We start from the raw sequence: 227,036 nt of genomic DNA, 5'->3' as shown, positions 1-227,036 counted from the left end.
ATGCCGTGCGCGGCGAGCACTTCGGCCTCGGTGCCGCAGCGCGGCACCTCGGTGAGGCCGATGCCGCGGAAGGCGGTCCCGTCCCCGGTGCCCGTCTCCAGCAGGTGCCGGGCGATCAGATCGGCCTGGCCGCCTCGGTCGAATTGGTGCTCGACCACGAAGAGGTGACGGGCGGCGGTCAGCAGTCCGCTCAGCCACGCCGGGTCGATCCGGTTGTGCCAGGGCAGATCCACCACGGTGAGTGCGACGCCCCGCTCGGCGAGCAGCTCGGCGGCGCCGAGGAGTTGGGCGAGGACGACCGGGCCGGCGCCGATCGCGACGGGGCCGTCGCCCTCGCCACGCAGTACCCGGCCCTGGCCCACCACCAGCGGGGTGGGGGGCAGTTCGGCCAGCTCGGCGGGGACCGGCTGGCTGGACAGCCGCAGATAGACGCTGTCCGGAGTGGTCCGGCAGTAGCGTACGGCGGCTTCCAGCTGGGCCGGGTGGGACGGCTCCAGGATGGCCAGTCCGGGGACGGCGCAGAGCGCCGACACATCGCGGACCGCCTGGTGCGAGTGGCCGGGCCCGGCGGGCAGCAGCCCGGCGAGCGAGCCGACGTAGACCACCGGCCGCCGTTCGGTGGCGTTGTTGTAGATGTGCTCGTTGGGGCGCGCGTGCAGGAAGCAGGAGAACGAGTGCACGAACGGCCGCATGCCGCCGGCCGCCAGTCCGCCCGCCATCGAGACCATGTCCTGCTCGGCGATGCCGCATTCGACGAACCGGTCGGGGTGGGCCTCGCGGAACGGGATCAGACCGGTGTCGAGCACCAGGTCGCCGTCGAGCGCGACGATCCCCGGGTCCTCGTGCGCCGCCTCGGTGAGCATCCGGCCGTACAGCTCGGGCAGCCGCACCGCGGCGGGCTTCGCCGGCAGGTCCACCGTACGGACGACGGGCCGCAGCGGGGCGAGGCCGTGCCGGGCGAGTATCTCCTCGGCCGTAGCGGTCAGTTCGCGGTACGCGGCGTCGTGGTCCGCGGGGCTCGGCGCGCCGCTGTGGTGGCGGTAGCGCCATTCTCCGGGGGCCATCGAGGTGGCGGCGAATGTGGGGCAGCCGCCGCCCTTCACCGTGTCCGCGATGATCACCACGGGCCGGTCCGGGTGGTCCGCGGCCCGGCGGGCGAACGCCTCCTGGAGCTGCCGGGGGTCGTGCCCGTCGCAGCGCAGTACACCCCAGCCCGCGGCGGTGAACTTCCCCCGCAGATCGCCGAGATCGCTCACGTCGGTGACGAACGTGTCGGACTGCAGCCGGTTGTGGTCGACCACCACGGTCAACTCGCCCATCCCGTACCGCGCGGCGCTGGGCAGCGCCTCCCAGTTCTGGCCCTCCTGGAGTTCGCCGTCCCCGGTCATGACGACCACCCGGGAGGTCCGGCCGGCCAGCCGGTGGGCGAGGATCAGGCCCTTCGCCTTGGAGATGCCCATGCCCAGGGAGCCGGTGTTGAAGGGCATGCCGGGGGTGCCGGTGTCCGGGTGTCCGGGCAGTCCGTCGATCCGCCGGAGCCGGTGCAGCAGTTCCTCGTCCAGGTGCCCGAGGGCGATCATCGCCGCGTACAGGCCGGGGGCGTCGTGCCCCTTCGACGAGAAGTACACATCGCCGCCGGCTTCGAACGGCCGGTCGAGTTCCTCCAGCAGCAGCCAGCCGACCACGTCGGCGGCGCTGAAGCTGGAGCCGATGTGCCCCGAACCGGCGCGCGTGATCATGTAAAGGGTGTTGATGCGGGTCAGCGCCGCGAAGGCGAGGGCCCTGTCGTGCGGATCGCCGACATGGTCCAGGACGCGCTCGAACTCGGTCCTCGGTATCCAGGCCAGGGACCTGTCCATGGCTTCTCCTCGGGGAGGGGTCGGTGTCACCAGCAGCCGAACCCGCCGTCGACGGCGAGTTCCGTTCCGGTGACGTAGCGGCTCAGATCGGACGCGAGGAACAGCAGCGGCCCGGTCAGGTCCTCGGCGCGGGCCATCCGCCGCAGCGGCACCCGGGCGTCGAACTTCTCCCGGAACACGGGGTCCTGCGCGCCCAGGACACCGCCCGGCGACAAGGTGTTGACCCTGACCCCGGACGGACCCCACAGGGCCGCGAGGTACCGGGTGAGCGCGGCCACGCCGGCCTTGGACATGCCGTACGCGGGCGGCTTCAGGAACGGCGGGTCCACCGGCAGGTGCTCGTACATCCGCGGGTCGGGCGCCAGACCGCCGTACATCGAGCCGATGTTGACGACGGATCCCCGGCCGTGCCGGGCCATCTCCGCGCCGAAGACCTGGCACATCCGCAGCGTCCCGTGGGCGTTGACGCCGAGGATGCCGCCGGACACCTCGTCCGGGATGTCCTCGAAGCGCCAGCTGCCGCCCCGCGCCGACGGCGGGCTGTCGATCCCCGCGTTGTTGACGAGGACGGACGGCACTCCGGACCGGTCCAGACAGGCGTCGAGCGCGCGGCGCAGCCCGTCGGTGTCGGTGACGTCCGCGACCAGCAGTGTGAACCGCTCGGGGCCGTGGTCGTCGAGGACCGCCCGCAGCCCCGGGCCGACGGCGTCCTGGACGTCCAGGCCCACCACGTCGGCACCGGCGCCGAGCAGGGCGTCCACCCACACCGGGCCGAGCCGGCCGCACACGCCGGTCACGACGGCGACCGACCCGGTCAGATCAATCGCGGCCGGCATCGCTGTCCATGTCCATGGCCATGCCCACGTCCGTCAGAACGTCCAGGGTGATGTCGGCGTCGGCCGCGAGCGGCCCGCTCAGATGACGGCCCACCACGTCGGCGAGCCGGTCGGGGGTCAGCCCGTCGCCGGGCGACTTGATGGCCACGTCCTCCAGGCTGAGACGGTGTCCGGCGGGCAGGTCCCGCTGGGCGACCAGCTTCTTGCCCATCTTGAGCATGGCGGGCCGCTCACCCGGCTGGACCGCCTTGTCCCGGCCGCCGAGCGAGCGCCGTACCCGGCCGAGCCCGTCGACCAGTTCGGTCAGGGCCGCCTGCTCCATCGAGAACTTGTGGTCGCTGCCGGGCCGGGTGCAGTCGAGGGTGACGTGCTTCTCCACCACCCGGGCGCCGAGCGCGTACGCGGTCCAGGCGGCCCACGGGCCGAGGTCGTGCCCGGAGAAGCCGACCACCGTGTCCGGGAACTCGGCCCGGTAGGTGCCGAGCACCGCCAGGTTCAGCGCTTCGGGCTCGGCCGGGTACATCGCCGTGCACTGGAGCAGCGCCAGGTCCGGGTTGAGCGGCAGGACGGTGCCGACGGCGCGCCGCACCACCTCCATGTCGGCACCGCCGGTGCTCACGATCAGCGGCTTGCCCGCCTTGGCGGCGTACGCGAGGAGCGGGGTGTTGCGGATGTCCCCGGACGCGATCTTGATCGCCGGCACGTCGAGTTCGGCCAGGAAGTCCACGCTGGCGAAGTCGAAGGCGGTCGAGAAGAAGTCCACGCCCAGTTCGGCGGAGAGCTGCTGGAGATACGTGTACTCGTGGGTGCCGAACTCCAGGAACTCGCGGTGCGCGCCGTACGTCGGGCCGAAGCTGTTGCGTCCGGTGTACGGGGAGTCGTACATCTCCCGGGTGAACAGCGAGCGGTTGTCCCGCTTCTGCAGCTTGACCGCGCTGGCCCCGGCGGCGGCGGCCTGGCGCACCAGCTCCTCCGCCTTGCCCAGGTCGCCCTCGTGGTTGTGGCCGATCTCCGCGATCACATAGGCGTCGGAGTCGTCCGATATGGTCCGCTGGTTTACCGTCAGCGCTCTCATGGTTGTCAGGTCCTCTCCAGAAGATCGGTCACCAGCGAAGCGAGCCGGTCCAGTCCGAGGTCGATCTCTTCGGGCGTGAGCAGGCTGCAGGACAGCCGCAGCTGCCGCAGTCCGCCTCCCGCCGCGTAGAAGTGGTGCATCGGCGTCCAGATGACCTTGTGCCGCTTGGCCGAGTAGGCGAGCAGGTCGTCGTCCGCGACGAACGGGACCGTGACGACCAGGAAGAATCCACCGTCCGGCCGGTTCCAGGAGACCGGGGACGGGTCCGGGAACCGCGCGGCGAGCCCGTCGAGCAGATGTCTCAGGCGTTCGCCGTAGCGCGCGGTGGCGTCCCGGTTCGCCTCGCGCAGGGCGAAGCCGCTGTCCAGCAGTTTGCCGCCGATGACGGCCTGCGCGATCGGCGGGGTGTTGACAGTGATCATGCTCTTGATCTTTGAGAGCTCGTCGGCGAGGGTGCCGACGCTCTCGCCGCCCCGGACGACCGGCTGGTCCGCTACCACGAACCCGATCCGGGCGCCGGGCAGGGCGGTCTTGGCGTACGAGCCGAGGTAGACGACCCGGTGGTCGGTGTCCAGCGACTTGAGCGTCGGCCTCGGGGGCGCGCCGTCGCCGAAGAACCCGTAGGGGTTGTCCTCGACGAGCAGGATGTCCAGCTCGGCGGCCAGGTCGAGCAGCCGGCGCCGGGTCGGTACGTCGAGGCTGAGCCCGGTCGGATTGGCGAAGTCCGGCACCAGGTAGCAGGCGCGGGGCCGCAGTCCCGCCGCCCGTGCCTTGTGGACCTTGTCCGCCAGATCGTCCAGGTCGATGCCGCCGGTGCCGCTGTCGACCGGGACGACCGGGAGGTCGACCAGGCGGGCCGCGCCGGTGATGCCGACGTACGCCGGGGAGGTGGCGAGGAGGACATCGCGGTCGTCGGCGCGCAGCGCGCGCAGGACCAGGACCATGGCCTCCTGGCAGCCGACGGTCACCAGGACCGACTCCGGGTCGACGTGGATGTTCTCGTCGGTCGCGAGGTTGCGGGCCACCAGGTCCTGGATCACGCCCTTGGTCCGACCGTACTGGTAGAGCCGCTTGCGGGCGGTCTCCGAGCCGCCGGGCTCGGTGCCGGCGACGTGATCGGTCCAGATGCGCAGGTAGTGGTGGACGTCCTCGATCGCGAAGCCGCCCGGGTCCGGCCTGCCGGGCGCGAAGGAGACCGCGTCCGGGTAGAGGTCGGAGACCTCGTTCAGCAGGTTCATCGACACGAGCGCCGGATCGGACAGCGAACCGTGCAGCTCGGCCAGGTCCAGCGCCGCCGCGGGGCGGGGGGCTGGTGTGGCCTTGGTGGCTGGAGTGGTTCCGGCGGCCGGGGAGGTCGGGCCGGTCGGGTCCTGGCGCTGGTCCGTCGGTGCGGTCGGTGCGGTGGGTGCGGTCGGGTCCGTCGGTGTGGTCGGTGCGGTGGGTGTGGTCCGGCCGGGGGGTGCGGTCCGGCCGGGGGGTGTGGTCCGGCCGGTGGGTGTGGTCGGTGCGGTCCGGTCGCTGGACGACTCGGTCATGGTTTCTCCCGTTCGCTCGCCTCGGACGCCCATCGCACACCCAGCCGTGCCGCGGCGGACACATCCGGCGCGCCGGCGAGGGCCATCGATGTCGCGAGTTCGGTGCGCAGCAACTCCAGTACGCCGCTCACGCCCTGCTCACCGCCCACGGCCAGCCCCCACAGGACCGGTCGGCCGAGCAGTACTCCGGACGCGCCGAGGGCCAGCGCGCGCAGCACGTCCGTACCGCTGCGCACCCCGCTGTCCACGAGGACCTCGCACGCGTCACCGACCTCGTCGCGGATCGCGGGCAGGGCCAGCAGGCCGGGCACGGCGCCGTCGAGCTGCCGGCCGCCGTGGTTGGACACCACGAGACCGTCCGCGCCGAGGTCCGCCGCGCGCCGCGCGTCCGCCGGGTCGAGGATTCCCTTGAGCACCAGGGGAAGCCGGGTGCGCCGCCGCAGCCATTCCAGGTCGGACCAGGTGAGGGTGGGGTCGATCACGGCGGCCGCGTGCGCGCCGACGCTCTGGCCGCCGCCGCGCTGGCCGCCGGGCAGGTTCACCGGGGCGGCGTGCGCGGGCACGGCGAAGCCGTTGCGCAGATCGCGCAGCCGCCGGCCCATGAACGGGACGTCCACGGTGAGCATCAGGGCGCGGGCGCCGAGCCGCTCGGCCTCGTCGATCAGCCACTCGGTACGGGCCCGGTCGCGCAGCCAGTAGAGCTGGAAGAACAACGTGCCGCCGGGCACCTCCAGTTCGTCCAGCGGGCAGCCGGCCAGGGTCGCCCCCGTGAAGGGCAGACCGGCCGCGGCGGCGGCCCGGGCCACCGCCGGTTCGCCGTCCGGGTGCACGACGGCGTGGAACGCCATCGGCGCCACGACGACCGGCAGCGACGCCGGCACCCCGAGAAGGGTGGTCGTGGTGTCGGCGGTGCCCACCCCGGACAGCACGCGCGGGACGAGATGACAGCGGTCGAACGCGGCCCGGTTGGCGTCCAGCGTCGACTCGGCGCCGCTGCCGCCGGCCACGAAGTCGTACACCTCGGGCGCCAGCACCGCGCGGGCGCGGTCCTCGACGTCGGCGAGGGTGAGCGGTTCCGTCGCCTGGACGGCCGGCCTGTCCGTCACGCCAGGTCCTGCCGCTCGACCGCCTCGTACAGCTTGCGGATGTTGTTGCTGCCGAACGTGGTGGCGCCCCGGCGTTCGACGACCTCCATGAAGAGGGTGCGGCGCGGGTGCTCGGAGCGGGTGAAGATCTGGAACAGCTCGCCGTCGTGGTCCCGGTCGGCGAGCACCCGGTGCTCGCGCAGCTCCGCGACCGGGTGGCCGGCCGGACCGAGGCGCTCTTCGAGGTTCTCGTAGTACGCGTCGGGCGTGGACAGGAACCGTACGCCCGAGGTGGTGAGATCGCCCACGGCCGCCACGATGTCCGGCACCGCGAACGCCAGGTGCTGGACGCCGCCGCCGCCGTGCTTCTTCAGGAAGTCGTCGATCTGGCCCGGGACGGCCCCGCTCATGGGCTGCAGCAGGGTCAGCGTCACCTGTCCGTTCGGGCTCTGCACCACCTTGGACTGCATGGCCTGCGCGCCGACGTGGATGTCCTCGGCGAACACCACACCCCAGCCGAGTTCGCGCTCGTAGAACGCGACGGTGGGGTCCAGCTCGCCGTTCTCCAGACAGATCGCTATGTGGTCCACGCACATCAGATGGCGCTTCGCGGATATCGCGTCCGCAGCGGACTCTGCGGTCTCCGCGGTCTCCGCGGATTCCTCGGCGGCCACCGGCTCGATGCCGGGCAGCGACCAGGGCTCGCCGGCGGTCCGGCGTACGAAGGTGTGGGTCACGTCGCCGAAGGGCTGGAGCGCCGTGCGCTCCGGCTCCGTCTCGGGATCCGTGTCCGCGTCCGCGTCCGTGTACGGATCCGTCTCCGTCTCCGTCTGCGGCTGCGGCTTCACGCGCAGGGCGATGTCGCTCACGCCGTCGCCGTGCCGGGCGGTGAACAGGGTGGCCGGGTGGTCGTCGGAGCGGCCCTGCAGCAGCACCAGGACGATGTCCCGCTGCCGCACCGCCACGGCGGTGAACTCCTGGTTGTCCCCGGCGGCGATGACGTCGAAGCCGTAGCGGTCGACGAACTCGGCGGCACGGACGTGGGCATCGCCGACGGCGATGGTGATGTGGTCGATACCGGCATCGAGGGCGTGCCGATTTCTGGTCCGGGGTGCGGACGACACCAATTCCCCCCAAGGTCTGGATAATCGGTTTCCACGGCGGGAACAGAAATTGCCGATCCCGGTACCGCGACGAAAAAACGCTACGGACGGGCGCCGAAGAATGTCAACGAATGCCGGCGCGAGCCGCTCGATACTGCGGAATGCCTCGTCCCACATCAGGGTGACGGGGCATCCGCTATGGGGTTCCTAGGGGTTGGGGTACCTAGGGGTTGCACTTTCCGCCACGACAGGCCGAATATGCGTGCGATCGAAGCTGCGGACAAGGAGCGATACGTGCTGATTCATCAGGCACTCGACAAGCGCGCGGCAGAATACGGCGACCGAATAGCTCTCGTCGACGCCGGGGGACCGGTCACCTATTCACGACTTGTTTCCATGGCCGATTCGTATGCCGCCGAGTTGGCCGGAGCGGGAGTCGGACCGGGCGCCCTGGTGCCGGTACGCGTCCCGCGTTCGGCCCGGATGGTGGCACTGCTGCTGGCCGTACTGAAGACGGGCGCGGCGTACTGCCCCATCGACGTGGGGTGGCCGGAGGCACGCGTACGGGAACTGCTGGGCCTGCTGCGGGCACCGCTGTTCGTCACGGACACGCCGCTCGCCGGCGTGCCGTGCTGGACTCCCCCGGACGGGCCGGCGCACGAGACCCGGACGGCCCCGGCGGCCCCGGCACTCCGGACGGCCCCGGCAGGACGGGCGGTGCGGGCGGACATCGGGCCGGCCGATCCGGCCTGTGTCTTCTTCACCTCCGGCAGCACCGGCACCCCGAAGGGGGTGGTGACCCCGCATCAGGCCGTGCTGCGGCTCTTCGACAGCGGCCCCCTCTCGGCCTTCGGCCCCGGCCGGGTACTGCCGCAGCTCTCCCCCGTCGGCTGGGACGCCTGCGGCCTGGAGCTGTGGGGCATGCTGAGCCGGGGCGGCACCGTGGTGCTGCCCGACGAGGACCATCTGCTGCCGGACACCCTGCGCGATCTGATCGCGCGACAGGGGGTGAACACCCTCGTCCTGGTCGCGTCCGTGGTGAACCTGCTGGTCCGGCTGGACCCCGACTGTTTCGACGGGGTCGACCTCATGTTCATCGGCGGGGAACGGCTGGCTCCCGGGCCCGTCCGCTCCCTGCTGACACACCACCCGGACACCACCGTCCACAACTGCTACGGCCCGGTCGAGTCCTTCGCCTTCGCCACCATGCACCACATCCGGCCCGAGGACTGCGACCGGCCGCACGGCGTGCCCATCGGGCGGCCGGTGCCCGGCACCCAGGTCCATCTGGTCGACGGCGAACTGTGCGTCGCGGGCACCGGACTGGCCCAGGGGTACCTCCGCGACCCGGAGCGCACCGCCGAACGGTTCGTCACCGTCGACGTCGACGGCGTGCCGACACGGGTCTACCGCACCGGCGACCGAGCCGAGCGCGACGCCGATGGAGTACTGCACTTCCTGGGGCGGGCCGACCGGCAGGTGAAGATCCGCGGCTACCGGGTGGAACTGGCCGAGGTGGAGAGCCACGCCGCCGGCCGCCCCGGCGTGGGCGACTGCGCGGCGGTGGCGCTGCCCGGCCGCGGTGGCGCGTACGAACGTCTGGCGCTGGCCTTCAGCGGCGCCGCCGACCCGGCCCGGGTCCGCGCGGAGCTGCGGGACCGGCTCCCCGGCCATCTGGTGCCGGATCTGGTGCGCCGCTTCGGCGCACTCCCTCACAACGCCAACGGCAAGGTCGATCACCGGGCGGTGGCGGAGCTGCTGCGCGCCCCGGCTTCGGAAAGGGACTGACGATGAACACGTACAAGACCGCCGAGAGCACCGAGACCATCGAGAGAGCCGGGGCCGCCGCGGGCCCCGCCCCCGTCGGGGACCAGGTCACAGGGAGCCTTGCCGCCGGGAGCACCGGGCCCGCCGCGGCCGGCATCACCACGGTCGGCGCCCCCGCGGCCGGCACCCTCTCTGCCGGCACTCTCGCGGCGGAGACCGCTACGGCCGAGACCACCGCCCGGATCGTGGCGGACTATCTGACGCTCGTCGACGACAGCATGGTCGCGGTGCTGCCGCACGCCCTGCGCATCGCCGTCGAACTCGGCGTGGCCGATGTAATGGACTTCCTGGCCCCGCAGCCCGTCGCCACCACGGCGGAGCTGACCGGGACCCACTCCGATTCCCTGGCCCGGCTGCTCTCCGCCCTCGCCGCCGCGGGATTCTTCGCCGGCGATCCGGCCGGCGGCTTCCGGCTGACCGCGCTCGGCTCCCGGCTGCGCCGGGACGACCCGGAGAGCCTTTCCGCGTCGCTGGTCAACGCCGAGAGCCAGCATGCCTGGCTGCGCGCCACCGACACTTTCCGTACGGGCGCGGCCGCCTTCGACGACGGGGGCGACGACAGCGGCGACTTCTTCGGGGTCAAGAACACCCGGCACGGCGAGAACCTCGCGTTCCTGCGCCGGATGCGCGAGCGCACCGGCCGGCTCTACCGGCAGGCCGCCCGGGCCGTCGACTGGACGCCGTCCGGGGTCATTCTCGACATCGGCGGCGCCGACGGCTTCCTCCTCGGGGAGATACTCGCGGCCGCCCCGCACGCGAGCGGCATCCTGTTCGACCGCCCCTCGGTGATCGACGAGGTCAACTCCCGTGGCGGCGTGCCCGGTTGCCGCACGGTGGCGGGCGATTTCTTCGAGTCGGTGCCCGACGGCGCGGACACCCATCTGCTGTGCAGCGTCCTGCACGACTGGACCGACGCCCAGGCGGTGGACATCCTGCGGTCGAGCCGGCGCGCGCTGGCACCCGGCGGTCGGCTGCTGGTGATCGAGATGCTGGTGCCGGAGGACGGCTCGCCGCATCTCGGCCACTGGAGCGATCTGGGGATGATGGTCCTCACCGGCGGCCGGGAACGCAGCCGGTCGGGCTTCGCCCGGATCCTCCGAGCCGCCGGTTACCCCGCGCACCGGGTCCAGCCGATCCCCGGCTCGCCGTTCTCCGTCATCGAGGCGCGCTGAGCGCCGATGGACACCGACTCCGCACCCGCCCACGGCCTCGTCGGCCTCGCTCCCGGCCCTGGCGCTGGCCTTATCTCTGGCCCTGACCCCGGCTCGGGTACGTGTCCGGGTCCGGGTACCACTCCCGGCCTCGACCTCGGCCCGGGCGTCGCTCCGTACCCCGCCCCGGACCTCGATCTGCTCTCGCCGGAGGTCTTCGCCGGGCAGCGGCATCTCGACCAGTTGGCCGCCCTGCGCGCCCGCCCCGGCCTCGCCCGGCATCCGGAGCCGGACGGCCCCGGGTTCCTGGTGGCCACCCGGTACGACGATGTCCTGGCGGTCCTGGGCGATCCGGCCACCTTCAGCTCCCGGGCCGGCATCCGGCTCGGCGGCTCCCACGAGGCGGCCGACCGGGTCGCGGACCGGCTGATGGTGGTCAGCGACCCGCCCCGGCACGGCCGGATCCGCCGTGTGGTGGGCGCGCCGTTCACCCCTGCGGCACTGCGCCGCTGGCAGGACCGGATCGTCGACGGGGTCACCGACCTGGTGGACGAGGTGGTCGGCGCGGCCGCGTCCGAGGACCTGGGCGGGAACAGGGACAGCGGCGGGAACGGGAACGGGGACGGATACGCGGGCGGAAACGTAGACGGCAACGGGGGCGAACGGCCACCCAGGGTGCCCGGGCCCGTGGTCCTGGACGCCGTCGGCGATCTGGCCCGGCGGCTGCCCAACCAGGTCATCTGCGCCATGATGGATCTGCCCCGGGCCGACTGGCCGCTGATCGGCCGGCTCACCACCGACGGCCTGGACTCCCCCGACCCGATCGACCGTCTCGACGCCAACGCGGAGATCTTCGGCTACTTCGCCGACCTCCTCGACGAGCGCCGGGCCCGTCCCGGCGACGACCTGATCAGCGCGCTGCTCACGGCGGGCGGCGATCTGACCGACGAGGAACTGATCGTCAACTGCGGCGGGGTGCTGACCGGCGCCAGCGAGACCGTCCGGTACGCGGCGGCCGGGGCGCTGCTGGTCTTCGCCGAACAGCCCGCGCTGTGGGCCCGGTTGCGCACATCGCCGGAGCTGCTGCCCACCACCGTCGAGGAGATCCTGCGCTGGACCACCCCCGGACTGCACGCGCTGCGTACGGTGACCCGCCCGGTCACCGTGGCGGGCACCGCGCTGGTGCCCGGCGACCGGGTGACCGCCTGGCTCTGTTCGGCCAACCGCGATCCGGCCGTCTTCGCCGACCCGAACACCTTCCGACTCGACCGCACGCCGAACCGGCACCTCGCCTTCGGCTGGGGCCCCCATGTCTGCGTCGGGTCCCGGGTCGCCCGGCTCGAACTGAGCGCCCTGCTGACCGCACTGACCCGCCGGGTGCGCGCGGTGGCCCTGGCCGGCCCGTCGGTGTGGGGCACCGGCAACTTCATCCACGGACTGACCAGTCTGCCGGTGCGGCTGAGCCCGGCGTGAGCCGCCAAGGAGCTGATGAACGTTGAACACCACCGACACTCCCGCAACCACCGAACCCCTCGCGACACCCGCGACAGCCACTGCCCCCACGATCGCGGCGATCGCCGCGATCTGGCAGGAGGTCCTGGGCGTCCCGGTCGCGGAAAACGACGACTTCTTCGTCCTGGGCGGCCAGTCACTGGCCGCCATGGAAGTGGTGGCCGCGCTGCGCCGCCGCCTCGGCGTCACGATCCGGGTCCGGGTCCTGCTGGAGCACCCGGTGCTCGCGGACTTCGCCGGTCGGCTCGCACTGCCCGGGGAAGGAGCCCTGGGGCGCTCCTGAGCACCCGGGGCCACTGACGAGGACGGCGGAAGCGCACCAGCGCTCCCGCCGTCCTCGCGTGGCCGCCACCTGCTTCGGCCCGTCGGAGACAGCGGGAATTTTCCCGCGGGCGTGATCGGCCGGCCACCCGTGAAGCTCAGGCGAAGACGGCGAGGCTGGTGCTGCTCGTGCTGACACCCGAGATACCGATCACGGTTTCATTCGTCGTCGCGGCGAGGCTGAAGCCGGCACCGGACGAGGAGTAGACCATCTGCCCGGAGCTGGTCGACACGCCGTTCGGGCCGACGGTGGTGGTCGAGCCGGACGAGACGACGGTGTCGGCGGCGGCCAGGCCGGCGCCGCCGATCAGAAGGGGAAGGGCCAGAGAGAGGACGGCGACGGTGCGCTTGACAGCGTGCATGGGACGGTCCTTTCAAGGGAGAGAAGGGGACCGGAAGTCCCCTCTCCTCGGGTGTGAGGAGAGGGGACCAGCACAGCGCGTGGAGCCGTTCACCGGAAGAGGCGCGGGAGGCAAACCACCGGAAGGGCGGGAGCGGAGGCGCGGAGGCACGGACGGCGTGAGAAGGGACGGGGCGGCCCACCGCGCCCCCTGGGACAGTACGGGTGCGCGTGCGCACACCACACCTTGGCGTCGGTCCGTACGCACCCGGGCTGTTCACACACCACCCGACTCCGCTCAGTCGAGGCAGTGTTCCCAGATCGCCCTGGACTCGCCCTCGATCCAGTAGCGGTGCGACGCCTGGGTGACGCGGAGCCGTACGGCGGTGATGTCGGGGCTCCCTGCGGCCTCCCAGGCGATCAACGCCTCTTCGACCCGGTCCCACAGAGAGACGGGGCCACCCTGGCGGACCCGCCACTCCTGCCCGTCGATCGTGAACTCGGCGAACGACTCGTGCTCGGGGTCGAAGAGGTAGAGGAGTCGCGCACCCGTGCTCGTCGTGGCACGTACGAGCTGAGCGCCCGGTGCGGCAAGCTGGGCGAGGAAAGCGGGCGTCCACTCGTCCAGCGCGAGCGGTGTCACCTTGGCCGGCCGCTCGCTGTCGGCGTAGGCCGTACGCGCCGAGAGGTCACCGGCGACAGGCGTGGTGGCCTGCGAGCGTGCCTGCATGAAGCTCGCGCGCCCGATGATCCGGCCCTCGGCCGTGCCGTCCTCGCGCACGGTCACCTTCGCCAGACCGGAGCCGTTCGCCCACGAGCCGACGGTGGCGAGGATGGTTCCGCCCGGCTTGGTCTGCCGCACCCACGCGTAAGGGATACGGCGGACCAGGCAGGTGGCGATGACCCGGTCGTACGGCGCCCGCCGGGGATACCCGAGAAGACCGTCGCCGGTCACGGTCCACGTGGAGTGGCCGGCCGTCTCCAGGGCGGCGTCCGCGCGTGCGGCGACCCCCGGATCCACCTCCACGGTGGTCACGTTGTCCTCGCCGAGACGGTGGCACAACAGGGCGCCGGAGTAACCGGTTCCGGTGCCGATCTCCAGGACCTGGTGGCCGTCCTCCACATCCAGGCTTTCGAGCATGCCGAGCACGAGGGCCGGCATGGTGGAGGAGGACGTGGGAAGTCCTGCCACGGGTTCGCTCACCTGGTCGGCGGTGAGGTGCCCGTCGAGCTGGGTCGTCAGTGTGTCGAGGCTGTAGGCGGTCCGGATCCATTCCGCGGGATCGGAGCCGGTGGCCGTGACCGGCCGCCACCGCACGCCTTCGGGAAGGAACACTCCCGGATTCAGGAAGAGTTCGCGGGGAACGGTTTCGACGGCCGCCCGCCACGCGTCCGTCACGAGGGCGCCGGACTGCACGAGTCGAGCGGCGAGCCTCCGGCGCTCGGGACCGGTGTCGGTCATGTGGTCTCTCCTGTCAGTAGGGCCGCGAACGCGGCGGCCATGGGCAATCCGGTGTGCGGCTCCAGCCATCCCCACTGCCCGTTGGGGTTCAGCTCCAGCCACCACAGGTCGCCTTGTCGGTCCTCGGCGAAGTCGAAGCTGCCGGACGCCAGTCCGTAGTGATCCAGATACGAGAGAAGTGCGCTCTCGATTGCCCCGGGCAGGGCCACCACGCCGTACGAAAGGGCCGAGTAGTCCTTGCGCCAGTCCAGCAGACCGGAGGTGATCCGTACGGCGAACACCTGTCGGCCGACGACCAGGACGCGGAGGTCGGCCACCTTGTCGACGACGGTCTGGAAGAGGTGGGGCGCCACTCGCAGACTCTCGTCGATCTCCTCGGCGGCGACGGTCTCGGTCCAACCCGCCATGGGGACGCCGTCTCGCTGATAGGGCGTCCAGCGCAGTGTTTTATAGATCACGCGCTCGTGGGAGGAGATGAACTCCCGTGCCTCATCAGGATCGTTCGTCACCAGCGTGGCCGGCACGGTGAGACCAAGACGCTGGGCCGTTGCCAATTGGGCGGGCTTGTAGTCTGCCACCGCGACGCGGAGGGGGTGATTCACCCAAACGGGACCCTCCATCGCGTACAGGGAGCCGCCCAGCCCGTAGCGAACCTGCGCCACGGCGAACTGGGCGTCATGCTCCCCCAGATCCGGAAAGGTGGGCCAGACAGGCCGGCGCCAGTACACCGCGCGGACATCCGAGAGGTCTGCGGTTCTCGACGGAGTACGCACGCGCCCGGCCACGGGGGCCGGGCGCGTACCGAACCGAGCCGAGACCGTCAGGTCCGCCCCGATGTCGGCCGGGTCGATCCGCACGACCGGGACATCGAGCCGGTTGAGTTCCCTGATGACCATGTCGGCGGTGACGTCGTCCGCCTCGGTGACCACGAGGACCGGCCTCTTCTCGGGCATGACCATCAGTCCTGGTTGCTGTCCTGGTCACTGCCCTGGTCGTTGCCGGACTGCCCGTCGGGGCTCGTGATCGTCGAGGTCTCCGTACCGGAGTGGGTGCCGTGCTTGCCCATCTCGACGACGAGGCCGTACCGATCCCGGAAGACACCGAGTTGCGTCTCGGGGTCGACGGACACGGACGCGTGCGGCAGGTGAACGGTCGTGGGGTACGGCGCGAGTCGCCCGACGCCCCACGGGCGGACAGGGGTCAGATGTGCGGTTGCGGACATCGATCGCTCCTTCAAGTGGGGAGGGCAGGAACCGAAATGGTCGGCCCTGAGGTTCGCTACCAGGTGTGAATCACGGGAACCAAGGTGGCCCCGCCTCGCCGGTGGAGTACGAGGCGGGGCCGGCCCGATCCGGCGGGAGTTCCCCAACACGACAGCCGGATCGGGAGCTTGGGAAGCCGCCGCTCTCCGCGGACGGAGGACGAGGGCTGGGCGAGACCCCCTCACGGTCGACGGCGAAAGCGTCCGTGAGGGGCGATCTCAGGGGTTCGCCGTCAGGCGGGGCGCCCATGGAGCCGGGAAGGGGCCGGTACGCCCCGCCATCCGGCGCTCCGCCCGAGCGGGCAGTCGGTGCGTCAGCCGTACGTCAGCCGTGCATGATCGTGCGCCACGGCCGCTCGACGATCTCGCGGTACGTGTGGTGCGACGGGTTGCGGCCCGAGTGCTCCAGAGCCCATGTCTGCGGCGCTTCCCACGAGCCGCTGTCCTCGGAGCCGTCACCGCACACGGCACACCGCATGGCGTGGGTCATCGGCTCGGCGTCCGGCTCACGGTCGGGTATGAGGGACCAGAGCATGGGCTTGACGATCGTCTTCGGGCCGCTCACAGACCGCGCCTCCGCAACATCTCGTCGCGCGCCGCGCAGCGGATGTTCAGCTCCTCGTGGGGCGTCAGGTGCCGAACGCGATCCGCGTCCCACTCCCGGCCGCCGCCCAGCGGGCGAAGCTGTACCCGGACCCCGCCGTCCCGCCCCATGACGATGCCGGCCACACCGCGGCTGATGTCCATCATCAGTGCGCCGAGCTTGCAGTCCTGGGGCGGGACGGTCGTTCCGTCTTCCTCCGTCGTTTCCATGATCCGAAGCTACGGGCACCAACGACGCCCCGTCGATGGCACTTTGACGGGGCGTCGGATCGAAGTGCCACGACGCGCTACATCGGCAGGTTCACCGCATCCGCGAGCGTCCGCATCTCGGGCGTGAGGGTGCGCCGCTTGCTCACAACGCGCGCCAGGATGTCCCGGGCGTAGCTCTGGTTCGACAGCCATTGCGGCGACGAGTTCCGGATACCCTGAAGCACCTCGATCGCCTCCGCGTAGCGACGAGTACGGGCGTAGGCATCGGATACGTCAAGCAGGTGGCGATGACGGTTGTTCGAGGTCGGCCTCAGCTTGTCGGCGGGCACCTCGGTTGCAAGCTGGAGCACCTTGTCGGGCCGGTCGATGATCATGGCGTTCTCGGCGCGCTTCAGCGCCACCGTGACGGGCCCGAAGGTACGCAAGGAGTCCTCACGCGGTGCGTACTCACGCCCCATGGCCACTGCCGCCGCCTTCGCCAGGCGCATGGCGTGTTCAGCCTCGCCGGGGCGGTTGTCCCTGACACTCGCGGCCGAGACGCGCAGCAGGAGCCCACCCCAGGCGCTCAGCTCTTCGGGGGTGGCCTTCGACAACCTTGGCTCGGTCTCGTCTGCCCACTCGGTGGCCAGCTCCCGGGCTTCCGCGAGCCTTCCACGGCGCAAAAAGAGCCAGCACTGGGTGTTGACCGTGGACGCGCCCTGAAGTCGATCCGCAGACTCATCGAGGGCTCGTTCAAGCGCCATCTCCGCGGCGTCGAACTGCCTGGTCTGGGTCAAGAGCCATCCAGTGAGCTGCATCAGCTTCACCCGCACCGCCCGACCGTCCGGGTGAAGCCCGGCAAGCACTTCGGCATCACGCAGGAGCGGAGGAAGGATGGCGCCAAGCTCGGCGAAGCGGTCTCCACGGAACAGAGGCATCGCGTCACGCAGGGCCGTGGTAACGCCCTGAAGAGTGGGTTCTTCGAGTTCACCGCTCGGCGGGGAACCGACCAGGGCTCGGCGCACCGGCTCCCACTGGTCGACGACCACCTGTTTAGCGGTCTCTTCCCTGGATTCCGCCATGAGGGTGGTCGTGGGCACCCGAAGCGCGGATGCGAGCCGGCGTGCCGTCTCGAGCCGCGTATCGTTGCGCTCCCCCTGCTCCAGCTTGCGGATCAAGGAGAGGGAGAGGCCGGATTGAATGGCGAGTTCTCTTTGACTCATGCCCCGGCGCTTGCGGACGTCCCGGAGCCGTTCCCCGATGTTGGCGCTCATGCACCGAGAGTACGGCTCTCAGTAGCGAACGTCAGCAGAGATGGCAAGACCCCCGTCGAAATTACGGGAGCCTTACAGCTCAGGCGCTTTACTCGCCCCGCCCGACCGGTGATCAGGCCCGGCTCAGCCGCCCCAGCACCCCCCGCAGACTCTCCGCCAGCGTGGCCAGATGCGGTTCCCGCATCATGGTGTGGTGATCGCCGGGGACCGTGTGCAGCTCGAAGCCGGACCGGGCGAGGAGGCGCCAGGGGCGGGTCTTCAGGCGGCGGGGCTGCCGCTCCGCCGAGAGCAGCACGAGGCGGCCGTCGACCGGGCCGGGGCGGTGCCGCAGCAGGGCCCGGGTGTTGGCCTCGAAGACCCGGATCCGCTCCCGCATGTCCTCCCGGATGCCTGCCGGGACGAGGGCCGCGCGTTCCAGGAGATCGAGCAGGGCCTCGTCCTGGTCCTCGGGCGTGAGGCTGCGGAGCGCGGACTCGTCGTACGGGGGTGCCGGTACGCCCGCCTGGCCGGCCAGGTCGTGGAGGAAGCCGCCGAGGAGCACCGCGCGGTCCGGCAGGTCCGCGCCCAGGTACGGGGGCATTCCGGTGTCGAGCATGACGACCAGCGCGACCGGTTCGCCCGCGGCGGTCAGCTGCCCGGCCATCTCGGCGGCGACCATGCCGCCCAGGGACCAGCCGCCGAGGTGGTACGGGCCGTGCGGCTGGACGGCGCGGATCGCGTCGACGTACCGGGTGGCCAGTTCGGTCAGCGAGGTGGTGACCGGGCCGCCGTTGAGGCCCGGGTCCTCCAGTCCGTAGAGGGGCTGTTCGGGGTCGGTGAGCCGGGCCAGCGGCAGATACGGCACCACGGATCCGCCGACGGCGTGGACCAGGAAGAGCGGGGGCCGGCTGCCGGTGGGTTTGATCGGCACCAGCGGCGAGGCACCGGTGGACGGGTCGTGGCGAGACGAGTCGTCGCGGGACCGGTCGAGCAGCTTGGCGGTGCGCTCCACCGTCGGCGCCGCGTACAGGTCGCGTACGTCCAGCTCGGCGCCGAACGCGCGGCGGATCTCGGCGCGCAGCCGGGTCAGGTCGAGCGAGGTGCCGCCGAGGTCGAAGAAGCTGTCGTGGATGCCTATCCGTTCGGTGCCGAGCAGCGCGGACCAGACCTCGGCGACCGCGCGTTCGGTGTCGTCGCGCGGTGCGACGAACTCGCCGGCGCGGCTCGGTTCCGGGGCGGGCAGCGCGGCCCGGTCCACCTTGCCGTTGCCGGTCAGCGCGATGTGTTCGACCGGGACGAGGGCGGACGGCACCATGTAGTCGGGCAGCCCTGCCGCCAAGTGAGCGCGGATTTCCGTGAGTTCGGCGCTGTCGCCGGTCAGGTCGAGGTCGGCCCGGGGTACCAGGTACCCGACGAGGCGGTCGTCGCGCACGGTGACGCACGCGGTGTCGACGTGGGGATGGGCGGCGAGTACGGCTTCGATCTCGCCGAGTTCGATGCGGTAGCCGCGGATCTTGACCTGGTGGTCGATCCGGCCCAGGTACTCCAGGCCGCCGTCGGCGCGGCGCCGGGCCAGGTCGCCGGAGCGGTAGAGCCGGGCGCCGGGGGCGCCGCCGAACCGGTCGGCGACGAAGCGCTCGGCACTCAGGCCGGGCCGGTGCAGATACCCCCAGGACAACCCGGCGCCGCCGACGAGGAGTTCGCCGGGGACTCCGATGGGCGCGGGCTGTCCGGCCCGGTCGACGACCCACAGGGACAGGTCGGGGATCGGCTCGCCGATGGGGCTGGTGTTGTCGCGCAGCAGCTCCCGGGTCAGCGGGCAGTAGGTGACATGGACCGTGGTCTCGGTGATGCCGTACATGTTGACCAGCCTCGGCCGGTCCTCGCCGTGCCGGTCGAACCAGCGCCGCACCGCGTCGACGTCGAGCGCGTCGCCGCCGAAGACGACGTAACGCAGGGCGAGTTCCTCGGGCCGTTCCTCGTCGGCCGCGACGAGCTGGCGGAACGCGGCCGGGGTCTGGTTGAGCACCGTGACCTTCTCGCGAGCCAGCAGCCGCAGGAAGTCCTCGGGCGAGCGGGTCTGCCAGAACGGCACCACGACCAGCCGGCCGCCGTGGACGAGGGCGCCCCACAGTTCCCAGACGGAGAAGTCGAAGGCGCAGGAGTGGAACAGCGTCCACACGTCCCGCTCGTCGAACCGGAACCAGTCCTGGGTGGCCCGCATCAGACGGACGACCCGGCCGTGCGGGACGGTGACGGCCTTGGGCTGTCCGGTCGAGCCCGAGGTGTAGATCAGATAGGCGAGATCGGCGCCGGTCGCCGTCGCCGCCGGCACCGGGAGGTCGCCGTCGGTGTCCGCGTCCAGCGGCAGCGCTGCCGCGGGCACCTCGATCCCCTGCTGGGTGACGACCAGCTTCAGGCCCGCGTCGGCGGCCATGTAGGCGAGCCGCTGCGCCGGGTGGTCGGGGTCGAGCGGCACATAGGCGGCTCCGGCGCGCAGGATGCCGAGGATCCCGACGACGAGGTCGGTGTCGCGGCGGACGCACAGGCCGACCAGGCTGCCCCGGACGACGCCTCGGGCGGCGAGCCGGGCGGCCAGCCGTTCGGCGCGCCGGGCCAGTTCGCGGTAGGTCGTCCGCTCCTCGCCGGCGACCACCGCCACCGCGTCGGGGCGCAGCCGGACCTGTGCGGCGAACAGGTCCCACAGGGACTCGTCGGCGGGCACCTCGCGGCGGGCGGCGCTCCACCGCTTCAGGTTCGCCGCCTCGTCGGGGCCGGGCAGGACGAAGTCGCACAGCGGGGTGTCGGGGGCCGTCGCCGCGTGGGCGAGGACCCTGCCCAGGTGTTCGAGGAGCCGAGTGATCCGGTCGGCGTCGAAGAGGTCGGTGGCGTATTCGGCCTGGAGCCTGAGGCCGCCGTCGGCGGTGACGGTGGCGTGCGCGGCGAGGTCGAAGCGGGCGACCGAGCCGGCCACGGGCAGCGGTTCGGCGGTGACCTGACCGAGGGCCGGGGCGGCCGCCGAGACCTCGTCGGCGTGCAGGGTGAGGCTGATCTGGAAGAGCGGGTTGCGGCCCGGCTCGCGCTCCGGCCGCAGTTGTTCGACCAGGGTGCTGAAGGGGAGGTCCTGGTGTTCGGTGGCGCCCCGCACGGCCTGCTCGCAGCGGCTCACCAGCTCCCGGAATCCGGGGTTGCCGGCGGCGCTGGCGCGCAGTACGACGGTGTTGGCGAAGTAGCCGACCAGCGGCTCGAGTTCGGGGCGGCCCCGGCCGTAGAAGACCGAGCCGATGCCGATGTCCTCCTGACCGGTGTGCCGGGACAGGACGGTGAGGAATCCGGCCATGAGGACGGACAGCAGCGAGCCGCGTTCGGTCTCGGCGAGTCTGCGCAGCGAGGCGCCGAGGCCGTCGCCGAGGCGGAGTTCGACCGTGGCGCCGGGGTGCCCGGCGCCGGTGCCGCGCGGGCGATCGGTCGGGAAGTCGAGGCGGGGCAGCGCGTGGAGCCGCTCGCGCCAGTAGCCGAGCTGCCGGTCCAGGACGTCGTCGGCGAGTCGGTCGCGCTGCCAGACGGCGTGGTCGGCCGGCTGGATGTCCAGGGCGGGCAGCTCCGCGCCCATGTCCGTGTACAGGGTGGCCAGTTCGTCGAGCAGGACGCCCGCCGACCAGCCGTCGGCGATGATGTGGTGGGTGCACAGCACCAGGACGTGCTCGGTCGGGCCGAGCCGCAGCAGTTCCGTGCGCAGCAGCCGGTCGGCGGCCAGGTCGAAGGGGCGGGTGGCGGCCCGCGCGAGCGCCTCGGGCACGTCGTCCGGGTGGGTCGGGGTGAGGGTCAGCGGCCAGGCCCGCGGGGCGGGGTCGGTCACCTGGACCGGGATGCCGTCGACCGCGACGAAGCGGGTGCGCAGGCTCTCGTGGCGGGCGACCAGCAGGCCGAGGACGCGGGAGAGGCGGTCGGTGTCGAGCCGGCCGCGCAGCCGCAGCGCCAGGGGCACGTTGTAGACCGGGGAGGCCGGGTCGAGCTGGTGCAGGAACCACAGCCCTTCCTGCTGGTACGACAGCGGGAGCGAGGTGGTGCGCGGGACGGCGGGGATCCGCCGACCGGTGTCCGGCGCGGCGAGCCGGCCGGCGAGTTCGGCGACGGTGGAGGCCTGGAACAGGGTGGCCACCCCGAGGTCCGCGCCGAGGGCGGCGCGGATGCGGTTGATCAGCCGGATCGCGAGGAGCGAGTGGCCGCCGAGCGCGAAGAAGCCGTCGTGCACGCCGACTTGGGGCACCTGGAGCACTTCGGCGAACAGGGCGCACAGGGCACGCTCGGTGTCGTCGCGCGGGGCCACGTACTCCGTCGCGGGGTCGGACTCGTCGGGGGCCGGCAGCAGCCGCCGGTCGATCTTGCCGTTCGGGGTGAGCGGCAGCGCGTCGAGCGGGACCAGTGCGGTGGGCACCATGTACGGGGGAAGGACCGAGGCGGCCGCGGCACGGATCCCGGCGAGGTCCGGCGCCGGTACGGCGGGCACCAGGTAGCCGACGAGCCGTTTGTCGCCGGGCCGGTCCTCGCGGGCGTGGACATGGGCCTGTGCCACGTGCGGGTGGCGGACCAGTACGCTCTCCACCTCGCCGGGTTCGACCCGGAAGCCGCGGATCTTGACCTGACTGTCGGCACGCCCGGCGAATTCGAGGATCCCGTCGGCCCGCCACCGGGCGAGGTCGCCGGTGCGGTACATCCGGGTGCCGGGCGGACCGAAGGGGTCGGCGGTGAAGCGTTCGGCGCTCAGCCCGGCCCGGCCGGCGTAGCCTCGGGCGAGTCCGGCGCCGGACGCGTACAGCTCGCCCACCACTCCGACCGGGACCGGCCGCAGCCGCTCGTCGAGCACGTAGACGGCGGTGTCGTCCATGGGCCGGCCCAGCGGGACGCTGTCCGGCACCGTGTCCGGGTCGCTCAGGGGCATCTGCACCGAGCACATGGTCAGTTCGGTGGGGCCGTACGTGGCGCGGATCCGCAGGCCGGGGTGGCGGCGCAGGGCCGCGCGGACGGCGGCGGGGCTGATGACGTCGCCGCCGGTCATGACCTCGCGCAGTCCGGCGAAGCAGTCCGGGTCCTCCTCGGTGACGACCTGGAAGAGGCCGGAGACCAGCAGGGCGTCGGTGAGTCCGGCGGCGCGGACGACGGCGCCGTCGACCTCGCCGGGCGGGGCCACGACGACTTCTCCGCCGGACAGCAGCGGCACCCAGATCTCGCAGGTCGACGCGTCGAAGGCGTGCGGCGCGTGCAGCAGCGCGCGGCGGGGTCCCCGGTCGTCCCGCCAGCAGGCGTCGCGGGCGAAGGCGAGTACACCGCGCTGGGTGGTGACGACGCCCTTGGGCGCACCCGTCGAACCGGAGGTGTACATGATGTACGCGGTCTGGTCGGGGTGGGCGTCGCCGTCCGGGACGGCGGCTTCGTCGGCCTCGGTGGCCTGGAAGCCGGTCACGGACAGGGTGGCCGCCGTGGTCCCGGTCGCCAGCTCGTGGCCGGCCAGCGCGTCGTCGACGAGCAGCAGTTCCACGCCGGACTGCGTCAGGATGTCGCGCAGCCGTTCGGTGGGCGCGGTCAGGGGCAGCGGTACGAAGCAGCCGCCCGCCCTGAGGATCGCGAGCATCGACACGATAAGGTCGGCGGAGCGCTGCTGGAGGATCGCGACCGGGGTCTCGTCACTCACGCCCAGCCGGCGCAGCCGACCCGCCAACAGGCCGCTCCTGCGGTCCAGTTCGGCGTAGCTCAGGGTGCCGCTGGTATCGGAGACGGCGGGCGCGCCGGGGGTGCGGGCGGCCTGCCGGGCGAAGGTCCGCGCGAGTCCTTCCGTGATGTCCGGGCCGGTCGTGCCGTTCCACGCGCGCAGGACAGTGTCGCGCTCCGAGGCGTCGAGCAGGTCGATGTCGCCGAGCGCCCGGTCCGGGTCGTCCGTCACCGCTTCGAGCAGCCGCACCAGGCGGTCGGCGAACGCGGTGACGGTCTCCCGGTCGAAGAGCGCGGTGCGGTAGACGACCTGCGCGGACAGGGCCAGGGGGGTGCCGTCGTCGGCGTACCGGTCGGTGAAGGCGACCGACAGGTCGAAGTGCGCGGCGATGGTCCGGTTGCGCAGTTCGGTCACGGTCAGGCCGTCGAGGGTGTAGTCGGCGGCGGCGTTGTTCTGGAGGACCAGCGCGACCTGGAAGAGCGGGTGCCGGTTGAGCGCCCGGCTCGGGTTGAGCGCCTCGACGAGCCGGTCGAAGGGCAGTTCGGGGTGGGCGAGGGCGGCGAGGTCGGTCTCCCGGGCCCGTGCGAGCAGTTGCCGGAACGTCGGGTCGCCGCCCGTGTCCAGCCGCAGCACGAGGGTGTTCACGAAGAACCCGATCAGGTCTTCGAGATCCTCCTCGCCTCGGCCCGCGTCCATCGTGCCGAGCGGGATGTCGGTACCGGCGCCCAGCCGGGTCAGCAGGGCCGCGAGGGCCGCGTGCACGACCATGAACAGCGACGCGTCGGCGTCGCGGGCGAGCCTCAGCAGCCGTGCGTGCAGTTCCTTCGGCAGGTCCAGCAGCACCTCGCCGCCGTCGTCGCCGAGGACTTCGGGGCGGGGCCGGTCGAGCGGCAGCGGCAGTTCGTCGGGCAGTCCGGCGAGCCGACCGGTCCAGTGGGCGAGGAGGTCCGCGCCGTCCGGGCCGTCGAGGAGTTCCCGCTGCCACAGCGCGTAGTCGGCGTACTGGACGGGCAGCGGTTCCCAGCCGGGCGCGTCGCCGGCCCGGCGGGCCGCGTAGGCGGCGCCCAGGTCGCGGCCGAGCAGCGCCGTCGACCAGCCGTCGCCGACGATGTGATGGAGCACCAGATAGAGCGTGTGGCTCTGCTCGCCGGTGCGCAACAGCCAGACATGCAGCGGAAGTTCGGCCGTCAGGTCGAAGGCGTGCCGGGCCAGCCGGTCGAGGGTCGCGGGGAGTTCGTCTTCCGCGATGTCGAGTGCGGTGACGAACTCGTCGATGTCCACGGTGTCCCGTACACGCTGCCTCGGCTCGCCGTCGACCTCGGGGAAAACGGTGCGCAGACTCTCGTGCCGGGCCACCAGATCACCCAGGGCCGCGTGCAGGGCCTTGGTGTCGAGCGGGCCTTCGAGGCGGAGCGCGAGGGGCAGGTTGTAGGTCCAGGCTTCGGTGTCGAGACGGTTGAGGAACCACAGTCGCTGTTGCGCGAATGACAACGGGAACACGGATCCTCCTGCGCCGGAAACCTGAGAGACGTCGACGGTCATCGGCGGCACACGATAGGCCGGTTCCGTGGAACTCAAGGTCATCAAGGCCGAAAAGGCCCTGCCCCAAGGGGTTGTGGGGACCTGGCCTAGGGGTTGTCGGGCCGCTCGCGGTCCGCCCATCATGAGCCGGCCCGCAGGGGGACCACGGCTGAGACTGATCTTGGAGGGCCGCGATGCCGATTTCGCCGGAGCGCTTGCCGTCAGCGGAAAGCGACCCGTCAGGGTCCTTGCACGCCCGGGTGGCGCGGCACGCCGCGCGTCAGGGTGATGTGCCGGCTCTGCGCTGTGGCGCGGTCGAGCTGTCGTACGCCGAACTGGACGCGCGAGCCGATCAGTTGGCCCATGTGCTGCGCGGGCGCGGGATCGGCGCCGAGGACGTGGTGGCGCTGGCGCTGCCGCGCTCGGCCGAACTGATCGTCGCCCTGCTGGCGGTGGGGAAGGCGGGGGCCGCGTTCCTGCCGGTCGACGTCCATCACCCGGCCGACCGGATCGCGTTCATGTGCGCCGACAGCGCGCCGCGCGCCCTGCTGTCGACCGAGAAGGTGCTGCCCGGCCTGCCGGAGACCCCCGGCACCGCCCAGTGGTCGCTCGCGGAGCTCCTTGCCGAGGCGGCGACGGCGCCGCGGACCGCCCCCGACCCGGTGGACCGTCCGCTGTCCCTCGCGTACGTCATCTACACGTCCGGTTCGACGGGCCGGCCCAAGGGCGTCGCGGTCCCGCACCGGGGACTGCTGCCGTTCGCCGCCGACCTCGCGGACCGGATGGCGGCGGGCCCCGGCTGCGTGGTGTCGCAGCTCGCCTCGCCCAGCTTCGACGCCATGATCATCGAGGTGCTGCTCGCGCTCGCCCCGGGCGGCACCCTGGTCGTCGGGCCGCCCGACACGCTGGCCGGCGAGGAGCTGGCCGCGTTCCTCGCGGACCAGGGGGTCACCCACGCCTTCACCCCGCCGTCGGTGCTCGCCACCGTGCCGCCCACCGAACTGCCCGCGCTGCGGGCGCTGATGGTCGGCGGCGAGGCGTGCCCGGCACGCCTTGTGGACGTCTGGAGCCCCGGCCGCCGCATGGTCAACGGCTACGGTCCCACCGAGACCACCATGGCGATCACCCTCTCCGCCCCGCTCACGCCGGGCCCGGACGCCCCGCCGATCGGCTCCGCGTCCGGCGACACCCGGCTGTACGTCCTGGACGACGCGCTGCGCCCGACGCCCCCCGGCGAGATCGGCGAACTGTACAGCGGGGGCGGCGGCGTGAGCCGAGGCTACGTCGCCCGCGCCGGGCTCACCGCGCAGCGCTATGTCGCCGACCCCTTCGGGGAGCCGGGCACCCGGATGTACCGCACCGGCGACCTGGTGCGACAGCTGCCGGACGGACAACTCGCCTACTGCGGCCGGGCCGACGACCAGGTCAAGATCCGCGGACTGCGGATCGAGCCGGGCGAGATCGAGGCGGTCCTCGCCGGACACTCGGCGGTGGACCAGGCCCGGGTCCTGGTCCACGAGGACCGGGCCGGCGAGAAGCGGCTCGCCGCGTACGTCGTCGCCGGCCGGGTCGCGGAGACCGACGACGGCAACGCCGACCGGCATGTCGACGAGTGGCAGCAGATCTACGACACGTTCTACGACGAGTCCGACCGCTCGGCCTTCGGCAGCGACTTCTCCGGCTGGAACTCCACGTACACCGGCGAGGGCATCCCGGTCGACGAAATGGCCCGCTGGCGCGAGGAGTTCGTCCGCCGCGTCCTGGAGTTCGCGCCGCGCCGCGTCCTGGAGGTCGGCGTCGGCTCCGGTCTGATCCTGACGCCGCTGGTCGGCCGGGTGGACGAGTACTGGGGCACCGACTACTCGGCGTCCGCGATCGAAGGTCTGCGGGCCCGGCTCGCCGGCGAGCCGGACACCGCCGCGAAGGTCACCCTGCGCGCCCAGGCCGCCGACGTGACCACCGGTCTGCCCCGAGACCGCTTCGACACGATCATCGTCAACTCGGTCGTGCAGTACTTCCCCGACGAGGGCTATCTGCGGGATGTGCTGGTCAAGTTGCTCGATCTGCTGGCGCCGGGCGGTCGGCTGTTCATCGGCGACGTGCGGTGTCTGCCGCTCGTGGACGCCATGTGGACCGGCGTACGGCTCGGACAGCTCGACCACGCGGTGGAGCCCTCGGTGCTGCGCCGCGAGATCGAGCAGGCCGTCATCCTGGAGAAGGAACTCCTCATCGCCCCGGGCCTCTTCGCCACCGTCGGCGCCGGCGCGGTCGATCTGCGGCTCAAGCGCGGCGCGGACCGCAACGAGCTGACCGGACACCGCTACGACGTGGTCCTGCACAAGGACGGCGCCGGCGCGCAGGATCTGGCGGCGGCCCCGGCCGTGCGCTGGAAGGCCGACGTCCGGGGCGCCGAGGATCTGGCCGCGCGGCTGGCCGACGGCACCGCGCTGCGGCTCACCGGGGTGCGCAACGCGCGCGTCGCCGGCGAGGTCGCCGCCGCGCGGTCGGTCCGGGCGAGCGCGCCGGTGGAGGCGACCCGCGCCGCGCTCACCGGGCCCCGCGACCAGGTCGACCCGGAGTACTGGCACGCCCTGGCCGAGGAGTACGGCCGCAGCGCCGTGGTCACCTGGTCGGCGGACGGCCCGGACCTGGTCGACGTGCTCTTCCCGGCCGCCGGCGGCTCGCCGGTGCTGGACGGCGTCCATCTGGCCCACGCCCCGGCGACCGCCCGAGGCACCGAAGGCCCCGAGGGCCCGGCCACCTTCACCAACGACCCGATCGCGACCCGCCGTCGCGGGCTGCTCGTCGCGTCGCTGCGCGACTGGGCGAAGGAGCGGCTGCCCGCCTCCCTCGTACCCTCCGCGTTCCTGGTGCTCGACGCGCTGCCCCTGACCGCGAGCGGCAAGCTGGACCGGAAGGCGCTGCCCGAGCCCGGTTTCCGGAGCGACGCGTCCGGCCGGGCTCCGCGCGACGCGCGGGAGAAGCTGCTCTGCGAACTCGCCGCCGAACTGCTCGACCGGGCCTGGGTCGGCATCGACGACGACTTCTTCGACCTCGGCGGCCACTCGCTCCTCGCCACCCGGCTGCTGCACCGGATCCGGGCGGCCTTCGGCGTCCGGCTCGGGCTCGACACGCTGTTCGCCGCGCCCACCGTCGCGGGACTCGCGGCGGCCCTCACCCAGGCGGCCGGACAGGACTCCCCGGACCTCGGCGAGGAGGCCGGGCCGGAGGCGCCGGCCCTGGTGGCGGCCCCGCGCCCGGAGCGGCTTCCGCTGTCCTGGGCCCAGCAGCGCCTGTGGTTCGTCCAGCGGATGGACCCGCTCGGCTGGACCTACAACCTCCCCGTGGTGCTGCGGCTGAGCGGCCCGGTCGACCCGGCCGCGCTGACCGCCGCCGCCCTGGATCTGACGGCACGGCACGAGTCGCTGCGTACCGTCTTCGACGAGCGGGACGGGCAGCCGTACCAGCGGATCCTCCCGGCCGTGCCGGCGGACGAGGTCGTCCGGGTCCTCGATGTGGCCGAGGACGAGCTGGACGAGGCGATCCGCACCGCCTGCCGGCAGCCGTTCGACATCACCGCCGACGTACCGGTACGGGTGACGCTGCTGCGCACCGCGCCGGACCGGCACGTGCTGGTGTTCGTCCTGCACCACATCGCCGGTGACGGCTGGTCGATGCGGCCGCTGGCGCAGGATCTGGCCGTCGCGTACACGGCGCGGGCCGCCGGTGCCTCGCCTGCCTGGCAGCCGCTGCCGGTGCAGTACGCCGACTACGCGCTGTGGCAGCGCGACCAGCTGACCACGGAGTTCCAGGAGCGGCAGTCCGCGTTCTGGCGCGACTACCTGGCGGAGCTTCCGGAGGAACTGGCCCTCCCCTACGACCGGCCCCGGCCCAGCGGCGCCGACCACGACGGCGCGCAGATCCCGCTGCGGATCCCCGCCGCGCTGCACGCGGAACTGCTCACGCTGTCCCAGCGGAGCCGGACCACGCTGTTCATGGTGCTGCACGCCGCCCTGGCCGCGCTCTACACCCGGCTCGGCGCGGGCACCGACATCCCCGTCGGCACCGTGGTCGCCGGGCGCGGCGACGACAGCCTCGACCATCTGATCGGCTTCTTCGTCAACAACCTGGTGCTGCGCACCGACACCTCGGGCGATCCGACCTTCCGCGAGCTCCTGGAGCGTACGAGGACCGCCGACGTGGCCGCCCTCAGCCGGCAGGAGCTGCCGTTCGACCGGCTCGTCGAGGCGCTCAACCCGTCGCGTACGCTCAGCCGCCACCCGCTCTTCCAGACCATGCTGGTCCTGCAGAACAACGCGGGCGCCGACTTCGCGCTGCCCGGCGTGGACGTGGAAGCGGTCCGGTCGACTCCCTCGGCGGCGCAGCTCGATCTCTTCGTCAACCTCACCGACTCCTACGGGCGGGACGGCGCCGCCGACGGCATGACCGGCGAGATCGTCTACCGCACCGGGCTCTTCGACGAGGGCACGGTGCGGGCGCTGGCCGACCGGTTCGTCCGGGTCCTCCAGGCCGTGGTCGCCGATCCCGACCGGCGGCTCGGCGCCCTCGACGTCCTGGACGGCGCGGAGCGCGAGACGATCCTGCGGGCGTGGAACGACACGGACCGGCCGCTGCCGGACGCCTCGCTCCCCCGGCTGTTCGCCGAGCGCGTCGCGACGGCCCCCGACGCGGTCGCGGTGACCGGGCCGGTCACCCTCACCTACGCCGAACTGGACCGGCGGGCCAACCATCTGGCGCACCGGCTGATCGCGGCCGGAGCGGCCCCGGACCGGCCGGTGGCGCTGTCGCAGGGACGGTCGGCCGATCTGGTCGTGTCCATGCTCGCGGCGCTCAAGGCGGGTTCCTCGTATCTGCCGCTGCCGTCGTCCGCACCGCCGGGCCGGCTGGGGCTGATGACCGAGCAGGCCGGTGCCACGCTGCTCGTCACCGATCTTCCGGTCGCCGAACTGCCGCAGGAATTGGCCGGGTTGACCGTACTGACACCGGGCGACGGCGAGTCGGCCGAGGCGCCCGGCCGGGACCCGCACCCGGACCAGGCCGCCTATGTGATGTTCACCAGCGGCTCGACGGGCATGCCCAAGGCCGTCGTGCTGACCCACCGGAACGCGGCCGGGTTCGTCCGCGACCGGCTCTGGCGGGCCGGTGGCACCGTCCTCATGCACTCGGCGACGGGATTCGACGCGTCGGTGCACGAGATCTGGACACCGCTGCTGACCGGCGGAACGGTCGTGGTGGCCCCCGGCGACGTCCTCGACGACGCGGGCCTCGCCCGCGCGGCGACCGCGTCCGGGGTGGACCGGGTCTGGCTCACCTCCGGCCTGTTCGCGGCGCTCGCGGAGAACCCGGACTGCTTCGCCGGGATCCGGGAGATCCTCACCGGCGGCGACGTGGTGCCGCCCGCGGCAGTCGCCCGGGTCCAGGGCCGCCACCCCGGCCTGACGGTCCGCGCGCTGTACGGCCCGACCGAGACCACCACCTGTTCCAGCCGGTTCTCGATGTCCGCCGGGCAGGACGTCCCCGGCCGGGTGCCGATCGGCGGCCCGATGGACAACACCCGGCTGTACGTGCTCGACGGCCGGCTCCAGCCGGTGCCGGCCGGGGTCCCGGGCGAGCTGTACATCGCCGGTTCGGGGGTCTCGCGCGGTTACGCCGGACAACCCGGCCTCACCGCCGAACGGTTCACCGCCGATCCGTGGGGTCCGCCGGGCGGCCGGATGTACCGCACCGGCGACATCACCCGGTGGCGGGGGGACGGCACCCTGGACTTCGTCGGACGGGCCGACGCCCAGGTGAAGATCCGCGGCTTCCGGGTCGAACCGGCCGAGGTGGAGTCCGCGCTCACCGCCCTGCCGGAGATCGGGCAGGCGTTCGTCACCGCCCACGAGGACCGGGGCGGGGAGCGCAGGCTCGTCGCCTATCTCGTCCCCGAGGGCGCGGCCTTGGACCTCGACGGGCCGGCCGACTCCGATTCCGGCTCCGGCTCCGGCTCCGACGCTGCCTCCGACGGCTCCGACAGCCCCGACGTGCCGGCTCCCGCTCTCGATGTAGCCGGTGTCCTCGGCCGGCTCGCCGCCGCCCTGCCCGAGTACATGGTGCCCAGCGCCTGTGTCGTCCTCGGCCGGCTGCCGCTCACCGGCAACGGCAAGATCGACCGACGGGCCCTGCCCGAGCCGGAGTTCGAGACCGGCTCCGGGTACACCGCGCCGCGCACCCCCGCCGAGGAGATCCTCGTCGCGCTCATGGGCGAGCTGCTCGGCCGGTCCGGGATCGGCGCCCACGACAACTTCTTCGACCTGGGCGGCCATTCGCTCCTCGCCACCCGGCTCGTCAACCGGATCCGTACCCATCTGGGAGCGGACCTCGGCGTCGCCGACCTGTTCGAGGCACCGACGGCCGCCGCGCTCGCCGCGCGGATCGGCGCGCGCCCGGGCTCCGGCGACCCAGTGGAGGGCGAGACCCGTGACGCTCTGCTGCCCGTCGTACGACCGCGCCCGCTGCCGCTGTCGTACGCCCAGGAACGGCTGTGGTTCGTCTCCCGCTGGAACGGCCTCGGCTGGCCGCTGGTGCTGTGCCTGGACGGGCCGCTGGACACCGGGGCGCTGCGCGCCGCGGTGGGCGATCTGCTGGAGCGGCACGAGACGCTGCGCACCCGGTTCCCGGAGGACGACGGGACGCCCCGTCAGCAGATCCTGGAGTCGGCCGACCCGGACGAGGTGCTCCGGGTGGCCCCGGTCGATCCCTCCGATCCGGCCGGACTCGACGCCGCGCTGACGGCCGCCGCCGCGCACCGCTTCGACCTCACCACCGAACTGCCGCTGCGGCTCCACCTGTTCACGACCGGACCCGACCGGCACACACTGCTCCTGCTGATGCACCACATCGCGGGCGACGGCTGGTCCCTGGGCCCGCTGACCCGCGACCTGGCGCAGGCGTACGCCGCCCGCCTCCGGGGGGACGTCCCGGTCTGGCGTCCGCTGCCGGTGCAGTACGCCGACTACACGCTGTGGCAGCGGAATCTGCTCGCGGGACCGGCCGGACAGCGCCTCTCGGCGTACTGGACGGAGCGGCTCGCCGGGCTCCCGGCGGAGCTGCCCCTGCCCTACGACCGGCCCCGCCCCGACTCCTCGCAACTGCCCGGAGCACTGCTGCCGGTCACCCTGCCCGCCCCGCTGCACGCCGGCCTGCTGGACCTGGCCCGGCGTACGCACACCACGCTGTTCATGGTGCTGCACGCGGCCCTCGCGACGCTCTACACCCGGCTCGGCGCGGGCACCGACATCCCGCTCGGCACCACGGTCGCCGGGCGCAGCGACGACGGTCTCGACCATCTGGTCGGCTGCTTCGTCAACAGCCTGGTGCTGCGGACCGACACCTCCGGGGATCCGAGCTTCGTCGAACTGCTCAGCCGGGTGCGCGAGTTGGACCTGGCGGCCTACGCCCATCAGGAGCTGCCGTTCGACCGGATCGTCGACGCGCTCAACCCGGCCCGCTCGCTGGGCCGGCACCCCCTGTTCCAGACCATGCTGGTGCTCCAGAACAACGCCGAGTCGGCGTTCGCCCTGTCCGGCGTGGACGTGTCGCCGGCGCCGGCCGAGGGCGCGGTCGAGGCGATCCGGGTCGGCCCGGTGGACTTCGACCTCAACCTGAGCTTCACCGAGCACCACGGGGACGGCCGGGCGCCCGAGGGCATCACCGGCGAAGTGCGCTACCGCACCGACCTGTTCGACCAGGACACCGTGGCCGCCCTGATGGACCGGCTGCTGCGGATCCTGGAGGCGGCCGTCACGGCCCCGGACACGCCGATCGGCGCGATCGACCTGCTCTCCGGCGCCGAGCGGCGGGCCGCGCTCACGGACTGGCGCGGCACGGGACGGCCGGTCGTCGACGAGGACCTCGCCGTCCTCTTCGCCCGGCAGGCCGCCGCCGCCCCGGACGCGACCGCCGCGGTCGAGGGCGGCCGGTCGATCTCCTACCGGGACCTGGAGCGGCGCGCCAACCATCTGGCGCACCGGCTGGTGGCGGCGGGCTGCCGGCCCGACGACCCGGTGGCGATACGTCAGCCGCGCGGCATCGACTACCTCGTGACGGTCCTCGCCGTGATCAAGGCGGGCGGCGGCTGTCTGCCCCTGTCCGCGTCCGCGCCGCTCGCCCGGCAGCAGCGGATGGTCGACCACATGCGGGCCACGCTGCTCGTCACCGACGGGCCCACCGAGCTGACCGGGGTCACGGTCGTCGCGCCCTCGCCGGGCGCGGAGGAGCACCCGCCCGCGGTCCGCACCCACCCGGACCTCACCGCGTACACGATGTTCACCAGCGGCTCGACCGGCACGCCCAAGGCCGTCAGCGTCCCGCACCGGGCCGTCGCCGAGTTCGTCGCCGACCGCGCCTGGGGAGAGCTGGACCCGGCGGACACGCTGATGCACTCGCCGACGTCGTTCGACCCGTCCACATACGAGATCTGGCTGCCCTGGCTCACCGGCGGCCGGGTGGTCGTGGCGCCCGAGGGCGAGCTGGACACCGAGGTGCTGGCCCGCGTCATCGCCGAGGGCAAGCCCACCACCGCGGTCTTCACCTCCGCCCTGTTCAACCTGATGGTGGCCGAGGCCGCGCCGGCCCTGGCCGAGATGGACCTGGTCTGGATGGCCGGTGACGTGGTGTCGCCCGGGGCGGTGGCCGATCTGCTGGCCGTCGCGCCCCGGACCGCCGTCGCGGCCGCCTGGGGCACCACGGAGACCACCATCATCTCCACCTGGCATCCGATCGGGTCGGCCCCGGCGCGTACGGTGCCGATCGGCCGGGCGATGGACCACACCGGGATCTATCTGCTCGACGAGCGGCTGCGGCCGGTGCCGCCCGGGGTGCCGGGCGAGGTGTACGTGACCGGTACGGGCCTGGCCCGGGGTTACGCGTACCAGCCGGACGTGACGGCCGCCCGGTTCGTGGCCGATCCGTACGGCCCGGCCGGCGGGCGGATGTACCGGACCGGCGACCTCGCCCGCCGCCGGCCCGACGGGGTCCTCGAATTCGAGGGGCGCGCCGACGCGCAGCTGAAGGTGCGCGGGTTCCGGATCGAACCGGCCGAGGTCGAGGCGGTCCTGACCGGCCACCCGGACGTGGCCCACGCGACGGTCACGTCGGACGGCGAGCGGCTGGTCGGCTATCTCGTCCCGGCACAGGCCGACGTGGCCGCCGTACGGGCGCACGCGGCCCGGACCCTGCCGGACTACATGGTGCCGAGCGTGTTCGTCACCCTGGACCGGCTGCCGCTGACCGGCAACGGCAAGGTCGACCGCAAGGCGCTGCCGGCCCCCGGGCCGGGCACGTCCGAGGCCGGTTACGTGGCACCCAGGGACGAGCGCGAAGAAGCGCTGTGCGCGATGTTCGCGGAGGTCCTGAAGGCGCCCAGGGTCGGCGTGCACGACAACTTCTTCGACCTCGGCGGCCACTCGCTCCTCGCGACCCGGCTGCTGAACCGGGTGCGTACCCGGTTCGGGTCGAGCCTCAACGTGGCCGTGCTCTTCGAGGCCCCGACGGTCGCCGCGCTCGCCGCGCGCCTCGGCACGTCCGAGCGGCGCGCCCGGCCGAAGCTCCGGCGGCGCACGGGGCCGACGGACACCGGAGGCCCTGCGGGCTCTACGGGCTCTGCGGGCTCTGCGAACTCGGGCTCGGGCTCGGGCTCGGGCTCAACGGGCGGGGAATCGACCGCCCGTTGAGGCGAGGGGCCCCGGCGCCCCCCCGTTTTCACCCCCGCCGCCGGGCCGGCGGCGGCGCGGAACACACCCATCTGAACTCTGAACACCGACATGGAGTAGGAGAGCGCGATGTCTAGCGTCAGTTCCCCGGAGACCGCGGCCGATCTCGCCGCCGTCGCCGCCCTGCTGGAGATGGCCGACCGGCTGGGCATCGTCCCGCTGCTGGAGCGCGGCGAGCCGGTCACCGCGGCCGAGCTGGCCGTGGCCGCGCAGGTGCCGGAAGAGGGCATGGCCGGTTTCGTGTCCACGCTGGTCGCGGCGGCGCTGCTGGTGCCGGCCGGGGGCAAGGAGTTCAAGGTCGCGGACGACTTCGCGGACCGGATCTACCAGGCCGGCTACCTCACCTGGTCGCTCCGGGCCAACCAGCCGTACGTCGAGCACCCCGCCGAGTTCCTGCGCGACCCGGCCGGCGCCGCCGCGCTGTACCAGCGCAACGGCCGTGAGGTGGCGGTCAGTTCGCGATGGATCGGCAGCCAGGGCTTCTACCCGGCGGCGACCGAGACGATCCTCGCGGCGCAGCCGAAGCGGATCGCCGACCTCGGCGCCGGCGCCGCCGGCCTGCTGATCGACCTGCTCGGTCGACTGCCGGAGACCACCGGAGTGGCGCTGGACATGAGCGCCGGCGCGTGCCAGGAGGCGGCCCTCGCGGCACAGGCCGCGGGCGTGGGCGACCGGCTCGACGTGGTGGAGCGGCCGATCCAGTCCATCGCCGACGACCCCACGCCGGTCGAGGGCGCCGATGTCATCCACGCCGGGTTCGTCTTCCACGACATCGTGAAGGAGGGCGACATCTTCGACCGGGTGCTGCGCCAGTGCCGGGACGCGCTGCGCCCGGGCGGCATCATGGCGATCACCGACGCGGTGCCGTACGCGCCGGCGGAGCGCGAGCGCCGCTTCAGCGCGCTGTTCACCTATCTGCACGCCGGGTTCATGAACGTGGAACTGCCCCCGGAGGAGGACTGGCTGGACCGCTTCCGGCAGGCCGGCTTCGACCAGGCGCGGCGCGTTCCGCACCGCTTCCCGGGCGGCCGGCTCTTCATCGCCACGAAGTGAGATAGGCCGTTCCAAGGCGGCACGGCGGCAAGGCGCACCCCGCCCGATGGGGACATTCCCCCGGGCGGGGTGCGCCTTGCCGCGTTCCCGTACGTCTACCCGGGCTACTGCCCTGAGGACTCGCCCGAGGGCTCCCTGGGCGCCCAGAACATCAGCAGGAACTCGACCGGCACCGTGGCGTTCTCCTCGTCGTCGGGCCGGTTGAACTCCTCCATCAACGCGGACAGCCGGGACCGGAACTCGACGGCCCGCTCCGGCGTCAGCCGGCGGTCCAGCGCCACGACCATCGGCCCGAGCGGGTCCGGCCGTTCGCCCTCCGCGGCTTCTTGCCCGGGCACGGCCCCATCCCCGGCTTCCGGCCCGGCGACGCCCCCTGCCCCGGTCTCCTGTTTGGACTCGGGCTGGAAGCGGCCGCTGATGACGTCCCGTACGAGCCGGTCGCGGAAGTCGTTCAGTGTCGCGGCGAACGCGTCGGCCAGGTCGTCCGCGTGGTCCGGCGCGGCGAGCAGATCACGGCTCAGCCGCAGGGCGAACTGCGCCACCTGGTACTGGCTTTCCTGAATGCCGGAGACCATCCGGGTCTGCGCCACCCTGATCAGCCCCGCCGCCTCCAGCACCTTGATGTGCCGGTAGAGCTTGGTGGTCGGCTGGTCCAGCAGCCGGGCGATGTCCTTGACCCGGTGCGACGCCTGTACGTCGCTCATCATCGTCCGCAGGATCGCCAGCCTCAGCGGGTCGGACAGGGCCTTGAGCGTCTCCACGTCGTCCACCTCCCGGACGACCACTCTCGCGTCGGCTTCTTCAGCCATGAATCCTTCTCCGTTTCCTCGTAGCGAACCATTTACTCAGATGCTACCGTTCACGCATGAGTGAACGCTTGCTGCAAGGTGATAGCGAAGCTCCCGCCCCCTCGGTCCCCCTGCGCCGCAACCGGCGCTTCCAGACTCTCTGGATCGGGGCGGCCGCGGCCAACCTCGGCCTGGAGACCGTGGAGGTCGCCTATCCCCTGCTGATCATGACCCTGACCGGGTCGCCCGCGCTGGCGGGCCTGTTCGGCTTCACCCAGATCGGCACCGCCCTCCTGGTCGGGCTGCCGGCCGGGGTGGTGGTCGACCGTATGGACCGGCGCCGGATCCTGCTGATATCCGAGGCCGTCCGCGCCCTCACCCTCGCCTTCATCGTCCTGATGCTGACGACGGACCGGGCGAACTTCGTCCTGCTGATCGTGGCCGCGATCGCCCTCGGCACCGGCACGGCCTTCGGCGCCCCGGCCCGCATGCTGCTGATCCGCGCCGTCGTGCCGGACCATCAACTGACCGCGGCGCTCAGCCAGGACGAGGCGCGCGGCGGCGCCGCCGCCCTGGCCGGACCGCCGCTCGGCGGCGCGCTCTACCTGGTCTCCCGTACGTTCCCGTTCCTCGCGGCGATCGCCGGATTCGCTATCTCGTTCCTCTGCGCGCTGTTCATCCGCGTACCGGAGGCGGCCAAGCCCGCCGCGCCGGCGGACGAGGAGCCGGAGAACGGCGGCGGGCCGGCGGGCGAGCAGCCGAAGAAGAGCGCGTTCGGACCGCTGGCCACCGCCTTCTCCGGGGTGCGCGAACTGCTCGGCGACCGGCTGCTGCGGTCCGCGCTGGCCCTGATCAGCATCTTCTACTTCAGCGTCACCGCCGCGATCCTGATGGTCCTGGTGACCCTGCGCGACCAGCACCACTCCCCCAGGGCGATCGGCCTCGCGCTCACCGGCACCGCCGTCGGCATGCTCGCCGGCTCGGTCCTGGTGCCTCGGCTCAACCGGCTGCTCAGCCCCGGGGCCCTGTTGCTCGCCGCGTCCACCCTGACCACCGTCGCGGTGGCCCTGCTCGCGCTGCCGTTCGGACCGGTCTGGGTCTTCGCCCTGCTGGCCCTGGCGGCACTCGGGCTGCCGGCGCTGAAGGTCCTCGTCGACATCATGATCTTCCGGCAGACCCCGGACCACCGGCGGGGCCGCGCCATCGCCGCGACCATCACCCTCATCGGCGCCGGATCCCCGCTCGGCTCCCTGGCCGGCGGTCTGTCGCTGCAGTTCCTCGGTGTCACCGGCGCCATCGTGCTGATCGCGGGCATCCAGGCCGTGATCACCGCCGCCGGGCTCGCGAGCCGGCACGTCAGATCCGCCCGCTGGCCGGCCTGACCACCCGTACTCCATGTACCCCCTGGACAGCCCGCACCGCCCTCCGGCCGGCCCTCCCGCTACCCCCCGCCGAAGAACCCACCCCAAAACCCGCCCGAGAACCCGTCTGAGAACCCGCCTCCTTACGAAAGCGAAGCTCAGCCATGCTCAAGCAGCCCATCTTCATCGTCGGCCACCCCCGTTCCGGCACCAGTCTGGTCCGCAGTCTGATCGAACGCAGCGAGCACGTGTGGAGCATCGGCCGCGAAGGCAAGCCGATCTGGGAGCGCGACAGCCTCCACCCGGGCCGCCGCGGCTGGCAGTCCAATGCCCTGGACGCCTCCGACGCGACCCCCGAGGTGGCGGCCCGGCTGAACGCGGACCTGCTCGCCGCCGCGCGCCGGCCCGGCGCCGAGTGGTCGGTCGCCGACAAGCTCGACCACCTCGACTTCCTCCGCTCGCAGGGCCCCCAGCCGTACTACTACGACGTGCCGTTGAAGGCGCTCCAGGAGCGCTTCCCCGGCGACCTGCCGGAGGGCCCGCCCACCACACGCGACGGCGGCGAACTCGACGAGATCACCCCGTTCTGCTTCCCGCCGCGCGGCGAGCGCCCGACCGAGGCCGAACTCGCGGACGGGATCCGGCTGGTGGAGAAGAGCATCCAGTCCTGCTTCCGGATCCCGTTCCTCCAGGCCCTCTACCCGGACGCGCGGTTCGTGTTCGTCGTCCGGGACCCGCGTACCAGCGTCGGATCCCTGATGGACGCCTGGCTCAACCCGCGGATGTTCTTCTCGTACAAGATGCCGGTGCCGCTGCGGATCCAGGGCTACTCGGACGTGTTCCCGTGGGGCAAGGAGTGGTGGAACCTGAGCCTGCCGCCCGGCTGGCAGGACTGGGTGGACCTGCGGCTCGCCGAGGTCTGCGCCCGCAACTGGCTGGCCCACAACCGGGCCGTCCTGGACGCCGCCTCGGCCCTGGCCCCCACCGGCAACTCCGTCCTGGTCCGTTACGAGGACGTCCAGGCCGACCCGGTCGCCGCGATGGAGGCCGTGGCCGAGGCGGCGGACCTGCCCTTCTCCGACGCCTGGGGCCGCCGCGATCTGCCCGTCGTGATGACCCAGACCACTCCCGACCCGGAGAAGTGGCGCCGTCACGAGTCGGAGATCCTCCCGGTCCTGCCGCTCGTGCGCGACCTCGCCGAGGAGGCCGGCTACGACGTGCGCTGACCGCCGGTCCCGGCACGGCACCGGCACCGGCACCGGCACCGGCACCGGCAGGGGACGGATGAACACGACGGCGGGGTACGGATTGTGACGCTCCCTCAGAACATGAAGGAAATCCAGGAGATGAAGGACATCCAGCTCATGAAGGCCGTTCGGGTCGGCCGGGCCGGCGGGCCCGAGGTCCTCGAACTCGTCGACCTGCCCCGCCCGTCGCCGGCCGCGGGCCAGGTGCTCGTACGGCTCGCCGCCGCCGGGGTCAACTACATCGACGTCTATCTGCGGTCCGGTCTCTACCCGGCGGAGCTGCCCTTCGTCCCCGGGCAGGAGGGCGCCGGGACCGTCGTCGAGACCGGGCCCGGGGTCGGCGGGGTCGCCGTCGGCGACGTGGTCGCCTGGGCGAACCTGCCGGGTGCGTACGCGCAGTACGCGCTGATCGACGCGGACCGGCTGGTGCCGGTGCCGGACGGGCTGGCCCCCGAACGGGCGGCGGCCGCCCTGCTGCAGGGCATGACCGCGCACTACCTGTGCCACGACACCTATCCGGTCCAGAAGGGCGACACGGTCGTCGTGCACGCCGCCGCGGGCGGGGTCGGGATGCTGCTGACCCAGCTCGCGGTGGCGCGGGGCGCCACGGTGGTCGGCACCGCGTCGACCGCCGCGAAGGCGGAGGCCGCGCGGTCCGTGGGGGCGACGGAGGTGGTCGACTACCGGCCGGGCGCGCTCCTTGAGGCGGTACGGCGGCACTCCGGCGGCATCGGCGCCGCCGCGGTGTACGACGGCATCGGGGGTCCGACGTTCGACGAGGGCCTGGCCGCGCTGCGGCCGCGCGGGGTCCTCGCGGTGTACGGGCAGGCCGGCGGCGCGGTGCCGCCGGTCGACCTTCAGCGCCTGAACGCCGCCGGGTCCGTGTACGTCACCCGCCCGAACCTGGTCCACCACATCCAGGACCGGGCGGAGCTGCTGCGCCGGGGAACCGCCGTACTCGAACTGGTCCGTGACGGGCATCTGGACGTACGGATCGGACAGCGGTTCGCCCTGTCGGAGGCGGCGGACGCCCATACCGCTCTCGAAGCACGGGCCACCCTCGCGAAGACCCTGCTCATCTGCGACTGAACCGCCCGAGCCGCCCGAGGCCGCCCGAGCCGTCTGAGTCATCCGAGCCGCCCGAGTCGCCTGAACCACCTGATCGGGCCCGGACGAACAGAGCCTTCGTCCGGGTCCGATTGCAGCCATTCCGGTACCGCGCCCCGGCCGCGCGAGGCTTCAAGGCGTGAAAAGCGCCTGATCACCGGCCGGGAGCGCGGTCGGCGGCGGGCGGTGTCGCACAGGAATCGCATGGCTGTCACACAGCGGTCACACAGCCATCATCGCCCCATCGCGCCCGGGGACTTCGGCGTGTCCGAAACACCTGCCCTCGCGGGCCGACCGTCGTTGATCGGCTTCCCGCTCCCTCACATACTGCGCTGACCAGCGGCGGGTTCCTGATACCCCCGGCTGGACGTCATCACTCCACCTCATCCCACCCTCCTGGGGGAGACTTGCGCGCACATGTGAACAGAGCACGCGCCTTCACCATCGCGGCGGCCACCTCGGTGGCCCTGGTCGCCGGCATGACCGGCCCCGCGATGGCGATCGACGCGCACACCACGGCCGCGTCCGGCGGCACACCCGGCGCCCCGCGCACCGGCGGCGGCGAGCGGATCCCGCTCGTCACCGGCGACCGCGTGGTGGTCGACGGCAAGGGCAAAATGGTGGGCTTCGAGCCCGCCAAGGGCCGCGAGCACATACCCGTCGAGGTGCAGCGCCTCAAGGACCGCACCCTGCTGATCCCCGCCGACGCGCAGCACCTGATCGCGACGGGCCGGCTGGACCAGCGGCTGTTCGATCTCAAGGTGCTGACCGATCCTCGGCTGCGCGAGAGCCACCGCGCCGGGCTCAAGCTGATCGTGCGGTACGGAAAGAACGCCACCGCCGCCCGCGCCGAGGTACGCGCGGCCGGCGACACCGAGGTACGTCGCACCTTCCCGGCCATCGGCGCCGACGCGATCCGTACGTCCCCGGACGACCTCGCCCAGGTGTGGAACGCGCTGACCAGCCAGGGGAAGACCGGCATCCGGGCCGCCGCGCCCGGTATCGACAGTGTGTGGCTGGACGGGGTACGCGGCGCCAGCCTGGACCGCAGCGTCCGGCAGATCGGCGCCGACAAGGCGTGGGAGTCCGGGTTCGACGGCACGGGCGTCAAGATCGCCGTCCTCGACACCGGTGTCGACACGACCCACGCCGATCTGAAGACCCAGGTCGTCGAGGCGAAGAACTTCTCCACGTCGGCCGACACCGTGGACCGGGTCGGCCACGGCACCCATGTCGCGTCGATCGCCGCCGGCACCGGCGCCGCGTCCGGTGGCCGCTACAAGGGCGTCGCCCCCGGCGCCAAGCTGCTCAGCGGAAAGGTCCTCGGCGACGAGGGCTGGGGCGACGACTCCGCCATCATCGCGGGCATGGAGTGGGCCGCGGCCGAGGGCGCCGACGTGATCAACCTCAGCCTCGGCTCCCCCGACGGCCCCGGCGTCGACCCGCTGGAGGAGACCGTCGACCGGCTGTCCGCCGAGAAGGGCGTCCTGTTCGCCATCGCGGCGGGCAACGAGGGCGAGTACGGCGCGTCGAGCGTGGACTCGCCGGGCACCGCCGACGCGGCGCTGACCGTCGGCGCCGTCGACAAGGACGACAAGCTCGCGTCCTTCTCCAGCACCGGTCCGCGCGTCGGCGACGGCGCCGTCAAGCCGGACGTGACCGCGCCCGGTGTCGCCATCGCCGCGGCGGCCGCCGCCGGCAGCGCCATCGACACGAGCCCCGGAACTCCGCACCCGGCGCCGGGCTATCTGCAGATCGACGGCACCTCGATGGCGACCCCGCATGTCGCGGGCGCCGCCGCGATCCTGAAGCAGCGGCACCCGGAGTGGAAGTCCGCCGAGCTGAAGGGCGCCCTGACCGGATCCGCCAAGGGCGGCGACTACACCCCCTTCCAGCAGGGCACGGGCCGGATCCGGGTGGACGAGGCGCTCGCGCAGAGTGTCGTCGCCGAGCCGGTGTCGCTGAACTTCGGCACGGCCCAGTGGCCGCACACCGACGACAAGCCCGTCACCCGGAAGCTCGCCTACCGCAACCTCGGGGCCTCGGACGTCACCCTGGACCTCGCGGTGTCCGCGCTCGATCCGGCGGGCAAGCCCGCCCCGGCCGGGTTCTTCGCGCTCGGCGCCCCGCGGGTGACCGTGCCCGCCGGCGGCACGGCCGAGGTCGATCTCGTCGCCGACACGAGCGTGGGCGACGCCGACGGCACCTACTCGGCGTACGTCACCGCCACCGGCGCGGGCCGAAGTGTCCGTACGGCCGCCGTGGCGGTCCGGGAGGCCGAGTCGTACGACCTGACGATCCGGACCCTCGGCCGCGACGGTGCCGACGCCGCGAACTTCGCCAACACGCTGCTCGGCGTCTCCGGCCCGGCCGCGGGCTACCAGGCCCGGATCGCCGACGAGCCGGGCAGTCACACGCTGCGGGTGCCGAAGGGCTCGTACACCCTGAGCACCGCCGTCTACCAGGACCCGTCCGACTACACCCAGGGCACGGACTGGATCGCCCAGCCGAGGCTGGACGTCACCGGGGACACCACGGTCACCCCGGACGCCCGGACCACCAAGCCGGTGGACCTCACCGTGCCCGGCATCGACCAGGCCGACTTCGGCGGCACGTTCTACCAGCGTTCCACCCCGGAGATCGGCCATGTCGGCGACGGCTGGGTGCTGCGGGGCTTCGCCGGTTTCCGCACCGCCCACATGGGTCCGGCCCTCACCGACGGCTCGCTCCTGCAGACCTGGGACGCGCACTTCCTCAAGGACGCCACCAGCCAGTACGCGGTGGCCTTCGGCGGGAAGACGAGCACGGTCGCGACCGGCTACACCCGGCATGTGAAGGCGAGCGAGCTCGCCACGGTCAAGGTCGGTCTCGGCGCCTCCGCCGCCGGGAAGCAGGCCTTCGCCTCCCCCTTCGCCCAGCTGCCGGGCGCCCCGGAGGGCAACGGCTTCTTCGCGCCGCAGTCGGCGCCGGGCACCCGCACCTTCTACGTCTCCACCGCCGACGGCGCCACCTGGCTCACCCGCTACCACCAGCTGGGCGACCCCGACGAGTGGGGCGGCCCGGCCCTGGAGGGCTCCTTCGAGATGGTACGGCCGAAGCGCTACGAGGCGGGCAAGTCCTACCGGGAGACCTTCAACACCGGTGTCTTCGGCCCGCTCCTGGGCGAGGGCATGGGCGTGTTCCGTACCGCTGCGGACCCGGCCACCGGTGAGCAGCAGATCGTCGGCGCCGTACCGCTGTTCTCCGACGGCGAGGGCCACGCGGGCATGATGCCGGACCTCACGGCCACGTCGACGCTCTACCGCGACGGCGTCAAGGTCGGCGAGAACGACGACGCCCTCAGCGGCTGGAAGCCCTTCACCGTCGACGGCTCCGACGCCTCGTACCGGCTGACGACCACCGTGGAACGCCCGGCGACCCTGGCCGCCGCCTCCACCCGGATCGACACCGACTTCACCTTCCGCTCGAAGCCGGTCACGGCCACCACCGCGCTCCCGGTGTCCACCGTCCGCTTCGCGCCGCCGGTCGACCTCTCCTCGCGCGCCCCGCAGCTCGCTCCGCTCACGGTCCCGGTGACCGTGCAGGGCGCGGCGGCCGGAGCGAACCTCAAGTCGCTCACGATTTCGGTGAGTTACGACAACGGGAAGAGCTGGAAGCCGGTGCCGGTGCAGAACGGCACGATCGTCGTGAAGAGCCCGGCGACGGACGCCGCCGTCTCGCTCGCCGCCGAGGTCACGGACAAGGAGGGCAACGTCTCGAAGCTGACCGTCCACAACGCGTGGTACGGCAAGTGACCTTGCCCCGTCACCCCGGCCCGCGCACCAGGGGCCGGTCACACTGAAGGAAGGCGTCCGCCCCGGGCCGAAACCCGGGGCGGACGCCTTTCCGGTGCGGGCCATCTCTCGGCGCGGATGCACTTCGGCGCGGGCCGGTGGAACTCCCGCTGTTTCAGACCGCGTTCAGCGCCACCGTGGGATGGACACGTGAGGCGCGGATCGCCGGATAGAGCCCCGCGACGACCCCGATCAGCAGGGTGGCGGCGAAGCCGCCCGCGAGGGACCACGGCGGGACCACCGCCGTCCACCCCTGGACCCGGGCGAAGCCGTACGTCGCGGCCACGCCGAGCAGCGCGCCCGTCGCCCCGCCCAGCGCCGACAGCAGCAGCGACTCGGTCAGGAACTGGAGGCGGATCGCGCCCCGGGTCGCGCCCAGCGAGCGGCGCAGGCCGATCTCCCGGCGGCGCTCCAGGACGGAGACGACCATCGTGTTGGCGACCCCGACCCCGCCGACCAGGAGGGCGACCGCTCCCAGGCCGAGCATCAGGGCCGTCAGGCCCTCGTCGGTGGCGGCCTTGGCGGCCAGCGCGTCCGAGGGCCGGGAGACCTTGATGCCCGCCGCGTCGCCGGGGCTGATGCTGCGGGCCAGGACCGCCCGTACATCGGCCACCGAGGCGTCCGTGGAGCGCTCGAAGACGGTGGTGGGGTGGCCGTCGAAGCCGAAGTAGCGGGTGGCGGCGGGGAATCCGACCATCGCCACCCGGTCGAGGGCGGGGACGAGTTCGAGCGGTTCGAGGATGCCGACGACGACCACCCGGACGTCGTTCATCATGATCGTCTCTCCGGTGCGGGTGATGCCGAGGCGCCGTGCGGCGACCGCGCCGAGTACGGCCGTCGGGAGGCGTTCGCCGGCCGGGGTCAGCCAGATGCCCTCCCCGACGGTGCCGCCGAGCGCCGCGAGCAGATCGGTGCGGACCGCCTGCGCGGTGACGCCCGCGGTGCGCTCCTCGGGGACGACGTCGCTGCGGCGGATCCGGGCGTCGAGGTCGGCGGTGGCCGTGGCGTGCCGTACCGGGCCGATGCGTTCGACCATCGCGACCGCGTTCTCGGGCAGCTTGACCGGGCGCCCCAGGGCGTCCTTGCCCGCCTCGGCGGTCAGGAGGTTGGTGCCGAGGCGGTCCAGCCGGGCCATCAGATCCGCGCGGCTCGACTCGGACAGCCCGACGACCGCCACCATGGTCGCGATTCCGAGGGCGATGCCGAGCGCCGAGAGGACCACCCGCGCGCGCCGGGCGCGCAGACCGGCCGCGCCGACCCGCAGGACGTCGGGAAGGGAGAGACGGGCGGGCCGGAGGTCGCTCTTCGTTCCGCTCCGTGTACCGCTCTTGGTACCGCTCTTGGTACCGCTCTTGGTACCGCTCTTGGTACCGCTCTTCATGGTGCTCTTCGAAGTCATGGACCGGCCTCCTTCGCGGCCGGGGCGCCGCCCGTTCCGGTGCGGGTGCCGGAGTGCGGGCCGGGTCGGGTGTCGTCGCGGGTACCAGAGCGGATGTCCGAGACGATCCGTCCGTCGCGGAAGCGGATCCGGCGCGGCAACGCGTCCGCGATCCCGTTGTCGTGGGTGATCACGCAGACGGTGGTGCCGACCGCGTTCAGTTCGCGCAGCAGCTCCATGACGATCTCGCCGGAGGCACTGTCCAGCGCGCCGGTCGGCTCGTCGGCGAGCAGCAGCCGGGGCTCCCCCACCAGGGCGCGGGCGATGGCCACCCGCTGTTTCTCGCCGCCGGACAGCTGGTTCGGCGTGTGCCCGGCCCGGTGACCGAGGCGTACCCGGGCGAGTGCCTCCCGCGCGCGGGCCCGCCGTTCCTTCAGGGGGACGCCCGCGTACAGCAGCCCCTCGCCGACGTTGTCGACCGCGTCGCGCCCCTCCGACAGATAGAAGTGCTGGAAGACGAAGCCGATGTGACGGGCGCGCAGAGCCGAGAGACGGGAATCGGGGAGCCCGGACACGTCGTGGCCGGCGATCCGGACACTGCCCTCGGTGGGCCGGTCGAGCGTGCCCATGATGTGGAGCATGGTGGACTTGCCGGAGCCCGACGGGCCGACGACGGCGAGGAGTTCGCCCTCATGGACGGTGAGGTTCACCTCGCGCAGGGCGTGGACACCGCCGGGGTACGTCTTGCCCGCGCCGCGCAGTTCGACGACGGGGGCGGGTCCCCGGTCCGAATTCCGGGCCGGGGCCGGGTTGGGGTACGGATACGGGTTGGGGTACAGATACGGGTTGGGCTTCATGACGCCGCCACTCCCACCGTGAGGCCGGCGCGCACATCCGGTCCGGAGACCTCGATCCGTCCGTCGGCGGTCATGCCCGTCTCCACGCGCACCATTCTCGACGTGGTGCCCTCGACGACCTGGAGACCGTAGCCGCCGTGCTCCCCGCGCAGGGCGACGACCGCCTCGACGGGAACCGCCAGAACTCCCTTGCGCGCCTCGCTGACGAAGGTCACGCTCGACGGCGCCTTGGGGTCCTCGCCGGACACGGCGCCCGCCCCGCCGTCCAGGACGACTTCGACCGTGATGCCGTCCTGGGCGGGGGCGCCGCCCCCGGCCCCGCCCCCGGCCCCGCCCCCGGCACCGGAGGAGTCGGGGCGCACCGTCCCGTCGACGTGCCCGGTCACGGTCTTCCCGCTCGGCAGGGTGACCTCGACCCTGGTGCCGCGCGCGGTGAGCGCGCCGTCGGTCTGGTCGAGTTCCGCCCGGACGACGGGCTTGGTGGAGGCGACGGTGAGGACCGTCCCGTCCGGGCCGACCCGGTCGGCGAGTACCGCGTCGGCGGAGACCACCTTGACCGGGCCGGGCTGGAAGACGACATCGCCCCGGCCGACCCGGCCGGTGGGTTCACGGTTCAGGGACTTCTGCCACCGCTTGACGGCGGCCGCGGTGTCCTCGCCGTAGCGCACGTCGACGTACAGGCCGGCCCCGTAACCCAAGTCCCGTAGATTGCGCTCCAGTTGGAGCACGTCGCTGCCCCGGTCGCCCACCTTCATCTCGCGGAACATCGGGACCGGCCCGTAGAGGAGGGAGACGGGCTTGTCGTTCAGTTCGTACAGCGCCTGCCCCCGGGTGAGGGTCCGCCCCTCCGCCGCGGCGACCGTGACGGTGCCCTCGACGGCGGACTTGACGGGGCGACGCCGTGCGAAGTCGAGCTGCCCGTCGACCGTCTTGGACCGTACGAGATCGGTCCGTTCGACGGTCGCGGTGGCGGGCGGCAGCCCGCCCTTCCCCTTGCTTCCCGGCGCGCTGTCATCGCCGTCGCCGAGGAACCAGACGGCCCCGACGGCGACGGCGGTCGTCGCGCCGAGCGCGACGAGTACGGTGCGGCGCCTCACTGCATGCCGTCCACGCTGTCGATCAGCTTCGACTGGCAGGCCTCGCGGGCCTTCTTGTACGCGGGCGAGTCACGGTCGAACGCCGGGTGCGCCGGGTTCGGGTCGCCGCCCGGCTGGGCGATGCCGCCGCTCATGGTGGGATTGACGAACCGGGAGACGCCATTGTCCCGCATGCACTTGGCGTGCGCGAGCATCGACTCGTACCCCTTCTGCTCGTCGCGCTCGGGTTCGGCGGCGAAGGCGTCCCGCAGTTCGCTGCCGCAGACCTGGTTCCTGCCGCCCTTGTACGCCTCGTTCTGACCCGGCTTGGAGGCGATCACCTCGATCTTCTCCCAGTCGAGATAGCCGCTGAGTTTTGGATCCGGGTAGTCCTTGTAGCCGCCCTTCACCCGCATGCACTGGACGTACTTCAGCTGGGCTTCGTAGAACTCGGTCTTCTTGGCGGGGTCGTCGCCCGCGCCGCTGCCGCCCTTCGAGGAGTCCGTGTCCGGTGCCGTACCGGACGCCCGGGGCACGTCGGCGATCGCCGTGTCCTCCTTCGCCGCCCCGGCGCCGTCGTCTCCGCCTCCGCACGCGGCGGTGAGGGCGAGTGCGGGCACGGCGACGAGAGCGGCGGCGCGCAGCCGGGCACGGGCGGGGCGCGGTCGGAGTCGGGGGTCGGGTCCGGGTCCGGGTCCGGGTCCGGGGATGTGCGGGCGGGGTCCGGGAGTGCGCGGGCCGGGCCCGGGAGTGCGCGGGCCGGGCCCGGGGATGTCGGTGGGGTTCATGCCCGGTACGTTCGCCGCCGTGCGTGATGGCCCGTCCATGACCATGTGATGGGAGGGTAACAATGCCTCCGACCTGCGAATCCGCCCCGTGTCCGGGCACATAATCGGTCCATGCCGCATGTACTTCTCATCGAGGACGACGTGTCCGTACGGGACGGAATGGAACTGGTGCTGCGCCGGCACGGGTACGGCGTGGACACGGCCGCCACCGGCGAGGAGGCCCTGGCCCTGCTGGCCGGGGAGGCGGGCGGGCGGATCGAGATCGCCGTCCTGGACCTGATGCTGCCCGGCATGGACGGCTTCGAGGTGTGCCGGCGGATCCGGGCCCGCTCGGCGACCCTGCCCATCGTCATGCTGACCGCCCGCGGCGACGACGCGGACATCGTGACCGGTCTGGAGGCGGGCGCGGACGACTATGTCGTCAAGCCCGTCACGGCGCCCGTCCTCAAGGCGCGGATCCGGGCCGCGCTGCGCCGCGCGGAGCCGTCGGTGCGGCAGGGGCCGCGGGATGAACTTCCCGATCTCGCCGGTCTGGTGATCGACCGCGCCGGACTCACCGTCACCAGGGACGGCGTCCCCGTCCCGCTGCCGCCCACCGAGCTGCGGCTGCTGCTGGAGCTCTCGGCCGCCCCGGGCCGGGTCCTGAGCCGTGAGCAGCTGCTCGAATCCGTCTGGGACCACAGTTTCCTCGGCGATTCCCGGCTGGTGGACGCGGCGGTCGGCCGGTTGCGGGCCAAGATCGAGCATGTGCCGTCCGCGCCCCGGTACATCCAGACGGTGCGGGGCTTCGGCTACCGCTTCGGGCCGCTGTGAGACGCCCGGGCAAGGCCGCCCGGGCGCCCGGGAGACGGGTCCGCCGATTCGCCGGCGGGCTGCGCGCCCGGCTCGTCGTCACCTTCGTCCTGGTCGCCCTCGTCAGCGCGGTGACCTCGACCGCCCTCGCCTACCGGGACGCCCGTACGGCGATCCTCCGGCGCACCCAGGACACCGCCGTGCACGATCTTCGGGAGCGGGCCGGCTCGGTCGCCGCCGACTTCGATCTGCCGCCCGACCAGCGGGCGCTGTCCCGGTTCGCGGCGAAGGTCTCGGACGGACTCGGTGCCCGTATCGTGGTCGCCCGCTACCGGGACCTGGTCGCGGTCTCCGACGCGTACGCGGACACCTCGGGCCGGATCACGCCCGAGCTGCGCGCCGCCGTCCGGGCGGGCGACGGAGCGCGCTTCCAGCGGGTGACGTGGGGCGGCGAGCCGTATCTGGTCGTCGGCATGCCCGTGGCGTACGCCGACGGAGACCGCCGCACCTCCGGTCTGGAGGTCTACGCGATCACCGACCTGCGGGCCGAACGCGACGACACCGAGGCCCTGTTGGCGTCCGTCCGGGCGGGCACCGTGCCGGTGGTGCTGCTGGCCGCCGCCCTGGCGCTGCTGGCCGCCGGGACGGTGCTGCGCCCGGTACGGAAGCTGGGCCGGGCCACCCGGGCGCTGGCGGGCGGCCGGCTCGACAGCCGGGTCGCCGTCCGGGGCAGCGATGAACTCGCCGATCTGGCGCGGACGTTCAACGAGACCGCCGACGCCCTCCATGCCTCCGACGCGGAGCTGCGCGAGCAGGAGGCCAGGGCGCGCCGTTTCGTGGCGGACGTGTCGCACGAACTGCGCACGCCGCTCGCGGCGATGACGATGGTGGCGACCGTACTGGAGGAGGACGCCGACCAGTTGCCGCCGGACGCCGCGCGGGCGGCCCGTACCGTCGGCGCGGAGACGGCGCGACTGGCCCGTCTGGTCGAGGACTTGATGGAGATCTCCCGTTTCGACGCCAAGGCGGTACGGCTCGACGCCGCCGAGACGGACCTGGCCGGGACGGTGCGGGCGTCGCTGGCGCTGCGCGGCTGGACGGACCGGGTGGAGGCACACCTGGCGGAGGGGCTGCGGGCGGTGGTGGACCGGCGCCGAATCGACGTGATCGTGGCGAACCTGGTGGGCAACGCGCTGCGCCACGGGGCTCCGCCGGTGACGGTGACCCTCGCGGCGGACGGGGCGGAGGTCGTCCTGGAGGTCGCCGATCACGGCCCGGGGCTGCCGCCGGGGGCCCGCGAACGGGTCTTCGACCGCTTCTACAAGGCGGACGCGGCCCGCACCCGCGGGGTGTCCGACGACGACGGCGGCGGGCACGGCAGCGGCCTCGGCATGGCGATCGCACTGGAGAACGCGCGGCTGCACGGAGGCACGATCGAGGTGGCGGGCCCGGGCACGGCCGGACCGGACGGTGCGCCTGACGCGGAAGGTACGTGCCGTGCAGGCGGTACGTCCCGTGCGGACGAGGTGGACGACGAGGCGGGTGAGGCGGGCGGTTCGGGTGGTCCGGGCGGTTCGGGCGAGGGGGTGCGGCGCGGTGCCGTGTTCATCCTGCGGCTGCCCCTGCGGCGTACGGAAGAGGGAGAGGAGACGGAGTGAAGCCTCGGTACACGGCTGTGGCCGCCGCGCTCGGGGCGGTCCTCACGGCCTGCGGGGTCCAGCCGACCGGAGTGGTCGGGGCGGGGGAGCCCGCGTCCGGGCTGACGCGCGGGATGCGGCTGTACTACGCGTCCGACTCGGGGCTGCGCGGGGTGCCCGTGCCCGACCGGAAGGTCGACGATCTCGACGGGGTGCTGAAACTGCTCGGCCAGGAGCCCCCGCCCGCCGAACAGCGCGACGGACTCACCTCCCTCGTCCGGCTCGGCGGCTACTCGGCGACGGGCGAGGGCACCCGGGTGACGGTCCGCATCGACGGCCCCCAGGCGACGGCACCGCCGCCCGGCCAGGGCACGGGCCAGTTGGTGTGCACCCTGGCGCGCGCCCAGTCCGTGCTCGACCCGAAGGTCCGGGCCGACGACGTCGAGGTCACCTTGCGGCCGTCCGGGGCAGCCGCGCTGGGCCCCTACCGGTGCGCGGAGTTCCGGGGCTGACGGACCGGCTCGGCCTCGCCGGGGGCGGCCACCCCGGCGAGGCCGAGAGAGTCCGGGAGAGTGCCGGGGCCCGGGGGAATGCCCGGGCCGGGGAGATTGCCCGGGCCCGGGGGAATGCTTGGGCCCGGGAGAGCATCAGGGCCCGGGAGCGCGTCGGGACCGGGCAGAGGATCAGGCGCCCGGGGAGCGGGACCGGACGGCGTCCTGGATCCTGAGCCGTCGCCATTCCCGCGGGGTGACCCCGTAGGCCGCCCGGAAGCGGCGGGTGAAGTGACTGGGGCTGGTGAATCCGCAGCGCGCCGCCACCGCAGAGACCGGAAGTCCGGCATGGCGCGGGGAGACGAGCAGACGGCAGGCCGCCTCCAGTCGTTCGCTGATGACCCACTGTTCCAGACTGATGCCGGCCCGACCGAGGACCGTGTACAACTGCCGCCGGGAGACGGCGTGTTCGCGCGCGATGCGGTCGGGTGTGAGGTCGGGGTCGGTGAGGTGGCGGCGTACGTACGCCATGATCCGGGTGGCGAGGCAGTCGTCGAGGGCCGAGCGGACCTCGCCGTCGTCCGGGTCGCGGGCGGCCGAGACGAGCAGGGCCCGGACCAGTTCGGTGGTGGCGTGCGCGAGCGCCGCCGCTCCGGGGTCCGCCGCCAGCGTCCCGGGGTCGCGCCAGAGGGTGCGCAGATGGCCGAGGACGAGGTCGTGCAGGGGGCTCGACCGCAGGCGTACGGAGGCGCGTACGACGGTGTCCACCGGGAGCCCCAATAGCTCCATGTCGAGAGTGAGGGCCTGGGAGGCGCCCTCACCGGACCAGCCGTAGCGGCGGGGCGCAAGTTCGTGGAAGACGGCGATGTCGTCCATGCCGAGGGTGTAGCGCTCGGCACCGTTCTCGGCACGGTGGACGCCGGAGGTCTGGAGCGAGACGGAGACCACCGGGCGTGCCCGGTGTCCGCGCACATGCCGGGCCGTCCGCCGGACCTCGAAGCCGGTGCCTCGGATGTCGAGCAGGTCGAGCGTGCCCAGCCGCCATACCTCCATCCGGGCGCGCATCGTCGTGCCGGGTTCCTCGTGGGCGATGTCGTTCGGCACCGAATCGTCCGTCAGCGCGTGGTGGAACGCCTCCACCCGGTCCTTCGGATCCAAGGTTTCCAGGTCCAGTAGCAACACGCGGTTCCCTCCCTCCGCACCGGCCCCGAGGCCGGTTCCCGCCCGGCGGCGCCGGACGGCCCGTGGCCTTCCGCGCCGAAGGCTGCACTGAGGGTCAAGTCCTCTGCACCGAGGGGCGACCCCGGGCGCCGGCGCCCGTCTACGTTCTCCACTGTCCCCGCGAAACCGGCGCGAGGACACCTCGTCGGCGGCCACCACCGGGCCGCCTGCCCTCCCCTCCCCTCCCCGACAGTCCCTTCCCGTCCCCCACCGAGAGGCCGGAGCATGCACGACCCCGCATCCGCCACCCCTGACACTCCCGACACTCCTGTCGCACCTGTCACCGTCACTCCCGTCACGCCCGTTCTGGAACCGGCCGCGCGCGAGTTCGCCGAGGCCACGTCCCGGCCGCCGTTCCTGTTCCAGATGCCGCCGGCCGAGGGCCGCAAGGTCGTCGACGAGGTACAGTCCGGCCCCGTCGAGCTGCCCGCCGTGGACGAGGAGTGGGTGACCGTGCCGGGCGGCCCGACCGGGTCGGTCCGCGCCCGGATCGTGCGGCCCGAGGGGGTGGCCGGCCCGCTGCCGGTCATCGTCTACCTCCACGGTGCGGGCTGGGTCTTCGGCAACGCCCACACGCACGACCGGCTGGTGCGCGAACTCGCCGTCGGCACGGGCGCGGCCGTGGTCTTCCCCGAGTACGACCTGTCCCCCGAGCAGCGCTACCCGGTGGCCATCGAGCAGAACTGGACCGTGGCCCGCTGGGTCGTCACCCACGGGCGGGAGCACTGCCTGGACCCCGCCCGGATCGCCGTCGCGGGCGACTCGGTCGGCGGCAACATGAGCGCCGCGCTGACGCTGATGGCCAAGGAGCGCGGCGGTCTCGACCTGCGCGCGCAGGTGCTCTTCTACCCGGTCACCGACGCGAACTTCGACACGGGTTCCTACCGTCAGTTCGCCGAGGGCTGCTTCCTGAGCCGTGACGGCATGCGGTGGTTCTGGGACCAGTACACGACGGACGAGGCCGACCGCGCCCGGATCACCGCCTCCCCGCTGCGGGCCACCACCGAGCAGCTGACCGGTCTGCCGCCGGCCCTCGTCGTCACCGGCGAGGCCGACGTGCTGCGCGACGAGGGCGAGGCGTACGCCGCCAAGCTCCGCACCGCCGGAGTGCCGGTGACCGCGGTCCGCTACCAGGGCATCATCCACGACTTCGTGATGCTGAACGCCCTGCGCGACACGCACGCGGCCCGGTCGGCGATCGACCTGGCGACCCGGACGCTCCAGCAGGCGCTGTCCGATGACTGAGCCGATAGCCGAGTCGTCGGCACCGTCCCAGGCCGTTCTTCCCGCCGACAGCGCGTCCGGGTCCGGGGCCGCGCCCGGGACTGAGTCCGGCGCCGGCGCCGCACCCGGCACCGGACCGGCCACCGGAGCCGGCGGCGTCCCGGCCCCGGGTGCCGATCCGCTCGACGGCGGGCGGCACTTCGAGCCGGACCTGCGCCGGATGACCCGGGTCAACCTGCGCCCGATCGCCTCCCCGATGCCCCTCGGGTTCTACGCCGTCGCCATCGCCTCGGTGATCGTCGGCTGCTTCCAGCTGGGGGTCTTCGAGGACGGCGCGCGGCGGGCCGTCGGTCTGGTGATCCTGCCCGCGTTCGTCCTCCAACTCCTGGTGGGCATCCTGGCGTTCGGCGCCCGTGACGTGCTGGCGGCCACGCTGATGACCTGTTTCTCGGGACTGTGGCTGGCGAGCGCGCTGACCATGGTGCTCGCCCCGCCGGACGGGGTGCGCGTCCTCGGCGTCCTCAACGCCGTCTTCGCGCTGTTCGCCCTGCTGATGGCGCTCGTCGCCGGCCGCAAGCGGGCCATGTGGCTGGTGCTGTGCACGGCGGTCCCCCGGTTCACGGTGGCCGCGCTCGCCAACCTCACCGGCGTCGAGTGGCTGGGGCTTCTCTCGGGCGGTCTCGGGCTGCTGCTCGCCGCCGTCGCGCTCTACACGGCGTTCGCGCTGATGCTGGAGGACATGCGCGGCACGGAGGTCCTGCCCATCGGCCGCAGCGGCCCCGCGCACCACGCCGTCGAGGGCGGTCTGTCCGTCCAGTTGCGCGACATCGAACGGCAGGCGGGCGTGCGCCGCACGCTCTGACCCGCCGCCCCCCTGTCGTACCTCGTACGGACCCGACGGACCCGTACGGATCCACCGCGGCTCCGTACGTTCCGGGCCCCGCGCGCGGTACGGGCCGCCACACCGGGCGGCCGTGCCACGGCCGCGCCCCGCCGGCCCCTCGTCACCCCGCCGGCCCCCTCGTGCGCCGCTGCACCCCACCGCGCCCGCCGTACGGAAGGCCCCGGCGCCTTCCGTACGGCAGTCCGGCCCCCGGGACGGACGCCGTCCCCTCCCCCTGTCTTCACCCTTCCTCACCACGATCGAAAGCGAGTGCCATGACCAGCATGCCCGTCGGCGGGATCGTCCCCGCCCTCGGCTCTCCGGACGGAGGCCCCGCCGATCTCGTTCTGCGCAACGGGAAGATCCACACCCAGGATCCGGCCCGGCCCGCCGCCTCCGCCCTCGCGATACGCGGCGGCCGGATCGCAGCCGTGGGCGACGACGCCGACATCGCCGGACTCGTCGGACCCGGCACCCGGGTCGTCGACGCGCTCGGCCGCCGGGTCGTCCCCGGCCTGAACGACTCCCATCTGCACGTCATCCGCGGCGGCCTGAACTACGTACTGGAACTGCGCTGGGACGGCGTCCGCTCGCTGCGCCAGGCCCTGGCGATGCTGCGCGAGCAGGCCGGACGTACGCCCAAGGGCCAGTGGATCCGGGTCGTCGGCGGCTGGACGGCCGACCAGTTCGCCGAGCGGCGGCTGCCGACCCCCGCCGAACTGAACGCCGCGGCGCCCGACACCCCCGTGTTCGTGCTGCACCTGTACCAGTCGGCGATCCTCAACCGGGCCGCCGTGCGGGCCGCCGGATTCACCCGGGACACCCCCGACCCGAAGGGCGGGCAGATCGTCCGGGACCGCGTCGGCGACCCCAACGGCCTGCTGCTCGCCGCCCCCAGCGCGCTGATCCTCTACTCCACCCTCGCCAAGGCGCCCGCCCTCGACGAGGCCGACAAGAAGGTCTCCACCCGTCACTTCCTGCGCGAGCTGAACCGCTTCGGTCTGACCTCGGCGGTCGACGCGGCGGGCGGGTTCCAGAACTTCCCGGAGAACTACGCCACCGTCACCGAACTCGCCCGCGCCGGCGAACTCAGCGTGCGGATCGGCTATCACCTCTTCCCGCAGACCCCCGGCCAGGAACTGGCGGACCTGCGCCGCTGGACGGAGACCGTGCGGCCGGGTGACGGCGACGAGTGGCTGCGTCTCAACGGCGCCGGCGAGAACCTGACCTGGGCCGCCGCCGACTTCGAGAACTTCTCCGAGCCCCGCCCCGAACTCGCCGCCTACGAGAACGAGTTCGAGGAAGCGGTCCGTCTTCTGATGGCGAACGGCTGGGGTTTCCGGCTGCACGCGACGTACGACGAGACCATCCGCCGCGACCTCGCCGTGTTCGAGAAGCTCGCCGCCGAGGGGCTGTTCCCGGGCGGCAACCGCTGGCTGTTCGACCATGCCGAGACCGTCTCGCGGGACAGCCTGGAGCGGATCGCCGCGCTCGGCGGCTCGATCGGCGTGCAGAACCGGATGTCGTTCCAGGGCCGGGCGTTCACCGAGCGGTACGGGGCCGAGGCCGCCGCGATGGCGCCTCCGGTCACGGACATGCTGAGCCTGGGGATCCCGGTCGGGGCCGGCACCGACGCCACCCGGGTCTCCTCGTACAACCCCTGGGTCGCCCTGCACTGGCTGGTCACCGGCCGGGTCATCGGCGGGCCGTCACTCCGTCCGGCCGACCGGCTCGTCTCCCGCGAGAAGGCCCTGGAGCTGTACACCCTGGGCGGGGCCCGCATCACGGGCGAGGAGGCGGACAAGGGCATCCTCGCCGAGGGCCGGTTCGCGGACTTCGCCGTCCTGTCCCACGACTATCTCACCGTGCCTGCTGAGGACATCCCGCACATCGAGTCCCTGCTGACGGTGGTCGGCGGCCGGATCGTGTACGCGCGGGACGCCTACGAGGGCATGGACGAGACCGTGCCGGCCATCAGCCCCGCGTGGAGCCCGGTCGCGCACTTCGGCGGCTACCAGGCGAGCGTCCCGCCGTCGTCGGGCGGCGCCCGGCAGGCCGATCTGCTGGCCGAGGCCGCCGCCGAGTCCGAGGAGCACCGCCGGTGGCGCGCCGCCCGGGGGCCGCTCCCCGAGCAGACGCCGGCGGTCTTCGACCCCTGCCTGGCGCCCTGATCCCGAGCGGGCCGGTCACCGGTGTCACTGGTACCGGCCCGCTCCCCCTCGCGCCCATTCCCTTTCCGTCCCCTCCCCCGTCCGTCTCCTTGCAGCCCCCTTCCGCCGCTCCGCCGCTCCACCCGTCCGCCCATCCGCTGTTCGCCGAAAGGAACCCGCCATGACCGACTTCGTGTTCGACCTCGACTCCGTCCGGGCCACGCCGAGCCCCGATCTGCTGACCCCGGGCAACGCGATGATGCTATTCGTCGACCACCAGCCGCAGATGTTCTTCGGCGCGGGCAGCGGCGACCGGGGGGCCGTCATCAACGCCACGGTCGGGCTGGCCAAGGCGGCCAAGGTCTTCGACGTGCCGGTGGTCCTGTCGACCGTCGCCGCCGAGTCCTTCTCCGGGCCGATCCTGCCGCAGTTGCGCGCGGTCTTCCCGGATCACGAGATAGTCGACCGGACCAGCATGAACGCGTGGGAGGACACCGCGCTGGTCGACGCGGTGAAGGCCACCGGGCGCACCAAGATCGTCCTGTCGGGCCTGTGGACCGAGGTCTGTCTGGTCCTGCCGGCGCTCTCCGCCCTCAACCAGGGGTACGAGGTCTACGTCGTCGCGGACGCCTCCGCCGGCGTCTCCCCGGCCGCCCACGAGCACGCCATGCACCGGATGACCGCCGCCGGCGCCGTACCCGTCACCTGGCTCCAGACGCTCCTCGAACTCCAGCGCGACTGGGCCCGTACCGAGACCTACGAGGCGACCACGCAGGTGGTCAAGGAGCATGCCGACGGGTACGGGCTCGGCGTCTTCTACGCCCAGTCCATGATCGACCCGCACGCGGCGGGCTGACCGGGCCCCCTGGTCACCGGCCCATCAGCCCATCAGCCCATCGGTCTATCGACCCATCGGTCCACCCCACGGGCTGACGGCCCGCACCGAAGTCCCCTCGCGCCATACGGCGGGGGGACTTCCCGCGGATCGGGTCACCGGCCATCGGCAAGCGGGCGGCCGGCGGATTCTTTCCGCGTACGGACGACCGCCCTCAGGGCCCTCAGGGCAAGGCCGACGAGGGCAAACCGGCCCCACAAGTCAGCCAGTACCGAGGCCGGCGGCATGCCACCGAGGACCACCAGGCCGCCGACTGCCTCCAGCGGGCCGAAGCGCATTGTGCAGCGCACACGGTTTCGGCCGATCGTCGAGCGATGCGCTCCGCTCCGGCTTCCGCGCCGTCAAGCAGCCCCGAGAAGTCGGCGGTTCGGCCCTCCGGGCGTGTTCCGTACGGCATGTCGATCGATCCGGCTTCCGGACGGGCACGTTGTCGACCGCGCGCTCCAGCGGCCGGGACATCAGCAGGATCAAGGAGCGCCTTCTAGCGCTGGGTCCACCACGTGAGCACCGCCCCGCCGCCGGTCGTGGCCAGGGCGACGAGCCACCCGGGGATGCGCTGAACAGTCACATGCAATCCGCCTACGCGGAGTTCGAGTGCGGGCCGGGTCTCGGACTTGGGCGTCATGGCTACCTCTCGTGTGCTGGTGCCGTGGATCCTCAATCCCACCCGACGTGCGGGGCGGAATAAAAGGCGGCGAAGCCTGGCGAATTCGCCTCTACCTGCCCGGCAGCGGTAACTGACAAGTAATGGCAAGTAATGGCAGGTCAGCAGCGGTTACCAGCAGGTAGCGAGGTCAGACGTCAAAACGATCAGCCTCTCCGTTCGCCACCCTTGCGCCACCCCCCTCTGAAGGTGCTCCCACGCCCCGCCGGCATCGCCACCGGCGTATGCGCCTCTACCGCCCGCCCTCATCCGGTGGACCTCCGCGGTCAAAGCGCCGGAGAGCTTCCTCGTACAGCTCCTCCACCAGACGGGCGACGGTCTCCGGTACGCGCAGGGTCGGGTAGTGGTCCGAGGCCGCCAGGCGGATCAGGCGGCAGCCGGGGATCCGGGCGGCCGTCTCCTCGTTGCAGCGCACGATCTCGGGGCGGTCCCGCTCCCCCAGGGCGAGGAGCGTCGGCGCCGTGATCTCGCCCAGCCGGTCGAAGGCGGGCGGGTCGGCGCGCTGATGGCCCACATTGGCGAACCATGCGGGCAGGACGGCCCTGAACCGGGCCGCGGCAACCGGATCGGACTCGGGCGTGCCGCCTCCGGCCCGCCCCCACATGCCGAGGCCGAGCCGGACGATGCCCTCCATGTCGCCCGCCTCGGCTAGTCGCCCCACCTCCTCGTACAACGCCGACTCGTCGAGGTCGTATCCGCTGACCGCGGGCACGAACAGGGCAAGGCCCGCCACCCGTTCCGGCGCGTCGAGGGTGAAGCTGAGCGCGGCGGCGCCACCCATGCTGGAGGCGACGAGGACGGCGCGGTCCAGGGCGAAGTGGTCGAGGACCGCGGCCAGATCGCCGGAGGGGGTGTACGAGGTGACGGGCGCGGGGGAACGGCCGTAGCCCCGGGCGTCGTACCGGATCACCCGCCGCCGGCCGCCGAGCGCGGCGAGCACCGGGTCCCAGATCGTGGAGTCGCCGACGCCCGGGTGAAGCAGGACCAGCGGCGGCCCGTCCCCTCCGGTGTCGTCCGCCCAGACCTCGCCGCCGTCGACCCGCACCATGGTTTCCATGCGCCCAGTGTCGCCACCCGTGGCCACGGCAGGCGGCAACACGGGCGGCGGCCGGCCGGTCGTGTCGGGGTCAGGAAGAGGGGTGGGCGGCCAGGTCGGATTCGCCGCGCAGGACGCAGAATTCGTTGCCCTCGGGATCCGCGAGGACCGCCCAGCCCGAGCCGTCGGGGTTCCGGCGGTCGGCGAGCAGGGTGGCGCCGAGGCCGAGCAGCCGGTCCACTTCCCCCTCGCGCGAGTCGTTGGGGCGCAGGCACAGGTGGATCCGGTTCTTGGCCGTCTTGACCGCCTCGGCCTCGGGTACCTGGTTGAAGTACAGCACCAGGCCGCCCTCCAGGATCACCTGAGTCGCCGGATCCCCCGGCTTGTCCTGCGGGTCCACCGGACGACCCGTCACACCGCTCCAGAACCGGGCCAGCCCGTAGGCATCGGCACAGTCGACCGCAACATTCCGCACTACCGAATACATGCCCGCATCCTTCCTTGCCGTCCTCGCGCGGGCCACCGTGTCCCTCGTCACCTCTGCCCCCCTGCCCCGGCCCCCTGCCCCGGCTCTCCCACTCCGCCACTCCGCGCCCAGGAGGATCACCTTGACAAACCCGGACACGCCACCGAGCCTGCTGGGCGTCTTCGCCCACCCCGACGACGAATCCCTGCTCGCCGGCGGGGTGCTCGCCCGGCACGCCGGTGCGGGCGCCCGCACCGGGGTCGTCACCGCCACCTGGACCCCGGGCAGCCGCCGGATCCCCGAACTCGCCGACGCGCTCGCCGTCCTGGGCGCGGGCGAACCCCGGCTGCTCGGCTACGCCGACGCCCGCAATCCCGCGTCGGCACCGGACGGCGCCGAGCGTCTCGTCGACGCCCCGCTCGACGAGGCGATCGGCCGACTGGTCGCCCATATCCGGGAGTTCCGGCCGGACATCGTGCTCGCGCACGACTGCGTGGGCCAGTTGACCGGTCACCCGGACCACCGGCGGGCCCACCAGATCACCTTGCTCGCGGTCGAGGCCGCGCCCGTCGCGGCGCTGTACCCGGAGTCAGGTGAGCCCTGGCGGCCCGCGGCCCTGTACGCCGCCACGCATTCCGCCAGCGGGGCCGGGCCGTTGGGAGATCTACTTCGTACGGTCGGCAAGGACGTGATCGCCGTACCCGACACGCAGGTGACCACGACCGTCGACGCCGGGCCGTGGACGGCGGTGAAGTGGCGGGCGATCCTCGCCCATCGCGGGGAAGTCGCCGCCACCCGGCCCCTGCCCGGCCTGCTGGCCCGGCTGCCCCGGACCGAACGGGAGGCGATCATCCGTCTCGAACAGTTCACCCGACTCACCCCCGGCCCCGTACCGGCCGATCCGTATCGCCTCACCCGCTGAGACCCTCACACGCTCCGCCCATCCACCGCCTCCCAAAGGAGAATTGACAGATCATCAGGGAGATACGACGGCTGCGTCCGGACACTCCGGCCACACGTATGATGAGCCAGGCTCGACGCTCACGGGCCGACCCTTGACCTGCACGGTGGTGATGGATGGCGGGCGGCGCTCCCCGAGGCGGACTGCGCGGCCGGCGCGGCGAGTGCGGGGTACTGGATGAGCTGATCGCCGCCACCCGCGCGGGCCGGAGCCAGGTATTCGTCCTGCGGGGCGAGGCAGGCGTAGGCAAGTCCGCGCTGACGGAGTATCTGGTGGGGAACGCGGCGGGATGCCGGCCCCTGCGGGCCTGTGGTGTCGAGTCCGAGATGGAGCTGGCGTTCGCCGGGCTGCACCAGCTGTGCGCGCCGCTGTCGGGGTATCTCGACCGGCTTCCCGATCCCCAGCGCGAGGCGCTGGCCGTGGCGTTCGGTCTGCGGGCAGGAGGCGCGCCGGACCGGTTCCTGGTCGGGCTCGCGGTGCTCAGCCTGCTGGCCGAGGCCGCGGAGGAACAGCCGCTCGTCTGCGTGGTCGACGACGCACAGTGGCTCGACCGGGTCTCGGCGCAAACCCTGGCGTTCGTGGCACGCCGGCTGCTCGCGGAGCGGGTGGCGCTGGTGTGCGCCATACGGACGCCACTCCCCGTACCCACGCCCACGCCCACCACGATCACCGACCCCGACCCCGACCCCGACCCCGACCCCGACCCCGACGATGATCCGTGGACGGGGCTGCGGGAGCTCATGGTCCCGGGGCTGCGGGACGACGACGCCGCCGCGTTGCTGGAGTCGGTGGTTCCGGGGCGGCTGGACGAGCGGGTCCGGGACCGGATCGTCGCCGAGACCCGCGGCAATCCGCTCGCGTTGCTGGAACTGACGCGGGGGCTGAGCGCGGCGGAACTGGCCGGCGGCTTCGGCCGGCCGGACGCGCGGCCGCTGGCGAGCCGGATCGAGCAGAGTTACGTACGGCGGATCACGGCGCTCCCGGACCCGGCACGGCGGCTCCTGCTCACGGCGGCCGCCGAACCGGTGGGGGACGTGCCGTTGCTGCGGCGGGCCGCCGAGCGGCTCGGCATCGGTATGGACGCCGCGGGCACGGCGGAGGCCGCGGGGCTGATCGAGTTCGGTGCCCGGGTGCGGTTCCGCCATCCGCTGGTGCGCTCGGCGGCCTACCGGGCGGCCGATCCGGCGGTACGCCGGGAGGCGCACCGGGCGCTCGCGGAGGCGACCGATCCCGAGACCGACTCGGATCGCCGGGCCTGGCACCGGGCGCACGCGGCGATCGAACCCGACGAGACGCTGGCGGGTGAGCTGGAGCGGTCGGCGGGCCGGGCCGAGGCCCGTGGCGGGGTCGCGGCGGCGGCCGCGTTCCTGCGCCGGGCGGCCGAACTCACGCCCGACGCGGCGGTGCGGGGCGCGCGGGCGGCGGCCGCGGCGCAGGCGGTGTTCGAGGCCGGGGCACCCGACAAGGCGCTCGGTCTGCTGGCCGCCGCGGAGCTGAGCCCGCTGGACAAGGGCCGCCAGGCGCGGCTGGCCCGGTTGCGGGCCCGGATCGTGTTCGCGCGGCGGCGCGGCGGGGAAGCACTGCCGCTGTTGCTCGACGCGGCCGGGCGGCTGGCCCGGGTGGGCGACGGGGAGGCCCGCGAGGCGTATCTCGACGCGATCGGCGCGGCGGTCTTCGCCGGCCGTCTCCACGACATCCCGGTACGGGAGGTGGCGAAGGCCGCCCGCTCGGCGCCGTGCGGGCCACGTCCGACGCGGCCGGCGGACCTGCTGCTCGACGGTCTGGCGCTGTGGTTCGCCGAGGACTGTGCCGAGGGCGCGCCGCTGGCGGAGTCCGCGCTGCGGGCGTTCAGGCAGGCCGCCGGCCGGGACGGGGACGCCGACGTCATGCGGTGGCTCTGGCTGACATGGCTGGTCGCGGGCGATCTGTGGGACGACCGGACCTGGGACGTCCTGACGACCCGCGCGGTCCGGTCGGCCCGCGCGACCGGTGCGCTCAACTTCCTCCCGCTGGCGCTGGGTTACCGGGCCGCGATGCACGTACACGCGGGTGAGTTCGCTCTCGCCGAGGCACTGGTCGACGAGTCGGCGGCCCTCACGGAGGCGACCGGCCACTCGCCCATGGAGTACCCCCTGTTGCTGCTCACGGCCTGGCGCGGCGAGGACCCCCGGGCGGCGGAGCTGATCGAGAGCGCCACCGGGCACGCGACCACCTGGGGCGAGGGGCGGGCCATCGGCCTCCAGCACTATCTGCTCGCGATCCTGTACAACGGCCTCGGCCGGTACCAGGACGCCCTGGCCCACGCGGGACACGCGGTGGCACACGAGGATCTGTCCGTCACCGGCTTCGCCCTCGCCGAACTGATCGAGGCGGGCACCCGCGCGGACGCCCCCGAGGCGGCCGGGGCGGCCCTGCGCCGCCTCGAGGAACGCGCCCGTGTCGCCGGTACGGACTGGGCTCTGGGCGTGCTGGCCCGGTCGGCGGCGCTCCTGAGCGAGGGCCCGGACGCCGACCGGCACTACCGCGAGGCCCTCGACCGCCTCGGGCGCGGCCGGATCGCCGTCCATCTCGCCCGTACGCACCTGGTGTACGGCGAATGGCTGCGCCGCGAGAACCGGCGCGCCGACGCGCGGGAGCATCTGCGGACCGCCTACGAGTCGCTGCGGGGCTTCGGGGCGAAGGCGTTCGCCGAGCGGGCCCGCCGTGAACTCCTGGCCACCGGTGAGGCCCCTCGGCGCGGTCCGGCCGGGGCGCGCGACCCGCGCGAGGCGCTGACCGCGCAGGAGACGCAGATCGCCCGGCTGGCCGCCGACGGGATGACGAACGCGGAGATCGGTGCCGAGCTGTTCATCAGCCCGCGCACCGTCGAGTGGCATCTGCGCAAGGTGTTCACGAAGCTCGATGTCGGCTCGCGGAACAAGCTGCGCGCGGCGCTGGCCCGTACCTGACGCCCTCCCGCGCCCCGCCCGGGCCCATTCGCCGTCCTTCGCGCCGCACGCTCGTCGCCGCATGCTCCGCGCTTCGCACCCGTCCGCCGCTCGCCGTGACCCGCTCGCCGCCGGCCAGTGCGCACCCGGGCCGGGCTCACCCGGACGGACCAGGGGGTGGGCCAGGGTTTTCCCGGGCGCGAAGGACCGGGGCCGGGCGGGAATGTGGACGTACGGGCATCGCCGGATGCCCCGTGTGAACGGAGTCGTGACCGTGTCCCCGAAGCCGCTGAAGTCACCGGACTCGCCGATGTCCTCAGAGCCGCCCGCCGCCCGCCCGGTACCGCCACCGGCGGGCTCCCTCGACGAGGCGGTCGCCGTCTTCACCGGGCCGCGTCCCCGCCTCTTCGGCATCGCGCACCGAGTGCTGGGCGGCACGGCCGAAGCCGAGGACATCCGCCGGGACGTGTGGGTGCGCCGGCAGCGGACCGACCGTTCGACGGTGGTCGGTCCCGCCGCCTTCCTGTCCCTCGCGACCACCCGGCCGGCCCTCGACGCGACCCGGTCCGCCCGGTCCCGCCGGCGGCACCCGCTCGTCCCCGGGCTGCCGGATTCCATGAACGCCGCCACCGCCACTGCTGCGGCTCCGGCTCCGGCTCCGGCTCCGGCTGCGGACCGAGTCCCGGGAGCCTGTCGACACGAGCGAACACCACCGGCTCCGGGCAGCCTTCGTCGCGGCGCGACGTCACCTCTCTGACCAGCACCGCCGCGCACGCACACTCATGCGCGCGCACCGAAACACACCACCCACCGCCACGGCCCGCCCTGCCGCGTACCACCGGCTCCATCCCGCCAGCAGGGCCGGCCCGTACAAGAGCGAGGAACACACGTCATGGACGCACGTCTCGATTTCTTCGGCAACCCGCTCGCCGCCAAGGTTCTCCGGCACATCAATTCGGCCTCCAAGGTGGTGTCGGACTCGACGCTGCCGCATGCGACACAGGAGCTGGTGAAGATCCGCGCGAGCCAGATCAACGGCTGCGGCTTCTGCACCGACATGCACACCAAGGACGCCGCCCACGCCGGAGAGAGCGTCCAGCGGCTCCACATGGTCGCGGCCTGGCGCGAGGCCACGGTCTTCACCGACGCCGAGCGCGCCGCGCTGGAGCTGGCCGAGCAGGGGACGCGGATCGCCGACGCCGCCGGCGGGGTCGGCGACGAGGCCTGGGCGAACGCCGCGAAGCACTACGACGAGGACCAGCTGGCCGCGCTGGTCTCCCTCATCGCCGTCATCAATGCGTACAACCGGATCAACGTCGTCATCCGCCAGCCCGCCGGGGACTACCAGCCCGGCATGTTCGGCTGAGGCCCCGCCCCCACTCGCACCAGACACGAAGCACCAGGCACCAGACACCGGCGGACGGACGCCGGAGAAACGCTGCCATCCCCCGAGAAAGGATTCCCCTCATGAAGGTCGTCGTCATCGGCGGTACCGGGCTCATCGGCTCGCAACTCGTCACCAGACTCGGCGAGCAGGGACATCAGGCGGTGGCCGCCTCTCCCCGGACCGGCGTCGACACGCTGACGGGCAAGGGGCTGGCCGAGGCCCTGGAGGGAGCGTCGGTCGTGGTCGACGTGTCGAACTCCCCCTCGTTCGCGGACGACGCCGTCATGGACTTCTTCCGCACCTCGACCACGAACCTGCTCTCCGCCGGGGCGGACGCCGGTGTGACCCACCATGTCGCGCTCTCCGTGGTCGGCACCGAGCGGCTCCAGGAGAGCGGCTACTTCCGGGCCAAGCAGGCCCAGGAGGAACTGATCGCGGCCTCGGGGCTGCCGTACTCGATCGTCCACGCCACCCAGTTCTTCGAGTTCGTACGGGGCATCGCCGATTCGGCGACCGACGGCGGCTCCGTCCGGCTGCCGTCAGCGAGGATCCAGCCCCTCTACTCCGGCAACGTGGTGGACGCGGTGGGCCGTACGGCCGTCGGCTCCCCCGTCGGCGGAGTGCTGGAGGTGGCCGGGCCCGACACCTTCCACCTGGACGAACTCGTCCGTACGGGGCTCGCCGCCGGAAACGACCCGCGGACGGTCGTGACGGACCCCCACGCCACGTACTTCGGTGCCGGGCTCCACGAGACCACCCTGCTGCCCGGCCCCGGCGCACACATCACCGCGACCCGCTTCGCCGACTGGCTCGCGCGGCAGAACTGAACCGTCCGGCGCCTCCCCGGTATCGATCGCACGGTCGGTCGGACGGTCGATCGCCGGGGTCGGTCGTCCCGAATGCGGCCGGGCACAGACGCCACCGGCTCCGCGCACACGTATACACGCACGCACACCCGCCCGCACAGGCATCCCCATCCGTGTCCCCATCCGTGTCCGCGTCCGTGTCCGCGTCCGTGTCCGCGTCCGCGTCACGGATCTTCCGGTTGCCCGGTCAGTCGTACGGAGGGAGCGGTACGGTCCGAGCCCCGGCGGCCCGCGCGGTCTCCGGGGCCCGTGCCGCCCCGCACCCTCCGACAACCTCCGCCACCCCTGTGAGACAGGAGCCTGGACATGCGTGACGAACAGCCCTTCGTCCTCGACCCCACCAGCGCCGACCACCACGCCGAGGACCGCGCGCTGCGCGCCCGCGGCGCGGCGACGCCGGTGGACATCCTCGGGGTGACCGCGTGGTCCGTCTCCGACCCCGCCCTGCTGAAGCACCTGCTGACCCGCCCTTACGTCTCCAAGGACGCCCGGGCGCACTGGCCGGCCTTCGCCGAGACGGCCGCCACCTGGCCGCTCGCGCTCTGGGTGGCGGTCGACAACATGTTCACCGCCTACGGTGGCGACCACCGCCGGCTGCGCCGCCTCATCGCCCCCGCCCTCTCCCCTCGCCGGGTCGCCGACCTGGCGCCGGTCGTCGAGGAGCTCGTGACCGGCCTCCTCGACGAGCTGGACGACCTGCCGGCCGGCGAGACGGTCGATCTGCGGGAACGGCTGGCGTATCCGCTGCCGATCGCGGTCATCGGCCGGATGCTGGGGCTCACCTCCGCCCAGTTGAGCGGGCTGCGCTCGGTGGTGGACCGGGTCTTCTCCACGACCCTGACCGCCGACGAGGCCGCGGAGAACACCGCCACCCTGTACCGGCTTCTCGACGAGCTGATCGCCGCGAAGCGCGCCTCCCCCGGCGACGACATGACGTCGTTCCTCATCGCGACCCGCGACGAGGAAGGCGACGGCGGCGCCCTCAGCGAGTCCGAACTGCGCGGCACGCTCGTCCTGATGATCAGCGCCGGCTACGAGACGACCGTCAACGTCGTCGACCAGGCGATCACCTCGCTGCTGACCGACCCGGAGCAGCCGGCCCACGTGCGCGCGGGACGGTGCGACTGGAACGACATCGTCGAGGAGACCCTCCGCTTCGAGCCGTCCCTCAAGCATCTGCCGCTACGGGTCGCGCTCCAGGACATCCCGCTGCCCGACGGGCGGACCATCCGGGCCGGGGAGGCGATCCTGCCGTCGTACGCCGCCGCCAACCGCCACCCGGACTGGCACGGCGAGGACGCCGACCGCTTCGACGCGACCCGGCCCTCCAAGGAGCATCTGGCGTTCGGGCACGGCGTCCACTTCTGCCTCGGCGCACCGCTCGCCCGCCTCGAAGTCGCCACCGTCCTGCGCGCGTTGTTCGATCGCTTCCCTCACATCCGGCTCGCCGTACCGGCCGACGAGCTGCGGCCCCTGCCCTCCCTCATCAGCAATGGGCATGTCGCGCTGCCGGTCCATTTGCGGCCCTCGGCCTGACGATCATGGTCCGGGGCTCCGGCTCCGGCTCCGGCCGGGATCCCCGACGTGCCGGGGCGGGGGACTTCGAGGGGGGAAGCGGGCGCGCCCGGCCCCGCGATTCCGCGCTCGGCCGGACCGGTCACGCCGTACGCGGCGCAGCCGGGGCGGTGGCGACAGGATTCACTCGGGGCCCCCGGTCACCCAGGCGCGGAACAGCCCCAGCGACTCGACCAGGTTGCCGGGCCCGCAGGAGACCTTGAACCGGCCGTCGGCGGTCCAGGCCATGATCCAGTCGCGCTCGCCCCGGCGGATCTCCCGCCGGGGCATCTCCCAGTCCGCCACATCCGTCTCGTCGAGATCGATCGAGACCGTCCAGCCCGGGTTGTCGAGCGTCTCGATCCGCACGCCCCACTCGTGTTCCCAGTCGCCGTCGCACTGTGCGGTGTACCAGTTCTGGAGCCACTCGAGCTCGTTCAAGGATTCGATCATGCGAAGGAGTATGGCCGAGCGTGCCGGACCGACAAGGACCGGACCGGCAAAGAGGTGGCCGCCCCCGCCGCACCAACGCTGTCCATCGTGGTGCGGCAAGAGGCGGCCACCCGTCTTTCGTGGGCGCGCTCAGTCCGGCGGCGCCGTATCCGAAGTGGTCGCGCGCAGGTCGGCGAGGAGTTCCGCCTGGCCCGCGAGGACGCCGGAGAGGATGGAGCGCGCGACGGCGAGCAGTTCCGCCACCTGGGGATCGGTCAGGGTGTAGTAGACGGTCGAGCCCTCGCGGCGGGCGACGACCAGGTTCGACCGGCGCAGGACCGCCAGTTGCTGGGAGAGGTGCGCGGGCTCGACCCCGACCTCGGCGAGCATCTCCGAGACGGCGTGTTCCCGCCGGCTCAGCAGTTCCAGGACCCGGATGCGCACGGGATGGCCGAGCGTCTTGAAGAACTCGGCTTTCAGCTGGTAGAGCGGCGCGCTCAACGGCCCCACCGCCGAGCCGGCCGCTCCGCGGGAAACGCCGTCGCCGGTGCGCCGGCCGTCCGCCCGCACTGCCACCGTGTCCATCGCGTCCCCCGTGTCCCTCGCGATTTCCGCGCCTCTCGCGTCCATCCCGCACTCATCGTCATGGCCCTATCCTCGCGTCTCCGGGACGGCGGCATCGCCTCGGCCCCACCCGAGTGCGCCGGCCGCGCCGTGGACGGGGCCGTGTCGCCGGACGGATCCGGCGTCCTTCACCGGGGCAGGGTGATCCATACGCTCTTTCCCTCTCCGTCCGCGTCCCGGCGCACCGCGCCCGTACCGCCGGATCCGGCCATCAACTCGGCAATGACAGAGAGCCCGCCGCCACCGCCACCACCGGAGGCGGCGGAGGCGTCTGAAGCGGTGGCTGGGGCGGGGACGCCCGGATGGTCGGGGTGCCGGTCGTGTACGGCGAAGCCGAGCGCCGTCGCGCCGGCGGCGAAGGTGACGGTGAGGCTGGGCGAGCGGGGTGCGGCGTGCCGGACGCTGTTGGTGACGAGTTCGCTGAGGATCAGCAGCGCCGGGCCCATGACGGGGTGGGCGCGGCCGATCCCCCACTCGGCGAAGGTCATCTCCGCCGTCTCGCGCACCACCCGTACCGCCGCCGGCAGGGTCGGCACCGTCAGGACGTGCCGCAGGGGCAGGGCCGGCTCGGCCCGGACGGCCGGGGTCACAACGTCGCCGCCGCGCCGAGCCGGTAGCCGGTGACGGTCTGCGGGGTGATCCGCAGCAGGGTGTCGTGCGGTCCGTACGTCCAGCCGGGCAGGGTGCGCCGGTAGTGCGCGGCCTCGGCCGCGTCGTCGACCGGTTCGGCCGGTCCGGTGACGGTCACACTCCACCCGGCCCCGGCCCCGGGCCCGGCACCGGCACCGGCACCGGGCCCAACCCCCGCCCCCGCCCCAGCCCCCTCGCCGGTACTGATCTCGTCCGCGTGGTACGTGAGGGTGGGCCGTCCCGTGAGCGCGTCGGCCTGGACGGGGGCGCGGACGACGAGCCGGCCGTAGGCGAGGACGTGGACGGCGGGGCGTACGAGGGTCTGTTCGCGGCGGGCGTGCACGAGACGGCCCCGGGCCGCACCGTCGAGGAGCCACAGTGCCTCGGCGCCGGTGACCTCGGTCATCCGGCGGGGAGCCGCGGGCCAGGGGTTCGGGGTCGTCATGAAGGGGTCCTTCCCGCGTGCGCGGTCCGCCCGGCCGAGGAGCCGGCGGGCTGTACGGGCACGGTCGTCGCGGCGGCCGGTACGACGGTCGCCTGGGGCACAGCGGTCACCTCGGGCACGGCAGCCGCCTCGGGTACGGCGGTCTCTTCGAGTACGGCGGTCTCTTCGAGTACGGCGGTCTCTTCGAGTGCGGCGGTCCCGCCGGGGAGGATCCCGGCGCCCTGGAGACGGGCGCGGGCGCCGGCGATGGCCTCCGGGGTGGTGGCGTACTCCCGCCCGTCGGGCCGCAGCAGTTCCAGCGCGCCGACGGAGTCGAGGGCCCGGCGCTGCTCCGGCCGGATCCCGGAGGCCAGCACGGTGATGCCGCGCCGGTTCAGTTTCTCCACGGTGTCCTTGAGGACGAGGGCGCCGGTGGCGTCGACGGTGGTCACGCGGGCCATCCGCAGGATCACCACCCGGACGTCCGTCACTTCGGCGAGTTCGAGGAGGAAGCGGTGGGCCGCGGCGAAGAACAGCGGGCCGTCGATGCGGTACGCGACGATGTGCTCGGCGAGCAGGGCGTGTTCCTCGGCGCTGTGCTCGCCCGGCAGGTCGGCGCGGAAGTCGACCTCCGCGAGGCGGGCCTGCGCGGCCACGGCCCGCAGGGCGAGGCCGCCGGCCACCAGGAGGCCGATGATCACCGCGTACACGAGGTCGAGCGCGAGGGTCGCGACGGCGGTGAGGACGAGGACCACGGCGTCGGACCGGGTGGCCTTGGCCATCGCGCGCAGCGAGCCGACCTCCACCATGCGGACGGCGGTGGCGATCAGGACGCCGGCGAGCGCGGCGAGCGGGATCTTCGAGACGAGCGGGGCGGCCGCGAAGACGATCACGGCGAGGACGGCCGCGTGGGTGAGGGCGGCGAGCCGGGACGAGGCACCGCTGCGGACATTGACCGCGGTACGGGCGATGGCCCCGGTGGCGGGGACGCCTCCGAACAGCGGGGCGACCAGGTTGGCCAGACCCTGGCCGAACAGCTCGCGGTCGGGGTCGTGCTTCTGGCCGACGGTCATCTGGTCGGCGACCTGCGCCGAGAGCAGCGATTCCAGGGCGGCGAGCGCGGCGACCGCCACGGCGGGGGCGAGCAGCGAACCGAGCTGGGAGAGGTCGACGAAGCCCAGGGACGGCGCGGGCAGTCCGGCGGGCAAGTCGCCGATGGGGGCCGCGGCGTCAAGGTGGAGGACCTGGGCGGCGACGGTGGCGCCGGCCACCGCGACGAGGGAGAAGGGGATGCCCGGCCGCCATCGGGCGCCGGCCAGCATGAGGGCCGCGACGCCGAGGGCGAGGGCTACGGCGGTCCAGTTCGGGTGGTGGGCGAACGCGCGGACGGCGTTCCAGGTGACCTCCAGGACCCGGTCGCCCTCGGGCTTCGGGACGCCGAGGGCGTTCGGGACCTGCTGGAGGCCGATGACGAGCGCGATGCCGAGGGTGAAGCCTTCCACGACGGAGGCCGGGATATAGGCCATGTACCGGCCCGCGCGCAGGGCGGCGAGGCCGATCACGAGCGCGCCGGCGATGAGCCCGACGGTGAGGACACCGCCGGGGCCGTGCTGCGCCACGATCGGGACGAGGACGACGGTCATCGCGCCGGTCGGTCCGGACACCTGGAGGTTCGAGCCGCCGAACAGGGCGGCGAGCGCGCCGGCCACCACGGCGGTCGCGAGACCGGCCTCGGCGCCGAGACCGGAGGAGACCCCGAATCCGAGCGCGAGCGGCAGCGCGACCACGGCCACGGTCAGACCGGCGAGCAGGTCGCGGCGGGGGTTGCGGGCCATGGCCGCGAAGTCGGCACGGACCGGGAGGAGGGCCCGCAGCCGGCGGAGCGGCGCCATCGCCGACGCCGCCGTGGACGCCGTGGACGCCGTGGACGCCGACGCCGACGCCGACGCGGAAGCCGACGGGGGCGGGGGCAGCGGGCTCATCGGGCCGCGCCCTGGCGGGCTGACGACGGTCCGGCGACGCCCGGGAGCGGCTCGCGGACCGCCGCGGGCCTGTTCTGTCGCGGCTGGGGCTCCCGGACGCCGGCCGGGTGGCCCGGCGTCCGGAGGCGCTCGCTGCGCGCCTCGTACAGCGGAACCGGCACGGCCTTCGGACTCCTCACCCCCGCGCGGGCGGGGCCTGGATCGAGGTTGTGCCCGCGGCTACCTGCGGGCACAACAAATCCATCATGTAGTTAATTGCCATTTTCTGCAATTCGCAGAGATGGCGAGCCGCCGGTGGCGAGCACCGAGCGGCGTGCGCCCGTCAGGCCTTCTTGACCACGCTGGACTTGAGCTGCATGGGTCCGAAGCCGTCCACCTTGCAGTCGATGTCGTGGCCGTCCACGCCGTCGACCAGGCGGATGTTGCGGACCTTGGTGCCGGCCTTGATGCCGCTCGGGCTGCCCTTGACCTTGAGGGTCTTGACGACGGTGACCGTGTCGCCGTCGGCGAGGACGTTGCCGACGGCGTCCCGGATCACCTTCTCGCCGCCGCCCTCGGCGGCCCGGCCGGCGGAGTCGTCGGACGGGGTCCACTCATGGCCGCACTCGGGGCAGACGAGCAGGGTGCCCATCTCGTAGGTGTAGACGCCGGAGCACGTGGGGCAGGGGGGCAGGTTCTCGTTCATCGCGCGATGATACGAGCGCCGCCATTAATTGCGAAAATCCGCAACTCGCGGGGCACCTGTTCGGCGGCTCGCCGCGCGAGCCTGCCCGGCAGGGCGCCCCACCGGACGCCCCCACCTGGTGTACTCGGCACGCCTCCTCGGCGAACCCCCTCGTCAGCCCCCTCTCAGACCTCCCGGCGACCGTCCGGCGCCCGCCCGAGGACCCGGGTCAGGGCCGCCGCCAACAGGAGGGCGGCGAGCGCGGTCAGCGCGGCACCCGGCCAGCCGACGGCGGCCAGCAACGGGGCCGCCACCGAGGCGCCGAGCGCACCGGTCGTGAAATAGAGGACGAGGTAGACGCTGCTGAGGCTGCCGGAGCGGGCGGGGTCGAGCGCGATCACCCGGCTCTGGTTGGCGGCCTGGGCGGCGAAGCAGCCGGCGTCGAACAGGGCGAGGCCGAGAGCGGTGACCGCGGGGCTGCCCAGACCGGTGGCGAGGAGGCCGGCCCCCGCCGCGGCGGCGAGCAGCGAGCCGGTGATCACCGTGCGCGGGGCGTACCGGTCGGCGAGGCGGCCGGTGAACGGGAGCGCGACGAAGCCGAGCAGGCCGGCCAGGCTGTACAGGCCGATGGCGGTGGGCTCCAGGGAGTACGGCGGCTGCGCGAGCGCGAGAGCGAGCGTGACCCAGACGATGTTGAAGGCGAAGTACCACAGGCCGCCGGTCAGCACGGCGACGCGCAGCCCCGGGTGATCGCGCAGCAGCGGCGGAAGGGCGGCCAGGGTGGCCCCGTAACCACGCCGTCCCGGCGGCCGCTGCCGGGGCAGCAGCACCGCCACGGCGAGCGCGCCGAGCAGGACGAGACCGGCGAAGACGAGGAGCATCCGCCGCCAGCCGAACGCGTCGGTGAGCGCTCCGCCCACCAGACGGCTGAGCAGGATGCCGGCGGACATGCCGGCGGCGACGGTGGCGACGCCGGTCCCCCGGCGTCCGGGCGGGGCGTGACGTCCGGCGATGTTGCCGGCCTGGGCCGCGACGCTCGCGGCAGCGCCGATGGCCAGATAGGCGACGAGCAGGGGAAGCGGGCCGCGCGCGGTCGCGGCGAGCACGAGACCGGCGGCCAGGGCGGTGAGCTGCGTGGCGACCAGCCGGTGGGGGGCCAGACGGTCGGTGAGGGGCAGCAGCAGCGCGAAGCCGGTCATCGAGCCGGCCAGCGCGGCCGTCGGTACCAGGCCGATCACCGACAGCGGGACGCCCAGGTCGGCGGCGACGGCGGTGAGCGCGGGCTGGAGGGCGTAGTTGTTCGCGATCGCCGTCCCGGCTATGACGGCGAGCAGGAGCGTCACGCCTCGGGGCAGGGACCGGGGCGAGGATCCCTTCGTCGCCGTGGATCCGTTCGTCGCCGTGGATCCGGTCACGGGCGTGGGCTCGGCAGGCGTGGGCTCGGCCCCGGTCACGGGCGCGCGCCGCGGGTGAGGACGACGGCGTAGCGGCACTCGGAACCGGTGGTGTTGGCGAAGACGCGCGCGGTGGGCGCGCCGAGTTCGACGGTGTCGCCCGGGCCGAGTTCGTGGACGGTGTCGCCGTCGTGGAAGGTCAGCCGGCCGTCGAGGACCCAGACGAGCTGGCGTACGAAGGCGAAGGCGGCGGCGGGATACGGGACGCGGGCGCCGGCCGGCAGCCGGATCTCGGCCACATCCGCGGGGAACCGCGGGCCGGTGATCTGGCGGCGCCGGTAGCCGGTGTCCGGGTCGCGCCACTCGTCCGCGCCGGCCGCGCGCCGGACCTCCGTCCCCCCGCCGCCCGGGCCGCCCGGACCTCCCTCGGCGTACAAAGCCGTGGGGCCCTCGGCGTTTGAAGCTGCGGGCTCCTCGGTGTCCGGCGCGCCTTCGGCGAGGGCGAGCAGCGAGGCGACGGTGAGCTCGAAGGCGGCCGACAGTTTGCCGAGGACCACGGCCGTGGGGCTGCTCTCGCCGCGCTCGATCCTGCTGATCATGGCCTGGGAGACCCCGGAGGCGTCCGCGAGCCGGGCCAGGGTCCAGCCGCGCCGCTCCCGTTCGAACCGGACGCGGGCCGCGATCCGCCCCACCAGAGGATCTACTATGTTGGACATGGAATCCAATATACGAGAGGCGTTCGCCGGGCCGGTCGTGCGGGCGGCCCGGCCCGAGGACGCCGAGGCGATCCGGGCGATCCGCAATCACGCGATCGAGCACTCGACGGCCCTGTGGACGCGGAGTCCGCAGTCCTCCGAGGAGGCGGCCGCCTGGCTCGCCGTCCATCTGGGGCGCGGCTCGGCTCTCGTGGCCGAGGTGGACGGCGAAGTGGCCGGTTTCGCGGTCTACGGCCCGTGGCGGGAATTGGACGGCTTCCGCCACACGGTGGAGAACTCGGTGTACGTACGCGAGGACCGGCACGGCCGGGGCATCGGCTCCGCCCTGCTCGCCGCCCTCATCGACTCGGCCCGCGCGGCCGGTCACCATGTGGTCGTCGCGGGCATCGAGGCGGAGAACACCTCCTCGATCCGGCTGCACCAGCGGTTCGGTTTCGAGCACGCCGGCACGATGCCGCAGGTCGGCACGAAGTTCGGCCGCTGGCTCGATCTGGCGCTGCTGACCCTGCGGCTGTCCTGACCTGCCACTGCCCCGGCCGGTCACCCTGGCACCGGTGACCACAGGTCCGGCTCCCGCAGGCTCTGCACCTCCGGGTCCGGCGCCCGTGGGCCCGGTGACCTCAGGTCCAGGTCAGCGGGCGCCGAAGACCTGCGTCCAATAGGGGCCGCCGCCGGTGTGCAGACCGATGCCGATCTCGCGGAAGTCGCAGTTGAGGATGTTGGCCCGGTGGCCGGGGCTGTTCATCCACGCCTCCATCACCTCGGCGGGGGTGCGCTGGCCCTTGGCGATGTTCTCGCCGTAGGTGGACCACTGGTAGCCGGCGGCGGTGACGCGTTCGCCGGGGCCGTCGCCATCCGGGTTGGTGTGGTCGAAGAAGTCGCGGGCGGCCATGTCGTCGGACTGGCCCTGCGCGGCGCGGGTCAGCAGGGCGTTCCCGGTGAGCGGCCCGCAGCCGGCGCGGGAGCGCTCAGTGTTGACCAGGGCGATGACCTGCTGGGACGTAGACGAGGCTCCGGAACCGGAACCGGAACCGGCTCCGGAACCCGTCCCGGAGCCGGAGCCGGTCTGGCCGCCGGCGGTTTTCGTGGCCTGCGGGCGCGACTCAGGCGCCTTGGTGGGGTGCCCGGTGGCCTGATGCGTCGTACGGCTCGGAGTGGGGCGGGGCGAGTGGCTCGACGGCTCGGCCGAGGCGGAGGGCGTCTTCGACGCCGTCGCGGACGGGCTCGTGGTGGGGGCCGCCGGGGAGGCCGTCGTGGTCGCGGTGACGCCGGGGGCGGCGGCGCGGGCCGTGTCGGCCGAGTCGTTCTCGCCGTCCTCGGGGCCGGTGGCGAGATAGAGCGTGCCTCCGGCGACCGCGACCACGGCTATGCCCGCGGCGGCGACGGCCCTCCGGCGGCCACGCCTGCGCTCGCGTTCCCGGCGGCGGGCGCCACGCGATCCGGAACCGGATCCGGCGGCATGCCGGGCCCCCGACCGCGCACCTGGCACCGCCCCGGCCCCCGGCGCCGCACCCGAACCGACACCCGAACCAGCGCCCGCACCCACGCCCGCCTCCTGCGCCGACGCGACCAGGCCGAGGCCCGCGCGCTCACGGAAGGCGGCGAGGAGGGTGGCGGCCGGCGGGACGAGCAGTAGTCCGGCGAGCAGGCCCTCGGCGGGCACGAGGCCGGTCCGGAGCCCGGCGCAGTGCGGGCAGGTGCGGGCGTGCCGGGCTATGCGCTTGCGCCAGAGCGCCGAGGGCCGTCCGTCCCAGCCCGCGAGGCCGGTGCGCAGATCCGGGCAGAGCGGCGCGGTGCCCAGGGCGCGGACGACGATCCGGGCGGTCTCCAGCTGTTCCTTCATCCGCTGGACGCGTACGGCGGTGTGTTCCGGGGACAGTTCCAGGGCGGCCGCGACCTCGTGGCGGGTGAGTTCGCCCGCGCATTCCAGCCACCACAGCGAGAGCAGCGCGCTGTCCTCGGGCGCCAGCCAGCGGGTCGCCTCGGCGGTCTCGCGCCGCTGCCCGGACAGGTGCAGCCGGGCCACGGTCAGTTCCACGAAGTCGGCGCCGGGGTGGGCGAGGTCGCGGGCGTCGTCGAGGGCGCCGGCGAGCTGGCCGGACCGCCGGCTGTGCCAGTGGGCGCGCAGGGTGTTCATGGTGATGGCGACGAGCCAGGAGCGGAAGCTGTCCGGGGAGCGCAGCGTCCCGAGTCCGTCGAGCGCCCGCAGCATCGTCTCCTGGACGACGTCGTCGACGTCGTGGTGGCCGTTCAGCGCCCGGCCCACGATGTTGTAGACGAGCGGCAGATGAGCGGTGACGAGCCGGTCGCGCGCTTCGAGGTCGCCGTTCCGGGCGGCCCTGACCAGGTCCGTGCCGTTCATCACTGCCATGCCCTGCTTCATCCTGTCCGTCCTGCCTGTCGCCGATGCCCTACACCTGGGAGATCACGGGGCGGGCCCCGGATAACGAAAAGCGCCGGGAATTTTTTCACTTCCTCGTCCGGCGTACGGAACGGGGGTGTGCACGGCGGATGGCCGGGGGCATCGCGGCGCGCCCCGAGGGAAGGTCAAGAATCGTCAAACTCAAGGGAATTGGTCTACGCCAATCATCTCCACGGTGGGCAGGGGAAACGGCGAGGAGCGACCCGGTCCGGTCTAGTCGCACTTTGGTCCAGACCATTGACCCGGTTCGGGAGCCGCCGATATCCCCTTATCCGGCGCCCCTGTCCGCTCGGCCCCGCTCCACCCCGCTCCACCCCGCGTGATCCCCAGCGGGCCGCACCACCCGCACACCCCTCGCACCCGCACGCTCCATCCGGGGCGCCCGCCCGTCAACCGACCCCTCACACCCCTGGGATTGACATGAGACGCATGCGTTCCCTGCGCGCGATGCTCGCGGCCGTCACCACGACCGTCGCCGCGGCCGGCCTGACCACGCTCGCCGGCGGCACCGCCCAGGCCGCGACCCCGCTGCCGTCACGGGTCTTCGCCCCGTACTTCGAGGCGTGGACCGGCGAGAGCCCGGCCGCCCTGGCCGCCGCCTCCGGCACCAAGCACCTGACCATGGCGTTCCTCCAGACCGCCACGAAGGGTTCGTGCACGCCGTACTGGAACGGCGACACCGGGATGCCGATCTCCCCGGCCGTCTTCGGCAGCGACATCACGTCGATGCAGGCCCGCGGCGGGGACGTGATCCCCTCCTTCGGCGGCTACACCGCGGACACCACCGGCACCGAGATCGCCGACAGCTGCACGGATGTCACCAAGATCGCCGACGCGTACGAGAAGGTGCTCACGACCTACAACGTGAGCCGGCTCGACATGGACATCGAGGTCGACTCGCTCGACGACAGCGCGGGCGTGGACCGCCGCAACAAGGCCATCAAGATCCTCCAGGACCGGTCGGCCGCCGCCGGGCGCCCCCTGGAGATCTCGTACACGCTGCCCACCACGACCACGGGCCTGGCCGCGAGCGGACTCGCCGTACTGAAGAACGCCGTGACCAACGGCGCGCGGGTCGACGTCGTCAACCTCATGACGTTCGACTACTACGACAACGCCGCGCACGACATGGCCAAGGACACCCAGACGGCGGCCCAGGGGCTGTACAACCAGCTCGCCAAGCTCTACCCGGCCAAGTCGGCCGCACAGCTGTGGGGCATGGTCGGCGTCACCGAGATGATCGGCGTCGACGACTTCGGCCCGGCCGAGACCTTCAGTCTGGCCAATGCCCGCACCGTGTACGACTGGGCGACCGCCAAGGGCATCAACACCCTGTCGTTCTGGGCGCTCCAGCGGGACAACGGCGGCTGTCCGGGCGGCCCGGCCGCCGACGACTGCTCCGGCATCGCGCAGAACACCTGGGACTTCAGCCACATCTTCAGCCCGTTCACGAGCGGCGGGCCGACCGTCCCCGGTGACGACTTCTCGCTGACGGCCACCCCGTCCTCGGGCACCGTCACGGCGGGCGCCTCGGCGACCACCACGATCGGCACCTCGGTCACCCAGGGCGCGGCCCAGTCGGTGAGCCTGGCGGCGAGCGGGGTGCCGGCAGGAGTCACCGCCTCGTTCAGCCCGGCCTCGGTCACGGCGGGCGGGTCGTCGACGCTCACCCTGGCGACCACCGCGAACGCGGTGTCGGGGACGTACCAGATCACCGTCACCGGCAGCGGCCCGTCCGCGGCGCACACCGCCACGTACACGCTGAAGATCACCGGCGGCAACGGCAACCAGTGCACGGCCGCGCCGTGGGCCTCGGCCACCGTCTACACCGGCGGCCAGCAGGTCTCCTACAAGGGACACAACTGGAAGGCCAAGTGGTGGACGACGGGCGAGGAGCCCGGCACCACCGGCGAGTGGGGCGTCTGGCAGGACCTCGGCGCCTGCTGAATCCGCTGATCCGCGCCCGGGACACCGGGGCACGCGGGACGCGGGACGCGCACGGCACACCGCCACGGGATCCGTCCTCACGGTGACCGCGGCGAACCGGGGCCGGTACGGGGACACATCCCCGTACCGGCCCCGGCGGCGTGGTGCGGGGGCAGTCTCCGTACGGGGCGGTCACCGTACGGAGCAGTCACCGTACGGAGCGGGGCGCGGCGGCGTTCGCGGTGGTGGCGTAGTCCGGCAGGGCGATGGCGCCGGCCTTCGCGAACTGGGCGGCGAGCAGGTTCCGCAGGGGCCAGCGGGTCATCGACCGCATCGAGAGGTCCCGCATCCGGATGCCCAGCTGGCCGGAGGGGGCGTAGCCCGAGGCGCCGCCCGGCGGGAGTTCCTGGGCCTGGTCCACGTACGGGCGCAGCACCGTGTCGTAGCGGCGCAGGGCGAGGCGGTGGTCGCCGCCTGCGGCGGCGAGTTCACCGGCCAGGACATAGGCGCCGACCAGGGCGAGGCTGGTGCCGAGGCCGGTCAGCGGGGTCGCGCAGTAACCGGCGTCGCCGAGCAGCACGACCCGGCCTCGGGACCAGCGGTCGAGGCGGACCTGTCCCATGGAGTCGAAGAAGAAGTCGTCGGCGGTGTGCATCGCCCGCACCAGCTTCGGGGCCTCCCAGCCGACCCGGGCGAACCGTTCGGCGACAAGTGCCCGCTGGGCGGCGGAGTCACGGCGGTCGTACGCGAGCGGCTCGGCCGTACGGAAGCTGAAGCCTGCCTTGATCTCGCCGGGGAGGCGGCCGGGCCGGGCGGAGGCGACGAGGCCGCCGGGCGCGTTGTGCATGAGGTACCAGCCGTCGAGTCCGAGGTCGAGGCCGGTGGCGGTGAACCAGGCGGTGTAGAGGCCGAGCGGCCGGACGATCTCCCGCTCCGGGCCGAAGGCCAGCGACCGCACCACGGAGTGCGGTCCGTCGGCGCCGACGACCAGGCCGAAGCGGCGGGGCGCGGCCTTCTCGAAGGTGACGGTGACCCCGTCGGCGTCCTCCGCCAGGTGGGTGATGGTGTCGTCGAACAGGTACTCCGTGCCGGGGACGGTGGCCTCGTACAGCAGCCGGGCGAGGTCGCCTCGGAGGATCTCGATCTCGGAGACGATGCCCTCGCCGCCGAAGCTGTCGGCCGGCACGCGGGCGGTGACGCGTCCTCGGGTGTCGACGAGCGCGAGGCCGCGCTGGTCGACGCTCTCGGCCCTGGCCCGGTCCATGAGGCCCATGCGTTCGACGACGGTGCGGCCGGCCCCGCGCAGATCGACGGTCTGCCCGCCGGGACGGGGGGCCGGGGCGCGTTCGACGACGGTGACCGTGAAACCCTGCTCGCGTAGCCAGTACGCCAGCGCCGGCCCTGCGATGCCCGCGCCGCTGATGAGAATCCCGTTGTTCGTCATGTCTGCGAATGTACGGCGTACGCGAAGGAGTTCACAAGAAGAAAAGCCTTGGAAGCAAAGGGGATTGAAGATTAGTGCACTAGTACGGGGTGGGCGAAAAGGTCCCCGTGCGGGATCGTCGGACGCCGCTGGCCGCTAGGATGCGCGGCACCGGGTGCACTAGTGCGGAGGGGTGGCGGCATGGGGACGGACGGACCGATGGACGGACCGGCGAACGCGGCGGCGAAGGGACCGGCGGGACCGCGTTACGAGCGGATCGTCGACGAACTGCGGCAGCGAATCGTGTCGGGGGAACTGGCACCGGGCGACCGGGTGCCGTCGACCCGTCAGATCACCCAGCGGTGGGGAGTGGCGATGGCCACCGCGACCAAGGTGCTCACCGAACTGCGCCGCGCGGGTCTGGTCCGCGCCGTGCCCGGGGTCGGGACGGTCGTCGAGCCCCGCCCCGGGACCGGATCCGCGCCCAGGGCCGGGGCGCCGCAGCCCCGCCCCGCGGGCCCCGCTCGCCCCGCGCGCGCCACCGGCACTCCCCCGCCCTCCGGCGCGCTCACCCTCGAACGGATCGTCGCCACCGCCGTCGCGGTGGCCGACACCGAGGGTCTGGCGGCCCTTTCGATGCGCCGGGTGGCGGCCGATCTGGGAGTGGCCACCATGTCGCTCTACCGGCATGTGGCCGACAAGGACGCCCTTCTGACCCAGATGATGGACACGGCTTTCGCGGAGCACCCGCTGCCCGGCACGCCGCCGCCGGGCTGGCGCGCACCCCTCGAACTGTCGTCCCGGCTGCTCTGGGAACACTTCCGGCGCCACCCCTGGCTCGCCCCGGCCCTGTCGATGACCCGCCCCCAACTGATCCTCTCTGCCCTGCCGTTCAGCGAGTGGGTCCTCCAGGCCCTGCACTCCCACGGCCTCGATCTCGACACCGCCTTCACCACACAGCTGACCCTGTTCAACCACGCGCGTGCCATCGCGATGAACCTGGAGACCGAGCGGGAGGCGGAGGCGGACACCGGTCTCGACAGCGAGGAATGGATGGACGGTCAGGAACCCGCCCTCCTGGAACTCCTGTCCGGTGGCCGCTTCCCGGCCCTTTCCGAAGTCGCCCGCACGGGATACGACTTCGACCTCGACGCCCTCTTCGAGTTCGGCCTCCAGCGCCTCCTCGACGGTCTCGCCCCACTGCTCGACACGCCGCCGACGGCGGCGACGTAGCGCGTCCGTCCGAGCCCGCGCGCCGCCGTCGCGTGGCGCTGGAGAACGGGCGGGGTCGCGCACCGCCGGCCGTACGGCCCGCTCCCGTACGGCCTGTTCCCGTACGGCCTCGGCCCGGCCCGTCGGACCCGCCGCGTCACGGACGGGACACGGCATCGGCCCTCGGCCGGTACCGGTACGACAGACAGGAGCCGACGACCACCAGCGGCCACAGCGCCTGGAGGCAGGTGACGAAGCGTTCGGCGACCCCGGCGGCGCCGTGGAGCTCCGTCGCGACGAGGAACCAGCCCGCGCCGAGCGTCATCACGGTGGTCACCGCCACCGCCGGGACCGGTCGCAGCGCCCACGGCACGGGTCCGCCGGGCGCGGCGGCCAGCATCGGCCACAGCGCGAGCAGGGCGAACCCGGCGACCGCGGCGGAGCCATGCCGTATCGATCCGCCGCTGAGCGGGACCGGGAACAGGGCCACCACCAGCGCCACCACCCCGCCCGCCGCGAGCGCGAGCCGCCCGGCGGGCCGCGCCGCGCGCAGCCCCCAGGCGGTGACGAGATGACAGACCCCGAGTCCGAGGAACGCGCCCGTCATCACCCAGGACCCGGCGGCGCCGGAGGCCGCGAGCGCGCTGATCGTCTCCCGGGCGGGGTCGTAACCGTCGCCTTCCAGCGCACCCGCGACGGCCCAGCCGCCGATCAGCAGGACGGGGGCGGTCCCAGAGGAGAGCAGCGTCCAGCGGGGAACGGCTCGCATCCGCCCACCGTAGCCCCGGCCCGGGCGGCGGACGCGCGACGCGCCCCGGGGCGGGACCGCCGCCCCGGGGCCCGGCCGGCAGCGGCGCGGGAGCCGGGCGCGGGCCGGGAGCCGGGCGCGGGCCGGGAGCCGGGCGCGGGCCGGGAGCCGGGTGCGGGCGACGTATTCTCTGCTTCTCTGTTCCGCGCGTTTCTCCGCGCGGGGCGTGTGGGCCGAGGGACGGGAAGAGGTCGGACGAGGTGGCGCAGCGGAACAGGAGCGGCGCGGAGGCGGCGGCTCCGGCCAAGGCCCCGGCGGCGGCCGGACCGGCGCCGCTGAGCGCGCGGGCGCACGAGGAGATCCTGCGCAGGATCGTCGACCGGCGGTACGCGCAAGGGGCCCGACTCGTGGAGCGCGAGGTCGCCGAGGAACTGCACATGTCCCGTGTGCCCGTACGCGAGGCGCTGCGCGCGCTGGTCGCGGAGGGGCTGCTGGAGCTGCTGCCGCACAGCGGCGTGCGCGTCCGACGGCTGGAGCACGCCGACGTGGAGCATCTGTACGAGGTGTGGGAGCCGCTCGCCGTCCAGGCGTCGCGGCTCGCCGCCCGGGCCGCCGCCCGCGGGGACACCGAGGGACCGGCGGCACTGGCGGAACTGCTGCGGCGGGCCGAGGAGGCCGCGGCGGCGGGCGAGGGGGCGCGGGAGGTGGCCGCGCACACGGCGTTCCACGACCGGATCGTGGCCATGGCGGGCAACCCGCTGCTCAGCCGCACCCTGGAGCAGCTGAGCCGGCAGCTGCGTCTGCTGTTCGGGCTGCGCGCGGAGCCGGGACGCATGCGGTCCCAGCACGCGGAGATGTACCGGCACATCGCCGCCGGCGACCCGGAGGCCGCGGCGGCCTGCACGCTGCTGCATGTGCGCGACAGCCGGACGGTGGCGCTGCGCGGCCTGTTCGGCGAGGGCGACCCGACCGACGGCGAGATCTGATTTCGTATACCAAATCTTCAATCGCGCGGGGCAAGCACTCCAGTAGACCCCTCCCGGGCAGGGTTCCTTGCCTGCTCTCGAAGATTTGGTATACAAAATAGGGAGTCATCGACCCCTCCCCAGGAGTTCCCATGAGCGACGACGCCCCCCGTCCGGACCGGCCCGTGGTCTTCCGGAACGTCCGTCCGTTCGGCGCGGCACAGCCGGTGGATCTGGTGGCCGTCGGCGGCCGGATCGCCGAAGGACCCGCGCCCGAGGACGCGGAGGTCGTCGACGGCGAAGGCCGGATCGCCCTGCCGTCGCTGGTCGACGCGCACATCCACCCCGACAAGACCTCCTGGGGCGGCTCCTGGGTGTCCCGCCGCCCGGCCGACGGCATCGCCGGCTACGCCTCCCAGGACGCGGAGCTGTTCGCGGCACAGGACCGGCCGGTCGTCGAACGCGCGTACGGCCTGATGTCCCACGCCGTCAGCCGCGGCACCCGCGCCATGCGGGCGCACGCCGACGTGGCCCCCGCGTACGGGACGGCCTGTCTCGACGGTCTCGCGGAGGCGCGCGAACGGCTGCGGCACGCGCTCGACGTCCAGATCGTGGCCTTCCCGCAGCATGGGGTGATCCGCGCCCCGGGCACCGCGCGGCTCCTGGAGCAGGCCGTGCGCGACGGCTCCGTCGACCTGATCGGCGGCATCGACCCGATCGGCTTCGACCACGCGCTCGACGAGCAGCTGGATCTGGTCTTCGGCCTCGCGGACCGCTACGGCGTCGGGGTCGACCTGCATCTGCACGACCGCGGCGGCGACGGGATCCGGGCGCTGCGCGGCATCGTCGAACGCACCCGTGCGCTGTCGCTGGCCGGCCGGGTCACGGTCAGCCATGTGTTCTGCCTGCCGGCCCTGCCGGACCGCGAACTCGGCGCGCTCGCCGCCGATCTCGCGGACCAGGACATCGCGCTCACGACGGTGGCTCCGTCCGAGTCGCTGGTCCTGCCCGTCGCCCGGCTGCGCGAGCACGGCGTGCGGGTCGGTCTCGGCTCGGACGGGGTACGTGACTCCTGGAGCCCGTTCGGCAACGCCGACATGCTCCACCGGGCCCATCTGCTCGGCTGGGTGACCGACGCGCGCCTCGACGAGGAACTGACGGACTGTCACCGTCTCGCCGCCGACGGCGGCGCCGACGTGATGGGACTCGCGCACGCCGACTTCACCCCGGGCGCACCCGCCGACTTCGTGCTCGTAAGGGGCGAGGGGCTGCCACAGGTCGTGGTAGACCTGCCCCAGCGGGACCTGGTGGTGCACGGGGGCGTGATCGTCGCCCGGAACGGCGAGTTCCTGGACAGGACGAAGTAACCGCTCACGAAAGGGGCCACCCCCGGCGCGCCGCTCGGGTGCGGTGTCCTCGATCAACTCACCGACATCGCACGGGTGATACGCGGACAGGGCAGGAGGGCGGCAGGCCGTACGGCAGGACGATCGACACAACTCGCCCGGCCCGTACGGCCCTTCTCGTGTCACGGCCCGAACGCCACCCGCACTCACGGCCGTCAGCGGAGGTCGTCGCCCTCGCCCCTACCGCGTGACACGCCGTCCCGATCGTCAGTCCGCGCTGCCCTGTCGGGCCGCCGTCGCACGGATCGCCAGTGCGGCTTCGAGCGCGCGGCGCAGAGCGGCGCGGTCGGGCACCCCGTCGAGGCCGTCGGGGGTGCGATAGAGACGGCAGGTCAGCGCGGGCTTCGCCGCGCCGTCCGGGGCGAACGGATCACGGCCGTCGACGAGGATCGTCGGCGAGCCGGTGAATCCGGCCCGCTCGGCGGCCTCCTCGTCGGCGATCACCCGGGTGGTGACCACCCGGCCGGCCAGTCCCACGTCCGCGAGGGCCTCACGGGCCCGTTCCTCGGCCGGCCCCTGGTGGGGGCAGTCGGGTACGACGAGGACCTCCACACGTACGCCACCGGTGCGCGCGGTGTCCGCACCGGTGGCGTCGGCGGTGGTCGGGTGCTCCCTGTGCTCGTGATGTTCCATGTCCCCAGGATCGCCGGTCCGGCAAAGCCCCCTGGCACCGGGCCCGGGCAGCGGGTGGCGGGTACGGGTCACGACGGCGCCCCCGTACCCCCGTGCGGCCCCGGCCGGGCGGGACCCGATACCCCGTACCCGGAGCGGGTCCCGGCACCCCGGCGGGGCCGCACTCGGGGGCCGGCCGGCCCGGAAAGTCTCCTTGCTACTGAGGCGGCTGCTCCGGAGGCTTGCCCTCGGCACCGATGTGTCGTTTGGCCTGCTCCTGTGCGGTGTCGACCTGGCCGCTGTACTTGCTCTGGGTCCGCTTGTCGACCATGTCGCCGCCCTTGTCGACAGCCTTCCCCGCCTGGTCCTCGTGCCCCTTGAGCATCTGCTTGAGCTTGTCCAGCATGGACATGGAGATCCTCCTTGGCCTGGTTCCCCCGTCCTTCACAGGATCCCGGAGACCCTCACCCCCCGCATCCGCAGCCGTACGTCCCGCCTGGCCCAGCCGTACCGCAGCCCTACCCCCGGCGCCCCAACGCCGGGGCTCAGGACCCCACGACGGGAGTTCCGGTCAGTTCGACACCGGCCTCCCGCAGCTCCTCCATCGCCCGGTCCGTGCTCTCGCGGGCGACCCCCGCCGTGTAGTCGAGCAGCACCCGCACCCCGAAACCGGCCCGGACCCCGTCCAGGGCCGTCGCCCGCACACAGTGGTCGGTGGCGATGCCGACGACGTCGACCGCGTCCACGTCCCGCGCGCGCAGCCACGCGGCGAGCCCGACGCCGTCGCCGCTCGTCCCCTCGAAGCCGCTCTTGGACTCGGAATACGCGCCCTTGAAGAAGATCTCGCCGACGGCACCCGAGGCGACGACCGGAGCGAACTCCGGGTGGAATTCGCTTCCTTCGCTGCCGACGACGCAGTGCGCGGGGAACGAGTGGTCCCAGTCGGGATGGTCGGAGAAGTGGCTGCCGGGGTCGATGTGATGATCCCGGGTCGCCACCACCTCGCGGTACTCCGCTCCGCTGCCGCGCCGGACCAGTTCCCCGATGGCCCGCGCCCGCTCCGCGCCGCCCTTCACGGGGACACTGCCGCCTTCGCAGAAGTCGTTCTGCACATCGACGACGATCAACGCTCTGCCCGCCATCGGACCTTCCTTTCGGCCGGGGACACCAGACCGCGCGCACGGTGCGCGCGGCGGGACTTCCCATGCCCGGCCGGGGCCCCGTCCGACACGACCGGAGGGGCATCTTCACTCTCCAGGCCGCACCCGTCCCCTACATCCGAGGTCCCCCATGCGGCGTGCCGAGTCCGCCCACGGTCGGACGCGCACGGTAGGGACCGCGCCCTAGCGTCCTCACCATGAACAAAGCCACTCGGGCCGCCGCGACGGTCCTGCTCGCCTGCGCGCTCGCCCTGCCCGCGGCAGCCCTTCCCGCCTCCGCCACGACCACCGCGCCGCCCGTTCCCTCCGCGGCGGCGGCGTTGCGAGCCTCCGCCCCGGCTGTCGCGCCCACCGCCTCCGTGCCTCTCGAACTGCCCGCCCCGACCGGCCGGTTCGCCGTCGGAGCCGGCGACCTGCATCTCGTCGACCACTCCCGACCCGACCCCTGGGTGCCCACGGCGGACGGCCGCGAGCTGATGGTGACCCTGCACTACCCGGCGGCCCGCCGCACCGGGGGCACGCCCGCGCCGTACGCGACCAAGGACGAGTCCCGGCTCCTCCTCGCGGGCGTCGGCGGAGTGGACCCGGCCGGCATAAGCGACCTCGCCGCCATGAACACGTACAGCGTGAAGGACGCGCGGCCCGCACCGGGCCGCCATCCGCTCGTCGTGCTGTCCCCGGGTTTCGGGATGCCCCGCTTCACGCTCACCGCGCTCGCCGTCGACCTCGCCTCCCGCGGCTATGTCGTCGCCTCGGTCGATCACGCCTACGAGACCTCGGGCACCTCGGTGCCCGGCGGCCGGGTCCTCGCCCCGTGTGTGGCGTGCGAGCTGCTGGAGACGGGGCGGCTGGAAGGCGCGGACGTCACGGCGGCGCGGGCGGCGGACGTCCGTTTCCTGCTGGACCGGCTGACCGGGCCGCACGCCGTCCAGCCGTACGCGCGCATGATCGACCGGGACCGGATCGGCATGGCCGGGCACTCGATCGGCGGCGCGAGCGCCGAAGCCGCCATGATCAAGGACCGGCGGATCGACGCCGGGGTGAACATGGACGGCTCGTTCTGGGACGCCCTTCCGGCGGGCGGGCTCGGCGGGAGGCCGTTCCTGTTCCTCGGCGCGGACGACACGCACATCCCGGGTGGCGGCGACACTTCCTGGGACACCACCTGGCGGGCGCTCGGCGGGCGCAAGTACTGGCTGACGGTGGCCGGGGCCGACCACATGACCTTCACCGACGCCCCGGTGCTCCTGCGTCACTTCGGAGTGCCGAGCGACGCGGTCATCCCGGACGGCCGGGCCCTGGCCGTGACCCGCGCCTACGTCGCCGCCTTCTTCGACCGGCAGCTGCGCGGCACGCCGCAGCCGCTGCTCGACGGACCGAGCCCGCTCCACCCGGAGGTACGGTTCCACACCCCGTGACCCGCCCCTGAACGCGCGGGCCGCCGGACCCTCCCTCCCTCCCTCCCCTCCCCGGCGGCCCGCGCGCGTCCCGAAGCGGGGACCTCCGGAGGGGGACCTCCGGAGGGGGCGTGATGCCGGGACCGCCGAGACCTCCGGGAGGCCGGAAAATCCCGTGGCCTCGCACGGGCCGACTGTTAGCCTGGCCGTATGGGTTGTCTCTACTTCTTCCTCTGATACCGGGTGCCGGACCGGCCGCATGAGCGGCCGACGGCCGGTTTCGCGTACCCGTTTCCCATGAACCCGCCAGAGGAATCCACCCATGCGCGAGCGCGCCCAGCTCTCCCTCCGTCATGTCTCTCTCGCCTTCGGGGACCGCCGTGTCCTCGACCAGGTCTCGTTCACCGTCCGCCCCGGCGAGAAGGCCGTCGTCGTCGGCGAGAACGGCTCCGGCAAGTCCACACTGCTGCGGCTGCTCGACGGCAGTCTGGCCCCGGACGAGGGGGAGGTCGTCGTCCGCTTCCCGGGCTCCGTCGCCCGGCTCGCCCAGACGCTGCCGGAGACGTACCCCGTCGGCCCCGCCGACACCGTGCGGCACACCATCGATCTCGCCCTCACCGAACTACGCTCCATGGAAGCAGAGTTGAGGGCCGCCGAGGCCGCTCTCGGCTCGGCCGGCCCGGCGGACCTCGCCGCGTACGGCGAGCTCCTCGACCGCTTCGAGGAGCGGGGCGGCTACCGCGCCGACGCCGAGGTGGCCGCCGCCCTGCACGCGCTCGGCATCGGCCACCTCACCGGCGAACGGCCGCTCGCCACCCTGTCCGGCGGCGAACAGGCGCGGCTCGCGCTGGCCTGCGTCCTGTCCTCCGGCGCCGAACTGCTGCTGCTCGACGAGCCGACCAACCATCTCGGCCACGACGCCGTCGACTGGCTGCGCGCGAAGCTCGCCGCGCACCGGGGCACCGCGCTGGTCGTCACCCACGACCGGGCCTTCCTCGGCGGCTTCGCCACGACCGTCCTGGAGGTCGACCGGGACGAACGCGGCGTCCTGCGATACGGGGACGGCTGGGCCGGTTACCGGGCCGCACGCGCCGCCGAGCAACGCCGCCGGGTGCGGGAGCACCTGGAGTGGCGGGAGGAGCTGGCCCGTACGGAGGACCTGGTCGCGGCGGCGGGGCAGCGGTTCGCCGCGACCGGGAAGGACCCGGGCCAGGGCTTCGGCAAGCACCGGCGCTCCAGCGAGAACAAGCTCTCCGGGCAGATCCGGACCGCCCGCCGCCGGCTGGACGAGCTGCTGCGGGAACCGGTGGCCGCGCCGCCCGAACCGCTGCGTTTCGACGGCCGGTTCGTCGCGGAGACACGTCAAGACGACGGCCCGTTGGTGGAGTTGACGGACGTGACCGTCGGCGACCGGCTCGCCGTGGACGGGCTGCGGATCGCCCCTGGCGAACGGCTACTGGTCTCCGGCCCGAACGGGGCGGGAAAGACGACCCTGTTGCGGGTTCTGGCCGGACTGCTCGCCCCGGACACGGGCGTGGTGCGCGCCACCGGAAGAATCGGCTACCTCGCCCAGGAGCTGCCGCACCCGGCCACCCGCCGCTCGGTCCTCGCGGTCTGGGCGGCAGGCCGGCCCGGCCCGGCCGAAGAGCATGCCGAGGAGTTGCTCGCGCTCGGGCTGCTGCGGGCCGAGGATCTGGCCGTACCGGTGGCCGCGCTCTCCGCGGGCCAGCGCCGGCGGCTCGAACTGGCCCTGCTGGTCACCCGCCCCACCGATCTGCTGATCCTGGACGAGCCGACCAATCACCTCGCGCCCGCGCTGGTGGAGGAGTTGGAGGAGGCCGTCGCCGCGTTCCCGGGTGCGGTGGTGGCGGTCTCGCACGACCGGGCGTTCCGCGACCGGTTCGGCGGCCGCCGGCTCGAACTCACCGGAGGCCGGGTGCGGGAGGTGTCCGCGGCGCGGACCGGGGACACGGCGTAGCACCGGCCGGGAGAGGGTTCACCGGGCGGCGACTCACGGCGCCCGGTGGGCCCGGTGAACCCTGGGGCCCGTACGGGCCCGCGAAGTCCCGCACCGGCAATCCCGCCGGGCCCCGAAGGCCCGGCGGGACCCGAAGACCCGGCGGGATCCGAAGGCCCGGCGGGATCCGGCGGAATGCCCCCGGCTCAGCCCATGTGGCGGGCCATCCACGCCTCGACCTCGTCGGCGCTCCGGGGCAGTGCGGCCGACAGGTTCTCGTGGCCGCTCTCGGTGACGAGCAGGTCGTCCTCGATCCGGACCCCGATGCCGCGCCACTCCTCGGGGACGGTGAGGTCGTCGGGCTGGAAGTACAGACCGGGTTCGACCGTGAGCACCATGCCCGGGACCAGGACTCCGGCCACGTACTCCTCGTGGCGCGCCCGCGCGCAGTCGTGGACGTCGAGGCCGAGCATGTGACCGGTGCCGGCCATGGTGAAGCGGCGCTGGAGGGCCAGTTCGTACGCCCGGTCGGCGGGACCCTCGATGAATCCCCACTCGACGAGCGTGGCGGCCAGATGGCGCTGGGCCGCCTCGTGGAAGTCGCGGTACGCGGCGCCCGGCTTCACGGCCGCCATGCCGGCCTCCTGCGCCGCGTACACCGCGTCGTACACCTTGCGCTGCACGGGGGTGAAGGTGCCGCTGACGGGGAGGGTGCGGGTGACGTCGGCGGTGTAGAGGGTGCGGGTCTCCACGCCGGCGTCGAGCAGCAGCAGTTCGCCGGGGCGGACCGGGCCGTCATTGTCGGTCCAGTGCATGATCGTGGCGTGCTCGCCGGCGGCGCAGATGGAGCCGTAACCGACGTCGTTGCCCTCCAGTCGGGCGCGGCGGAAGAAGGTGCCCTCGATCCAGCGCTCGGAGGTCTCGACCGCGCGGGAGAGTTCGCCGACGACATCGGTGAAACCGCGGACGGTGGAGTCGACGGCCCGGCGCATCTCGCCGATCTCCCATGCGTCCTTGACGAGCCGGAGGTCGTCGAGCGCCTCCTCCAGCTCGTCGTCGCGCTCCTCGTCGGTGGTGAGGGCGGCCTCCAGGGCCGGGTCGACGCCGCGCACGACCCGGGTGGGAACGCCGGTGACGGCGGCGAGGTCCTTCGCCGCGGCGCGGACGTCGCGGCAGGGCAGGCCGAGGACACGCTCGGACTCGGCGAGGGAGCGACGGCGGCCCATCCACAGTTCGGCGGTGTAGCCGATCCAGAACTCGTCGGAGTCCCGTGCGTCGCGCGGGAGTTGGTAGCAGTACGCGTCGTGGCCGCCGTCCGGGCGGGGTTCGAGGACGAGCGCGCCGTCCCGGGCCAGGTCGCCGGTCATGTGGACGTAGGCCGAGTGGGGCCGGAAGGGGTAAGTGGAGTCGTTGGAACGGATCTTGAGGTTGCCCGAGGGGATCACCAGACGCTCGCCGGGGAAACGGGCGGAGAGCGCGTCCCGGCGGCGGGCCGCGTACTCCGCCTGCGGGTCGAGGGTGAGGTCGTGCCGTTCGGTGTCCGCCCAGCCGGTGCGCATCAGCGCGGACAGCTCGCCGGATATCTCGGTGTACAGACCGTTCTTGCGGGCCTTCGACACGTTGTGCCCCTTCAACGACGTGGGTGTGGGCCGCACCGCCCCGGACGGGCGGCGGCACGCCGACGGTAGCCCTCGCGGCGGGCCGGCGGGGCACAGAAGTGCCACTGGCACCGATCGGCCACGAGGCGAGCGAAGGGGGTGGCGATAATGCGCGCATGACACATGAGAAGCTCGGCCGGGCCCTCACCCTTCTGGGGGTGGGGGATCACGCGGTCCGCGTCTACCTCGCCCTGCTCGACCGGGCACCGGCCCCGCTGGCCGCCATCGGCGCCGAGACCGCTCTCGGCGATCTGACGGACCTCGAACTCGCGCTTGCCTACGGCGAGTTGGTGGATGCCGGACTGGCCCGCCCGGCGGACGGGGATGCCGGCCAGGTGGCTCCGGTGCCGCCGGCGGCGGGTCTGGAGGTACTGGCCCGGCACCGGGCGGCGGAGCTGGAGGAGTCGCGCGTCGCGGTGGGCGGCGCGTTCGAGTCGTACCGCAGGAGCCGTCTGCCCGGGCACGACGAGCACCTGGTGGAGGTGGTCACGGGCGAGGCGATCGGTCCCCGGATGCGGCTGGCGTGGGCGAGCGCGCGGACGCGGATCCGGCAGCTGGAGTCGCCCCCGTACGCGCGGATGACCGGCGCCGCCGAGGACGCGCTGGCCACCCTGGCGCGCGGGGTGCGGCAGCAGGTCGTGTACGCGCGGGAGTCCCTGGAGCACCCGGGGCATCTCAAGGACTCCATCGAGCCGTGCGTCGCGGCCGGCGAGGAGGCGCGGGTGCTGCCGTCGGTGCCGGTGAAGCTCCTGATCATCGATGACGCCTGCGCCCTGGTGTCGCTGTCGATCCGGGAGGCGGACGCGGTGCACACGATGCTGGTGGTGCAGCCGTGCGGGCTGTTCTCGGCGCTCGTGGCCCTCTTCGACCAGTCGTGGCACCGCGCGCTGCCGCTGTACGGCGGTCATCCGGCGACGACGGGCGGCCCGAGTGGGCCCGGGCCCGCCGACCGGACCCTGCTGCGGCTGCTCGCGGGCGGCGCGAGCGACGAGGTGATCGCGCGCGAGCTGGGGGTCAGCCGGCGCACCCTGTTCCGCCGTCTCCAGGTCCTGATGGCCCGGCTCGGCGCGGCGAACCGGTTCCAGATGGCGCTCCAGGCGCAGCGCTCGGGGTGGCTCTGAGCGCCGCGGGCGCCCGCCTATGCCGGGGGCAGCAGATGCCGGTACGCGTGCGGGTGCGCGGCGAGGAAGCCGGCGAAGGACTGGGGCGGACGCCCGGTCAGGTCGCGGACGTCGTCGGACACGTCGTCCATCTCGCCCGCCGCGACCGCCTCGTACGAGGTGACCCAGCCGTCCACTTCCCAGTCCGGGGCCTGCTCGGCGGCCCGCGAGGCATAGGCCTCGTCACGGCTCTCCGCCCGGTAGACGACCTCGCGCCCGGCGGCCGCGCCGAGCGCGGCGGCGATCTCGGCGAAGGAGAGCGCCTCGGGGCCGGTCAGGTCGTAGGTGGCGCCGTCGTGGCCGTCGCCGAGGAGGACCGCCGTCGCGGCGGCGGCCACGTCGTCGTGGGTGACGGCACCCACCCGGCCGTCCCCGGCGGGGCCGCGCAGTACCCCGTCGGGCGAGGTCATCGCGGCGAGAGCGGACTGGTAGGCGCTGTCCCGCAGAAAGGTGAAGGGGACGCCGGTGGCGCGGATGTGCTGCTCGGTGTGCCAGTGGTCGCGGGCGTAGGTGAAGGTCGCGTGGGGTGCGGCGTTCAGATAGGAGAGGTAGACGATCCGCTGGACACCCGCGGTGAGGGCGGCGTCGACCGCCGTGGCGTGGTCCCGTACCCGGTCCGGCGCCTCGTGGGCGGAGACCAGGAAGAGGGTGTGTACGCCGTCGAGGGCGGCCCGCGTCGCGGCGGCGTCGGCGTAGGCGGCCGTCCGGGTGTCGTCGGCGGGTGAGGCCGCCAGTTTCTCCGGGTCGCGGCCCAGGGCGCGGACCGGCGCGCCCCGCTCGGCGAGATGGCGCACGACCCGGCGGCCGATCCGCCCGGTGGCTCCGGTGACGGCGATGAGTCCGCTCACGTTCCGCTCCGCTCCGTTCCGTCCTGGCCCCGGGGCCGTGTCCGGCACCCGGCCCCGGCGTGCCGCCGCCCTCCCCATTCGACCCCGGGCCCGGGCGCGGCGCACCCGCGCGGACGGCGGCGGACCGTCCGGACGCGGCGGACCGTCCGGATGCCGGGAGAGCCCGGCAGGGCCCGGGGCCCGCCGGGGCAGGCGTCAGTGGGGAGCCGGGCGGAGCAGGTCGAGCGGGTGGGTCTGTACGTACGCCGCGACCTCGTCGTCCTTGAACGCCCGCCACAGCGCGTCGCAGCGCGCCCGGTCGAGGCGGACCACCGACTGGCCCCGTTCGGTGCCGGTGCCCTTCACCGGGGCGTTCATGAAGGTCATGTCCCGGGCACGGACGTCGCGCATGTTCCAGATCAGCTCGCGCATGTCGCCGTCGCCGAAGCGCTCGTCGACGGAGACGGTCTCGGTGAAGATGTCGAGGGTCTTCTTCAGCTGGAGGGGGTCCTTGAGGGAGTCGGCGGACATCACCTTCTCCAGGACGGTGCGCAGATAGTTCTGCTGGCGGTGGGTGCGGTCGAAGTCGCCGTTCGGCAGGCTCTTGCGTTCGCCGACGTAGGCGAGGGCCTCGGCGCCGTTCATGTGCCGGCGCTCGCCGGTGGTCATGAGGATGTCGACGCCGCCGACGGCGTCGGTGAGTTTGCGGAACCCGTTCCAGTCGATGACGGCGAAGTGGTCGACGCGGACGTCGGTGAGGCGCTGCACGGTGTCGATGAGCAGGGGCGGTCCGCCCCAGGAGAAGGCCGCGTTGAGCTTGGCGCGGCCCTTGCCGGGGATGTCCACCCAGGAGTCGCGCGGCAGGGAGACCACGTACGCGGCGGAGTGGTCGTCCGGTATGTGCACCAGCATCATCGCGTCGCTGCGCTGGTCGCCGTACGTCCACAGCCTGCCCTTGGCGTCGCTGCCGGTCGTCGGGACCTCGGAACGCGAGTCGAGCCCCATGAGCAGGAAGTTCTGGCCGCCCTTGGAGGCGGCCGGGACCGGCACACCGGTCGGGAAGGTGCGCGGGATGCGCTGGACCCGGCCGGTGTAGTGGCGGTACGCCCAGTAGCCGGTGCCCGCGGTGAGCAGGAGGGCGCCGACGAACAGGCAGAGCGCGGCCAGCAGGACCGTCCGGCCCCTCGGGCGCCGGCGCCGTCGGCGGTTCGGCCCGTCGGACGCGGTGGGGGACGTATCCGTGCCTGTGTCCGTATCCGTGTCCGGGTTCTCCGGGCCGTCGGGGCCGTCGTCGGCGGCCGGGAGGTCCGGACCTTTCCGGTGCTCCCGGCCGTCCGGGCTCTCCGGGCTCTCCGGGCTCTCCGGGCTCTCCGGACGGTCCTGGCCGGCCGGTATACCCGCGCCGCCGGCACCCGTTCCCTGCTCGTCGTACTCGCTCATGGCCACGGTTCCCCTCCGCTGCCCGCCCCCGCCGTGCCCGGCACGCCCCGCCCGGCACCTCCGTCAGAGCCACCAGGATGCCGGACGGGAGCGCGGTACGGGGCGGGTCGGGCAAGAGGAGCGGGAGGGTCCGGTGGGGGACGGTCCCGCGATCGGACGGGTCAGCCGGTCACGGTGATCTGCTGGGCCGCGTCGGTGGTGTCGGTGATCTGGTACGTGGCGCTGAAGTTCGCCGACTGGCTGCCCGTCGGGCAGAGCAGGCCGCCGGTGACCGTGGCGGGTACGGCCGCGCCCGAGATGGCGAGGGTGGACGGGGCGCCGTTGGTCCAGCCGCCGTTCACGGCGGTGGTACCGCTGGGCGAGCCGGTGATGGTGCAGGACGCGAGCCCGCTGGTCTTGAGGACCACGCCGCCCTTGGGGATGGTGAATCCGGCGGTGGCCGGCGAGCCGTTCTGGGTGGTGAGTGCCCAGGCGCCGTTGGTGGAGTTGGTGGTGACGGTGACGCTGACGCCGAAGATGCTGGTGCTGCAACCGCTGAAGGTGGGCGGGTTGATGGGGAGGGAGACCGCCCCGGCGTCGTTGTGGTTGGCGGGCGCGGCGGGCACCTTGTTGGTGGCGCCGGTGGACGCGGAGACCGTACAGGTCATGGTGGTCGAGCCGGCCGTGAAGGTGGCGTTGCCGGTGAGTTTGGCGGCGAAGGAGTGGCCGGCCGGGAGCACGGTGGTGGACGCGGCCTGGATGCCGGTGCCGCCGAAGGTGAGGGCGGTGGCGGCGGCGAGCCCGGTCGCGGCGACGAGCAGCTTGGACATGGGGATCTCCTCGGGTTCGGAGGGTGGGGATACGAGGAGGTGCGGGTGCTTGGTGCGTGATGCGCCGTACGCGGTGCGGGACGTGCGCGTGCGTTCGGACGTGCGCGGTGCACGGTGCGTTCGGACGTGCGCCGTGCATGGTGCGGGGACGTTCCCGGGCGCGGTACGGCGTTCGCGGGAGCGCGTGAGGTGGGGGCGCACGCGAAGTGGCCTGAGAGTAGAACCGGCCGGTAGCAGCGTCCAGACAAGTTTTGCGCCATGCCTGACATCACGTCAGAACACGTGCCCTGTTTACGTACTTGACGAGAGGGAGGGCGGTCCCGGCACCAGGGCCGCCCCCGGAGCGGAGCCTCGTTCCGGGGGCGGCGGAGAGCGGCGATGTCGGCGCACGACGCTCGTGGTGCGCCGGGTCCAAGAGCCCCCACGGCCCTCGTACCTGCGACCCGGCTGCACCGATCTTGCCGTGTCCCGCCCCCGATTCCATGGTCATCCGGCCCCAAGCCACACGATCCGGCGATGATCGGGCCCTGGCTTGACGTAGGAACGGCACCGCCGGGCGTACGGGAGGAATCCGGCAACGGTCCGGCAAAGGTTCCGACCCGAACCCGGCTCGATCCGGTCGTATCCGGACATCCGGAGGGGTCCGGCCACGTCGCCGCATGGGGGCGCGGGGATACTGGAAGCCCCACGGGATCACAGAAAAAGGGAGGGCCGGGTGGAGTTCCGCCTGCTCGGGACGGTGTCCATCGCGGCCGAAGCGGGCGAGCTGCCGCTCGGCCCCGCCAAGCGGCGCAGTGTGCTCGCCGCGCTGCTCTTGCGCGCGAATTCCGCCGTTCCCGTCGACCGGCTGATCGACGCGGTGTGGGAGGAGGAGCCGCCGGCCCGGGCCCGTACCGTCGTCCAGGGCCATGTGTCCCGGCTGCGCGCGCTGTTCGAGCAGGGCGGCGCGGACGACTACGGCATCGAGCTGGCCACCCATACCCAGGCGTACGAGCTGCGCATGCCCGACCAGTTCCTGGACACCCACCGCTTCGACGAACTGGTCCAGCTCGCCGGGCATCAGAAGCACCCGGGGGACGCGGTCCTGATGCTGCGCGAGGCGCTCGCGCTGTGGCGGGGGCCCGCGCTGACGGGCACGGTGGCGAGCGAACCGCTGCTGGTGGCGGCGCAGGCACTGGAGGAGACGCGTCTGGTCACCGTGGAGCAGTTGGCCGCCGCGTACGGGCGGCTCGGCGAGCATGTGAAGGCGGCGGCGCTGCTGCGCGCCGAGGCGGCGGCGAACCCGCTGCGGGAGTCGCTGCTCGCCGCGCTGATGCTGTCGCTGTACCGCGCCGGACATCAGTCGGACGCCCTGGACTGCTACCACCGCACGCGCACCCAGCTCGCGGACGACCTGGGCGTCGATCCCGGGCCCGCGCTGCGGGCGGCGTACGAGGCGGTGCTCCGCGGGCTGCCGTCGGCCGCGCAGACCGTGTCCTGGCCGGGTCCCGAGGCACCCGCCGGCACCCCCTGGGCCCCGGCGGCGGGAGCGGCTGACGCGGCTTCGGCGACCGCGGGGACAGCCGGTGTCACGGGGACCGCCAAGGCGGCGAGTGCGGACGCGTCCGACGCTGGCGGCCCGGGCACGACGGCGCCGGGCCCCTCCGCTCGTGTCCCGGCTCCCGCGCCGCAACCGGGAGCGGACGGCCCGGACCCGGCCGTCCCCGTGACCGGTCACGCGACCGGTCACGCGACCGGTCACGCGACCGGTCACGCGGCGGGGCATACGGCGGGCGAGCCCTCGCACGGGCGGCCGACGTCGCCGGTGCGCCCGGCTGCGGCCACTCCCCCGCCGCTGCCGGCGCCCGATCTGCTGCCCCGCACCCCGCGCGGTTTCCTCGGCCGCGAACGTGAACTGGTCGCGCTCGACGCGGCCGTGGACGAGGCCCGGGTGGCGCTGGTCACGGGCCCCGCCGGCGTCGGCAAGACCGCGCTCGCCCTGCACTGGGCGCACCGGCGGGCCGACCGGTACCCGGACGGAGTGCTCTACGCCGATCTGCGCGGCTTCGGACCGGGCGACGGCGACGGCGTGGACGCCGCCGAGGTGCTGCGCGAGTTCCTGCCCGCGCTCGGGGTGCCGCCCCGTGAGGTGCCGGAGTCGCCGACGGCCGCGGCCGCGCTCTACCGCTCGCTGACCGAGGACCGGGCGCTGCTCGTCGTCCTCGACAATGTGCGGGGCGCCGACCGGGCCCGGCCGCTGCTGCCCGCGGGTCCGGACAGCGCCGCCGTGGTGACCTCCCGACTGCGGCTCGGCGGCCTGGTGGTCACCGAGCTGGCCCGGCCGGTGCCGCTCGGGGTGCTCGGACTCGACGAGTCGGCCGCGCTGCTGGCCGCCGCGGTCGGCGGCGCACGCATCGGCGCCGAACCGGCCGCCGCCCGCAGGCTCGCCGAACTCTGTGACGGGCTGCCGCTCGCGCTGCGTGTCACCGCCGCCCAGCTCGCCGCCCGCCCGCACTGGCGGCTCGCCGATCTCGCCACCGAACTCGCCGACGAACAGCGGCGGTTGGCGCTGCTCTCGGTGGACGACGGATCGGCGGGCGCCGACGGGCAGGGGGTGGCGGCCGCGTTGCGGGTCACCGTGCAGCAACTGCCGGACTCGGCCGCGCTGTTGTTCCGGCGGCTGGGCTCGGCGCCGGGACCGGATCTGGACCGGCACGCCGCCGCCGCGCTGCTCGGCCACACCCCCGCGGCCGCCGCCGAGGCCCTGGACCGGCTGTGCGACGCGCATCTGCTCACCGAGTACGCGCCGGGCCGGCACACCCTGCACGATCTGGTGCGGCTCTACGCGCGCAGCCTCTCCCCCGACGGGGAAGGGCTGGTCCGGCTGCTCGACCACTACACGCTCACCGCCATGGCCGCCGCGCGGATCGCGGAGCCCGACGACCACGACTGCTGCGCACCGCCCGCCGACGCCCGACTGACCGGCAGCACGGTGCGGTTCGCGGGCCGGGACGCGGCGCTGCTCTGGTACGCGGCCGAACGCGACAACCTCGCCGCGGCCGTCGCCGCCGCCCGGGCCGCCGGACTGCACGACCGGGCCTGGCGGCTCGGCATACTCCAGTGGCCGTACATCCTGTGGAACAGCCACGACGGCTGGGCGCCACTGCTCGACGACGCCGTCGACTCGGCTGCCCGGGCGGGCGACGCGGACGCCGAGTCCCGCGCCCGCGCGCTGCTCGGCTGGGTCCTCACCCAGGAGAACCGGCTCGACGAGGCCCTGACGCATCTGCGGCTCGCCCCCGCCCTCGCGGCCCGCGCGGGCGAGAAGTCCAGCGAGGCGACGGCGCTGGTGAACCTGGCGGTGGCGCTCGACCGGCACGAGGTGACGGAGGAGTCCCTGGCGCTCACGGCCCGGGCCGCTGAACTCGTCCACGGCAGCGGGGACGTGATGACCGAGCTGCTGGCCTTGGAGCACCGCTCCCGGCAGCTTCTGGCGGCGGGTGACCCGGCCGCCGCGCTCGACTGCGCCCAGCGCGGGCTCGCCCTCGACGGCGACACCGTCAACGGTCTGGTGGGGGTCCGCCACAGCATGCTGACGGCGACGGCGGGCACAGCCCTGCTCGACTTGGGCCGGACGGAGGAGGCCGGAGCCGTGCTCGCGCGCGCCCGCCGGCTGGGGCTCGCCCACGGCTACCAGGAAAGCGTGCTGCGCGCGGACACCCAACTCCACCGGCTCCACGGGCTCCACGGACCTCAGGGGCCTGACGGGCTTCACGAGTCGGCTCCCGGCGTCCGGCCGGAGGCCGTGCCGGGACCGTAGCGGGGCCATAGCGGGGGCCGTCAGCGGGTCCGCAGGGGCCGGCGAGAGCCGGGCCGAGCGGGCGAGGAGGCTCACGTCCCGGTAGGGTCGGCGGACTTGTCGATCAAGGGGGGGACCTTGTCCGCAGCATCCACGTACCCCCGGCTCCGGCGTATCGCCGCCGCTGCCGTCGCCGCCCTCACCTGCCTCACGGTGTCCTGCTCGGCAGCCTCCGGTCCCGATACGGCCCAGGAGTTCACCGGTACCCGGGTCCGCGACGCTTTCGCCGGCCTTCAGACCACCCTGGTGGCGCCCTGCGCGGACTGCGGCGACAACCTCGACCGCGTCCATCTGGAACTCGGCAATCTCGACCGCGCCATGCGCGAGGACCCGCAGGGATCCTCACACTTCGCCGAACCCCTGGAAATGATCGGGAAGTTGAACGAGACCCTGGGCCGGGACACCTCCACCGAGAACCTGCGCACCCACCAGAAGGAACTCTTCGACACCCGCGACCGGATCAACACCTGGATGCAGGCCCATCCGGAGGACTACCGCTGAGCGACGGCCCCCGGTCCACCGGGGGCCCACTTCCTCAACCCCGCTTGGCCTGGGCCTCCTTGGCGGCCTCCTCCAGACGGCCTCGGTACTCCCGGAACCACGCCTCGTCGCCGCCGTACATGTTGTCCGCGCCCTCCCGCATCCCGGTCTTGCCGTCGATCAGTTCGCGGACGATGTCGGCGTGGCCGGCATGGCGGTGCGTCTCGGCCGTCACATGCAGCATGAGCCGCTGGAGCGTCGCGGCGCCCTTGTCGCCCCACCAGGGGACGTACCCCACCGTGTCGAGCGGCAGCGCCTCGATCGTCGCGTCCGTGTGCGCCCAGGCGCGGCGGTAGAGGCCGAGGATCTCCTCGCGCGACTCGTCGGCCGTGGCCCACATGTCCACGTTGGGCTCGACGTCCGCGTCCGCGTCCATGTCCTCGTCCCAGGGCAGGGATTCGCCGTGCGGGCGGCCGAAGACCGGGCCGAAGTACCCGAACTCCACGCAGGCGAGGTGCTTGACGAGGCCGAGCAGGTTGGTGCCGGTCAGTGTCATCGGGCGGCGGATGTCGTACTCGGACAGTCCGTCCAGCTTCCAGACGACCGCCTCGCGGGCGTTGTTGAGGTAGCGGTGCAGGTCGTCTTTGGGATCATCGAGCTTCATGGGGCCGAGTCTCGCATCGACCACTGACAGTCGGCACGCGGTCAAGGGATCCACTCGATCGCGACCGCCGGACCATGCCGGAGACAGGACGGGCCCCGGCGGCACCACGACCGCCGGAGCCGACCCCGTCTTCGGTCCTCAGGACCCTTGCTCCACAGGGCCGATGAGGGTTCCGGCCGCGATGTTCATCGCGCCCTCGGCGAAGGACGAACCGGGGATCTGCCCGCCCGGCGCCTGGAGCGTGAAGGACATCTCGTCCACCGGCACCTGGCGGGCGTCGTTGGGGACTTGGACGTCGAAGTGCACCGGGTGGCCGGGGCCGAAGGTCACCGCGATGCCCTGCTCGCCGTAACGGCCGGCGGTGATCCCGGACGGCTTGCCCTGGCGCAGGAACCGGGCGTCGGTCGGCGAACCGGCCAGCCGGCAGGGGTCGTACCCGCGCGGCGCGGTCAGGGTGACCCGATAGTGGTGGTGACCCGCGCTGGCGGGTGCCTCGGCGATCTTCGCGGTGTGGTTGGCCGGCCGGCACGCGGAGGGGGCGGTACCGCGCCCCGTCGCCGGGGATGCCTGCGCGACCGCGGGGGCCGTGGCGGCCAGCAGGACGGCGGCGAGGATGACGACGGACTTGCGGTCGGGATGCATGGGCACTCCTTGCCTTGCGCGATGGCCCCGCGCGAGTGCCGCACCGGACCATGGTCGGTACGATCCGTTCCCGCTCACGCTGACCGGGAATGTCCCGGAATCGTCACGGCCGACTCCGGACCGGCTCGGATGACCGCAGAGAGAGGGACGGGCGACGATGCCGCCGAAACGGCGACCCCGCGCCTCCCGTTCGCGGCAGCCGGGGTGATGCTCGCGGCACCGCACATGTGAACGGTGGAGAGCGTCGGGGATGGGCTTTTCCCAGTGCTGCGACCGGCCACCCCGCTTCCCCGCGCTGAAGCCCTCGGAACCCCCGCCCGTACGCCCTCCCTCTCCTCCTCCGGCACCGCCCTCCCGTCCGGCCGAGTCCTCCGCGCCGTGCCACGCTGCTCACGGGGGCGGTGACCCGTGAAGCCGGGCACCGGACGCAGGGCACCGGAGGGCGGGGACCGGACACACGGGAGGCGACGTGGGCCCCGACGGGCAGGAAACCCCGCGGCACCAGCGGCACCAGCCGTCCGGCGGGGCCGCGCCGGGCCGCAGAACCCTCCTCAGGGCGGGCGTCGGGCTCGCCTCGGCGACCGTCGGCGCCTGCGCCCCTGCCCCGTCCGCCCGCACCGCCCGCGACCGCGCGGCGGCGGCCTCGCCCCGGGCCGAGACGGAGCAGGACCGCCAGGGAACACACGACTGGCGTATCCGGTCGCGGGGTCCGGCGCCGGCCGTCCTCGGGTACACCGACCGGGTGAGCGTGCTCCCGGGCGAGGAGTGCGGACTGTACGTCTCGACGACCGCCCCGTCCTTCCGGGTCTCGGCGTTCCGCATCGGCTGGTACGGGGGCGACGAGGCCCGGCTGGTGTGGCGATCCGGGCGCGTTCCGGGCCGGGTCCAGGCGCAGCCTCGCCTCGTACCGGCCACCCGTACGGTCCACGCGGGCTGGCGGCGCACCCTCGGGCTCGACACGACGGGCTGGCCGGAGGGCGCGTATCTGCTGCGGCTCGACTCGCAGGACGGGCACCAGCGGCATGTCCCGCTGATCGTGCGCTCCGCGCGGGGCGCGGGCCGTACGGTGCTGATGCACGCGCCCGCGACCTGGCAGGCGTACAACCGGTGGGGCGGCTACAGCCTCTATCAGGGCCCCTTCGGCAACTACGACACCCGGTCCCTCGCCGTGAGCTTCGACCGCCCCTACGACCTGGACGGGGCGGAGAAGTTCCTGGCGTACGAGCGGGCAGCGGTGGTTCTCGCCGAGCGGCTCGGCATTCCCCTCGCGTACACCACCGGGGTCGACGTACACCGTTCCCCCGAGGTGCTGGTCGGGGCGGCCGCCGTCGTCTGTCTCGGGCACGACGAGTACTGGACCCCGCAGCAGCGTGAGCACGTCACCCGGGCCCGGGACGCCGGCACCAATCTGGCCTTCCTGGGCGCCAACACCTGCTTCCGCCGGGTCCGTCTGGAACCGGACGGAGCGCGGCCCGGGCGGACGGTGGTCTGTTACAAGTCCTCCTGCCGGTCCGACCCGCTGTACGCCTCCCAACCCTCCCTGGTGACGACGGACTTCCGTACGGCCCCGGCGCCCGACCCCGAGTCCTCGCTGACCGGTGTGCTCTACGAGGGATATCCGACGGACGCGCCCTACGTCGTCCACGCGGCGGACCACTGGGTGTACGAGGGGACGAAGGTGCGCCGCGGCGACGGCTTCGCCCATCTGGTCGGGGTGGAGTACGACCGGGTCACCCCGGGCCCGACCGTCCCCGGGCCGCTGGAGATCACGGCCCACTCTCCTCTGGTGTGCAAGAAGAGCCGCAGCCACAGCGATTCGGCGTACTACACCGCGAAGAGCGGGGCGGGGGTCTTCGCGACGGGCACCATGCGATGGGTGGAGGCCCTGATGGCCGGGACTCCGGACGGGGGCCGCGACCACGGCATGGACGCCCGTACCCGGGCCTTCGCGACCCGGACGACGGAGAACCTCCTGCGCGCCTTCGCCGAGGGCCCGGCCGCCCGGCACCGTCCCGCACCGCGGCCCAACACCCCTGAGGTGTACGGGGGATGACGGGCCGGGACGCACGGCTGACGGGAGACGCCCGGCGCGCGCGGGGACGACCCCGGGCCGTGCGGCGCCGGGGTCGTCTCTCGGGCGGGGAGGGTCAGTTGACGAACACCGCGCCGTTGCCCTGGGTGGCGTCCAGCACCGGGCCGTACTTCGCGGAGAAGTATCCGCTGCTCGGGCAGGTGACCGGGCCGCTGGTCTTGCTGAACAACTGGTCCTGGAAGGTGAGCGAGTTGTCGGTGTTGGACGGGGTCGCGGTGAGGTTGCCGGCCTGGTAGACGCAGGTCGTCACACCCAGGATCGTGTTGATCTTGAGGGTGGTCTGGATGGCTCCGGCGGTGCCCGCCGTGACGGTGAGCGAACCTCCGGAGGTCACGGATGCCTTGTACGGCAGGTTGTTCACCGTGATGCTCTGGACGCCGGTCGCGCCGACGATGTTGGTGGTGCAGTTGGCCAGCGTGTGGGAGGTCACCGTCTCGGTGGCGGTGCCCGGGGCGGCCGGGTTGGTGTTGGCGGTGGCCGCGAAGCCCGAGGTGGTGCAGGTGATTCCGGTGCTGCCGCCGGCGGTGGTGGCGATCTTCGCGGTGGTGCCGGTGGCCAGCGACGCGGTGAGGCTGTCGTTCGCGGCGACGGCCGGGCCGGTCGGGCTGCCGACGGTCAGGACGCCGGCGGCGGCGGTCGTGGCGGAGGCGGAGGTGGTCACCGCGAGCGCGGCGGCGAAGGCGGCACCGAAGGCGACGGAGAGCAGACGCTTGTTCATGGGGGTCCTTTCACGCAGGGCGGAGGGTGGGGTGGTTCGGCGGTCGGTGTGGGTGACCGCGGCCCGCGTGGGGACGCGGGCGGTGCACCCGGGCGGTACGGCAGAACGGCGGTACGGGGGTACGGCGCTGCGGTACGGCGACACAGCCGTGCGGGTGGGACGGCGTTTCGGGTGGTGCGGCGGTGCGGCGGTACGGGTGGAAACGGACGAGCACGCCGTACGGGATCGCTCCGAAGGCGTACGGCACACGCACGGCCGCACCCACGGTCCGGGACACACCCGGAACGGGACACACTCGAAGCGGGACGGAGCGGCGTCACGCCGTGCGCCCATGGCTCGTGGTCGCACGTGTGCCGCTCCGCGGAACTGGTCGGTCGCGCCGGCGGAACGAGGTCCGCTCGGAACGAGGTCCGCATGGAACATGGTGCGGGTGGAACATGATGCAGGTGGTGCGTGCTCCGCGATAGCCCTGGTTCCGAAATCCGTGCGAACGGCCTTACCTGACCACCGACTTGGCGACTCGGACGCGGACGCGGCACGGCGACGACGGCCGCCGCCGGGGATCCGGCGCCACGGGTCTCCGGCGGCGGTGTCGCGATACGGGGTGGAGCGTAATACTCGGTGTACGGGATTCGGCGGCGCGCATCCCGTCCCGCGGGGTGCGGCACCACCGGTTCTCCCGGTGCACCGAAAGGAAAACCCACGAGGGTTGTAAACCCGCCGAGTATCCGACGTCAACAACCGCAGAAGGATGTGGCCGATGACGAGTGCTCGCTGCCCCGAGGGGGATCTCGTCCTGCCAGGCGCCCGCACGGGACGTGAGCCGGAGCGCTCGCTGCGGCCGGGACCGCGCCGGCTCACGCCCGAGCAGGTGGCGTCGCGTCAGCGCGAGCGACTGCTCGACGGCGTGGCCCGCACAGTGGCCGCGAACGGCTACGCGGGCGCCCGGATCAGCGACATCTGCCGGGCCGCCGGGGTGACCCGTCCCGTCTTCTACGAGCTGTTCTCCGGCAAGGAGGACGCGGTGCTCGCCGCCTTCCGGGGTGGCACCCGGACCGTGGTGCGGGCCATGCAGCGGGCCTACGACGAGGCGGGCGGCGCGGCGGACTGGCCGACCGCCGTCCGCGCCGGACTGCGCGCGCTGCTGACTCTGCTCGCCCAGACGCCCGCCTTCGCGACGATGGCGGTCGAGATCGAGTCCCTGGGGCCCGCGGGGCGGCGGGCGCGGGCGGAACTTCTGGCCGGATTCCGCCCTTTCTTCAGGGATGCCCCGCCCGGTCCGCCCGGAATGGCGCGCGACGAGCTGGTGGACACGGTCGTCGGCGCCGTCCACGCGGCGGTGCAACGGGCGGTCGACGCCGGGCGGTTCACCCTGCCCGAGGGCAGGTCGGCGGCCGGTCCCGATCCGCTTCTGGACGTTCTCGTCCATGTGGTCACAGCACCTTTTCCGGTTTCCGAATGATCGTCAAGAACGTTTGGTTACTGGGCAGTTGACGTGACTTGTTACCGCGCGTACGGTCCGAATCGGTTCCCTTGCGGCACGGCTGCCTCCGCGCGTTACCAGGAAGACCCAGGGTGGGTGGGGGGAACCGGTCCGCGCCAGGACGAAGCCGCGCTCTGTTTCCTCATCACTGTCAGGAGCACCGCATGGCCCTGTCCGAAGACACCACCACCCCCGACTCGCCCGGCGGCCCGCCCGCCGCGGCCGGCCAGGAGAGACGGGGCGGGGTGCGCTACCGTCGCGCGGCCCTCATGGGGGTCCCCGCCTTCCTCGCCGCCGGCACGCTGGTGGCCCTCACCGCCCAGGGTGCTCTCGCCGCCCAGTTCGCCATCTCCGGAATGCCGTTCGTCGTCGCCGGCGACTCGCTCAAGGGCGACGGCTTCGGGCAGTGGGGCGCCATCGACAACATGGCGGACAACAGCCCGAACGCGGGCGACACCGGCGGCCAGGTGCTGACCATCGTGACCGCGATCCGCAAGGCGAAGATCACCAATCTGTGCCAGAGCGTGGCGCTGGGGGGCACCTACCTGCACATCACGGCGGGCGGGAAGAAGGGCCGCCCGGTCGAGGCGACCGGTCTGACCACCGACTCCACCGACATCACCGGCAAGTCGGCGAGCTTCGACAACATCGAGATCGGCGGTGACGCCAGCGAGTACGAGAAGCCTCCGATCAAGGGCCCGCTCGGCTCCTTCGGCCAGCAGGCCGACACGGTGGAGATGAACGACTTCCGCCAGACCAACTACGCCACCACGGCGGTCCGGTTCACCCTGCCCGACCTCCACATGAACTTCAGCTCGGAGGGCTGCTGACCATGGCACCGGGCACGGACGAGGCCGCGGCGGACGTCCCCGAGGCCCCTCGGGCCGAGGCGGACGCACGTCCCGACGACCGCCGGCACCCCTGGCGGGCGTTCCGGACCTGGCGCCACCGGCGCCCCTTCGGGGCGGGCCTCGCCCTGGCGTTCGGCGGCGCGGAGATCCTGCTCACCCAACGGGCGAGCGTCTCGGTGATCCTCGCCGCCGGCGCCGACAGCCTGGCGGGGTACGTACTGCCGATCATGATGATCGTCTGCGGACTGCTCGTCGTGGTCAACCCCGGCCAGCGGCTGTTCTATTCGATCATCGGCGTCCTGGCCTCACTGGCCACCTGGGTGACGTCGAACCTGGGCGGTTTCTTCATCGGCATGCTCTTCGGTCTGATCGGCAGCACCCTGGTCTTCGGCTGGGTGCCCGACCGTCCCCGGCGCTCCTGGCGCCGTAAGAGCCGGCCCGCGTAGCCGACCCCTGGGGCCCGGCCGAGATCCGCCGGACAACACCCCAAAGCCCCGGTCCACCCGATGCGTTCGGGAGGGCCGGGGCCCTGGTGCGGGTGCGGGTGCGGGTGCGCCCGATCTCCCCGCCCGAGCCCGTCGCGGCCGTCACAGCCGGCGCAGGGCACCCTCCGCCCGGAGGTCCGCGAGGGACGGATAGCCGTCGACGGCCATGAGCAGATCGGCCTCGGCGAGCAGGGACCGCAGGACGTGGACGACACCGTCGGTGCCGTCGAGGGCGAGCCCGTAGACGTACGGGCGGCCGACGGCGACAGCGGTGGCGCCGAGCGCGAGCGCCTTGACCACGTCGGCGCCGCTGCGGACGCCCGAGTCGAAGACCACGGGCAGGCCGTCGGCGGCGGCGACCACGTCCGGCAGGGCGTCGAGGGCGGCCAGTCCCCCGTTGGCCTGCCGGCCCCCGTGGTTGGAGCAGTAGACGCCGTCGGCGCCGCCGTCCCGGGCGCGCCGGACGTCCTCGGGGTGGCAGATGCCCTTGAGCAGGATCGGCAGATCGGTCAGCGAGCGCAGCCAGGGAAGGTCGTCCCAGGTGAGCGGGGCGCCGAAGAGGCCGGTCCACTCCAGGACGGCGGCCTGCGGGTCCTCTTCGGGGCTCTTGGCCAGACGGGCCCGGAACACCGGGTCGGAGGTGTAGTTGGCCAGACAATGGCCGCGCAGCTGGGGGAAGTTGCCGGTGGCGAGATCACGGGGGCGCCAGCCGGTCACCCAGGTGTCGAGGGTGACGACGATGCCCCGGTAACCGGCCGTCTCCGCCCGGTGCACCAGGCTCTCGGCGAGGGCCCGGTCGGTCGGCGTGTAGAGCTGGAAGAGGCCCGGGGTGGCGCCGGACTCGGCGGCGACGTCCTCCAGCGGGTCCACGCTCAGGGTGGAGGCGATCATCGGAACGCCGGTGCGGGCGGCGGCGCGCGCGGTGGCTAGATCGCCGTGTCCGTCCTGGGCACACAGGCCGACGACACCGACGGGCGCCATCAGCAGCGGGGCGGGCAGGGCGATCCCGCACAGGTCGACGCCGAGGTCGCGGTGGGTGGCGCCCACCATCATCCGGGGCACCAGGCCCCAGCGCGTGAACGCCTCGGTGTTGGCGCGCTGGGTGTGTTCGTCGCCCGCGCCGCCGGCGACGTACGACCAGACGGACGACGGCAGCGCGGCCTCGGCGCGCCGTTCCAGCTCGGCGAAGGTCATCGGCAGTTTCGGCAGGGTACCGAAGAGGCCGTTCAGGTAGATCTCGTTCTGGTAGTCGCCGAACCGCTGGTCCATCGCGTGCTCCCCGCACCCCTCGACCGGTCTGGGATCGCCGGCCGCCGGGCAGGGACGTTACCGCCGGGTAGAGCGCTTGGCCATGCCCCGGATCCGGCGGGCCGGGGCGGTGGCGACGGCCGGGCCGGTCCCGTACGCCGCATGGCGCTCCCTTGCCTCACGCGGTACCCGGCGTAGCCTGGCGCACCATGTATCTCTCCGTACCTCCCCCCGGCCCCGGCGCCACCGCCTGGTCCCCCGAGACGGTGACTTCCGACCCCTACAACGCCCAGACGCCGGCGGCCGCGCTCGTCCCGCGTCTCACGCCCGCCGACGCCCTCTTCGTCCGCAGCCACTTCGATGTCCCGGACCTTCCGGCGGACCGCTGGCGGCTGCGGATCGACGGCGCGGTGGGCACGCCGTACAGCATCGGCTACGACGAACTGACCGCGCTCCCACACCGGGAGGTGGACGTGGTGATGGAGTGCGCGGGCAACGGGCGCACTCGGATGACTCCGCCTGCGCCCGGTCTTGCGTGGGGTGAACGGGCGGTCGGCTGCGCCCGGTTCGAGGGAGTACCTTTCCAATCCCTCGTCGAACGCGCCGGGTTGGATCCCACGACGGTCGAATTCGTCTTCACCGGAGCCGACTCCGGGATGGTGCACGGCCGGCGGACGACGTTCGCGCGCAGCCTGCCGCGCACGCTCGCCCTGCATCCGGACACCCTGCTCGCCACCCGGCTGGACGGCGCGCCGCTGACGCCCGCGCACGGCGCCCCGGTCCGGCTGGTGGTGCCCGGCCGGTTCGCGGTGGCCGACGTGAAGTGGCTGACCGGGGCGCGGGCGGTCACCGAACCGTTCGAGGGAGTCTTCCAGACGGAGGAGTACATGTACGTCGACTCCGACGGCCGCACCGAGGGGCCGGTCGGCGAACTGCTCGTCAAGTCCCTGATCACCGCCCCCGAACCGGACGAGGATCTGCGGCGCGGGCAGGAGACCGAGGTGCGCGGGCACGCGTGGTCGGGCGGCGGGGTGGCCGTGCGCCGGGTCGAGGTGCGGGCGGTGCACGAGGACGAACCCGGCGAGCCGGAGACCGGGTGGCAGGACGCCGAACTGGACCGCCCCTCGGGCCCGTACGTCTGGACGGACTGGTCCTTCCGCTGGACTCCGCGCACCCCCGGCCGGTACCGGATCCTCGCCCGGGCGACGGACGCGGAGGGCGCGGTCCAGCCGACGCGGGCGCCGTGGAACGCGCGCGGGTACGGCTGCAACGCGGTGGCGGTCGCCGACGTGGTCGTGGTCTGAGCCGGCCGGAACACCGGTGCTCGGGGCGGCCGTTCGACTGCACTCGCCAGGGCGGGGCCGCCGCGCGTGGGCCCTGGGCAGGCCGGGGCGGAGCGAGAGCGGGCGGCAAACGGGGAGCGAGGGTGGGCCCTGGACCTTCCCTTGCTCCTCCGTCCGCTCTCGGCCCGGCGGGATCGGCAGGTCCGACGGGTTCGGCGGGTTCGGCGGGGCGCCCCGGGGCGTGGTGTGTCAGTGCCGTGGTGTTGGCTGGAGGCGCTTACGTACCACCGCAGTCCCGCACCAGGAGATACCGCTCATGCCCACGACCGTTCCGCACCGCAACGCCAAGCCGCCCGTCGCCCAGGCATCCCTGGGGGCGGGCGTCGTGGTCCTCGACGAGGCCGGGCGGGTCCTGCTCGGCCTGCACCGCTCCGGCGTCTGGGAACTGCCGGGCGGCGCGGTCGAGCCGGGCGAGTCCGTCGAGGAGGCGGCGGTGCGCGAACTCGCCGAGGAGACCACGCTCGTCGCCGAACCCGCCGACGTGACGGTCATCGGCTTCGTCCTCGACACCGCCAGCTCCACCGAGCTGACCCGGGTGTCGGCGGCGACCGTGATCCGCGCCCATCAGGGCACCCCGGCGGTCGCGGAACCCGACAAGATCGAGCGGTGGGAGTGGTTCACGCCCGACCGGCTGCCGGAGGCACTGTTCGTTCCCTCGGGCCAGGTGCTGCGCTTCTGGCGGCCCGAACTCCCGGCTCCGGACGGCCTGTTCCACCGATACGAAGTGACGTCGGACGATGCCGCCGGGCACGGCCGGGGCCGAGAGCGGAGGTAGGACCGGGCGCGGGATCAGGGCCTGGAACGGGGCCGGGCGCAGGGCCTTTGCCGGCCGCCGTCGCTCAGGGGATGCGGCGCTCGTTGCCGGCCGCGGGTCCGGGGCTCACGGCCGGTTCCTTCGGCGGGGCCGCGGGCCCGCCCGCCTCCCCGGACCGGGCCGTGCGCCCGTACAAGCCGACGAGGGCGGCACACTGGGCCGCCCTCGCCGGCGCCATGGCCTCGCAGATTCCCGGCAGCCCCCGGCCCGACAGGACGTACGCGCCCACGAGTTGCGTCACCGCCCCGCACGCGGTGATCCGGGCCGGCGCCGGGCTCCGGCCGCTTCCCTCGAACACGCCGCCGAGCGCGCTGTACCCGGCTCTCAACCGGCTGGCGGCCGCGGGCCTCGTCGATCAGCGCACGGAGCCCGGCAGCGGCGCCACGACCCGCCGCATCCTGTCCCTCACTCCGGCGGGACGCACCCGGCTGCTGACCCGGCTGAGCGAACCCAAGGACGTGGAGATCAGCGACGGGCAGCGCTTCTCCACCCTGCTCTCGTTCCTCCGCCATCTGCCGGGCCCTGCCGCGCAGGCCGCCGTCCTCCGCCGCCACCAGGCGTTCCTCGACGCTCCGACCAGCTTCTTCTACCGGGAGGGCGAGCCGGTGCGGGCCGAGGAGGCACCCGACGTATTCCGGAAGGGCATGCTGCGCGTCGCGCGCGCCACCGGGAGCGAGGAGCGGGCGTGGCTGGCGGAGACCATCGGCGCGCTGGAGACGCCGGGGGAACAGAGGGAATCGGGCTGACGGAGTCAGGGGGGAGGGGAAATCGGGGGGCCGGAGGCACCGGGGAGGGGGACGACCGGAGGGCGGCGGGGCGGCTGTTCGGGAACGGCTGGGTGACGAGCGGGCGGGAGTGACGGACGGTCCCAGTGGGCCGGGCCGACCGCCGCATTCTGTCCGGACTTCCGGCGGATCGTGACGGAAGGCCTGACACGGGCCGTGAGCCGCTGTCATCATGCCGACGGGGGTGCGCCATGGGAGAGTCCGACCGCGTGACCGTACCGCCGCCGGGCGAGGCCGCGGCCGACGCGGCACGCGAGGCGGGTCTCGGCGTCTATCTGCGGGCCTTCCGCGCCCGCCACCGCGAGAGCGGCGGACCGGACCGGGCCGGATCCGCGTCCGGACCGGGGTCGGGGTCCGGGACGGGATCGGGGTCCGGGACGGGATCGGGGTCCGGACCGGGATCAGGGGCCGGGACCAGACGGGAATCAGGGTCCGGGACCAGACGGGAATCAGGGTCCGAGGCTGGGCCCGGGGCCGGGTCCGCGCGGCCGGGTGTGGTGCTGCTGCTCGCGGGGGTGTCGCTGGGGCTGCCCGTGCTCGCCACCCGGCTGGTGGGGCAAGGGCTCGGAGTACCGCTGCTCCTGCTGCCGTTCGGGGTCTTCGCCCTGGTGCTGTGGCGCTCGCTTCGGGTCCCCGCGACGGGGGCGGCGCTGCGCCCCGGAGAATACGTCTACCTGTACGAGCAGGGCCTGGTCTGCCCGGCGGCGGACGGCGGGGCGCGGGCGGTGCCCTGGCGGTCGGTGACGGCGATGCGCCAGGACGTGACCCGCACCAGCGTCAACGGCGGCTACACCGGCACCCACTACGCGTACCGGCTGAGCCTCGGCGGGGCGCGCGAGGTGACCGTCGGCGGGTTCCTCGACGAGGAGACGGCGCGGCCGCCGGACGGTTCGCAGGTCCGCGAGCTGGCCCAGATCGTCCTGGACGAGACGGTGCGCCGGGCGCTGCCGCCGGCGATGTCCGCGCTGGAGGCGGGCGAGCGGGTCGTGTTCGGCGAGGTGGCACTGGCGGGTTCGGGCATCGGGCTGCCGTCGGGAACCGCGCCGTGGGAGCGGGTGCGGCGGTGCGAGTGGCGCGGGGACGGGCTGGTGGTGGTACGGACGGCCGGGGCGGGCCGCTGGACGCGCGAGTCGAAGGAGATCCCCGATTTCCCGGTCTTCTGGGCGCTGGTCAAGGAGTTGTGCCCGCAGGCCCGCGAGGTCCGCCGCTGACTTTTCACCCGAACGGGTGTCTGGCGAATCTTTGGATGCTTTGGGACATTTGAAGCGTCGCCAGAGGGGGCGGTGACGCCGGAGGTTCGGGGGGACTGTGACGCATTTCCAGGTATGGAGGCGGCCGCGGACGGTGGTCGCGCTGCTGTTGGTGTGGTGCGCGGCGCTGTGGGGCCTGGCGCCGGAGGCGAGGGCCGCCGGGTCGTGGCAGGAGCTGGCACCCGGGGTCGCCTACCGCGGCTTCGACACGCCGACGGCGCACGGGACGGTGCGGGTGCATCTGCTGTCCGTCGACCTGCGGGCCCGGGGTGTCGATGTCGACCTGTTGTACCCGGGGGCGGTGGCGGCACGGGCACCGATATCGCGGCTCGCCGACGCGCGCGGGGCCCTCGCGGGGATCAACGGGGACTTCTTCAACATCTCCGAGAGCCAGCATCCGGGCACGGAGGCGACGGGGGCCGCTGTGGGCCCGGCGATAGCCGCCCGCCGCGTACTGAAGTCGGCGGTGCCGCGAGGGCAGCGGTTCGGGCCCGCGCTGCCGCCGGACACGGGGACATCCGAGGTGTTCGGGGTGGGGGTGGACCACCGGGCGCGGATGGGCGGGCTCGTCCTGGACGGCTCGGTCACCGGCCCGGCGGGCGGGTACCCGCTGGGCGGGCTCAACCAGTACGCGCTGCCCGTCGGCTCGGTCGGCGTCTACACCTCCGACTGGGGGACGGCCTCCCGGGCCCGCGCCGTATGCGGGACGGACACCGACCGGGCCGCGCCATGCACCACGGACGCGTACGAGGTGACGGTACGGGGCGGCAGGGTCGTGGCGGTCGCCGGCGCCCCGGGGCGTGATCCGATCCCCGAGGGAACCGAGGTCCTGGTGGGACGGGAGGCGGGTGCCGGGCAGCTGCGGGCCCTGACCGTCGGGGACCGGGTGCGGGTGCGTCACCGTCTTGTCGCGGAGGGTGCCCCGGTCCCGTACCGGTTCGCCGTCGGCGGGTACCCGCTGCTCCGGGACGGGATTCCGCGGCCCGGGCTCGACAACACGACCTCGGCCGTGCGGACGGCCGCCGGGAGCGCGGACGGCGGGAGGCGGCTGCTGCTGATGGCCCTGGACGGCGCACCGGAGTGGCGGTCGGGGATGACGGTCGCCGAGGTGGCGGCGCTGATGGCGAGAGAGGGGGCGCGGGACGCGTTCAGCCTGGACGGCGGAGGCTCGTCGACGCTGGTGAGCCGGGCGGCGGACGAGCCGGCGGTGATGGTCCGCAACCATCCGAGCGACGGCACCGAGCGGCCGGTGTCGAACGGCATAGGCGTCTTCGCGCGCGGCTGAGCGGCGGCCGGCCGGTCGCCCGTCGCCGACGTCACCGAGCGGACCGGGCGGTTGCTGATTAGCGTGGCCGATGGGGGCGAATTGCCGTCATCGATCGGAAGCGAGTCATTTCCATGGCCTCACGACCTGAAGGTACGCCGGTCTGGACCGACGCCATGTACCGCGACGTCGAGCGCGCGAAGTCGTTCTACGGCGATGTGCTGGGCTGGACCTTCGGAGAATCGTCCTCGGAGTACGGGAACTACACCCAGGCCTACAAGAACGGCAAGGCCGTCGCGGCGGTCGTGCCGCCGATGCCCGGCCAGGACGGCGAGCCGCAGTCGGCCTGGTGTCTGTACTTCGCCTCGCCGGACGCCGCCGCCACCGCCGAGAAGATCAAGTCGGCGGGCGGCACGGTACTGATGGAGCCCATGGCGGTGGGCGACTTCGGCACCATGTGCCTGGCGAAGGATCCGGCCGGGGTGGCGTTCGGCGTCTGGCAGGCCGACAAGCACGAGGGCTTCGAGCTGGAAGGCGAGCCGGGCGGCTACGCGTGGGCCGAGGTGTTCACCCGTGAGCCGGCGAAGTCCGACGCGTTCTTCACGGCCGTCTTCGGCTACACCTCGAAGAAGGTCAAGGACGACAAGATGGACTTCCGCGTCTTCGACGCCGGTTCCGAATCGGTGCTCGGGCGGATGGTCATGGGATCGGAGTTCCCGCCCGAGGTCCCCTCGTATGTGCAGCTCTACTTCGCCGTCGACAACTGCGACAAGGCGGTCGAGGCGGCGGAGCGGGGCGGCGGGCGCAAGGTGTTCGGCCCGATGGACAGCCCGTTCGGCCGCTTCGCGGCGATCCTCGACCCGGAAGGGGCGGCGTTCGCGGTCATCGACATGAAGACGACGGTCGGCGACATGCCCGAGATGGAGTGACCCTCCCGGATCACGGACGCCCGGGGCCACGGGGGCTCCGGGCATCCGATCGTCCGGTCGCCACGAGGCGGCGAGGCGGGGCAGGGACGAGGTCAGGGCCTGAGGCTGGAGATCACGTTCGCGGTGGCGGTGGCCCCCTCGTGAATGGTGGGGGCCATGCTGGTGCCGGCCAGATAGAAGCCGAGCAAGGCGCAGACCAGGGCGTGGGAGAGCTTCAGTCCGCCGTTGCGGAGGAAGATCACGGCCAGGATCAGCAGAAGCAGCACCACGGAAATGGAAATGGCCATCGCGCTCACCCTCCTTGCGCCGCGCCCGAATTGCGGCGTTTGGGCGACAGTGTGACGGAATGAGTGGCCAGTATGTCGGTATGGCGGCGCGGCCATCAGGGTGGATTCACTGGCATTCACATTTTCGAATCCCGAAGACATGTGCGATCTCTGCGGCGGGCCGGTGGGGCGGCCCCGCCCGGGTCAGACGGGGGTGGCGGGGGTGGCGGAGGCGTCCAGGCAGTCGGCCCAGTTCCGTGTGCGGTCGCACCAGCGGTTCAGCAGAACACGGTCGTGGCCGACCGCGAGCAGGCCGGCGCCCGTCTCGGCGCGGTAGGACTCGACGGCCGCGACGAGGGCGGCCGTGGTGGACGCGTCGAGCATGGCGGTCATCTCGTCGCAGACCAGCCAGCGGGGGCGCAGCACCAGGGCGCGGGCCAGACAGGCGCGCTGGAGCTGACCGTCGCTGACCTCGTGCGGGCGGCGGGTGAGCAGGTCTCCGGTGAGGCCGACGGCGGGGACGAGTTCGGCCAGGCGCTCGGGAATCTCCTCGCGGCGCCCGGTCGCGCGCAGGGGTTCGGCGATCAGATCGGCAAGCCGCAGCCTCGGGTCGGCGGCGAGCCGGGGCTGCTGGAAGACGACCCCGACGGCGGTGCGCTGGTCGCGCGGGGCGCGGTGCCGCCAGGCCCGTATCTCCGTACCGTCGAGGACGACCCGGCCCGCGTCGGGCCGGTGCAGGAGGGCGGCCACCCGGGCGAGGGTGGATTTGCCGCAGCCGCTGGGGCCGAGCAGGCCGACGGCCTCGCCGGGGGCGACGGTGAGGGAGGCGTCGCGGAAGACGGGGGCGCGGCGGCCGTATCCGGCGGTGATCCGGTGGAGTTCAAGCACGGTCGGGGTCTCCCGGCTCTCCGTGGGGGTGGTGGCAGGCCACCTGGGAACGGGGTTCGGGGCGGACGGCGCAGGTGGCGCTCGCGCGGGGGCAGCGCGGGGCGAAGGCGCAGCCCTCGGGGAGGTTCGACAGCTCGGGCGGCAGTCCGGGGATCGGGGTGAACTCGCGTTCCGGGAGGGCGTCGAGGAGGCCGCGGGCGTAGGGGTGGCGGGGGCCGGGGCCGTCGAAGAAGCGGGCGGCGGGGGCCGTCTCGACGATCCGTCCGGCGTACATCACGGCCACCCGGTCGGCGACCCGCCGGGCGGCAGCCAGGTCGTGGGTGATGAGCAGCAGGGCCTTGCCCGTGTCGGTGTGCCGGCGCAGTTCGTCGGCGGTGCGGTCGACCAGTTCGCGGTCGAGCCCGGTGGTGGGTTCGTCCGCGAGGAGCAGGGGCGCGTCGCCGATCAGGGCGAGCGCGGTGGCGGCGCGCTGGGCGAGGCCGCCGGAGAGTTCGTGCGGATAGCGGTCGAGGTGCCCGGCGGGGAAGGCGGCGCGTTCGGCGGCGGCCTCGGCGGCGGCCCGCCGTTCCCGGCGGGGTGTGTCCGTGAGCGCCCGTACGGTCTCCTCCAGTTGGGACCGGACGGTCCGTACGGGGGTGAGGTGGGCGGCGGGGCTCTGCGGGACGAGGCCGACGAGCCGGCCGCGTACGGTGCGGGCCAGGGTCCGTTCGTCGGCGGCGAGGAGGTCGCGGGCGGGGCGCGCGGGGGCGTCCGGGGACGCGGTGCCGGCCGCGCCCGCGAGCCGGGCGGTGCCCCGCGCCTCGGCGTTGGCGGGCAGCAGGCCCAGCAGGGCGGAGGCGAGGACGGATTTGCCGCAGCCGCTCTCGCCGACCAGTGCCAGACACTCCCCCGGCGCCAGGTCGAACGAGGCGTCGCTGACGGCGGCCACGCTTCGGCCGCCGCGCAGCCGGAAGCGGACCGTCAGATCGCGGACGCTCAGCAGGGAGGTGGCGGCGTGGCCGGCGGCGGCGTGGCCGGCGGCGGCGTCGGCGCGTCCGGCGGCGTCGGGGCGCGGGTCGCCGAGGTCCCGCGCGAGCTGCTCGTTCACAGCATCAGCTCCGATCGGCGGCGCGGGTTGAGGCGGTCGCGCCAGACGCCGGCGAGGCCGGCCAGGGCGAGGGTGGGGACGATGAGCAGCAGTCCGGGGAAGAGGGTGGGCCACCAGTCGCCGGCGAGCAGGGAGGAGCGGGCGGTCTGCACGAGGTTGCCGAGGCTGGCCTGGTGACTGGGCAGGCCGAGGCCGAGGAAGGAGAGCGCCGACTCGTGCCACATGGCGTGCGGCACCATCAGCACGGCGGCCAGACCGGCCTGCGGCAGGACCGCCGGCAGCAGGTGGCGGACGGCGATCCGCCACCGGGAGGCGCCACCGGAGATCGCCGCGTCGACGAAGAGCCGGGAGCGCAGCGAGAGGACCTCGGAGCGGACGATCCGGGCGGTGGAGAGCCAGTGGGTGACCGCCACAGAGGCGATCACCGGCCAGACCCCGGGCCGGAACATGGCGACCACGAAAATGCCGAGCAGCAGGTGCGGTACGGACGAGAAGCCGTCGACGACGCGCATGAGGAGACGGTCCACGCGTCCGCCGAGCGCGCCCGCCGCCGCGCCCACGGCGGTGCCGACGACGGTGGCGACAAGGGCGGCGACCAGGCCGACGAGCAGGGAGACGCGTAGCCCGTAGACGCAGCGCAGCAGCAGGTCGCGGCCGAGGCCGTCGGTGCCGAAGGGGTGGGCCCAGGACGGCGCCTGGAGCTTTCGGGCGAGGTCCACGGCCTGCTCGTCGAGCTGGGCGAGCGGCGGGACGACGAGGACGGCGGCGAAGACGAGTCCGGTGACGAGGGCGGAGCTCCACAGCCGGAGCCGCCGGGTGCGCGGGTCAGCCATCGAAGCCCACCCGGGGGTCGGCGAGCCCGTACAGCAGGTCGGAGAGGAGATTGCCGAGCAGGACGGCGGCCGTGGCGAGCACGGTGAGCGCGGCGAGCAGCGGGAAGTCGACGGAGACGGCGGCCTGGACGGTGGCGGCGGCGATGCCGGGCCAGCTGAAGACGGTCTCGACGAGGAGGGCTCCGGTGATGAGTTCGGGGACCCGGGAGCCGACGAGGGTGAGCATGGGCAGCATTCCGGAGCGCAGGGCGTGGCCGGTGAGGACGGTGCGTTCGGCGAGGCCGCGGGCGCGGGCGCCGCGCACCGGGTCCTCCTCCAGGGCGTCGCCGACGCCCTGTCTGACGTACAGGAAGAACCAGGGCAGCTGGGTGACGCCGAGGACGAGCGCGGGCAGGACGAGGTGGCGGGCGACCTGTCCGGCGGTGACGGTGTCGCTGGCGGTGTCGGTCAGACCGCCGGCCGGCAGCGCGCCGAGGGTGAGCGAGAAGAACCAGACGGCGAGCAGGCCGAGCCAGAAGGCGGGGGCGGCTTCGAGGGTGTACGCGGCGGAGCTGACGACCCGGTCGACGAGGCCGCCTCGGCGGCGCCCGGCGAGGACGCCGAGGACGGTGCCGAGGGTGACGGCGACGAGGAAGGCGGTGGCGGCGAGCAGGACGGACCAGCCGATGCGTTCGGTGATCACGTCGGTGACGGGCTGACGCATGACACCGGAGTCGCCGAGGTCGCCGCGTACGGCGTGGACGAGCCAGTCCCCCCACTGGGCGAGCCAGGGGCGGTCGGTGCCGAGGTTGGCGCGCAGCTGGTCGAGGTTCTCCTGGGACGCGGTGAGTCCGGCGGTGCCCGCGTAGGCGCGGACGGGGTCGAAGGGGGAGGCGGCGGCGACCGCGAAGACCGCGAGGGTGACGGCGAACAGGACGGGGACGGCGGCGAGCGCGCGCCGTCCCGCCATCCGTGCCATGGCCGCCCAGGGAAGGCGGCGGCTCACCGGGCGGCCACTCCGGAGGACTTCGCCTCGCCGACCGCGGCGGCCGGGGTCGTCCCCGTGCCGAGAATGGTCCCCGCGTCCGGGGCCGTACCGCCGGCTGCGGGGGCCACGAGAGCCGCGTTCTTCGCCGTGCCCGCGGTGCCCTTCGGCTTCCAGTCCTCGATGTTCCACCAGGGGCCGGAGCCGAGGCCGTGGTCGTGCGGCTCGATCTGGGTGGTCAGACCGCCGTCGGCGGTCTCCCAGCGGTCGCTGACGACATAGAGGTGGTCGACGTGGGTGAGGAAGGTGTAGCCGGGGTTCTTCACCAGCTGCCGCTGGATCGTGTCGTACGCGGCGCGGCGCTTGGCGGGGTCGTCGGTGCGGCGGCCTTCCTCCAGGGCGCGGTCGACGACCGGGTCGGCGTACTGGGCCATGTTGTTGAAGCCGTCGCCCGCGAGGGAGGACTTCAGCATCAGGTACTGGTCGAAGTCGGGGTCGCCGGGCGAGCCGCCGCCGGCGAGGACGGCGTCGGTCTTCATCCGGGGTTCGATCACCTCCCAGGTACCGGCCTGGGTGGTCAGCGCGATGCCGGCCTTCTTGGCGTCGGAGGCGTAGGCGAGGGCGTGGTCCTGGCGGAGCTTGTCGCCGGAGAGGTACCAGAGGGGGAAGGCCGCGCGGACGCCGTTCTTGACGCGGACGCCGTCGGGGCCGGGCTTCCATCCGGCCTCGTCGAGGATCTTCTGGGCGCCCGCGAGGTCGTGGCGGCGCTCGGTGCCCTTCGTGAACCAGGGGCTGTCGGTGGGGACGGGCCCGTAGGCGGGCTTGCCGGCGCCTTCGAGGATCCGGTCGACCATGGCCTGGCGGTCGACGGCGAGGTCGAGGGCGCGGCGGATCGCGGGGTCGCCGGCGACCTTGTCGTGCGTGGGGAGGGTGACCTGGCGGTAGTCGAAGGTGGCGGCCCGGTAGGTCTTGTACGACTTGCCGGCGGTGGTTCCGGTGAAGCCCGCTGCCAGGTTGGGCGGCAGGATCGCGGCGTCCAGGTCGCCGGCGCGCAGCCGGGTGGCGCGGACGTCGTCGTCCTTGACCACGGCCATGGTGAACTTCTTCACGGCCGGGGCGCCGCCCCAGTAATGCTCGTTGGCGGCGAAGGTGAGCTTCTCGCCCTTGGACCAGCCGGTGAGGACGTACGGCCCGGTGCCGATGGGCCGGGTGGTGAACGGGCCGGTGTTGACGTCCTGCTTGCCCGCGACGTGCTCGGGGGCGATGCCGAGGACGGTGCGCTCGGCGAAGGGCGCGTAGGGGTACGCGAGGGTGAAGACGACGGTGTCGTCGCCGACCGCCCGGACGTCCTTCACGGCGTCGAGTTCGGTGCGGGAGGCGTTGTTGGTCTTCGGGTCGAGGATCGCGCGGTACGTGAAGACGACGTCGGCGGCGGTGAAGGGGTGGCCGTCGCTGAAGGTCACGCCCTTGCGCAGCTTGTACGTGTACGTCAGGCCGTCGTCGCCGACCTCGGGCAGGGCGGCGGCGAGGGCGGGCTTCAGCTTCATGTCGGTGCCGAAGGCGAGCAGCCCGTCGAAGATCTTGGAGTTGCCGTCCTTGCCGTAGCCGAGGAGGGGGCTGAGGCTGTCGGGCTCGAAGGCGATGCCGACGACCGCCGAGTCCTTCGGGCCGGCGGCACCGGCGCCGCCGGGGCCCGCACAGGCGGCGCCGGTGAGGGCCACGGCCCCGGCGAGTATCGCGGCCATCACCGGACGGACGGATCGGGCGGCCATGGTGTCCACACCCCTCTGGGACTCTTCTGAAGATCAACTGTTTTTGCGAACAGATTGCAATTAAACAGTATGTAGAGGGGTGCGAGCACAGGAGGCCCCTTACCGAGGGGGTGCCGGCGGCTCCCCTGAGAGCCCTCCGGGGAGCCTCGGGGAGCCGCCGGGACCTACCGGGGAGCGGGGAGATCGACCAGTGCGGCAAGGACGTCCTGGTGCCGGCCGGCCGAACCCAGCGCCGTCTGGTCGGACTTGGCCCGCTTGAGCGCGAGGTGCGCGGGATGCTCCCAGGTCATGCCGATGCCTCCGTGCAGCTGGACGCACTCCTCGGCCGCGCGCACGGCGGTCCTCGCGCAGTACGTCTGGGCGACGGCCACGGTCAGCTCGGCGTCGGCGGCCCCGGTCGCGAGCGCGTCGGCGGCGGCCCGCGCGGCCGCCCGGGCACCGACCAGCTCCAGCCACAGCCGGGCCATCCGGTGCTTCAGCGCCTGGAAGGAGCCGACCGGCCGGTTGAACTGGTGACGCTCCCGGGTGTGCCGGACGGCCGCCTCCAGACACCACTCGGCGAGCCCGAGCTGTTCGGAGGCGAGCAGGCCCGCTCCCATGAGCAGCCCCTGCCGCACGGCCGCGCGGCCGGTGGCCGCGTCGGCGAGCCTGGTGCCCGGGGCGGAGCGCGCGTCGACGGTGGCGAGCGGGCGGGTGAGGTCCAGCGGGATCTGCGGGGTGATCAGCGCCTCGGCGGCCGGGACGGCGTACAGCCCGTCGGCGCGCGGGACGAGCAGGAGGTCGGCGGCGGCCGCGTCCGCGACGGCCGGGACCGGCCCGTCGGTCACCGGGTCCGCGCCGGGGGCCGTGGACAGCGGTACGGCGAGGACGGCGACCCGTTCGCCGCTCGCGAGCGAGCCGAGCAGCCCGGCCGCGGGGCCCGCCGGGTCGCCGAGCGCGAGCAGTGCCCCGGTCGCCACGACGGCGCTCGTCAGATACGGCACCGGGGTCACCGCGCGGCCCAGCTCCTCCATGACCACTGCGGCCTCGCGAGGGCCCGCGCCCTGGCCGCCCAGTTCCTCGGGGACGAGCAGCCCTGCGGCGCCGATCCGGCCCGCGAGGGCGTCCCACAGGCCGGGGACGTACGGGCTGCCGCTCTCGGCGCGGGCGAGCACGGTGCGCGCGTCGGCCCGGTCGGCGAGCAGGGCGCGGACGGTGGCGCGCAGGGCGTCCTCGGTGTCGGAGTACAGCAGGTCCGGGTCGGGCGCGGCGGCCGGTGCGAGGGTGCCGCCGCTTCCGGTACCCCTGCTCCCGGTGCCGGATGGGGGCATGGTCGCGGAGGTGGGGGCGGTCACGGTCCCGGGCGTGGGCATGGGCGTGGATGTGGTCACTGTCTCGGGTGTGGGTACGGTCCCGGGCGTGGGTGCGGTCTCGGACGTGGTCATCGGGCGAGGTCCTTCCAGGGGACGTCCTTGTCGTCGCGCGGCTCGGGCGGCAGGCCGAGGACCCGCTCGGCCACGATGTTGAGCAGCACTTCGCTGGTGCCTCCTTCGATCGAGTTCCCTCGTGCCCGCAGATAGCGGTAGCCCGCGTCGCGGCCGGTGAAGTCGACCAGGTCGGGCCGGACCATCGTCCAGTCGCCGTACAACAGGCCCTCGTCCCCGAGGAGTTCCAGCTCCAGGGCGCTGATCTCCTGGTTGAGCCGGGCGAAGCCGAGCTTCATGGCGCTGCCCTCGGGGCCGGGCCGGCCGGCGGCGAGCTGCTGGCGCAGCCGTTCGCCGGTGAGCCGGGCGACCTCGGCGTCCACCCACAGGTCGAGCAGCCGGCGGTGCAGCTCGTGGGTGCGCAGTTCGGGGCGGGCGCGCCAGGTCGCGGCGGCCTTCCCGATCATGCCGCCCTCGCGCGGCACTCGGGCGCCGCCGATGGAGACCCGCTCGTTCATGAGGGTGGTCCGCGCGACGCGCCAGCCGTCGCCGACCGCGCCGAGGCGGTGGGCGTCGGGGATGCGTACGCCGGTCAGGAAGACCTCGTTGAACTCGGCCTCCCCGGTGATCTGGCGCAGCGGCCGGACCTCGACGCCGGGGTCGGTCATGTCGCAGACGAAGTAGCTGATGCCCTGGTGTTTGGGCAGGTCCGGGTCGGTTCGGGCGAGGAGGATCCCCCAGCGGGCCAGATGGGCGGCGGAGGTCCACACCTTCTGTCCGTCGATCACCCAGGTGTCGCCGTCGCGCACGGCGCGGGTGGCGAGGGCGGCCAGGTCGGAGCCGGCGCCGGGTTCGCTGAAGAGCTGGCACCAGACCTCCTCCCCCACCCAGAGCGGCTTCAGGAAACGCCGCTTGACCTCCTCGGAGCCGTACGCGAGGAGGGTCGGGGCGGCCATGCCGAGGCCGATGCCGATCCGGCGCGGGTCGTTGTCGGGGGCGTGGGCGGCGGCGAGTTCGGTGTCGACGACGGCCTGGAGGGCGCGCGGGGCGCCGAGTCCGCCGTATCCGGCCGGGTAGTGCACCCAGGCGAGGCCGGCGTCGAAGCGGGCGCGCAGGAAGTCGGTACGGCCGGTGGTGGCGGGCGGGTGCGCGGCGATCAGCCGGCGGGTGCGGGCGGCGAGTCCGGCGGCGTCGGCGGGCAACCCCGCCGGGTCCTCGGCGGGGCCGTCGGCGGCCTGTGCGGTGGGGCGCGCCGGGGGCTGCGCGGTCATGCGCGGACTCCTTCCGGGAGAACGGCGATCCGGCCGGTGGTGACACCGTCGGCGAGCCGCTGGACGGCACCGGCCGCGCCGTCGAAGGGCACCCGCTCGCTCACGTGCGGCTTGATCAGGCCCTTGGCGGCGAGTTCGGTGAGGGTGTCGTGACAACGCCGCACGCCGGCAGGGTCCTTGGCGGCATACAGACCCCAATGGAGCCCCAGGATCGAGTAGTTCTTGACCAGGGCGTGCGAGAGGGCGGGAGCGGGCACGGTGCCGCTCGCGAAGCCGACGATCACGATGCGCCCCTCGAACGCGACCAGTTTGGCGGACTGTTGGTAGGCAGTGCCGCCGACCGGGTCGTAGACGACGTCGGCACCACGGCCACCGGTGGCCTCCTTGACCGCCGCGACGACGTCCTCGGCATGCCGGTCGACCACGATGTCGCAGCCGGCTTCGCGGGCGACGGCGGCCTTGGCGGCGCCGCCGACGACACCGATGACGGTGGCGCCGGCCGCCTTGCCGAGCTGGACGGCGGCACCGCCGACCCCGCCCGCGGCGGCATGCACGAGCAGGGTCTCGCCCGCGCGGAGCCCGGCCCTGCGGTGCAGTCCGAACCAGCCGGTCTGGTAGGCGATATGGAGGACCGCCGCCTCGGCGTCGTCCAGTGTGCCGGGGGCGGGCAGCAGCGCGGACTCGTCGGCGAGGGCATAGGCGGCGAGCCCACCGTATGGAAGGGCCGGTGTCGCGAGCACCCGGCGGCCATCCTCGGTCTCGGCGCAGATCTCCACCCCGGGGGTGAAGGGCAGCGGGGGCCGCACCTGGTACTGGCCCCGGCAGAGCAGCGCGTCGGGGAAGTTGAGGCCGGTGGCGCGGACTTTCAGGAGCACCTGCCCCGCGCCGGGCACGGGCGGGGCGGTCTCCTCGCGCCGCATCACCTCGCCGGGTTCACCGTTCTCACGCACTCGCCACGCCTGCATACGGGCCTCCAGGTGCCGTCGCCGTGCCCTGCCGCGCGGGGTTCCGCGCGCACGATGCGTCGCACACTAAGCGGTTGCTTGGGCCAGCGGAACCGGGCCGACCCGGGAACGGCGGCTTCCCGGCCGTGGCGCGTGGCGTCCGACGGGAGCCGCGGTCCGGGAGAACCACCCGAAGGGACCACGCGCCGGGCAAGGGGGCCGGAACGGAAAGCGATCGGGAAGGGAGGCAGGGAGGAATGGGCGGAAGGAGAGCCCGGGTGGACAGCTCAGGCGGACGGCCCGTCGGACGGCTCGGGCGGACCACTCGGGTCGCTCTGGCCGCTCGACCCACTCGGGTCGCTCTGGCTGCTCGGGCGCTTCGGCCGTGCCCGTACGTGCATCCGCTCGCCCTGCGGCCCGAACAGACTCAGGAACTCCACCGACTTCTCCCCCACCGGTCCGAACCAGTGCGGGACCCGGGTGTCGAACTCGGCCGCCTCGCCCGGCCCCAGTTCGACGTCGTGCTCGCCGAGGATCAGCCGCAGCCGTCCGGAGAGCACGTACAGCCATTCGTACCCCTCGTGCACCCGAGGGTCGGGCGTCTCGGGGGTCGCTCCGGGTTCGTGGACGACCTTGTACGCCCGCAGTCCGCCCGCCTGCCGGGTGAGCGGGTAGAGCGTACGGCCGCCGCGCACCAGGCGGCGGGGCCGCACCCGCGGGTCGCCGGCCTGTCGCGTGCCCACGAGTTCGTCGAGCGGGACCTGGTGGACGCGGGCGATCGGCAGCAGCAGTTCGAGGCTGGGCTTGCGCTGCCCGGACTCCAGGCGGGAGAGGGTGCTGACCGAGATGCCCGTGGCGGCCGAGAGCCCGGCCAGGGTGGCGCCGCGCTCGCGCCGGATACGGCGCAGCCGGGGGCCGACCTCGTTCAGGACCGTGTCGATGTGTTCCGCTTCGTGCTCTTCTTCCGTCACGCGCCCATTGCAGAAACAGGAAGGAATTTTGTCAATGCCGCGTGGGGGAGGTCCCCTCGGCAGCACGCTGTACGGCGGCCGGGTCCGCAGCGTCGCCGAGGTGCCGCGTACACACCCACAGCACGAGCCCGAGGCAGCTGAACGCGGCGCCCAGGACACAGACGGCGCCCCAGCCCGCCACCGCGTAGAGGGAGGTCGCGGCGAGGGCTCCGGTGGCGCTGCCGATCGAGTAGAAGATCATGTAACCGCCGATCAGCCGACTGCCCGCATCCGGGTGGAGCGCGTGGATCACGGTCTGATTGGTGACGTGGACCGCCTGGACGGCGAGGTCGAGCAGGATCACCCCGGCGACGAGGGCGGCGAGCGAGACACGCGTCAGGGACAGCGGCAGCCAGGAGGCGGCGAGCAGGGCGAGCGCGATGCCGGTGGTACGGCGGGAGAGCCCTCGGTCGTTCATGCGGCCGGCCACGGTCGCGGCCAGCGCTCCGGCCACACCGATCAGCCCCAGCGCTCCGATCGCACTGTGGGACAGGGAGTACGGGGCCTCGCTGAGCGGCAGCGCGACGCTGCTCCACAGGGTGCTGAAGGCGGCGAAGACCAGCAGGCCGAACAGGGCGCGGAGCCGCAGCAGGCGTTCCCGCGCGAAGAGCGTGAGGGTGGAGCGCAGCAGCTGTCCGTAGCGCAGTCTCGCCGGCGGAGTGCCGGAGCGGCGCGGAAGGACGCGGTGCAGGATCAGGGCGAGCAGGGCCGTGAGCACCGCCGAGGCGAGGTAGACGGAGCGCCAGCCCGCGAGGTCGGCCAGCAGTCCGGACACGGTACGGGCGAGCAGGATGCCGACGACCACCCCGCTGGTGACGAGGCCGACGACCCGGCCGCGTTCGCCGGGCGGCGCCAGGGAGGCGGCGAAGGCGACCAGGGTCTGTGTGACGACCGCGAGCAGCCCGAGCGCGGCCATGCCCGCGAGCAGGACCGCCGCCGTACGGGCGGTGACCACGACCGCCAACGCGCCGACCATGAGCAGTAGTTGGCCCACGACGAGACGTCGGCGGTCGACCATGTCGCCGAGGGGCACGAGGAAGAAGAGCCCCAGGCCGTACCCGATCTGCGTGAGGGTGACCACCCCGCCGACGAGGGCCGGGCTCAGGCCGAGGTCGTGCCCCATGGTCACCAACAGGGGCTGGGCGAAGTAAACGTTGGCCACCGCCGCTCCACAGGCGACGGCGAACAGCAGGACGACACCTCGGGACAGGGCGGACGCGGCGCCCCCTTCGCCACCCTCGCCCCCTGCCTCGACCCCGACCTCGGCCCCACCCTGCCGGGGCACGACCTTCCCCGCTCCGGCCATCGGCACTCCCCCGTCGTTTCCGGTCCTCGCCACCGCCACCCCTTCCCCTACTGGTTGCATCTTGCTACCAGTAGGGGAAGGTAGCCGCGATGGGTAGCATGTTGCAACCACTTCGGGAGAGGAACGCCGCCATGGTCACCAGGACACGTTTCGACGACAGCGACTGCCCCGTCGCCCGCTCGGTGGACGCGATCGGCGACTGGTGGTCCCTACTGATCGTCCGGGACGCCTTCGACGGCAGCCGCCGCTTCGGGGAGTTCCAGCGCAGCCTCGGCGTGGCGAAGAACATCCTCACCGCACGCCTGCGGACCCTGGTCGCCGGCGGCGTCCTCGCGTCCGTCCCCGCCTCCGACGGCAGCGCCTATCGCGAGTACGTGCTGACCCCGAAGGGCGAAGCCCTCTTCCCCGTCATCGTGGCGCTGCGGCAGTGGGGCGAGCGGAATTTCTTCACCCCCGGCGAGGAGCACTCCGAACTGGTCGACCGGCGGCACGGACAGCCGCTCCGCGCACTGGAGGTGCTGTCGGCGGACGGACGCCCGCTGCACCCCGGCGAGACCACCGTGCACAAGGTCTCCCACGAGCGGCCCGGGCACGGGGAAGCCTGACGCACGGGACCCGGCCACGACCCGACCAGACCCAGACCCCGACCACGACCACGACCACGACCACGGCCAGGGGCCGGCCGGGATCGGCCAGGCGGATGAAACCCCGCCGGTCGGGCTGCACGGGGAGCGAGAGAGGGCGAAGATCGGACACAGTGGCCAAAATCCCGCCATCGCGCTCTCCGCGGAACGGCCCTCCACTCCGGAAGGACGGGACTCACCCCATGCTCGGTACGGACTTCACCACCGGCTCCCCCGACTGGCTCGACCTCGGCACCCCCGACACCAAGGGCGCCGCCATGTTCTACGGCCGGGTCTTCGACTGGGACTACGTGTCGGCCGGCCCCGACGCGGGCGGCTACGGCTTCTTCCAGCAGGAGGGCCAGATCGTCGCCGCGCTCGGCCCGCTCGGCGAGGAGGGCGCGGACAGCGCCTGGAACGTCTACTTCCACACCCCGGACGCCGACGCGACGGTCCACGCGGCGGCCAAGGCCGGAGGCCGGGTCCGGGTGCCGCCGCAGGACGTCATGGAAGCGGGCCGGATGGCCGCCCTGACCGACCCCGGTGGTGCGGACTTCGCGCTGTGGCAGCCCCGGACGATGCCGGGTCTGGAGCGCACCTCGCGCAAGCACACGCTGTTGTGGACCGAACTGCACACCGCCGACCCCGAGTCCACCCTCGCCTTCTACGGCACCCTGTTCGGCTGGCGCTGGCAGGAGATGGATGCCTCCGGCATGGCCTACCGGGTGATCTCGACCGCCGACGGAGACCTCCAGGACGCCAGCTTCGGCGGCGCGGCACCGCTCCAGCCCGGCGCGGAGAAGTCCCGCTGGATCCCGTACTTCATGGTGGAGGACCCGGACCGGATCGCCGCCTCGGTCCTGGAGAGCGGCGGTTCGGTCCTGATGCCGCCGGCGGACGAGCCGCAGGTCGGCCGGATCGCCTGGCTCGCGGACCCCTACGGGGCCCCCTTCGCGGTCCTGAAGCCCGACCCCGCCATGTGAGCCGGCGCGCGGATGGACGGTGGCGACACCCTTAGGGGTGTCGCTCCGTCACCACGCGCGGCCGTGCGAAGTCCGTGTTGTCGATGACGAGGTCCATCCTGGGCAGCGGGTCGACCTCCCGGAGATAGATGCGCTCGGCCGCCAGATAGCGGTCGCGATGGATCGCCTCGGCGTCGGACCCGGCCCAGTCCTGATCGCGCGCGGCACCCCGCCGTACGGACAGCTCCTCGTCCACCCGCAGCCGGATCCGGAAGTCCCAGAAGGCGTCGATCTCGGGCCGGAACGCGAACACGCCGTCCACGATCAGCACCGCGTCCCGGGCGAGCGGCGCGGTCCGCGCGGAGTGGTCCACCTGGGTCAGCGGATCGATGGCGCACAGCGCGCACGTCGTCGCCTCCGGCGACCGGCAGGGGTCCAGCAGGAGCCGGCGGACCGCCGGGTAGTCGTAGGCGTTGCGGTAGTAGCCCTCGCCCGACTCCCGGTCGTACAAGTGCCGGTCCTTCCACGGCTTTTTGAAGTCGTCGAGGGTCGCACGGAGCACGGGGCGCCCCAAGTCGCCGATCCGCTCGGCAAGTTCGTGCCCGAAGCTCGTCTTCCCGGCGGCGGTGGGCCCGTCGATGCCCACGAGCAGGCGACCCACGCCTCGGGCGAGGACGCGCCGGGCCGTCTCCTCGACCAGTGCGCCGCGTTCGGCCGAGAGCGCCGGCGGGCACGGCTGCCGCCAGGACGACACCGAGTGCTGGATGTCCGCTTGTTGTGAGGTCACCGAAGAAGCGTAGGGCGGGCGACGGCCCGTCGGGGGGTGCCCCGGGTCAAATCCTTTGGCGGGTCTAATGGTTGGCGCAGGGGAAGACCTCGAAGGCCACTGCCGGACGTCCGTCGAAGCGAGGGGCGGCGTGGGCGGTGGATTCGGTGAGGAAGTCCCGGACGTACTCCTCGGCGGGCCGGTCGGTCAGCACGTCCAGATACGTGCGGTGGGCGAGCAGCGAGCGGGTGGCGCGCTCCAGGCCGGGACGGGCGTCGACGGCATGGGTCGGGGTGCTGGAGCCGGCGACCGCGACCCAGCGGACGCCGTTCCACGGCCGCAGGCCCTCTTCGAACAGTTCGGGGAAGATCCAGCGGTTGCCCGCGTCCGCCGCCGCGTCCAGGGTGGCGCGGCCGACGGCGCGGTGATCGGGGGTGTTCCAGTAGCCGCCCGGGCCGGGCCCCCAGGTGTCGCGGTGGTTGATGGTGATCACGAGTTCGGGTCGGTGGCGGCGGATCGCGGCCGCGATGTCGCGGCGCAGCGCGAGTCCGTACTCGATCACCCCGTCGCGGTGCCCCAGGAACTCCACGGTGGTCACCCCGACGACGGCCGCGCTCTCCCGCTGCTCCGCCTCGCGGACCTCGGCGCAGTCCGCCGGGGCGAGCGAGTCGATGCCCGCCTCGCCCCGGGTGGCCAGGACGTACCCCACCTGCTTGCCCGCGTCGGTCCAGCCGGCCACGGCGGCGGCGCAGCCGTACTCCAGGTCGTCGGGATGGGCGACGACGGCGAGGGCACGCTGCCAGTCGGTGGGCATCTCTTCGAGTCGCTGGTCGCTCATGCGCGCAGAATACGGCGGGCGCGGGCCCGCGGCCCGGTGGCGCGGGCTCCGGGGAAGCCGGGGGAATCCCGAGGCCGATCAGGGGCGAACCCGCGAGCGCGGAGGTACAGGGCCTCCCGCGAGCCGTCAGCCCGCGCTCCCGGCGCACCACCGCCGCCCTTCCCCTAAGGGTTCGTCCCGTCGCCGGCGAGGGCGGCCCCGACGGCCAGCGCGCGGGCGGCGTCGGCGAAGAACTGCTCGTCGGCTTCCCGGGCGAGGCCGAGGACCACGCCCTGGGTGAGACCGACGAACAGGGCCCGGAGCCCGGTGACCAGGCGGCGCGACCGGTCGGACGTGAGCGCCCTGCCCTGGTACGTCCGACCGGTGAACAGTTCGATCAGCGCGCCCTCCTGCGCGTCGATGGACTCGGCGAGCCGGGCGGCCAGACCGGCGTCGTGGACGGCCATGTCGAGCAGGGTGATCTGGAGCGACAGGGCGGCACGCGCGTCGGGGGCGTCGCAGCCGCGCCGGTAGTACCGCGCGAAGGCGTCGACGGCGTCGAGTAGGTCCGGACCGGCGGGGACCGCTCGCGCGATCTCCTCGTAGTGCGGGCGCAGATGTTCGGTGACCAGCGCGACCACCAGACCGGCCTTGCTGCCGAACAGCGAGTAGACGGCGCCGGTGGTCAGGCCGGCCCGTTCGGCGATCTCGTCGAGCCGGGCGCGGTAGCCGTCCCGGGAGACGACCTCGAACGCCGCCGTCAGCAGGGCACTGCGGTTGCGTTCCTTGGTCTCCGCTCTCGTCATTCTCGGCATTCTCATAATCCCATTATTACCGTAACGTGATTACTGAAACGCCGACGCAGACGTCTTCGAGGGAGGACTCCGCATGCCCCGGAACCACAGCCCCGCCCTGTCCCCGTCCCGGCCCTCCGCCGCGCGGGCGGGAATCGTCGCGGACGGCGTCTTCAAGGTGCTGCTGGCCGCGGTGTTCGCCGTCGGTGCGGCCCCGCTCGGCGATCTGCTCGGCGTGGAGACCTGGCTGATGGCCATGTGCGCGGTGGCTCTCCTGGCCGGTGGCGCGTGCGAACTCGGCTGGCTGCGCAGGCGGTCGGCGTCCGCGTACCGGCCGCTGATGATCGCGTACGACGGCGGCTGGGCACTGGCGGCGCTCGCCGGGCTCCTGGTCGCCTGGCGGGGCGGGACCGCCGGGGGCGAGGTGTGGATCGGCTACCAGACGGTGGCCCCGCTGGTCTTCGCCGCGCTGCTGGTGGCGGCGCCGACCGCCCGGGCGGCGGAGGACACGATGGGGCTCTCTCAAGGGTGACAACGGGCCGGCGGTAAGGGGGCAAGGGAGCGGGCGAAGCCCCTGTCGTGCACGGTGGCGCGGGGGATATCACCCGCGCCACCGCCGCCGTTCCCCGCTCCGCCGGGGACACGGAGTCTCTCCCGGGACGAGTCCCTACTCCGTTGCCTCCGGCACGATCGGGGGCAGGGGTTCGAGGGCCGCGTGCCAGGCGTCGGGAAGCACGGCGACACCCGTGCGGGCGGCGATCACCCCGCCCACGATCGCGCAGGTGGTGTCGATGTCGCCCCGTCCGGCGACCGTGACCCACAGGCCCTCGTGCAGGTCGTCCAGGTGCCCCGCCGCACACCAGAGCGCGAAGGGGACGGTGTCGGGTCCGGACATGCGATAACCGGAGCCCAGGACTTCCGCGGCGTGCCGGACCGAGGTGCGCTCCGGCATCCTGGCCGCGATCCGCACCATGGACCGGACATCGCTGTCGGGGAGCCGGTCGGCGACCGCCCGGAGGAAGTCCGGCCGGGCCGGGGCTCGCTCGCCCCGGCCGCGGGCGGCCAGTGCCGCGGCGAGGGCGACCGCCACCGCTCCGGCGACCGCCTCCGGATGATGATGCGAGACCACGGCCTGGCGGGCGGCCTGTTCGGCGACCGCGTCGAGGTCGGCGGCGTGCCAGGCGCCGAGCGGAGCGGCACGCATGGCCGCGCCGTTGCCCCAGGAACCCTGGCCGCCGAACTGTCCGACGACCACCTCCCGCCAGGGCTCGCCCGCGCCGATCCGGCGCAGCACGTCGTGCATCGAGGGCCCATAGCCTCGGTACGGGTCGTCGGCATAGGCCGCCGCGAAACGGAGAGCGAGGCGGTCCTGGTCGACGACGCCTCCGCCGTCGGCGAGTTCCCGGACGAGAACGAGTGCTTGCGCCGTGTCGTCGCTCCACTCCCACACGGCTTCCGGGGGCGGCGTCCGCGCGTCCAGAGCCGCAGCGCCGTCCCGGCGCAGGATGGCGAACCAGCGGTCGCCGAAGGCGTCACCGAAGGCAAGCCCCCGCAAGGAGTCCAGCACCACGGCGGATATGTCGATCATCCAGGCAGTCTGACAGTGCGACGGCGCCCCACACACCCCGTTTTGAGCGGCGGTCCGGCCCCGGCACGGACCCGGGGCCCGGGGCCGGCGACCACGGACCGTGCCTCCCGTTGCGCGGTAGGGAGCCAGGCGGCCAGGTGCCGTCGAGCGTGCCCCGTCGGATCCTGGCCACCGGGGCACGGGACGCCCGTCCCCGCGCGGGCGCCGGGACCCCGTCGTCCGTCGTGGAGCCCCTCCGCCGGCGTGGCCGCGCCCCGGCCCAGGTCCCGGTGGCGGACCGGCGCCAGGCGGCGCGGCCCACCGCGCCAAGTGAGTGGCCGTACGGGTCAGATCTCGCCGCGGGCGAGCGCCAGGAGCCGGTCGAGGACACGGGGGCCGCCGGCCCGGACGCCGTCGTGCTCGAACTCGTCGGTGACCCAGGTGCGCAGGCCGCGGATGGCCCGGGCGGTCCGCAGCGAGTCGGCGGTGTCCACGTACATGTCGTCGTGGTAGATCGCGGCGGCGGCCGGCACCTCGTTGGCGGCGAGTCGCGCGGGGTCGTAGAGCGGGGCCCAGTCGGTGCGGGCCGCCAGGTGCTCGGCGGTCTCGCGCAGCGGGCGCAGGGCCGGGTCGGTGGTGAAGTGCCAGGGGTGGACGGTCTCGCCGGTGAACAGCACCGGCCCGTCGCCGGCGAGCGCCCGCGCCGCGTCGAACTCGGGGAACTCGGTACGGATCCGGTCGGCGGCCCAGTTCGTGGCACCGTGCCCGAACGCCGCGCCCTGGGCGTAGATGGGCTCGTGGAGGACGGCGTACAGCGGGTGCCCGGCGTAGGAGAGCTGGGCCTGGACGCCTTCGAGGAACGCGTCGGCGAGCGCGGGTCCGGCCGGGGTAGGCACGAACGCGCCCTCCAGGAGGAGGTGCAGCTGGTGGGTGCCCTCGCCGCCGCCGAGCAGGATGCCGAGCGACTGGAACGCCTCGGGGGTCAGCAGCCCGCCGCCGGGCAGCGCGACCTCGTGCTCGGCCAGGTGCGCGACGATCCGGCGGACCCGCTCGACGTCCTCGGGGTAGCGGGCGTAGTGGGCCTCGTTCTTGCGGCGGATACGGGGGTACGCGGCGCGGTAGACGTCGTCGGCGCTCGCGTCGAGGGAGGGCAGGCCGCCGGTGACGAGCACCATGGCCAGGCCCTCGGGGGCGGTACAGAGGTAGTGGGTGACGCAGAAGCCGCCGAAGCTCTGGCCGAGGACGGTCCACGGGGCGCCGCCCGTGAGGGTGCGGCGGATCAGCTCGCAGTCCTTGACGATCGAGTCGGCGCGGAAGTGGGCGAGGTAGTCGGCCTGCTCGCGCGGGGTGCCGCGGAGCGGCAGCGTCTGCCGGTTCGCCGGGGTGGAGCGGCCGGTGCCGCGCTGGTCGAGCAGCAGGACGCGGAACTCCCGGGTGGCCCGGCCGAGCCACGCCTGCGGGCCGATGAACCGGCGGGCGCCGAAGCCGGGCCCGCCCTCCAGGTACAGCAGCCACGGCAGACCGTCCCGGTCCGCCGCCTTGTCGCTCGCGACGACCTCGCGCGCGTACAGCTCGATGGTCTCGCCGCCGGGGCGGGTGTGGTCGAGCGGCACGGTGAAGTGGTGGTCCGTGAGGACGACACCGGGCTGACGGTAGGTGGACAAGCTGCCTGCTCCCTCTTCGTGATGCCCCCGTATGCGGCATTCCCGCCGCAACAGGAGATCACATGGCGCGCGGGCGGCGGCGCGCAGGCCCCGGGCGCGGGGAACGGGCACGGGGTACGGGCGTGGGGCACGGGCGCGGGGCGTGGCTCCGGCCGCCGTGACCGGCCGGGGCACGGGGGTGTGGGAACACGGGGGTGCGAGGACAGCGGCCCCAGGGAGCGGGTCAGCTCTGGAGGACCGCGAGAACGTTGTCCGCCGGGTCGGTGAACCAGGCGATCGCCGGGCCGCGCGGGTCACGGCAGATGCCCTTGGCGTCGAAATCGAACCCTGGGTAGCGCCGTAGCTCGACGCCCTTGGCGACCAGCGCGTCGACGGCGGCGTCGATGTCGTCGACCTGGAAGTTCAAGACGGTGAAGCTCGCCGGCACGTGCCGGTCGCCCTTGGGATAGACGAAGACCTTCGCGCCGCCGGTGAGGGTGAGGATGAGCACCTGCCGCTCGTGACCGCCCTCGTTCTCGCTCTCGCCCTCCCCGCCGGTCGGGAGGCCGAGGACCTCGCCGTAGAAGGCGCGGGCGGCGGCGATGTCGTCGACGGAGAAGCTGCTGAAGGCAGGGGTGCTGCCGAACATGGGGTGCTCCCTTCGGTGGGTACGTCCGGTGACGTCCCCTCAGGGCACACCACGGTCCGCTCCCCCGGCGGCGGTCGCCACGCCGACACGGCCGGACGGCCCCGGCCCGTCACCCTCGGAAGGCGGGCGCCGGCCGCGTGCGAGCCGACCGCCGGGCGTTCGAGGGGGACAGGCCCGGGCGCGGCCGAGCCCGGAGCCACGTCCCGGAGGCCGGGCCACCAGGGCCCGACGGGGCCTGGCCCGGGATCCGACCTGGCCCGCGCCTCAGGGGGCGATCGGGAGGCTGCGCTTGTGGTCGGTCAGCCGGTAGCGGCGCACGATGGCGGCGAAGGCGGTCTCGTCGACCGGCTTGCCCTCCAGGAAGTCGTCGATCTGGTCGTACGTCACGCCCAGCGCGTCCTCGTCGGGCTTGCCCGGGTCGAGGTCCTCCAGGTCGGCGGTCGGGACCTTCCAGACCAGGTCGGCGGGGGCACCCAGTTCGGCGGCGACGGCGCGTACCCGGCGCTTGGTGAGGCCGGTGAGCGGGACGACGTCGGCGGCGCCGTCGCCGTACTTGGTGAAGAAGCCGGAGACCGCCTCGGCGGCGTGGTCGGTGCCGACGACGAGGCCGTCGTGGGCGCCCGCGACGGCGTACTGGGCGATCATCCGCTGCCGGGCCTTGATGTTGCCGTGCACGAAGTCCTGGTGGTGCGCGTCGCGGAAGGCCACCCCGGCGGCCAGGGTGGCGTCGAGCGCGGCGTCGGCGGCCGGCCGGATGTCCACGGTGAGGACCTGGTCGGCCCGGATGAAGTCGAGCGCGCGCTGCGCGTCGCCCTCGTCGGCCTGGACCCCGTAGGGCAGTCGCATCGCGTGGAAGGTGGCCTCGTGCCCGGCGGCGCGGGCCCGCTCGACGGCGAGCTGGCAGAGCCGGCCGGCGGTGGTGGAGTCGACGCCGCCGCTGATCCCGAGGACCAGGGCGCGCAGGCCGGTGGAGGTGAGGCGCTCGGCGAGGAAGGCGACCCGGCGCTCGATCTCCGCGCGCGGGTCGAAGGTCTCGGCGACCTCCAGCTCCCGGGCGATCCGCTGCTGCTGGGCGATGGTCTCCGGGTCGGTCACGCGTGCTCCTCGTTCGTGCGGCGCCGGCGTCCGTACGTCCGCGCCGCTGGGTTTCTGGCTCGACTCTAAGTGTCGCGCGCCGCCGCTGTCGCCCGGCCCCCGCCGGCCCCTCGTCCCGGCCACCGGCCACCGTGGCCGGGAGCGGGCCGCTACTGTGCCGTCCATGACGGAAGTACGGGCGAGAGTACGCGAGTTGGGCGTCACGCTGACCGGGGAACCGGGCCGCTGGAACGCGATCACCGATGTGCCGGGCGTCGAGGTGGGCCATGTCACCCTGGTCGAGGGCGAGGACGTCCGGACCGGGGTGTCGGCGGTGCTGCCGCGCGGCCGGGACGGGGTCGGCGTGCCGTGCGCCGCCGGCTGGTACGCGATGAACGGCAATGGCGAGATGACGGGCACGACCTGGGTGGAGGAGAGCGGCTCGCTGGCCGTGCCGGTCCTGCTCACGAACACGTACGCGGTCGGCCCGGTGCACCGCGGCGTGGTCGAGTGGGTGCGCGAGCACCGCGCGGACATGGCCCCGGAGTGGCTGCTGCCGCTCGTCACCGAGACCTGGGACGGCCATCTCAACGACATCCACGGCGCGGCGGTCGGGCCCGCGCACGCCGCGGCGGCGATCGACGCGGCGGCGCCGGGGCCGGTGGCGGAGGGCTGTGTCGGCGGCGGTACGGGGATGCGCTGCTACGGCTTCAAGGGCGGCGCGGGCACGGCCTCGCGGGTGGTCGCGTACGGCGAGGACCGGTACACGGTCGGGGCGTACGTCCAGGCCAACTTCGGCGCCCGGGACGAGCTGGTCGTCGCCGGGGTGCCGGTGGGCCGGGAGCTGGCGGCCCGGGAGGCCGCACGACGGGCCGAAGCGGCCGGGGAATCGGCAGGCGCCGGTGACGCCAGGGACACTGGGGACGCCGGAACGGCCGGGGACGCCGGGGACGCCGGGGACGCCGGGACCACCGACGGGATCCCGCCGGGTGCCGGTTCCGTCGTGGTGATCGTGGCGACCGACGCACCGCTGCTGCCGGGGCAGTGCAAGGCGCTGGCCCGGCGGGTGCCGATGGGGCTGGCCCGTACCGGCACCGCGGGCAGCCACTTCTCGGGCGATCTGTTCCTCGTCTTCTCCACGGCGAACGAGTCGGCGCTGACCAGCACGTTCCCCGTGAAGGGCGCCCCGGCGGAGTACGAGACCATGCGGTTCGTGCCGTGGGGCCGGATCGACCCGTTCGGGACGGCGGTGGTGGAGGCGGTCGAGGAGGCGGTGCTCAACGCGCTCACGACGGCCACCACGACGACGGGCCGGGCCGGCCACCGGGTCCCGGCACTCCCCCTCGACCTGGTCCGCGGGCTGCCGTCGAGCCGCCACCGGTGACGGTGACGCTGATCGTGTGCCAGCCGGTGGCGCCGTTCGGCATGGTGTCGGAGGTACGGCCGGTCTGGACGGCTCCGGTGCCGTCGACGGCCCGGACGGCGAGGTTGTGGTCGCCGGGCGTGGGGTGCCAGCGGTAGACCCACTGGCGCCAGGTGTCCCGGCTGTCCTGGGCCCCGAGTTCGGCGTCCCGCCAGGGCCCGTCGTCGACCCGTACCTGCACCTTGGAGATCCCCCGGTGCTGGGCCCAGGCGACCCCGGCCACCGGGACCGGCCGGGGCCCGGCGGCGAGATTCGCGAACGCCTGGGGGGTGTCGATCCGCGACTGGGTCTTGATCGGGGCCTGGGCGGCCCAGCCGCGCGGCACCCAGTAGGCGTCGTACGCGGCGAAGGTGGTCAGTTCGAGCGAGGTGAGCCACTTGCAGGCCGAGACGTAGCCGTACAGGCCGGGGACGACCATGCGGACCGGGAAGCCGTGCGCGAAGGGCAGCGGCTGTCCGTTCATGCCGAAGGCGAGCAGGGCGTCCCGGCCGTCCATCACCTCCTCGACGGGGCTGCCGATGGTCATGCCGTCGGCGGAGCGGGCGACGAGCTGGTCCGCCGGGCCGCCCCGGGACGGCGGGCGGACCCCGCACTCGCGCAGCAGGTCGGCGAGGCGGACGCCGAGCCAGCGGGCGTTGCCGACGTAGGGGCCGCCGACCTCGTTGGAGACGCAGGCGAGGGTGATGTCGCGTTCGATCACCTCACGCCGCAGCAGCTCGGGCAGGGTGAAGACCCGCGCCCGGGGCACTCCTTGGCCGTGGACGTTCAGCTGCCAGGTCCCGGCGTCGAGGCGCGGGACGACGAGGGCGGTGTCGACCCGGTAGAAGTCGCCGTTCGGGGTGATGAAGGGGCTGATGCCGGCGACGGGCAGCTGCGCGCCGGGCGGTACGGGCTTCGCCGGGGAGGCGGGCCGGGGCAGCCGGAGCGCTTCGCGTGAGGCGGCGGCGTTCTCGGAGCGGGTGGCTCCGGTGGCCCGGGCCACCAGAAGGACGCCGGTGGCACCGGCCGTGACGCCCGCCCCGGTGAGCAGGAAGCGCCGCCGGTCCGCGGGCACCGGCGGGCGTCCCTCGGGTGCGGGGTGACTCCCCTCGGGTACGGGGCCGGGGGCGGTACGCGGCCCGGGGAGCCGCACGGCGAGGACGTACAGGACGAAGCCCGCCGCCAGGGCCCCGGCGAGCGAGGGCAGCGCGTCCACGGCGGAGGTGGAGTCGGGCCGGGTGACGGCGGCGAGCGCGCCGACCAGGCCGAGGACGCCCACTCCGGCGAGGGCGGCCGGGCGGCTGCGCAGGGCGAGCCGGCCGAGGAGCGCGGCGAGGACGACGAGCAGCACCATGATGCCGGTCTCCAGGACCCGCTTGTCGTTCTCGCCGAAGGTGCGGATGGCCCATTCCTTGACCCCGGCCGGGGTGTGGTCGACGACCGTGTCGCCGACGGCGGGCACCGGGCCGGCCTCGGGGCGGGCCACGACGGTGCCGAGCGCGGCGACGGCGAGTCCCGCGTACCCGGCGACGAGGCCCGCCAGGGCGGCGAGCAGCCGGTCGGTACGGGTGGGCGCGGCGGCCGGAGGGGCGGAGGGCGGGGGTCCGGAATCGGGATCGGGATCGGATGGCGGTCCCGGGGTGGCCGGCGGTCCGGGCGGCGGAGTGGTGCTCATGTCCTTGTTCCTCGGCACACCGCGCGGCCGGGCTGAGCGTACGGAGGTGTCACGACCGCGGCAGCCCGGCGATGACGGTGGCGGTGGCAGCGACCGGGTGGCGGCAGCGAGCGTGTCCCCGGACTCCGTACGGGCACTCACACGGACGGCGTGCGGTACGGGCGGACCCGCCCGCGCGGACGGACACTGATGGGGTGGAGGGGGACACGCACCGCAGCCGCCGGTCCGAGGAGGCCCGCCATGACCACCGCCGCCGCGCCGAAGGTCAGCACTCTGCCGCTCGAACAGCGGGAACGGCTGATGGCCTTCGCCCAGGACGTGACCTTCGACGCCGGCGTCCGGCTGTTCGAGGAACAGGACCGGGCCGACCGGTTCTGGATCGTGAAGACGGGCGCCATCTCCCTGGACGCGAAGGTGCCGGGGCGGGGCGCGCCGGTGATCGAGACCCTGCGGCACGGTGAGCTGGTGGGGGTGTCATGGCTGTTCCCGCCGTATCTGTGCCAGTCGGGCGCGGAGACGACGACGCCGGTGCGGGCGTACGAGTTCGACGGCCGGGCCGTGCGCTCGATGTGCCGGACGGACCCGGAGTTCGGCGCCTCCGTCGCCTTCTGGGTGGGGCAGATCCTCGCGCACCGTCTCCATGTGACCCGGGTGCGGCTGCTCGACCTGTACGCCCCGCACGGGAGCGGGGCGCTGGCCTGAACGGGTGGACCGGCCGCCCCGGGCCCGGCCCCTTCGGGTCGGGGGCCGGCGAACCGGGGCCCTTCGGATCGGAGTCCGGCAGGCCCCGGCGCTCAGGTCCGTACGAGCGCGCGGACGTGCCAGTCGGACAGGGTGCCGTCCGCGTGGCTGATCTGCCCCCGCCGGGCGAATCCGGCCCGGTGGGCCACGGCGGCCGCCGCCGGCCGGCCCGCGGGGGTGAGGATCACCGCGCGACGGGCTCCCTCGGCGCCGGCGTACGCGCAGGCCAGCAGGACCGCCCGGGTCGCGAGGCCCCGGCCGCGGGCCTCGGGGTGCAGGACGTACACCAGGTCGACGTCCCCGGCGCCGAACCCGGCGGGCGCCGGCCGCAGGGCGACGGTGCCGACCGGCCGGTCGGAGCGGATGCCGAAGGCCCGGGCCGGGCCGTGGGCGCGCCACCTCAGGGGGAGTTCCTCGTGCCATCGCTCGTGGAGATCGTGCGGGAGCGGGGCCTCGGGGCGGGGGTCGGCACCCGGACCCGCCGGGTGCAGGGGCGCCAGGGTGACGACGCCGTCGCAGAGCTTCACTTCATCGCGCATCCCAGCGATCTTGTCGGTTCTCGTCCCGCGCCACAATCGGGCACAAGGCGGACAAGTGCCGTCCTGCTGACGCGCCCTCACCCGAATGGCTCAGCAGGGCGTTCTCCGGGCGGGTTGTCCGGAACAGACGGGGCAGGGGAGACAGGAACGGTTCCGGGTAGGGGACGAGGGACGGACCCGGGTGCGGGCAGGCACGGCGACGGGGAGACGACGGATGAACAGCGGTGACTTCGAGGCGAGCGGCGGCGGTCCGGCGGCCGGGGCCGGGAAGCGGAGCCGGGGCGAGGCGCGGGCACGACTGTTCGCACGGTGCGCTCTGCTCGCCGCGGCCGCCGCCGTGGTCGGCCTGTTCCTGCCGTACGCCGCCGGCGGTCTGCTGATCATCGGCGGCGGGGTGCTGGGGCTCGCGCTGTGCGCCGCGGGCGTGTGGTGGCTGGTGGCCCACCGCGGGCCGGTGCGGTTCCTCGGCGCGCTGGTCGCGCTCGGCGCGCCGGCGGCCGTCCTCGTCCTGTTCGTCCACGGCGGGCTGTGGGCGAACGCCCTGCGCGCGCTGCTGCTGTGGGCGGTGGCCCTCGCCTTCGCCCGTACGGCGATGCGCCACCCCGACCACGAGCGGCACGGCCGGTCCCGCCCCCGGCCCGCGCCCCGCGCGCTGCGGCCGGTACTCCTGATGAACCCGAGATCCGGGGACGGGAAGGTGGGCCGGTTCGGACTGGTCGAGAAGGCCGAACGGCTCGGCGCGCGGGTCGTCCTGCTCGAACCGGGCCCCGACGGTGCCCGTCCGGACCCGGCCGCGCTGGCCCAGGCGGCGGTCGCCGACGGCGCCGACCTGCTCGGGGTGGCGGGCGGCGACGGCACCCAGGCCCTGGTGGCGGCGGTGGCGGCCGAGCACGATCTGCCGTTCGTGGTGATCAGCGCGGGCACCCGGAACCACTTCGCGATGGACCTCGGGCTCGACCGGGCCGACCCGGTGCGCTGTCTGGACGCCCTGACCGATGGTGAGGAACTGCGGGTGGACCTCGGCGAGGTCGCGGGCCGGGCGTTCGTCAACACGGTCTCGTTCGGGGTGTACGCGGATGTGGTGCAGCGTCCCGAGTACCGGGAAGCCAAGGCGGAGACGGCGCTGAACACGATGCCCGACCTGCTCGCGGGCGGTGCGGGCCGCCGGCTCGACGCGCGGGTGGACGCCGCCCCGCTCCCGGCCCAGCAGGCGCTGCTGGTCAGCAACAATCCGTACGCCTCGCCCGATCCGCTCGGCGGGGGCCGGCGGATCCGGCTGGACGGCGGCGAGCTGGGCGTGATCGGCATCCGGGTGGAGGGCGCGGCGCAGGCGGCCGATCTCGCCGTGCGCGGTCAGCAGTCCCCCGGTCTGAGCGTCCTGACCGCCCACCGGGTCGAGGTCACCGCGGGCTCCGACGGCGGCTCCGATCCGGGGGCCGGCAGCCCTGGCCCGGGGCCCGATGGCTCCGGTTCGGAGTCCGACGGCCCTGGTCAGGGGTCCGGCGGCGCCGATTCCGGGTCCGACGGCTCCGATTCGGACTCTGGCGACTCCGGCGACCCCGGCACCCTGCCCGTCGCCGTCGACGGCGAGGCGATGCGCCTGCCGACTCCCGTCGTGTGCACGCTGCGGCCACGCGCGCTGCGGGTCCGGCTCCCCCGCGAGCGGCCCGGCACGGTGCCGCCCACGCCGCCCCCGGACTGGCGGCTGATCGCCGTCCTCGCGTTCCGCCGCCGTCCCCGAGGAGGGTCCGATGACTGAACAGCCCGCCCCCGCCCGGGCTCCCGATCCCGATTCCGATCCCGGCCCCACCTCCTCCGCCCTCCCTGCGGCAGCCCGGCCCCGGGGCAGGGCGGCGGTGCGGGCGGTCCTGTCCGATCTGCGCGCGGTGGACGGCGCCCTGTACGCGGCGGTCGCGGCGACCCCGACCCCCACGCTCGACCGGGGGCTGCGCCGCCTGTCGCACGCCGCCGACCACTCCAAGATCTCGCTGTCGATCGCCGCGCTCCTCGCCCTCGCCGACGGCCGGCCCCGCCGGGCCGCGGCGGCCGGAATCGGCGCCGTCGCCCTGGCCTCCGCCGCCGCGAACCTCTTCGGGAAGCGGCTGGTACGGCGGGCGCGCCCGGACCGCGAAGCGGCCCGGGTCTCGGTGGACCGGCAGGTGCCGATGCCGAGTTCGGCCTCCTTCCCGTCCGGACACACGGCCTCGGCGGTCGCCTTCGCGACGGCGGTGGGCGTGGTGCTGCCGCCCGCCGCGGTCCCGCTCGGCGTCCTCGCCGGAGCGGTCGGCTACTCGCGCGTCCACACGGGCGTGCACTATCCGGGCGATGTCTTCGCCGGTGCCGTCCTCGGCCTCGCGGGCGCGGTCACCGCGCTGGCGGTCGCCGATGCGCACCCGGGAGGACGGGACCTCCTCCCCTGGTGAACCCGGTTCGTGCGCCCGGTCTCCGGCGGGGGCCGGCCTTCGCGGAAATCCGGAGCGTGGGCCACGTACGAGAGGGACGGACGCGAGGGCGGACGCGAGGGCGGACGCGAGGGCGGACGCGAGGGCGGACGCGAGGGGCGTCGTGCCTCCGGCGGCCGGTTCCCCACGTCACCCGACGGCCCCCGACTTGCCGAAGTTGCTCTTATCGGGTGAGTAAGCCGGGATGTGAGGAACAAGACGGCGTGCGGGGCGACTTGACTGTGAACATGACCTCCTCTTCGTACGACCCGCGCACCCTGCTCGCCGAGAGCCGTCTCGGCGTCCTCGCCACGCTCAAGGCCGACGGGCGGCCGCAGTTGTCGCCCGTGATGCCGTACTACGACCCGGCGACCGAGACCCTGTACGTGTCGGTCACCGAGGGCCGCGCCAAGACGGCGAACCTGCGGCGCGATCCGCGCGCCGCCCTGGAGGTGACCGCCCCGAACGGCCGGTCGTGGGCCACCGCGGAGGGCACGGTCACCCTGATCGGACCGGGCACCGATCCGAACGGGCCCGAGGTGGAGGCGCTGGTGGAGTACTACCGGCTCGCGTCCGGGGAGCACCCGGACTGGGCCGAGTACCGGTCGGCGATGGTGAACGACCGGCGGGTGCTCGTACGCATGCCGGTGGACCGGGTGTACGGGCAGAGCATGGGCTGAGCCGACGGTCCGGGCCCGGGGTCCGGGGCCCGCGGCTTCCCCCGGCCGCCGGCCCCGGGCCGCGCCTCCGGGCGCCGACGGGCGCCCGCGCCCGGACGGCTACGCCGGCGCCCGAACGCGAGGAGGGGCGCATGGCACGGATGCCGTCGGCCGAACGGCGCCGGCAGCTGGTGGACGCGGCGATCCGGGTGATGACCAGGGACGGGGTGACGCTGCAATTCCTCGTCCTCGGCGACGCGCGGGCCGCCGAAGCGCTCCTGGACAGCACATGGTCGCCCTGATCGAGGGATAGCCGCGGGGCTGCTCGACACGGGCCGAGGAACATCCGGGGCGACGGGAGGGTCGTTCCCGGACATGTCCGCGCGGCGAGGCCGCGCCCTGCCCCTCCCCTCGCTCCCCCGCGTTCCCCTCCCCGCGCCCCCCTCGCGCCCCCACCGCACCCTCACGCCTCCCTCGCACCGGATTCACAACCGCGCACCCTCATCCGACGCTCCGTCAATAGGTCGTTTGACCCGGACTATTGACTCACTCCTCGTTCCTCGCGATCCTCGGCCCGAGCCGCCGTTACCCACGGAAACATCACGCGCCGCTCACTGCCCGGTATCCCCCATGACCGAAGGCATCGCCGACATGAATCGATCACCACGACGCGGGCCGGGCGGCCGGTTCGCCCTCGTGTCCCTGCTCATCGCGCTGACCACCGTTCTCTTCGGCGCGGGCCCGGTGCCCGCCGCCGGCACGGGCGGCTCCTGGTGGGAGCCCACCGCCCGCCCGGCCCCCGATTCCCGGATCGACGCCACCGGCGCCCCCTTCACGGGCACCGACTCCCAGGGCAAGGTGCGCGGCTTCGTCGACGCGCACAACCATCTGATGTCCAACGAGGGCTTCGGCGGCCGCATGATCTGCGGCGCGACCTTCTCCCCCGCGGGTGTCGCCGACGCGCTCAAGGACTGCCCGGAGCACTATCCCGACGGCGTCGGCGCCATCTTCGAGCACCTGACCGGCGGCGACGACGGCACCCACGACCCGGTCGGCTGGCCCACCTTCAAGGACTGGCCGGCCCACGACTCGCTGAGCCATCAGCAGAACTACTACGCGTGGGTCGAGCGGGCCTGGCGCGGCGGCCAGCGGGTCCTGGTCAACGACCTGGTGACGAACGGGCTGATCTGCTCGCTCCTGCCCCGCGACCGCGGCTGTGACGAGATGGACGCCATCCGCCTGGAGGCCCGCAAGACCTTCGAGCTCCAGGACTACATCGACCGGATGTACGGCGGCCCCGGCAAGGGCTGGTTCCGTGTCGTCACCGACTCCGCCCAGGCCCGCTCGGTCGTCGAGCAGGGCAAACTCGCGGTGGTGCTCGGCGTGGAGACCTCCGAACCGTTCGGCTGCAAGCAGATCCTGGATGTCGCGCAGTGCTCGAAGGCCGACATCGACAAGGGTCTCGACGAGCTGTACGGGATGGGCGTGCGCAGCATGTTCCTGTGCCACAAGTTCGACAACGCGCTGTGCGGCGTACGGTTCGACACCGGCACCACCGGAGTCGCCGTGAACATCGGCCAGTTCCTGTCGACGGGCACGTTCTGGGCCACCGAGAAGTGCGCGGGCGCGCAGCACGACAACCCGATCGGGCTGACCGCACCGCCCGCGATGGCGGAGAAGCTGCCGCCGGGCGTGACCGTCCCGGCGTACGCCTCCGACGCCCGCTGCAACACGCGCGGGCTGACCCGGCTCGGCGAGTACGCCCTCAAGGGCATGACGCACCGCGGCATGATGCTGGAGCTCGACCACATGAGCGTGAAGGCGGCGGGCCGGGCGCTGGACATCGTGGAGGCCGAGAAATACCCGGGCGTCATCTCCAGCCACAGCTGGATGGACCTGGAGTGGTCCGAGCGGGTCTACCGGCTGGGCGGCTTCATCGCCCCGTACATGCACAGCGCCGAGGGCTTCGTCGGGGAGGCGGCGCAGAACGCCGCACTGCGCCGCAAGTACGGCGCCGGGCTCGGCTATGGCACGGACATGAACGGCGTCGGGGGCTGGCCGGCTCCGGTCGGCCCGGGCGCCTCGAACGCCGTGACGTACCCGTTCCGCAGCTTCGACGGCGGTACGGTCCTCGACCGCCAGGTCACCGGCGAGCGGACCTGGGACATCAACACCGACGGCGCCGCGCACAACGGTCTGGTCCCGGACTGGGTGGAGCAGATCCGGCTCACGCCGGGCGGCCAGGATGTGGTGAACGATCTGGCCCGGGGCGCCGAGACGTATCTGACGACCTGGAAGGCGACCGAGCGGCACGAGACGGGTGTCGATCTGGCGGCCGGACGGGCGGCCTCGGCGTCCAGCACCCAGTGGTGGAACCCGTTCACGAACTTCGCCCCCGCCCTGGCCGTGGACGGCGACAGCGGGACGCGGTGGGCGAGCGAGTGGTCCGACGACCAGTGGTGGCAGGTGGACCTGGGCGAGCCGCGCCAGGTCGGCCGGGTGACCCTCGACTGGGAGGAGGCGTTCGCACGCGGCTACCGGATCGAGCTGTCGGACAACGGAAGCACCTGGCGGACCGTGTGGTCCACGGACGCGGGGGACGGCGGCATCGACACGGCGACGTTCGCCTCGCAGTCGGCCCGGTACGTCCGGGTGCACGGGGTGAAACGGGCGACCGGCTGGGGCTACTCGCTCTTCGACGTCACGGTGGCCCGGTCCTGACCGGCTCCCGGCCCGGCCCCCGAACCCGTCCCCGGACCGGACGCTGATCCGCTCCGGGCGGGAGACGGACAAGGCCCCGGCGGCGCCGTGACGGCACCGCCGGGGCCTCTCGTTCCTCGTACGGGGCGGTCCGTTCCGTCGTACGGGCCTCTCGGTCCGTCGTACGGAGCTCCGCCCCGCCGGGCGGGAGTCAGGAACCGCAGGTGGCGATCATCCGGCCGAGCATGGCCTTCTCGGCGGAGGTCACCGTCAGGCCGTACGTCGACTTCACCGAGGTCCACGACCGCCCGTACGCGCACCAGTACGACTCCAGCGGAGGCTGCCACGTGTCCGGGCCCTGGTCGCCCTTGGAGCGGTTGGAGGACGCCGAGACGGCCAGCAGCTGCGGGTGGCTCAGGTCGTTGGCGAACGCCTTGCGCTGCTCCTGGGTCCACGAACGGGCCCCGGAACGCCAGGCGTTGGCGAGCGGCACGGTGTGGTCGATGTCCAGCCCGGACGCGGAGGTGATGACCTTGCCGTCGTACACGCTGACCCAGCGGCCGGAGACGGCCCGGCACTGCGCGTCGCGCTGCACTCCCTTGCCGTCCCGCTGCAGGATCGTCTCGCGGGTGTCGCAGCTGTCGCCCTGCCCCGCCCAGTGGGGGAACTTGTCGCGGTTGTAGCCGGTCATCGTCCCCTGCGGGGCCACCGTGAGGCCGGCGAGCTGGCGGCGGGCCTGGGTCGCGGTCGGCATGCCGGGCAGCGTGCCGTCGCCGGCCGATGGACGGGGGGTGGAGGTCCGGGTGGGCTTGGCGGTGGGGGTGGCACCCGGAGCCGGCGCGTCACCGGTCCGCGAAGGCGAACCCGGAGCCGTAGCCGTAGCCGAGGCGTGGTCCTTCGACTCCGGTCCGGCCGGGCCGGAGTCGACTCCCTCGCACCCGGCCAGGGCGAGCAGCGCCGCCGCTGTCAACACCGTTATCCACTTGTTCTTCTGACGCCGCATGAGCTGAATCGTTCCCTCTGTTTGGCACTGCTACGCGGCAGCGTACCTGTTCGATCCTGCGGGGCCGGTCGATGCTCTACAGTCACGTAGAAGTGCAGGCAGAAGCATTCCGCATGTGACGAAGGAGTGGACGCCACGATGGTGTTCAAGAGGCTGCTCGGCTCGCTGGGCGTCGGCGGTCCCGCCGTGGACACGGTCCTCGATCCCGGCGCGGTGACGCCCGGCGGCCAGCTCGGCGGGCAGGTCCAGCTGCGCGGCGGGGGCGCGGAGTTCACGATCGAGCACATCACGCTCGAACTGGTCGCCCGGGTGGAGGCCGAACACGCCGAGGGCGAGTCGGAGGGCACCGTCGTCTTCCACCGCCATGTCGTCGGGGGCAACTTCCGGCTCGGCGCGGAGGAGCGGCGGTCGGTCCCGTTCAGCTTCCCGCTGCCCTGGGAGACGCCGGTCACCGAACTGCACGGGCAGAGCCTGGGCGTCGTGCTGGGCGTCCGTACCGAGCTGGGCATCGCCGGCGCGCGCGACAAGGGCGACCTGGATCCGCTCGCGGTGCGCCCGCTGCCCGCCCAGGAGGCGGTCCTGGAGGCGCTCGGGGAACTGGGCTTCGGCTTCAAGTCCGCCGACCTCGAACTCGGCCACATCGGCGGCAGCGGGCAGCAGCTGCCGTTCTACCAGGAGATCGAGCTGGTCCCCGCGCCCCGGTACACGCACCGGATGAACGAGCTGGAGGTGACGTTCCTGGCCGGACCGGCCGGTGTCGACGTGGTCCTGGAGGCCGACCGGCGCGGCGGGTTCCTGTCCTCGGGCGACGACGCGCTGTCCCTGTTCACGGTGGGCCACCAGGAGGCCGGACGGCCCGACTGGACGACCGAGGTGGACGGCTGGATCGCCCGGCTGCTCGACCGGCACGCAGCGTACGAGGCCGCGGCGGCGCATCACGCGTACGGACAGCACCACGGGTACGACGCGTACGACCCCCACAAGGGCCACGCCGACGGCCACGGCGGCCCTCACGGCCACGGTGGCGGACACGACGGCGGACACCGCTCGGGCCCCGGTGTGGGGACCGCGATCGCCGCCGGAGCGGCCGGTCTCGCGGTGGGCGTGGTCGGCGGCATGGTCGCCGCCGAGGTCGTCGACGAGGTGGGAGACTTCTTCGAGGGTGACGACGAGAACGAGGAGGGCTGATCATGTTCGGCTTGAGTGAACTGGCGATACTCCTGATCGTCGTCATCGTCCTGGTCGGGATCCGCAAGCTGCCGGGCCTCACCCGCAGCGCGGGCACCTCGCTGCGCATCCTCAAGAGCGAGGCGCGGGCCATGAAGCGGGACGGCGAGGAGGCGGAGCCCCGCGCCGTCTACCAGGTCAAGCAGACGCCCCCGGAACCCGGCCCGGACCGCCCGCTCTGACCAGCGGGCCGATCCGCCCGGCCAGCCCCGGCGCGAGGGCCCTCACCAGCAGCCCCAGCGCCAGGGCGACCAGGGCGCCGACCACGATTCCGACGGCCACGTCGTGCGGGTAGTGGGCCCCCACCCACACCCGCGAGGCTGCCATCGCGAGCGCGCAGACGCTCGCGATGACACCGAGCCGGGCCGACACGAACCACAGGGCGATCGCGGCGGCCGCCGCGATCGTGGCGTGGTTGCTGGGGAAGGACCAGTCGCCGGGCGCCGGGCACGCCTCCAGGGTGACGGCGCGCAGCGACTGGCACGGGCGCAGTTCGCGTACCGCGGACTTGACCAGGGTGCTCACCACGAACGCCAGGACGGTGAGCAGGGGCGCGGCCAGCGCCCGCACGGCGCGCTCGCGCTCGCCCCGCACACGGGCGCGCCACCAGCCGTAGAGCATCAGGACGGCGAAGACCGCGAGCCCGTACGAGGAGTAGAGGCCGACGGCACGGTCGAGCCAGCCCGGCGCGTCCTGCGCCGCGCGCACCACATCGAGGTAGGCGGAGCCGTCGATACCGGCCCCGTCGTAGCCGGTGGTCACGGGGGCGGCCGCGACGGGCAGAGCGTGCGGAAGGTTCATCGGGTCCATCGGGTCCATCGATTCGTCCGGTTCGTCGAATGCGGCGGTATCGGCTGATCCATCGGTCTCATCCGACTCGGCCGATGCGGCGGGGGCGGCTGATGCGGCAAGGGCGGCATGGGCGCTCGGGCCGTCGCGGCGAGCGGGGCCGGAGGAATCACGGCCGGGCCTCCGCACCGGCGCGCCGGGTCCGGCGGGCCTTGCGCACCTCCAGGGCCACGGGCACCAGGGAGAGCGCGACCACGGCGGCGATGACGGGCAGCAGATAGCGGTCGACGTTCGGCACGGACGCGCCGAGCGCGTATCCGGCGAGGGTCACGCCGACGGTCCACAGCAGACCGCCGAGCACCTGCCACACCGTGAAGACACGGGCCGGGACGCCGAGGACACCGGCGAGCGGATTGAGCACGGTGCGGACGAGCGGCAGGAAGCGGGCGAGGACGATCGCCTTCGCGTAGCCGTACCGCTGGAGGATCTCACCCGCCCGGGCGGCGCCCTCGGCGATCTTCCGCGATCTCGAGCGCGCCAGGAAGGCCGGTCCGGCCCGCCGGCCGAGGAGGTATCCGGTCTGGGCACCGGCCAGCGCACCCGCCGCCGCGGCGGTCAGCACCCAGGGCAGCGAGAGATGGCCGGGCACGGCCTTGGAACCGGCGCACAGCAGTCCGGCGGTGAAGAGCAGCGAGTCCCCCGGCAGGAAGAAACCGACGAGAAGGCCGGTCTCGGCGAACAGGACGACCGCGATGCCCAGTGTGCCGAAGGCGGCGAGCAGGGAATGCGCGTCCAGCACGTTCACCGCCAGAGGGGTGAGCGGGGGCACGGCGGCGGGCGGCGGGAGCATCGGCTCGGCCCTTCGGGTCGGCGGGGGCGCCGGAGCGTACGTCCGGGGCCGGGGCAGCGGAAAGCAGCGACCGCGTATCCTGTGTCTACAGAACAGTAGTCGGTCTACTTCACTGTAGACGAAAGTGCGGAGACGAAGGTTCCGATGGCGGACACGGAGAACGAGCGGCGCCCCTCGGGCGAGCTGGAGGCCAGTGTGCTCGCCGCGCTGTGGGCCGCGGGCGGCCCGCGCACGGCGGCCCAGATCCGGGCCTCGATACCCCAGCCCCTCGCCCGCACCACGGTGGCGACCCTGCTGGCCCGGCTGTACGAGAAGGGGGCGATCGACCGCAGCCCCGCCGGGCGCGGTTTCGCGTACCACCCGGTCGAGGACGCGCACGGGCTCACCGCCCGCCGGATGCACCGCGAGCTGGACCAGGACGCCGACCGGGGTCTGGTCCTGGCCCGTTTCGTCGAGGGCCTGCACCCCGAGGACGAGGCCGAGCTGCGGCGCCTGCTGGAGGACGGCGGCCAGTGACCCTGTCGGCGCTGCTGCCCACGGCACCGCTCCCCTTCCTCCTGCTCCCACTGGCCCTGCCGTGGGGGCTGCCGCCGCTCGCCCGGCGGGTGGCGGAACGGGTCCGGCCCGACATCGCCCTGTGGACGGTCACCTCGGCCGCCGCGGCCCTCGCCCTCGGGGTGCTGGCCTGCCTGGGCGCCCTGCTGCTGCCGCCGGCCCTCGCCCTGCCGCCGCTCGCGCACCTCGCCGAACTCGTCCGCCCCCTGAAGACCGGGCCACGCGCCCTGGTGCTGGGCGCCGCCGCACCGGCCGCCGGCGCCCTCGCGGTCACCGCGGCCGTCGCCGTACGGCGGGCGCTCGCGGAGGTCCGCCGGTTCCGTGCGGCCCACGAGGACCTGGCCGGACTGCCGCACGCCGGCGGCCTGTGCGTCGTCGACGACCCGCGCGCGGACGCGTACGCGCTGCCCGGCACCCGCCGCCGGGCGGACCGGATCGTGGTGACGACCGGGATGCTGCGCGCGCTGAGCGCACCGGAGCGCGAGGCGCTGCTCGCGCACGAGCGAGCCCATCTGGCCGGGCGCCACCATCTCTTCCTGGCCGTCGGCCGGCTCGCTGGCTGGTGTCATCCGGCGCTCGGCGGCGTGGTGCGGCAGGTGTCGTACGCGGCGGAGCGCGCCGCGGACGAGGCGGCGGCCCGCGCGGCCGGGGACCGCAGTCTGACGGCGCGGGCCGTGGGGCGGGCCGCGCTCGCCGCCACCGGGGGACGTACGGACCGGCCCGCGTTCGCGCCGGGCGCGGCGGGCGGCCCCGTACCGGCCCGGGTGAGGGCCCTGATGGGCCGCGCCCCGACGCGGCGGATGGCGCCCGCGCTCCTCGTCATGGCGCTGCTGTGCGGGGTCGCCGGGGGTTCCGCGGCCACGGGTCTGGCCCTGTTGCACCGGGACGTCGAGATCGCCCAGGGGGATGTCGCGGAACTCTGAGCCGCGAAGAGAGCCGGGCCGGCTGGGCCGGGCCGTCGCGGACCTCCGAGCCCGATGGGCCGTGACGGATGCGAGGGAGGCGAAGGGCGTGACGGACCGTGACGGGCAGCCGAGGTCCGGCCCGCCTCACGACGGCCCGACGGCCCCCCGGTCACCGTCCGCCGTCGCCGACCGTGACACATTCGACACCGAGCAGCCGTCGCCAGACGGAGGCGAAATGCCCGGATCGCGGCCATTTTCCCGCCGAATTCGCCAGTTTGTTGCCTGGGTAAAGTAATTGCCAAGACGCCCGTTCCCCGGGACGTCTCCTTCGGCCTGCCCATCCCCAGGAGATTCGCCATGCCCGCAGCGCGCATGAGCCGCACCCCGCTGCCCGGAATCGGTGTCCGCTACGACCTGACCACCCGCGAGGACCGCCGTCTGTCGGTCGTCGCGAGCCGGGACGGTACCCGGGTGCTCAACACCTACAACCGCGACGATCCCGACGAATGCTCCTTGTCGGTGCGGCTGACCCCGAACGAATCGGAGGCGCTCATCGACGCGCTGATGCCCTCGCACCACAGCCCCAGCCTGCTTTCCACCACGGACCTCGGTCTGGTCGCCGAGCGGATCGAACTCAGTGCCTCCTCCCACTGGAACGGCCGCGTCCTCGGGGACACCCGGATGCGGACCGAGACCGGTGTGTCGATCGTGGCCGTGCTGCGGCGCGCCGACGCCATCCCCTCCCCCGGCCCCGACTTCCGTCTCGCCGGCGGGGACACCCTCATCGTCATCGGCACCCGTGAAGGGGTCGACGCCGCCGCCTTGATACTCGAAAGGGAGTGATCCATGCACTCGTCCGCCGTCTTCCTCATCGAGTTCGGTGCCATCATCCTCAGCCTCGGCCTCCTCGGCCGACTCGCCGGCCGGCTGAAGTTCTCCCCGATCCCGCTCTACCTCCTCGCCGGCCTCGCCTTCGGTGAGGGCGGGCTGCTGCCGCTCGGCGCGAGCGAGGAGTTCGTGGCCATCGGCGCCGAGATCGGCGTCATCCTGCTGCTCCTGATGCTGGGTCTGGAGTACACGGCGTCCGACCTGGTCGGCAACCTCAAGACCCAGTACCCCGCCGGTCTCGTCGACGCCACCCTCAACGCCCTGCCCGGCGCGGCGATGGCTCTGATACTCGGCTGGGGACCGGTCGCGGCCGTCGTCCTCGCCGGTGTCACCTGGATCTCCTCCTCCGGCGTCATCGCCAAGGTCCTCGGCGACCTCGGCCGGCTCGGCAACCGCGAGACGCCGGTGGTGCTGAGCATCCTGGTTCTCGAAGACCTGGCCATGGCGGTCTACCTGCCGATCATCACGGCCCTGCTGGCCGGCGTCGGTCTCGCCGCGGGCAGCGTCACCCTCGCCATCGCGCTCGGCGTCGCGGGTCTCGTGCTCTTCCTCGCCGTCCGCTACGGCCGGCTCATCTCCCGCTTCGTCTCCAGTGACGACCCGGAGAAGCTGCTCCTCGTGGTGCTCGGTCTGACCCTGCTCGTCGCGGGTGTCGCCCAGCAGCTCCAGGTGTCGGCCGCCGTCGGCGCGTTCCTGGTCGGCATCGCCCTGTCCGGCGAGGCGGCGGAGGGCGCGCACAATCTGCTCAGCCCGCTGCGGGACCTGTTCGCGGCCGTCTTCTTCGTCTTCTTCGGCCTGCACACCGACCCCTCCAGCATCCCGCCGGTGCTGCTCCCGGCCCTCGCGCTCGCCGTGGTCACGGCCGGTACGAAGATCGCGACGGGCTACTGGGCGGCGCGCCGTGCCGGTATCTCGGTCAAGGGCCGCTGGCGCGCGGGCGGCACGCTCGTGGCACGCGGCGAGTTCTCGATCGTCATCGCGGGCCTCGCCGTCAGCGCGGGCATCGAGCCCTCCCTGGGCCCGCTCGCCACGGCGTACGTGCTCATCCTGGTCATCGTCGGCCCGCTGACCGCGCGTTACACCGAGCCGATCGCCGCACTGCTGACGCGCCGGTTCCGGCCGGCCGCCGCCGAAGCGGAACCGTCCGCGGTGATGCCGAGTCCGCGGACGTCCCCCGAGGACGCGTCGGCCCCGGTGGGCGACGGCACCAACCGCCACTCCTGACGGACCCCCGGCAATCGGGCCCTCGGCCCTCGCGCGGCGCGCGGGGCGGGCCGGGAAGCCGGGAAGCCGGGAAGCCGGACACATCGAACGGGCGCGTTCGGACAGCCCCTCACGGGGACCTGTCCGGACGCGCCCGTTCGTTGTTCCGCTCGGTCCCCGTCCTTGGGGCCGGGGCCGGGGCCCGGAAGGCCGGGGTGAGTCCCGGGTGAGGTCCGGGTGAGTCCCGGGTGAGGTCCGGGTGAGTTCCGGTGGGCGGTTCAGAGCGTACGGAAGACCGAGACGACCTTGCCGAGGATCACCGCGTCGTCGCCGGGAATCGGCTCGTAGCGCGGGTTCTCCGGCATCAGCCAGGCGTGCGGGCCCCGGTGGGCGAGGCGCTTCACGGTGGCCTCGCCGTCCAGCATCGCGGCGACGATGTCGCCGTCGTCCGCCGTCTCCTGCGCGCGGACGATCACCACGTCACCGTCCTCGATCTGCGCGCCCCGCATCGAGTCGCCCACGACGGTCACCGCGAACAGCCGTCCGGAACCGACGACCTGGGCGGGCAGCACCAGGGTGTCCTCCACCAGCTCCTCGGCCGTGATGGGTACACCGGCCGCGATCCGGCCGACCAGGGGCACGGTCACGGCCTGACTCGCCGCCCGCTCCCGGCCCAGGCCCCGCACTCCGGCCCCGAGGGGGCCCAGCGGCGCGCGCCCGGGCAGCGTCGCGGTCCCGGCTTCGGCCTCGGCGACCACGTACGCGCGCGGACGCTGCGGATCCTGCCGCAGAAAGCCCTTCTTCTCCAGGGCCCGGATCTGGTGGGACACGCTGGAGGTGCTGAGCAGTCCGGCGGCGGCCGCGATCTCCCGCATCGAGGGCGGGAATCCATGGTCCTGTGTGTGGGACCGGATGATGTCGAGGATCTGCTGCTGCCGCTGGGTCAGCCCGGCAGCGTTGGTCCGGCTGCCGGGCGGCCGGCCGGCACGGTTCCTGCTCATGGTCGGCCTCCGTTCGTCCGCTTCTCCGACAGAGCACACTAACCCGCCGCACCGGGAAAAGGGCAGGTCGGGTCGGCGGGAGCGTCCCGAAATCCCCCGGAATCCCCTGGTCGTCGCCTCACCCGGCCCTATCGCAGCGATCCGCGCTCGTCGATGAGGACGGTCGGTTCGGTCAGGAAGACGTCCCGGTCCCGGGGGCCGTACGCGATGTTGAAGGTGTCGAGCCAGTACAGCCAGTCGCGCAGCCCGACGGCGCTGGAGAACCGGTAGTTGAGCTGCCAGCGGACCCACTGCCCGGGCAGCAGCCGTACGGCCGGCGGCCTGCGCCGCCGGGGCGGTACCCCGCACAGCGGCTCGACCCGGGCGAGCACCCGGAGCCGGTCGCCTTCGTCGCGCAGCCTGAGCCCGACCTCGTCGAGGTTCCGGACCATCGGGCGCGGCGCGAACCCGTCCCGTTCCGCCATCTCGACGTAGTGGGCGAACCCGGAGGACGGGGAGGAGAGGGGCGGGGAGAACGATCCGGAGGCCCCGGGGCTCCCGTACGGCACCTCGTCGGGGAGGGGGAATCCGGCCGGCAGCGCGTTCCTGCGGGTGGCGGCCGGTCCGCCCCGGGACTCCTTCGTCCAGAAGGTCCTGACCCACTGCACGGTGATGTCCACTCCGCCTCCCCCGTCACCGGGAGCGTACGGGCGCTCGGCCGTCGGCCGCATCCGTGTTCCGGCCCCTCCGCCCGGCCGTCCGGGCGGCCGGCCCTCCACCCGTTCGACCCCTCGTGCTCGGGTCACTCGAAGCGGGCCGGGTCCCCCGCCCCGCGCCGGACGATCTCCGCCTCCCCGCTGGAGAAGTCGACGACGGTGGTCGGCTCGGTGCCGCAGTCGCCGGAGTCCACGACGGCGTCGAGGACGTGGTCGAGCCGCTCCTTGATCTCCCAGCCCTGCGTCATCGGCTCGTCCTCGTCGGGCAGCAGCAGGGTGCTGGACAGGAGCGGTTCACCGAGCTCGGCGAGCAGCGCCCGGGTCACGGTGTGGTCGGGGATCCGCACACCGACGGTCTTCTTCTTCGGGTGCTGGAGACGGCGCGGCACCTCGCGGGTCGCGGGCAGGATGAAGGTGTAGCTGCCCGGGGTGGCCGCCTTCACCGCGCGGAAGACGTCGTTGTCGACCTGGACGTACTGGCCCAGCTGGGCGAAGTTCTCGCAGACCAGCGTGAAGTGGTGGCGGTCGTCGAGGTGCCGGATGGAACGGATCCGCTCCAGTCCCTCGCGGTTGCCGATCCGGCAGCCGAGCGCGAAGCAGGAGTCGGTGGGGTAGGCGATGAGGGCGTCGGCACGGAGGCTGTCGACCACGGTGCCGATGGTGCGGGGCTGCGGGGAGATCGGGTGCACGTCGAAGTACTTGGCCATCCGCCGACCCTACGGGATGACGCCCGCCGCACCGCGCCGCACGGTCCTGTGCCGCGCCGCGACGCCACCGCCGGAGCACCCCTGGATCGCCCCCGGAACACCGTCCGACCACCCCCGGATCGCCCTCGGATCGCCCTCGGTCCGCCCCGGGCCACTGCTCGTACCCCCCGCCCCGAAGCGCCCGAGGCGCCGCCGTCCCGTGCGGCTCCCCGCCGTGAGAGTGGTGCGGCGTCAGGACACGGGACGGGCCCGGAGCATGGGAATCCTGGTGTGCGACTTCCTGGCCCCCGCGTGGAAGGCGAGGATCACCAGCCGGGAGCCGGGCGCGGTCATCGGCTGGGCGGCGCAGATGGCGACGTGCCCCGGCCCGTGCCCGGGGTGCAGGATCGGGCGCTCGTCGCCGTCGGGGTGGATGGAGGCGCCGCCCGCGTCCCACAGTGGCCGCAGATCGGGATCGAGCGCCGCCTCACGGGCGATCCGCAGCAGCGTCTCGTCGTCGGGACGCAGGGTGAGCGCCGCACGCAGCTGCGGCAGGACGGCCGGCGCCCAGACGGTGTCCCACTGGAGCAGGGTCTCGCGGCCGTCGGGGTCGAGGAGGATCCACCGCATCATGTTCCGGGGGATCCGCCGCCCGGCGAAGAACGCGGCCCATGCCTCGTTGTAGGCGAGCGTGTTCCAGGAGGCGTCCGTCACGTACGCCATGTGGGAGATCCCGTCGACCGCGTCCTGCCACACGCCGGGCACCTCCAGACCGGAGACCGTGCTGAGCGGGGCGGGCGGGTCGCCGATGCCGGCGTACCGGCACAGGCTGCCCCACTCCTGCTCGTTGAGCCGGAACAGCCGGGCCACCTGGCGGAGGTAGTCGACCGGCGGGTGCGGATAGCGGCCGGTCTCCAGCCGGTTGTACGTGTGCAGCGCGCGTGCCGTCAGCTCGTCGACCTGTTGCTGGGACAGGCCCTGGGCGCGGCGGCCCTGCCCGGTCGGCCGGGCGAGTCCGTACTGCTCGGGCTCGATCAGCGCCCGCCGTTCCATCAGGAGCGCCTTCAGCGCGGGCTTGTTCATCGCCATGGTCTGTCGTCCCCCGTGGAGCGTGTGGACACCGCACCGGGAGCCTAATTCCTGGCGCCGTTATTCCTCATAAAAACTGCGCGTAGAAATCGGCTCGGCAGCGGGACAAGCTGTCCGGTGTGGACGCCCGACCAGCCGGAAGGCCGCTCGGGGACGGCCACAGTGCAGCACGGCGGGGTGATGGCGAGCCGGGCGGACGGATCCGTCCCACCGGCGCGCCGGGGCAGCCCTGTCCGTCCTCGTCGGAGTTCCGGCGGGGTGCGACCGGTCCCGTGCCAACGGCGCCGGGACCGGTCGCGCCCGTGCCGGGACTCCGGGGGCCCGTGACTGCGGCCGGTGCCGACAATCGCCACGATGTCGCGTCCTCGACACCGGTCGCGTGAGCGGCCGACGGCGTACGCCCGTGGCGCCGGACCGGCCCGTCGACCGGCCCCGGGCAGTTCCCTCCACCTCTGCCCGGGGCCGCACGGCGTCACCCGCCGCCCGCGGCCCGGGCCGTGTGAATCGGGCGTGTGAATCGGGCCGTACGGATCGGATCCGTGGAGCGAACCGGGCGGACCGGATGCGTGGACCGGGTCCGTGGGCCGCGTCCGTGGACCGGGGTCGCCGGCCCGGGTGGGGTAGCGTGCGCGGACCGCCCGCCGCCGACACACCCGGGAGCCCCGTATGAGCCGACGTTCGGCCGACGAACGCCGTGAGGAGCTGATCGAGGCGGCGATCCGGGTCATGATCCGCGACGGGGTCGGCCGGGCGACGACGCGCGCGGTGGTGGCGGAGGCCGGGCTTCCGCTGGGCGCGTTCCACTACTGCTTCCGCTCCAAGGAGGAACTGCTCCAGAGCGTGATCGAACGGATCATGGTGCGGGCCTCGGCCCCGGCGGTCGCGGCGGTCTCGGTCGACGGGACGTCCGTCGAGTCGGCCGTACGGACGGCGCTGCACGCGTACTGGGAGCGGATCCGGCAGAGTCCGGACGAGCACCTGCTGACGTACGAGTTGACACAGTACGCGCTGCGTCAGCCCGGCCTCGCGGAGCTGGCGCGCAGGCAGTACGCGCACTACACCCGGGTCACCCGCGACTCCCTGGAGGCGATGGCCCGGCTCGCCGGCGCCGAGTGGACCGTACCGATGGCGGTCCTGGCCCGGCACGGGCTCGGGGTCCTCGACGGTCTGACCCTCACCTGGCTGATCGACCGCGACGACGAGCTCGCCCGCGCCGCGCTCGACGAGTACGCCTCCTATCTGGTGTCGGTCGCGCGGCCGGACGGAGCGCGGAGCGCGCGAGCGGAGTGATCCGCGCCGGTACGATCGGGACCATGCCGCACGGGGCGCCCGCCGACCAGCCAGCACTCGCCAGCGCGAGGCGGGGGCGAGGCGATCTCGCGCCGGGGACATCGGCGGGAACGTCCGCGGACACATCGGCTGACGCATCGACGGGGACATCCGTGGGGACGTCCGCCCGGCCGGAACCCGGGGCGCGGCGCGGACAGCGGGTGGTGCTGGTCGCCGCGCGGTCGGCGGTGGCGCTGCACCGGCTGCTCGACGCACTGCCCGTCTTCGAGGGCGATCCCCGGATCGCCACCCGCTTCACCTTGGTCCCCGGGTCCCGCTTCGGCACCGAGGCGCTGGCCGCGCTCGACCGGGCCGGGGCACGGACCGTTCCCTGGGACGAGGCCCGGCGGGGCACGCACGATCTGGTGCTTGCCGCGAGCCCCAAGGGCGAGCTGCGCACCCTGTCCGGGCCCCGGGCGCTGCTGCCGCACGGGGCGGGCTTCAACAAGGCGCTGAGCGAGGAGGGTTCGGCGGCTCTGCCGTCCGGCCTGGATCCGCATTTCCTGACGTCCGGCGGGGCGCCGTGGGCCGATCTCTACGCGCTGGCGCACGAGGCGGACGCCGAACGGCTGGCCCGGTCCTGTCCACCCGCCGGGCCACGCGCCGCCGTGGTCGGGGACCCGACCCTGGACCGGCTGCTCGCCTCCGTCCCACACCGGGAGTCCTACCGTGACGCGTTGGGCACGGGCCCGCGCCGGCTCGTCGTCCTCGTGTCGACCTGGGGACCGGAGTCGCTGCTCGAACGCCGCCCCGAACTGCCCGCCGAACTGCTGCTCCGCCACCCGCACGACGGGTATCTGTTCGCCCTGGTGCTGCACCCCAACGCGTACAGCGAGACCGGCCGTTTCGACCTGGCCCGGCAGCTCGCCCCGGCGGTGTCCGCCGGGCTGCTGCTGCCCGATCCGTACGAGGAGTGGGCCGCGCTGCTCGTCGCCGCCGACGGGGTGGTGACCGACCACGGGTCCACCGCCCTGTACGCGGCGGCGCTCGGGCGGCCGGTCGTCGGCGCGTACGACGGGGGCGTGGAGCTGGTGCCGGGCAGTCCGATGGCGCGGCTGCTCGGGTCCGTACCACCGCTGGCCACGCCGGAGCGGCTGGAGGAGGCTCTCGGGCTCGCGTCGGCCGTCGACACCCGCGCCGTGGCGGGGGCGGCCTTCGCCCGGCGGGGGCACGCGCTGGAGAGCCTGCGGCGGGAGCTGTACCGGCTTCTGGACCTGGACCCGCCGTCGTGCGCTCCCCGGCCCCGCCCCTTCCGGTGCCCCGCGCCCCGCCCGAACCGGCCGGCCGTCCACGCGGTGCGGGCCGAGGTGGCGGGCGACCGGGTGGTCCTCACACGCTTCCCGCCGGACACCCGCGAGCCGGTGCACCATCTGGCGGCCGAGTACCGGGCGGGCGGGGAGCGCGCGCCGCAGAGCGCGGCCGTTCTCTGGCGCCGGGTGCCCGAGGGTGCCGACGGGGCCGGCGGCGGGGCGGGGGCGGGCGGTGTGCACGGGACCGGCGGGCCGTACGGTTCCCCTGGGTCCTACGGGTCTCACGGATCCTACGGCGCGCGGACGGCGTGGACCGCGGGCGGCTGGACGGCGCACACGCTGGGCGAGTTCCCCGGTTGTCGTACGGCCGCCGTGATCGATTCGGCCGACCGTCTGCTGCTCCGGCACCGCCGGGTGGGCCCGCTGCTCGTCCATGTGGAGCCGCACCGGGCGGCGGGGCGGGTGGCCCGCCCGGACCCGGTGGCGGTCGTGTCCGCGGTGCACGCGTGGCTCGGCGCGACCCGGGAGCCGTTTCTGCCGGCGACGCTGTCGTGCGAGGTCGGGCCGGTGACGGTCCGCGTGCGGGTCGCCGAGGCGCGGGAAGACGACCTCGACGCCCGCGAGTTGTGACCGGCCCCGGCCCGGGCGGCTCTCCCAGGAGCCTGCCCGGCGGACCGGGGCCGGACAGGCCCTATGCCCCGCCGTCGGCGGGCAGCGCGCCGGCCTGTTCGGCCAGATTCCGCGCGGCCGCGCCGTACTCCCCGGCCTCTCTCACCCTCCCCAAGTCCGTCATGAGGGCGGACAGTTCGTCCAGGATCCGCTTCTCGTCGGTGCCGGAGCCGCGTCGGCGGGCGGCGGCGAGGGCCGCGGCCATCAGGGGTTCCGCCTCCGTCGTACGGCCGGCGAGGCGCAGCGCGCGGCCGAGTTCGAAGCCGGCCCGGGCGCTCAGCCGCTCCCGGTGCTACTCCCGCGCGGCCTCGTGGGCCTCGCTCAACAGGCGTACGGCGGCGTCGGCATCGCCGCTGCCGAGGGCGGCTTTGCCCAGCAGATAGGTCTGGAGCAGGACGCCGTACGCGTTGCCGATCGCGGCGTGGATCGCGCGTGACGCCTCGAAACCGGCGACGGCCCCGGGCCAGTCACCGGCCTCGGCGGCCAGCAGGCCGCCGAACTCCAGTGCGGAGGCCCGCAGTCGGCGCTCTCCGGCGTCCGTGCCGAGGTGTTCGGAGGCCGCCACCGCGCGCCGCACATGCTCGTCCGCCTCCGCGTAACGCCCCTGTTCCCACAGGGGCCTGGCGAGCTGGCAGCGCATCCGGATCCGGGCGCCGAGGTGTTCGGACCGGTCGGCGGCAGCCACCCCGGTCCGGAAGGCGTCGATCACGTCCGCGTAATGGGGGTGGTCGAGGAAGTGGGTCCACAGCGGCTCGCACAACGCCCAGGCGTCCTCGTCGAGTCCGGACGCGAACGCCAGCCGGACACAGCCGTACAGTGCCGCCCGGTGGTCGTCGAGCCAGCGCAGCGCCGCCGCCTTGCCGGCGAAGTCGACGTCGGGTCCGTCGAAGGGGCCCGCCGGGGCGGGCGGTGCGGCGAGGGTCATCCGGGGGCCGGCGGCGAGCAGGTCGGCGCGGGCGGCCTGGCGCCGGAACCACCGGACGAGCGCGGTGCGCGCGGCCAGCGGATCGCGTGTGGCGCCCACGGCGCCGGGGACGCCGCTTGTGGTGTCCGTATCGTCCGTGGCATCCGTGTCCTGCCGGGCGCGCCGCTCGGCGTGGCCGCGTACCAGGTCGTGCATACGGAAACCCTCGTCGCGGCCTTCCAGCAGGCCCGCCGACTCCAGTTCGGCCAGGGCGTCGAGGGCGCCGTCCAGGTCCAGGCCGAGGAGGGCGGCGACCGGCTCGGGTTCGACGAGCGGCGCCGGGTAGAGGGGCAGCAGCCGGTACAGCCGGGCGGCCTCGGGGCCGAGTCCGGCGTAGGAAGCGTCCCAGACCGCCTCGACCATGGGGATGCCCTTCCGGTGGAGTTCCCCGGTCAGCTCGACGACCAGCCGGGACAGGCTCTTCCTGCGGTACTTGCGCACCCATTGTCCGGCCACGGTGAGCGCGGCGGGCAGACCGCCGCAGCCCTGGACCAGTGCGGCCGCGGCGTCCGGCTCGGCGGTCAGCCGGGGGTCGTCGACGATGGCGGCGAGCATCCGTACGGCGTCGTCGGCGGCGAGAGGCGGCACCGCGATCTCCACGGCCGCCGTGCCGTCGAGGTCGTACAGGGGTCCCTGGCTGGTGACGATGACCAGGCTGTGCGGCGACGCCGGAAGCAGCGGCAGCACCTCGCTGCCGAACCGGGCGTTGTCGATCACGACGATGAGCCGCTTGTCCCTGGTCCTGGTCCACAGCTGCCGGGTGCGGGCCGCGAGCGAACGCTCCAGCCATTCGGGGCGCACGTGCAGGCCGGTGAGCAGATCGCCGACGGCGTCGGCCACGTCGACGGCGCCGTCCCGGCGCAGGTCGTCGAGGTCGAGGGAGAGCACCCCGTCCGGGTAGCGGTCGGCGAGGCCGCGCGCGACATGGAAGCCCAGGGCGGTCTTCCCGATGCCGGCGATCCCGGTCAGGACGACGGTGAGCGGCCCCGCCCGGCCGGGCCGCTCGTCGACGGCACACCGGATGCATTCCTGTTCGGCGTGCCGGTTCTCGAAGTGGGCGAGTTCCGGCGGCAGCTGATACGGGACCGGGTGCTCGGCCGCCGCCGTGGTGTGGATGTGCTGGTGCAGTTCCCCGATGCGGCCGGCCTGGACGACGACGTCCGCCTGCCCGCTCACGCTGTTGTGGGTCTCCTCGGCCATGGCCCAACCCTAGGGCCTCGGCGCCGGGGTGACGGGTGCGCTGGAGCGGTCGGCGTTCTCGGCAGGCCGTGTTCTCGGGTGGGGCGCGTGATTCCCGCGCTCACGCGTGGCCGGGGCGCTTCGTGCTCCCGGGCTCGCCGGTGTTCACCGGCCCTTCCCCGGCGGGGCCGGCGTCGCGTCTCCGGTCCCCTCCGGTCCGCTCAGGAGGTGGGGCGCCAGTCGAAGGGGAAGTGTTTGCTCGATCCGCCGCGGTAGCGGCGGGAGAAGTCGAAGCCCTCGGCGTGGTCCGCGGACACGACTCCCCAGGTGGCCACCTGCCCCGGTCCGACCTCCGCGCCGGGGGCGTTGATCAGCTGGACCCTGCGGCTCGGGTCGGCGGTGGGGCCGGTCAGCGCCCTGGCGCCCACGTCCACCTGGTCCGCCACCGAGGCACGCCAGTACTCCAGGTCCTCGGCGGCCTCGAAGACAACCGGGGCGTACCGCACTTCGCGTACCTCGCCGATGAGCGAGCCGAAGGTGCCCGGCCAGCCGCCCACGTTGCCGCGGAAGATCTCCTCCAGGGCCTGGCGCTGCCGCTGCGTGCCCTTGGCGTCGATGTAGAACATCACGCTCATGCGGGTGTCGGTGTCCTTCTCCCACATGTTGCCGGCGAACTCCCCCAGGGCCACCACGCCCAGGCCGTCCAGCCGTACGTCGTCGAAGTGTCCCTCGTGGATCTGCCACACCAGGGTGAACAGGCAGGCCCCGTCGGTGGGGGCCTGGGCGAAGGTGCAGGGGCAGGGCAGGGAGCAGCTGCAGACGTCGAACCACTCGCCTCGGATGTGCCAGTTCGTCTTGTCCATGACCGCCACCTCCCCACTACCCCCGGGGGGTATGCATTCCCGGCTTCCCGTTCGACGCCGATCGGCCACCCGCAAGCCGCCCGGACAGCCCCTCGCCCACCCCGCCCGGCCGGGAACACCCGCCCGCGGCGCATCTTCAGGCCTGACGTCACACCTGACTGAACGTCATCCCCGCCCCAGAGGCGACCACTTCGGAGTACGCGAACACCGGGACCACCCCCGCTCCCCCTGCAGGACACCCCGAGCGTGAACCGGCCGACAGTGGCGCACGAGAGGAGACGTTTCGCGCCCGTCCGAAAACCCACACCCGCGAAACCGGCAAAGGGCACGTCGAATGACACTCTCTTTCGAATGTGAGAAATATATCCCAAAAATACCTATCCGGACATTCTGGAGTGTATTTCGGCCAGGAGGAATAAAGATGATTGCCGTGCACACCGTTCCCACAGGATCGTCTTCCTGCAAGCCCGAGACGAAACGACGCGAGGGTCGCTCCACGAGGTCATCGACACGCTTGTCCCCGATCGCCCCCAAGGCGTTGCGAAAGCGGCCTCCCGGTTCGGCACCCGAATGAAGGAGAACTCGTGATCTCGAAAATGAAGAGGGTCGCCCGCTCCATGGCCATGGCTTTCGCCGCGGCCGCGACGATCACCCTGACCATGCCCGCCGGCAACGCCTACGCGATCGACCACGTGGAGTGCCAGGGCGGCGAGGACTTCCTGAAGATCTGGTCGCACAGCGGTGGTCGGGACAGCGTGGACTGCTACGCGAACCGCGGCAGGACCGACTTCGGCGGGTGGTGGGTCGACAAGATCTCCACCGGCAACAACGATCTCATCTACTACGACGCCAACGGCGATTCGGTGAAGATCGAGCGGTGGCACGAGATCACCTTCCCGAACCGTCCCCCGAAGGTGAAGGCCATCGAAATCCTGTGACCGGCCGACATTCTTCCGCCAGGAAAGGGACTTCCCCCGGCTGACCCCTTTCCGAGAACAGCCGCCTTCATGAAAAACATCTCCTCCGAATTCTCCCGCGGGTGACTCCCGCTCCGCCGCATCCCTGATGCCGGCCACGCACTTTGGGCGTGGCCGGTTTCAGTCGTGTTCCGCCACAGAACCGCCGACATGATGTGTGCGCGAGGCGCCGCCCTCGGCGCGGCGGCGCGAAGAGCGGTCGCCTTCTGTTCCGTGCACGTTCAACTCGCGGTCCCTGGGCGGGCGGTGTGCCACTCCTAAGGTCCTCGGAGGTTTCGACGGAAGGGCCTCATGGACACTCTCCTCGCGATCCGCGCGCGTGGGATCACCAAGTGTTTCGGTGACGTCGTCGCTCTCGACGGCATCGACCTGGAGGTGACGCGAGGCCGGATCCACGGACTCGTCGGACCCAACGGCGCGGGCAAGACAACCCTGCTCGGGCTGCTGCTGGGGCTCGCGGTCCCCGACGACGGCCGGCTGGAGATCCTCGGGACGCCGGTCGAGCGGGCGCTCGCCACACCCGACGGTGTCGCCGGGTTCGTGGACGGCCCCGGTCTCTACCCGTCCCTCACCGCCCGGCAGAATCTCGCGGCGCTCGCCGCGCTGCGCGGCCACGACACCCGGGCCGCAGGGATCGACGAGGCGCTCGACGAGGTCGGGCTCCGCGAGGTCGCCGACGAACGGACCCGCGGCTTCTCCCTCGGCATGCGCCAACGGCTCGGGCTGGCCGCCGCGTTGCTCACGGAGCCGCGGCTGCTCGTCCTCGACGAACCGTCCAATGGTCTCGACCCGGCGGGCAAGCAGCATGTCCACGGCGTCCTGATCCGGCTCGCGGCGCGGGGCACGACCATCGTCCTGTCGAGCCACCGGATGGACGACCTGGAGGCGTTGTGCTCCGAGGTCACCCTCCTCGCCACCGGCCGGGTCGTCTTCTCCGGCCCGCTGGACAAGCTCGCCGCCGACCACCGTGAACTCGACTACCGGCTGCGGACCTCCGATCCGCGGGCCGCACGGGCCCTGGCCGCGGACACGGCCGGGATCCGGATCGCCGACGGCGCCGGGACCCCGCGCGAGGGCTCCGGCACCCTCGTCGTCCGCGCGCAGGTGCCCGCCCTCGACGAACTGGTGGAACGGCTCGTCCACGCGGGCATCGCGCTGCGCGAACTCGCCCCGCTGGTCTCGCCCCTCGAAGCCGCCTTCCTCGCCCTCACCGAACCGCGACAGCAGCAACAACGACAGCAACAGCAGGAGGCCGGCCGATGACCGCGTCCGCGACCACCGTCCTCGACCCCCCTCGTACGGCGGCTGCCCGCCGCGTCCCCCTGTCCCGAGCCTGCCGGTTCGAGCTGGTCAAGGTCGTCTCCCCGTGGCGGACCCGGCTGCTCCTGCTCACCTGCTGGATCGCGCCGGGGCTCTTCGTCGCGGCGGTGAACCAGCAGAGCACGCTGCCCTCGGACACCCTCTTCGGCCGCTGGATGCATGCGACGGGGTGGGCCGGACCGCTGGTGGTGCTCGGGTTCGCGGGTATCTGGGCGCTCCCGCTGCTGACCTCGGTGGTCGCTGGTGACGTCTTCGCCTCCGAGGACCGGCTCGGCACCTGGCGGCATCTGCTCGTCGCGGTCCGGTCGCCCCGGCGGATCTTCGCGGCGAAGGCGCTGGCGAGTCTCGCCGTGATCCTCCTGCTGGTGGCCGGGCTCGCCTGTTCCAGCACGGTCGGCGGCCTCCTGACGGCCGGTCACCGGCCGCTGGTCGGGCTCGACGGCCATCAGCTGACCGCCGGGGACGCGGCCGGCCGGGTCGCGCTGGCCTGGCTCTGCGCCCTCGCCCCCACGCTGGCCCTCGCCGCGATCGGCCTCCTCGGGTCGGTCGCCCTCGGACGGTCCCCGATGGGACTGCTGCTGCCCGCGCTCGTCGCGCTCGTGACGCAGCTCGCGCAGCTGCTGCCGCTGCCCGTCGCCGCGCGGCTCGCACTGCCCGGGTACGCGTTCCTCGCCTGGAACGGACTGTTCACCGGCCCCGCACAGACCGGGCCGCTGCTGATCGGCGTCGCGGTCGCTCTGGCCTGGGCCGTGCTCGCGACCGCCCTCGCGTATCTGCTCTTCCTGCGGCGCGACTTCACCAGCCTGGCCGACGACGGCTCGGGCCGCCGCGCCGTCATCGCCGGGGCCCTGCCGCTCGTCGCCCTGCTCGCGGTGACGATCGTGACCGTACGGGTGGCGACGGGGGCCACGGGCACCGGGATCGACCAGGCCAAGGTGCAGCGTTCCGTCGCCACCGCGTTCGCCCATCTCTACCGGCTGCAGACCGGTCAGCTCAACCGGCCCGATGTCACCGAGGCGCAGCTGAAGACGGCGGCGACCTGCGACAAGGGTGCCGGCCGGGTCGACGCCGAGGGGCCGGGCAACGACTGGCGCTGCGTCGTCACCTGGCGTCTTCCCGGTGTCGAGGCCGTGGGCTCCGCCGTCTACCAGCTCGACGTCACCTCGGACGGACGCTTCATCGCCGACGGCGACGGGCCGAAGGAAGTGAACGGCTACTTCGTGGTGCGGACCCCCGCCGGGGACGCGCCGAATCCGCTCTGGCAGTTCGACGGCACCGTGGAACTGCTTCCCTCAACCCCGAAGGGATGACCATGCAGGTGACACGCCGAAGGCGTGGCGAGAAGAATCGTTCCGGGTTTCCCGGCGGCCGTCTCGTCCGCAGAGCACCGCTGATCACGGCGGGGGTCACGGCGGCCGCCGTCGCCGCCGCGGGCGTGGCCGTCGCCCGGACCGACCAGTTCGGCACCGACCAGGTCGGCCAGACCACCACGCGGGGGCAGGTGATCTCCAGCGACCAGTACATCGCCCCGTACGGCGAGCGTCTGGTCGTGAACAACGGCAAGATCATGTCGTCGTCCGTCAGCCCGGACGGCACCCACCTCGCGGCGGCCGTGGCCGACGGCGGCGCGGCCCTCGCCCTCGTGGACCTGGCGAACTGGAAGGTGCAGCAGGTCGTCGGCAGCGCCGCGGCGTCCACACCGCGCATCGCCGGCAACGAGGTGGGCCAGGAGGGTCCCACGTACTCCCCCGACGGTACGCGGCTGTGGCTGGGCCAGACCGACGGCTACACCCGGTTCAGCGTGAACCCGGACGGCAGCGTCACCGACCCGTTCACCGTCAAGATCCCGGCGGACGGGCCCCGGCACGCGCTCGTCGGCGAGGCCGTGTTCTCGGCCGACGGCGCCACCGTGTACTCCGCTGTCAACGGTCAGAACCGGGTCGTCGCGATCGACGCGGCGACGGGGGCGATCCAGCGCAGCTGGGCCGTCGGCAACGCGCCCCGCGACATGGTCGTGGCCGACGGCAAGCTGTACGTGAGCAACGAGGGCGGCCGTCCGGCGAAGCCCGGCGACACCACGATCAATTCGTACAACACCCAGGTTCCGGCCGACCCGGTGACCGCGGCCACCACGACCGGCACGGTCAGCGTCATCGACCTGGCGAAGCCGGACGCCGCCGTCGGGACGATCGACGTCGGTCTGCACCCGACCGCCCTGTACGCCAAGAACGGGGCGCTGTTCGTCACGAACACCGCCACCAACGACGTGTCGGTCGTCGACATCCGCAAGAACAAGGTCGTCCAGACCATCGCCACCCAGCCGTGGCCGGAGGCATCGGTCGGCTACGAGCCCGACGCGGTGACCCTCACCGACGACGGCCGGCTGCTGGTGACGCTCGGCCGCGCCAACGCGATCGCCGTCTACCGCTACACCTCCCCACAGGAGCCGGTCGGTTACGTCGGTCTCCTCCCGACGGACTACTTCCCCGCGGAGATCGCCGAGGTCGGGGGGCGGATCGTGGTCTCCAACACCCGGGGCATCGACGCCCGTCGACCCAACAACCCCAAGGGGCACGGCACTCACGACACCACGTCGAGCCTGCAGCGGTTCACGCTGCCCAGTGACCGTGTGATCAAGTCCGAGACGAAGAAGGTCTTCCAGCAGAACGGCTGGACCAAGGGCGCGGTCAAGCAGACCCCGGGCAAGGGCGGCGGCAAGGCGAAGGCCGTACCCGTCCCGGCCCGGATCGGCGATCCGTCGACGATCAAACACGTCTTCCTGATCGTCAAGGAGAACCGGACCTACGACCAGGTCTTCGGCGACATTCCGCAGGGCAACGGCGATCCGGCGCTCGCGGAGTTCGGCGAGAACGTCACCCCCAACCAGCACTCTCTCGCCCGGCAGTTCGGCCTCTACGACAACACGTACGACATCGGCACCAACTCCGCCGAGGGCCACAACTGGCTGATGCAGGCCGACAATCCGGAGTACACCGAGTCGTCCGCCGGTGAGTACAAGCGCAGTTACGACACCGAGGACGACGCGCTCGGTCACCAGCGCACCGGGTTCCTGTGGACCGGCGCGCAGGCGGCGGGCAAGTCCGTGCGGAACTTCGGCGAGTTCCACAGCTTCCTGACCAAGCCCGCGGACGCGAGCTGGCAGAACCTGTACTGCGATGCCAAGAACATGGCGGCGACCGGGCAGGACACCGCGTACCCGCTGAACTCGTCCTCGCCGATCCCGTCGCTCAACGACGTGTCGGTGCACGGCTTCCCGATGTTCGACACCTCCGTCCCGGACGTCTACCGGCACCAGATCTGGAAGCGCGACTTCGAGAAGAACGGTCCGGCGAACCTGAACATGTTCTGGCTCTCCAGCGACCACACCGGCGGCCCCGCGAACGGGCCGGCGCAGGTCGCGGACAACGACCTGGCCACCGGCCGGATCGTCGACCGGATCACGCACAGCCCGTACTGGAAGGACTCGGCGATCTTCGTCCTGGAGGACGACTCCCAGGCCGGCCTCGACCACGTCGACGGCCACCGCGCCCCGATCCAGATCATCAGCCCCTGGGCCCGGCACGGTGTCGTCGACAGCCGCTACTACTCCCAGATCACGGTGATCCGCACGATCGAGCAGATCCTCGGGATCCACCCGATGAACCAGAAGGACAGCGCGGCCACCCCGATGCGCACCGCGTTCACCCAGAAGCCGGACTTCACCCCGTTCACGGCGCTGCCGAACCGGACCCCGCTCACCGACGGTCTGAAGACCATGCCGTCGTGCGGCGTGGACGTCCCGGCGCCGCAGAACCCGAACGCCGCGGCCGTGCCGTCGGCGAAGGTGCCGGCGGACATGAGGAGCGTCGCGGCGACGTGGGACACCTGGAAGTCGCGGCAGCGGCTGGCCGGTCCCGGCGCCAAGGCCGACTTCGCGAACCCCGCGCAGATGAATCACTTCACCTGGTACGAGGCGCACGGGTGGCGCAAGCCGTACCCCGGCGAGAAGCGGATCCTCGCACCGAAGGACGTACCGGGTTCCTTCATCCCGGCGCCGGAGTCCGACGGCTGACGGCTGACGGCTGACGGCTGACGGCTGACGGCTGATCCGGACCTGGCCCCCGGTATCCCGAGTGGAGCCCCTTCGCCGCGTGCGGCGAAGGGGCTTCCGTGTGCGGTGTGGGACGGAGGGCTCCCGATCACGGCCTTCCCCACCGGACCAACTCGCGGCCTTCCCCGCCGGATTAGTCCGGGCAGCGCTCCAGCGTGCCGCTGTCCACGGCGGACTTGTCGCCGAACACCCAGCCGGCCGTACCGGTTTCCGTGGCGCGGGCGTACATCCACTTGTTGGCGTGGGCGTTCATGACGTAGCAGTCGTAGGAGAGCTTCGTGCCGACCTTGACCGCGGTCACCCAGGAGCACTCCGCGTAAGGCCCGGTGTACAGATGGGTGTTGAGGGTCACATGGCCGGTGCCGTTGCTGCTGTTCGCGTGGGCCCAGCCGGTGCATCCGGTCGACACCGGGGTGGGTTCCTTCACGGGCTCCTTCGCCGCGGAGGAGGGCTTCGTCTCCGCGGAGGCGGACGGACGTACGGTCGGCTTGGCGTCTTCGGCGCCGGGCGTCGGCGTGGGACTCGCCCCGGGACTCTCCGCCTTCTTCGAGGGGGTGGCGGAGGGCGTCTCGCCGGGGTTCATGGACGTCAGGTCCCCCGGGGAGGCCGACTCGTCGCCGGCACCGTCGGTCCGGCCGCCCGTGTCGGACATGTCGCCGTCGGCAGGGGTGCTCGCTCCCGGCGGAAGCGCCGTACCGGCCCCGCCGCCCTCGTCGTTCCGCATGTTCATCACGGCATACGTGACTCCACCGCAGGTCAGGACGGTGGCGGCGGCCACGGCGGCGACCGTGCGGCCCCGACGGCGGGTGCGCACGGTCGCGGCACGGGTCTCGGAGCGGCTGTGGGATCCGCCGACGGTTCCATCGGTTCCGACCGGTCCCACCGGTCCCACCGGTCCCACCGGTCCCACGGGCCCCATGCCCGGCTGTCCGCCGCCCGGCGGCACGGGGGCCGCGTACGCACCGGCCCGCAGCGGGGGAACGGCGGACTGCGGCGAAGACGGGGCGAGCGGCGGGACGGCGGGACCGAATCCCGGCGTACCGAACGCGGGCGGAGTGGCGGCGGGCGGACCGAAGGCCGGCGGAGCGACCGCCTCGGGCACGACCTGCTGGGGAGCGGCCTGCTGAGAAGCGGCCTGGGGAGGGGTGACCTGCTGGGGCGCGACCGGCCGGGGCGGCGTGAGGGCCGTCGTCCCGCCCCTGGCGACCGTCTCCAGCATCTCGCGCGCCTGCCCGGCGTCGGGCCGCTGCGCCGGGTCCTTGGCCATCAGCGCCCACAGCACCGGGGTGAGCGGCCCGGCGTTGCGGGGCTCCGGCAGCGGGTCGCTGATGATCGCCGCCAGCGTGGACCACATCGACGCACGGCGGAACGGCGCGGCGCCTTCCACCGCCGCGTACAACGTCATGCCGAGCGCCCAGATGTCCGACGCCGCACTGGGCGGCTGCCCCTGCGCCCGCTCGGGCGACAGATAGTCGAGGGAGCCGAAGATCTGGCCGCTCTGGGTCAGTTTGGCCAGGGCCTCGTCGCCGGTGGTCTCCATGCTGGCGATGCCGAAGTCGGTGAGGACGACCCGGCCTCCGCGTTCGAGCAGGACGTTGCCGGGCTTGACGTCCCGGTGGAGGACCCCGGCCCGGTGCGCCGCGTCGAGCGCGTCCATCAACTTGGCGCCGATCGCCGCCGCTTCGCGCGGATCCAGCGAGCCGCGCTCGGTGAGCACATCGTCGAGGGAAGGCCCGTCGACCAGTTCCATGACGATGACCGGCTGCCCCTGCTCCTCGACCACGTCGTGCACGGTGACCACACCTCCGTGCCGGATACGGGCGGCCGCCTGTGCTTCGCGCCGCATCCGCAGCCGCAGCTCGGCGAGTTCGGCCGGGGCGGCGTCGGTGTAGGTGCGCAGCACCTTCACCGCGACTTCGCGGTTCAGCAACTGGTCCACCGCGCGGGCGACCACGCCCATGCCACCGCGGCCGATCATCGCGGTCACGCGGTACCGACCGCCCAGAACCTCGCCGACCATATCCGCGCCGTTCGCCCCCGCCACGTGTCACATCCCCTTCATCGCACGGTCCGACATCCGCCACTTGGCGAGAACCAGACTAGGGGGTTCACACGTATGCGAGTGCGCACGGTCCGACTCGCCTCGATGGCCCCGTATTTCCTCGTCCCCCAGACCGGGACGCACCACGCAGACCGGATGTACTGCCTGATCAGCGGGCCCGGCGGGCGGTTGGCCCGGCAGCGGATCCCCGCACTCGGGGATCGGCTTCGCGTGAGGGTCGTCACCAGCGCATCGCCGTGAAGTCGACTGCTCCAAGGCGCGGTTCGCGGGTACGCTCCGCCGGCCGCCGCCGATGACGCCCCGATCGCCGCAGGCCGGGTCGTAGGATCATCGTACCGACCTCCGCGCCGCCGGCCGGTCGCGGCGAAGCGTCAGAAGTGGTTCCGCACAGGCGAGTCGGCCTTCCTGCGGCCTTCCATGAACGGGTGAAGACATGACCGGATCCGCGGGCGCCGACTCGCCCCTCGCCCCCTTCGCGACCCTCGCCGCTCTGCCCGCCGAAGAGTTCCTCGCGGGTGTCGAGAAGGCCGCCGCGCACTTCGACGCGGCGTCCTACCCCCAGCGGCAGATGCCCGCCGAGGACTGGGCCGTGCTGACCCGGGCGGGCGTGCTGCTGCCGGTGCTGCCCGCCGCGTACGGGGGCCGGGACAGCCATGCCGAGATGTGCCGGGTCGTCGAGAGCCTGGCCGAGCGGAACCTGGCCGTCGCCGTCTACACGGCGATCGTCACCGGGCTGGCGCTGCGCCCCGTCGTGGTGTGGGCCGGGGAGGAGACCAGGCGCGAGGTCCTCCCCCTGTTCGCCGGGCCGCTGGCACCCACGGCGGGCTTCGCCTCCACCGAGCCCGCCGCCGGCTCCGCCATGTCGGGTCTGACCACCACCTTCGAGAAGGTCGAGGGCGGCTACCGGATCCGCGGCCGCAAGCACTGGCAGGCGCTGAGCGCCACCGCGTCCTGGTGGCTGGTCGTCGCCAAGCGGGACGGCGAGGGCGGTCGCGAGTACGGGTGGTTCGTCGTCGAGCGCGGCGACGGGTTCCGTACGTCGCAGCGGTACGACGCCATGGGCCTGAAGGTCATCGACTACGGGGTCAACGACATCGACGCGTTCGTGCCCGCGCACCGGCGCATCGACATCGGGGCGGGAAACCTGAGCTCGATGGTGGACGTCTATCTGTCGGGGCGGGCCCTGATCGGGGCGCTGTCGGGCGGTTTCCTGCGCCGCATCGCCGACGAGGCACACGCGTACGCCGACACACGCCGCGTGGGGCGCGGGCCGCTGTCGTCGATCGGGTTCGTCCGCTACCGGCTCGACGCCATCGACGGCGCCCACACGGTCTGCGCGGCGCTCGGCCACCATGTCCGGACCCGGCTGGACCTCACCTCCGACCTCGCCCCCGCGTTCCCCGGCATCCAGGCCGTCAAGATCGCGGCCACCGAGCTGATGGTCGGCGCCGCGAACCACTACCAGCAGCTCACCGGCGGCGAGGGCTACCGGTCCGGGTCGCCGACCAACATCGCCGCCCAGGCCTTCCTGGACTCCCGGGTCTTCACCATCTTCGACGGCACCAACGACCTGCTCAGCCAGCAGCTCGCCCAGTACTGCCTGGACCGCTCGGCCGGCGGCGGCCTCGGCACCTTCCTGGCCGGCTGGGAGCCGACCGCGCCCGCCGTCTCGGCGTACGGCCTCGACCTGCGGTTCCTCGACGGCACGCTCGCCCAGGAGCACCTGGTCCTGGCCGGCCGGGTGATCGCCTACGCCTTCGCCGCCGCCCGGGTCCTCGAATGGGCCGCCGAGACCGGCGCCGCCACCGGCCCCGTCCGCAGAGCGGTCGCGTTCCTGGAGGCCGACATCGAGCGCGTACGCGTGGAGTTCGGTCTCCTCGCCCGCCTCGGGGCCGACACCTGATCCCCGGCCCCTCACCCGTACCACCACCGCGCACCACTCACGGCTCATGAAACGGAGAAAGAGATGACCACCGGAACCCGGGGCCGGATCTGCCTCCTGGACTGGCACGGCGAGGCCCCTTACGGGATGACCGCACTGGGCCTCACTCCGGAGCGACTGGCCGAGGCGGAGGAGACGGCCGCGGCGGCCCTGGCCGATCTGACCATTCCCGGCTCCTGGCTGGACCTGGACCCGGCCGAGCGACGGCGGCTCGTCGCCGCGTGCCGGATCATCCCGACGGAGGGACTCTGGCACGTCACGGACGACCGTCCGGACACCGACGGGAACCACGCCCGGCAGGACTGTCTGCGCGTCCTGGCCGACGAGTGGCCCTACGCCCGGCTCATGACGGCGGAGGAAACCGGCCGCCTGCCAGGACTGGCCGCCCTGGCCCGGCTGAGCTCCGTGGTCTGCCGGATGCCGCTGGAGGTGTGGCTGGACGCCGAGGAGGACCTCCTCGACATCTACGACACCTACTCGGTGGGCGGGATGCCCGACCTTTCCTGAGCCGCCGTCGGCGCGCCTCCACTCAGCCGTGAGCCGATACGCGTCCTCTCGCCGAGACGCTCCGTAGCTTCACGCCCCGGCCCAAGCGGTCGATTCCCCGACTGGCGGACCGTCAATAAAGTCAGCAAAAGGTCAGCAAGACGCCCCGGAGTCACCAACCATGGCCACCATCAACCTCGTCCGCGGCATGGGCAGCTTCTTCAAGGAGTGCGAGCACCCCGAGAGCCGATGGCCACGATGCCCGCACGAGTACAAGATCCGCTACCACAACGCGGCCGGACGGCAGACCGAGGAGGCCGGGTTCGCCACCCAGGACAAGGCCAAGGCTCGTCTCGCCGAGATGCACCAAGCCCGGAAGAACACCCCGACGGCACCACCGTTGCTGCCCCGAAACCCGTGTGCGGGGATTGCCAGTTGGACTACCCGTCTCCATTCCAGTTCCAGCGGGGTACCGAAGGAGAACCGGGTGGTATCTGGAAGGAACAGGGCTATTGAGGGAGAAAGCAATGGACGCCATGGAGATGGAGCTGGGGCTCTACGACTGGTCCGGGCTCCCGTGCCGCAGGTGCAAGTCCGCGGCACACGTTCCTGAAGACCTGCTGCGGATGTCCCGTGGGCGGACGCGCGAGGAGACCGAGCCGCTAGGCATCGAGGGCCACGTTTTCCAGGAGACCTGGGGCACCAAGACTGTCGTGCCGGTCGCCCGCGCCCTGATGGCCGGCCTGGCGGGAGCCGACCTCTCCGTGGAGGCCCGGCACCGGTTCCTGGACCTGCTGTGGGGCTTCGTCGTTCTGGACGACGACGATCTCGCCGAGGCGTGCAAGGACGTGGTGCGGGGCGGAATCTGGTGCCTGTACGAGGAGGTACTCTCCGGCCGGGCCAAGGACAGCGCCCTCTTCACCTACTGGCTCCTGGAGGAGGTGGAGTCCACCCCGGCGCGGGTGCAGATGCTTCGCCGAGTGGCGGGAGACCTGCTGCCGGAGAACCTCGACTAGCCGACGGCCGACCGCCAGGCACGGTGCGACCGTCGGTTGCCGTCCAAGCGGCTCATGGGCGTCGCGGCGGCCGGGGTACGGGACCGGCGGCGGTTCGTGCCGCTCAGCGAGGAGCGGATCGCCTGCGAGCTCGTGATACCGGCCGCACGCGAGGCGCAACGGTCATGGGCCCGTCCCTGAAGCCGCCGCACCCCTTCCGGCCCGCGCGTATGCCGGGCGAAAGTGGTGCGGCGGCTGTGAGGCTTCCGGGGCACTTGCGCAGGACTTCTTCGTGGACGAAGACGGATTCCGGCTCTCGGATCCTGAAGCCACCGCGGGAATTTCGGCGGCTCTCGGCTTCGATGGCAAAGACGCCGGAGAATGTAATCTCTCAGTGAACTTCAGGGCAGGCCTCGGGTGAGGGGACGCATATTCGCGATGGCCGCCACTGGGACGTTGCACCGGCCGAGCCGCCCGTGGACCCACCAGCGGGTCGGGGCCTGGGTCGCCCCTTCGTGGTTCGACTGCAGAGGGGCCCAGCAGATGAGGGCCGCGGACATGGATCCGCCCTGGCCAGCGTTGACGGGCCGGCCCACTGCGGGCCGTGTTCGACGACCAGCCGGGGGCGGTAGGCGATCCAAGCGCGCACCGAGCAGTACGGACATAGTCGGCCTTGTCGCTGGGACGGCCCGAGGCAGGGTCCGCTCACGGATGGGCGGACCCGCCTTCGACGTCTCACTGCGTCTCTACGACGCGATCATGTACCCCTCGGCGAGGGCCTGACACCCATGGGCGCGATGCCAGGCCCTTCTCCATTCCTGCACCGTCGACTCGTTGGTCTCTCCGCAGGCGCGCACGAAGTGGATGAGGAATTCCTCCGTGCACCCGCGGTCTCCGGCGAGCACGCTTCCCAGAGTACTGCGGGCAAGGAAGCTGCCGCCGCCTCCCGGCGGGGTCGCCTTCTGGCTCAAGGCTCTGAGCGTGGGCTGCCCTGCGGACAGACGCAGTTCCAGCATGGCCATGAGTAGTTCGGCCGGCTCATTGATGTAGGCGACGGCCGGGGCCTTGCGGCGGCGGACCTCGACGTCGTGGACGATGACCTTGGCCCGTGCCGCCTTGGTCCACAATTTCCGTGCCACGGAGAGGGATCCGTCGCAGGACCGCACGTAGGCCTCGACCGTCTTCCAGGCCGGCAGGGACCGTCCCTTGTCGGCGCGGAAGAGGGTGCCAACGGATGTGGGCAGGTTCATGTCGTGAGCAGTGTGTGCCAGCCGGCTGTAGGAGAGCCCGGACTGCTGGCGAAGCAGCCGGAGCCACTTCGCCAGCGCGTCCAGGTTCTGGTCAGCCGGGGCGTCCTTGATGCGCCCCATCGCCGTTCTCCTTACAGGGTGCGGCGGAGGGGGATCATCTGGACCAGCCGGCGGACCAGCTCGATACCGAGCAGGCCGCCCGTGCCGACGGTGATGCCCGCCGCCTCCACCGGCATCCCGGTGACGATGAGGCTGATGAATACAGCGATCACCACGATCACGACGATCGCGGGGGTGACGGGCAGGGGAGATACGGGGCTCTTCTGCCCCTCGACGCAGGAAAGGTCCTGCGGGTTCTTCTTGTTGCGGTTCACGCTGTCCTCCAAGTCGTTTCTACTCGACTGGTGTCGCGTGCGATCTCCTCGGCCTTGCCGAGCCTGAAAATCCGACACCACCGCCGATCGTTTCGTGACCGATCTCGTCACGTCCAGCGCCGGTAGGAGGGGCGTTCCGTCTTGTCCCAGATGCAGTTGAAACATCGTCACCATGTTGCCGCAGCTCACAAGCGGTATCTGTCTCTACGAGCGACAGTCGCGGCTCGCAGGAGGTACTTGTGTCCCACCTTCCGGGCCTCTTCGACGTTGAATCTGAAGAATTCAGGGGCGACCCTCTTACCTGTCGCACCCGACGAACGGCGTCGGCCCATACTCGGGGAGAGCCTGTGTAGACCTGTTCGAGAACCCTCCCTCGCCTTCTCATGGCCTAGGCCACGCACATCGCACAGTCAGGGGAAGGCATGCCGTTTTCCATCGACGGGCAGTCTGTCTTCTTCCGGGGAGGCGGAATTATCCTAGTATCAGGCGCCATGCGGGTTTTCGTCATGCTTTCTACCAGTCCCTCTATTCCGCGGTCGCCCTGGCCGTTTCTACTCGACAAAGATGGCCTGACCTGTTGCCGCAGGCCCAGGCGCAAATACCAGCAGGGAGAGCTTGCTGGCCATACGAGTCACCGAGGCGTTTTCGCGTTCTGGGGAACGCCTCGGAGGCGCGCTTACTACACAGCGCCCCGCCCTCACTTCGCGGCCGGATCGCTGGGCTTAAAGGGAGCCAACAGAAAGCATCATTGAACCCATGCCTCCTTCCTCGGTTGCTCGTTGAGCGGGTCACGGGGAAGGGGAAGAGGCCTCTGTGGATGGTGTCGGATGGTCTGTGGGGCGGATCGATCCGGAAGGCGGCGGCAGCCGTGCTGCCGGAGAATCTGCCCGCCCCACTCGCCATCGCGTTCACGTCAGTCCCCGCCGTGCATCGGGGTCGCCACACGCAAATCAGCCGAAGCGCTTACCCCGCGCTCGTCACGGCCGGGCACCGGCGCCCCGGCTCGGGGCGAACCCTGGTTCGGACCTTAGCAACGAACGTGCTGCCGAACGCACACCCACCCGAAGTGCCCTGATCCGGCGCCCCTCACCGCCGCCCAAGGACACGATCGACGCGTGATCCAACGTGGTGACCAGGGTCACCACACCGGGCGGCGCTCTCGACGAATATCGCCGCCTGGTGCTCACCTGGATCCGCAGTTTCATGTGCCGACCAGACCGAATCCGCGACTGACAGGTCGTCAGTAAAGTCAACAAAAGGTCAGCATCGATCCGATTAAACCCTGTCACACACTCCCGAACATGAGGCTCGACAACCCCCGCTGCCGAGCCCGGCCGACTCCGATTCCCCAGCGCGCAGCAGGCAGCGGATGAGGTTTCCAGGCATGACTGTCGTCAGCCGGGTCGCCGCCGCCTCGTTACATCTTTCCGCAGGTCAGCGCACTCGACCCCGCGGCTTCAGAGGGGTGGCGGGCAGCTCCGGAGCGGACAGGCGGGCGCCGTCGTAGCCGTGTACCTCGCCGAACCGTGAACCCTGCTCCCAGTCGTCGCGTGCCTGTGCGATCTCGTCACCGGACCGGCCGACGAAGTTCCACCACATCACGATCTCCTCCTCGAACGGCTCGCCTCCCAGGAGCATCAAGCCCGCGTCGGAGCCGGCGCGCAGCGGGAGTTCGGTGCGGCCGCAGCCCAGGTAGAGCATGGAGCCGGGCTGTACGGGGACGTCGTCGACGTGGGCCTCGCCGGACATGGCGAGGACCGCGTACTCGAAGTCGGGGTCGAGCGGCAGGCGGGTCTCGGTACCGGCGGCGAGGGCGAGGTCGGCTCCGGTGAGCGGGGTGTAAGTGGTGCCCGGGGAGACGGCGCCGGCGAGTTCGCCGAGGATGACCGTGGCGGTCAGGCCGGGGGCCGTGACCCTCGGGAGGTCGGCGTGGTGCTCGAAGTGCGGCTCGACATGGCGGTGGGCGTCGGGGAGGGCGACCCAGAGCTGGGCACCGTGCAGAAAGCGGGCGTGCGGCCGGGGGCTCTCCTCGGAGTGGGAGATCGCCCGGCCGGAGGTCATCAGGCCCAGTTCGCGCGGCCGGATGGTCTGCAGGCCGCCGGTCGAGTCGCGGTGCAGCACCTCGCCCTCGTGCAGCCAGCTGACGGTCTGCAGTCCCATGTGCGGGTGCGGCGGGACCTGCATGCCGGGTTCGTCGGCGATGTCGTCGGGGCCGTAGTGATCGACGAAGGCCCAGGCGCCGACCATGCGGCGGCCGAGGTTGGGGAGCAGTCGGCGGACCTCGGTGGATTCGCCGAGCTGGACGTGGCGGGGGCTGAGGAGTTCCCGTACCGGTTCGGCGACCACGAAGCCCCGGCCGCCGCAGACCTGGAGGGCGGCCTGGCGATCAAGATTGCTCATGGGCTCAACCTATTCCCGGCCGGGTCGGGGGGCGGGGTGGACCGCACCGGAACTTTGATGGAATGTTCAACCACCTCGGGGTGTTGTCATGCCCGACGGCGGAAGAACCGCCGGAGAACGGAAGAGACGAGGCAAGGGCACCGTGAGCGACGAGACGTACTTCGAGTTCGGCACCGCGGCCGACCGCTGGGACCGCGCGCAGCTGTTCTTCGAGGCGAAGGAGTACCAGACGGCCATCCGCGTCCTGCGGGGCCTGGTCTCCGAGCACCCCGAACTGACGGCCCAGCGCCTCCTGCTCGCCCGCGCCTACTACCACTCCGCCCAGCTCGGCCGCGCCGAGGAGGAGCTGCGCGTCATCCTCGACCGCGACCCCGTCGAGCACTACGCCCGTCTGATGCTCGGCCGCACCCTGGAGCGGCAGGGCCGGAGCGACGAGGCGACCCCGCACCTGCGGCTCGCCGCCGCCATGGCCGGTGAGCTGCCGGAATGACGTGATCCGTCCCCTCCGCGTGAGTGTGGGGTGACTCGGAGCGACCCTTGCCGGGTGCCCTCAGGGGTATCCGGCAAGGGTCGTTTTCGGCTGGGTGGAGGCCGTACGTCCGGCCCGCCCTCGGCGCACGCGCGAGCAGGGGGTACGGGGGGGCGCCCCCACCTGGCCGAAGAAGATCCCCGATCGCCTCGCCCCACTCCCCCTCTGCCCTCGGCCTTCAGGAAGTACGGCTCCCCGGCCCATCCGGCGGCGGCGGTTCCCACGGTTCCGGGGCCGCCGGGGTGAACGGCCAGTCGGGCGCGTCGGGGTGGCGGCGGGTCTGGTCGGCGTACCAGAGAAGCTGTTCGGCGTGCAGCGCCGGGCGGGAGAGCCGGGCCAGCGGCGGGTGGCGGGCCGCGATCTCCTGGGCGAGCGCCAGGGCCGCCGCCGCGTCCGCCGCGGGGTCGCCGGGGCGGTCGAGCGGAACGCCGTACCAGTCGGCCACGACCGGCAGCGAACGGCCGCCGGGCCGGAAACGGTCGGCGTGCCGGTCCAGGACCAGCGGGTCGCAGACCGGGGCCACGCCGGCCGGGAGGCGTTCGGTGAGCGGGGGCAGGCCGTGGCGGAGAAGTTCGGCGTGCAGGGTCGCGAGGACGTACGGGGCGAACCAGACGACGAGGAGTTCCCCGGCGGCGAGCCGGGCGGTCACCAGGCCGGCGAGTTCGTCGAGCGCGGCCGGGGACAGCACGCCCTCCCGGGGCTCCCCCGCCCCCGACCCGCCGTCCCCGGACCCGCCCTCCGCGCGCCAGTCGTGGGCTGTCCCCTCGCTCGACCGCAGCGCCGCCGACACGATCCGGTCCACGGCCGGGCGGTGCCCGGTGGCCCCGATGTCCAGGGACAGCAGGGGCCGCCGGTGCCAGCCCGGGTGGTCGCCGCGCGGCGGCGGACCGGGGGCGGGGGCGTGCTCGGGGTGATGGACCTCCCAGCCCTTCGGACCGTGCCGCAGCAGCCCGGTGCCGGCCGGAACCGGGCCGCCGCACTCGACGCAGACGTCGTCGTACGCGTTCGTCCGTTCCCCGGGCCGTTCTCCAGACTGTTTCCCGCCCCGTTCTCCGCCCCGTTCTCCGGCCCGTCCACCGGCCGGCTCCCCCGGGCTCACCACCGGCCGCCCGGGCCCGACCCCGTTCCCGGGCCCGGCCCCGTTTCCCGGACTCACCTCACCGCTCCCCCGGGCTCACGGCCGGCCCGCCCCGTCCCGGTACGCCTCCAGCAGACGCAGCCAGATCTCGCTCAGCGTCGGATAGGACGGGACCGCGTGCCAGAGCCGGGCGATCGGCACCTGGCCGACGACCGCGATGGTGGCCGCGTGGACGAGTTCGCCGGTGCCGGGCCCCACGAAGGTGACGCCGAGGACGGTCTCGTGGTCCACGTCGACGACCATCCGCGCGTGCCCCCGGTAGTCCTGGCCGTACAGCCCGGCGCCGGCCACCGCCGAGAGGTCGAGGTCGACGGCCCGGACCTGGCGCCCGGCCGCCTCCGCCTCGGCCAGCGAGAGCCCGACGGCGCCCGCCTCGGGATCCGTGAACACCACCTGGGGCACGGCCGCGTGGTCGGCGGTCGCGCTGTACGGGCTCCACGGGGCGGCGATGGCGGCCCCCGCCCCGGCTCCCGCCCCGACCCCGGTGTCGTCGCCCTCCGACGCGCGGGCGGCGATGACGGCGCCCGCGATCCGCGCCTGGTACTTGCCCTGGTGGGTGAGGAGGGCACGGTGGTTGACGTCCCCCACGGCGTACAGCCAGTCGTGGCCGGTGACGCGCAGGCTGTCGTCGACGTCGAGCCAGCCGCCGGGCTCCAGCCCGACCGTCTCCAGGCCGATGTCCTCGGTGCGGGGCAGCCGGCCGGTCGCGAAGAGGACCTCGTCGCCCATGACCTGCTCGCCGTCGTCCAGAACGACCGTGACCGGTCCGCTGCTGCCGTCCCGTACGACCGCCGCGACCGTGACGCCGGTCCGGACGTCGGCGCCGCGTTCGATGAGGGCCGCGGCGACGTACTCGCCGACGAAGGGCTCCATCCGGGGCAGCAGGCCGGCGCCCCGGACCAGGACGGTCACCCGGGCGCCCAGCGCCTGCCAGGCCGTCGCCATCTCGGCCGCGACCACACCGCCGCCGACCACGATCAGCCGGTCGGGCACCTTGCGGGAGCTGGTCGCCTCCCGGCTGGTCCAGGGCCGCGCCCCGTCCAGTCCGGGCAGATCGGGCAGGGCGGCGCGGCTGCCGGTGCAGACGGCGACGGCGTGCCGGGCGGTCAGGACGTGGCGGTCGCCCTCGGTGCCCTGGACGACGACGCGGCGCGGGCCGTCCAGGCGGCCGTGGCCGCGGAAGAGCTCGGCGCCGATGGACTTCACCCACTCCGCCTGGCCCTCGTCCCGCCAGTCGCCGACGACCGCGTCCCGGTGGGTGAGCACCTCGTGGGCGTCGAGCGGGCCGAGGATCCTGCCGCGCAGTCCCGGCACCTGGAGCGCCTCGGAGCGGGCGATGGCGGGGCGGAGCAGCGCCTTGCTGGGCATGCAGGCCCAGTACGAGCACTCGCCGCCGACCAGCTCGCTCTCCACGAGGGCCGTGCTGAGCCCGGCGGCGCGGGCCCGGTCGGCCACGTTCTCGCCGACCGGCCCCGCGCCGAGGACCACCAGGTCGTATGTGTGTTCGTTCATCGGTCCGTGCTCTCCCCGATCCTCGCGTTGCCGGCCGCTCCGCGCGCCGTGCCCGCCGCGCGGTCCGCGGCTCCGGTCATGGGGACAGTCTGCTCGGGACCGGGCGGAATAGAGCGGCCCGCTACGCCGTTGAGCGTGACGAGTCCCCCCGAGGGACGGTGGAAAACGGCGTAACCCCGACGCTGCACCAGGAAAGGCAGGAACATGAGCACGGTTGAGCTCACCAAGGACAACTTCGACGAGATCGTCAGCGAGAACGATTTCGTCCTGATCGACTTCTGGGCTTCCTGGTGCGGTCCGTGCCGTCAGTTCGGTCCCGTCTTCGAGGCGGCCTCGGAGCGTCACCAGGATCTGGTCTTCGCCAAGGTGGACACAGAGGCGCAGCAGGAGCTGGCGGCGGCCTTCGAGATCCGCTCGATCCCGACCCTGATGATCGTCCGGGACAAGGTGGCGATCTTCGCGCAGCCCGGCGCGCTGCCGGAGGCGGCGCTCGAGGACGTCATCGGCCAGGCCCGCAAGCTGGACATGGACGAGGTCCGCAAGTCCGTCGCGGAGCAGCAGGCCGGGGCTTCGCAGGAGAAGTGACCCGCGCGCGGGACGAGACCCGCGCGGAAGTAAGAAGGGGGCCCGGGAGAACCGGGCCGCCCTTCCGCGTCTTCGTTCCGTACGTGGCACCCGGCGGGAGGCGTACGGACCGCCGCCCCGCCGCCGGCCCGCGCGAGCCGTCGCCCCGGCGCACCCGGCACTGCCCTGCCGGCACACGCGACACCGTACGGTCGGCACACGCGACACCGTACGGTCGGCGTACGAAACACCTTCCGCCTGCGTACGAACCCGCTCTCCGCCGACGCGGGTTCAGCGCTCCAGGACCAGGGCCAGACCCTGACCGACGCCGATGCAGAGCGCGGCGAGGCCCGTGCCCGAGCCGGCCGCCGCGAGCTGGTGGGCGACGGCGCCGGTGATCCGGGCTCCCGAGGCGCCGAGCGGGTGACCGATCGCGATGGCGCCGCCGCGCGGGTTGACGAGGGCCGGGTCCAGGTCCGGCCACTCGGCCAGACAGCCGAGGGACTGGGCCGCGAAAGCCTCGTTGAGCTCGACCGTCGTCAGGTCCGCGAAGCCGCGCCCGGCCTTGTCCAGGGCCCGGCGCACCGCCTCCACCGGGCCGAGCCCGAAGAGCTGCGGCTCGACGCCCGTGACGGCACTGGCCCGGATCCGGGCCAGCGGCTCGCGCCCGGTCTCGCGCAGTCCGTCCTCGTCGACGAGCAGCAGGGCCGCCGCCCCGTCGTTGAGCGGGGAGGCGTTGCCGGCGGTGACGGTGCCGTCGGGGCGGAAGGAGGGCTTGAGCTTGGCCAGGGCCTCCGGCGAGGTGGTGTCGCGGATGCACTCGTCCCGGAGCAGTTCGACGCCGTCGTACGGGACGACCTCCCCGTCGTACAGTCCCTCGGCCCACGCCGCGGCGGCCTTGCGGTGGCTGGCGAGGGCGAAGGCGTCCTGCTCCTCGCGGCCGATGGCGTGCTTGTCGGCGACGAGTTCGGCACCCTCGCCGAGCGGCACGGTCCACTCGGCGGGCATCCGCGGGTTGGTCATGCGCCAGCCGAGGGTCGTGGAGTGCAGCTGCTGGTGCCCGGCCGGGAAGGCCCGCTCCGGCTTCTGCAGCACCCACGGGGCGCGGGACATCGACTCGACGCCGCCCGCGATGGCCACCGAGGCGTCGCCGACGGCGATGGCGCGGGCCGCCTGGATGACCGCCTCCATGCCGGAACCGCACAGCCGGTTGACGGTGACGCCCGGGACGGAGGTGGGCAGCCCGGCGAGCAGGACCGCCATCCGGGCCACGTCGCGGTTGTCCTCGCCGGCGCCGTTGGCGTCACCGAAGTACACGTCGTCGATCCGGGCCGGGTCGAGGTCGGGGGTGCGCCGGACGAGGGACCGGACGACATGGGCGGCCAGATCGTCGGGACGGACCGAGGAGAGCGCACCGCCGAACTTGCCGATCGGGGTGCGGACGGCGTCGACGATGTAGACGTCGCGGATGCTCATCGGTTCTCTCCCAGCTGGCCTTCGTCCGGACGGCCGGGCGGACTCACCGGACCGGCCGGGCGGGGAGAGCATGTCCCGATCCACGGCCTGCGTCGCACCGTACGATCTTCGTCCCCGCCGCGCCCGAGTCTCCGCCCGACCGTTCGTTCTGTCAACGCCCGCCCGACCGTTCGTTCCGTCAGTCTCCCGGCCGCCCCGCCCCGCCCGGGTCCACCTCCCTGACCAGCGCCGTCAGGCCGTAGTCCAGCTCCCGCCCGTCGACGAGCAGCGCCTCCACGGTCCGGGTACGGGGGTCGATGTCGGCGACCACGCCGTGGCCTTCGTAGATCGGATAGCCGGATTCGCCGGTGTGGCCGGTGCCCTCGACCACCGCCGTACGGACGGCGCTGTTCTCCACGGAAGCGCCGCCGCGGTCCTCGACGTGCTCGGGCACCAGCAGGATCTCGTACCGCAGCGGGTGTGCGCCCCTGGGATGCGGGCGCTTGGCGTGAGTGCTCATGGGACCGACGCTAAGCCGGTCGGGCGGCCGCCGCCCGGCTCGACTCGCGGGGCCGGGGCGGGACGGGGGCGGGCAGGGCCGACAGGCGAGAGACGGGGCAGAGCCGAGGGACGCGAGACGGGGTGGGACGGGGCGGGGCCGAGCGGGGTGGGCGAAGGGTCTCCTGAGGTCTTCCGTACGGTCCGTGCGGTCCATACCGTCCGTGCCGCCCGGTCCGGCCCCTGCCGTACGGTGGGGGCATGGGCGACGCTTCGATGGTGGGAATGCTCGGCCGGGTCACCGGCACTGTCGGTCCCGGCCTCGTCGGCGAGGTGATCGTCAGGATCCGGGGCGGCGCCGAGCACTTCCTCGCGTATCCGGCTCCGGGAAGCGACCGGATCGAGGTCGGGACGGTCGTCGTGGTCATGGAGCATCTGCCTCCGCGTTCGGTCTATGTCACAGCCGCGTACGACAGTTGACCAAGCCATTGAGCGCGCGACGCGGCAGGAGCAGACTCCGTTCCACCGGAACCGCACGGCTCCGGTGAAGGGGGACCTTGCCCATGAGCCTCGGGATTCTGGCGGGCACCATCGGTGGTGCCGTCGTCGTTCTGATCGCTCTGTTCAAACTGATGTGGCGCGTCGCCGAACCCAACGAAGCGCTGATCATCTCCGGTTCGAACCACAAGACGGAGGGCCTCGGCGACGGCATGGGCTTCCGGATCGTCACCGGACGGGGCACGCTCGTAGTGCCCGCCGTCCAGGCGGTGCGGAAACTGTCGCTCGACCTCAACGAGACCCAGCTGTCCGTGGAATGCGTCACGCACCAGGGCATCCCGCTGAAGGTGCGGGGGGTCGTGATCTTCAAGGTGGGCGACGACTACGTGTCGATCGCCAACGCCGCCCGCCGCTTCCTCGACCAGCAGAAGCTGATGTCGGAGCGGGTGCACATCGTCTTCGCCGGTCATCTCCGCGCCATCGTCGGCGGGTTGACGGTCGAGGACATGATCCGGGACCGGGAGAAGCTGACCGGACAGGCCCGTTCGGCCTGTGGCACCGAGATGGAGAAACTGGGCCTGATCGTCGACTCGTTGCAGATCCACGAGATCGAGGACCCGACCGGCTACATCAAGAACCTGGCGGCGCCGCACGCGGCGGCCGTCCAGCGTGACGCCCGGATCGCGCAGGCGGAGGCCAACCGGCGGGCGACCGAGGCCGAACAGCAGGCCGCGGCGCGGATGTCGGAGGCGACCCGGGACAGCGAGATCCTCCAGGCCGGCTACCAGGCCGAACGCGACCGGGCCGGGGCGAAGGCCCGGCAGGCCGGCCCGCTGGCCGACGCGGCGGCGCGCCAGGAGGTCGTGGTCGAGGAGACCCGGATCGCCGAACTGGAGGCCCACCGCAAGGAGCAGCAACTCCAGGCGGAGGTACGCAAACCGGCCGACGCGAAGGCGTACGAGAAGCGGACGCTGGCGGCCGCCGAGCGCGACGCCCGCATCCTGGGCGCCGAGGCCGAGGCGAAGAAGACCGAGCTGGCGAGTGCGGCGATGGCGACGGCCACCCGGATGACCGGTGAGGCCGAGGCGGCCGCGGCTCACGCCAAGGGTCTCGCGGTCGCCGAGGCGGCCCGGGCGAAGGGGCTGGCCGAGGCCGAGGCGATCAAGGCCCGGGCGGCGGCCCTCGCGGAGAACCAGGAGGCCGTGGTCGCCCAGCAACTCGCCGAGAAATGGCCGGAGATCGTGGAGGCGGGCGCCTCGGCTTTCGGCAACGTCGATCAGATGGTGCTGCTCAACGGCGCGGACGGGATGGCGGAGATGTTCACCAAGGCACTCACGATGGGCGGCACCGGCCTCGGTCTCGCCCGGCAGTTGCTCGCGAACATGAGCCCGGCCGCGCGGCCGGACAACGCGGTCCAGGGGGCCGCGAAGGGCCAAGGGGCAAAGATCGGGGAGGAGATCACGGTCGGCGACGACGCCTGACCGGTGCGCGCGAGCCGCGGGGCGCCGGGCGTCCCGCCATCCGGGGCCCGAGCCGTCGTGCGGCTCGGGCCCCGGCTCGTACCCCGGCAGCCTTGAACTCACCTGCCGCGGAACTCATTCGCCGCCGACGACGGCCCGATCACCGTCGACCCGCGCTCTCACTCCGCTCAACTCGCCTTGTGTGCGCCGTACTTGACGTCCGGCCGGTTGGTCGTCACACCGTCGAGTCCCAGAGTGTGCGCCCGGTGCAGCCCCTTCTGGTCGTCGACCACCCAGCCGATGACGGCCATGTGCGCCGCGTGCGCCTGCTCGACCGTCTCCCGGGCGATCCGGTCCATGTACAGCGCCACCACCGTCGCGCCCACCGCCCGCGCGCGTTTCACCACGTCCTTCTGGTCCTGGGCGACGATGAGGACGGTGCGCACGCCCGGTACGAGTGCGTTGATCTTCGCCAGGGCCTCGTCGTGGAAGGAACTCACCTCCACCCGCCCGGCCAGGTGCCGGGCGTTGAGCACCTTCGCCAGGACCTGAGCGGCGCGGACGTCCTTGATCTCGGCCTGGATCGGCACCTTGACGGCGTCCACGACCTCCTCGAAGACGGGAACCCGTTCGCCGTCGCCCGCGTCGAGGCGCCGCAGCTCCGCGAGGGTCTTCCCGGCGATCGGCCCGGTGCCGTCCGTCGTGCGGTCGACATCGGGGTCGTGCATGACGACGAGCGCGCCGTCCTTGCTCAGATGGAGGTCCAGCTCGACCTCGTCCAGGCCCGCCTTCTCGGCCGCGACGAAGGAGCGCAGCGTGTTCTCGGGCGCGGTCACCATGACTCCGCGGTGCCCGATGGTGAAGGGGCTCGGGACCTTCGGGCCCGTCTCCGGTCGCGTCCTCGAATCCGCTCCGGTCCGGTCGGCCGTGGCCCCCACCGCGGCCTTGGCCGTAGCCCTGGCAGCGGGAGCCGGAGCGTCCCGTCCGGTGTGCGGGCCGGCAGCGGGCGCGGACGCGCCACAGCCGGTGAGCCCGGCGGCCAGGGCCACGGTCAGAACGGTGACCGCCCCCGCGGTCACCGTATGAGGTATACGCATTGCTTCCCCCGAAGAACGATGGTGCGAAGCACCGATCATCCCCCGTGCCGCCGCGCGGGCGGCACGCCGGTCCGGTGTTCGTCTCAGTTGTGCCCGAACTTCCGTTCCTTGCGGTGCGCCGGTACGTCCATGACCGGGCGCGGCTCGTCGGCCGGCCTCGCGGCTTCCCGCGTGGTCTCCCGCTCCTGACCTGCGGCGACTGCCCGGTGCTCATGCCCACCGGTGCGGGCGCCCTTGTTGACCCTGGTCTGCTTCTTGCCCACGATCATGCCTCCCGTGGTCGTCACTTCTCGTTCCAGGCTGGCACGAGGGGAGGAATGCCGCATTTCAGACAGAGGAGCGGCGCCCGGCCGACGGCTCGGAGGCGGTGAGGGACGACGCCACCCATCCGATCGGCACCCGGGATCGGGCCCGGACGGCTCTGTCACTCCACCGGTCCAGCGGGGCCTACGCGGTCTCCGCTTTCTTCATGACCCCCATCGACCACCTCGCCCCCTCAGGCCCCCTCCCCCGCGCCGCTCCCGTCGAAGACCCGCCGGAAGGCCCCCAGCGTGGCGCGCTCACGCGTGCGGTCGAGAATCCCGAAGACGATCTCGTCGAAGTGCCGCGCGAACCGGCCGGAGCCGGTGAGCAGAGCGTGGAAGGCGTGCGCGACATCGGCCGGATCGTTGGCGAAGACGCCACAGCCCCAGGCGCCCAGCACGAGCCGGCGGTAGCCGTTCGCGGCGGCGGTCTCCAGGACGCGTTCGGCGCGGGCGGCGAGGGCCGCCGGGACGCGGCCGGCCTGGTCGGGCGTGCGGCGCCGGATCACGCCCGCGTTGGGCGCGGGCGAGGTGAGGAAGCCGACGGTGAAGGGCTCCGCGAGCAGGGTGCCGCGATCGTCGCGGAAGACGGGGACACCGGGCGAGTGGATGACCCGGTCGGTGTAGAAGGCGTCCCGTTCGGCCCGATGGTGCGCGTAGTACTCGGGGGCGCGCAGCAGGGTCGCGTACAGGGCCGAGCAGCGGCACAGGGCTTCCTCCTGCGCCTGGGCTCCGTTGAGGTAACCGCCGCCCGGATTGCGGGCGGAGGCGAAGTTGAGGACGGCGACCGGCGTCGCGGGCGCGGCGGCGACCAGCCGGCGGGCGGCGGCGAGGCTGCTCTCCCCGGTCACCCGGAGGGTGGTCGTACGGTCCGTCGCCGGGGTGACGGCGACCGGTCCGGGGCCGTACAGCCGGGTCCCGGCGAGGGCCTCGGCCAGTTGTCCGGCAAGATCGACCGGCCGGCCGCCGGGCGCCGTGTAGCGGCCCGCCGCCACGATCTCCTCGGTTTCACGGGCCAGATTGCGAAGTCGTGCGCTCATGCCCCGGAAGCATGATCGATTCGGGCGCACGGGGGCAAAGCGTTTTCCCGTCAGCGCCCCGGATGCGCTCTTGCAGGCCCGGCGGTCGTGGCTTTAGGTGGAATCAGCGCTTTCCCAGGAGGTGAAGCGATGACGACACCGTCGTCGTCCGGCGCACCTCGGGGCGGTCCTCCCCTCACCGAGGACGGCGCCGAGGATCTGCTGCGATGTATCTGTTTCAAGACGGGGCCGCCCCGTACGGTCGGGGCGGAGCTGGAATGGCTCGTCCACGACCTGCGTGATCCCCGTCTCTCCGTTTCGCCCGGCCGGCTGGCTGCGGCGATCGACGCTCTACGGGCCGTCCCGTTGACGGCGGCCCTCACGTTCGAACCCGGGGGACAGCTGGAGCTCAGCTCGCTGCCCGCCGCCTCTCTGATGGAGTGTCTGGACTCGCTCGCCGCCGATCTCGTGGCGGTACGGTCGGCACTCGCCCCGTTCGGACTCGGCCTCGGCGGCTACGGGGTCGATCCCTGGCGCACGCCGCGCGCGCGAGTGCTGCGCGAACCGCGTTACGACGCCATGGAGCGGGTCTTCGACCGTGTCGGGCCCGCCGGACGGACCATGATGCGCGAGTCGGCGTCCGTGCAGGTCTGTCTCGACGCCGGGGTCGACGCACCGGGTCCGCTGGACTACCGGCGGCGCTGGCGCCTGGCGCATCTGCTCGGCGCGGTGCTGGTGGCGGTGTTCGCCAACTCCGCCGTGCACGGCGGCCGGCGGACCGGCTGGCGGTCGACCCGGCAGTCGCTGTGGACGGACCTCGATCCGGCGCGGGCGCTGGCCCCGGCCGCCGACGGGGATCCGCGCGGCGAGTGGGCGGCGCACGTCCTGGACACCCCGGTGATGTGCGTACGGTCGGCGGCCGGTCCGTGGGCCGTTCCGGAGGGGCTGACCTTCCGGGAGTGGCTGCGCACCGGTCGGCCGCGCGCGGCCGACGCCGAGGACCTGCGCTATCACATGACGACCCTCTTCCCGCCGGTACGGCCGCGCGGGCACCTGGAGTTGCGGATGATCGACGCACAGCCCGGACCGGACGGCTGGATGATCCCGGTGGCGGTGGCCACGGCGCTCTTCGACGATCCGGTGGCCGCCGAGTCGGCCGAACGGGCGGTGGCACCGCTCGCGGCGCTCGCCGGCCGCGACCCCGCCCCGCGCAATCCGCTGTGGCGGACGGCGGCGCGGGACGGGCTCGGGCATCCGGCGCTGCACGCCGCCGCGCTCGACCTCTTCGGCTCCGCGCTGGACGCCCTGCCCCGGATCGGCGCGACGGCCGGCGTGGTCGGTGCGGTCGCCTCGTTCCACGACCGGTACGTGGCCCGCGGGGCCTGCCCCGCCGACGAATCACTGGAGATGGCGTCATGACCGCACCCACGGAGGACGAAGCCGAGGACGCACGGGACACCCGGCCGGAGCAGGACCCGAAACGGCGGGCGCTGGCCGCGCTGATCGCCGCGCGGGAACGCACCGCGCTGCTCACCTCGTGCGTGGACGACAATGAACTCATCGCCCAGCACTCGCCGTTGATGTCGCCACTGGTATGGGATCTGGCCCATATCGGCAACCAGGAAGAGCAGTGGCTGTGGCGGGCCGTCGGCGGGCAGGAAGCACTGCGACCCGAGATCGACTCGCTGTACGACGCCTTCGAGCATCCGCGCGCCACCCGTCCGTCGCTGCCGCTGCTCGCGCCCGCCGAGGCGCGGGCGTACGCGGCGGACGTACGCGGCAGGATCGTGGACCTGCTCGACCGGGCCCCCATCGAGGGGTCCGGGCCGCTGGTCGCGTCGGCGTTCGCCTTCGGCATGATCGCGCAGCACGAACAGCAGCACGACGAAACGATGTTGATCACCCATCAGCTGCGCGAGGGGCCGGTGGCCCTGACCGCTCCCCCACCGCCCGTGACCTCGGGCAGCGGCCCGCTGGAACGCGAAGTCCTGGTGCCGGGCGGTCCGTTCACCATGGGTACGTCCGACGAGCCCTGGGCGCTGGACAACGAGCGCCCCGCGCATACCCGGATGGTGGCGCCGTTCTTCATCGACACCGTACCGGTCACCAACGGCGCCTATCTGTCCTTCATGGCCGACGGCGGCTATCACGACGAGCGGTGGTGGCACCCGGAGGGCTGGACGCAGATCCGCCGGCACGGCATCGAGGCGCCGCTGTTCTGGCGGCACGAGAGCGGTGACCGGTGGCTGCGCCGCCGGTTCGGGGCGACCGGGCCGGTCGCCGAGGACGAGCCCGTCCTGCATGTGAGCTGGTACGAGGCGGACGCGTACGCGCGCTGGGCGGGGCGGCGGCTGCCGACCGAGGCCGAGTGGGAGAAGGCGGCCCGGCACGACCCGGCGACCGGCCGCTCACGGCGCTACCCGTGGGGGGACGCCGACCCCGGCCCCGGGCACGCCAATCTGGCCCAGCGGCACCTGGGTCCGGCGCCGGCCGGCAGCTACCCGGAGGGCTCCTCGCCGCTCGGTGTACGGCAGCTGATCGGCGACGTGTGGGAGTGGACGTCGAGCGACTTCCTGGCCTACCCGGGCTTTCGGGCCTTCCCGTACAAGGAGTACTCGGAGGTCTTCTTCGGACCGGGCCACAAGGTGCTGCGCGGCGGGTCCTTCGCCGTCGATCCGGTGGCGTGCCGGGGCACCTTCCGCAACTGGGACCTGCCGGTGCGCCGGCAGATCTTCTCCGGCTTCCGGACCGCACGCGACGCGGAGCTCGCCTGATGTGCCGTCATCTCGCCTTCATAGGCGAGCCGTTGGCCATCCGGGAACTTCTCCTCGACCCTCCGCGCTCCCTTGAGCGCCAGTCCTGGAATCCGCTCACCCAGGCGAGCGGCACGGTCAACGCGGACGGCTTTGGTGTCGGCTGGTACGCGCCGGACGATCCGGTGCCGGCCCGCTACCGGCGGGCCGGGCCGGTCTGGGGCGACCTCGGCTTCGCCGATCTGGCCCGGGTGACCCGGACCGGGGCCCTGCTCGCCGCGGTGCGCGGGGCCACCCTGCCGGGCGCGGACGGGGAGGCCGCGGCGGCGCCGTTCACCGCGGACCGCTGGCTGTTCAGCCACAACGGGGTCGTACCGGGCTGGCCCGGAGGGCTCGATCCGGTCGCGGCGACCCTGTCGGCGACGGAACTGCTCGCCCTGGAGGCCCGCACCGACTCGGCCCTGATCTGGGCCCTGGTGCTGCACCGGCTGCGGGCCGGCGAGGCACCGGGACCGGCGCTCGCCGGCGTCGTACGGGAGGTGGCCGAGGCGGTGCCCGGGGCCCGGCTCAATCTGCTGCTGACCGACGGCGTCACGATGGCGGCGACGGCCTGGGGGGACTCGCTCTCGTATCTCACCGGGCCCGGCCGCACGGTCGTGGCCTCCGAACCCTACGACGACGATCCGCGCTGGACGGCGGTACCGGACCGGACGGTCCTCACCGCGTCCCGCTCCGATGTCGTCCTCAGCCCCCTCGAGGAGCCCTCCCCGTGAGCCCGTTCCAGCTGACCCGCACCCTCGCCGAGAACGCCGCGGGCGCCGCGCTGCGCGCCGACGTACGGCACGGCCTGACCCGTACCCCGAAGGAACTGCCGCCGAAGTGGTTCTACGACGCGCGCGGCAGCGAGCTGTTCGACGAGATCACCCGGCTGCCCGAGTACTACCCGACCCGCGCCGAGCGGGAGATTCTGATCGCCCGCTCGGCGGACATCGCCGCGGCCACCGGAGCCCGCACCCTGGTGGAACTGGGCTCCGGCTCCTCGGAGAAGACCCGCCATCTGATCGACGCGCTGCTGCCGGACCTCGCCGCCTACGTACCGGTGGACGTGAGCGAGTCGGCACTGAAGGGGGCGGGCCGGGCGCTGCTCGCGGAGCGGCCGGACCTGCGAGTGCACGCCCTGGTCGCGGACTTCACGAGCGGGCTCGCGCTGCCGGACACCCCGGGGCCGCGGCTCGTGGCGTTCCTCGGCGGCACCATCGGCAATCTACTGCCCGGGGAGCGCCAGGACTTCCTGCGCGCCGTCCGCGGGATGCTGACGCCCGGTGACGCACTGTTGCTCGGCACGGACCTGGTGAAGGACGAGGCCACGCTCGTCGCGGCGTACGACGACGCGGCGGGGGTGACGGCGGCGTTCAACAAGAACGTACTCGCCGTTATTGCCAGGGAGTTGGGGGCGGACGCCCGACCGGAGGACTTCGACCACGTGGCCCTGTGGGACCCGGAGCACGAGTGGATCGAGATGCGGCTGCGGGCGCGTCACGCGCTGACGGTGAAGATCCCGGAGCTGAACCTGGCGGTGCCGTTCGGGGCCGGTGAGGAGCTGCGGACGGAGATCTCGGCGAAGTTCCGTCAGGACGGCGTCCGCGCCGAACTGGCCTCGTCTGGGCTCTCGTTGGCGCACTGGTGGACGGACGAGGCGGGCCGGTTCGCGCTGTCCTTGGCGATGGTGGACTGAGCGGACGGGGCGAGCCGAGCGAACGGGCCGGCGGGCTCGCCGGGCGTCCGGGGATCGGGGCGTCCGGCGGGCTCGACGCGCCCGTAGGGCTCGTGGGGCTCGTGGGGCTCGTGGGGCCGGCAAAGCTTGTGGCGCTCGGCGGGCTCGGTGGGCTCGTCGGTGACAGCGGTCCGGGCGGCGCGCGCCAGGGTTCGGCGGTCGGGGCAGCGGGAGGCCGGTATCGGCTCCCGTATCCGTATCTCCGCGACGAGCCGCCGGGCCCGCACGACCCGCCACAGCGACGCGCCCAGGGTGTCCGCCCCGACGTACGCGGCGGTCCCGACGGGCGTGTAGACGAGCCGTATCGGCAGGACGTCGGTTCCCGTGTCCCGTGCGGCCTGGAAGACGGCGGGCCGGAACTCGCCGTGGGCACGCCCGCACCAGGTGGTGCCTTCGGGGAACGCGACCGCCCGGCCGCCGCCGACCAGGATCCGGCCGAGCGCGTCGACCGTGCCGGGCAGGGCCCGGATCCGCTCGCGGTCCACGAACAGGGTGCCGCCGAGGGCCGCGAGCGGGCCGAACACGGGCCAGTCCCGCACCTCGCGCTTGGCCAGCATCCTGCCCGGCAGCACGGCGGCGACCAGCGGGACGTCCAGCCAGGAGACATGGTTCGCGACGACGAGGAGCGGACCGGAGCGGGGCACGGGGCGGCCGGTGACCCGGACCCGTACGCCGAACGCCCCCAGCACGCCCCGGCACCACACCCGGACGAGCAGCCGCCGTCCGGCCGGGGGCAGCGGCGCCGCGAACGGGGCGAGCAGCACCCCGAGGAGCGCCGTGCCGAGTCCGGCGGCGAGCCGGAACGCGGCGGTGGGTCCACTGGCGGCGGCCCGCCCGGGAGACGGGCCGGCGGACGGATGGGTGGAAGGGTCGGTGGAAGGGGCGGCGGACGGATCGGCGGACAGGTCGGCAGGCAGGCCGGGGTGGGCGGCGCACCGGCCCGGGGTGCAGGGGGACGTCGGCAGCCACGGTGACGGACCGGCCGCCGGCGGCGCGGGCAGCCGTACGGGCCGTGCTCGCGGTGCGGGCGGGGTGTGCGGTGCGGGTGGCGCGGACGGGGTGCGCCGGGTGGTGGTCACCGGCCCGGGGCGAGGGAGAGGAAGTGCCGCAGGTAGCGGGGGTTGGCGCGGCGCATCGAGAGCAGGACGTAGAGGTCGGCCACCCCGAACTCCGGGTCGTGCGCGGGCGCGCCGCACACCCAGGCGCCGAGCCGGAGGTAGCCGCGCAGCAGCGGCGGCAGGGCCGGGCGCGCGGCGGCGGGCGCGAGGCCGGCGGCGGGGGTCCACAGCCGGCGCGGGGTGACCCAGTACTCCTCGGGCGCGAGATGGCGGGACTTGACGGTCTCCCAGGTCGCGGCGGCGAGGGCACCGCCGTCGGCGAGCGGGACGGAGCAGCAGCCGGCCAGCCACTCGTGGCCCGTACGGGTCATGTAGCGGGCGAGCCCGGCCCAGACGAGGGCGATGACGGCGCCGTTGCGGTGGGCGGGGTGGACGCAGGAGCGGCCGACCTCGACGAGATCGGGCCGGACCGGGGCGAGCCGGGTCAGGTCGAACTCGCCCTCCGCGTACAGCCGTCCGGCGACGGCGGCCCGCTCCGGCGGCAGCAGCCGGTAGGTGCCGACGACCTCGCCCGTCTCCTCCTCGCGGACGAGGAGGTGGTCGCAGTAGGCGTCGAAGGCGTCGCCGTCGAGACCGGGCTCGGGGCCGTCGAGGCGGGCACCCAGTTCGCCGGCGAAGACGAGGTGGCGCAGCCGCTGGGCGGCCCGGACGTCCTCCTGGTCGCGGGCGAGCCCGACGACGTACCGGGGGACGGGTGCCTCGCCGGGCTGCGGAGCCGGGACCTGCCCGGACCGCGGCGCGGGCGCCTGCCCGCTCCGGTCCGGTGCGGCCGTGGCTGCGGATGCGGGTGTGGGCGTGGGTGCGGTTGTGGGCGTGGGTGCGGTTGTGGGCGTGGGTGTGGTCGCGGCTGTGGGTGTGGATGTGGCGGCGACGGGCGGCTGGAAGAGGGGTACGGCGGCCATGTCGGCTCCTCCGGCGGTACGGAAGGGACGGGGACCGGGCCGTACGAACGGCGGCCCGGTCCCTCGTTTCTTCCGCCACCGGCTGGATTCGATGTGACGGTCCGGGAGCCGGTGGGTGTGGAGGCGCTGAATGGTGGGCGCGGTGTGCGCCGGGTGGTGAACGGGGGCGGGAAGAGCCGCCCGAGCGCCGCGGGGGCGAGCGAGGGGCGGAGCGGCGCGGGGAGAGGCGAGAGGCGGTCCGCGAGCGGGCGCGGGGGCGCGGGGGCGGTTACTCGGTGAGCGAGCCGGTGATCCGCTCGTTGGCCTTCTGCGCCTCCGTCTTCGGGTCCGCACCGCCGAGGACGGCGCTCATGTACGGCTTGATCGGGTTGTCGGCCTCGACGTCGGCCCACTGCGGCGAGTTGGGGGTGGCCCGGCCGCGGGCGGCCCCGACGGCCATGGTGGCGGTGGCCTTCTGCCCGGCGACGAGGGAGGCGAGGGAGGTCTTGTTGGGCACGTAGTTCATGGCACGGGCCAGTTCGCCCTGCCACTTCTCGCCGGCGAGGGCGGTGACCACGTCGATGGCGGCGGCACGCTGGGGCGCGTTCTCCGGGATGATCAGGTCGGAACCGCCGGTGAAGACGGCGCAGGGGGTGCCCGCCTTCTTGCCGGGGATGGGGAAGAAGCCCAGCTTGTCCTTGAGGTCGGGGTTGGCCTTGACGATGGCGGGGATGGCGCTCGGGGGCGCGATGATCTGGCCCACGCCGCCCTTGGCGAAGACCTCGGCCTGGGGCGGGTTCTGCTCGTCGGCGTTCTTCGGCCCGTCGCCGAGGGACTGGAGTTCCTTGTAGAAGGCCATGCCGCGCTGTGCTGCGGGGCTGTCGAGGGCGCCGGTCCACGCCCCGGCCTTCTCCACGGCGAGGTCGCCGCCCTCGTCCCAGATGAAGCCGGAGAGCGTGTACCAGTCCTGGCCGGCGAGGTAGATGCCCTGGCTGCCGGCGGCTTCGAGCCGCTCGGTGCCTGCCAGCCATTCGTCGCGGGTCTTCGGCGGCTTGACGCCGGCTTCGGCGAACACGTCCTTGTTGTAGATGACGATGCGGTTGGCCGCGTACCAGGGGATGCCGTACTGGGCGCCGTTGATGCTGCCGGGCTCGGCGAGGCCGGGCAGCCAGTCCTGGCCGCCGAGGTCGCGGACGGACTCCAGGGTGAGGTCGTACAGCTTGTCCGTGTCGGCGTACTGGGCGACCTGGGTGTTGCCGACCTCGATGACGTCGGGTCCGCCGGGTCCCTGGATGGCCTCGGTGACCTTCTTCCCGATCCCGGTCCACTCCTGGATCGTCACCTTGAGCTCGACGCCCTTGTGTTCGGCTTCGAATGCCTCCGTGAAGCGCTGGACGAAGTCGTCGCTGGCGCTGTCGCGCATCAGCCAGACGTTGACCGTCCGGTGCGCGGTCTTGCCGCCCGGGAGGGCGCCGCATCCGGCGAGGGCGAGCGCGGAGACGACGGCCAGCGAACAGACGAGGGGGCGGTTCATCACGTGGGTCACCTTCTGCGTTCCAGCCATGGGGTCCGGCGTGGACTCGGCACGGCGTACTGACCCGACGTGTGGGGGACCTGACGGGAGGTTCGCTCGGGTATGTGCCCTGGATTCTGGTCTGGACCAATGCGGATGGTCAAGTCCTTGACCACGTACTCGTCACGCTTGTCGCACTCGTCACGTGTCCGGCCGGGGCCGCCCCCAGGCGCCCGCCCACCCGCGGACCCTTACGCCCTTCGCACGGACGTGTCGCGGAGCCCGGCCCGGTGGGGCACCGTGGAGGGGACGCGCCCGAGACCTCCAGGGCGCCGAGAGGAGTCCGGCTCCCATGACGAACCACACCTATCGCGTCACCGAGATCGTCGGAACGTCCACCGAGGGCCTGGACCAGGCCATCCGCAACGGCATCGAGCGGGCCTCTCAGACGCTCAGGGGCCTCGACTGGTTCGAGGTCACGGAGATGCGGGGGCATCTGGAGGAGGGGGGAATCAAGCACTACCAGGTCGGCCTGAAGGTGGGCTTCCGCCTGGAGGAGGGCGACTGAGCGGGCGGGCCGTACGAGGGGCCGGAGCGGGCAGGAGCGGCGGGAGCACGGGCGCGCGGCCGGAGGGCCATGATAGCCGTACGAGCGCCGGGCCGCGAGCGCGGGTGCGCGGTCACGCGGTCACGCGGACGCCCGGCGGCTCGGGCGACCGGACGCCCGGTTGTGGCACGTGGAGCGGTCCGGGGCGTACGGAAAACCCTGGCCCGGGCGTACGGAAGGGCGGCCACCGGCACGCCGCCCCGGCCCCGCCCCGCGCACCCTCAGGCGCGCCGCCCCTCAGGTGCGCCCCTCCCCCTCCTGCGCCTCCCGCAGCGCCTCCGACGACGTGGCCCACCGCGCCCGTACGACCGTGAAGCCCGCCGCCTCCGCGTCGTTGCACACCAGCTCGTCGTCGTCGACGAGCATCCGGATGTCGTGGTCCCGGCCGAGCCGGCGCAGGATGTCCAGCTTGGTCTGCCGGGCCGGACGGTAGTCGCCGTGGCGGCGCATGTGCACCGGGCCGTCGGGGAGTCCGTGCGCGGCGAGCCAGTCCAGGGTGTCGCGGCGGCAGCGCTCGGGCCGTCCGGTCAGGTAGACGATGTCGCACTCCTCCGCCGTCTCCCGGCACAGCGCGACACCCTCCGCCAGCGGCGGGTCGGCGGGCGCGGCGGCGAAGAAGGAGTCCCAGTCGCGCGGCTTGCCCTCCAGGAAGTGCTGGCGGTGCGCGGTCGAGGCGAGGGTGTTGTCGAGGTCGAAGACGGCCACGGGCCGGTCGGTTCGGGTCACTCCCCCAGCCTAGGGATCCCCCGGCTCCCCGTCCCCCGCATATCTCCGCACGGCAGTTCGGGAATCCCCCGCGCCCCCGGGTGTTGAACTCTGTGTGAGCCCTCTACATATTCCCCTCTCGATCCTCGACCGTTCCCGCACCAGAGAAGGCGAGGACCACGGACAGGCGCTGCGTGACACCGTCCGGCTCGCCCAGGAAGCGGAGACACTGGGTTACCACCGGTTATGGGTGGCCGAACACCATGGTGTGCCGGGGGTCGCGGGCTCCGCGCCGACCGTGCTGGCCTCGGCCATCGCCGCCGTGACCAGCCGCATCAGGGTCGGCACGGGCGGGGTGATGCTGCCCAACCACCAGCCGCTGGTGGTGGCCGAGCAGTTCGGCGTCCTGGAGTCGCTGTTCCCGGGCCGGATCGACATGGGCCTCGGCCGTTCGGTCGGCTTCACCGGCGGCGTACGGAGTGCGCTCGGCCGGGACCAGGCGGACGCGGACCGCTTCGCGGAGCAACTGGACGAGCTGCTCGGCTGGTTCACCGGTCTGCAGACCGCCCACCCCGGGGTGCGCGCCCACCCGGCCGAGGGGCTGCGGGTGCCGCCGTTCGTGCTGGCCACCGGTGACGGCACGCGGATCGCGGCGGCGGCCGGCCTTCCCCTGGTGGTGGGCGATCTGCGCCGCCGGACCCGGCTGCGGGAGTCGGTGGAGGAGTACCGGGAGACGTTCAAGCCGTCGACGTGGGCCGCGGAGCCGTATGTGATGGTCGCGGGCACGATCGTGGTGGCCGACACCGACGAGGAGGCGCGCCGGCTGCTCGCGCCGGAGGCGTGGGCCATGGCTAACGCCCGGACTCAGGGTCATTTCGACCCGCTGCTGCCGCCGGAGCTGATCGAGTCGCTGGAGATGACGGAGAAGCAGCGGGGTCTGTACGAGGCGGGGATGCTGGGCCACATCCACGGCACCGAGGCGCGGGTCGCCGAGGCGCTGGAGCGGGTGGTGGCGGAGACCGGCGCGCAGGAGATCATGGTGACGACGAGCACGCACGATCGCGGGGCGCTGCTCGACTCGTACCGCAGGCTCGCCCGCCTGGCCGGGCTGACCAGGGCGAATACGGCAAGCCGGGCATAGAATCGGCGAATGCGCGACCTCCCTCCGACCGGTACCCCCGCTTCCCCCGCTTCCCCCGACCCGTCCGGCACGCCGTCCGGCACGTCCGGCGCGACGGGCGCCCACGACCCCTTCGTCCGGGTCCGCGGCGCCCGTGAGCACAATCTGCGCGCGGTGGACGTGGACGTTCCGCGCGACGCGCTGACCGTGTTCACCGGGGTCTCGGGGTCCGGCAAGTCGTCGCTCGCGTTCGGCACGATCTACGCGGAGGCGCAGCGGCGCTACTTCGAGTCGGTGGCGCCGTACGCGCGGCGGCTGATCCACCAGGTGGGGGCGCCGAGGGTCGGGGAGATCACGGGACTGCCCCCCGCGGTCTCCCTGGAGCAGCGCCGCTCGGTGCCGAACGCGCGCTCGTCGGTGGGGACGGTCACGACCCTGTCGAACTCGCTGCGCATGCTGTTCTCCCGGGCGGGCGACTACCCGTCCGGGGCCGAGCGGCTGGATTCCGACGCGTTCTCGCCCAACACCGCCGCCGGCGCGTGCCCTTCGTGTCACGGATTGGGCCGGGTGCACGAGACGAGCGAGGAACTCCTCGTCCCGGACCCGGGGTTGTCGATCCGGGACGGCGCCATCGCCGCCTGGCCGGGCGCCTGGCAGGGCAAGAACCTGCGGGATGTCCTGGACACGCTTGGCTACGACGTGGACCGGCCGTGGCGCGAGCTGGCCGCCGAGGACCGGACGTGGATCCTGTTCACGGACGAGCAGCCGGTGGTGACGGTGCATCCGGTCCGGGACGCCGATCGCATCCAACGCCCTTACCAGGGCACGTACATGAGCGCCCGGCGCTATGTGATGCACACCTTCTCCGACTCCAAGAGCGCCACCCTGCGCGCGAAGGCGGAGCGCTTCCTGACCAGTGCGCCGTGCCCGGTGTGCGAGGGCAGCCGGCTGCGGCCGGAGGCGATGGCGGTCACCTTCGCGGGCCGTACGATCGCTTCGCTCGCCTCCCTGCCGCTCGGTGAACTGGCGCGAGTCCTTGGCACCTCGGCCGGTACGACCGAGACCGCGCGGGTGCTCACCGAGGACCTGGTGGCGCGGATCGGCACCATCACGGAGCTGGGGCTCGGCTATCTGAGCCTGGACCGGGCGACACCGACGCTGTCCAACGGCGAGTTGCAGCGGCTGCGGCTGGCCACCCAGCTGCGTTCGGGGCTGTTCGGCGTCGTGTACGTACTGGACGAGCCGTCCGCGGGGCTGCATCCGGCGGACACGGAGGCGCTGCTGGTGGTCCTGGAGCGGCTGCGGGCGGCGGGCAACACGGTGTTCGTGGTGGAGCACCATCTGGATGTGGTGCGGCGTGCCGACTGGCTGGTGGACGTGGGTCCGGGGGCCGGGGAGCACGGTGGCCGGGTGCTGCACAGCGGCCCTCCGGAGCGACTGGCGGACGTCGCCGAGTCGGCCACCCGCCGCTATCTCTTCGACCGGGCACCGCTGCCGGAGCGGACGGTCCGCGAGCCGGCCGGCGAGCTGCGGCTCGGCCCGGTGACCCGGCACAACCTGCGCGGCCTGCGGGCGGTGTTCCCGCTGGGCGTGCTCACCGCCGTCACCGGAGTGTCGGGGTCGGGCAAGTCGACGCTGGTCGGCGCGCTGACCGAGGCGGCGGAGCAACAGGACGGCGTGGACCGGGTGGTGACGGTCGACCAGAAGCCGATCGGCCGGACGCCGCGCTCCAACCTGGCCACGTACACAGGACTGTTCGACGTAGTGCGGAAGCTGTTCACGGAGACGGAGGAGGCCCGGGCCCGCGGCTACAAGGCGGGCCGGTTCTCCTTCAATGTGCCGGGCGGACGCTGCGAGACCTGCCAGGGCGAGGGTTTCGTCTCCGTCGAGCTGCTGTTCCTGCCCAGTACGTACGCGCCGTGCCCCGACTGTCACGGCGCCCGCTACAACCCCGAGACTCTTCAGGTACGGCTGCGCGGGCTGACGATCGCGGAGGTGCTGGACCTCAGCGTGGAGGCGGCGGCCGCGTTCTTCGCGGACACCCCGGCGGCGGCGCGCAGTCTGCGTACCCTCCTCGACGTGGGCCTCGGGCATCTGCGGCTCGGCCAGCCGGCCACGGAACTGTCCGGCGGTGAGGCCCAGCGCATCAAGCTCGCCTCCGAGCTCCAGCGCCCGCGCCGCGCGCACACCCTGTACGTCCTGGACGAGCCGACGACGGGGCTGCACCCGGCCGATGTGGAGGTGCTGATGCGCCAGTTGCACGGTCTGGTCGACGCGGGTCACACCGTCGTGGTGGTCGAACACGACATGGACGTGGTCGCGACGGCGGACCGGGTGGTGGACATGGGCCCGGGCGGGGGCGACGAGGGCGGCCGGATCGTGGCCGAGGGCACGCCCGGGGAGGTCGCGCGGGCGGCCGGGAGCCGGACCGCGCGCTTCCTCGCGGCCCGGCTCGACGGCTGATCCGCCGCACTGCCCCCGGCGTCGGGCCGCGGCCCTATCGCGGCTCGACGAACTGCATCTCCAGGCCGACCTTGACCACGTCGCCCAGGATTCCGGGGGCGAAGCCGAGGCCGAAGTCGCCCCGGCGGAACTCGCCGGTGGCGTCGAAGCCGGCGTGCCGGCTGCCGTCCATCGCCTCGATGACGCCGCCGAACTCCACGGCGAAGTCGATCGGCCGGGTCACGTCACCGATGGTGAGCTCGCCCGACAGGGTCCAGTCCTCGCCCTCCCCCGTGATCCGCGTCGATCGGAAACCCATCGTGGGGCGCTTCTCGACATCGAGCAGATCGGCGGCGCGGACGTGCGCGTCGCGGTCGGCGTTCCCGGTGTCGACGGAGGCGAGCGCGACGGTCGCGGTGACCGAGGAGGTCTCCAGGCTGTCGCCGACGACCAGTTCGGCCCGGAATTCGTTGAAGCGCCCGCGCACCTTGGAGATACCGAGGTGACGGATGGTGAAGCCGACGGCGGAGTGCATCGGGTCGAAGGCCCAGCGGCCCGCGGTCAGCGGCAGGGCGGGGGCGGCGAGCGGGGAAGCGGTCGTGGGGGGCGTGGTGCGGTGCGATGCGTTCGTCATGGGCACCACGCTGCCGCCCCGCCGCGCTGCCAGGAAGACCGTATCGATACGGGTAGCGGCGATCCTGGTAGTGACAGAGCCACCCTCGGCGCGGCCCCCGCTCGTACGATCGACGGATGAGCGACAACGAACTCGGGGCGTTCCTCCGGGCCCGTCGTGAGGCGCTGACTCCCGCGGAGGCCGGACTTCCGGCGGGGCCGAGGCGAAGGACTCCGGGGCTGCGCCGAACAGAACTGGCCATACTGGCCGGGATCAGTGTCGAGTATCTCGCCCGGCTGGAGCAGGGCCGGGACCGCAACCCCTCACCGCAGGTCCTCGGCGCGCTGAGCGAGGCACTGCGCCTTCCGCTCGACGCCCGGCTGCATCTGCGCAACCTGTCGAAGGCGGGCCCCGGGCACCGGCACATCTGCGCCATGGCCCCGGCCCCGGTGCGGGAGGTCCGGGCCCCGGTGCGGGCCCTGCTCGACCGGCTCGGCCCGACCCCGGCCGCCGTGGTGAACCAGCCGGGCGACATCGTGGCCCACACGGACGGCTTCGCCCGGCTCGCGGGACCGGTGGGGCTCCTCGACGGCGATCCGCCGAATCTCCCGCGCTTCGTCTTCACCGACCCCCGGGCCCGCACCGTCTTCCCGGACTGGGACCGGGTGGCCGACCAGCAGGTGGCGGCGCTCTTCCTCTCGGTCACCGGCTCCGATCCGCACATGGCGGAACTGGTACGGGAGTTGACGGTGACCGGGGGTCCGGCGTTCTCCTCCCGCGTCGGCGCGCCCACGCCCCTGCGCGCCCGCTCGGGCATCGACCGCTTCACGCACCCCGAGGCGGGTGAACTGCGCCTCGCATACGAGGTGCTGGAGCCGGCGGAGACCGACGGCCAACACCTCGTGGTGTATCTGCCGGCGGACGAGGCGACCGAGGCGGCGCTGGACGCGCTGATGGGCCGCCGCCCGGGGACGCTGCGCGCGGTCCGCGCGTAGGGGCTGTCCGGCGGATCCCTTCTCGTGAGCCTCCGCCGGGAGGCGGGAGGCGGGAGGCGGGAGGCGGGAGGCGGGAGGCGGCACGCGTGGGATTCTGGCGGGATGGATACGTTCGCGGACCTGCTGGACAGCGCCGAGGAGTGGTGCGCCGCCGCCATCGAGGACGCACAGGAGGGACGCTGGGTCCGTGATGCCGTGGAGCGGCAGGTGATGGCGGACATCGCGGCCGCGACGAATGCCCTGCACGGGGGACGGCAGGCGCCGTTCACCGGGGACGCGTGGCAGGTGCGCATGGGGCGGATCGCGAACTGGGCCGGGGTGCTCCGGCTCGCCGCCCGGGCGGGGCGGTGGGAGCTCCATCCGGTCGTCGGGCACCGTCCCCCGCGTCCGGCCGGGATGGCCGAGCTGCTGTCCGGGATCTACGCGATCGGCGAGCAGGGCGAGAGGTGGATGGCGCGGTTTCTTCGCGAGCGCCGGACGCCGGCGGAGAAGGAGATCGCCCGGGCCGAGGGGTTTCTGACCGGTCCGGGGTCCATGGAGGATCTCCACCTGTTCTTCTACGACGACTGATCGCCCCCCAGCCGGACCTGTGGACTCCTCGCGGTGGGGGTGTATCTGGGTACACCCCCACCCGGCATCTGGGCGCAGTGTCCCGGCCCGTACCGAACGGCAGAGTCGTCGGTGACGGAACGGAACCGAGCGACCGGGAGGCCGGGGCATGCGACAGCGGGGGCGGGTACGGGTGGGATGGAAGGCGGAGACGGGGGTGTTCCTCGGCGTCGCGTTCGTGGCGGCGGGGCTGCTGGGAATGGTGCAGCCGGCGACCGGAGTGCCGCCGGTGGTGCTGCAGTTGAGCCAGTTCGGGCCGGCCGTCGCCGTGTTGGTGGTGGCGCTGCTGTGGCGGTCGCGGATCCGGGGGCGGCTCGCCGGGGCACTGCCCGCCCGGGGCCGGGACGCGTCTCAACGAGGCTGGTCTGCCTGGCTGTTGGTGGCGGCGGTGGTACCGGTCGCGCTCGCCGCGGTGGGGTACGCGGCTCTGGGCGGCGGGCCGGTGGTGGCGGATCCCGGCTCGTTCGGTCATCCCTTCGCCCTGATCGTCGTGGCGCAGCTGGTCGGGGCGTGCGGAGAGGAGATCGGCTGGCGGTGCTTCCTCCAGCCGCTGCTGGGTGCCCGGTTCGGGACGCTCGTCTCGTCGGTCCTGGTGGGCGCGGTGTGGGGGGTGTGGCATGTGGGGGTGTTCGCCGAACACCCGGCGTACGCGGCCGGTTTCCTGCTGGCGGCGGTGGCCATGTCCGTGGTGCTCGGGACGGCGCTGGACCGGATCCGGAGCAACCGGCTGCTGCTCGCGGGCGGTTACCACGCCCTGGTGAATCTGGGGATGCTGCTGCTCATGGACGAGGAGTCCGGGGCCGTGGTGCCGATGGTGCTGTTCGGTGTGGCGAACGCGCTGGTGGCGGTGGTGTGGACGCGGGCGGCGAGGTCGCGGCGCCGGGTGGATACGATCATGGAGCGCGGTGCGCGCTGACACGGGGACACAGGGGGAACGGCGGGTGGGGAAGGCTCTTGCGCGCTGCCAGTCGCTCTCGCTGGCGGCCTTGGTGCTGCCGTTGACGGGCGCCCTGGTGGTGGGCGCGCTGTTGCTCCTGCCCGTAGGACTCGGGTTCCCGCTGCTGAGGCCCGCCGCCGCGCTCCTGCGCCGGCGTGCCGACGGGCGGCGGGCCCGGATCGGGGCCTGGACCGGTATCGCCGTCGCACCGCCCGCCCCGCTGCCCGCCACGGCGCGCGGTGTCCTCGGCGACGCGGGGTTCTGGCGGGAGCTGCGCTGGGCGTGGCTGGAGCCGTCGGCCGGCGGACTGCTGGTGACGGTGGCTCCGGCGCTGTTCTGGTTCGGGGTGTTCGGCGCGTTCGTCCAGCCCTTCGTGTGGCGGCGGCTGGGCGATGGCAACTGGTACGCCTTCGTGCCGGTCGTCTCCCCCGCCACCGTGCTGTGCGCCGCACTCCTCGGTCTCGCGTTCATCGTGGGCGCGGCGCTTCTGGCGCCGGTGACGCTCGCGGGCCATGCGCGCTGGTCCCGGTGGGCGCTCGGCGCCCCGGCCCGGGCCGAGCTCGTCCGCCGTATCGAGCACCTGACCGGATCCCGGACCGACGCGCTGGACGCGCAGGCCGTCGAACTGCGGCGTATCGAGCGGGACTTGCACGACGGCGCGCAGGCCAGGCTGGTGGCGCTCGGGATGAACCTGGACGAGGCGACCCGGCTTCTGGACACCGACCCGGCGGCTGCCCGCGTCCTGCTCGCCGAGGTGCGCGCGGCGTCCGATCGGGCCCTTCGCGACCTGCGGGAGCTGGTGCACGGGATCCTGCCGCCGGTCCTCGCCGACCGGGGGCTCGGCGACGCGGTGCGGTCGCTGGCCCTGGACAGTTTCCTCGACGTCGAGGTGGCCGTCGCGCTGCCGCCCGGCCGGCTGCCGGCGCCCGTGGAGTCCGCCGCGTACTTCGCGGTCGCCGAACTCCTCGCCAACGCGGCCAAACACGCCGGTGCCCGCGAGGTGCGCATCGCCCTCGGTCACGCGGACGGGATCCTCCGGGTGACCGTCGCCGACGACGGCCGGGGCGGCGCGGATCCCACGCGCGGGGCCGGCCTGCTCGGGGTCGGGCGGCGGCTCGGCGCCTTCGACGGAACCCTCGCCCTGGACAGCCCGCCGGGCGGCCCCACCCTCGCGACCCTGGAGATACCGTGCGCGTCGTCCTCGCCGAAGACCTCTTCCTGCTCCGGGACGGGCTGAGCCGTACCCTCACGGAGCACGGTTTCGAGGTCGTCGCGGCCGTGGACAACGGGCCGTCGCTGCGGCGCGCGCTGCGCGAGGAGCGGCCGGACGTGGCCGTCGTCGACATCCGGCTGCCGCCGGACTTCACGGACGAGGGGCTGCGGGCCGCGCTGGAGGCCCGGCGCGAGCGGCCGGGGCTGCCGGTGCTGGTCCTGTCGCAGTACGTGGACCAGTTGTACGCCCAGGAGTTGCTGGCCGGCGGGGAGGGCGCCGTCGGCTATCTGCTGAAGGACCGGGTCACGCGTACCGACCAGTTCGTGGACGCCGTACGGACGGTCGCCGCGGGCGGCACGGTCCTCGACCCGCAGGTGGTGGCCCGTCTGCTGGCCCGGGGCGAGGCGCGCGGGACCACCGCGGCGCTCACCCCGCGCGAGCACGAGGTGCTGCGGCTGATGGCCGAGGGCCGCTCGAACGCGGCGATCGGCCAGCATCTGCACATCAGCGAGAGCGCCATCGCGAAGCACACGGCGGGCATCTTCGCGAAGCTGCGGATCGAACCGTCCGCCGACGACAACCGGCGGGTGCTCGCGGTGCTGGCCTATCTGCGCCGCTGACCCGGGCCCGTACCCCGAAGCGCCTGCGACGACGGGCCCGGAAGCGCCCCCGGGAGCCCGTCCCGGGCCCGCCGTACACCTCTCAGCGGCCGGCCTTGCGCCGCGCCCGCAGCCACTCCTTGTTCATGGCGGCGATCGACGGCAGCGGGATGCCCTTCGGGCAGGCGGTGGCGCATTCCCCGGTGAGGGTGCAGCCGCCGAAGCCCTCGGCGTCCATCCGCGCGACCATGTCGAGGACCCGGGTCTCGCGCTCCGGTGCGCCCTGCGGGAGGACGCCCAGGTGGTTGACCTTGGCGGAGGTGAAGAGCATCGCCGAGCCGTTGGGGCAGGCGGCGACGCAGGCGCCGCAGCCGATGCACTCGGCGTGCTCGAAGGCGTAGTCGGCGTCGGCCTTGGGGACGGGCGTGGCGTGCGCCTCGGGCGCGGAGCCGGTGGGGACGCTGACGTATCCGCCGGCCTGGATGATCCGGTCGAAGGCGGAGCGGTCGACGACCAGGTCCTTGACGACGGGGAAGGCGGCGGCCCGCCACGGTTCGACGTCGATGGTGTCACCGTCCCGGAAGGACCGCATGTGCAGCTGGCAGCTGGTGGTGCGTTCGGGTCCGTGGGCGTCGCCGTTGATGACGAGGCTGCACGCGCCGCAGATGCCCTCGCGGCAGTCGTGGTCGAAGGCCACGGGGTCCTCGCCGCGCAGGATGAGGTCCTCGTTGAGGGTGTCCAGCATCTCCAGGAAGGACATGTCGGGCGAGACGTCGTCCACGTGGTAGGTGGCCATGGCGCCGTCGCTGTCGCCGTTCTTCTGGCGCCAGACGCGCAGGTTGAGCCTCATGCGTAGCTCCGCTGGGTGGGGTGGACGTACTCGAAGGTCAGGGTTTCCTTGTGCAGGACCGGGACGCCGCTCTCACGGAACTCCCAGGCAGCCGCGTACGCGAACTCCTCGTCGCGGCGGGCCGCTTCGCCGTCGGCGGTCTGGGACTCCTCGCGGAAGTGGCCGCCGCAGGACTCCGCGCGGTGCAGTGCGTCGAGGCACATCAGCTCGGCGAGTTCGAGGTAGTCGACGATCCGGTTGGCCTTCTCCAGGGACTGGTTGAACTCCTCGCCGGTACCGGGCACGGTGATACGGCGCCAGAACTCGTCGCGGATCTCCGGAATTCGGCGCAGGGCGGTGCGCAGCCCTTCCTCCGTACGGGCCATGCCGCACAACTCCCACATCAGCTCGCCGAGTTCGCGGTGGAAGGAGTCGGGGGTGCGGTCGCCCTGGACGGCGAGGAGAAGGTTCAGCCGGTCCTCGGTCTCGGCGAGGATCTCCCGGACCGCCGGGTGGTCGTCGTCGACGGGCTCGGTGCGCGGATGGCGGGCCAGGTAGTCGTTGATGGTGGCGGGCAGGACGAAGTAGCCGTCGGCGAGGCCCTGCATGAGGGCGGAGGCGCCGAGCCGGTTGGCCCCGTGGTCGGAGAAGTTGGCCTCGCCGATGGCGAACAGGCCGGGGACGGTGGTCTGGAGGTCGTAGTCGACCCAGAGTCCGCCCATCGTGTAGTGCACGGCGGGGTAGATCCGCATCGGCACCTCGTACGGGTTCTCTGCGGTGATCCGCTCGTACATGTCGAAGAGGTTGCCGTACTTCTCGGTGACCTTGTCGCGGCCCATGCGCGCGATGGCGTCGGCGAAGTCGAGGTAGACCCCCTGGCCGCCGGGCCCGACGCCGCGGCCCTCGTCGCAGACGTTCTTGGCGGCACGGGAGGCGATGTCGCGCGGGACGAGGTTGCCGAAGGAGGGGTAGAGGCGTTCCAGGTAGTAGTCGCGCTCGTCCTCGGGGATGGCGTGCGCGGGGCGGGTGTCGCCCTGGGCCTTGGGCACCCAGATACGGCCGTCGTTGCGCAACGACTCGCTCATCAGGGTGAGTTTGGACTGGTGGTCGCCGGTGCGCGGGATGCAGGTGGGGTGGATCTGGGTGAAGCAGGGGTTGGCGAAGTACGCGCCGCGCCGGTGGGCCCGCCACACGGCGGTGGCGTTGGAGTTCATCGCGTTGGTGGACAGGTAGAAGACGTTGCCGTAGCCGCCGGTGGCGAGGACGACGGCGTCCGCGTAGTGGGTGGAGATCCGTCCGGTGATCAGGTCGCGGGCGACGATGCCGCGGGCGCGTCCGTCGACCACGACGAGGTCGAGCATCTCGGTGCGCGGGTGCATCTCGACATTGCCCGCGGCGATCTGCCGGGACAGTGCCTGGTAGGCGCCGAGCAGGAGTTGCTGGCCGGTCTGGCCGCGGGCGTAGAAGGTGCGGGAGACCTGGACGCCGCCGAAGGAGCGGGTGTCGAGGAGGCCGCCGTACTCGCGGGCGAAGGGGACGCCCTGGGCGACGCACTGGTCGATGATCCCGACGGAGATCTCGGCGAGCCGGTGCACATTGGACTCGCGGGCGCGGAAGTCGCCGCCCTTGACGGTGTCGTAGAAGAGCCGGTGCACCGAGTCGCCGTCGTTGCGGTAGTTCTTGGCGGCGTTGATGCCGCCCTGGGCGGCGATGGAGTGGGCGCGGCGCGGGGAGTCCTGGTAGCAGAACTGGACGACCTGGTAGCCCTGTTCGGCGAGGGTGGCGCCGGCGGAGCCGCCGGCGAGGCCGGTGCCGACGACGATGATCCGGTGGCCGCGCCGGTTGGCCGGGTTGACCAGTTTCGCCTCGAAGCGGCGGGTGTTCCAGCGTTCGGCGACGGGGCCTTCGGGGGCCTTGGTGTCGACGAGGGGTTCGCCGGTCTCATAGCCGGTGGGACGGGTGTCGGGCAGGGAGGCCATGGTCAGTTCACCACTCCGGTCATGACGGCGACGGGGACGGAGACGAAGCCCGCGGTCAGCACGAGCGCGAGGGTGTTCGCGAGGGCCTTCAGAAGGCGTTCGCGGCGGGCGTCGCCGACGCCGAGGGTCTGGGCGGCGCTCCAGAAGCCGTGCCGGACATGGAGTCCGACGGCCAGCATGGCGACGAGGTAGATGACGTTGCCGTACCAGGTGGAGAAGGTGTCGACGACGTTCTGGTAGGGCTTGCCTGCCTCGAAGCCGCCGGTGTGCACGGTGCCGGTGGTGAGGTCGAGGAGGTGCCAGACGATGAAGAGGGCGAGGATGACGCCGCCCCAGCGCATGGTGCGGGTGGCGTAGGAGGAGCCCTTGCGGCGGTGGACGTAGCGGGTGGGGCGGGCCCGGAGGTCGCGGCGGCTGAGCTGGTACGCCGAGACCGCGTGCGCCACGACGGCGGCCAGCAGCAGGACGCGGACCAGCCACAGGCCCCACTCGTGGTGGAGGACCGGGGCGCCCATGACGCGCAGCCAGTGGCCGTAGGCGTTGAACTCCCCGGGGCCGAAGAAGATCTTGAGGTTGCCCACGACATGGGCGACGAGGTAGCCGAGCATGATCAGGCCGCTGACGGCCATGACCGTCTTCTTGCCGAGGGTCGATGCCCAGAAGCCGCGGGTGGGAGGGGCCGGTGGCCGGTCCGCGCGCCGCTCGCTCCGCTCGGGGTGTGTTGCCAAAGCCATGGGGACGACGCTAGGGCCGGACGGCCCGAGTGGTCCAAGACATGGTTCGGCTGATCTCGATAGGGGGGAACTATCGAGCCCGCTAAGCTGGTGCCATGCAGTTCCAGCAGCTCCTCTATTTCGTCGCGGTCGCCGAGACCCGTCACTTCACTCGCGCCGCCGAGCGGGTACACGTCTCCCAGCCGTCCCTCTCACAGCAGATCAAGGCCCTGGAGCAGGAGCTGGGCGCGGAGCTGTTCAGCCGGGCGCGCGGCAACATCGCGCTCACCGACGCGGGCGAGGCGCTGCTCCCGCTGGCCCGCCGCATCCTCGCCGACGCCGACACCGCGCGCCACGAGGTACAGGAGCTGGTGCAGCTCAAGCGGGGCCGGGTGCGGCTCGGCGCGACACCGAGTCTGTGCACGGGGCTGCTGCCGGACGTCCTGCGCGCCTTCCACGACCTGCATCCGGGGATCCGGCTGCTCATCGACGAGGGCGGTTCGCGTGATCTGGTACGGGAACTGGCGCGCGGCGCGCTCGATCTGGCGCTGATCGTGCTGCCCCTGCCGACGACCTCGCCCTCCCTGACGACGGTGGAGCTGATCACCGAGGATCTGGTGGTGGTGTCCGCGGCCTCCGCGCCCGCCCCACGCCGGCCGATGCGGATCGCGGATCTGCGCGACCAGCCCCTGGTGATGTTCCGGCACGGCTACGACCTGCGGGAACTGACCGTCGCCGCATGCCGGGCGGAGGGCTTCGAACCCTCGTACACCGTGGAGGGCGGCGAGATGGACGCCGTCCTCGGTTTCGTCCGGGCCGGACTCGGCCTCGCCGTCGTCCCGGCGATGGTCGCCGCCCGCGCGGGCCGCGACCTGCGGGTCACGGCGCTGGCCCGGCCCGGTCTGAAGCGCACCATCGCGCTGGCCCACCGCAGCGATGTGGCACCCCCGCGGGCCGCCCGTGAGCTGCAGAGACTGCTCATGGCCTCCCGCCGCGAGTTGCCCCTCGCCTGAGGGCCGCGCAGAGGGGCGGCGGGCGGGAGCCGGCGCTCCAGTCGGTCACGGAAGCCGAGACGGCATCAGGGGTCGATCAGGGTGCCATCGGGGGCGATCCCGGGACGATCCCTGATTCGCCGCGGCATGGTTGTGCGGCACGCTCGTGGCATGACTTTCAAGCCTCTTTTCTCCACAGCCGGGACCGCGACGACAGCGGGCCGGCACCGGTGGGTGCCGACGACAGCGCTCGCGTGTGCGGCTCTCGCCGCGGTGGTGCTGGGCGCGGCCTTACCGGCGGTCGCGGCGCCCGCCGCGCGTCCCGCCGTCGTCGCGGCCGGTGGCGCCGGTGCCACCGGCGACCGGTTGCCGGAGCTGGATCCGCGGGCGTTGCGGCATGCCCTGTCGAGCGCGCCCGACCACGTCACGGGCGTGCTGGCGCGCGTGAGCGGGCCGGACGGCCACTGGACCGGGACGTACGGCACCGCCGACATCACGACCGGCGCGCCGGTGCCGGTGGACGGCCGGTTCCGGCTCGGCAGCGTCACCAAGACCTTCATCGCCACCGTGGTGCTGCAACTGGCCGCCGAGGACCGCGTCGACCTCGACCAGCCCGTCCAGCGGTATCTGCCGGGCCTCCTGCCCGACGACTACCCGCCGATCCCCGTCCGCACCCTGCTCAACTTCACCAGCAGCCTGCCCGAACTGACCCCGGACGACCTGCCCACCACCCCGGACGGCATCGTCGAGCACCGCTTCGACGACCACCCGCTCTCCGAACTCGTCGCCAAGGCCGTCAGGCACGAACGCCCCTTCGCCGAGCCCGGTCACATGCAGGTCTACGGGGCCACCGGCTACTACGTCGCCGCCATGCTCGTCGAGAGCCTCACCGGACACACCTATCAGCGGGAGATCACCACCCGGATCCTGCAACCGCTGCACCTGCGTGACACCACCGCCCCGCAGGTCGACACCACGATCCCCGGTCCCCACTCCCACGGCTACATCGCCGTGCCTCGGCCGGACGGCGGATCGCGGCTGGTCGACATCACCGAACAGAATCCCGGCGCCGGAGGCATGATCTCCACCACCGCCGACCTCGACCGCTTCCTGACCGCGCTGTTTCGAGGACGCCTGCTGCCCCCGCCCGAGCAGGCGGAACTGTTCGACGTCCCCGACGTCCCAAGTCTCAGCGGCACCGCCGGCGACCCGCGACCGGCCAACGTCCACTACGCCGCCGGGCTGATGCGCGTGACCCTGTCCAACGGCGTGACGGTGTGGGGCAAGACCGGCACCACCTTCGGCTACACCAGCGGCATGTTCGCCACCCGCGACCTGCGCCGGCGCGTGGTGTACTCCTTCAACCCCACCAGCGGCGGCGGGAACGATCTCGCCCTGGCCACGCGGATCCCGACCGCGGCCTTCGCCCCGTGAGCGTCCCACCTCATGACTGACGATCACCTCGCCGAACGCGGCTCCTGTCAGGCCCGTACCAGGTCCGGCGCCACCGCCCACCGGTCGGGCGGGACGGGCCACCGCCACCCGGACCGGCCCGGTCCGGTCCGGACGACGGCAGCCGCCCGATCCGATCCAGACCGGACCGGACCGGACGGCAGCCGCCCGTCCACCGCTCAGATCGCGTCCGCCATCACCAGGGAGTGGATCCGGTCCGGCGCGCCCGGGCGGGCGTAGTACCAGCCCTGGGCCGTGTCGCAGCCGAGCGCGCGCAGTTGCTCGGCCTGGGCACTGGTCTCCACGCCCTCGACCGTGACGGCCAGTTCCAGGCTGTGGGCCAACTGCACGATCCCCTCGACGATCTTGATGTCGACCGGGTCGACCGGGTTCTGCTGCATCCCTTGAGTGAACGACCGGTCGAGCTTGAGGACGCTCACCGGCAGCCTGCGCAGATTGGCCAGGTTGGAATACCCGGTGCCGAAGTCGTCGAGGGCGATGTCGACCCCCATCTCGGCGAACTGGCGCAGCGGCTTGAGCAGGTCGTCGTCGGCGCCGATCAGGGCCGACTCGGTGACCTCCAGGCACAGCGCGCCCGGTTCCAGGCCGGAGCGCTCCAGGACGTCGACGGTCTCGGCGACCAGGTTCGGGTGGTGCAACTGGGTCGGCGAGAGATTGACGTTGATCCGCAGCGGGCCGGTGGCCTTATGGCCGCCGGGCGCCTCGTCCTGCCAGAACCGGGCCTGCCGGACGGACTCCTGGAGCACCCAGCGGCCCAGCGGCACGATGAGGCCGGTGTTCTCGGCCAGCGGGATGAACCGGTCGGGACCGAGCACCCCGTGCTGCGGGTGGCACCACCGTACGAGCGCCTCGGCGCCGTGCACACCACCGTCGCCGAGGCGGACGAGCGGCTGGTACTCGATGAAGAACTCGCCGCGTTCCAGCGCCGCGGGCAGCGCGGTGGTGAGCCCGTGCCGGGTGATGGCCCGCGCGTCGGCCTCGTCGTCGGCGTACTCGAAGCGGTTGCCGCCCGCGGACTTGGCCCGGTACATCGTGATGTCGGCGCTGCGCAGCACCTCGGCCGGGGTCCGCTCGCCGGCCGGACCCTCGACGATGCCGACGCTGCCGCGTACGGTCAGCTCGCGGCCGTCGACGCTGATGGGGGCGGACAGCACGCCCAGCATCCGGTCGGCGAGTTCGGCGACCTTCCGCTCGGTGCCGGTGCCGGTGGTCAGCGCCACGAACTCGTCGCCGCCGAGCCGGGCGACCATCTCGCCCGGGGAGGCGACACAGCTCTGCAGCCGGTCGGCGACCTCGACGAGGAGCCGGTCGCCGGTGGAATGGCCGAGGCTGTCGTTGACGACCTTGAAGCCGTCGAGATCGAGGTAGCAGAGCCCGAAACGGCTGGCCTCGCCCGGGCCGAGGGCCTTCTCCAGGCGCTCGAAGAACAGCGTCCGGTTCGGCAGCCCGGTGAGGGCGTCGTGGGTGGCCTCGTACCGCAGGCGCAGATTGAGCAGCCGTCGTTCGGTGGTGTCCTCCAGCAGCGCGAGCTGGTACTGGGGGGCGCCGGCCGCGTCCCGCAGCAGCGAGACGGTGAGGTTGGTCCACAGGACGGTGCCGTCGGCGCGGTAGTACGGCTTCTCGACCCGGTAGTGGTCGCGCTCGCCGCGCACCAGCTCGTCGTAGAGCCGCCAGACGTGCGGGCCGTCCTCGGGGTGACTCCACTCGGCGATGTTATGGCTCAGGACGGTGTGTTCCAGGCCGCCGAACATCCGGGTGAGGGTCTCGTTGACCTCCAGGACGGTGCCGTCGAGGTCGGCGATGCCGATGCCGATCGCGGCGCCGTCGAAGACCGCGCGGAACCGGCTCTCGGTGGCGTGCAGGGCCTTCTCCGCGGCGCTCTGCGCGGCGAGCGCCGAGTGCGCGATGGACTCCTGTTCGGCGAGGGTCCGTTCACGCAGTGCCTGGGCGAACCCGGCGGCCATGGCGTGCTGGAGCCGGGAGCAGCGGGAGCGCAGTTCCTCGGCGGAGAAGGCGTCCGGCTCGGCGGCGGCCGGGGCCGCGACGGGAGCGCAGTAGAGCACGAGGTACGCGTCGACCACGCCGAGGCTGCGGGCCAGCGCGTCCGGGTCGGTGCAGTGGGCCGCGACCAGCGCCTGGCCGACGCGGTGCGCCGGGGCGGTGTCGAAGGGCCGGGCGTGCAGGGCGGCGCGGAGTTCCCTGGCCGGGGGCAGCAGATGCCGCTCGAACTCCTGCCGCGTCATCGAGGTCGCGGTCACCGGGAACACGGTGCGACTCCAGATGGTCACGAACCTTCTGAGTCTGTCCTCGGGCCCGTCGGCTCCGGCGCCGGATCCGGTGGGCTGGGTGGGCACCTTCACGGCTTGCGCCCTACCCCCGCGTAGCCGGAGAAGGCGAACGGGTCCTCCTCCTCGTCCGGGTTGTCCGAACGCCACAGGGGCATCGGCACCAGGCCCGGCTCGACCAGTTCGGTGCCGTCGAAGAAGCGGGCGATCTCCGCCTTCGACCGCATCACCAGCGGGTTGCGGATGTCGCGGTAGACGCCGACGGCGCCGCCCGCGCGTTCCTGCGGGACCGGGATGCCCTCGTAGGAGGCGTGGGTGAGGACGAGCATGCTGCCCGGGGCGAGGGCGCCGAGGAGTTCGGCGACGGCGGCGGCGGGCTCGTCGCCGTCCTCCAGGAAGTGCAGGACGGCGACGAGGAGGAGGGCCACCGGGCGGTCCAGCTCCAGCAGTCCCCTCACCTCGGGACTCTCCAGGATCTCGCGGGGCTTGCGCAGGTCGGCGGCGACCACGGAGGCGCGGTCGTCGCCGTCGAGCACCGCACGGCTGTGGGCGACGGCGACCGGGTCGTGGTCGACGTAGACGACCCGCGCCTCGTCGCTGGCGGCCTGCGCGACCTCGTGGACGTTGCCGAAGGTGGGTATCCCGGAGCCGATGTCCAGGAACTGCGTGACGCCCCGGTCGATCGCGTGCCGCACGGCGCGGCGCATGAAGGCCCGGTTCGCCTGCATGATCTTCGGCAGGCCCGGCAGGAAGTCCATGGCCTTGCGGGCGGCTTCACGGTCCACTTCGAAGTTGTGCGAGCCGCCGAGATAGAAGTCGTACATACGGGACACACTCGGCACCGAGATATCGATGCCGGGCGGGGCCCAGGCGGGACGCTCCATCAAAGTCTCCAACAAGTCGCCATGGGGGTTACGGGGATCCGGCCCGATGTTCGCAGCCTGCGTTCGAGCTGAGGCTACTGATCACCCGCCGAGAGAGCGAGCAGAAACGGAAATTAACGATCCGTTCTTGGTCACACGCCATTGGCACGTGCGCTTTTTACGGAAGAGTTCAGGCCCGAGGACCGTGCATCTTCCTGTGCATGTGGCCGAAGAGGGTGGGGTGGGGAACGCCTCGCGCGGTCCGAAGCGCCGGAGGGGTGAGGTCCGGGCCACGAGCCAACGGTATTCGGCCAGTTCTCCACCTCGGCGCGGTTTGTAAACCTGTATGACGAGAGATCCGCCTATCCAGCGAATCTTGGCCCGTTTGGCCCCCTGGAAGCGTTCCATACGATCATCCTGCTCCGCGTGCCCCTCTTGCCTCAGTACGGCTTCTCCCGCTACGGACCGCGGATCGCCCACAGCCTCGCGGCCGGTGCGCTGGTGTGGCTGCTCGCCTCCCCCGCGCCCGCGGCGGCCGACGCCTGCGCGTACGCCACCACGGCGCCGGACGGATCGGCCCTCGCCCTCTCCTCCGCCAGGCCGGGCCCCTGCTTCCCTCACCATCACCACCACCATCACCACCACCCGCCGCACCCGACTCCCACGCCGGAGCCCTCCACGCCGCCCCCGTCGCCGTCCCCGGAGCCGACTCCCTCCCCCTCGCCGCCCTCATCACCCTCGCCGCCTCCGCCGCCTGTTCGGACCACACCGCCGCCGCCCAAGCCGGCCCCGGCTCCGGTTCCGGCCACCCGGAAGGCGTTGCCCCCGCCGCCCCCTCCCGCACCACCCGCACCGCCGTCACCGAGCGCGCGCCCGCGTCCGCACGTCCCCGCCGCGGTCGCGCTGCCGCACTACCGGCGGACCGCCCGGGCCAAGCCGAAGAGCTCCCCGAACGTGGTCACCACGACGCTCCTGATCACCGCGCCCGCGGTGCTCGCGACCGCGATCCTGCGCCCCCGTTCCTCCCGCTGACGGCCGCTCCGCCGGCCGCGCACCCCGACGTCCCCCGATCCGCCCGCCCCGCCGGGCCACGAGAGGAAACCCTTGTCCGAATGGCTTGTTCTCACCCTTGCGATGGCCGCCGCGTGCGCTGTCGTCCTCACCATCGTGGTCATCAACCACCGCCGCATCCCGGTCGACGACGATCCGAGTGAGACCCCGGATGTCATCGAGTACATGACGATGATGATCGGCGTGGTGTACGCCATCGTCCTCGGACTCGCCATCGCCGGCGTCTGGGAGGCGCGCAGCGCCGCCCAGGAGACCGTGCGCCAGGAGGCGCAGGCGCTCCACGAGATCAAGGAGCGGGTCCAGGTCTACCCGGTCGCGGTGCGCGAGCGGATCCGGGGCGACGTCGACGCGTACGCCTCCTTCGTCGTCGCCGACGAGTTCCCGTACATGGCGGCGCACGGCTCGCTCGACCCCCGGGGCACCCAGCTGCTCGAAAAGGTCCGGCGCAGTGTGAGCGACTACCGGCCGGCCGACGACTTCGAGGGCGAGGCGTACCAGCCGCTGGTCGACCAGGTGACCGTCGTCGACGACGCGCGCGGCGCGCGCGGGCAGAACGCCGGCGAGACGATGCCCGGCGTGGTGTGGTTCGGTCTCATCATCGGCGCCCTGGTGACGGTCGGCCTGATCTTCACCCTCCAGATCCGGCGCACCGGGAAGGAGTTGCTGCTCGCGGGACTGTTCAGCGCGCTGATCGCGTTCCTCCTCTTCCTGATCTGGGACTTCGACGCGCCGTTCGGGCGGGGCATGGCGGCCACCGCCGGACCCTTCACCGATCTGTTCCCGCACCTCACCGGCTGACCCGAGGCCCACAGGAAAGCTCCGGTGCGACACCTTCTGAGCCGAGCGGGGGACTTCGGTGCCCCGTTCGCACGTCTGGGATCGCGGCTGTGATAAGGCGCTCCTAGCGTTTCGGGCATCGAGGTGCATCTCACCCCCTTCGCGGAAACCGCTTCCGCGGCTGCTCCTCGGGGACCGGAGGATCCACCATGCGCGCGATACGTGCCGCGTCCACCGCGCTCCTGGGGGCGGCCGCCCTCGTCCTGGCCGCCGCCCCCGGTGCCGTCGCCGGCGGTGCGCCCTCGCCGCAGCCGCCCGCGCCGGGCGGCGGCACGGCCGACTTCGTGATCACCCCCGGCACCGTCGCGCCGGGCGGCCGGATCACTCTCAGTGCGCCGGGCTGCCGGAGTACGGCGACGGCCGCGTCCGGCATCTTCGACACCGTCACCATCGCGCCCGGCTCCTCGTCCACCGCCACGGTGGACGCCGACGCCCGGCCGGGCGCGGTCTACACGGTGTCCTTCAACTGCACCGGGGGCGGCCAGGGCAATGTCGCTCTGACCATCGCCGGGGTGTCCGCCGCGGTCCCGACGGCCCGTTCGACGGTGCTCACCCCGCCGCGCGGGGTGCGGGGCGGCCTCGGCGGCTCGATCGAGGCGACCGGGCCCGGTATGACGGCGGTCGGCGGGGCCATGGTGCTCGTCGCCGCGGGCGGTCTCGCGTACGCGATCCGCCGCAGGACGGCCGACGGCCGCAGGCGCTGACGGCACCGAGGGCAACTGAGGGCACTGACGGCACCCGGCGATCCCCCCGTCTCGTCCTCCCCTCCCCGCGCTCCCCCGGCTCCCGCGACTCCGCACTCCGCGCGACGACCGTGTCGCCCGGCGCGTCCCGGGCCCGGGATCCGGCTCGGGGGTGCGACGGGCGACGGGTGTCGCGGACGCCCGCCGGGAGGTTCGGGCCGGCGAGGGCGCCGCTCGGGCGGGTCAGACCTCCGCACCGCCCGCACGACGACGGAGGAGGACGAAGAGTCCGCCGCCCACCGCGGCGACGGCGACGAGCCCGCCGCCCACCGCCATCTCCGTGTCGCTCGGGGTGAACACGCCGCCGAGGCCGCCTTCGGCGCCCCGGCCCGGCAGCACCCGGAAGGGGTGGGAGGTGGTCTCGCGATTGTCGTGGCACCGGACGGCCAGGTGGTAGCTGCCGGGCGTCGCGTTGTTGTAGACGCGGGCGATGGCGCTGGACAGGCCGTTGTGGTTCACCGACAGGTTGGTCTCGGGAAACGCGTTGGACGTGACGGTGCCGCCGTGGCCGCACCCCTTGGCCGTGATGGTGATCGTCGAACCCGCGTGGACGTCGAACGGGTTGACCGTGACCTCCCTCGGTCCGTTGGTGGCGGTGGCGAGGGGCGCCGCGAGCCCGAGGGCCGCGAACGCGGTCGCCGTCACCGCCGCAGTGCGTGCAGCACGCATGGTGGAACCTCCCGTGGAAGGCGCCCCGAAGCGGTGCCCCGGGAGTGTCGACGAGTACGCCCTCCATGACGAACCCTCACAAGTGGCGATGTCCGACGCACTTCGGAACTGGGCCGCCCCGGTGAGCCCGGGCCGCGGCCGAACGGGGGGCCGGGGCCGACGGAATCGCAGGTCACGGGTCCGGGATGACGATCCGACGAACACTCGAACGCGTCATCACTCGTTCGTACGAGCCGCGCCCGCCCCGGGAGCGCCGGTGCCGCCATCGCCGTAGGGCTTCACGCGGCGCCGACGGGGCTGTCGCCCGACGGCTCGCCACCACGCCCGGCGGAGCCCGGCCACCCGTTCGTCCGCGCCCGGATCGCCGGTCCGCGCGGTCGCCCTTACCGTTCCCCTGACGCCGTCAAGGGAGAACCATGAGTCGCACGGACTTCAGCCTCTTCGATGCCGCCAGGAGGCGCCAGCCCTGGGGTGCGCTGGCTCTCGTCATGCTCTCGGGGCTCGCGATCATGCGCAACGGCGTCGGCTTCGAGTCCGGTCCGCCCCAGCCCGCCACCACCGCGCGCCCGGCGGCCCGGCCGGTGACCCGGGCGCCCGAGCCGACCGGGGTGCGGCCGCTGCCCTACGCCCCCGCGTCACGGATCCGGATCCCCGACCTCCAGGTCGCGGCGCCCATCATGGACGTCGGTCTGGACCCGGACGGCTGGATCGCCGCCCCACCGCCCCAGGACGCCAACCTGGCCGGCTGGTACCAGAACGGCATCGCGCCGGGCCAGCGCGGTACCTCCATCGTCGTCGGCCATGTCGACAACCTGGCGGGCCCGGCCGTCTTCTACGGGCTCGGTTCCCTGGAGAAGGGCCGGCGCGTCGAAGTCGAGCGGTACGACGGCCGCGTGGCCGTGTTCGAGGTCTACGGGGTCGAGGTGTACGCGAAGAACGACTTCCCCGGGCTGCGGGTGTACGCGGACACCGGCGAACCCGAACTGCGCGTGATCACCTGCGGCGGCGGATACACGCGGGCGCAGGGCTACGACGGCAATGTGGTCGTGTACGCCAGCCTGGTGGACACCCGGTAGCGGCCGGGCCTGCCGGGTGGCCGCCGGACATGTCCGGTGGTCACCAGGCATGTCCGGTGGTCACCAGGCATGTCCGGTGGTCGCCGGGCACATACGAACCGGTCCCGGCACCCTGTGCGGTGTGCCGGGACCACAGGTGCGGCCGCCAGGGGATCGCTCAGCGGCGCGGGACCGTAAGGGTGTACCCCGCGTCGAGGAGCCGGGGCAGGTACTGCTTGATCGCGGCCACGCTGTGCGAACGGTTGCCGCCCGCGTCGTGGTTGAGCACGACGACCCCGGACGCGGCCCCGTCCAGGACCCGCCGGACGATCGTGTCGGTGGGCGGCTCCTCCCAGTCGCTGGTGTCGACCGTCCAGGCGAGCGGCTCCATGCCCAGTTCGGCGCCGGTCTCGAAGACGATCCTGTTCCAGGCGCCGTAGGGCGCGCGGAACCACGACGGCGGGGCGCCGAGGGCCCGTTCGATGATGTCGCTCGTCGAGCCGATCTCCTGGCGGATGACGGACGGCCGTTTCTTGGGCAGTTCGGGGTGGGTCCAGGTGTGGTTGCCGACCACATGGCCGTCCGCCGCCATCTGCTTGAGCAGGTCCTGGTTGTCGATCGCCATCTCTCCACAGACGAAGAACATCGCGCGGCAGTCGTAGCGCCGCAGGGTGGCGAGGATCTCCGGGGTGTAGCGGGGGTCGGGTCCGTCGTCGAAGGTGAGCACCATCGACTTGCCGACCCCGCCGAGCCGGAGGAAGGGCCGGGTCCGTGCGGGCGGGTTGGCCCGCCGGAAGGCGGGCGGCGCGTAGTCGGTCATCGGCTGGAGACGATACGCGGTGGGCTTGCGGGCCGCCCGGGCCTGGGCGCGCGCCTCCGGGCCGGCCGCGCCGGTCGCCCCGGCCGCGGGATGCGAGCCGGCCGGGGCCAGGGTGGCCCCCTCTCCGGCGCCCGCCCCGGACCCGGCGCCCGAGTCGGCCAGACGGTTCGCGGCGAAGACGCCGACGGTGGCGGTGGCCCCCAGAGCGGCCGCCAGACGCAGCAGCGATCGGCGCCCTGGAGACTTCTCATCGGTTTTCATGACCAATAGTGCGAACGGCGGATGGCCTCGCGCGGGCAGCCACACCCGGCCTGCTGTCCGAAAACACCTGATGAGCCGATAATCTCAGCGCGTGAGTGGATTCGAACGAGGTACGGACGGCCCGAAGGTGATCGTCGCCGGAGTGGACGGTTCCGCGTCCTCGCTGCGCGCGGCGGCGTACGCGGCAGGGCTGGCCCGCCGTCAGAACGCGCGTCTCGCCCTGGTGTACGTCCAGCCCGTCCTGTCGCCCGGCGCGGCGCTCGGGGCCCCGGTCGCCGAGCCCACGGACGAGATCGCCGACAGCCTGGCGGCCGAGATCAAGGAGGCCGCCGACCGGGTGCGCGCGACCTGGCGGGTGCACTGGGAGTTCCACACCCTGCGCGGGGACGCCTACGCGGGTCTGGTCACGGCCGCCGACGAACTGACCGCGGACGCGGTGGTCGTGGGCGCTTCCGAGTCGGCCGGCCACCGTCTCGTGGGCTCGGTGGCGGTACGTCTGGTCAAGTGCGGCCGCTGGCCGGTGACGGTCGTTCCCTAAACCGGCGAGCCGGCGAACCGGACCGGGGAGGGGTGGGGTGGGGTGGGGCGGTCACGGCCGGATCACTTCGCGCCGCCCGTACGTCCGCGCCCGCCCGTACGCCCCTCGTACGCCTGCGACACAAGGGGCGTACGGGCCGACGCGTGGCATCGACGGGCCGGGTCCGCTACGGCGCCATCACCAGGCCGGCGCGACCGGCGCCCCGGTCCAGGACGACGTCGCGGATGGTGTCGCGGATCCCGGCGTACTGCTCCTCGCCCTCCTTCACCGCGGCCCCGAGGTCGACGACCCGGCCCCGGGAGGTGTCGAAGTACTGCGGCACGAACTCCGCCCTGGTCACCTCCCAGCGGCGGCCGGGCGTGGCCGGCGGGGTGAAGGTGAAGCGGGCCAGGGTGCCCTCGTTGCCGCGCCGGTCGAGGTCGCCGGAGTAGTTGATCATCTGGCCGGCGATCTGGTCGCCCATCCCGTAGACGATCCAGGTGCCGTTGACCTTCTCGTAGGCCTGCGGCACATGCGCGTGGGTGCCGATGATCAGATCGATGTCGGGGCGGGCGCCGGTGCGCGAGGCGGTCAGGGCGCGGCCGAGGGAGAGCTGTTGCTCGTCCGGCTCGGTCTCCCATTCGGTCCCCCAGTGGATCGAGACCACGACGACGTCGGCCCCGGCCCGGCGGGCGGCGCGGGCGTCCTTGACGATCCGCCGCTCGTCGATGGTGTTGACCGCCCAGGGCTGTCCTTCGGGCAGCGGGTGGTCGTTGGTGTCGTAGGTGTACGCCAGCTGGGCGACGGTCGCGCGGCCCGCCTTCAGCAGAGTGGGGCGGGCGGCCTCGGCGGCGCTGCGGGCGGAACCGGCGTGCCGTACACCCGCCTTGTCCAGAGCGTCGAGGGTGCGGCGCAGTCCGTCGGCGCCGTCGTCGAGGGTGTGGTTGGAAGCGGTGGAACAGGAGTCGTATCCGGTCTCCTTGAGGGCCGCCGCGACCTCGGGCGGTGACGTGAAATCGGGGTATCCGCTGTACGGGCCGCCCTCCTCGCCGTACGCCGTCTCCATGTGACAGATCGCCAGATCGGCGCCCGAGACGACGGGTTTCACGGCGGCGAGCATGGGCGCGAAGTCGTAGCCCGCACCGCCCGCGTCGACGGCGGCCTGCCGGATGATCGAGTCGTGCGGGAGGACGTCGCCCGAGGCCACGAGGGTGAAGGGGGCCGGTGCGGCCTTTCCTCCGGGTGGGGTGGCGCCCTGCGGGGCGCGGCTCTGCGCGGCGGGCTGGACCGCGCGGTCGGGGGCCCGGCCGGCACCGGCGCAGGCGGTGGCCGTGGCGAGCAGCGCGGCGGCGAGGGTGGCCGCGCCGAGGCGGGTGCGAGGGGTCATCTGCCGGGCTCCACCGATTCATAGGATGAACATCTGGTCAGCCGAATTCACCCTGGCGCAAACCCTCAGTCAAGAATCAATGCCGCTACTCACCGCAAACCCCGCTGGAACGGACGCAACGGGGCTCCCGGTCCTCCCCTGGCATGCCATTCACCGCTCCGTGCGACCGTTCGTCGCAGATCGCGGTCCGCGCTCTGTCCCTCGCCCCACGAATGCGTTGCCATACCGCGCATGACGACGGCGACAGTGACGACCACCACGGCCACGGCTTCCCCGGCCGAGGCTTCCCGCGCGGCGAGACCCACGACCGACGAACGCGCGCTGGCCGCGCTCCAGCACGAGCACGGCCCGGCCCTGCTGGCCTTCCTGCTCAAACTGGCCCACGGCGACCGGCAGCGGGCCGAGGACCTGGTGCAGGAGACGCTGCTCCGGGCCTGGCTGCACCCGGAGGCATTCGACAGCTCGTACGCGTCGATGCGGCCCTGGCTGTTCACGGTCGCCCGGCGGCTCGCCATAGACGCCCGCCGGTCCCGGCTGTCCCGCCCCGCCGAGATCGGCGACGCCGTCCTCTCCGTCACCGCCGACCCGGCCGGCTGCACCGAGACACGCGACGCCGCCCTGGACGTACGGGCGGCGGTCCGCGGCCTCAGCCCCGAGCACCGCGCGGTCCTCGTGCGGCTCTACTTCGACGGCCTGACCGTCCGTGAGGCCGCCGACGACCTCGGCATCCCGGCGGGCACCGTCAAGTCCCGCTCGCACTACGCGCTGCGCCAGCTCGGCCACCGCCTGCCCGGCTACCGGCCCCGGCACCGCGCGACCGTTGCCCGTACGGCACCCGTCACCGCACAATGACGGGCGTGACGCTGACGACTGCCGCCGCCGACAAGATCCTCGCCGACAACTTCGCCCCCTGGGTGCTCGAACTGGGCCTGAGTGTCGACTCGCTCGACGCCGACGGTCAGGGGGCGGTCCTGCGGCTCCCCTGGTCGAAGCGGCTCGCCCGGGAGGGCGGCGGGCTCAGCGGTCAGGCGCTGATGGCCGCCGCCGACACGGCGACGGTGATCGCCGTGTCGGCCGCCCGAGGCGGCTTCGTCCCGATGACCACCGTCCAGCAGTCGATCACCTTCCAGCGGCCGGTGACCGGCGCGGATGTGCTCGTACGGGCCCGGCTGACCAAGACCGGCAAGCGGATGGCCTTCGCCGACATCACGCTGTGCGCCGAGGCGACGGACGAGATCGCCGCCCACGCGACCGCGGTGTACGCCCTGCTCGGCTGACCCGCGCGGCCTCGCCCGTCCGCCCCCGTCCTCACCCGCCCGCGCCCGGACCCGCCCCGCTCGCGGGAGCTCCGGGCCCGGGCCTCCCCCGCATGGCGCTCCCTCCGCCGTGCCGGCGCGCGGGCCTGGTCCCCGGCGGGTCATGCCGTCGGGTGCACGCCCGGGCGGTACTTGGGGATCCGTACGGTCACCTTCATCCCCGCCCCGATCCCGGTCTCGATGACCAGGCCGTACTCCGGTCCGTACACCTGCCGCAGCCGCTCGTCCACATTGCCGAGGCCCACGCCGGAGCCGGCCGGGCGGTCACCGCGCAGGATCGCGCGCAGCACCTCCGGGTCCATGCCGATCCCGTCGTCCTCGACGACGACCACCGCCTCCGCGCCCGCGTCGCGCGCCGCGATCGTCACCCGGCAGCCCTCGGCGGAGTCCTCCATACCGTGCTTGACCGCGTTCTCCACCAGCGGTTGCAGACAGAGGAAGGGCAGCGCGACCGGCAGCACCTCGGGCGCGATCTGGAGCGTCACCTTGAGCCGGTCGCCGAACCGCGCCCCGGCCAGCGCCAAGTACTGCTCGATGGCCCGCAGTTCGTCGGCGAGCTGGGCGAACTCGCCGTGCCGCCGGAAGGAGTAGCGGGTGAAGTCGGCGAACTCCAGGAGGAGTTCCCGGGCCTGCTCGGGGTCCGTACGGACGAACGAGGCGATGGCGGCGAGGGAGTTGAAGATGAAGTGCGGGGATATCTGCGCCCGCAGGGCCCTGATCTCGGCCTCGACGATCCGGGTGCGGGAGCGGTCCAGCTCGGCCAGTTCGAGCTGGACGGAGACCCAGCGGGCCAGTTCCGTCGCGGCCCGCACCAGGACCGCCGACTCCCTCGAACCGTACGCGACGAGCGCGCCGAGCACCCCGTCCTCGCCGGTGAGCGGGGCCACCACGGCCCAGCGCAGCGGGCAGTCGACGTCACGGCAGCCGGCGTGGGCGGACCGGCCTCGGCCCGAGGCGAGGGTCCCGGCGACCAGTTCCGTCACCGCGCCGCGGTGGTGTCCGCCGCCGGGCCCGTCCCAGGCCAGCACGGCACCGTCGCGGTCGGTCAGACACAGGGCCTCGGTGCCGAGCAGCGAGCGCAGCGGGCCCGCCGCGCGGCCCGCGGTCTCCTCGGTGAGCCCGGCACGCAGTGGGGGCGCGGCAAGCGAGGCGGTGTGCAGGGTGTGGAAGGTGGCGCGCTCGACGGGGGTGCCGAGGTCGAGTTCGGCGGCCCGGGGGCCCCGGCGGACGGTGATCCGGCCGAGGACGAAACCGGCGGCCAGCAGCACGGCGCCGACCGCGCCGGCGGCGGCCAGGGCGATGCCGTTCACCGCCCGCTCCCGTTGGAATGAACCTCTTCGGAAGGAACCTCGTCGGAAAGCACCTCTCGGGAAGGAACCCCTTCGGGAAGCGTCCCGCCGGAACGGGCCGTGCGAAGCAGGGAGTTGAGGAGCCGGGACTTGCTGATCCCGGACTCGCGTCCAGCGCCCCGCTCGCGTCCGGAGTACGCGCGCGGGTGCGGTTCGGGCCGGCCGTCCACTTCCTCCGGCAGATGCAGCCGGGCCAGGATGCGGGAGGTGCCCGCCGGGACCCGGCCCGGGGTGGCCAGTGACACCAGGATCATGCTGAGGAATCCGAGCGGCACCGACCACACGGCGGGCCAGGCCATCAGGGTGTGCGGCCATCCGCCGGGCGCCAGCCCGGCGCGGGTCGCCATCACCGCCGCGAGCGCGCAGCCGCCGCCGAGCAGCAGCCCCGCGACGGCACCCGGCGGGGTGAGCCGGCGCCACCAGATGCCGAGCACGAGCAGCGGGCAGAAGGAGGAGGCGGAGACGGCGAAGGCGAGCCCGACCGCGTCGGCGACCGGAACGTGCGAGGCGACGAGACCGGCGCCCAGCGGGACGGCGGTGGCCAGCAGGGTGGCCAGCCGGAAGTGCCGGACCCCGCGCGCGGGCAGCACGTCCTGGGTGAGCACCCCGGCCACCGACATCGTCAGCCCGGAGGCCGTCGACAGGAACGCCGCGCAAGCGCCGCCCGCGAGCAGCGCGCCGAGCAGATCGCCGAGGACCCCGCCGAGCATCCGCCGCGGCAGCACGAGGACGGCGGCGTCGGAGGCGCCGGTCAGGGCGAGTTCGGGGGCGTAGATCCGGCCGAGCGCTCCGTAGAGCGGCGGCAGCAGGTAGAAGACGCCGACGAGCCCGAGGACGACGAGGGTGGTACGGCGGGCGGCCCGGCCGTTCGGGCTGGTGTAGAAGCGGACGGCGACATGCGGCAGCCCCATGGCGCCGAGGAAGGTGGCGAGGATCAGTCCGTACGTGGCGTACAGCCGGTGCCCCGCGCCGCTTCCGGTGAACGCCCCGGACAGGTCGAGCGGGTCGAGCGGCGACTCGTCCCCGCCGGTCGCACCGGCCCCGCCGGACCCGCCGCCGACGCCGTCCCCGCCGTCCCCGTCCGGCACCCGCTCGGGTACCGGGGACCCGGCCGGGAAGGCGAGTTCGGTGCCGCGCTCCACGAGATGGCCGCCCCGGCCGAGGGCGAGGGTCCGCCCGTCGTACGTCTCCCCGTCGACGCTTCCGGTGACGGTGAGCGTGACGGGCGCGTCGACCCGGACGCGGACGGTCTCGGCGACCTTCACGGAGGTGTGGTCGCGCAGTACGGCGGGGGCGTCGAACCGGGCCTGCGGGGTGCCGTCGCCGCACCAGGCGGCGAGCAGGAAGAACGCCGGAACGAGCAGCGCGGCCAGCTTCAGTCCGTACTGGAACGCCTGCACGAAGGTGATGCTGCGCATCCCGCCGGCGGCGACGATCCCGGTGACGACCAGCGCGACGACGAGACCGCCGACCCAGTCGGGCGCACCAGTGAGGATCTCCAGGGTGAGGCCCGCGCCCTGGAGTTGGGGCAGCAGATACAGCCAGCCGATGCCGACGACGAAGAGGCTGGCGACCCGGCGGACCAGCGGGGATTCGAGCCGTGCCTCGGCGAAGTCGGAGAGCGTGTACGCGCCGGAGCGGCGCAGCGGTGCCGCCACCAGCAGGAGGAGCACCAGATATCCGGCGGTGTAGCCGACGGGATACCAGAGCATGCTCGGGCCCTGGACGAGGACGAGCCCGGCGATGCCAAGGAAGGAGGCCGCGGAGAGGTATTCGCCGCTGATGGCGGCGGCGTTGAGCCGAGGGCCGACGGTACGGGAGGCCACGTAGAAGTCGGAGGTGGTACGGGAGATGCGCAGGCCGAGCGCGCCGATGAGGACGGTGGCGAGGACGACGCCGACGACGGCGGCGACCGCGTAGCTGTGGTTCATGCGCGGGCGGTCACCGCTCGACGAGTCCGGTGAAGTCGCGTTCGTTGCGCTCGGCGCGGCGGACGTACCAGCGGGCGATGGCCCACACCACCGGATGGACGCCGACGCCGAGGGTCAGCCACACGGCGGCCTCGGGCACGGGCAGGGCCAGCAGCAGCGGCAGGGAGCCGACGAGCAGCGCCAGCGCGCCGAGGCCGGTGAGGGC

General features: G+C 73.2%; 194 protein-coding genes (2 of these 194 running past the window's edge). 93 read left to right on the top strand and 101 right to left on the bottom strand.

Annotated elements, in window-relative coordinates; translation table 11 throughout:
* The 6 genes in view from ABZ990_RS01435 to hppD are tightly spaced (at most 26 nt apart) and all read right to left on the bottom strand, a layout consistent with a single transcriptional unit that may run on beyond the window.
* Window positions 1-1,859: the 5' portion of a transketolase C-terminal domain-containing protein gene (locus tag ABZ990_RS01435; protein ID WP_361223419.1), read on the bottom strand. It extends 49 nt beyond the left edge of the window; the window shows 1,859 of its 1,908 coding nt (coding positions 1-1,859); the start codon lies at window positions 1,857-1,859; its stop codon lies off the left edge, out of view.
* Window positions 1,860-1,885: 26 nt separating this feature from the next.
* Window positions 1,886-2,695, bottom strand: a complete 810-nt coding sequence (locus tag ABZ990_RS01430) for an SDR family oxidoreductase (protein WP_361223416.1) — start codon at window positions 2,693-2,695, stop codon at window positions 1,886-1,888.
* Window positions 2,679-3,770, bottom strand: a complete 1,092-nt coding sequence (locus ABZ990_RS01425) for an N-acetylneuraminate synthase family protein (RefSeq protein WP_361223413.1) — start codon at window positions 3,768-3,770, stop codon at window positions 2,679-2,681. Before ABZ990_RS01425 ends, ABZ990_RS01430 begins: the two co-directional genes overlap by 17 nt.
* A 5-nt stretch (window positions 3,771-3,775) precedes the next feature.
* The gene (locus ABZ990_RS01420; RefSeq protein ID WP_361223410.1) at window positions 3,776-5,305 is read right to left on the bottom strand and encodes a PLP-dependent aminotransferase family protein; all 1,530 of its coding nucleotides are present in this window, start codon (window positions 5,303-5,305) and stop codon (window positions 3,776-3,778) included.
* Complete coding sequence (locus ABZ990_RS01415; RefSeq protein ID WP_361223409.1) at window positions 5,302-6,411, bottom strand: alpha-hydroxy acid oxidase; 1,110 nt, start codon at window positions 6,409-6,411, stop codon at window positions 5,302-5,304. Before ABZ990_RS01415 ends, ABZ990_RS01420 begins: the two co-directional genes overlap by 4 nt.
* Complete coding sequence (gene hppD / locus ABZ990_RS01410) at window positions 6,408-7,514, bottom strand: 4-hydroxyphenylpyruvate dioxygenase (protein WP_361223406.1); 1,107 nt, start codon at window positions 7,512-7,514, stop codon at window positions 6,408-6,410. Before hppD ends, ABZ990_RS01415 begins: the two co-directional genes overlap by 4 nt.
* A 273-nt stretch (window positions 7,515-7,787) precedes the next feature.
* Between hppD and ABZ990_RS01405 the strand changes: the two genes are divergently transcribed.
* The 4 genes from ABZ990_RS01405 to ABZ990_RS01390 are packed head-to-tail and all read left to right on the top strand — an operon-like array spanning window position 7,788 to window position 12,266.
* Window positions 7,788-9,281, top strand: a complete 1,494-nt coding sequence (locus ABZ990_RS01405; protein WP_361223403.1) for an amino acid adenylation domain-containing protein — start codon at window positions 7,788-7,790, stop codon at window positions 9,279-9,281.
* A gap of 2 nt (window positions 9,282-9,283) precedes the next feature.
* The gene (locus ABZ990_RS01400; protein ID WP_361223400.1) at window positions 9,284-10,492 is read left to right on the top strand and encodes a methyltransferase; all 1,209 of its coding nucleotides are present in this window, start codon (window positions 9,284-9,286) and stop codon (window positions 10,490-10,492) included.
* A 6-nt stretch (window positions 10,493-10,498) separates the two neighbouring features.
* Window positions 10,499-11,944, top strand: a complete 1,446-nt coding sequence (locus tag ABZ990_RS01395) for a cytochrome P450 (RefSeq protein ID WP_361223397.1) — start codon at window positions 10,499-10,501, stop codon at window positions 11,942-11,944.
* Between the two features lie 22 nt (window positions 11,945-11,966).
* Entirely contained in the window at window positions 11,967-12,266 is a 300-nt protein-coding gene (locus ABZ990_RS01390) for a phosphopantetheine-binding protein (RefSeq protein ID WP_361223395.1), read from the top strand.
* Between the two features lie 136 nt (window positions 12,267-12,402).
* Here ABZ990_RS01390 and ABZ990_RS01385 read toward each other — a convergent pair whose 3' ends face one another.
* From ABZ990_RS01385 to ABZ990_RS01350, 8 genes are all read right to left on the bottom strand, one after another.
* Window positions 12,403-12,666 (bottom strand): hypothetical protein, encoded by a 264-nt coding sequence (locus ABZ990_RS01385; RefSeq protein ID WP_361223393.1) that lies wholly within the window; start codon window positions 12,664-12,666, stop codon window positions 12,403-12,405.
* Window positions 12,667-12,942: 276 nt separating this feature from the next.
* Window positions 12,943-14,106, bottom strand: a complete 1,164-nt coding sequence (gene tgmC / locus ABZ990_RS01380; RefSeq protein WP_361223392.1) for an ATP-grasp peptide maturase system methyltransferase — start codon at window positions 14,104-14,106, stop codon at window positions 12,943-12,945.
* The gene (gene tgmB, locus ABZ990_RS01375) at window positions 14,103-15,059 is read right to left on the bottom strand and encodes an ATP-grasp ribosomal peptide maturase (protein ID WP_361223389.1); all 957 of its coding nucleotides are present in this window, start codon (window positions 15,057-15,059) and stop codon (window positions 14,103-14,105) included. The genes tgmC and tgmB overlap by 4 nt, the downstream gene beginning before the upstream one ends.
* A 5-nt stretch (window positions 15,060-15,064) precedes the next feature.
* On the bottom strand, window positions 15,065-15,328 hold the full coding sequence (tgmA, locus tag ABZ990_RS01370) for a putative ATP-grasp-modified RiPP (RefSeq protein WP_361223387.1): 264 nt from the start codon (window positions 15,326-15,328) through the stop codon (window positions 15,065-15,067).
* Between the two features lie 364 nt (window positions 15,329-15,692).
* Window positions 15,693-15,932 (bottom strand): hypothetical protein, encoded by a 240-nt coding sequence (locus tag ABZ990_RS01365; RefSeq protein ID WP_361223384.1) that lies wholly within the window; start codon window positions 15,930-15,932, stop codon window positions 15,693-15,695.
* Window positions 15,929-16,117 (bottom strand): hypothetical protein, encoded by a 189-nt coding sequence (locus ABZ990_RS01360; RefSeq protein WP_361223694.1) that lies wholly within the window; start codon window positions 16,115-16,117, stop codon window positions 15,929-15,931. The genes ABZ990_RS01365 and ABZ990_RS01360 overlap by 4 nt, the downstream gene beginning before the upstream one ends.
* Before the next feature lie 140 nt (window positions 16,118-16,257).
* Window positions 16,258-17,433: a helix-turn-helix transcriptional regulator gene (locus tag ABZ990_RS01355; RefSeq protein ID WP_361223383.1), complete on the bottom strand. Its 1,176-nt coding sequence runs from the start codon at window positions 17,431-17,433 to the stop codon at window positions 16,258-16,260.
* Window positions 17,434-17,545: 112 nt separating this feature from the next.
* Window positions 17,546-24,622: an amino acid adenylation domain-containing protein gene (locus tag ABZ990_RS01350; protein ID WP_361223380.1), complete on the bottom strand. Its 7,077-nt coding sequence runs from the start codon at window positions 24,620-24,622 to the stop codon at window positions 17,546-17,548.
* A gap of 215 nt (window positions 24,623-24,837) precedes the next feature.
* On the opposite strand from ABZ990_RS01350, the gene ABZ990_RS01345 reads away from it, so the two are divergent.
* Both ABZ990_RS01345 and ABZ990_RS01340 read left to right on the top strand, forming a co-directional pair.
* Complete coding sequence (locus ABZ990_RS01345) at window positions 24,838-34,377, top strand: amino acid adenylation domain-containing protein (RefSeq protein WP_361223378.1); 9,540 nt, start codon at window positions 24,838-24,840, stop codon at window positions 34,375-34,377.
* Between the two features lie 108 nt (window positions 34,378-34,485).
* Window positions 34,486-35,469: a class I SAM-dependent methyltransferase gene (locus ABZ990_RS01340; protein ID WP_361223375.1), complete on the top strand. Its 984-nt coding sequence runs from the start codon at window positions 34,486-34,488 to the stop codon at window positions 35,467-35,469.
* A 104-nt stretch (window positions 35,470-35,573) separates the two neighbouring features.
* On the opposite strand, the gene ABZ990_RS01335 is transcribed toward ABZ990_RS01340, so the two are convergent.
* Window positions 35,574-36,278 carry a helix-turn-helix domain-containing protein gene (locus tag ABZ990_RS01335; protein ID WP_361223372.1) on the bottom strand — a complete coding sequence of 235 codons (705 nt, stop codon included), beginning with the start codon at window positions 36,276-36,278 and terminating at the stop codon, window positions 35,574-35,576.
* 56 nt (window positions 36,279-36,334) lie between these two features.
* Here ABZ990_RS01335 and ABZ990_RS01330 point away from each other — a divergent pair, with 56 nt between their 5' ends.
* From ABZ990_RS01330 to ABZ990_RS01315, 4 genes are all read left to right on the top strand, one after another.
* A complete protein-coding gene (locus tag ABZ990_RS01330) occupies window positions 36,335-37,639 on the top strand; it encodes an MFS transporter (protein WP_361223369.1) in 1,305 nt (434 codons plus the stop codon).
* A gap of 143 nt (window positions 37,640-37,782) precedes the next feature.
* Complete coding sequence (locus ABZ990_RS01325; RefSeq protein ID WP_361223366.1) at window positions 37,783-38,844, top strand: sulfotransferase; 1,062 nt, start codon at window positions 37,783-37,785, stop codon at window positions 38,842-38,844.
* Window positions 38,845-38,946: 102 nt separating this feature from the next.
* Window positions 38,947-39,954 carry a quinone oxidoreductase gene (locus tag ABZ990_RS01320; RefSeq protein WP_361223363.1) on the top strand — a complete coding sequence of 336 codons (1,008 nt, stop codon included), beginning with the start codon at window positions 38,947-38,949 and terminating at the stop codon, window positions 39,952-39,954.
* A gap of 437 nt (window positions 39,955-40,391) precedes the next feature.
* On the top strand, window positions 40,392-43,766 hold the full coding sequence (locus tag ABZ990_RS01315) for a S8 family serine peptidase (protein WP_361223362.1): 3,375 nt from the start codon (window positions 40,392-40,394) through the stop codon (window positions 43,764-43,766).
* 154 nt (window positions 43,767-43,920) lie between these two features.
* Here the strand turns inward: ABZ990_RS01315 and ABZ990_RS01310 are convergent, their stop codons facing one another.
* From ABZ990_RS01310 to ABZ990_RS01295, 4 genes are read right to left on the bottom strand one after another with little or no spacing between them, the layout of a single operon-like run.
* Entirely contained in the window at window positions 43,921-45,204 is a 1,284-nt protein-coding gene (locus ABZ990_RS01310) for an ABC transporter permease (RefSeq protein ID WP_361223358.1), read from the bottom strand.
* On the bottom strand, window positions 45,201-46,040 hold the full coding sequence (locus ABZ990_RS01305; RefSeq protein ID WP_361223355.1) for an ABC transporter ATP-binding protein: 840 nt from the start codon (window positions 46,038-46,040) through the stop codon (window positions 45,201-45,203). The genes ABZ990_RS01310 and ABZ990_RS01305 overlap by 4 nt, the downstream gene beginning before the upstream one ends.
* Complete coding sequence (locus ABZ990_RS01300) at window positions 46,037-47,137, bottom strand: peptidoglycan-binding domain-containing protein (RefSeq protein WP_361223352.1); 1,101 nt, start codon at window positions 47,135-47,137, stop codon at window positions 46,037-46,039. The genes ABZ990_RS01305 and ABZ990_RS01300 overlap by 4 nt, the downstream gene beginning before the upstream one ends.
* Window positions 47,134-47,736: a hypothetical protein gene (locus ABZ990_RS01295; protein ID WP_361223350.1), complete on the bottom strand. Its 603-nt coding sequence runs from the start codon at window positions 47,734-47,736 to the stop codon at window positions 47,134-47,136. Before ABZ990_RS01295 ends, ABZ990_RS01300 begins: the two co-directional genes overlap by 4 nt.
* Window positions 47,737-48,015: 279 nt before the next feature.
* Here ABZ990_RS01295 and ABZ990_RS01290 point away from each other — a divergent pair, with 279 nt between their 5' ends.
* Genes ABZ990_RS01290 through ABZ990_RS01280 form a run of 3 tightly spaced genes read left to right on the top strand, consistent with a single transcriptional unit; the run spans window position 48,016 to window position 50,845 of the window.
* On the top strand, window positions 48,016-48,717 hold the full coding sequence (locus ABZ990_RS01290) for a response regulator transcription factor (protein ID WP_361223349.1): 702 nt from the start codon (window positions 48,016-48,018) through the stop codon (window positions 48,715-48,717).
* Window positions 48,714-50,354 (top strand): ATP-binding protein, encoded by a 1,641-nt coding sequence (locus tag ABZ990_RS01285; RefSeq protein ID WP_361223346.1) that lies wholly within the window; start codon window positions 48,714-48,716, stop codon window positions 50,352-50,354. Before ABZ990_RS01290 ends, ABZ990_RS01285 begins: the two co-directional genes overlap by 4 nt.
* The gene (locus ABZ990_RS01280; protein WP_361223344.1) at window positions 50,351-50,845 is read left to right on the top strand and encodes a hypothetical protein; all 495 of its coding nucleotides are present in this window, start codon (window positions 50,351-50,353) and stop codon (window positions 50,843-50,845) included. Before ABZ990_RS01285 ends, ABZ990_RS01280 begins: the two co-directional genes overlap by 4 nt.
* Window positions 50,846-51,016: 171 nt before the next feature.
* On the opposite strand, the gene ABZ990_RS01275 is transcribed toward ABZ990_RS01280, so the two are convergent.
* On the bottom strand, window positions 51,017-52,006 hold the full coding sequence (locus ABZ990_RS01275) for an AraC family transcriptional regulator (protein ID WP_361223341.1): 990 nt from the start codon (window positions 52,004-52,006) through the stop codon (window positions 51,017-51,019).
* Window positions 52,007-52,270: 264 nt separating this feature from the next.
* Between ABZ990_RS01275 and ABZ990_RS01270 the strand changes: the two genes are divergently transcribed.
* The 4 genes from ABZ990_RS01270 to ABZ990_RS01255 all read left to right on the top strand — a co-directional run bounded on the left by ABZ990_RS01270 (window position 52,271) and on the right by ABZ990_RS01255 (window position 57,158).
* On the top strand, window positions 52,271-53,290 hold the full coding sequence (locus ABZ990_RS01270) for an alpha/beta hydrolase (protein ID WP_361223338.1): 1,020 nt from the start codon (window positions 52,271-52,273) through the stop codon (window positions 53,288-53,290).
* On the top strand, window positions 53,283-54,131 hold the full coding sequence (locus tag ABZ990_RS01265) for a GPR1/FUN34/YaaH family transporter (RefSeq protein ID WP_361223335.1): 849 nt from the start codon (window positions 53,283-53,285) through the stop codon (window positions 54,129-54,131). The genes ABZ990_RS01270 and ABZ990_RS01265 overlap by 8 nt, the downstream gene beginning before the upstream one ends.
* Before the next feature lie 296 nt (window positions 54,132-54,427).
* Window positions 54,428-56,323, top strand: a complete 1,896-nt coding sequence (locus ABZ990_RS01260; protein WP_361223332.1) for an amidohydrolase — start codon at window positions 54,428-54,430, stop codon at window positions 56,321-56,323.
* Between the two features lie 172 nt (window positions 56,324-56,495).
* Window positions 56,496-57,158: a hydrolase gene (locus ABZ990_RS01255; RefSeq protein ID WP_361223692.1), complete on the top strand. Its 663-nt coding sequence runs from the start codon at window positions 56,496-56,498 to the stop codon at window positions 57,156-57,158.
* 935 nt (window positions 57,159-58,093) lie between these two features.
* On the opposite strand, the gene ABZ990_RS01250 is transcribed toward ABZ990_RS01255, so the two are convergent.
* Together ABZ990_RS01250 and ABZ990_RS01245 are read right to left on the bottom strand one after the other, a co-directional pair.
* A complete protein-coding gene (locus ABZ990_RS01250) occupies window positions 58,094-58,918 on the bottom strand; it encodes an alpha/beta fold hydrolase (protein ID WP_361223329.1) in 825 nt (274 codons plus the stop codon).
* Window positions 58,919-58,988: 70 nt separating this feature from the next.
* Window positions 58,989-59,384 (bottom strand): VOC family protein, encoded by a 396-nt coding sequence (locus ABZ990_RS01245; protein WP_361223326.1) that lies wholly within the window; start codon window positions 59,382-59,384, stop codon window positions 58,989-58,991.
* A 121-nt stretch (window positions 59,385-59,505) separates the two neighbouring features.
* On the opposite strand from ABZ990_RS01245, the gene ABZ990_RS01240 reads away from it, so the two are divergent.
* From ABZ990_RS01240 to ABZ990_RS01215, 6 genes are all read left to right on the top strand, one after another.
* A complete protein-coding gene (locus tag ABZ990_RS01240) occupies window positions 59,506-60,285 on the top strand; it encodes a PIG-L deacetylase family protein (RefSeq protein ID WP_361223323.1) in 780 nt (259 codons plus the stop codon).
* A gap of 155 nt (window positions 60,286-60,440) precedes the next feature.
* The gene (locus tag ABZ990_RS01235; protein WP_361223320.1) at window positions 60,441-63,272 is read left to right on the top strand and encodes a LuxR C-terminal-related transcriptional regulator; all 2,832 of its coding nucleotides are present in this window, start codon (window positions 60,441-60,443) and stop codon (window positions 63,270-63,272) included.
* A 247-nt stretch (window positions 63,273-63,519) separates the two neighbouring features.
* Window positions 63,520-64,008: a hypothetical protein gene (locus tag ABZ990_RS01230; protein ID WP_361223317.1), complete on the top strand. Its 489-nt coding sequence runs from the start codon at window positions 63,520-63,522 to the stop codon at window positions 64,006-64,008.
* Window positions 64,009-64,143: 135 nt separating this feature from the next.
* Entirely contained in the window at window positions 64,144-64,617 is a 474-nt protein-coding gene (locus ABZ990_RS01225) for a carboxymuconolactone decarboxylase family protein (protein ID WP_361223314.1), read from the top strand.
* 101 nt (window positions 64,618-64,718) lie between these two features.
* A complete protein-coding gene (locus ABZ990_RS01220; protein WP_361223311.1) occupies window positions 64,719-65,465 on the top strand; it encodes an SDR family oxidoreductase in 747 nt (248 codons plus the stop codon).
* Between the two features lie 345 nt (window positions 65,466-65,810).
* Window positions 65,811-67,040 (top strand): cytochrome P450, encoded by a 1,230-nt coding sequence (locus ABZ990_RS01215; protein WP_361223308.1) that lies wholly within the window; start codon window positions 65,811-65,813, stop codon window positions 67,038-67,040.
* Window positions 67,041-67,202: 162 nt separating this feature from the next.
* Here the strand turns inward: ABZ990_RS01215 and ABZ990_RS01210 are convergent, their stop codons facing one another.
* The 8 genes from ABZ990_RS01210 to ABZ990_RS01175 all read right to left on the bottom strand — a co-directional run bounded on the left by ABZ990_RS01210 (window position 67,203) and on the right by ABZ990_RS01175 (window position 73,924).
* Entirely contained in the window at window positions 67,203-67,511 is a 309-nt protein-coding gene (locus ABZ990_RS01210) for an immunity 53 family protein (protein ID WP_361223305.1), read from the bottom strand.
* A 129-nt stretch (window positions 67,512-67,640) separates the two neighbouring features.
* A complete protein-coding gene (locus tag ABZ990_RS01205; RefSeq protein ID WP_361223689.1) occupies window positions 67,641-67,991 on the bottom strand; it encodes a metalloregulator ArsR/SmtB family transcription factor in 351 nt (116 codons plus the stop codon).
* Window positions 67,992-68,242: 251 nt separating this feature from the next.
* Window positions 68,243-68,704 carry an ATP-binding protein gene (locus ABZ990_RS01200; RefSeq protein ID WP_361223303.1) on the bottom strand — a complete coding sequence of 154 codons (462 nt, stop codon included), beginning with the start codon at window positions 68,702-68,704 and terminating at the stop codon, window positions 68,243-68,245.
* Complete coding sequence (locus tag ABZ990_RS01195) at window positions 68,701-69,189, bottom strand: pyridoxamine 5'-phosphate oxidase family protein (protein ID WP_361223301.1); 489 nt, start codon at window positions 69,187-69,189, stop codon at window positions 68,701-68,703. Before ABZ990_RS01195 ends, ABZ990_RS01200 begins: the two co-directional genes overlap by 4 nt.
* On the bottom strand, window positions 69,186-71,060 hold the full coding sequence (locus ABZ990_RS01190) for a SulP family inorganic anion transporter (RefSeq protein ID WP_361223687.1): 1,875 nt from the start codon (window positions 71,058-71,060) through the stop codon (window positions 69,186-69,188). Before ABZ990_RS01190 ends, ABZ990_RS01195 begins: the two co-directional genes overlap by 4 nt.
* A 412-nt stretch (window positions 71,061-71,472) precedes the next feature.
* Complete coding sequence (locus ABZ990_RS01185; protein WP_361223298.1) at window positions 71,473-71,835, bottom strand: zinc ribbon domain-containing protein YjdM; 363 nt, start codon at window positions 71,833-71,835, stop codon at window positions 71,473-71,475.
* A gap of 164 nt (window positions 71,836-71,999) precedes the next feature.
* Complete coding sequence (locus tag ABZ990_RS01180; protein WP_361223295.1) at window positions 72,000-73,229, bottom strand: MFS transporter; 1,230 nt, start codon at window positions 73,227-73,229, stop codon at window positions 72,000-72,002.
* Window positions 73,230-73,264: 35 nt separating this feature from the next.
* A complete protein-coding gene (locus tag ABZ990_RS01175; RefSeq protein ID WP_361223292.1) occupies window positions 73,265-73,924 on the bottom strand; it encodes an XRE family transcriptional regulator in 660 nt (219 codons plus the stop codon).
* On the opposite strand from ABZ990_RS01175, the gene ABZ990_RS01170 reads away from it, so the two are divergent.
* Window positions 73,923-74,444, top strand: a complete 522-nt coding sequence (locus ABZ990_RS01170; protein ID WP_361223290.1) for an N-acetyltransferase family protein — start codon at window positions 73,923-73,925, stop codon at window positions 74,442-74,444. The two genes, ABZ990_RS01175 and ABZ990_RS01170, sit on opposite strands and share 2 nt — an antisense overlap.
* A 111-nt stretch (window positions 74,445-74,555) precedes the next feature.
* Here ABZ990_RS01170 and ABZ990_RS01165 read toward each other — a convergent pair whose 3' ends face one another.
* Complete coding sequence (locus ABZ990_RS01165) at window positions 74,556-76,295, bottom strand: sigma-70 family RNA polymerase sigma factor (protein WP_361223287.1); 1,740 nt, start codon at window positions 76,293-76,295, stop codon at window positions 74,556-74,558.
* 471 nt (window positions 76,296-76,766) lie between these two features.
* Here ABZ990_RS01165 and ABZ990_RS01160 point away from each other — a divergent pair, with 471 nt between their 5' ends.
* Window positions 76,767-78,293, top strand: coding sequence for a glycosyl hydrolase family 18 protein (locus tag ABZ990_RS01160; protein ID WP_361223284.1), 1,527 nt, complete (start codon window positions 76,767-76,769; stop codon window positions 78,291-78,293).
* 187 nt (window positions 78,294-78,480) lie between these two features.
* Here ABZ990_RS01160 and ABZ990_RS01155 read toward each other — a convergent pair whose 3' ends face one another.
* A complete protein-coding gene (locus tag ABZ990_RS01155) occupies window positions 78,481-79,716 on the bottom strand; it encodes an FAD-dependent monooxygenase (protein ID WP_361223282.1) in 1,236 nt (411 codons plus the stop codon).
* 180 nt (window positions 79,717-79,896) lie between these two features.
* On the opposite strand from ABZ990_RS01155, the gene ABZ990_RS01150 reads away from it, so the two are divergent.
* Window positions 79,897-80,928 carry a GntR family transcriptional regulator gene (locus tag ABZ990_RS01150; RefSeq protein ID WP_361223279.1) on the top strand — a complete coding sequence of 344 codons (1,032 nt, stop codon included), beginning with the start codon at window positions 79,897-79,899 and terminating at the stop codon, window positions 80,926-80,928.
* Window positions 80,929-81,064: 136 nt separating this feature from the next.
* Here the strand turns inward: ABZ990_RS01150 and ABZ990_RS01145 are convergent, their stop codons facing one another.
* A complete protein-coding gene (locus tag ABZ990_RS01145) occupies window positions 81,065-81,676 on the bottom strand; it encodes a DUF998 domain-containing protein (protein ID WP_361223276.1) in 612 nt (203 codons plus the stop codon).
* 314 nt (window positions 81,677-81,990) lie between these two features.
* On the opposite strand from ABZ990_RS01145, the gene ABZ990_RS01140 reads away from it, so the two are divergent.
* Together ABZ990_RS01140 and ABZ990_RS01135 are read left to right on the top strand one after the other, a co-directional pair.
* Window positions 81,991-82,641, top strand: coding sequence for a GntR family transcriptional regulator (locus ABZ990_RS01140; RefSeq protein WP_361223686.1), 651 nt, complete (start codon window positions 81,991-81,993; stop codon window positions 82,639-82,641).
* Window positions 82,642-82,772: 131 nt separating this feature from the next.
* Entirely contained in the window at window positions 82,773-83,987 is a 1,215-nt protein-coding gene (locus ABZ990_RS01135) for an amidohydrolase (protein ID WP_361223273.1), read from the top strand.
* Between the two features lie 246 nt (window positions 83,988-84,233).
* Here ABZ990_RS01135 and ABZ990_RS01130 read toward each other — a convergent pair whose 3' ends face one another.
* From ABZ990_RS01130 to ABZ990_RS01120, 3 genes are all read right to left on the bottom strand, one after another.
* Window positions 84,234-84,659, bottom strand: coding sequence for a hypothetical protein (locus ABZ990_RS01130; RefSeq protein ID WP_361223271.1), 426 nt, complete (start codon window positions 84,657-84,659; stop codon window positions 84,234-84,236).
* Window positions 84,660-84,855: 196 nt separating this feature from the next.
* Window positions 84,856-85,050 carry an antitoxin gene (locus ABZ990_RS01125; RefSeq protein ID WP_361223269.1) on the bottom strand — a complete coding sequence of 65 codons (195 nt, stop codon included), beginning with the start codon at window positions 85,048-85,050 and terminating at the stop codon, window positions 84,856-84,858.
* Window positions 85,051-85,183: 133 nt separating this feature from the next.
* Window positions 85,184-85,780 (bottom strand): isochorismatase family protein, encoded by a 597-nt coding sequence (locus ABZ990_RS01120; protein ID WP_361223266.1) that lies wholly within the window; start codon window positions 85,778-85,780, stop codon window positions 85,184-85,186.
* 215 nt (window positions 85,781-85,995) lie between these two features.
* On the opposite strand from ABZ990_RS01120, the gene ABZ990_RS01115 reads away from it, so the two are divergent.
* On the top strand, window positions 85,996-87,216 hold the full coding sequence (locus ABZ990_RS01115) for an alpha/beta hydrolase (RefSeq protein WP_361223264.1): 1,221 nt from the start codon (window positions 85,996-85,998) through the stop codon (window positions 87,214-87,216).
* 301 nt (window positions 87,217-87,517) lie between these two features.
* Complete coding sequence (locus tag ABZ990_RS01110; RefSeq protein ID WP_361223260.1) at window positions 87,518-89,173, top strand: ABC-F family ATP-binding cassette domain-containing protein; 1,656 nt, start codon at window positions 87,518-87,520, stop codon at window positions 89,171-89,173.
* Window positions 89,174-89,358: 185 nt separating this feature from the next.
* Here ABZ990_RS01110 and ABZ990_RS01105 read toward each other — a convergent pair whose 3' ends face one another.
* On the bottom strand, window positions 89,359-90,771 hold the full coding sequence (locus ABZ990_RS01105) for an aminopeptidase P family protein (RefSeq protein WP_361223257.1): 1,413 nt from the start codon (window positions 90,769-90,771) through the stop codon (window positions 89,359-89,361).
* Between the two features lie 155 nt (window positions 90,772-90,926).
* Between ABZ990_RS01105 and ABZ990_RS01100 the strand changes: the two genes are divergently transcribed.
* Window positions 90,927-91,931: a helix-turn-helix domain-containing protein gene (locus tag ABZ990_RS01100; RefSeq protein WP_361223255.1), complete on the top strand. Its 1,005-nt coding sequence runs from the start codon at window positions 90,927-90,929 to the stop codon at window positions 91,929-91,931.
* Between the two features lie 17 nt (window positions 91,932-91,948).
* Here ABZ990_RS01100 and ABZ990_RS01095 read toward each other — a convergent pair whose 3' ends face one another.
* The 3 genes from ABZ990_RS01095 to ABZ990_RS01085 all read right to left on the bottom strand — a co-directional run bounded on the left by ABZ990_RS01095 (window position 91,949) and on the right by ABZ990_RS01085 (window position 95,046).
* Window positions 91,949-92,818, bottom strand: a complete 870-nt coding sequence (locus tag ABZ990_RS01095; RefSeq protein ID WP_361223252.1) for an SDR family oxidoreductase — start codon at window positions 92,816-92,818, stop codon at window positions 91,949-91,951.
* A 195-nt stretch (window positions 92,819-93,013) separates the two neighbouring features.
* Window positions 93,014-94,237 carry an LCP family protein gene (locus tag ABZ990_RS01090; RefSeq protein ID WP_361223249.1) on the bottom strand — a complete coding sequence of 408 codons (1,224 nt, stop codon included), beginning with the start codon at window positions 94,235-94,237 and terminating at the stop codon, window positions 93,014-93,016.
* 161 nt (window positions 94,238-94,398) lie between these two features.
* The gene (locus ABZ990_RS01085; protein ID WP_361223246.1) at window positions 94,399-95,046 is read right to left on the bottom strand and encodes a hypothetical protein; all 648 of its coding nucleotides are present in this window, start codon (window positions 95,044-95,046) and stop codon (window positions 94,399-94,401) included.
* A gap of 715 nt (window positions 95,047-95,761) precedes the next feature.
* On the opposite strand from ABZ990_RS01085, the gene ABZ990_RS01080 reads away from it, so the two are divergent.
* On the top strand, window positions 95,762-98,845 hold the full coding sequence (locus ABZ990_RS01080; RefSeq protein WP_361223243.1) for an AfsR/SARP family transcriptional regulator: 3,084 nt from the start codon (window positions 95,762-95,764) through the stop codon (window positions 98,843-98,845).
* 117 nt (window positions 98,846-98,962) lie between these two features.
* Entirely contained in the window at window positions 98,963-99,385 is a 423-nt protein-coding gene (locus tag ABZ990_RS01075) for a hypothetical protein (RefSeq protein ID WP_361223240.1), read from the top strand.
* A gap of 34 nt (window positions 99,386-99,419) precedes the next feature.
* Here ABZ990_RS01075 and ABZ990_RS01070 read toward each other — a convergent pair whose 3' ends face one another.
* Both ABZ990_RS01070 and ABZ990_RS01065 read right to left on the bottom strand, forming a co-directional pair.
* Window positions 99,420-100,028, bottom strand: coding sequence for a DinB family protein (locus ABZ990_RS01070; protein WP_361223237.1), 609 nt, complete (start codon window positions 100,026-100,028; stop codon window positions 99,420-99,422).
* 138 nt (window positions 100,029-100,166) lie between these two features.
* On the bottom strand, window positions 100,167-100,670 hold the full coding sequence (locus tag ABZ990_RS01065) for a DUF4232 domain-containing protein (RefSeq protein WP_361223234.1): 504 nt from the start codon (window positions 100,668-100,670) through the stop codon (window positions 100,167-100,169).
* A gap of 694 nt (window positions 100,671-101,364) precedes the next feature.
* On the opposite strand from ABZ990_RS01065, the gene ABZ990_RS01060 reads away from it, so the two are divergent.
* On the top strand, window positions 101,365-102,723 hold the full coding sequence (locus tag ABZ990_RS01060; RefSeq protein ID WP_361223683.1) for a N,N-dimethylformamidase beta subunit family domain-containing protein: 1,359 nt from the start codon (window positions 101,365-101,367) through the stop codon (window positions 102,721-102,723).
* A 94-nt stretch (window positions 102,724-102,817) separates the two neighbouring features.
* On the opposite strand, the gene ABZ990_RS01055 is transcribed toward ABZ990_RS01060, so the two are convergent.
* Complete coding sequence (locus ABZ990_RS01055; protein WP_361223231.1) at window positions 102,818-103,480, bottom strand: Tat pathway signal sequence domain protein; 663 nt, start codon at window positions 103,478-103,480, stop codon at window positions 102,818-102,820.
* Between the two features lie 760 nt (window positions 103,481-104,240).
* Here ABZ990_RS01055 and ABZ990_RS01050 point away from each other — a divergent pair.
* From ABZ990_RS01050 to ABZ990_RS01040, 3 genes are all read left to right on the top strand, one after another.
* Window positions 104,241-104,942 carry a TetR/AcrR family transcriptional regulator gene (locus ABZ990_RS01050; protein WP_361223230.1) on the top strand — a complete coding sequence of 234 codons (702 nt, stop codon included), beginning with the start codon at window positions 104,241-104,243 and terminating at the stop codon, window positions 104,940-104,942.
* 185 nt (window positions 104,943-105,127) lie between these two features.
* Window positions 105,128-105,793, top strand: coding sequence for a DUF6230 family protein (locus tag ABZ990_RS01045; protein WP_361223227.1), 666 nt, complete (start codon window positions 105,128-105,130; stop codon window positions 105,791-105,793).
* A 2-nt stretch (window positions 105,794-105,795) separates the two neighbouring features.
* Window positions 105,796-106,260, top strand: coding sequence for a DUF6114 domain-containing protein (locus ABZ990_RS01040; protein WP_361223224.1), 465 nt, complete (start codon window positions 105,796-105,798; stop codon window positions 106,258-106,260).
* A gap of 141 nt (window positions 106,261-106,401) precedes the next feature.
* Here the strand turns inward: ABZ990_RS01040 and ABZ990_RS01035 are convergent, their stop codons facing one another.
* Window positions 106,402-107,568, bottom strand: a complete 1,167-nt coding sequence (locus ABZ990_RS01035) for an alpha-hydroxy-acid oxidizing protein (RefSeq protein WP_361223222.1) — start codon at window positions 107,566-107,568, stop codon at window positions 106,402-106,404.
* A 188-nt stretch (window positions 107,569-107,756) separates the two neighbouring features.
* Between ABZ990_RS01035 and ABZ990_RS01030 the strand changes: the two genes are divergently transcribed.
* The 6 genes from ABZ990_RS01030 (at window position 107,757) to ABZ990_RS01005 (ending at window position 113,932) form a co-directional block, all read left to right on the top strand.
* Entirely contained in the window at window positions 107,757-108,851 is a 1,095-nt protein-coding gene (locus ABZ990_RS01030; RefSeq protein WP_361223220.1) for a sulfite oxidase, read from the top strand.
* A 295-nt stretch (window positions 108,852-109,146) separates the two neighbouring features.
* The gene (locus ABZ990_RS01025; RefSeq protein WP_361223217.1) at window positions 109,147-109,665 is read left to right on the top strand and encodes an NUDIX domain-containing protein; all 519 of its coding nucleotides are present in this window, start codon (window positions 109,147-109,149) and stop codon (window positions 109,663-109,665) included.
* Window positions 109,666-109,958: 293 nt separating this feature from the next.
* Window positions 109,959-110,450, top strand: a complete 492-nt coding sequence (locus ABZ990_RS01020; RefSeq protein ID WP_361223681.1) for a PadR family transcriptional regulator — start codon at window positions 109,959-109,961, stop codon at window positions 110,448-110,450.
* A 536-nt stretch (window positions 110,451-110,986) separates the two neighbouring features.
* A complete protein-coding gene (locus ABZ990_RS01015; protein WP_361223214.1) occupies window positions 110,987-111,700 on the top strand; it encodes a DUF6585 family protein in 714 nt (237 codons plus the stop codon).
* Between the two features lie 133 nt (window positions 111,701-111,833).
* Window positions 111,834-113,024, top strand: coding sequence for a phosphodiester glycosidase family protein (locus tag ABZ990_RS01010; RefSeq protein ID WP_361223211.1), 1,191 nt, complete (start codon window positions 111,834-111,836; stop codon window positions 113,022-113,024).
* A 113-nt stretch (window positions 113,025-113,137) separates the two neighbouring features.
* Window positions 113,138-113,932 carry a VOC family protein gene (locus tag ABZ990_RS01005; protein WP_361223209.1) on the top strand — a complete coding sequence of 265 codons (795 nt, stop codon included), beginning with the start codon at window positions 113,138-113,140 and terminating at the stop codon, window positions 113,930-113,932.
* Window positions 113,933-114,024: 92 nt separating this feature from the next.
* On the opposite strand, the gene ABZ990_RS01000 is transcribed toward ABZ990_RS01005, so the two are convergent.
* From ABZ990_RS01000 to ABZ990_RS00950, 11 genes are all read right to left on the bottom strand, one after another.
* A complete protein-coding gene (locus tag ABZ990_RS01000) occupies window positions 114,025-114,219 on the bottom strand; it encodes a hypothetical protein (protein ID WP_361223206.1) in 195 nt (64 codons plus the stop codon).
* Window positions 114,220-114,402: 183 nt separating this feature from the next.
* Window positions 114,403-115,086, bottom strand: coding sequence for an ATP-binding cassette domain-containing protein (locus ABZ990_RS00995; RefSeq protein WP_361223203.1), 684 nt, complete (start codon window positions 115,084-115,086; stop codon window positions 114,403-114,405).
* Window positions 115,079-116,068: an ABC transporter ATP-binding protein gene (locus ABZ990_RS00990; protein ID WP_361223678.1), complete on the bottom strand. Its 990-nt coding sequence runs from the start codon at window positions 116,066-116,068 to the stop codon at window positions 115,079-115,081. The genes ABZ990_RS00995 and ABZ990_RS00990 overlap by 8 nt, the downstream gene beginning before the upstream one ends.
* Before the next feature lie 101 nt (window positions 116,069-116,169).
* Entirely contained in the window at window positions 116,170-117,006 is an 837-nt protein-coding gene (locus ABZ990_RS00985) for an ABC transporter permease (RefSeq protein ID WP_361223200.1), read from the bottom strand.
* Window positions 116,999-117,964: an ABC transporter permease gene (locus ABZ990_RS00980; protein WP_361223197.1), complete on the bottom strand. Its 966-nt coding sequence runs from the start codon at window positions 117,962-117,964 to the stop codon at window positions 116,999-117,001. Before ABZ990_RS00980 ends, ABZ990_RS00985 begins: the two co-directional genes overlap by 8 nt.
* A 23-nt stretch (window positions 117,965-117,987) precedes the next feature.
* Window positions 117,988-119,742 (bottom strand): ABC transporter substrate-binding protein, encoded by a 1,755-nt coding sequence (locus ABZ990_RS00975; RefSeq protein WP_361223195.1) that lies wholly within the window; start codon window positions 119,740-119,742, stop codon window positions 117,988-117,990.
* 164 nt (window positions 119,743-119,906) lie between these two features.
* Window positions 119,907-121,094 (bottom strand): acyl-CoA dehydrogenase family protein, encoded by a 1,188-nt coding sequence (locus ABZ990_RS00970; protein ID WP_361223192.1) that lies wholly within the window; start codon window positions 121,092-121,094, stop codon window positions 119,907-119,909.
* Window positions 121,095-121,162: 68 nt separating this feature from the next.
* Window positions 121,163-122,416, bottom strand: coding sequence for an acyl-CoA dehydrogenase family protein (locus ABZ990_RS00965; RefSeq protein ID WP_361223189.1), 1,254 nt, complete (start codon window positions 122,414-122,416; stop codon window positions 121,163-121,165).
* On the bottom strand, window positions 122,413-123,381 hold the full coding sequence (locus tag ABZ990_RS00960; RefSeq protein WP_361223186.1) for an NADPH:quinone oxidoreductase family protein: 969 nt from the start codon (window positions 123,379-123,381) through the stop codon (window positions 122,413-122,415). Before ABZ990_RS00960 ends, ABZ990_RS00965 begins: the two co-directional genes overlap by 4 nt.
* 266 nt (window positions 123,382-123,647) lie before the next feature.
* Window positions 123,648-124,331: an XRE family transcriptional regulator gene (locus ABZ990_RS00955; protein WP_361223184.1), complete on the bottom strand. Its 684-nt coding sequence runs from the start codon at window positions 124,329-124,331 to the stop codon at window positions 123,648-123,650.
* 31 nt (window positions 124,332-124,362) lie between these two features.
* Window positions 124,363-125,709: an MFS transporter gene (locus tag ABZ990_RS00950; RefSeq protein WP_361223182.1), complete on the bottom strand. Its 1,347-nt coding sequence runs from the start codon at window positions 125,707-125,709 to the stop codon at window positions 124,363-124,365.
* Window positions 125,710-125,807: 98 nt separating this feature from the next.
* On the opposite strand from ABZ990_RS00950, the gene ABZ990_RS00945 reads away from it, so the two are divergent.
* Both ABZ990_RS00945 and ABZ990_RS00940 read left to right on the top strand, forming a co-directional pair.
* Window positions 125,808-126,281: a helix-turn-helix domain-containing protein gene (locus ABZ990_RS00945; RefSeq protein WP_361223179.1), complete on the top strand. Its 474-nt coding sequence runs from the start codon at window positions 125,808-125,810 to the stop codon at window positions 126,279-126,281.
* A gap of 221 nt (window positions 126,282-126,502) precedes the next feature.
* Window positions 126,503-127,282, top strand: a complete 780-nt coding sequence (locus ABZ990_RS00940; protein WP_361223176.1) for a VOC family protein — start codon at window positions 126,503-126,505, stop codon at window positions 127,280-127,282.
* Between the two features lie 31 nt (window positions 127,283-127,313).
* Here the strand turns inward: ABZ990_RS00940 and ABZ990_RS00935 are convergent, their stop codons facing one another.
* The 3 genes from ABZ990_RS00935 to ABZ990_RS00925 form a co-directional block, all read right to left on the bottom strand.
* Window positions 127,314-128,048 (bottom strand): uridine kinase, encoded by a 735-nt coding sequence (locus tag ABZ990_RS00935; RefSeq protein WP_361223173.1) that lies wholly within the window; start codon window positions 128,046-128,048, stop codon window positions 127,314-127,316.
* 64 nt (window positions 128,049-128,112) lie between these two features.
* Window positions 128,113-128,865, bottom strand: coding sequence for a PIG-L deacetylase family protein (locus tag ABZ990_RS00930; RefSeq protein ID WP_361223170.1), 753 nt, complete (start codon window positions 128,863-128,865; stop codon window positions 128,113-128,115).
* 164 nt (window positions 128,866-129,029) lie between these two features.
* The gene (locus tag ABZ990_RS00925) at window positions 129,030-129,650 is read right to left on the bottom strand and encodes a TetR/AcrR family transcriptional regulator (RefSeq protein ID WP_361223168.1); all 621 of its coding nucleotides are present in this window, start codon (window positions 129,648-129,650) and stop codon (window positions 129,030-129,032) included.
* An 82-nt stretch (window positions 129,651-129,732) separates the two neighbouring features.
* Here ABZ990_RS00925 and ABZ990_RS00920 point away from each other — a divergent pair, with 82 nt between their 5' ends.
* The gene (locus tag ABZ990_RS00920) at window positions 129,733-130,170 is read left to right on the top strand and encodes a hypothetical protein (RefSeq protein WP_361223166.1); all 438 of its coding nucleotides are present in this window, start codon (window positions 129,733-129,735) and stop codon (window positions 130,168-130,170) included.
* 135 nt (window positions 130,171-130,305) lie between these two features.
* Here ABZ990_RS00920 and ABZ990_RS00915 read toward each other — a convergent pair whose 3' ends face one another.
* The 4 genes from ABZ990_RS00915 to nadE form a co-directional block, all read right to left on the bottom strand.
* Window positions 130,306-131,226: an ADP-ribosylglycohydrolase family protein gene (locus tag ABZ990_RS00915; protein WP_361223163.1), complete on the bottom strand. Its 921-nt coding sequence runs from the start codon at window positions 131,224-131,226 to the stop codon at window positions 130,306-130,308.
* A 326-nt stretch (window positions 131,227-131,552) separates the two neighbouring features.
* On the bottom strand, window positions 131,553-132,869 hold the full coding sequence (locus ABZ990_RS00910) for an alpha/beta fold hydrolase (RefSeq protein WP_361223160.1): 1,317 nt from the start codon (window positions 132,867-132,869) through the stop codon (window positions 131,553-131,555).
* 223 nt (window positions 132,870-133,092) lie between these two features.
* Window positions 133,093-133,497 carry a VOC family protein gene (locus tag ABZ990_RS00905; RefSeq protein ID WP_361223157.1) on the bottom strand — a complete coding sequence of 135 codons (405 nt, stop codon included), beginning with the start codon at window positions 133,495-133,497 and terminating at the stop codon, window positions 133,093-133,095.
* A 264-nt stretch (window positions 133,498-133,761) separates the two neighbouring features.
* Entirely contained in the window at window positions 133,762-134,592 is an 831-nt protein-coding gene (nadE, locus tag ABZ990_RS00900; RefSeq protein WP_361223154.1) for an ammonia-dependent NAD(+) synthetase, read from the bottom strand.
* 163 nt (window positions 134,593-134,755) lie between these two features.
* On the opposite strand from nadE, the gene ABZ990_RS00895 reads away from it, so the two are divergent.
* Complete coding sequence (locus tag ABZ990_RS00895) at window positions 134,756-135,955, top strand: P1 family peptidase (RefSeq protein ID WP_361223151.1); 1,200 nt, start codon at window positions 134,756-134,758, stop codon at window positions 135,953-135,955.
* On the opposite strand, the gene ABZ990_RS00890 is transcribed toward ABZ990_RS00895, so the two are convergent.
* Window positions 135,858-137,648: a molybdopterin-dependent oxidoreductase gene (locus ABZ990_RS00890; RefSeq protein ID WP_361223148.1), complete on the bottom strand. Its 1,791-nt coding sequence runs from the start codon at window positions 137,646-137,648 to the stop codon at window positions 135,858-135,860. The genes ABZ990_RS00895 and ABZ990_RS00890 overlap by 98 nt on opposite strands.
* Before the next feature lie 240 nt (window positions 137,649-137,888).
* On the opposite strand from ABZ990_RS00890, the gene ABZ990_RS00885 reads away from it, so the two are divergent.
* Complete coding sequence (locus ABZ990_RS00885) at window positions 137,889-138,350, top strand: cyclic nucleotide-binding domain-containing protein (RefSeq protein WP_361223145.1); 462 nt, start codon at window positions 137,889-137,891, stop codon at window positions 138,348-138,350.
* Between the two features lie 92 nt (window positions 138,351-138,442).
* On the opposite strand, the gene ABZ990_RS00880 is transcribed toward ABZ990_RS00885, so the two are convergent.
* On the bottom strand, window positions 138,443-138,928 hold the full coding sequence (locus ABZ990_RS00880) for a GNAT family N-acetyltransferase (RefSeq protein WP_361223142.1): 486 nt from the start codon (window positions 138,926-138,928) through the stop codon (window positions 138,443-138,445).
* A gap of 214 nt (window positions 138,929-139,142) precedes the next feature.
* On the opposite strand from ABZ990_RS00880, the gene ABZ990_RS00875 reads away from it, so the two are divergent.
* The 5 genes from ABZ990_RS00875 to ABZ990_RS00855 all read left to right on the top strand — a co-directional run bounded on the left by ABZ990_RS00875 (window position 139,143) and on the right by ABZ990_RS00855 (window position 144,749).
* A complete protein-coding gene (locus tag ABZ990_RS00875) occupies window positions 139,143-140,687 on the top strand; it encodes a diacylglycerol kinase family protein (RefSeq protein ID WP_361223139.1) in 1,545 nt (514 codons plus the stop codon).
* A complete protein-coding gene (locus ABZ990_RS00870) occupies window positions 140,680-141,351 on the top strand; it encodes a phosphatase PAP2 family protein (RefSeq protein ID WP_361223136.1) in 672 nt (223 codons plus the stop codon). Before ABZ990_RS00875 ends, ABZ990_RS00870 begins: the two co-directional genes overlap by 8 nt.
* 266 nt (window positions 141,352-141,617) lie before the next feature.
* A complete protein-coding gene (locus ABZ990_RS00865; RefSeq protein WP_361223134.1) occupies window positions 141,618-142,049 on the top strand; it encodes a PPOX class F420-dependent oxidoreductase in 432 nt (143 codons plus the stop codon).
* A gap of 131 nt (window positions 142,050-142,180) precedes the next feature.
* Window positions 142,181-142,330: a hypothetical protein gene (locus ABZ990_RS00860; protein ID WP_361223131.1), complete on the top strand. Its 150-nt coding sequence runs from the start codon at window positions 142,181-142,183 to the stop codon at window positions 142,328-142,330.
* Window positions 142,331-142,679: 349 nt separating this feature from the next.
* Window positions 142,680-144,749: a discoidin domain-containing protein gene (locus ABZ990_RS00855; RefSeq protein ID WP_361223675.1), complete on the top strand. Its 2,070-nt coding sequence runs from the start codon at window positions 142,680-142,682 to the stop codon at window positions 144,747-144,749.
* Between the two features lie 190 nt (window positions 144,750-144,939).
* On the opposite strand, the gene ABZ990_RS00850 is transcribed toward ABZ990_RS00855, so the two are convergent.
* Window positions 144,940-145,731: a DUF1524 domain-containing protein gene (locus ABZ990_RS00850; protein ID WP_361223128.1), complete on the bottom strand. Its 792-nt coding sequence runs from the start codon at window positions 145,729-145,731 to the stop codon at window positions 144,940-144,942.
* 138 nt (window positions 145,732-145,869) lie between these two features.
* Here ABZ990_RS00850 and ABZ990_RS00845 point away from each other — a divergent pair, with 138 nt between their 5' ends.
* Both ABZ990_RS00845 and ABZ990_RS00840 read left to right on the top strand, forming a co-directional pair.
* On the top strand, window positions 145,870-146,919 hold the full coding sequence (locus ABZ990_RS00845; RefSeq protein ID WP_361223125.1) for a sporulation protein: 1,050 nt from the start codon (window positions 145,870-145,872) through the stop codon (window positions 146,917-146,919).
* A 2-nt stretch (window positions 146,920-146,921) separates the two neighbouring features.
* Window positions 146,922-147,140 (top strand): twin-arginine translocase TatA/TatE family subunit, encoded by a 219-nt coding sequence (locus ABZ990_RS00840; RefSeq protein ID WP_361223122.1) that lies wholly within the window; start codon window positions 146,922-146,924, stop codon window positions 147,138-147,140.
* On the opposite strand, the gene ABZ990_RS00835 is transcribed toward ABZ990_RS00840, so the two are convergent.
* Complete coding sequence (locus ABZ990_RS00835) at window positions 147,097-147,759, bottom strand: phosphatase PAP2 family protein (RefSeq protein ID WP_361223119.1); 663 nt, start codon at window positions 147,757-147,759, stop codon at window positions 147,097-147,099. The genes ABZ990_RS00840 and ABZ990_RS00835 overlap by 44 nt on opposite strands.
* Before the next feature lie 157 nt (window positions 147,760-147,916).
* On the bottom strand, window positions 147,917-148,597 hold the full coding sequence (locus ABZ990_RS00830; protein WP_361223116.1) for a DedA family protein: 681 nt from the start codon (window positions 148,595-148,597) through the stop codon (window positions 147,917-147,919).
* Between the two features lie 144 nt (window positions 148,598-148,741).
* On the opposite strand from ABZ990_RS00830, the gene ABZ990_RS00825 reads away from it, so the two are divergent.
* The 4 genes from ABZ990_RS00825 to ABZ990_RS00810 all read left to right on the top strand — a co-directional run bounded on the left by ABZ990_RS00825 (window position 148,742) and on the right by ABZ990_RS00810 (window position 152,169).
* Window positions 148,742-149,113 (top strand): BlaI/MecI/CopY family transcriptional regulator, encoded by a 372-nt coding sequence (locus tag ABZ990_RS00825; protein ID WP_361223113.1) that lies wholly within the window; start codon window positions 148,742-148,744, stop codon window positions 149,111-149,113.
* Window positions 149,110-150,075 carry a M48 family metalloprotease gene (locus tag ABZ990_RS00820; protein WP_361223110.1) on the top strand — a complete coding sequence of 322 codons (966 nt, stop codon included), beginning with the start codon at window positions 149,110-149,112 and terminating at the stop codon, window positions 150,073-150,075. The genes ABZ990_RS00825 and ABZ990_RS00820 overlap by 4 nt, the downstream gene beginning before the upstream one ends.
* Before the next feature lie 339 nt (window positions 150,076-150,414).
* Window positions 150,415-150,900, top strand: a complete 486-nt coding sequence (locus tag ABZ990_RS00815; protein WP_361223107.1) for a TrkA C-terminal domain-containing protein — start codon at window positions 150,415-150,417, stop codon at window positions 150,898-150,900.
* A 3-nt stretch (window positions 150,901-150,903) separates the two neighbouring features.
* Window positions 150,904-152,169 carry a cation:proton antiporter gene (locus tag ABZ990_RS00810; protein WP_361223104.1) on the top strand — a complete coding sequence of 422 codons (1,266 nt, stop codon included), beginning with the start codon at window positions 150,904-150,906 and terminating at the stop codon, window positions 152,167-152,169.
* Window positions 152,170-152,426: 257 nt separating this feature from the next.
* Here the strand turns inward: ABZ990_RS00810 and lexA are convergent, their stop codons facing one another.
* From lexA to ABZ990_RS00790, 4 genes are all read right to left on the bottom strand, one after another.
* A complete protein-coding gene (lexA, locus tag ABZ990_RS00805; protein WP_361223101.1) occupies window positions 152,427-153,149 on the bottom strand; it encodes a transcriptional repressor LexA in 723 nt (240 codons plus the stop codon).
* 128 nt (window positions 153,150-153,277) lie between these two features.
* Entirely contained in the window at window positions 153,278-153,808 is a 531-nt protein-coding gene (locus ABZ990_RS00800; protein ID WP_361223099.1) for a hypothetical protein, read from the bottom strand.
* A gap of 122 nt (window positions 153,809-153,930) precedes the next feature.
* Window positions 153,931-154,551 (bottom strand): L-threonylcarbamoyladenylate synthase, encoded by a 621-nt coding sequence (locus tag ABZ990_RS00795; RefSeq protein ID WP_361223097.1) that lies wholly within the window; start codon window positions 154,549-154,551, stop codon window positions 153,931-153,933.
* A 231-nt stretch (window positions 154,552-154,782) separates the two neighbouring features.
* Window positions 154,783-155,619: a helix-turn-helix transcriptional regulator gene (locus ABZ990_RS00790; RefSeq protein ID WP_361223094.1), complete on the bottom strand. Its 837-nt coding sequence runs from the start codon at window positions 155,617-155,619 to the stop codon at window positions 154,783-154,785.
* 666 nt (window positions 155,620-156,285) lie between these two features.
* Between ABZ990_RS00790 and ABZ990_RS00785 the strand changes: the two genes are divergently transcribed.
* Window positions 156,286-156,909: a TetR/AcrR family transcriptional regulator gene (locus ABZ990_RS00785; protein WP_361223092.1), complete on the top strand. Its 624-nt coding sequence runs from the start codon at window positions 156,286-156,288 to the stop codon at window positions 156,907-156,909.
* Between the two features lie 152 nt (window positions 156,910-157,061).
* Window positions 157,062-158,828, top strand: coding sequence for a translation initiation factor 2 (locus ABZ990_RS00780; RefSeq protein WP_361223089.1), 1,767 nt, complete (start codon window positions 157,062-157,064; stop codon window positions 158,826-158,828).
* Window positions 158,829-158,889: 61 nt separating this feature from the next.
* Here the strand turns inward: ABZ990_RS00780 and ABZ990_RS00775 are convergent, their stop codons facing one another.
* The 3 genes from ABZ990_RS00775 to ABZ990_RS00765 form a co-directional block, all read right to left on the bottom strand.
* Complete coding sequence (locus ABZ990_RS00775) at window positions 158,890-159,072, bottom strand: hypothetical protein (protein ID WP_361223086.1); 183 nt, start codon at window positions 159,070-159,072, stop codon at window positions 158,890-158,892.
* Window positions 159,073-159,159: 87 nt separating this feature from the next.
* Window positions 159,160-161,031 carry a hypothetical protein gene (locus tag ABZ990_RS00770; RefSeq protein WP_361223083.1) on the bottom strand — a complete coding sequence of 624 codons (1,872 nt, stop codon included), beginning with the start codon at window positions 161,029-161,031 and terminating at the stop codon, window positions 159,160-159,162.
* Window positions 161,032-161,231: 200 nt separating this feature from the next.
* Complete coding sequence (locus ABZ990_RS00765) at window positions 161,232-161,873, bottom strand: DUF1326 domain-containing protein (protein WP_361223080.1); 642 nt, start codon at window positions 161,871-161,873, stop codon at window positions 161,232-161,234.
* 584 nt (window positions 161,874-162,457) lie between these two features.
* Between ABZ990_RS00765 and ABZ990_RS00760 the strand changes: the two genes are divergently transcribed.
* The 4 genes from ABZ990_RS00760 to ABZ990_RS00745 all read left to right on the top strand — a co-directional run bounded on the left by ABZ990_RS00760 (window position 162,458) and on the right by ABZ990_RS00745 (window position 168,242).
* Complete coding sequence (locus tag ABZ990_RS00760; RefSeq protein WP_361223077.1) at window positions 162,458-162,811, top strand: beta/gamma crystallin domain-containing protein; 354 nt, start codon at window positions 162,458-162,460, stop codon at window positions 162,809-162,811.
* A gap of 330 nt (window positions 162,812-163,141) precedes the next feature.
* A complete protein-coding gene (locus ABZ990_RS00755; protein WP_361223075.1) occupies window positions 163,142-164,113 on the top strand; it encodes an ABC transporter ATP-binding protein in 972 nt (323 codons plus the stop codon).
* Window positions 164,110-165,480 carry an ABC transporter permease gene (locus ABZ990_RS00750; protein ID WP_361223073.1) on the top strand — a complete coding sequence of 457 codons (1,371 nt, stop codon included), beginning with the start codon at window positions 164,110-164,112 and terminating at the stop codon, window positions 165,478-165,480. Before ABZ990_RS00755 ends, ABZ990_RS00750 begins: the two co-directional genes overlap by 4 nt.
* Window positions 165,481-165,482: 2 nt before the next feature.
* A complete protein-coding gene (locus tag ABZ990_RS00745) occupies window positions 165,483-168,242 on the top strand; it encodes an alkaline phosphatase family protein (protein ID WP_361223070.1) in 2,760 nt (919 codons plus the stop codon).
* Between the two features lie 172 nt (window positions 168,243-168,414).
* Here ABZ990_RS00745 and ABZ990_RS00740 read toward each other — a convergent pair whose 3' ends face one another.
* On the bottom strand, window positions 168,415-170,268 hold the full coding sequence (locus ABZ990_RS00740; protein ID WP_361223067.1) for a protein kinase: 1,854 nt from the start codon (window positions 170,266-170,268) through the stop codon (window positions 168,415-168,417).
* Between the two features lie 508 nt (window positions 170,269-170,776).
* Between ABZ990_RS00740 and ABZ990_RS00735 the strand changes: the two genes are divergently transcribed.
* From ABZ990_RS00735 to ABZ990_RS00725, 3 genes are all read left to right on the top strand, one after another.
* Window positions 170,777-172,246 (top strand): acyl-CoA dehydrogenase family protein, encoded by a 1,470-nt coding sequence (locus ABZ990_RS00735; protein WP_361223064.1) that lies wholly within the window; start codon window positions 170,777-170,779, stop codon window positions 172,244-172,246.
* Window positions 172,247-172,309: 63 nt separating this feature from the next.
* Window positions 172,310-172,792, top strand: coding sequence for a hypothetical protein (locus ABZ990_RS00730; protein ID WP_361223062.1), 483 nt, complete (start codon window positions 172,310-172,312; stop codon window positions 172,790-172,792).
* Window positions 172,793-173,298: 506 nt separating this feature from the next.
* Complete coding sequence (locus ABZ990_RS00725; protein ID WP_361223059.1) at window positions 173,299-173,787, top strand: hypothetical protein; 489 nt, start codon at window positions 173,299-173,301, stop codon at window positions 173,785-173,787.
* A gap of 725 nt (window positions 173,788-174,512) precedes the next feature.
* Here ABZ990_RS00725 and ABZ990_RS00720 read toward each other — a convergent pair.
* The 3 genes from ABZ990_RS00720 to ABZ990_RS00710 all read right to left on the bottom strand — a co-directional run bounded on the left by ABZ990_RS00720 (window position 174,513) and on the right by ABZ990_RS00710 (window position 177,790).
* Complete coding sequence (locus ABZ990_RS00720; RefSeq protein ID WP_361223056.1) at window positions 174,513-175,136, bottom strand: hypothetical protein; 624 nt, start codon at window positions 175,134-175,136, stop codon at window positions 174,513-174,515.
* Between the two features lie 11 nt (window positions 175,137-175,147).
* Window positions 175,148-175,390 carry a hypothetical protein gene (locus ABZ990_RS00715; protein WP_361223054.1) on the bottom strand — a complete coding sequence of 81 codons (243 nt, stop codon included), beginning with the start codon at window positions 175,388-175,390 and terminating at the stop codon, window positions 175,148-175,150.
* Window positions 175,391-176,824: 1,434 nt separating this feature from the next.
* Window positions 176,825-177,790 carry a pirin family protein gene (locus ABZ990_RS00710; RefSeq protein WP_361223052.1) on the bottom strand — a complete coding sequence of 322 codons (966 nt, stop codon included), beginning with the start codon at window positions 177,788-177,790 and terminating at the stop codon, window positions 176,825-176,827.
* 142 nt (window positions 177,791-177,932) lie between these two features.
* On the opposite strand from ABZ990_RS00710, the gene ABZ990_RS00705 reads away from it, so the two are divergent.
* Window positions 177,933-178,280 (top strand): tetratricopeptide repeat protein, encoded by a 348-nt coding sequence (locus ABZ990_RS00705; RefSeq protein WP_361223049.1) that lies wholly within the window; start codon window positions 177,933-177,935, stop codon window positions 178,278-178,280.
* Window positions 178,281-178,497: 217 nt separating this feature from the next.
* Here the strand turns inward: ABZ990_RS00705 and ABZ990_RS00700 are convergent, their stop codons facing one another.
* Window positions 178,498-179,418, bottom strand: a complete 921-nt coding sequence (locus ABZ990_RS00700; protein ID WP_361223046.1) for a hypothetical protein — start codon at window positions 179,416-179,418, stop codon at window positions 178,498-178,500.
* A gap of 75 nt (window positions 179,419-179,493) precedes the next feature.
* Window positions 179,494-180,969 carry an NAD(P)/FAD-dependent oxidoreductase gene (locus tag ABZ990_RS00695; RefSeq protein ID WP_361223044.1) on the bottom strand — a complete coding sequence of 492 codons (1,476 nt, stop codon included), beginning with the start codon at window positions 180,967-180,969 and terminating at the stop codon, window positions 179,494-179,496.
* A gap of 204 nt (window positions 180,970-181,173) precedes the next feature.
* Between ABZ990_RS00695 and trxA the strand changes: the two genes are divergently transcribed.
* Entirely contained in the window at window positions 181,174-181,554 is a 381-nt protein-coding gene (gene trxA / locus ABZ990_RS00690) for a thioredoxin (RefSeq protein WP_361223041.1), read from the top strand.
* Between the two features lie 270 nt (window positions 181,555-181,824).
* Here trxA and ABZ990_RS00685 read toward each other — a convergent pair whose 3' ends face one another.
* Window positions 181,825-183,009 carry a thiolase family protein gene (locus tag ABZ990_RS00685; protein WP_361223038.1) on the bottom strand — a complete coding sequence of 395 codons (1,185 nt, stop codon included), beginning with the start codon at window positions 183,007-183,009 and terminating at the stop codon, window positions 181,825-181,827.
* A gap of 178 nt (window positions 183,010-183,187) precedes the next feature.
* Window positions 183,188-183,508, bottom strand: coding sequence for a hypothetical protein (locus tag ABZ990_RS00680; protein ID WP_361223036.1), 321 nt, complete (start codon window positions 183,506-183,508; stop codon window positions 183,188-183,190).
* A gap of 239 nt (window positions 183,509-183,747) precedes the next feature.
* Here ABZ990_RS00680 and ABZ990_RS00675 point away from each other — a divergent pair, with 239 nt between their 5' ends.
* On the top strand, window positions 183,748-183,966 hold the full coding sequence (locus ABZ990_RS00675; protein WP_361223033.1) for a hypothetical protein: 219 nt from the start codon (window positions 183,748-183,750) through the stop codon (window positions 183,964-183,966).
* An 83-nt stretch (window positions 183,967-184,049) separates the two neighbouring features.
* Window positions 184,050-185,465 (top strand): SPFH domain-containing protein, encoded by a 1,416-nt coding sequence (locus tag ABZ990_RS00670; RefSeq protein WP_361223030.1) that lies wholly within the window; start codon window positions 184,050-184,052, stop codon window positions 185,463-185,465.
* Between the two features lie 167 nt (window positions 185,466-185,632).
* Here the strand turns inward: ABZ990_RS00670 and ABZ990_RS00665 are convergent, their stop codons facing one another.
* From ABZ990_RS00665 to ABZ990_RS00655, 3 genes are all read right to left on the bottom strand, one after another.
* Window positions 185,633-186,283, bottom strand: coding sequence for a glycerophosphodiester phosphodiesterase family protein (locus tag ABZ990_RS00665; RefSeq protein ID WP_361223672.1), 651 nt, complete (start codon window positions 186,281-186,283; stop codon window positions 185,633-185,635).
* Window positions 186,284-186,624: 341 nt separating this feature from the next.
* Window positions 186,625-186,828 (bottom strand): hypothetical protein, encoded by a 204-nt coding sequence (locus ABZ990_RS00660; RefSeq protein ID WP_361223027.1) that lies wholly within the window; start codon window positions 186,826-186,828, stop codon window positions 186,625-186,627.
* 209 nt (window positions 186,829-187,037) lie between these two features.
* Window positions 187,038-187,883: a TIGR02452 family protein gene (locus tag ABZ990_RS00655; RefSeq protein WP_361223024.1), complete on the bottom strand. Its 846-nt coding sequence runs from the start codon at window positions 187,881-187,883 to the stop codon at window positions 187,038-187,040.
* Window positions 187,884-188,012: 129 nt separating this feature from the next.
* Here ABZ990_RS00655 and egtA point away from each other — a divergent pair, with 129 nt between their 5' ends.
* The 4 genes from egtA to egtD are packed head-to-tail and all read left to right on the top strand — an operon-like array spanning window position 188,013 to window position 192,350.
* Window positions 188,013-189,281, top strand: coding sequence for an ergothioneine biosynthesis glutamate--cysteine ligase EgtA (egtA, locus tag ABZ990_RS00650; protein WP_361223021.1), 1,269 nt, complete (start codon window positions 188,013-188,015; stop codon window positions 189,279-189,281).
* Window positions 189,278-190,636, top strand: coding sequence for an ergothioneine biosynthesis protein EgtB (egtB, locus tag ABZ990_RS00645; protein ID WP_361223019.1), 1,359 nt, complete (start codon window positions 189,278-189,280; stop codon window positions 190,634-190,636). Before egtA ends, egtB begins: the two co-directional genes overlap by 4 nt.
* On the top strand, window positions 190,636-191,388 hold the full coding sequence (egtC, locus tag ABZ990_RS00640) for an ergothioneine biosynthesis protein EgtC (protein WP_361223016.1): 753 nt from the start codon (window positions 190,636-190,638) through the stop codon (window positions 191,386-191,388). The genes egtB and egtC overlap by 1 nt, the downstream gene beginning before the upstream one ends.
* Complete coding sequence (gene egtD / locus ABZ990_RS00635; RefSeq protein WP_361223013.1) at window positions 191,385-192,350, top strand: L-histidine N(alpha)-methyltransferase; 966 nt, start codon at window positions 191,385-191,387, stop codon at window positions 192,348-192,350. Before egtC ends, egtD begins: the two co-directional genes overlap by 4 nt.
* On the opposite strand, the gene ABZ990_RS00630 is transcribed toward egtD, so the two are convergent.
* The 3 genes from ABZ990_RS00630 to ABZ990_RS00620 all read right to left on the bottom strand — a co-directional run bounded on the left by ABZ990_RS00630 (window position 192,245) and on the right by ABZ990_RS00620 (window position 195,952).
* Complete coding sequence (locus ABZ990_RS00630; protein ID WP_361223010.1) at window positions 192,245-193,468, bottom strand: lysophospholipid acyltransferase family protein; 1,224 nt, start codon at window positions 193,466-193,468, stop codon at window positions 192,245-192,247. The two genes, egtD and ABZ990_RS00630, sit on opposite strands and share 106 nt — an antisense overlap.
* On the bottom strand, window positions 193,465-194,409 hold the full coding sequence (locus tag ABZ990_RS00625) for a GNAT family N-acyltransferase (protein WP_361223007.1): 945 nt from the start codon (window positions 194,407-194,409) through the stop codon (window positions 193,465-193,467). The genes ABZ990_RS00630 and ABZ990_RS00625 overlap by 4 nt, the downstream gene beginning before the upstream one ends.
* Before the next feature lie 268 nt (window positions 194,410-194,677).
* Entirely contained in the window at window positions 194,678-195,952 is a 1,275-nt protein-coding gene (locus ABZ990_RS00620) for an extracellular solute-binding protein (protein ID WP_361223004.1), read from the bottom strand.
* 301 nt (window positions 195,953-196,253) lie between these two features.
* Between ABZ990_RS00620 and ABZ990_RS00615 the strand changes: the two genes are divergently transcribed.
* On the top strand, window positions 196,254-196,469 hold the full coding sequence (locus ABZ990_RS00615) for a dodecin (protein ID WP_361223001.1): 216 nt from the start codon (window positions 196,254-196,256) through the stop codon (window positions 196,467-196,469).
* A 276-nt stretch (window positions 196,470-196,745) separates the two neighbouring features.
* On the opposite strand, the gene ABZ990_RS00610 is transcribed toward ABZ990_RS00615, so the two are convergent.
* Entirely contained in the window at window positions 196,746-197,234 is a 489-nt protein-coding gene (locus tag ABZ990_RS00610) for a hypothetical protein (RefSeq protein ID WP_361222998.1), read from the bottom strand.
* Window positions 197,235-197,328: 94 nt separating this feature from the next.
* Here ABZ990_RS00610 and ABZ990_RS00605 point away from each other — a divergent pair, with 94 nt between their 5' ends.
* Both ABZ990_RS00605 and ABZ990_RS00600 read left to right on the top strand, forming a co-directional pair.
* Entirely contained in the window at window positions 197,329-198,354 is a 1,026-nt protein-coding gene (locus ABZ990_RS00605) for an LLM class flavin-dependent oxidoreductase (protein WP_361222995.1), read from the top strand.
* 9 nt (window positions 198,355-198,363) lie between these two features.
* Window positions 198,364-200,796, top strand: coding sequence for an excinuclease ABC subunit UvrA (locus tag ABZ990_RS00600; RefSeq protein ID WP_361222992.1), 2,433 nt, complete (start codon window positions 198,364-198,366; stop codon window positions 200,794-200,796).
* Between the two features lie 34 nt (window positions 200,797-200,830).
* Here the strand turns inward: ABZ990_RS00600 and ABZ990_RS00595 are convergent, their stop codons facing one another.
* A complete protein-coding gene (locus ABZ990_RS00595; protein ID WP_361222990.1) occupies window positions 200,831-201,409 on the bottom strand; it encodes a YceI family protein in 579 nt (192 codons plus the stop codon).
* A 116-nt stretch (window positions 201,410-201,525) separates the two neighbouring features.
* Here ABZ990_RS00595 and ABZ990_RS00590 point away from each other — a divergent pair, with 116 nt between their 5' ends.
* The 5 genes from ABZ990_RS00590 (at window position 201,526) to ABZ990_RS00570 (ending at window position 205,762) form a co-directional block, all read left to right on the top strand.
* The gene (locus tag ABZ990_RS00590) at window positions 201,526-202,383 is read left to right on the top strand and encodes a helix-turn-helix domain-containing protein (RefSeq protein ID WP_361222987.1); all 858 of its coding nucleotides are present in this window, start codon (window positions 201,526-201,528) and stop codon (window positions 202,381-202,383) included.
* A gap of 102 nt (window positions 202,384-202,485) precedes the next feature.
* Window positions 202,486-202,953 carry a hypothetical protein gene (locus tag ABZ990_RS00585; protein WP_361222984.1) on the top strand — a complete coding sequence of 156 codons (468 nt, stop codon included), beginning with the start codon at window positions 202,486-202,488 and terminating at the stop codon, window positions 202,951-202,953.
* A 148-nt stretch (window positions 202,954-203,101) separates the two neighbouring features.
* Window positions 203,102-203,908: a CPBP family intramembrane glutamic endopeptidase gene (locus ABZ990_RS00580; RefSeq protein WP_361222982.1), complete on the top strand. Its 807-nt coding sequence runs from the start codon at window positions 203,102-203,104 to the stop codon at window positions 203,906-203,908.
* A gap of 25 nt (window positions 203,909-203,933) precedes the next feature.
* Window positions 203,934-205,166 (top strand): histidine kinase, encoded by a 1,233-nt coding sequence (locus tag ABZ990_RS00575; RefSeq protein WP_361222979.1) that lies wholly within the window; start codon window positions 203,934-203,936, stop codon window positions 205,164-205,166.
* Entirely contained in the window at window positions 205,118-205,762 is a 645-nt protein-coding gene (locus ABZ990_RS00570) for a response regulator transcription factor (protein ID WP_361222976.1), read from the top strand. Before ABZ990_RS00575 ends, ABZ990_RS00570 begins: the two co-directional genes overlap by 49 nt.
* An 82-nt stretch (window positions 205,763-205,844) precedes the next feature.
* Here the strand turns inward: ABZ990_RS00570 and ABZ990_RS00565 are convergent, their stop codons facing one another.
* From ABZ990_RS00565 to ABZ990_RS00555, 3 genes are read right to left on the bottom strand one after another with little or no spacing between them, the layout of a single operon-like run.
* The gene (locus tag ABZ990_RS00565) at window positions 205,845-206,591 is read right to left on the bottom strand and encodes a succinate dehydrogenase/fumarate reductase iron-sulfur subunit (protein ID WP_361222973.1); all 747 of its coding nucleotides are present in this window, start codon (window positions 206,589-206,591) and stop codon (window positions 205,845-205,847) included.
* Window positions 206,588-208,549, bottom strand: a complete 1,962-nt coding sequence (locus tag ABZ990_RS00560; RefSeq protein WP_361222970.1) for a fumarate reductase/succinate dehydrogenase flavoprotein subunit — start codon at window positions 208,547-208,549, stop codon at window positions 206,588-206,590. Before ABZ990_RS00560 ends, ABZ990_RS00565 begins: the two co-directional genes overlap by 4 nt.
* A 2-nt stretch (window positions 208,550-208,551) precedes the next feature.
* Window positions 208,552-209,283, bottom strand: coding sequence for a succinate dehydrogenase (locus tag ABZ990_RS00555; RefSeq protein WP_361222967.1), 732 nt, complete (start codon window positions 209,281-209,283; stop codon window positions 208,552-208,554).
* A 95-nt stretch (window positions 209,284-209,378) separates the two neighbouring features.
* Between ABZ990_RS00555 and ABZ990_RS00550 the strand changes: the two genes are divergently transcribed.
* On the top strand, window positions 209,379-210,275 hold the full coding sequence (locus ABZ990_RS00550; RefSeq protein WP_361222965.1) for a LysR substrate-binding domain-containing protein: 897 nt from the start codon (window positions 209,379-209,381) through the stop codon (window positions 210,273-210,275).
* Between the two features lie 150 nt (window positions 210,276-210,425).
* Window positions 210,426-211,688 carry a serine hydrolase domain-containing protein gene (locus ABZ990_RS00545; protein ID WP_361222962.1) on the top strand — a complete coding sequence of 421 codons (1,263 nt, stop codon included), beginning with the start codon at window positions 210,426-210,428 and terminating at the stop codon, window positions 211,686-211,688.
* 197 nt (window positions 211,689-211,885) lie between these two features.
* On the opposite strand, the gene ABZ990_RS00540 is transcribed toward ABZ990_RS00545, so the two are convergent.
* Together ABZ990_RS00540 and ABZ990_RS00535 are read right to left on the bottom strand one after the other, a co-directional pair.
* Window positions 211,886-214,087, bottom strand: coding sequence for an EAL domain-containing protein (locus ABZ990_RS00540; protein ID WP_361222959.1), 2,202 nt, complete (start codon window positions 214,085-214,087; stop codon window positions 211,886-211,888).
* Window positions 214,084-214,896, bottom strand: coding sequence for an SAM-dependent methyltransferase (locus ABZ990_RS00535; protein WP_361222956.1), 813 nt, complete (start codon window positions 214,894-214,896; stop codon window positions 214,084-214,086). The genes ABZ990_RS00540 and ABZ990_RS00535 overlap by 4 nt, the downstream gene beginning before the upstream one ends.
* A gap of 405 nt (window positions 214,897-215,301) precedes the next feature.
* On the opposite strand from ABZ990_RS00535, the gene ABZ990_RS00530 reads away from it, so the two are divergent.
* The 3 genes from ABZ990_RS00530 (at window position 215,302) to ABZ990_RS00520 (ending at window position 217,487) form a co-directional block, all read left to right on the top strand.
* Window positions 215,302-215,907, top strand: a complete 606-nt coding sequence (locus tag ABZ990_RS00530; RefSeq protein WP_361222954.1) for a hypothetical protein — start codon at window positions 215,302-215,304, stop codon at window positions 215,905-215,907.
* 72 nt (window positions 215,908-215,979) lie between these two features.
* Window positions 215,980-216,744, top strand: coding sequence for a hypothetical protein (locus ABZ990_RS00525; RefSeq protein ID WP_361222951.1), 765 nt, complete (start codon window positions 215,980-215,982; stop codon window positions 216,742-216,744).
* Between the two features lie 188 nt (window positions 216,745-216,932).
* Entirely contained in the window at window positions 216,933-217,487 is a 555-nt protein-coding gene (locus ABZ990_RS00520) for a hypothetical protein (RefSeq protein WP_361222948.1), read from the top strand.
* Window positions 217,488-217,709: 222 nt separating this feature from the next.
* Here ABZ990_RS00520 and ABZ990_RS00515 read toward each other — a convergent pair whose 3' ends face one another.
* Window positions 217,710-218,195 carry a hypothetical protein gene (locus tag ABZ990_RS00515; RefSeq protein WP_361222946.1) on the bottom strand — a complete coding sequence of 162 codons (486 nt, stop codon included), beginning with the start codon at window positions 218,193-218,195 and terminating at the stop codon, window positions 217,710-217,712.
* Between the two features lie 416 nt (window positions 218,196-218,611).
* On the opposite strand from ABZ990_RS00515, the gene ABZ990_RS00510 reads away from it, so the two are divergent.
* The gene (locus ABZ990_RS00510) at window positions 218,612-219,271 is read left to right on the top strand and encodes a class F sortase (RefSeq protein WP_361222943.1); all 660 of its coding nucleotides are present in this window, start codon (window positions 218,612-218,614) and stop codon (window positions 219,269-219,271) included.
* Window positions 219,272-219,428: 157 nt separating this feature from the next.
* Here ABZ990_RS00510 and ABZ990_RS00505 read toward each other — a convergent pair whose 3' ends face one another.
* A complete protein-coding gene (locus tag ABZ990_RS00505) occupies window positions 219,429-220,331 on the bottom strand; it encodes a polysaccharide deacetylase family protein (protein ID WP_361222940.1) in 903 nt (300 codons plus the stop codon).
* A 91-nt stretch (window positions 220,332-220,422) separates the two neighbouring features.
* On the opposite strand from ABZ990_RS00505, the gene ABZ990_RS00500 reads away from it, so the two are divergent.
* Window positions 220,423-220,869 carry a universal stress protein gene (locus ABZ990_RS00500; protein WP_361222937.1) on the top strand — a complete coding sequence of 149 codons (447 nt, stop codon included), beginning with the start codon at window positions 220,423-220,425 and terminating at the stop codon, window positions 220,867-220,869.
* A 166-nt stretch (window positions 220,870-221,035) separates the two neighbouring features.
* On the opposite strand, the gene ABZ990_RS00495 is transcribed toward ABZ990_RS00500, so the two are convergent.
* Window positions 221,036-222,235 carry a CapA family protein gene (locus ABZ990_RS00495; RefSeq protein ID WP_361222935.1) on the bottom strand — a complete coding sequence of 400 codons (1,200 nt, stop codon included), beginning with the start codon at window positions 222,233-222,235 and terminating at the stop codon, window positions 221,036-221,038.
* A gap of 231 nt (window positions 222,236-222,466) precedes the next feature.
* On the opposite strand from ABZ990_RS00495, the gene ABZ990_RS00490 reads away from it, so the two are divergent.
* Both ABZ990_RS00490 and ABZ990_RS00485 read left to right on the top strand, forming a co-directional pair.
* Window positions 222,467-223,087, top strand: coding sequence for a sigma-70 family RNA polymerase sigma factor (locus tag ABZ990_RS00490; protein ID WP_361222933.1), 621 nt, complete (start codon window positions 222,467-222,469; stop codon window positions 223,085-223,087).
* A gap of 5 nt (window positions 223,088-223,092) precedes the next feature.
* Window positions 223,093-223,512: a PaaI family thioesterase gene (locus ABZ990_RS00485; protein ID WP_361222930.1), complete on the top strand. Its 420-nt coding sequence runs from the start codon at window positions 223,093-223,095 to the stop codon at window positions 223,510-223,512.
* A 140-nt stretch (window positions 223,513-223,652) separates the two neighbouring features.
* Here ABZ990_RS00485 and ABZ990_RS00480 read toward each other — a convergent pair whose 3' ends face one another.
* The 3 genes in view from ABZ990_RS00480 to ABZ990_RS00470 are tightly spaced (at most 10 nt apart) and all read right to left on the bottom strand, a layout consistent with a single transcriptional unit that may run on beyond the window.
* Window positions 223,653-224,861 carry a histidine kinase gene (locus ABZ990_RS00480; RefSeq protein WP_361222927.1) on the bottom strand — a complete coding sequence of 403 codons (1,209 nt, stop codon included), beginning with the start codon at window positions 224,859-224,861 and terminating at the stop codon, window positions 223,653-223,655.
* On the bottom strand, window positions 224,858-226,831 hold the full coding sequence (locus ABZ990_RS00475) for a cation acetate symporter (RefSeq protein WP_361222924.1): 1,974 nt from the start codon (window positions 226,829-226,831) through the stop codon (window positions 224,858-224,860). The genes ABZ990_RS00480 and ABZ990_RS00475 overlap by 4 nt, the downstream gene beginning before the upstream one ends.
* 10 nt (window positions 226,832-226,841) lie before the next feature.
* Window positions 226,842-227,036: the 3' end of a hypothetical protein gene (locus ABZ990_RS00470; protein WP_361222921.1), read on the bottom strand. The gene runs 204 nt beyond the window's last position; 195 of the gene's 399 nt are visible here — the last part of the coding sequence; the start codon falls outside the window, past its right edge — the gene reads right to left on this strand; it ends in the stop codon at window positions 226,842-226,844.

Source organism: Streptomyces sp. NPDC046203, assembly GCF_040646255.1.
GTDB lineage: Bacteria > Actinomycetota > Actinomycetes > Streptomycetales > Streptomycetaceae > Streptomyces.
The sequence above is the reverse complement of the archived record's forward strand: the minus strand, read 5'-3'. Positions and strand labels throughout refer to the sequence as shown.

Excerpts from the sequence above, each read along its gene's own strand:
- ABZ990_RS00735 (WP_361223064.1), top strand. The coding sequence starts at position 170,777 with ATGACCGGATCCGCGGGCGCCGACTCGCCCCTCGCCCCCTTCGCGACC.
- ABZ990_RS01340 (WP_361223375.1), top strand. The coding sequence starts at position 34,486 with ATGTCTAGCGTCAGTTCCCCGGAGACCGCGGCCGATCTCGCCGCCGTC.
- ABZ990_RS00620 (WP_361223004.1), bottom strand. The coding sequence starts at position 195,952 with ATGGCTGGAACGCAGAAGGTGACCCACGTGATGAACCGCCCCCTCGTC.
- ABZ990_RS00600 (WP_361222992.1), top strand. The coding sequence starts at position 198,364 with ATGCGCGACCTCCCTCCGACCGGTACCCCCGCTTCCCCCGCTTCCCCC.
- ABZ990_RS00515 (WP_361222946.1), bottom strand. The coding sequence starts at position 218,195 with ATGCGTGCTGCACGCACTGCGGCGGTGACGGCGACCGCGTTCGCGGCC.
- ABZ990_RS00880 (WP_361223142.1), bottom strand. The coding sequence starts at position 138,928 with ATGCGCGATGAAGTGAAGCTCTGCGACGGCGTCGTCACCCTGGCGCCC.
- ABZ990_RS01150 (WP_361223279.1), top strand. The coding sequence starts at position 79,897 with ATGGGGACGGACGGACCGATGGACGGACCGGCGAACGCGGCGGCGAAG.
- ABZ990_RS00720 (WP_361223056.1), bottom strand. The coding sequence starts at position 175,136 with ATGGGGCGCATCAAGGACGCCCCGGCTGACCAGAACCTGGACGCGCTG.
- ABZ990_RS00940 (WP_361223176.1), top strand. The coding sequence starts at position 126,503 with ATGCTCGGTACGGACTTCACCACCGGCTCCCCCGACTGGCTCGACCTC.
- ABZ990_RS01325 (WP_361223366.1), top strand. The coding sequence starts at position 37,783 with ATGCTCAAGCAGCCCATCTTCATCGTCGGCCACCCCCGTTCCGGCACC.
- ABZ990_RS00590 (WP_361222987.1), top strand. The coding sequence starts at position 201,526 with ATGAGCGACAACGAACTCGGGGCGTTCCTCCGGGCCCGTCGTGAGGCG.
- ABZ990_RS00830 (WP_361223116.1), bottom strand. The coding sequence starts at position 148,597 with ATGCTCCCGCCGCCCGCCGCCGTGCCCCCGCTCACCCCTCTGGCGGTG.
- ABZ990_RS01330 (WP_361223369.1), top strand. The coding sequence starts at position 36,335 with ATGAGTGAACGCTTGCTGCAAGGTGATAGCGAAGCTCCCGCCCCCTCG.
- ABZ990_RS00835 (WP_361223119.1), bottom strand. The coding sequence starts at position 147,759 with ATGAACCTTCCGCACGCTCTGCCCGTCGCGGCCGCCCCCGTGACCACC.
- ABZ990_RS00655 (WP_361223024.1), bottom strand. The coding sequence starts at position 187,883 with ATGAGCGCACGACTTCGCAATCTGGCCCGTGAAACCGAGGAGATCGTG.
- egtB (WP_361223019.1), top strand. The coding sequence starts at position 189,278 with ATGACCGCACCCACGGAGGACGAAGCCGAGGACGCACGGGACACCCGG.
- ABZ990_RS00510 (WP_361222943.1), top strand. The coding sequence starts at position 218,612 with ATGAGTCGCACGGACTTCAGCCTCTTCGATGCCGCCAGGAGGCGCCAG.
- ABZ990_RS01235 (WP_361223320.1), top strand. The coding sequence starts at position 60,441 with ATGGCGGGCGGCGCTCCCCGAGGCGGACTGCGCGGCCGGCGCGGCGAG.
- ABZ990_RS01260 (WP_361223332.1), top strand. The coding sequence starts at position 54,428 with ATGACCAGCATGCCCGTCGGCGGGATCGTCCCCGCCCTCGGCTCTCCG.
- ABZ990_RS00960 (WP_361223186.1), bottom strand. The coding sequence starts at position 123,381 with ATGCAGGCGTGGCGAGTGCGTGAGAACGGTGAACCCGGCGAGGTGATG.
- ABZ990_RS01125 (WP_361223269.1), bottom strand. The coding sequence starts at position 85,050 with ATGTCCATGCTGGACAAGCTCAAGCAGATGCTCAAGGGGCACGAGGAC.
- ABZ990_RS01115 (WP_361223264.1), top strand. The coding sequence starts at position 85,996 with ATGAACAAAGCCACTCGGGCCGCCGCGACGGTCCTGCTCGCCTGCGCG.
- egtC (WP_361223016.1), top strand. The coding sequence starts at position 190,636 with ATGTGCCGTCATCTCGCCTTCATAGGCGAGCCGTTGGCCATCCGGGAA.
- ABZ990_RS00870 (WP_361223136.1), top strand. The coding sequence starts at position 140,680 with ATGACTGAACAGCCCGCCCCCGCCCGGGCTCCCGATCCCGATTCCGAT.
- ABZ990_RS01170 (WP_361223290.1), top strand. The coding sequence starts at position 73,923 with ATGGAATCCAATATACGAGAGGCGTTCGCCGGGCCGGTCGTGCGGGCG.
- ABZ990_RS01420 (WP_361223410.1), bottom strand. The coding sequence starts at position 5,305 with ATGACCGAGTCGTCCAGCGACCGGACCGCACCGACCACACCCACCGGC.
- ABZ990_RS01035 (WP_361223222.1), bottom strand. The coding sequence starts at position 107,568 with ATGGACCAGCGGTTCGGCGACTACCAGAACGAGATCTACCTGAACGGC.
- ABZ990_RS00975 (WP_361223195.1), bottom strand. The coding sequence starts at position 119,742 with ATGGCCGCCCGATCCGTCCGTCCGGTGATGGCCGCGATACTCGCCGGG.
- ABZ990_RS00755 (WP_361223075.1), top strand. The coding sequence starts at position 163,142 with ATGGACACTCTCCTCGCGATCCGCGCGCGTGGGATCACCAAGTGTTTC.
- ABZ990_RS01055 (WP_361223231.1), bottom strand. The coding sequence starts at position 103,480 with ATGAACAAGCGTCTGCTCTCCGTCGCCTTCGGTGCCGCCTTCGCCGCC.
- lexA (WP_361223101.1), bottom strand. The coding sequence starts at position 153,149 with ATGAGCAGGAACCGTGCCGGCCGGCCGCCCGGCAGCCGGACCAACGCT.
- ABZ990_RS00725 (WP_361223059.1), top strand. The coding sequence starts at position 173,299 with ATGGACGCCATGGAGATGGAGCTGGGGCTCTACGACTGGTCCGGGCTC.
- ABZ990_RS01425 (WP_361223413.1), bottom strand. The coding sequence starts at position 3,770 with ATGAGAGCGCTGACGGTAAACCAGCGGACCATATCGGACGACTCCGAC.
- ABZ990_RS00840 (WP_361223122.1), top strand. The coding sequence starts at position 146,922 with ATGTTCGGCTTGAGTGAACTGGCGATACTCCTGATCGTCGTCATCGTC.
- ABZ990_RS00850 (WP_361223128.1), bottom strand. The coding sequence starts at position 145,731 with ATGCGGCGTCAGAAGAACAAGTGGATAACGGTGTTGACAGCGGCGGCG.
- ABZ990_RS00925 (WP_361223168.1), bottom strand. The coding sequence starts at position 129,650 with ATGACGAGAGCGGAGACCAAGGAACGCAACCGCAGTGCCCTGCTGACG.
- ABZ990_RS00770 (WP_361223083.1), bottom strand. The coding sequence starts at position 161,031 with ATGGCCGAGGAGACCCACAACAGCGTGAGCGGGCAGGCGGACGTCGTC.
- ABZ990_RS01085 (WP_361223246.1), bottom strand. The coding sequence starts at position 95,046 with ATGTCCAAGCTGCTCGTCGCCGCGACCGGGCTCGCCGCCGCCACCGCC.
- ABZ990_RS01215 (WP_361223308.1), top strand. The coding sequence starts at position 65,811 with ATGCGTGACGAACAGCCCTTCGTCCTCGACCCCACCAGCGCCGACCAC.
- ABZ990_RS00970 (WP_361223192.1), bottom strand. The coding sequence starts at position 121,094 with ATGCCCACGCCCGGGACCGTGACCGCCCCCACCTCCGCGACCATGCCC.
- ABZ990_RS01225 (WP_361223314.1), top strand. The coding sequence starts at position 64,144 with ATGGACGCACGTCTCGATTTCTTCGGCAACCCGCTCGCCGCCAAGGTT.
- ABZ990_RS00675 (WP_361223033.1), top strand. The coding sequence starts at position 183,748 with ATGGGCGACGCTTCGATGGTGGGAATGCTCGGCCGGGTCACCGGCACT.
- ABZ990_RS01210 (WP_361223305.1), bottom strand. The coding sequence starts at position 67,511 with ATGATCGAATCCTTGAACGAGCTCGAGTGGCTCCAGAACTGGTACACC.
- ABZ990_RS00785 (WP_361223092.1), top strand. The coding sequence starts at position 156,286 with ATGAGCCGACGTTCGGCCGACGAACGCCGTGAGGAGCTGATCGAGGCG.
- ABZ990_RS00855 (WP_361223675.1), top strand. The coding sequence starts at position 142,680 with ATGAATCGATCACCACGACGCGGGCCGGGCGGCCGGTTCGCCCTCGTG.
- ABZ990_RS00535 (WP_361222956.1), bottom strand. The coding sequence starts at position 214,896 with ATGGAGCGTCCCGCCTGGGCCCCGCCCGGCATCGATATCTCGGTGCCG.
- ABZ990_RS00745 (WP_361223070.1), top strand. The coding sequence starts at position 165,483 with ATGCAGGTGACACGCCGAAGGCGTGGCGAGAAGAATCGTTCCGGGTTT.
- ABZ990_RS00665 (WP_361223672.1), bottom strand. The coding sequence starts at position 186,283 with ATGGTGACCGCGCCCGAGAACACGCTGCGCTCCTTCGTCGCGGCCGAG.
- ABZ990_RS01165 (WP_361223287.1), bottom strand. The coding sequence starts at position 76,295 with ATGGCAGTGATGAACGGCACGGACCTGGTCAGGGCCGCCCGGAACGGC.
- ABZ990_RS01030 (WP_361223220.1), top strand. The coding sequence starts at position 107,757 with ATGTATCTCTCCGTACCTCCCCCCGGCCCCGGCGCCACCGCCTGGTCC.
- ABZ990_RS00795 (WP_361223097.1), bottom strand. The coding sequence starts at position 154,551 with ATGGCCAAGTACTTCGACGTGCACCCGATCTCCCCGCAGCCCCGCACC.
- ABZ990_RS00815 (WP_361223107.1), top strand. The coding sequence starts at position 150,415 with ATGCCCGCAGCGCGCATGAGCCGCACCCCGCTGCCCGGAATCGGTGTC.
- ABZ990_RS01045 (WP_361223227.1), top strand. The coding sequence starts at position 105,128 with ATGGCCCTGTCCGAAGACACCACCACCCCCGACTCGCCCGGCGGCCCG.
- ABZ990_RS00680 (WP_361223036.1), bottom strand. The coding sequence starts at position 183,508 with ATGAGCACTCACGCCAAGCGCCCGCATCCCAGGGGCGCACACCCGCTG.
- ABZ990_RS01000 (WP_361223206.1), bottom strand. The coding sequence starts at position 114,219 with ATGGCCATTTCCATTTCCGTGGTGCTGCTTCTGCTGATCCTGGCCGTG.
- ABZ990_RS00625 (WP_361223007.1), bottom strand. The coding sequence starts at position 194,409 with ATGGCCGCCGTACCCCTCTTCCAGCCGCCCGTCGCCGCCACATCCACA.
- ABZ990_RS00765 (WP_361223080.1), bottom strand. The coding sequence starts at position 161,873 with ATGGACAAGACGAACTGGCACATCCGAGGCGAGTGGTTCGACGTCTGC.
- ABZ990_RS00920 (WP_361223166.1), top strand. The coding sequence starts at position 129,733 with ATGCCCCGGAACCACAGCCCCGCCCTGTCCCCGTCCCGGCCCTCCGCC.
- ABZ990_RS01320 (WP_361223363.1), top strand. The coding sequence starts at position 38,947 with ATGAAGGAAATCCAGGAGATGAAGGACATCCAGCTCATGAAGGCCGTT.
- ABZ990_RS00475 (WP_361222924.1), bottom strand. The coding sequence starts at position 226,831 with ATGAACCACAGCTACGCGGTCGCCGCCGTCGTCGGCGTCGTCCTCGCC.
- ABZ990_RS00565 (WP_361222973.1), bottom strand. The coding sequence starts at position 206,591 with ATGAGGCTCAACCTGCGCGTCTGGCGCCAGAAGAACGGCGACAGCGAC.
- ABZ990_RS00555 (WP_361222967.1), bottom strand. The coding sequence starts at position 209,283 with ATGGCTTTGGCAACACACCCCGAGCGGAGCGAGCGGCGCGCGGACCGG.
- ABZ990_RS01065 (WP_361223234.1), bottom strand. The coding sequence starts at position 100,670 with ATGCATCCCGACCGCAAGTCCGTCGTCATCCTCGCCGCCGTCCTGCTG.
- ABZ990_RS01430 (WP_361223416.1), bottom strand. The coding sequence starts at position 2,695 with ATGCCGGCCGCGATTGATCTGACCGGGTCGGTCGCCGTCGTGACCGGC.
- ABZ990_RS00825 (WP_361223113.1), top strand. The coding sequence starts at position 148,742 with ATGGCGGACACGGAGAACGAGCGGCGCCCCTCGGGCGAGCTGGAGGCC.
- ABZ990_RS01400 (WP_361223400.1), top strand. The coding sequence starts at position 9,284 with ATGAACACGTACAAGACCGCCGAGAGCACCGAGACCATCGAGAGAGCC.
- tgmB (WP_361223389.1), bottom strand. The coding sequence starts at position 15,059 with ATGCCCGAGAAGAGGCCGGTCCTCGTGGTCACCGAGGCGGACGACGTC.
- ABZ990_RS01305 (WP_361223355.1), bottom strand. The coding sequence starts at position 46,040 with ATGAAGCCCAACCCGTATCTGTACCCCAACCCGTATCCGTACCCCAAC.
- ABZ990_RS00915 (WP_361223163.1), bottom strand. The coding sequence starts at position 131,226 with ATGATCGACATATCCGCCGTGGTGCTGGACTCCTTGCGGGGGCTTGCC.
- ABZ990_RS01195 (WP_361223301.1), bottom strand. The coding sequence starts at position 69,189 with ATGACGACCCCGAACCCCTGGCCCGCGGCTCCCCGCCGGATGACCGAG.
- ABZ990_RS00905 (WP_361223157.1), bottom strand. The coding sequence starts at position 133,497 with ATGTTCGGCAGCACCCCTGCCTTCAGCAGCTTCTCCGTCGACGACATC.
- ABZ990_RS01175 (WP_361223292.1), bottom strand. The coding sequence starts at position 73,924 with ATGTCCAACATAGTAGATCCTCTGGTGGGGCGGATCGCGGCCCGCGTC.
- ABZ990_RS01345 (WP_361223378.1), top strand. The coding sequence starts at position 24,838 with ATGCCGATTTCGCCGGAGCGCTTGCCGTCAGCGGAAAGCGACCCGTCA.
- ABZ990_RS01190 (WP_361223687.1), bottom strand. The coding sequence starts at position 71,060 with ATGGCGCCGCTCCGCCGGCTGCGGGCCCTCCTCCCGGTCCGTGCCGAC.
- ABZ990_RS00585 (WP_361222984.1), top strand. The coding sequence starts at position 202,486 with ATGGATACGTTCGCGGACCTGCTGGACAGCGCCGAGGAGTGGTGCGCC.
- ABZ990_RS01220 (WP_361223311.1), top strand. The coding sequence starts at position 64,719 with ATGAAGGTCGTCGTCATCGGCGGTACCGGGCTCATCGGCTCGCAACTC.
- ABZ990_RS00980 (WP_361223197.1), bottom strand. The coding sequence starts at position 117,964 with ATGGCACGGATGGCGGGACGGCGCGCGCTCGCCGCCGTCCCCGTCCTG.
- ABZ990_RS00520 (WP_361222948.1), top strand. The coding sequence starts at position 216,933 with ATGCGCGCGATACGTGCCGCGTCCACCGCGCTCCTGGGGGCGGCCGCC.
- ABZ990_RS01050 (WP_361223230.1), top strand. The coding sequence starts at position 104,241 with ATGACGAGTGCTCGCTGCCCCGAGGGGGATCTCGTCCTGCCAGGCGCC.
- ABZ990_RS00845 (WP_361223125.1), top strand. The coding sequence starts at position 145,870 with ATGGTGTTCAAGAGGCTGCTCGGCTCGCTGGGCGTCGGCGGTCCCGCC.
- ABZ990_RS00550 (WP_361222965.1), top strand. The coding sequence starts at position 209,379 with ATGCAGTTCCAGCAGCTCCTCTATTTCGTCGCGGTCGCCGAGACCCGT.
- ABZ990_RS00965 (WP_361223189.1), bottom strand. The coding sequence starts at position 122,416 with ATGACCGCGCAGCCCCCGGCGCGCCCCACCGCACAGGCCGCCGACGGC.
- ABZ990_RS00750 (WP_361223073.1), top strand. The coding sequence starts at position 164,110 with ATGACCGCGTCCGCGACCACCGTCCTCGACCCCCCTCGTACGGCGGCT.
- ABZ990_RS01005 (WP_361223209.1), top strand. The coding sequence starts at position 113,138 with ATGGCCTCACGACCTGAAGGTACGCCGGTCTGGACCGACGCCATGTAC.
- ABZ990_RS01290 (WP_361223349.1), top strand. The coding sequence starts at position 48,016 with ATGCCGCATGTACTTCTCATCGAGGACGACGTGTCCGTACGGGACGGA.
- tgmA (WP_361223387.1), bottom strand. The coding sequence starts at position 15,328 with ATGTCCGCAACCGCACATCTGACCCCTGTCCGCCCGTGGGGCGTCGGG.
- ABZ990_RS00490 (WP_361222933.1), top strand. The coding sequence starts at position 222,467 with ATGACGACGGCGACAGTGACGACCACCACGGCCACGGCTTCCCCGGCC.
- ABZ990_RS00545 (WP_361222962.1), top strand. The coding sequence starts at position 210,426 with ATGACTTTCAAGCCTCTTTTCTCCACAGCCGGGACCGCGACGACAGCG.
- ABZ990_RS01310 (WP_361223358.1), bottom strand. The coding sequence starts at position 45,204 with ATGACTTCGAAGAGCACCATGAAGAGCGGTACCAAGAGCGGTACCAAG.
- ABZ990_RS01185 (WP_361223298.1), bottom strand. The coding sequence starts at position 71,835 with ATGAACGAGAACCTGCCCCCCTGCCCCACGTGCTCCGGCGTCTACACC.
- ABZ990_RS00505 (WP_361222940.1), bottom strand. The coding sequence starts at position 220,331 with ATGAAAACCGATGAGAAGTCTCCAGGGCGCCGATCGCTGCTGCGTCTG.
- ABZ990_RS01270 (WP_361223338.1), top strand. The coding sequence starts at position 52,271 with ATGCACGACCCCGCATCCGCCACCCCTGACACTCCCGACACTCCTGTC.
- ABZ990_RS00710 (WP_361223052.1), bottom strand. The coding sequence starts at position 177,790 with ATGAGCAATCTTGATCGCCAGGCCGCCCTCCAGGTCTGCGGCGGCCGG.
- ABZ990_RS00895 (WP_361223151.1), top strand. The coding sequence starts at position 134,756 with ATGACGGAAGTACGGGCGAGAGTACGCGAGTTGGGCGTCACGCTGACC.
- ABZ990_RS01120 (WP_361223266.1), bottom strand. The coding sequence starts at position 85,780 with ATGGCGGGCAGAGCGTTGATCGTCGTCGATGTGCAGAACGACTTCTGC.
- ABZ990_RS00810 (WP_361223104.1), top strand. The coding sequence starts at position 150,904 with ATGCACTCGTCCGCCGTCTTCCTCATCGAGTTCGGTGCCATCATCCTC.
- ABZ990_RS01265 (WP_361223335.1), top strand. The coding sequence starts at position 53,283 with ATGACTGAGCCGATAGCCGAGTCGTCGGCACCGTCCCAGGCCGTTCTT.
- ABZ990_RS01385 (WP_361223393.1), bottom strand. The coding sequence starts at position 12,666 with ATGCACGCTGTCAAGCGCACCGTCGCCGTCCTCTCTCTGGCCCTTCCC.
- ABZ990_RS00695 (WP_361223044.1), bottom strand. The coding sequence starts at position 180,969 with ATGAACGAACACACATACGACCTGGTGGTCCTCGGCGCGGGGCCGGTC.
- ABZ990_RS00730 (WP_361223062.1), top strand. The coding sequence starts at position 172,310 with ATGACCACCGGAACCCGGGGCCGGATCTGCCTCCTGGACTGGCACGGC.
- ABZ990_RS00930 (WP_361223170.1), bottom strand. The coding sequence starts at position 128,865 with ATGAGCGACCAGCGACTCGAAGAGATGCCCACCGACTGGCAGCGTGCC.
- ABZ990_RS01025 (WP_361223217.1), top strand. The coding sequence starts at position 109,147 with ATGCCCACGACCGTTCCGCACCGCAACGCCAAGCCGCCCGTCGCCCAG.
- ABZ990_RS01355 (WP_361223383.1), bottom strand. The coding sequence starts at position 17,433 with ATGAGCGCCAACATCGGGGAACGGCTCCGGGACGTCCGCAAGCGCCGG.
- ABZ990_RS00945 (WP_361223179.1), top strand. The coding sequence starts at position 125,808 with ATGGTCACCAGGACACGTTTCGACGACAGCGACTGCCCCGTCGCCCGC.
- ABZ990_RS01100 (WP_361223255.1), top strand. The coding sequence starts at position 90,927 with ATGACACATGAGAAGCTCGGCCGGGCCCTCACCCTTCTGGGGGTGGGG.
- ABZ990_RS01395 (WP_361223397.1), top strand. The coding sequence starts at position 10,499 with ATGGACACCGACTCCGCACCCGCCCACGGCCTCGTCGGCCTCGCTCCC.
- ABZ990_RS00885 (WP_361223145.1), top strand. The coding sequence starts at position 137,889 with ATGACCACCGCCGCCGCGCCGAAGGTCAGCACTCTGCCGCTCGAACAG.
- ABZ990_RS00670 (WP_361223030.1), top strand. The coding sequence starts at position 184,050 with ATGAGCCTCGGGATTCTGGCGGGCACCATCGGTGGTGCCGTCGTCGTT.
- ABZ990_RS00580 (WP_361222982.1), top strand. The coding sequence starts at position 203,102 with ATGCGACAGCGGGGGCGGGTACGGGTGGGATGGAAGGCGGAGACGGGG.
- ABZ990_RS00985 (WP_361223200.1), bottom strand. The coding sequence starts at position 117,006 with ATGGCTGACCCGCGCACCCGGCGGCTCCGGCTGTGGAGCTCCGCCCTC.
- ABZ990_RS01160 (WP_361223284.1), top strand. The coding sequence starts at position 76,767 with ATGAGACGCATGCGTTCCCTGCGCGCGATGCTCGCGGCCGTCACCACG.
- ABZ990_RS00775 (WP_361223086.1), bottom strand. The coding sequence starts at position 159,072 with ATGGCCGCGGCCCTCGCCGCCGCCCGCCGACGCGGCTCCGGCACCGAC.
- ABZ990_RS00560 (WP_361222970.1), bottom strand. The coding sequence starts at position 208,549 with ATGGCCTCCCTGCCCGACACCCGTCCCACCGGCTATGAGACCGGCGAA.
- ABZ990_RS00615 (WP_361223001.1), top strand. The coding sequence starts at position 196,254 with ATGACGAACCACACCTATCGCGTCACCGAGATCGTCGGAACGTCCACC.
- ABZ990_RS00875 (WP_361223139.1), top strand. The coding sequence starts at position 139,143 with ATGAACAGCGGTGACTTCGAGGCGAGCGGCGGCGGTCCGGCGGCCGGG.
- tgmC (WP_361223392.1), bottom strand. The coding sequence starts at position 14,106 with ATGACCGACACCGGTCCCGAGCGCCGGAGGCTCGCCGCTCGACTCGTG.
- ABZ990_RS00860 (WP_361223131.1), top strand. The coding sequence starts at position 142,181 with ATGGCACGGATGCCGTCGGCCGAACGGCGCCGGCAGCTGGTGGACGCG.
- trxA (WP_361223041.1), top strand. The coding sequence starts at position 181,174 with ATGAGCACGGTTGAGCTCACCAAGGACAACTTCGACGAGATCGTCAGC.
- ABZ990_RS01245 (WP_361223326.1), bottom strand. The coding sequence starts at position 59,384 with ATGTATTCGGTAGTGCGGAATGTTGCGGTCGACTGTGCCGATGCCTAC.
- ABZ990_RS01135 (WP_361223273.1), top strand. The coding sequence starts at position 82,773 with ATGAGCGACGACGCCCCCCGTCCGGACCGGCCCGTGGTCTTCCGGAAC.
- ABZ990_RS01110 (WP_361223260.1), top strand. The coding sequence starts at position 87,518 with ATGCGCGAGCGCGCCCAGCTCTCCCTCCGTCATGTCTCTCTCGCCTTC.
- ABZ990_RS00865 (WP_361223134.1), top strand. The coding sequence starts at position 141,618 with ATGACCTCCTCTTCGTACGACCCGCGCACCCTGCTCGCCGAGAGCCGT.
- ABZ990_RS01335 (WP_361223372.1), bottom strand. The coding sequence starts at position 36,278 with ATGGCTGAAGAAGCCGACGCGAGAGTGGTCGTCCGGGAGGTGGACGAC.
- ABZ990_RS00890 (WP_361223148.1), bottom strand. The coding sequence starts at position 137,648 with ATGAGCACCACTCCGCCGCCCGGACCGCCGGCCACCCCGGGACCGCCA.
- ABZ990_RS00495 (WP_361222935.1), bottom strand. The coding sequence starts at position 222,235 with ATGACCCCTCGCACCCGCCTCGGCGCGGCCACCCTCGCCGCCGCGCTG.
- ABZ990_RS01145 (WP_361223276.1), bottom strand. The coding sequence starts at position 81,676 with ATGCGAGCCGTTCCCCGCTGGACGCTGCTCTCCTCTGGGACCGCCCCC.
- ABZ990_RS00595 (WP_361222990.1), bottom strand. The coding sequence starts at position 201,409 with ATGACGAACGCATCGCACCGCACCACGCCCCCCACGACCGCTTCCCCG.
- ABZ990_RS01155 (WP_361223282.1), bottom strand. The coding sequence starts at position 79,716 with ATGACGAACAACGGGATTCTCATCAGCGGCGCGGGCATCGCAGGGCCG.
- ABZ990_RS01360 (WP_361223694.1), bottom strand. The coding sequence starts at position 16,117 with ATGATGGACATCAGCCGCGGTGTGGCCGGCATCGTCATGGGGCGGGAC.
- ABZ990_RS01070 (WP_361223237.1), bottom strand. The coding sequence starts at position 100,028 with ATGAAGCTCGATGATCCCAAAGACGACCTGCACCGCTACCTCAACAAC.
- ABZ990_RS00685 (WP_361223038.1), bottom strand. The coding sequence starts at position 183,009 with ATGAGCATCCGCGACGTCTACATCGTCGACGCCGTCCGCACCCCGATC.
- ABZ990_RS01090 (WP_361223249.1), bottom strand. The coding sequence starts at position 94,237 with ATGAGCGAGTACGACGAGCAGGGAACGGGTGCCGGCGGCGCGGGTATA.
- egtA (WP_361223021.1), top strand. The coding sequence starts at position 188,013 with ATGACGACACCGTCGTCGTCCGGCGCACCTCGGGGCGGTCCTCCCCTC.
- ABZ990_RS01040 (WP_361223224.1), top strand. The coding sequence starts at position 105,796 with ATGGCACCGGGCACGGACGAGGCCGCGGCGGACGTCCCCGAGGCCCCT.
- ABZ990_RS01250 (WP_361223329.1), bottom strand. The coding sequence starts at position 58,918 with ATGGAAACCATGGTGCGGGTCGACGGCGGCGAGGTCTGGGCGGACGAC.
- ABZ990_RS00790 (WP_361223094.1), bottom strand. The coding sequence starts at position 155,619 with ATGGCGATGAACAAGCCCGCGCTGAAGGCGCTCCTGATGGAACGGCGG.
- ABZ990_RS01130 (WP_361223271.1), bottom strand. The coding sequence starts at position 84,659 with ATGGAACATCACGAGCACAGGGAGCACCCGACCACCGCCGACGCCACC.